Origin of the sequence: Rhodanobacter sp. Soil772, from assembly GCF_001428385.1 — a bacterium.
GTDB lineage: Bacteria > Pseudomonadota > Gammaproteobacteria > Xanthomonadales > Rhodanobacteraceae > Rhodanobacter.
In genome coordinates this window covers 168,285-395,658 of record NZ_LMSK01000002.1, presented here as the reverse complement: position 1 = coordinate 395,658, position 227,374 = coordinate 168,285, and the positions used below count along the sequence as shown (strand labels likewise).

The 227,374-nt window shown below is 67.9% G+C and carries 201 protein-coding genes, 2 tRNA genes, 2 other RNA genes, 2 pseudogenes and 2 riboswitches (2 of these 209 only partly in view); of the genes and pseudogenes, 118 read left to right on the top strand and 89 right to left on the bottom strand.

Annotated features, from left to right (window positions below; genetic code table 11):
• The 8 genes from ASG75_RS08520 to ASG75_RS08485 form a co-directional block, all read right to left on the bottom strand.
• On the bottom strand, positions 1-445 hold the 5' portion of the coding sequence (locus ASG75_RS08520; protein ID WP_056387914.1) for an N-acetylmuramoyl-L-alanine amidase. Its footprint begins 329 nt before the window's first position; the window shows 445 of its 774 coding nt (coding positions 1-445); its start codon is at positions 443-445; the stop codon falls past the left edge of the window.
• 21 nt (positions 446-466) lie between these two features.
• Positions 467-1,516 carry a serine hydrolase domain-containing protein gene (locus tag ASG75_RS08515; protein ID WP_056387912.1) on the bottom strand — a complete coding sequence of 350 codons (1,050 nt, stop codon included), beginning with the start codon at positions 1,514-1,516 and terminating at the stop codon, positions 467-469.
• A 28-nt stretch (positions 1,517-1,544) separates the two neighbouring features.
• Complete coding sequence (locus tag ASG75_RS08510; protein WP_082547535.1) at positions 1,545-2,300, bottom strand: M15 family metallopeptidase; 756 nt, start codon at positions 2,298-2,300, stop codon at positions 1,545-1,547.
• Positions 2,297-3,865 (bottom strand): serine hydrolase, encoded by a 1,569-nt coding sequence (locus tag ASG75_RS08505; protein ID WP_235580173.1) that lies wholly within the window; start codon positions 3,863-3,865, stop codon positions 2,297-2,299. The genes ASG75_RS08510 and ASG75_RS08505 overlap by 4 nt, the downstream gene beginning before the upstream one ends.
• A 37-nt stretch (positions 3,866-3,902) precedes the next feature.
• Positions 3,903-5,114, bottom strand: coding sequence for a dipeptidase (locus ASG75_RS08500; RefSeq protein WP_056387907.1), 1,212 nt, complete (start codon positions 5,112-5,114; stop codon positions 3,903-3,905).
• Positions 5,111-6,415: a diaminopimelate decarboxylase gene (gene lysA / locus ASG75_RS08495; protein ID WP_056387905.1), complete on the bottom strand. Its 1,305-nt coding sequence runs from the start codon at positions 6,413-6,415 to the stop codon at positions 5,111-5,113. Before lysA ends, ASG75_RS08500 begins: the two co-directional genes overlap by 4 nt.
• Positions 6,416-6,498: 83 nt before the next feature.
• Positions 6,499-9,498, bottom strand: a complete 3,000-nt coding sequence (locus tag ASG75_RS08490; protein ID WP_056387903.1) for a TonB-dependent receptor — start codon at positions 9,496-9,498, stop codon at positions 6,499-6,501.
• 58 nt (positions 9,499-9,556) lie between these two features.
• Positions 9,557-11,095 (bottom strand): transglutaminase-like domain-containing protein, encoded by a 1,539-nt coding sequence (locus ASG75_RS08485; protein WP_056387901.1) that lies wholly within the window; start codon positions 11,093-11,095, stop codon positions 9,557-9,559.
• Between the two features lie 166 nt (positions 11,096-11,261).
• Here ASG75_RS08485 and ASG75_RS08480 point away from each other — a divergent pair, with 166 nt between their 5' ends.
• The 10 genes from ASG75_RS08480 to ASG75_RS08435 all read left to right on the top strand — a co-directional run bounded on the left by ASG75_RS08480 (position 11,262) and on the right by ASG75_RS08435 (position 21,290).
• Complete coding sequence (locus ASG75_RS08480; protein WP_056387900.1) at positions 11,262-12,413, top strand: DUF819 family protein; 1,152 nt, start codon at positions 11,262-11,264, stop codon at positions 12,411-12,413.
• A gap of 26 nt (positions 12,414-12,439) precedes the next feature.
• Complete coding sequence (locus tag ASG75_RS08475; RefSeq protein ID WP_056387898.1) at positions 12,440-13,843, top strand: SH3 domain-containing protein; 1,404 nt, start codon at positions 12,440-12,442, stop codon at positions 13,841-13,843.
• Between the two features lie 51 nt (positions 13,844-13,894).
• On the top strand, positions 13,895-14,992 hold the full coding sequence (locus ASG75_RS08470) for a dipeptide epimerase (RefSeq protein WP_056387896.1): 1,098 nt from the start codon (positions 13,895-13,897) through the stop codon (positions 14,990-14,992).
• The gene (locus tag ASG75_RS08465; RefSeq protein ID WP_056387894.1) at positions 14,992-15,849 is read left to right on the top strand and encodes a MurR/RpiR family transcriptional regulator; all 858 of its coding nucleotides are present in this window, start codon (positions 14,992-14,994) and stop codon (positions 15,847-15,849) included. The genes ASG75_RS08470 and ASG75_RS08465 overlap by 1 nt, the downstream gene beginning before the upstream one ends.
• Before the next feature lie 89 nt (positions 15,850-15,938).
• Complete coding sequence (locus ASG75_RS08460) at positions 15,939-16,718, top strand: L,D-transpeptidase family protein (protein WP_056387891.1); 780 nt, start codon at positions 15,939-15,941, stop codon at positions 16,716-16,718.
• Entirely contained in the window at positions 16,715-17,950 is a 1,236-nt protein-coding gene (locus ASG75_RS08455) for a dicarboxylate/amino acid:cation symporter (RefSeq protein WP_056387889.1), read from the top strand. Before ASG75_RS08460 ends, ASG75_RS08455 begins: the two co-directional genes overlap by 4 nt.
• 107 nt (positions 17,951-18,057) lie before the next feature.
• On the top strand, positions 18,058-18,654 hold the full coding sequence (locus ASG75_RS08450; protein ID WP_056387887.1) for an aminodeoxychorismate/anthranilate synthase component II: 597 nt from the start codon (positions 18,058-18,060) through the stop codon (positions 18,652-18,654).
• Positions 18,651-19,709, top strand: a complete 1,059-nt coding sequence (gene trpD / locus ASG75_RS08445) for an anthranilate phosphoribosyltransferase (RefSeq protein WP_082547533.1) — start codon at positions 18,651-18,653, stop codon at positions 19,707-19,709. Before ASG75_RS08450 ends, trpD begins: the two co-directional genes overlap by 4 nt.
• A gap of 88 nt (positions 19,710-19,797) precedes the next feature.
• Positions 19,798-20,592, top strand: coding sequence for an indole-3-glycerol phosphate synthase TrpC (gene trpC / locus ASG75_RS08440; RefSeq protein WP_056387883.1), 795 nt, complete (start codon positions 19,798-19,800; stop codon positions 20,590-20,592).
• 5 nt (positions 20,593-20,597) lie between these two features.
• The gene (locus ASG75_RS08435) at positions 20,598-21,290 is read left to right on the top strand and encodes an HAD-IB family phosphatase (protein ID WP_056389178.1); all 693 of its coding nucleotides are present in this window, start codon (positions 20,598-20,600) and stop codon (positions 21,288-21,290) included.
• 22 nt (positions 21,291-21,312) lie between these two features.
• Here ASG75_RS08435 and ASG75_RS08430 read toward each other — a convergent pair whose 3' ends face one another.
• Positions 21,313-22,056: a sulfite exporter TauE/SafE family protein gene (locus tag ASG75_RS08430; protein WP_056387881.1), complete on the bottom strand. Its 744-nt coding sequence runs from the start codon at positions 22,054-22,056 to the stop codon at positions 21,313-21,315.
• A 92-nt stretch (positions 22,057-22,148) separates the two neighbouring features.
• Positions 22,149-22,850, bottom strand: a complete 702-nt coding sequence (gene crp / locus ASG75_RS08425) for a cAMP-activated global transcriptional regulator CRP (protein ID WP_056387876.1) — start codon at positions 22,848-22,850, stop codon at positions 22,149-22,151.
• A 288-nt stretch (positions 22,851-23,138) separates the two neighbouring features.
• On the opposite strand from crp, the gene speD reads away from it, so the two are divergent.
• Positions 23,139-23,924, top strand: a complete 786-nt coding sequence (speD, locus tag ASG75_RS08420) for an adenosylmethionine decarboxylase (RefSeq protein WP_056387873.1) — start codon at positions 23,139-23,141, stop codon at positions 23,922-23,924.
• A 114-nt stretch (positions 23,925-24,038) separates the two neighbouring features.
• Here speD and coq7 read toward each other — a convergent pair whose 3' ends face one another.
• Complete coding sequence (gene coq7, locus ASG75_RS08415) at positions 24,039-24,680, bottom strand: 2-polyprenyl-3-methyl-6-methoxy-1,4-benzoquinone monooxygenase (protein WP_056387870.1); 642 nt, start codon at positions 24,678-24,680, stop codon at positions 24,039-24,041.
• Positions 24,677-25,912 (bottom strand): (Fe-S)-binding protein, encoded by a 1,236-nt coding sequence (locus ASG75_RS08410; protein WP_056387867.1) that lies wholly within the window; start codon positions 25,910-25,912, stop codon positions 24,677-24,679. Before ASG75_RS08410 ends, coq7 begins: the two co-directional genes overlap by 4 nt.
• A gap of 145 nt (positions 25,913-26,057) precedes the next feature.
• On the opposite strand from ASG75_RS08410, the gene rplM reads away from it, so the two are divergent.
• The 4 genes from rplM to ASG75_RS08390 all read left to right on the top strand — a co-directional run bounded on the left by rplM (position 26,058) and on the right by ASG75_RS08390 (position 29,142).
• A complete protein-coding gene (gene rplM / locus ASG75_RS08405; RefSeq protein WP_056387864.1) occupies positions 26,058-26,486 on the top strand; it encodes a 50S ribosomal protein L13 in 429 nt (142 codons plus the stop codon).
• Between the two features lie 10 nt (positions 26,487-26,496).
• Positions 26,497-26,889 carry a 30S ribosomal protein S9 gene (gene rpsI / locus ASG75_RS08400; protein ID WP_056387860.1) on the top strand — a complete coding sequence of 131 codons (393 nt, stop codon included), beginning with the start codon at positions 26,497-26,499 and terminating at the stop codon, positions 26,887-26,889.
• Between the two features lie 12 nt (positions 26,890-26,901).
• A tRNA-Gln gene (locus tag ASG75_RS08395) sits at positions 26,902-26,976 on the top strand.
• Between the two features lie 243 nt (positions 26,977-27,219).
• Entirely contained in the window at positions 27,220-29,142 is a 1,923-nt protein-coding gene (locus ASG75_RS08390) for a chloride channel protein (protein ID WP_056387857.1), read from the top strand.
• Positions 29,143-29,200: 58 nt separating this feature from the next.
• On the opposite strand, the gene rpiA is transcribed toward ASG75_RS08390, so the two are convergent.
• From rpiA to ASG75_RS08365, 6 genes are all read right to left on the bottom strand, one after another.
• On the bottom strand, positions 29,201-29,842 hold the full coding sequence (gene rpiA, locus ASG75_RS08385; protein ID WP_056387854.1) for a ribose-5-phosphate isomerase RpiA: 642 nt from the start codon (positions 29,840-29,842) through the stop codon (positions 29,201-29,203).
• Positions 29,843-29,876: 34 nt separating this feature from the next.
• Positions 29,877-30,314 (bottom strand): EVE domain-containing protein, encoded by a 438-nt coding sequence (locus tag ASG75_RS08380; RefSeq protein ID WP_200935687.1) that lies wholly within the window; start codon positions 30,312-30,314, stop codon positions 29,877-29,879.
• Between the two features lie 11 nt (positions 30,315-30,325).
• On the bottom strand, positions 30,326-30,946 hold the full coding sequence (locus tag ASG75_RS08375) for a 5-formyltetrahydrofolate cyclo-ligase (RefSeq protein ID WP_056389175.1): 621 nt from the start codon (positions 30,944-30,946) through the stop codon (positions 30,326-30,328).
• Positions 30,947-31,012: 66 nt separating this feature from the next.
• Positions 31,013-31,199, bottom strand: a non-coding RNA gene (gene ssrS, locus ASG75_RS15935) — 6S RNA.
• 77 nt (positions 31,200-31,276) lie between these two features.
• On the bottom strand, positions 31,277-31,585 hold the full coding sequence (locus tag ASG75_RS08370; protein ID WP_056387850.1) for a cell division protein ZapA: 309 nt from the start codon (positions 31,583-31,585) through the stop codon (positions 31,277-31,279).
• 8 nt (positions 31,586-31,593) lie between these two features.
• Positions 31,594-31,833, bottom strand: coding sequence for a TIGR02449 family protein (locus ASG75_RS08365; RefSeq protein ID WP_056387847.1), 240 nt, complete (start codon positions 31,831-31,833; stop codon positions 31,594-31,596).
• Between the two features lie 110 nt (positions 31,834-31,943).
• On the opposite strand from ASG75_RS08365, the gene ASG75_RS08360 reads away from it, so the two are divergent.
• Positions 31,944-32,507: a UPF0149 family protein gene (locus ASG75_RS08360; RefSeq protein ID WP_056387844.1), complete on the top strand. Its 564-nt coding sequence runs from the start codon at positions 31,944-31,946 to the stop codon at positions 32,505-32,507.
• Positions 32,504-33,844 carry an aminopeptidase P N-terminal domain-containing protein gene (locus ASG75_RS08355; protein ID WP_056387842.1) on the top strand — a complete coding sequence of 447 codons (1,341 nt, stop codon included), beginning with the start codon at positions 32,504-32,506 and terminating at the stop codon, positions 33,842-33,844. Before ASG75_RS08360 ends, ASG75_RS08355 begins: the two co-directional genes overlap by 4 nt.
• On the opposite strand, the gene cydX is transcribed toward ASG75_RS08355, so the two are convergent.
• The 10 genes from cydX to rph all read right to left on the bottom strand — a co-directional run bounded on the left by cydX (position 33,841) and on the right by rph (position 44,658).
• Complete coding sequence (gene cydX, locus ASG75_RS08350; RefSeq protein WP_056387835.1) at positions 33,841-33,981, bottom strand: cytochrome bd-I oxidase subunit CydX; 141 nt, start codon at positions 33,979-33,981, stop codon at positions 33,841-33,843. The genes ASG75_RS08355 and cydX overlap by 4 nt on opposite strands.
• 15 nt (positions 33,982-33,996) lie before the next feature.
• Entirely contained in the window at positions 33,997-35,127 is a 1,131-nt protein-coding gene (cydB, locus tag ASG75_RS08345; protein WP_056387832.1) for a cytochrome d ubiquinol oxidase subunit II, read from the bottom strand.
• A 10-nt stretch (positions 35,128-35,137) separates the two neighbouring features.
• Positions 35,138-36,709 (bottom strand): cytochrome ubiquinol oxidase subunit I, encoded by a 1,572-nt coding sequence (locus ASG75_RS08340; RefSeq protein WP_056387829.1) that lies wholly within the window; start codon positions 36,707-36,709, stop codon positions 35,138-35,140.
• Between the two features lie 2 nt (positions 36,710-36,711).
• Positions 36,712-36,936 (bottom strand): cytochrome oxidase putative small subunit CydP, encoded by a 225-nt coding sequence (cydP, locus tag ASG75_RS08335; RefSeq protein ID WP_056387825.1) that lies wholly within the window; start codon positions 36,934-36,936, stop codon positions 36,712-36,714.
• A 917-nt stretch (positions 36,937-37,853) separates the two neighbouring features.
• Positions 37,854-39,170, bottom strand: coding sequence for a Xaa-Pro dipeptidase (gene pepQ, locus ASG75_RS08330; RefSeq protein ID WP_056387823.1), 1,317 nt, complete (start codon positions 39,168-39,170; stop codon positions 37,854-37,856).
• 177 nt (positions 39,171-39,347) lie between these two features.
• Positions 39,348-39,695, bottom strand: coding sequence for a PilZ domain-containing protein (locus ASG75_RS08325; protein WP_056387820.1), 348 nt, complete (start codon positions 39,693-39,695; stop codon positions 39,348-39,350).
• Positions 39,692-42,019 (bottom strand): DUF1631 family protein, encoded by a 2,328-nt coding sequence (locus ASG75_RS08320; protein ID WP_056387817.1) that lies wholly within the window; start codon positions 42,017-42,019, stop codon positions 39,692-39,694. The genes ASG75_RS08325 and ASG75_RS08320 overlap by 4 nt, the downstream gene beginning before the upstream one ends.
• A 90-nt stretch (positions 42,020-42,109) precedes the next feature.
• Positions 42,110-43,291 carry a radical SAM family heme chaperone HemW gene (gene hemW, locus ASG75_RS08315; RefSeq protein WP_056387814.1) on the bottom strand — a complete coding sequence of 394 codons (1,182 nt, stop codon included), beginning with the start codon at positions 43,289-43,291 and terminating at the stop codon, positions 42,110-42,112.
• On the bottom strand, positions 43,288-43,890 hold the full coding sequence (gene rdgB / locus ASG75_RS08310) for an RdgB/HAM1 family non-canonical purine NTP pyrophosphatase (RefSeq protein WP_056389172.1): 603 nt from the start codon (positions 43,888-43,890) through the stop codon (positions 43,288-43,290). Before rdgB ends, hemW begins: the two co-directional genes overlap by 4 nt.
• Positions 43,891-43,929: 39 nt before the next feature.
• Positions 43,930-44,658 (bottom strand): ribonuclease PH, encoded by a 729-nt coding sequence (rph, locus tag ASG75_RS08305; RefSeq protein ID WP_056387812.1) that lies wholly within the window; start codon positions 44,656-44,658, stop codon positions 43,930-43,932.
• Between the two features lie 92 nt (positions 44,659-44,750).
• On the opposite strand from rph, the gene ASG75_RS08300 reads away from it, so the two are divergent.
• From ASG75_RS08300 to ASG75_RS08270, 7 genes are all read left to right on the top strand, one after another.
• Complete coding sequence (locus ASG75_RS08300) at positions 44,751-45,614, top strand: YicC/YloC family endoribonuclease (RefSeq protein ID WP_056387809.1); 864 nt, start codon at positions 44,751-44,753, stop codon at positions 45,612-45,614.
• Positions 45,615-45,698: 84 nt separating this feature from the next.
• Positions 45,699-46,322: a guanylate kinase gene (gene gmk, locus ASG75_RS08295; protein WP_056387807.1), complete on the top strand. Its 624-nt coding sequence runs from the start codon at positions 45,699-45,701 to the stop codon at positions 46,320-46,322.
• Between the two features lie 96 nt (positions 46,323-46,418).
• A complete protein-coding gene (locus tag ASG75_RS08290; RefSeq protein WP_056387805.1) occupies positions 46,419-47,255 on the top strand; it encodes an ATP-binding cassette domain-containing protein in 837 nt (278 codons plus the stop codon).
• A complete protein-coding gene (gene mlaE / locus ASG75_RS08285) occupies positions 47,252-48,028 on the top strand; it encodes a lipid asymmetry maintenance ABC transporter permease subunit MlaE (protein ID WP_056387802.1) in 777 nt (258 codons plus the stop codon). Before ASG75_RS08290 ends, mlaE begins: the two co-directional genes overlap by 4 nt.
• Positions 48,029-48,062: 34 nt before the next feature.
• Positions 48,063-48,914: an outer membrane lipid asymmetry maintenance protein MlaD gene (mlaD, locus tag ASG75_RS08280; protein ID WP_056387799.1), complete on the top strand. Its 852-nt coding sequence runs from the start codon at positions 48,063-48,065 to the stop codon at positions 48,912-48,914.
• A 50-nt stretch (positions 48,915-48,964) separates the two neighbouring features.
• The gene (locus ASG75_RS08275; RefSeq protein ID WP_056387796.1) at positions 48,965-49,639 is read left to right on the top strand and encodes an ABC transporter substrate-binding protein; all 675 of its coding nucleotides are present in this window, start codon (positions 48,965-48,967) and stop codon (positions 49,637-49,639) included.
• Positions 49,636-49,944: an STAS domain-containing protein gene (locus ASG75_RS08270; protein ID WP_056387792.1), complete on the top strand. Its 309-nt coding sequence runs from the start codon at positions 49,636-49,638 to the stop codon at positions 49,942-49,944. The genes ASG75_RS08275 and ASG75_RS08270 overlap by 4 nt, the downstream gene beginning before the upstream one ends.
• A gap of 68 nt (positions 49,945-50,012) precedes the next feature.
• On the opposite strand, the gene ASG75_RS08265 is transcribed toward ASG75_RS08270, so the two are convergent.
• On the bottom strand, positions 50,013-50,843 hold the full coding sequence (locus tag ASG75_RS08265) for a VacJ family lipoprotein (RefSeq protein WP_056387790.1): 831 nt from the start codon (positions 50,841-50,843) through the stop codon (positions 50,013-50,015).
• A gap of 197 nt (positions 50,844-51,040) precedes the next feature.
• Here ASG75_RS08265 and rpoZ point away from each other — a divergent pair, with 197 nt between their 5' ends.
• From rpoZ to ASG75_RS08230, 7 genes are all read left to right on the top strand, one after another.
• Positions 51,041-51,331 carry a DNA-directed RNA polymerase subunit omega gene (gene rpoZ / locus ASG75_RS08260; protein WP_007509529.1) on the top strand — a complete coding sequence of 97 codons (291 nt, stop codon included), beginning with the start codon at positions 51,041-51,043 and terminating at the stop codon, positions 51,329-51,331.
• A gap of 126 nt (positions 51,332-51,457) precedes the next feature.
• Complete coding sequence (locus ASG75_RS08255; RefSeq protein WP_056387784.1) at positions 51,458-53,623, top strand: bifunctional (p)ppGpp synthetase/guanosine-3',5'-bis(diphosphate) 3'-pyrophosphohydrolase; 2,166 nt, start codon at positions 51,458-51,460, stop codon at positions 53,621-53,623.
• 103 nt (positions 53,624-53,726) lie between these two features.
• Positions 53,727-54,110, top strand: coding sequence for a RidA family protein (locus ASG75_RS08250; protein ID WP_056387781.1), 384 nt, complete (start codon positions 53,727-53,729; stop codon positions 54,108-54,110).
• Positions 54,111-54,192: 82 nt separating this feature from the next.
• Positions 54,193-56,307, top strand: a complete 2,115-nt coding sequence (gene recG / locus ASG75_RS08245; protein WP_056387778.1) for an ATP-dependent DNA helicase RecG — start codon at positions 54,193-54,195, stop codon at positions 56,305-56,307.
• 51 nt (positions 56,308-56,358) lie between these two features.
• The gene (locus ASG75_RS08240) at positions 56,359-57,294 is read left to right on the top strand and encodes a nucleoside hydrolase (RefSeq protein WP_056387775.1); all 936 of its coding nucleotides are present in this window, start codon (positions 56,359-56,361) and stop codon (positions 57,292-57,294) included.
• A gap of 71 nt (positions 57,295-57,365) precedes the next feature.
• Positions 57,366-57,620, top strand: a complete 255-nt coding sequence (locus tag ASG75_RS08235) for a type B 50S ribosomal protein L31 (protein WP_056387772.1) — start codon at positions 57,366-57,368, stop codon at positions 57,618-57,620.
• A gap of 275 nt (positions 57,621-57,895) precedes the next feature.
• The gene (locus ASG75_RS08230) at positions 57,896-59,191 is read left to right on the top strand and encodes a citrate synthase (protein ID WP_056387769.1); all 1,296 of its coding nucleotides are present in this window, start codon (positions 57,896-57,898) and stop codon (positions 59,189-59,191) included.
• A 73-nt stretch (positions 59,192-59,264) separates the two neighbouring features.
• Here ASG75_RS08230 and ASG75_RS08225 read toward each other — a convergent pair whose 3' ends face one another.
• Both ASG75_RS08225 and ASG75_RS08220 read right to left on the bottom strand, forming a co-directional pair.
• Positions 59,265-59,936, bottom strand: a complete 672-nt coding sequence (locus ASG75_RS08225) for a hypothetical protein (RefSeq protein WP_056387767.1) — start codon at positions 59,934-59,936, stop codon at positions 59,265-59,267.
• Between the two features lie 62 nt (positions 59,937-59,998).
• Positions 59,999-62,527: a penicillin-binding protein 1A gene (locus ASG75_RS08220; protein WP_056387764.1), complete on the bottom strand. Its 2,529-nt coding sequence runs from the start codon at positions 62,525-62,527 to the stop codon at positions 59,999-60,001.
• A gap of 271 nt (positions 62,528-62,798) precedes the next feature.
• On the opposite strand from ASG75_RS08220, the gene ASG75_RS08215 reads away from it, so the two are divergent.
• The 11 genes from ASG75_RS08215 to ASG75_RS08165 all read left to right on the top strand — a co-directional run bounded on the left by ASG75_RS08215 (position 62,799) and on the right by ASG75_RS08165 (position 75,174).
• Positions 62,799-63,857 carry a pilus assembly protein PilM gene (locus ASG75_RS08215; protein ID WP_056387760.1) on the top strand — a complete coding sequence of 353 codons (1,059 nt, stop codon included), beginning with the start codon at positions 62,799-62,801 and terminating at the stop codon, positions 63,855-63,857.
• Complete coding sequence (locus ASG75_RS08210) at positions 63,857-64,591, top strand: PilN domain-containing protein (RefSeq protein ID WP_056387758.1); 735 nt, start codon at positions 63,857-63,859, stop codon at positions 64,589-64,591. Before ASG75_RS08215 ends, ASG75_RS08210 begins: the two co-directional genes overlap by 1 nt.
• Positions 64,588-65,244 (top strand): type 4a pilus biogenesis protein PilO, encoded by a 657-nt coding sequence (gene pilO / locus ASG75_RS08205; protein WP_056387756.1) that lies wholly within the window; start codon positions 64,588-64,590, stop codon positions 65,242-65,244. The genes ASG75_RS08210 and pilO overlap by 4 nt, the downstream gene beginning before the upstream one ends.
• Entirely contained in the window at positions 65,244-65,786 is a 543-nt protein-coding gene (locus ASG75_RS08200; RefSeq protein ID WP_056387755.1) for a pilus assembly protein PilP, read from the top strand. The genes pilO and ASG75_RS08200 overlap by 1 nt, the downstream gene beginning before the upstream one ends.
• A 55-nt stretch (positions 65,787-65,841) precedes the next feature.
• The gene (locus tag ASG75_RS08195) at positions 65,842-67,986 is read left to right on the top strand and encodes a type IV pilus secretin PilQ (protein WP_056387750.1); all 2,145 of its coding nucleotides are present in this window, start codon (positions 65,842-65,844) and stop codon (positions 67,984-67,986) included.
• Positions 67,987-68,169: 183 nt separating this feature from the next.
• On the top strand, positions 68,170-69,165 hold the full coding sequence (locus tag ASG75_RS08190; RefSeq protein ID WP_056387747.1) for a MoxR family ATPase: 996 nt from the start codon (positions 68,170-68,172) through the stop codon (positions 69,163-69,165).
• Positions 69,162-70,097 carry a DUF58 domain-containing protein gene (locus tag ASG75_RS08185; RefSeq protein ID WP_056387743.1) on the top strand — a complete coding sequence of 312 codons (936 nt, stop codon included), beginning with the start codon at positions 69,162-69,164 and terminating at the stop codon, positions 70,095-70,097. Before ASG75_RS08190 ends, ASG75_RS08185 begins: the two co-directional genes overlap by 4 nt.
• On the top strand, positions 70,094-70,624 hold the full coding sequence (locus tag ASG75_RS08180) for a DUF4381 domain-containing protein (protein ID WP_056387740.1): 531 nt from the start codon (positions 70,094-70,096) through the stop codon (positions 70,622-70,624). Before ASG75_RS08185 ends, ASG75_RS08180 begins: the two co-directional genes overlap by 4 nt.
• Positions 70,617-71,603, top strand: a complete 987-nt coding sequence (locus ASG75_RS08175) for a VWA domain-containing protein (RefSeq protein ID WP_056387735.1) — start codon at positions 70,617-70,619, stop codon at positions 71,601-71,603. Before ASG75_RS08180 ends, ASG75_RS08175 begins: the two co-directional genes overlap by 8 nt.
• Positions 71,600-73,483: a tetratricopeptide repeat protein gene (locus ASG75_RS08170; protein ID WP_056387732.1), complete on the top strand. Its 1,884-nt coding sequence runs from the start codon at positions 71,600-71,602 to the stop codon at positions 73,481-73,483. The genes ASG75_RS08175 and ASG75_RS08170 overlap by 4 nt, the downstream gene beginning before the upstream one ends.
• 32 nt (positions 73,484-73,515) lie before the next feature.
• On the top strand, positions 73,516-75,174 hold the full coding sequence (locus ASG75_RS08165) for a BatD family protein (protein ID WP_056389169.1): 1,659 nt from the start codon (positions 73,516-73,518) through the stop codon (positions 75,172-75,174).
• On the opposite strand, the gene ASG75_RS08160 is transcribed toward ASG75_RS08165, so the two are convergent.
• Positions 75,161-75,682, bottom strand: a complete 522-nt coding sequence (locus ASG75_RS08160) for an O-acetyl-ADP-ribose deacetylase (protein WP_056387728.1) — start codon at positions 75,680-75,682, stop codon at positions 75,161-75,163. The genes ASG75_RS08165 and ASG75_RS08160 overlap by 14 nt on opposite strands.
• Before the next feature lie 62 nt (positions 75,683-75,744).
• On the opposite strand from ASG75_RS08160, the gene ASG75_RS08155 reads away from it, so the two are divergent.
• The 4 genes from ASG75_RS08155 (at position 75,745) to ASG75_RS08140 (ending at position 81,096) form a co-directional block, all read left to right on the top strand.
• Positions 75,745-76,197 carry a MarR family transcriptional regulator gene (locus tag ASG75_RS08155; RefSeq protein WP_056387725.1) on the top strand — a complete coding sequence of 151 codons (453 nt, stop codon included), beginning with the start codon at positions 75,745-75,747 and terminating at the stop codon, positions 76,195-76,197.
• 223 nt (positions 76,198-76,420) lie between these two features.
• Positions 76,421-77,533 (top strand): efflux RND transporter periplasmic adaptor subunit, encoded by a 1,113-nt coding sequence (locus tag ASG75_RS08150; RefSeq protein ID WP_056389166.1) that lies wholly within the window; start codon positions 76,421-76,423, stop codon positions 77,531-77,533.
• Between the two features lie 4 nt (positions 77,534-77,537).
• Positions 77,538-80,645, top strand: coding sequence for an efflux RND transporter permease subunit (locus tag ASG75_RS08145; RefSeq protein ID WP_056387722.1), 3,108 nt, complete (start codon positions 77,538-77,540; stop codon positions 80,643-80,645).
• Between the two features lie 58 nt (positions 80,646-80,703).
• Entirely contained in the window at positions 80,704-81,096 is a 393-nt protein-coding gene (locus tag ASG75_RS08140; RefSeq protein ID WP_056387718.1) for a hypothetical protein, read from the top strand.
• A gap of 48 nt (positions 81,097-81,144) precedes the next feature.
• On the opposite strand, the gene ASG75_RS08135 is transcribed toward ASG75_RS08140, so the two are convergent.
• From ASG75_RS08135 to ASG75_RS08125, 3 genes are all read right to left on the bottom strand, one after another.
• Positions 81,145-82,578: a M20/M25/M40 family metallo-hydrolase gene (locus tag ASG75_RS08135; protein WP_056387715.1), complete on the bottom strand. Its 1,434-nt coding sequence runs from the start codon at positions 82,576-82,578 to the stop codon at positions 81,145-81,147.
• A 129-nt stretch (positions 82,579-82,707) separates the two neighbouring features.
• The gene (gene mscL, locus ASG75_RS08130; protein WP_056387712.1) at positions 82,708-83,118 is read right to left on the bottom strand and encodes a large-conductance mechanosensitive channel protein MscL; all 411 of its coding nucleotides are present in this window, start codon (positions 83,116-83,118) and stop codon (positions 82,708-82,710) included.
• Positions 83,119-83,212: 94 nt separating this feature from the next.
• On the bottom strand, positions 83,213-83,899 hold the full coding sequence (locus ASG75_RS08125) for a fumarylacetoacetate hydrolase family protein (RefSeq protein ID WP_056387707.1): 687 nt from the start codon (positions 83,897-83,899) through the stop codon (positions 83,213-83,215).
• A gap of 160 nt (positions 83,900-84,059) precedes the next feature.
• On the opposite strand from ASG75_RS08125, the gene ASG75_RS08120 reads away from it, so the two are divergent.
• Genes ASG75_RS08120 through ASG75_RS08105 form a run of 4 tightly spaced genes read left to right on the top strand, consistent with a single transcriptional unit; the run spans position 84,060 to position 88,525 of the window.
• Positions 84,060-85,295 (top strand): efflux RND transporter periplasmic adaptor subunit, encoded by a 1,236-nt coding sequence (locus ASG75_RS08120; protein ID WP_056387704.1) that lies wholly within the window; start codon positions 84,060-84,062, stop codon positions 85,293-85,295.
• A 34-nt stretch (positions 85,296-85,329) separates the two neighbouring features.
• Entirely contained in the window at positions 85,330-86,016 is a 687-nt protein-coding gene (locus ASG75_RS08115; RefSeq protein ID WP_056387701.1) for an ABC transporter ATP-binding protein, read from the top strand.
• A gap of 10 nt (positions 86,017-86,026) precedes the next feature.
• On the top strand, positions 86,027-87,190 hold the full coding sequence (locus ASG75_RS08110; protein ID WP_056387698.1) for an ABC transporter permease: 1,164 nt from the start codon (positions 86,027-86,029) through the stop codon (positions 87,188-87,190).
• A gap of 12 nt (positions 87,191-87,202) precedes the next feature.
• Positions 87,203-88,525, top strand: a complete 1,323-nt coding sequence (locus ASG75_RS08105; protein WP_056387695.1) for an ABC transporter permease — start codon at positions 87,203-87,205, stop codon at positions 88,523-88,525.
• 42 nt (positions 88,526-88,567) lie between these two features.
• Here ASG75_RS08105 and ASG75_RS08100 read toward each other — a convergent pair whose 3' ends face one another.
• The 3 genes from ASG75_RS08100 to ASG75_RS08090 form a co-directional block, all read right to left on the bottom strand.
• Complete coding sequence (locus tag ASG75_RS08100) at positions 88,568-89,956, bottom strand: TIGR00366 family protein (protein ID WP_056389164.1); 1,389 nt, start codon at positions 89,954-89,956, stop codon at positions 88,568-88,570.
• A 297-nt stretch (positions 89,957-90,253) separates the two neighbouring features.
• The gene (gene yedA, locus ASG75_RS08095; RefSeq protein ID WP_056387693.1) at positions 90,254-91,165 is read right to left on the bottom strand and encodes a drug/metabolite exporter YedA; all 912 of its coding nucleotides are present in this window, start codon (positions 91,163-91,165) and stop codon (positions 90,254-90,256) included.
• Positions 91,166-91,243: 78 nt separating this feature from the next.
• Positions 91,244-91,513, bottom strand: coding sequence for a hypothetical protein (locus tag ASG75_RS08090; protein WP_056387690.1), 270 nt, complete (start codon positions 91,511-91,513; stop codon positions 91,244-91,246).
• A 78-nt stretch (positions 91,514-91,591) separates the two neighbouring features.
• On the opposite strand from ASG75_RS08090, the gene ASG75_RS08085 reads away from it, so the two are divergent.
• Positions 91,592-91,957: a Rieske 2Fe-2S domain-containing protein gene (locus ASG75_RS08085; protein WP_056387687.1), complete on the top strand. Its 366-nt coding sequence runs from the start codon at positions 91,592-91,594 to the stop codon at positions 91,955-91,957.
• A 55-nt stretch (positions 91,958-92,012) separates the two neighbouring features.
• Here ASG75_RS08085 and ASG75_RS08080 read toward each other — a convergent pair whose 3' ends face one another.
• Both ASG75_RS08080 and ASG75_RS08075 read right to left on the bottom strand, forming a co-directional pair.
• Complete coding sequence (locus tag ASG75_RS08080; RefSeq protein WP_056387684.1) at positions 92,013-93,296, bottom strand: nucleotide sugar dehydrogenase; 1,284 nt, start codon at positions 93,294-93,296, stop codon at positions 92,013-92,015.
• Between the two features lie 177 nt (positions 93,297-93,473).
• Positions 93,474-95,291 (bottom strand): SLC13 family permease, encoded by a 1,818-nt coding sequence (locus ASG75_RS08075; RefSeq protein WP_056389161.1) that lies wholly within the window; start codon positions 95,289-95,291, stop codon positions 93,474-93,476.
• A gap of 355 nt (positions 95,292-95,646) precedes the next feature.
• Here ASG75_RS08075 and ASG75_RS08070 point away from each other — a divergent pair, with 355 nt between their 5' ends.
• Positions 95,647-95,994: a DUF559 domain-containing protein gene (locus ASG75_RS08070; protein WP_056387681.1), complete on the top strand. Its 348-nt coding sequence runs from the start codon at positions 95,647-95,649 to the stop codon at positions 95,992-95,994.
• Positions 95,995-96,161: 167 nt separating this feature from the next.
• Here the strand turns inward: ASG75_RS08070 and trmB are convergent, their stop codons facing one another.
• The gene (gene trmB / locus ASG75_RS08065) at positions 96,162-96,872 is read right to left on the bottom strand and encodes a tRNA (guanosine(46)-N7)-methyltransferase TrmB (RefSeq protein WP_056387678.1); all 711 of its coding nucleotides are present in this window, start codon (positions 96,870-96,872) and stop codon (positions 96,162-96,164) included.
• 131 nt (positions 96,873-97,003) lie between these two features.
• Complete coding sequence (locus ASG75_RS08060; RefSeq protein ID WP_056387675.1) at positions 97,004-99,226, bottom strand: FecR family protein; 2,223 nt, start codon at positions 99,224-99,226, stop codon at positions 97,004-97,006.
• 372 nt (positions 99,227-99,598) lie between these two features.
• Between ASG75_RS08060 and ASG75_RS08055 the strand changes: the two genes are divergently transcribed.
• The 5 genes from ASG75_RS08055 (at position 99,599) to ASG75_RS08035 (ending at position 103,384) form a co-directional block, all read left to right on the top strand.
• Positions 99,599-99,672: transfer RNA gene (locus ASG75_RS08055), tRNA-Gly, on the top strand.
• A gap of 32 nt (positions 99,673-99,704) precedes the next feature.
• The gene (locus ASG75_RS08050) at positions 99,705-100,172 is read left to right on the top strand and encodes a RimK/LysX family protein (protein WP_056387672.1); all 468 of its coding nucleotides are present in this window, start codon (positions 99,705-99,707) and stop codon (positions 100,170-100,172) included.
• Between the two features lie 10 nt (positions 100,173-100,182).
• Entirely contained in the window at positions 100,183-101,103 is a 921-nt protein-coding gene (rimK, locus tag ASG75_RS08045) for a 30S ribosomal protein S6--L-glutamate ligase (protein ID WP_056387669.1), read from the top strand.
• Positions 101,104-101,433: 330 nt separating this feature from the next.
• Positions 101,434-102,120 (top strand): response regulator transcription factor, encoded by a 687-nt coding sequence (locus tag ASG75_RS08040; protein ID WP_007509416.1) that lies wholly within the window; start codon positions 101,434-101,436, stop codon positions 102,118-102,120.
• Positions 102,104-103,384, top strand: coding sequence for a HAMP domain-containing sensor histidine kinase (locus ASG75_RS08035; protein ID WP_056387664.1), 1,281 nt, complete (start codon positions 102,104-102,106; stop codon positions 103,382-103,384). Before ASG75_RS08040 ends, ASG75_RS08035 begins: the two co-directional genes overlap by 17 nt.
• 151 nt (positions 103,385-103,535) lie before the next feature.
• On the opposite strand, the gene ASG75_RS08030 is transcribed toward ASG75_RS08035, so the two are convergent.
• The 7 genes from ASG75_RS08030 to dgcA all read right to left on the bottom strand — a co-directional run bounded on the left by ASG75_RS08030 (position 103,536) and on the right by dgcA (position 112,526).
• The gene (locus ASG75_RS08030) at positions 103,536-104,453 is read right to left on the bottom strand and encodes a branched-chain amino acid transaminase (protein WP_056387662.1); all 918 of its coding nucleotides are present in this window, start codon (positions 104,451-104,453) and stop codon (positions 103,536-103,538) included.
• 53 nt (positions 104,454-104,506) lie between these two features.
• Positions 104,507-105,076, bottom strand: a complete 570-nt coding sequence (locus ASG75_RS08025) for a DUF4124 domain-containing protein (protein ID WP_056387659.1) — start codon at positions 105,074-105,076, stop codon at positions 104,507-104,509.
• Positions 105,077-105,101: 25 nt separating this feature from the next.
• A complete protein-coding gene (gene metF / locus ASG75_RS08020; protein WP_056387656.1) occupies positions 105,102-105,926 on the bottom strand; it encodes a methylenetetrahydrofolate reductase [NAD(P)H] in 825 nt (274 codons plus the stop codon).
• Between the two features lie 217 nt (positions 105,927-106,143).
• A complete protein-coding gene (locus tag ASG75_RS08015) occupies positions 106,144-108,927 on the bottom strand; it encodes a TonB-dependent receptor (RefSeq protein ID WP_056387653.1) in 2,784 nt (927 codons plus the stop codon).
• The gene (locus ASG75_RS08010) at positions 108,924-109,976 is read right to left on the bottom strand and encodes a DUF1611 domain-containing protein (protein ID WP_056387651.1); all 1,053 of its coding nucleotides are present in this window, start codon (positions 109,974-109,976) and stop codon (positions 108,924-108,926) included. Before ASG75_RS08010 ends, ASG75_RS08015 begins: the two co-directional genes overlap by 4 nt.
• Position 109,977: 1 nt before the next feature.
• Positions 109,978-111,495 (bottom strand): D-aminoacylase, encoded by a 1,518-nt coding sequence (locus tag ASG75_RS08005; RefSeq protein ID WP_056387648.1) that lies wholly within the window; start codon positions 111,493-111,495, stop codon positions 109,978-109,980.
• A 41-nt stretch (positions 111,496-111,536) separates the two neighbouring features.
• On the bottom strand, positions 111,537-112,526 hold the full coding sequence (dgcA, locus tag ASG75_RS08000) for an N-acetyl-D-Glu racemase DgcA (protein ID WP_056387643.1): 990 nt from the start codon (positions 112,524-112,526) through the stop codon (positions 111,537-111,539).
• A 50-nt stretch (positions 112,527-112,576) separates the two neighbouring features.
• Between dgcA and ASG75_RS07995 the strand changes: the two genes are divergently transcribed.
• Entirely contained in the window at positions 112,577-114,037 is a 1,461-nt protein-coding gene (locus tag ASG75_RS07995) for an amino acid permease (RefSeq protein ID WP_082547531.1), read from the top strand.
• Between the two features lie 63 nt (positions 114,038-114,100).
• On the opposite strand, the gene ASG75_RS07990 is transcribed toward ASG75_RS07995, so the two are convergent.
• Both ASG75_RS07990 and ahcY read right to left on the bottom strand, forming a co-directional pair.
• On the bottom strand, positions 114,101-115,021 hold the full coding sequence (locus ASG75_RS07990) for a MurR/RpiR family transcriptional regulator (protein WP_056387632.1): 921 nt from the start codon (positions 115,019-115,021) through the stop codon (positions 114,101-114,103).
• A 163-nt stretch (positions 115,022-115,184) separates the two neighbouring features.
• Positions 115,185-116,624 (bottom strand): adenosylhomocysteinase, encoded by a 1,440-nt coding sequence (gene ahcY, locus ASG75_RS07985; protein WP_056387631.1) that lies wholly within the window; start codon positions 116,622-116,624, stop codon positions 115,185-115,187.
• 73 nt (positions 116,625-116,697) lie between these two features.
• A riboswitch (S-adenosyl-L-homocysteine riboswitch) is annotated at positions 116,698-116,830 on the bottom strand.
• An 85-nt stretch (positions 116,831-116,915) separates the two neighbouring features.
• Between ahcY and ppc the strand changes: the two genes are divergently transcribed.
• On the top strand, positions 116,916-119,621 hold the full coding sequence (ppc, locus tag ASG75_RS07980) for a phosphoenolpyruvate carboxylase (protein WP_056387629.1): 2,706 nt from the start codon (positions 116,916-116,918) through the stop codon (positions 119,619-119,621).
• Positions 119,622-119,632: 11 nt separating this feature from the next.
• Here the strand turns inward: ppc and ASG75_RS07975 are convergent, their stop codons facing one another.
• From ASG75_RS07975 to ASG75_RS07910, 14 genes are all read right to left on the bottom strand, one after another.
• Positions 119,633-119,905, bottom strand: a complete 273-nt coding sequence (locus tag ASG75_RS07975) for a GIY-YIG nuclease family protein (RefSeq protein ID WP_056387626.1) — start codon at positions 119,903-119,905, stop codon at positions 119,633-119,635.
• 4 nt (positions 119,906-119,909) lie between these two features.
• A complete protein-coding gene (locus ASG75_RS07970) occupies positions 119,910-120,548 on the bottom strand; it encodes a glutathione S-transferase (protein WP_200935647.1) in 639 nt (212 codons plus the stop codon).
• Positions 120,549-120,602: 54 nt separating this feature from the next.
• On the bottom strand, positions 120,603-122,465 hold the full coding sequence (locus tag ASG75_RS07965) for an ATP-binding cassette domain-containing protein (RefSeq protein ID WP_056389155.1): 1,863 nt from the start codon (positions 122,463-122,465) through the stop codon (positions 120,603-120,605).
• Positions 122,466-122,596: 131 nt separating this feature from the next.
• Positions 122,597-123,796 carry a methionine adenosyltransferase gene (gene metK / locus ASG75_RS07960; RefSeq protein ID WP_056387623.1) on the bottom strand — a complete coding sequence of 400 codons (1,200 nt, stop codon included), beginning with the start codon at positions 123,794-123,796 and terminating at the stop codon, positions 122,597-122,599.
• Between the two features lie 152 nt (positions 123,797-123,948).
• A complete protein-coding gene (dusB, locus tag ASG75_RS07955) occupies positions 123,949-124,935 on the bottom strand; it encodes a tRNA dihydrouridine synthase DusB (protein WP_056387621.1) in 987 nt (328 codons plus the stop codon).
• Positions 124,936-124,991: 56 nt separating this feature from the next.
• Positions 124,992-127,544: a TonB-dependent receptor gene (locus tag ASG75_RS07950; RefSeq protein WP_056387618.1), complete on the bottom strand. Its 2,553-nt coding sequence runs from the start codon at positions 127,542-127,544 to the stop codon at positions 124,992-124,994.
• A gap of 402 nt (positions 127,545-127,946) precedes the next feature.
• Positions 127,947-129,059 carry a PepSY-associated TM helix domain-containing protein gene (locus ASG75_RS07945; protein ID WP_056387615.1) on the bottom strand — a complete coding sequence of 371 codons (1,113 nt, stop codon included), beginning with the start codon at positions 129,057-129,059 and terminating at the stop codon, positions 127,947-127,949.
• A gap of 1 nt (position 129,060) precedes the next feature.
• The gene (locus tag ASG75_RS07940) at positions 129,061-131,181 is read right to left on the bottom strand and encodes a TonB-dependent receptor (protein ID WP_082547530.1); all 2,121 of its coding nucleotides are present in this window, start codon (positions 131,179-131,181) and stop codon (positions 129,061-129,063) included.
• A 99-nt stretch (positions 131,182-131,280) separates the two neighbouring features.
• Complete coding sequence (locus tag ASG75_RS07935; protein ID WP_056387608.1) at positions 131,281-132,552, bottom strand: nucleoside permease; 1,272 nt, start codon at positions 132,550-132,552, stop codon at positions 131,281-131,283.
• A gap of 121 nt (positions 132,553-132,673) precedes the next feature.
• Positions 132,674-133,264 (bottom strand): uracil-DNA glycosylase family protein, encoded by a 591-nt coding sequence (locus tag ASG75_RS07930; RefSeq protein ID WP_056387605.1) that lies wholly within the window; start codon positions 133,262-133,264, stop codon positions 132,674-132,676.
• A gap of 111 nt (positions 133,265-133,375) precedes the next feature.
• On the bottom strand, positions 133,376-134,197 hold the full coding sequence (locus ASG75_RS07925) for a hypothetical protein (protein WP_056387602.1): 822 nt from the start codon (positions 134,195-134,197) through the stop codon (positions 133,376-133,378).
• Between the two features lie 159 nt (positions 134,198-134,356).
• Entirely contained in the window at positions 134,357-135,727 is a 1,371-nt protein-coding gene (locus ASG75_RS07920; RefSeq protein WP_056387600.1) for an FAD-linked oxidase C-terminal domain-containing protein, read from the bottom strand.
• Positions 135,728-135,799: 72 nt separating this feature from the next.
• Positions 135,800-136,156 (bottom strand): YraN family protein, encoded by a 357-nt coding sequence (locus tag ASG75_RS07915; protein ID WP_056387599.1) that lies wholly within the window; start codon positions 136,154-136,156, stop codon positions 135,800-135,802.
• Positions 136,156-138,072: a penicillin-binding protein activator gene (locus ASG75_RS07910; RefSeq protein WP_056387597.1), complete on the bottom strand. Its 1,917-nt coding sequence runs from the start codon at positions 138,070-138,072 to the stop codon at positions 136,156-136,158. Before ASG75_RS07910 ends, ASG75_RS07915 begins: the two co-directional genes overlap by 1 nt.
• 81 nt (positions 138,073-138,153) lie before the next feature.
• Here ASG75_RS07910 and rsmI point away from each other — a divergent pair, with 81 nt between their 5' ends.
• The 17 genes from rsmI (at position 138,154) to lpxC (ending at position 156,967) form a co-directional block, all read left to right on the top strand.
• On the top strand, positions 138,154-138,981 hold the full coding sequence (gene rsmI / locus ASG75_RS07905; protein ID WP_056389151.1) for a 16S rRNA (cytidine(1402)-2'-O)-methyltransferase: 828 nt from the start codon (positions 138,154-138,156) through the stop codon (positions 138,979-138,981).
• 117 nt (positions 138,982-139,098) lie between these two features.
• Positions 139,099-139,461: RNase P RNA component class A (gene rnpB / locus ASG75_RS11665), an RNA gene on the top strand.
• A gap of 316 nt (positions 139,462-139,777) precedes the next feature.
• The gene (mraZ, locus tag ASG75_RS07900) at positions 139,778-140,233 is read left to right on the top strand and encodes a division/cell wall cluster transcriptional repressor MraZ (protein WP_200935683.1); all 456 of its coding nucleotides are present in this window, start codon (positions 139,778-139,780) and stop codon (positions 140,231-140,233) included.
• A gap of 42 nt (positions 140,234-140,275) precedes the next feature.
• On the top strand, positions 140,276-141,217 hold the full coding sequence (gene rsmH / locus ASG75_RS07895) for a 16S rRNA (cytosine(1402)-N(4))-methyltransferase RsmH (protein ID WP_056387589.1): 942 nt from the start codon (positions 140,276-140,278) through the stop codon (positions 141,215-141,217).
• A gap of 5 nt (positions 141,218-141,222) precedes the next feature.
• Positions 141,223-141,483: a cell division protein FtsL gene (ftsL, locus tag ASG75_RS07890; RefSeq protein WP_200935681.1), complete on the top strand. Its 261-nt coding sequence runs from the start codon at positions 141,223-141,225 to the stop codon at positions 141,481-141,483.
• Positions 141,480-143,294, top strand: coding sequence for a penicillin-binding protein 2 (locus ASG75_RS07885; RefSeq protein WP_056387584.1), 1,815 nt, complete (start codon positions 141,480-141,482; stop codon positions 143,292-143,294). The genes ftsL and ASG75_RS07885 overlap by 4 nt, the downstream gene beginning before the upstream one ends.
• Positions 143,291-144,853 carry a UDP-N-acetylmuramoyl-L-alanyl-D-glutamate--2,6-diaminopimelate ligase gene (locus ASG75_RS07880; protein ID WP_056387580.1) on the top strand — a complete coding sequence of 521 codons (1,563 nt, stop codon included), beginning with the start codon at positions 143,291-143,293 and terminating at the stop codon, positions 144,851-144,853. The genes ASG75_RS07885 and ASG75_RS07880 overlap by 4 nt, the downstream gene beginning before the upstream one ends.
• A complete protein-coding gene (gene murF, locus ASG75_RS07875; RefSeq protein WP_056387578.1) occupies positions 144,850-146,238 on the top strand; it encodes a UDP-N-acetylmuramoyl-tripeptide--D-alanyl-D-alanine ligase in 1,389 nt (462 codons plus the stop codon). Before ASG75_RS07880 ends, murF begins: the two co-directional genes overlap by 4 nt.
• Positions 146,228-147,331, top strand: coding sequence for a phospho-N-acetylmuramoyl-pentapeptide-transferase (gene mraY / locus ASG75_RS07870; protein WP_056387575.1), 1,104 nt, complete (start codon positions 146,228-146,230; stop codon positions 147,329-147,331). The genes murF and mraY overlap by 11 nt, the downstream gene beginning before the upstream one ends.
• Positions 147,332-147,466: 135 nt before the next feature.
• Positions 147,467-148,702 (top strand): putative lipid II flippase FtsW, encoded by a 1,236-nt coding sequence (gene ftsW, locus ASG75_RS07865; RefSeq protein WP_200935645.1) that lies wholly within the window; start codon positions 147,467-147,469, stop codon positions 148,700-148,702.
• Positions 148,703-148,782: 80 nt separating this feature from the next.
• Positions 148,783-149,856 (top strand): undecaprenyldiphospho-muramoylpentapeptide beta-N-acetylglucosaminyltransferase, encoded by a 1,074-nt coding sequence (murG, locus tag ASG75_RS07860; RefSeq protein ID WP_082547582.1) that lies wholly within the window; start codon positions 148,783-148,785, stop codon positions 149,854-149,856.
• On the top strand, positions 149,853-151,292 hold the full coding sequence (murC, locus tag ASG75_RS07855) for a UDP-N-acetylmuramate--L-alanine ligase (RefSeq protein WP_056387566.1): 1,440 nt from the start codon (positions 149,853-149,855) through the stop codon (positions 151,290-151,292). Before murG ends, murC begins: the two co-directional genes overlap by 4 nt.
• The gene (locus ASG75_RS07850; RefSeq protein WP_056387563.1) at positions 151,289-152,320 is read left to right on the top strand and encodes a D-alanine--D-alanine ligase; all 1,032 of its coding nucleotides are present in this window, start codon (positions 151,289-151,291) and stop codon (positions 152,318-152,320) included. The genes murC and ASG75_RS07850 overlap by 4 nt, the downstream gene beginning before the upstream one ends.
• Positions 152,317-153,051 carry a cell division protein FtsQ/DivIB gene (locus tag ASG75_RS07845; protein WP_056387560.1) on the top strand — a complete coding sequence of 245 codons (735 nt, stop codon included), beginning with the start codon at positions 152,317-152,319 and terminating at the stop codon, positions 153,049-153,051. Before ASG75_RS07850 ends, ASG75_RS07845 begins: the two co-directional genes overlap by 4 nt.
• A complete protein-coding gene (ftsA, locus tag ASG75_RS07840) occupies positions 153,048-154,280 on the top strand; it encodes a cell division protein FtsA (RefSeq protein ID WP_056387557.1) in 1,233 nt (410 codons plus the stop codon). The genes ASG75_RS07845 and ftsA overlap by 4 nt, the downstream gene beginning before the upstream one ends.
• 124 nt (positions 154,281-154,404) lie before the next feature.
• The gene (gene ftsZ / locus ASG75_RS07835) at positions 154,405-155,592 is read left to right on the top strand and encodes a cell division protein FtsZ (RefSeq protein WP_056387554.1); all 1,188 of its coding nucleotides are present in this window, start codon (positions 154,405-154,407) and stop codon (positions 155,590-155,592) included.
• Between the two features lie 460 nt (positions 155,593-156,052).
• The gene (lpxC, locus tag ASG75_RS07830; protein WP_056387551.1) at positions 156,053-156,967 is read left to right on the top strand and encodes a UDP-3-O-acyl-N-acetylglucosamine deacetylase; all 915 of its coding nucleotides are present in this window, start codon (positions 156,053-156,055) and stop codon (positions 156,965-156,967) included.
• A gap of 181 nt (positions 156,968-157,148) precedes the next feature.
• On the opposite strand, the gene ASG75_RS07825 is transcribed toward lpxC, so the two are convergent.
• Positions 157,149-157,631 (bottom strand): DUF721 domain-containing protein, encoded by a 483-nt coding sequence (locus ASG75_RS07825; protein ID WP_056387549.1) that lies wholly within the window; start codon positions 157,629-157,631, stop codon positions 157,149-157,151.
• Positions 157,632-157,658: 27 nt separating this feature from the next.
• Here ASG75_RS07825 and ASG75_RS07820 point away from each other — a divergent pair, with 27 nt between their 5' ends.
• Positions 157,659-158,588: a M23 family metallopeptidase gene (locus ASG75_RS07820; RefSeq protein WP_056387545.1), complete on the top strand. Its 930-nt coding sequence runs from the start codon at positions 157,659-157,661 to the stop codon at positions 158,586-158,588.
• Between the two features lie 194 nt (positions 158,589-158,782).
• Positions 158,783-161,524 (top strand): preprotein translocase subunit SecA, encoded by a 2,742-nt coding sequence (secA, locus tag ASG75_RS07815; protein ID WP_056387542.1) that lies wholly within the window; start codon positions 158,783-158,785, stop codon positions 161,522-161,524.
• Between the two features lie 72 nt (positions 161,525-161,596).
• Here secA and ASG75_RS07810 read toward each other — a convergent pair whose 3' ends face one another.
• The 9 genes from ASG75_RS07810 to ASG75_RS07770 all read right to left on the bottom strand — a co-directional run bounded on the left by ASG75_RS07810 (position 161,597) and on the right by ASG75_RS07770 (position 170,787).
• A complete protein-coding gene (locus tag ASG75_RS07810; protein ID WP_056387537.1) occupies positions 161,597-162,448 on the bottom strand; it encodes a symmetrical bis(5'-nucleosyl)-tetraphosphatase in 852 nt (283 codons plus the stop codon).
• A gap of 15 nt (positions 162,449-162,463) precedes the next feature.
• Positions 162,464-162,847 carry a Co2+/Mg2+ efflux protein ApaG gene (gene apaG / locus ASG75_RS07805; RefSeq protein ID WP_056387533.1) on the bottom strand — a complete coding sequence of 128 codons (384 nt, stop codon included), beginning with the start codon at positions 162,845-162,847 and terminating at the stop codon, positions 162,464-162,466.
• Between the two features lie 66 nt (positions 162,848-162,913).
• Entirely contained in the window at positions 162,914-163,702 is a 789-nt protein-coding gene (gene rsmA / locus ASG75_RS07800) for a 16S rRNA (adenine(1518)-N(6)/adenine(1519)-N(6))-dimethyltransferase RsmA (protein WP_056387530.1), read from the bottom strand.
• Between the two features lie 51 nt (positions 163,703-163,753).
• Positions 163,754-164,758, bottom strand: a complete 1,005-nt coding sequence (pdxA, locus tag ASG75_RS07795) for a 4-hydroxythreonine-4-phosphate dehydrogenase PdxA (protein ID WP_056387527.1) — start codon at positions 164,756-164,758, stop codon at positions 163,754-163,756.
• A gap of 15 nt (positions 164,759-164,773) precedes the next feature.
• Positions 164,774-166,114 (bottom strand): peptidylprolyl isomerase, encoded by a 1,341-nt coding sequence (locus ASG75_RS07790; protein WP_056387523.1) that lies wholly within the window; start codon positions 166,112-166,114, stop codon positions 164,774-164,776.
• 36 nt (positions 166,115-166,150) lie between these two features.
• Positions 166,151-168,532 carry an LPS assembly protein LptD gene (lptD, locus tag ASG75_RS07785; RefSeq protein WP_056387520.1) on the bottom strand — a complete coding sequence of 794 codons (2,382 nt, stop codon included), beginning with the start codon at positions 168,530-168,532 and terminating at the stop codon, positions 166,151-166,153.
• A 149-nt stretch (positions 168,533-168,681) separates the two neighbouring features.
• Positions 168,682-169,602 carry a histone deacetylase family protein gene (locus ASG75_RS07780; RefSeq protein WP_056387518.1) on the bottom strand — a complete coding sequence of 307 codons (921 nt, stop codon included), beginning with the start codon at positions 169,600-169,602 and terminating at the stop codon, positions 168,682-168,684.
• 9 nt (positions 169,603-169,611) lie between these two features.
• Positions 169,612-170,181: a cob(I)yrinic acid a,c-diamide adenosyltransferase gene (locus ASG75_RS07775; RefSeq protein WP_056387515.1), complete on the bottom strand. Its 570-nt coding sequence runs from the start codon at positions 170,179-170,181 to the stop codon at positions 169,612-169,614.
• 9 nt (positions 170,182-170,190) lie between these two features.
• Entirely contained in the window at positions 170,191-170,787 is a 597-nt protein-coding gene (locus ASG75_RS07770; RefSeq protein WP_056387512.1) for a hypothetical protein, read from the bottom strand.
• Positions 170,788-170,873: 86 nt separating this feature from the next.
• On the opposite strand from ASG75_RS07770, the gene ubiH reads away from it, so the two are divergent.
• Genes ubiH through ASG75_RS07755 form a run of 3 tightly spaced genes read left to right on the top strand, consistent with a single transcriptional unit; the run spans position 170,874 to position 174,166 of the window.
• The gene (gene ubiH / locus ASG75_RS07765; protein ID WP_056387507.1) at positions 170,874-172,103 is read left to right on the top strand and encodes a 2-octaprenyl-6-methoxyphenyl hydroxylase; all 1,230 of its coding nucleotides are present in this window, start codon (positions 170,874-170,876) and stop codon (positions 172,101-172,103) included.
• Positions 172,100-173,311: a UbiH/UbiF/VisC/COQ6 family ubiquinone biosynthesis hydroxylase gene (locus ASG75_RS07760; protein ID WP_056387505.1), complete on the top strand. Its 1,212-nt coding sequence runs from the start codon at positions 172,100-172,102 to the stop codon at positions 173,309-173,311. Before ubiH ends, ASG75_RS07760 begins: the two co-directional genes overlap by 4 nt.
• A gap of 60 nt (positions 173,312-173,371) precedes the next feature.
• Positions 173,372-174,166, top strand: coding sequence for a dienelactone hydrolase family protein (locus ASG75_RS07755; protein ID WP_056387503.1), 795 nt, complete (start codon positions 173,372-173,374; stop codon positions 174,164-174,166).
• Positions 174,167-174,774: 608 nt separating this feature from the next.
• Here the strand turns inward: ASG75_RS07755 and ASG75_RS07750 are convergent.
• On the bottom strand, positions 174,775-176,235 hold the full coding sequence (locus tag ASG75_RS07750) for a GTPase (protein WP_056387500.1): 1,461 nt from the start codon (positions 176,233-176,235) through the stop codon (positions 174,775-174,777).
• 141 nt (positions 176,236-176,376) lie between these two features.
• Here ASG75_RS07750 and ASG75_RS16770 point away from each other — a divergent pair.
• From ASG75_RS16770 to ASG75_RS16760, 6 genes and pseudogenes are all read left to right on the top strand, one after another.
• Positions 176,377-178,955 (top strand): annotated as a pseudogene (locus ASG75_RS16770) (two-component regulator propeller domain-containing protein); the annotation flags it as partial.
• A gap of 50 nt (positions 178,956-179,005) precedes the next feature.
• Entirely contained in the window at positions 179,006-179,824 is an 819-nt protein-coding gene (locus ASG75_RS16655) for an ATP-binding protein (RefSeq protein WP_327213311.1), read from the top strand.
• Entirely contained in the window at positions 179,790-180,146 is a 357-nt protein-coding gene (locus tag ASG75_RS16650) for a response regulator (RefSeq protein ID WP_235580170.1), read from the top strand. Before ASG75_RS16655 ends, ASG75_RS16650 begins: the two co-directional genes overlap by 35 nt.
• A 34-nt stretch (positions 180,147-180,180) precedes the next feature.
• Positions 180,181-182,835, top strand: a pseudogene (locus tag ASG75_RS07740) (two-component regulator propeller domain-containing protein); the annotation flags it as partial.
• A 64-nt stretch (positions 182,836-182,899) separates the two neighbouring features.
• Positions 182,900-183,526: an ATP-binding protein gene (locus ASG75_RS16765; RefSeq protein WP_327213310.1), complete on the top strand. Its 627-nt coding sequence runs from the start codon at positions 182,900-182,902 to the stop codon at positions 183,524-183,526.
• Positions 183,523-184,020 carry a response regulator gene (locus tag ASG75_RS16760; RefSeq protein ID WP_327213309.1) on the top strand — a complete coding sequence of 166 codons (498 nt, stop codon included), beginning with the start codon at positions 183,523-183,525 and terminating at the stop codon, positions 184,018-184,020. Before ASG75_RS16765 ends, ASG75_RS16760 begins: the two co-directional genes overlap by 4 nt.
• A gap of 1 nt (position 184,021) precedes the next feature.
• Here ASG75_RS16760 and ASG75_RS07735 read toward each other — a convergent pair whose 3' ends face one another.
• Positions 184,022-184,441 (bottom strand): DNA polymerase III subunit chi, encoded by a 420-nt coding sequence (locus ASG75_RS07735; RefSeq protein WP_056387498.1) that lies wholly within the window; start codon positions 184,439-184,441, stop codon positions 184,022-184,024.
• An 88-nt stretch (positions 184,442-184,529) separates the two neighbouring features.
• Positions 184,530-186,017, bottom strand: a complete 1,488-nt coding sequence (locus ASG75_RS07730) for a leucyl aminopeptidase (RefSeq protein WP_056387494.1) — start codon at positions 186,015-186,017, stop codon at positions 184,530-184,532.
• A 98-nt stretch (positions 186,018-186,115) separates the two neighbouring features.
• On the opposite strand from ASG75_RS07730, the gene lptF reads away from it, so the two are divergent.
• The 3 genes from lptF to ltaE all read left to right on the top strand — a co-directional run bounded on the left by lptF (position 186,116) and on the right by ltaE (position 189,470).
• Complete coding sequence (lptF, locus tag ASG75_RS07725) at positions 186,116-187,231, top strand: LPS export ABC transporter permease LptF (RefSeq protein WP_056387493.1); 1,116 nt, start codon at positions 186,116-186,118, stop codon at positions 187,229-187,231.
• Positions 187,228-188,328 (top strand): LPS export ABC transporter permease LptG, encoded by a 1,101-nt coding sequence (gene lptG, locus ASG75_RS07720; protein WP_056387489.1) that lies wholly within the window; start codon positions 187,228-187,230, stop codon positions 188,326-188,328. The genes lptF and lptG overlap by 4 nt, the downstream gene beginning before the upstream one ends.
• 122 nt (positions 188,329-188,450) lie before the next feature.
• A complete protein-coding gene (ltaE, locus tag ASG75_RS07715) occupies positions 188,451-189,470 on the top strand; it encodes a low-specificity L-threonine aldolase (RefSeq protein WP_082547581.1) in 1,020 nt (339 codons plus the stop codon).
• On the opposite strand, the gene phaZ is transcribed toward ltaE, so the two are convergent.
• The 3 genes from phaZ to ASG75_RS07700 all read right to left on the bottom strand — a co-directional run bounded on the left by phaZ (position 189,445) and on the right by ASG75_RS07700 (position 192,146).
• A complete protein-coding gene (gene phaZ, locus ASG75_RS07710; protein WP_056387486.1) occupies positions 189,445-190,743 on the bottom strand; it encodes a polyhydroxyalkanoate depolymerase in 1,299 nt (432 codons plus the stop codon). The two genes, ltaE and phaZ, sit on opposite strands and share 26 nt — an antisense overlap.
• A gap of 90 nt (positions 190,744-190,833) precedes the next feature.
• Positions 190,834-191,601 (bottom strand): class I SAM-dependent methyltransferase, encoded by a 768-nt coding sequence (locus ASG75_RS07705; protein WP_056387483.1) that lies wholly within the window; start codon positions 191,599-191,601, stop codon positions 190,834-190,836.
• A gap of 41 nt (positions 191,602-191,642) precedes the next feature.
• Positions 191,643-192,146 carry an RDD family protein gene (locus ASG75_RS07700; protein ID WP_056387480.1) on the bottom strand — a complete coding sequence of 168 codons (504 nt, stop codon included), beginning with the start codon at positions 192,144-192,146 and terminating at the stop codon, positions 191,643-191,645.
• A 50-nt stretch (positions 192,147-192,196) separates the two neighbouring features.
• On the opposite strand from ASG75_RS07700, the gene xerD reads away from it, so the two are divergent.
• On the top strand, positions 192,197-193,114 hold the full coding sequence (gene xerD / locus ASG75_RS07695; RefSeq protein WP_056389145.1) for a site-specific tyrosine recombinase XerD: 918 nt from the start codon (positions 192,197-192,199) through the stop codon (positions 193,112-193,114).
• A gap of 78 nt (positions 193,115-193,192) precedes the next feature.
• Here xerD and ASG75_RS07690 read toward each other — a convergent pair whose 3' ends face one another.
• Positions 193,193-194,134: an alpha/beta hydrolase gene (locus tag ASG75_RS07690; protein WP_200935643.1), complete on the bottom strand. Its 942-nt coding sequence runs from the start codon at positions 194,132-194,134 to the stop codon at positions 193,193-193,195.
• A 118-nt stretch (positions 194,135-194,252) separates the two neighbouring features.
• Here ASG75_RS07690 and ASG75_RS07685 point away from each other — a divergent pair, with 118 nt between their 5' ends.
• Positions 194,253-194,825 (top strand): ABATE domain-containing protein, encoded by a 573-nt coding sequence (locus ASG75_RS07685; protein WP_082547529.1) that lies wholly within the window; start codon positions 194,253-194,255, stop codon positions 194,823-194,825.
• Positions 194,825-196,048 carry an MFS transporter gene (locus ASG75_RS07680; protein WP_200935641.1) on the top strand — a complete coding sequence of 408 codons (1,224 nt, stop codon included), beginning with the start codon at positions 194,825-194,827 and terminating at the stop codon, positions 196,046-196,048. The genes ASG75_RS07685 and ASG75_RS07680 overlap by 1 nt, the downstream gene beginning before the upstream one ends.
• 184 nt (positions 196,049-196,232) lie before the next feature.
• Here the strand turns inward: ASG75_RS07680 and ASG75_RS07675 are convergent, their stop codons facing one another.
• Positions 196,233-196,907 (bottom strand): Fe2+-dependent dioxygenase, encoded by a 675-nt coding sequence (locus tag ASG75_RS07675; protein ID WP_056387474.1) that lies wholly within the window; start codon positions 196,905-196,907, stop codon positions 196,233-196,235.
• 216 nt (positions 196,908-197,123) lie between these two features.
• On the opposite strand from ASG75_RS07675, the gene ASG75_RS07670 reads away from it, so the two are divergent.
• The 5 genes from ASG75_RS07670 (at position 197,124) to ASG75_RS07650 (ending at position 204,672) form a co-directional block, all read left to right on the top strand.
• A complete protein-coding gene (locus ASG75_RS07670; RefSeq protein ID WP_200935679.1) occupies positions 197,124-197,897 on the top strand; it encodes a DsbC family protein in 774 nt (257 codons plus the stop codon).
• A 106-nt stretch (positions 197,898-198,003) separates the two neighbouring features.
• Positions 198,004-201,915, top strand: coding sequence for a phosphoribosylformylglycinamidine synthase (gene purL / locus ASG75_RS07665; protein ID WP_056387471.1), 3,912 nt, complete (start codon positions 198,004-198,006; stop codon positions 201,913-201,915).
• Between the two features lie 29 nt (positions 201,916-201,944).
• Positions 201,945-202,685 carry a hypothetical protein gene (locus tag ASG75_RS07660; RefSeq protein ID WP_056387468.1) on the top strand — a complete coding sequence of 247 codons (741 nt, stop codon included), beginning with the start codon at positions 201,945-201,947 and terminating at the stop codon, positions 202,683-202,685.
• Between the two features lie 79 nt (positions 202,686-202,764).
• Positions 202,765-203,679, top strand: a complete 915-nt coding sequence (locus ASG75_RS07655) for a glycosyltransferase family 2 protein (protein WP_157616919.1) — start codon at positions 202,765-202,767, stop codon at positions 203,677-203,679.
• 96 nt (positions 203,680-203,775) lie between these two features.
• Positions 203,776-204,672 (top strand): DMT family transporter, encoded by an 897-nt coding sequence (locus ASG75_RS07650; RefSeq protein WP_056387465.1) that lies wholly within the window; start codon positions 203,776-203,778, stop codon positions 204,670-204,672.
• Here ASG75_RS07650 and ASG75_RS07645 read toward each other — a convergent pair.
• The 3 genes from ASG75_RS07645 to ASG75_RS07635 all read right to left on the bottom strand — a co-directional run bounded on the left by ASG75_RS07645 (position 204,660) and on the right by ASG75_RS07635 (position 207,657).
• Positions 204,660-205,187 carry a DUF2127 domain-containing protein gene (locus ASG75_RS07645; protein WP_056387463.1) on the bottom strand — a complete coding sequence of 176 codons (528 nt, stop codon included), beginning with the start codon at positions 205,185-205,187 and terminating at the stop codon, positions 204,660-204,662. The two genes, ASG75_RS07650 and ASG75_RS07645, sit on opposite strands and share 13 nt — an antisense overlap.
• Before the next feature lie 189 nt (positions 205,188-205,376).
• The gene (locus ASG75_RS07640) at positions 205,377-205,571 is read right to left on the bottom strand and encodes a YbdD/YjiX family protein (protein ID WP_056387460.1); all 195 of its coding nucleotides are present in this window, start codon (positions 205,569-205,571) and stop codon (positions 205,377-205,379) included.
• 10 nt (positions 205,572-205,581) lie between these two features.
• A complete protein-coding gene (locus tag ASG75_RS07635; RefSeq protein WP_056387457.1) occupies positions 205,582-207,657 on the bottom strand; it encodes a carbon starvation CstA family protein in 2,076 nt (691 codons plus the stop codon).
• Between the two features lie 172 nt (positions 207,658-207,829).
• Here ASG75_RS07635 and ASG75_RS07630 point away from each other — a divergent pair, with 172 nt between their 5' ends.
• From ASG75_RS07630 to ASG75_RS07610, 5 genes are all read left to right on the top strand, one after another.
• Positions 207,830-208,633, top strand: a complete 804-nt coding sequence (locus ASG75_RS07630) for a DUF4197 domain-containing protein (RefSeq protein ID WP_056387454.1) — start codon at positions 207,830-207,832, stop codon at positions 208,631-208,633.
• A 71-nt stretch (positions 208,634-208,704) separates the two neighbouring features.
• Entirely contained in the window at positions 208,705-209,241 is a 537-nt protein-coding gene (gene def / locus ASG75_RS07625; protein WP_056387451.1) for a peptide deformylase, read from the top strand.
• A complete protein-coding gene (locus tag ASG75_RS07620) occupies positions 209,241-209,522 on the top strand; it encodes a DUF427 domain-containing protein (RefSeq protein ID WP_056387448.1) in 282 nt (93 codons plus the stop codon). Before def ends, ASG75_RS07620 begins: the two co-directional genes overlap by 1 nt.
• Positions 209,523-209,592: 70 nt before the next feature.
• Positions 209,593-210,771 carry an acyltransferase gene (locus ASG75_RS07615; RefSeq protein WP_056387444.1) on the top strand — a complete coding sequence of 393 codons (1,179 nt, stop codon included), beginning with the start codon at positions 209,593-209,595 and terminating at the stop codon, positions 210,769-210,771.
• Between the two features lie 127 nt (positions 210,772-210,898).
• Positions 210,899-211,129, top strand: coding sequence for a hypothetical protein (locus tag ASG75_RS07610; RefSeq protein ID WP_056387440.1), 231 nt, complete (start codon positions 210,899-210,901; stop codon positions 211,127-211,129).
• A 245-nt stretch (positions 211,130-211,374) separates the two neighbouring features.
• Here ASG75_RS07610 and pyrF read toward each other — a convergent pair whose 3' ends face one another.
• Positions 211,375-212,187, bottom strand: a complete 813-nt coding sequence (pyrF, locus tag ASG75_RS07605; RefSeq protein WP_056387437.1) for an orotidine-5'-phosphate decarboxylase — start codon at positions 212,185-212,187, stop codon at positions 211,375-211,377.
• Between the two features lie 196 nt (positions 212,188-212,383).
• Positions 212,384-214,051 carry an energy-dependent translational throttle protein EttA gene (gene ettA, locus ASG75_RS07600; RefSeq protein WP_056387435.1) on the bottom strand — a complete coding sequence of 556 codons (1,668 nt, stop codon included), beginning with the start codon at positions 214,049-214,051 and terminating at the stop codon, positions 212,384-212,386.
• A gap of 186 nt (positions 214,052-214,237) precedes the next feature.
• On the opposite strand from ettA, the gene glyA reads away from it, so the two are divergent.
• The 11 genes from glyA to ASG75_RS07545 all read left to right on the top strand — a co-directional run bounded on the left by glyA (position 214,238) and on the right by ASG75_RS07545 (position 223,643).
• Positions 214,238-215,491 (top strand): serine hydroxymethyltransferase, encoded by a 1,254-nt coding sequence (gene glyA, locus ASG75_RS07595; RefSeq protein ID WP_056387431.1) that lies wholly within the window; start codon positions 214,238-214,240, stop codon positions 215,489-215,491.
• Between the two features lie 106 nt (positions 215,492-215,597).
• Positions 215,598-216,110 carry a transcriptional regulator NrdR gene (nrdR, locus tag ASG75_RS07590; RefSeq protein ID WP_056387429.1) on the top strand — a complete coding sequence of 171 codons (513 nt, stop codon included), beginning with the start codon at positions 215,598-215,600 and terminating at the stop codon, positions 216,108-216,110.
• A gap of 122 nt (positions 216,111-216,232) precedes the next feature.
• Entirely contained in the window at positions 216,233-217,294 is a 1,062-nt protein-coding gene (gene ribD, locus ASG75_RS07585) for a bifunctional diaminohydroxyphosphoribosylaminopyrimidine deaminase/5-amino-6-(5-phosphoribosylamino)uracil reductase RibD (RefSeq protein ID WP_056389134.1), read from the top strand.
• Between the two features lie 110 nt (positions 217,295-217,404).
• Positions 217,405-217,573: riboswitch (FMN riboswitch) on the top strand.
• Positions 217,574-217,703: 130 nt separating this feature from the next.
• Positions 217,704-218,345, top strand: a complete 642-nt coding sequence (locus ASG75_RS07580; RefSeq protein ID WP_056387425.1) for a riboflavin synthase — start codon at positions 217,704-217,706, stop codon at positions 218,343-218,345.
• Between the two features lie 130 nt (positions 218,346-218,475).
• Positions 218,476-219,567 (top strand): bifunctional 3,4-dihydroxy-2-butanone-4-phosphate synthase/GTP cyclohydrolase II, encoded by a 1,092-nt coding sequence (gene ribBA, locus ASG75_RS07575; RefSeq protein ID WP_056387423.1) that lies wholly within the window; start codon positions 218,476-218,478, stop codon positions 219,565-219,567.
• Positions 219,568-219,645: 78 nt separating this feature from the next.
• On the top strand, positions 219,646-220,590 hold the full coding sequence (gene ldcA, locus ASG75_RS07570) for a muramoyltetrapeptide carboxypeptidase (RefSeq protein WP_056387419.1): 945 nt from the start codon (positions 219,646-219,648) through the stop codon (positions 220,588-220,590).
• Positions 220,591-220,701: 111 nt separating this feature from the next.
• Complete coding sequence (gene ribE, locus ASG75_RS07565; protein ID WP_056387417.1) at positions 220,702-221,166, top strand: 6,7-dimethyl-8-ribityllumazine synthase; 465 nt, start codon at positions 220,702-220,704, stop codon at positions 221,164-221,166.
• Entirely contained in the window at positions 221,163-221,609 is a 447-nt protein-coding gene (gene nusB, locus ASG75_RS07560; RefSeq protein WP_056387411.1) for a transcription antitermination factor NusB, read from the top strand. Before ribE ends, nusB begins: the two co-directional genes overlap by 4 nt.
• Complete coding sequence (locus ASG75_RS07555; RefSeq protein ID WP_056387408.1) at positions 221,609-222,151, top strand: GNAT family N-acetyltransferase; 543 nt, start codon at positions 221,609-221,611, stop codon at positions 222,149-222,151. Before nusB ends, ASG75_RS07555 begins: the two co-directional genes overlap by 1 nt.
• Positions 222,152-222,171: 20 nt before the next feature.
• Entirely contained in the window at positions 222,172-223,140 is a 969-nt protein-coding gene (gene thiL, locus ASG75_RS07550; RefSeq protein WP_056387405.1) for a thiamine-phosphate kinase, read from the top strand.
• On the top strand, positions 223,137-223,643 hold the full coding sequence (locus tag ASG75_RS07545) for a phosphatidylglycerophosphatase A (RefSeq protein WP_056387402.1): 507 nt from the start codon (positions 223,137-223,139) through the stop codon (positions 223,641-223,643). The genes thiL and ASG75_RS07545 overlap by 4 nt, the downstream gene beginning before the upstream one ends.
• Before the next feature lie 5 nt (positions 223,644-223,648).
• Here ASG75_RS07545 and ASG75_RS07540 read toward each other — a convergent pair whose 3' ends face one another.
• A complete protein-coding gene (locus ASG75_RS07540; protein WP_056387399.1) occupies positions 223,649-224,662 on the bottom strand; it encodes an NAD(P)-dependent alcohol dehydrogenase in 1,014 nt (337 codons plus the stop codon).
• Between the two features lie 98 nt (positions 224,663-224,760).
• On the opposite strand from ASG75_RS07540, the gene ASG75_RS07535 reads away from it, so the two are divergent.
• From ASG75_RS07535 to ASG75_RS07520, 4 genes are all read left to right on the top strand, one after another.
• A complete protein-coding gene (locus tag ASG75_RS07535) occupies positions 224,761-225,735 on the top strand; it encodes an aldo/keto reductase (protein WP_056387395.1) in 975 nt (324 codons plus the stop codon).
• Between the two features lie 73 nt (positions 225,736-225,808).
• On the top strand, positions 225,809-226,012 hold the full coding sequence (locus ASG75_RS07530; RefSeq protein ID WP_056387392.1) for a hemin uptake protein HemP: 204 nt from the start codon (positions 225,809-225,811) through the stop codon (positions 226,010-226,012).
• Positions 226,013-226,111: 99 nt separating this feature from the next.
• Positions 226,112-226,684: a hypothetical protein gene (locus tag ASG75_RS07525; RefSeq protein WP_056387389.1), complete on the top strand. Its 573-nt coding sequence runs from the start codon at positions 226,112-226,114 to the stop codon at positions 226,682-226,684.
• Between the two features lie 174 nt (positions 226,685-226,858).
• Positions 226,859-227,374 carry the beginning of an efflux RND transporter periplasmic adaptor subunit gene (locus tag ASG75_RS07520; protein WP_056387388.1) on the top strand. The gene runs 756 nt beyond the window's last position, so only the first 516 of its 1,272 coding nucleotides appear in the window; the start codon lies at positions 226,859-226,861; its stop codon lies beyond the right edge, outside the window.

Below are 227,374 nucleotides of genomic sequence, written 5' to 3'. Positions count from 1 at the left end.
GGTCGGTGAGGTCGGCGAGCAGGCGCAACAGGCTGTCGATCTGCGGCTGCGCGAACGGCGTGGCGCCGTCGTTGTCCAGCTCGATGCCGATCGAGGCGGAGTTGATGTCGGTGATCGTGCCCCAGTGTCCGGGGCCGCCATGCCACGCGCGCAACTGGTCGGACACCAGCTGGTAGATGTGGCCGTCCGCGCCGATCAGGTAATGCGAGCTCACCGGGCCGCCGCTGTTCTTCGTGCGCAGCGTGTCCAGGCTTTCCTGCACCGAGTGCTGGTCGGTGTAGTGCAGCACGATCAGCACCGGCCGGCGGATGTCGTGGTTCGGCGATGGCACCCAGGTCGCCAGCGGATTGCGCGGCGGCAGCGGTGCGCAGGCGGCGAGCAGCGCGAGCAGCGCCAGCGGGACCACGCGGCGCAGCAGGCGGGGCAGGGAAAACGGATCACGCATCGCTGACGGCTCCTCGCTCCATCACTGCAGGTACGGCGCGGCGATCGCCAGCGCGGTGCGGTACGGCTCCGGCTCGTTGCGGTTGCTGAGCAGGATCACGGTGAGGTGCTGTTTCGGCCAGCGCACGATCACGTTGCGGAAGCCGATGCTCTCGCCGGAATGCCACACGGTGTCGCCGGTGATGCGCCAGCCGTAGCCGTAGCTGGTCTCGTACGGCTCGCCGGTGACCTTCACGTGCGGGCTGAAGGCGAGCTTGCGCGAGGCGGCGCTGAGCAGGCGGTTGTCGTACAGCGCGGCGTCCCACTTCGCCAGGTCGTCGACCGATGCATAGATGCCGCCGTCGCCTCGGGTGGCGCTGGTGACGCTCTGGTCGGTGCGCGTCCAGCTGCCGTTTTCCTCGCTGTAGCCGTAGGCGCGATCCGCCACGTCGGGGCCGCCGCGCTCATACAGCACCGTGTGGTCCATGTGCAGCGGCTGGAAGATGCGCTGCTGCAGATACAGCGGCAGGCTGATGCCGGACGCGCGCTCCACCACCAGGCCGAGCAGCACGTAGCCCGAGTTGCTGTAGCGGTACGCCGTGCCCGGTGCGAAATAGGTCTTCGGCGTGGCGGACAGCAGGCGCAGCACGTCGTTGTCGCTGACTTGTTCGGTGGTGCCGGGCGGAATCAGGTCCTCGTAGTCGACCAGGCCGCCGGTATGCGTGAGCAGCTGGCGCAGCGTGACCGTGGTCGTCGTCTCCGGCAGCGAAGGCAGCCAGCGGCGCACCGGATCGTCCAGGTTGAGGCGCCCGCCTTCGGCCAGCAGCAGGATCGCGGCGGCGGTGAACTGCTTGGTCACCGAGGCGAGCCGGTAGTTGGTGGCCGGCGTGGCCTTGTCTTCGTCCTCGAGATTGGCCAGGCCGTAGCTGCGGCGGACGATCGGCTTGCCGTCCTTGAGCACCAGCAGCGAGGCGCCGGGAACGTCGCCGGTGTAGCGCTGCATCAGTGCGTCGGTCGGGTCGACCGGCTTGGTGCCGGAGGCGCAGCCGCCGAGCAGCAAGGTCAGTGCGAGACCAGCAAGCAGTTTTGACATGGCGGAATTCCCCCTGTTCGTGGTGCGGTCATTGCACCGGCACGTCGTAGATCGTGTGCGGCGTCGGTTCCGGCGTGAGGGTGTAGTGCCACCATTCCATCGGATAGTTGCGGAAGCCTTCGCGTTGCATCGCGTCGCGCAGCAACTGGCGGTTCGCGTGTTGCTGCGCGGTGACGTCGGGCGTGTCGGTATGCGCGTGCACGTCGAAGAAGTCGAAATCCGTGCCCATGTCCAGCGGCTGGCAATGGCTGCCGTCGGCGGCGCATTGCTGCAGGGTGAGGTCGATGGTGGCGCCGCGGCTGTGGCCCGAGCTTTCCGCGATGTAGCCGTTCAACAGGGTCGACTTGTCCAGCCTGGGGTAGTGCTGCGCCTTGGTGCGCTGGTCAGCGAGGTCGTGCGCCCAGCGCACGAAGTGCGCCACCGCGCGGGCGGGGCGGTAGCAGTCCCAGATCTTCAGGCGCCGGTGCTGCGCGCGCAGCTCGTGCTCGACCTTCGCCAGCGCTTCGGCGACCGGGCGCAGCAGCAGGCATTTCGACGCGTCATAGCCATCCGCCGGCGTGCCCATGAAATTGTCGCTGCCGGCGTACTTGATGTCCTCGGCGATGTCCGGCACCAGCGTGCGGATGTCGACCAGGTTGGCTTCGGCGGCGGTCCTGGCGGGCGAAAGATCGGGTGGTTGATCCGCGTGGGCGATTCCGCCGACGGTGGCGAGCAAGCCAAACGCAAGCAGATATCCGGCTTTCGCCGGAGCCCGCTTGCCGGTGGTAGTGATGGGGTTGTTCATGGGTGGCAGGTCCCGATGCGCTGGAAATCCAGGTCTTCGTAGTCGGAGCTGAAATCGCCCAGCGGGTCGAGCTTGGCCATGCGCAGGGTAATCGGCTGGTCGCCGGTGGCCGCGTGGAAATCCAGCCACGCATCCAGCTCGCCGTCGTCCCAGTGCACCAGGTAGCGGTCGCCCAGGCGCATCACCGTGCCGGCCAGCGTCGGCGATTTCGCGGCGGCGAAATGCATCTTTCCATCGCGCGGGCACAGGGTGATGTCGCCGAACCACGGGTCGCGATACTGCCCGCTCCAGCGCGCCAGTTCGGCGGTGCTGGCCGGTCGCTGCGCCGAGGTATCCGGTGCACTCGAAGCGGCCGGTCGCTGCTTCGCCTGCTGCTCCAGCGCGTCGGCGTACCAGCGCACGTCGCGGCTGTCGCCGGGCGCGGTGAAGTGCTTCATCAGCACCTCGCCGAGCACGGTGCGCGCGTCGTCCGCCTCGCCGTTGATCATGAACACGAAGCCGCTCTTGCGGTCCGGCAGCAGCGCCAGCATCGAGTACATGCCGTTCAGCGTGCCGGTGTGCCACACGCTCCATTCGCCGTCGACGTCGGCCATGCGCCAGCCGTAGCCGTAGGCCATCACGTGCGTGTTGTCCCACGCACGGCGCTGTTTGGAAACCGGGATCAGCATGTGCGGCGCCTGCAGCACGTCGCGCTGTACCGGCGACAGCCACTGCAACTGCGCGTGGGTCGGCACCAGCCAGTTGCGTGCCCAGCTCAGCATGTCGGTGAGGTCGCAGCGGATGCCGCCGGCCGGCGCGGAGGTGATTGCTGGGATGGCCGTGGCCTCGGGGATCGGCACGTTGCGGCCGCCGTCGCGGCGATGCGGCGTGGCCACGTCGCCCACCGTGTCGCGGTTCCACGCGCCGACCTGGCAACGATCCAGGTGCAGCGGCTCGAACACTTCGCGTCGCATCAGTGTCTCGTACGGCGCGCCGCCCGCGGCGGCGGCGACTTCGCCGGCGACCACGTAGAGCAGGTTGTCGTACTGGTACTGCGAGCGGAAGCTGTAGCCGGGCTTGATGAAGGCGAGGCCGTGGATGATGTCGGCGCGGGTGAACGCGTTCGGCTCCGGCCACAGCATCAGGTCGCCGCCGCCTTCGGGCAGGCTGCTGGAGTGGGTGAGCAGGTCGGCCACGCGCATGTTGGCGGTGACCCACGGGTCGTTCATGCGGAACTGCGGCAGGTACTTCGTCACCGGATCGTCCCAGCGCAGCTTGCCCTGGTCGACCAGCCGGCCGAGCAGGGCGGTGGTCATCGCCTTGCTGTTGGAGGCGATCTTGAACAGGGTTCGCGGGGTGATCTTCTCGCCTGATCCGGCGATGGTTTCGCCGGCTGTGCGGGTGTAGACGACCTGGCCGTTCTCGATCACGCCCACGGCGATGCCGGGCAGGTGATAGCGGGCGATGGTGGCGTCGACGATCTTGTCGTACGCGGGGTTGGCAGTTTGGGCGGTGGCGACCGGGGCGACGAGCAGGAGCAGGAGCGCAAGAGCACCCCACCCCAACCCTCCCCTGCGTTGCCCCACAGGGACTTCCTTCGGTCGCAGGGGAGGGAGCATGGCGTCAGTGCTGCGCATGGCGCTCGACCTCGCCCCACACGCGCAGCAGGTTGCCGCCCCACAGCTTGGCGATGTCGGCGTCGCTGAAACCGGCCTTGCGCAGGGCGGCGGTGACGTTGCGGGTTTCGCTGGCGTCCTTCCAGCCGGTGATGCCGCCGCCGCCGTCGAAGTCGGAGGCGAGGCCGACGTGGTCGATGCCGGCGACCTTCACCATGTGGCGGATCTGCTTCACGTAGTCGTCCAGCGTGGCCAGCGGATACTTCTTCTGGATCTCGGCCATGCCCGCTTCCATCGCGGGCCGGTAGTCGTCGCTGTCGCTGTCGTATTCCTTCTCGCCGGCCTGTTTGGCGATGGCGTTCTGCAGTTTCTTTTCTGCGGCTTCGCGGCCCGGATCCTTCTTCAGGAATTCCTTGTAGGCGACGGCGTCGATCACGCCGCCTTTGGCAGCGATCGCGCGCAGCAGGTCGTCGGGCAGGTTGCGCGGGTGGTCGAGTACGGCGCGGGCGCCGGAGTGCGAGGCGATGAGCGGCGTGCTGGACGCCTTGAGCGCGTCGCGCACGCAGTTGTCCGAGGCGTGCGAGATGTCGACCAGCATGCCGAGCTGGTTGGCGCGCTTCACCACGGCGCGGCCGAAGTCGCTCATGCCGGTGTCGCCGGCGCTGTTCATCGCCGGCTCGCCATGCTCGGTATCGGGCAGCGAGCTGGTGCACAAGTCGTTGTTGCCGACGTGGACCAGGCCGACCGAGCGCGCGCCGCGATCGAACGCGGCGTCGAGGCGGCGGATGTCGTGGCCGAGCGAGTAGGCGTTCTCGATCTCGATCGTGGCCGAGAGCAGGCCGGCCTTGCGGTTGGCCATCAGTTGTTCGGGCGTGGTGGCCAGGCGGATGCGGTCGGGATACATCATCAGCATGCGGCCGATGCCGTCGTATTTCTGGCTGGCCTGTTTCACCGCCTTGGCGTAGCCGGCGGCGTCGAGCTTGTGCTGCGGCACCCAGACCACGAAGAACGCCGCGTTCAGGCCGCCATGTTCCATCTTGCCCAGGTCGACCAGCAGGCGGGTGTCGTGTCCGACGTCGAAGCGCGGCTCGCCCATGTAGTTGAAGGGGATGTCGACGTGGGTGTCGATGGTGACTGGTGGGTCCTGCTGCGCTTGCGCGGGCAGCGTGCCGGCGAAGCTCAAGGCGGCGAGGAGGGCAAGGCGGGCAGTCGTGTTCATGGCGTTTCCCAGTTCCGGGCCGGCTGTTCGCCGGCGATCATTTCCTCGAAGTGCTGGCGCCGCCGCACCACGGCGTAGCGGCCCCGCTGCAGCAGTACCTCGGCGGCGAGCGGCCGCGAGTTGTAGGTGGAGGCCATCGACGTACCGTACGCGCCGGTGGCCTTGATCAGCAACAGGTCGCCGGCCGCGCATTCGGGCAGTTCGCGTGCGCGGGCGAAGGTGTCGCCGGTCTCGCAGACCGGACCGACGATGTCGTAGGTGGTCATCGGGCGCAGCTCGTCCGCTACCGGCACGATGTCGTGCCAGGCGTCGTACAGGCTGGGCCGCTGCAGGTCGTTCATCGCCGCGTCCAGCACCAGGAAGGTGCGTTCGATACCGGGCTTGACGCGGATCACCCGGGTCAGCAGCACGCCCGCCTCGGCGACCAGGTAGCGGCCCGGCTCCAGCAGCAGCTTGCCGCGGTAGTCGGCCAGCGCCTCGCGGATCACGCCGACGTAGTCGGCTGCGGCCACCGGCTGATCCACGCCAGCGCGATAGCACACGCCCAGCCCGCCGCCGACGTCGATGCTGTGGATCGGATGGCCGGCCTGCTCGAGTTCGCGCCAGAACGCGGCGACCCGCTGCAGCGCGAGGCGGAACGGTTCGACGCTGAGGATCTGCGAGCCGATGTGCACGTGCAGGCCGTCGAGTTGTACGTGGGTGAGTTGGCTGCGTTCGGCGAACCAGCGGCGCGCCTCGTCGATGCTGACGCCGAACTTGTTCTCCGACTTGCCGGTGGAGATCTTCGCGTGGGTGTGCGCGTCCACGTCGGGGTTGATACGCACGGCGGCGCGCGCGGTCACCTGCTGCGCGCGGGCCACGCGCTGCAGGGTGTGCAGCTCGTCCAGCGATTCGACGTTGAAGCGCATGATGCCGACGTTCAGCGCGCCGGCGATTTCATCGGCGCTCTTGCCGACGCCGGAGAACACGATGCGCTCGGCCGGCATGCCGGCGTTGAGGGCGCGGCGCAGTTCGCCGACCGAGACGATGTCGGCGCCGACGCCGGCGCTGGCCATCAGCTGCAGGATGGCGAGGTTCGGGTTGGCCTTGACCGCGAAGCAGATGGTGGCATCGAGGCCGGCCAATGCGGCCTGCAGCTCGTCGATGCGCTGCCTGATCGCGCTGGCGGAATAGGCATGGAATGGGGTGGGAATGTGTTCGGCCAGTTGCCGCAGGTCGACGCCGTCGAACATGCCATGGGCACTATCCGTTTCCCGGGCGGTTTCCTGCGCTGCGGGGCGGCTCGTCATCTGCGTGGACATGGGCTCGTTATCAGTAGTTGGTGCGGTGGTACCGGAAAAAAGAGCGGCCCGCCACTCGGGCGGGCCGCGATCGGGGAGGACGATCAGAAGTTGATGGACATGGTCAGCTGGGTGAACCGCGGCGACTGGAAGCCCAGCGGTTGGCGGAACGTGTCGCTGGTGGAATTGGAGATGGACGTCTGCAGATCCTGGTCCACCGCCGTGGTGTGCTTCTGGTTGAGCAGGTTGTAGACGGCCAGCTTCACGCGGAATTCGCCGCCATCGAACGGCTGGATGTAGCTGAGGCCGGCGTTGAGCGTGAAAGTCCACGGCATGCGGCCGTACTTGCCGCGCGGCGAACGCTCGTAGACGCGATCCTCGGACGCCGGCGCATCGCAGTTCTGCACGCAGATGAAATAGCTGTGGTAGTTGGTGGCGTCGTAGGGGTTGCCCACGCCGAAGCCGGTGATCGGCCCGCCGGAGGCCACGTTCATGTCGGCGCCAAGTTGCCAGTGCGGGGTGAGTGCATAGTTGCCGCGCAACTTGAACTGGTGACGGCGGTCGTTCGGCAGGTAGCCATCGCCGCCCAGGTTGACCCAAGGGTCGTCGAAGTTCTCGGTGCGGCCGGTATCGTCGAAATCAGTGTCCGAGTTGACCGGGCCTTCGGCGTTGCCGCGGTTCCACGACATCGTGTACGAGGCATTCATCGACCACTTCTCGTCCCACGCGCGGTTCAGCTGCAGCTCGACGGCGGCGTAGGTGCGCTTGGGCTTCACCCAGCCGCGCTGGCCCAGGTAGTTGCCGTCCGCGTCGTACATCGCCCAGCCTTCCTTCGACGTGTCGACGGTGAGATAGCCGTCGGCGGTGCCGTCGCAGTTGGTGTCGCCCCATACCGTGACTTTCTTGCCCGGGTTGGCCATCACCCAGCCGATGTAGCCGTTTTCACCGCACTGCGCGGTGGCGCTGATCTCCATGTCGTCGATCGCGTTGTGCAGGCGCCGGTAGGTGGCGCTGGCGCCCCACGACCACTGCGAACTGATCAGCTGCTGGAAGCCCAGGATCGCCTCGTCCTGGTAGACGGGGTCCATGTCGTGGTCGACTTCCGAACGCAGGTCGCCCACCGTGCCGTCACCCTGCGAATTGTCGACCGCACCGATCTGCGGCCCGAGTTTCGGGATGGCGTATTGCACACCGTTGAGGGTCTGGTAGTCCCAGCCATCGAACGCGTAATAGGTGCGCTCGTCGAGCAGGCCGCCGGCCTGCTTGATGTTGATCACGTTGGCCACCGGCAGGAAATAACGGCCGAGGTTGCCGAAGATCTTGGTGCTGCCGTCGCCCTTCACGTCCCAGGAGAAACCCAGCCGTGGCGCGATCTGGCGGCTCATCTTGATGTAGCTTTTGCCCGCGGCATCCTGGTTGTCGAAGCTGTCGTTGCGCACGCCGGCGTTGAGCACCAGGTTGGGCGTGACCTGCCAGTTGTCCTCGATGTAGTAGGCGGCGTTCTTGGTGGTGAACGTGCCGGAGATTTCGTAGCGACGCGCGCGGATGTAGGCGTCGTAGCCGGCCGGCACCACGCCGCCGTTGGAGATGGTGGAGCCGGCGCTGGCGGCATACAGGTTGTAGTAGTACGCGCCCGGCCCGGCGTAGTGGCGGTTGTAGTCGGAGGTGTCGTTCTCGTGGTCGTAGCCGAAGCGCAGCAGGTGGTCGCCCAGCGTCCACTCGAAGTCGGCACGCGCCTGCTTGCGGATGTCATTGCGCTCGTACACGGTCGAGCTGCTGGTACAACCCAGCTGCACGCCCGGGTTGTGGATCTGCAGGAACGCATTGTTTGCGGACACGTAGTTGCAGTTGAGATCCAGCTGCGAGCGAGTGAATGCCTCGCGCTCGTTGCGGCCGTACATCAGCTTCATCGACAGGTCGTTGGTGAGGTAGCTGGTCCAGGTCAGTGCCCAGTCCTTGCCACCGGTATCGGTGAAAACCTTGTTGGTCTTGGTGCCGATGGTGTTGGTGTCGAAGTCGTAGCTGTAGACGTCGCCGGTGTTCTTGTTCTTGTCGGAGAACGCCATCAATTGCAGCACGTTGCTGTCGGTGATGTTCCAGTCGATCGTGGTACCCCAGAAGCCGGTGTCCGCATTGTTGGAAGTCAGCGTGGTACCGGCGTTGTTGGTGTTCCTCGGGCTGCTGCCACGGGCTTCGTACATGGCGAACATGAACAGCTTGTCCTTGACGATCGGGCCGGATGCCCAGACGTTCGTCTTCACCAGCGAGCCCTGGTCGCGACTGGCGGTGAGGTAGCGATGGCCGTCGGCGTCGTACTGGTCGTCGGCCCGTGAGTGCCAGTTGCCCGGCTCCAGGGTGATCTCCACGCCGCCCTTCAACTCATTCGTGCCGGAGCGCGCCACCGCGTTGACCACGCCGCCGGTGGTGCGGCCGAACTCGACCGAGTAGCCGCCGGTCTTGACCTGAAACTGGTCGTAGAACGCGAACGGCGCTTCGGAGAAGCCGTTGCGGTTGTAGAAGTCGGTCACGTTGAGGCCGTTGACGTAGAACGCGTTCTCCGCGATCGACGAACCGCCGAAGGAGATACCGCCGAAGGCAGCGTTGCCCTTGACCACACCCGGCGCCAGCAGGGCGACCGAAGTGACGTTCTGGTCGACCGGCAGGCGCACCAGTTCCGCGCGGGAAACGTTGGTGGCCGATTCGGTCGAGGTGACGTCGATCACCGGCAGGCCGGTGCCGACGACGTGGATGGTCGACAGCTCGGTGGCGTTCGGCGTGGCGGCCAGATCCAGCGTGGTGGCGTTGCCCAGGCTGACGGTGACGGTGTGCGGCTGGCCCAGCGGCTGGCCATCCTTGCTGGCGCTGAGGGTGTAATCGCCTACCGGCAGGAACGGGAAGCGGTAGTTGCCGCGCTGGTCGGCGGTGATGGTGCGGGTCAGACCGGTCGCCGGATTCACGGCGGTAATCACCGCTCCGGGCTGGGCATGGCCCACCACCGAACCGTCATTGTTACCTGCGAATGCCGCCGGTACCGCCAGTGATGCCAGGCCAAGGCCGAGCGCCATGCAGAGTACGGTCCTGCGCAATGTCCGGGTGTTGCTCATTTCCCCATCTCCCTCATCGACGCCGTCGATGCCATGTTTATGAAAAGCTGCCGGTTGGTTATTTGCCGCTGCGTCCGTGCGCCGCTGGCAGGACCTGCCAGTCGAAGTCGTAGTCCAGTTGGTCGAAGTAGAGGTTGCCGCCGCGCCATTCGGCCTCGCCGCGTTGCGAGTCCACGTCGTCGGAACGGAAATGCCGTTTGGACGGCTGGAAGCGACGCCCGAAGTCGTCGTTGAACGCGATGCGGTAGTTGTCGAGCCCGCCGAGGTAGAACCACTCCAGCGACTTGTCGTCGCCCGGCGCCGGGTGCAGGCGGCCGGTGGTGACGTCCATCGGCACCCAGCCGTACGGCGCCAGGTACAGGTAGCCCCAGTCGTGGATGTTGCTGTAGCGGCTGCCGTCGTCGCTGCCGTTGTCGAAGTACACCATGCCCGATTGCCAGCGCGTGGGGATGCCGTTGAGGCGCAGCAGGGTCATCAGCAGCAGGGTCTGCTGGCCGCAGTCGGCGTGGCCGGCGTGCAGCGCGTAGTCGCTGATGTTGGAAATGGTGGAGTACTCGCGCGCACCGGCCCACGGAATTTTGTCGACCGCGGCGAACAGTTTCTGCGCGATGCGATAGGGGTTCTTCTCGTCGCCGACCACGTCGTGCGAGAACTTGCGCATTGCGTCGGTGAACACGATGTGCGGCGCGCGCTCGGCCACGAACGGCGCCAGTGCCGGCGTGATGGTTTCCGGCTGCACCTTGGCTGGGTCGATCGCGTGGTACTGCGCGAACAGGGTCAGCTCGTAGGTGACCGAGAACACCGTTTTCTGGCCGGCCATCGCGGGTTTTTCCAGGTATACCGTGCGCTGCATGGCCGACTCGGGCGCGATCCGGTGTTTCGCCGGCACGCTGGCGACGTAGCGGATGTCTTCCTGCTGGCCCGGCACCGCGCGCGGGTACGGGATCCACGCACGCACGGTCTCGCCGGCAGGCACCGCGTCGGCGGCGACGGTCAGCGTTTGCGTCATGCGCAGGCGGCGCGGCAGCACGCTGCTGCGGTGTTCGGCCAACGCGGTCTTGTAGATCGCGCGCTGGTGGTCGTTCAGCGATTCCATCGGGCCGTCGCCGATCGGCGTCTGCACGGCGCGCCGCGCCACCGCTTCGGGGCTGAGCCGGAACAGGTTGCCGGGCGAGCGCTTGAAGTACAGCGTGCGGCCGTCGATGACCTGGTGTTCGAACAAGCCGGCCGCGTTCCACTTGGCGAACTCGGCGTCGCTGAGGTCGGGGATCTGCTTGCGCACGCGCGCCTTGACGTCGTCGGCGCTCAGGGTGAAGTCGAGCAGGATGCGGCGCATGCGCTCACGCTGGAAGGCGAGCGCGTCGCGCGTGTCGGCGGACAGGTCGGGCTGCGCCAGCGCGCCGGTGATCGCCGCGTCGGCCGCCTTGAAGTGGCCGGCGTCGATCTGGGCGATGATGGGGGTGACCGCCTTGCCGTCGGTGCCGTTGCCGGCGAAGGCAAACGGTGCGGCGAGCAGCAGGGCGAGCAGGGACGCGACGACGCGCAAGCCGCGTGCATGGCGGCGTACTTTGGGTGCGACAGGTAGCAACGTATCCATCGACAAACGTCCCCGCAACGATTCCCCTGAAACCGCTGTGTAACACGCTTGCAAATGCCGGTCAATAATTTATGCTTCAATCGAAGTCGATAAGAATCAGCTATTCCTTGATGGTGGAAACCAGCCAGCCTGCGAATGCCCGCGAACGATCCACGAGGGGATACATGTGATCCACACGGTCTGGCCCTACCTGGCGCTGATGTTGCTGGTCGCCGGTTTGTTTCCGGCGGTGGAACGCCGCTTCGGCTGGAAGGTGTTTTCGGTGCTGCCGCCGATCGTGCTGACCTACCTGCTGGTCACCGCGCTGGCGGTTTCCGGGCTGTGGCAGGTCAACGCGGAAATCAGGGCGGCGCAGTCGATGCTGGTCTCGCACATGGTGCCGGCCCTGCTGTTCCTGCTGATGATCAACTGCGACCTGCGCGCGATCTGGCGGCTCGGCCCGCGCGTGCTGGGCGTATTCGCCTGCACCTCGCTGAGCCTGTTCGTGGCCTTCATCGGCACCTACCTGGTCTATCGCCACTGGCTGCCCGGCAACGACTGGCAGCCGCTGGCCGCGCTCTCCGGCAGCTGGGTCGGCGGCACCGCGAACATGATCGCGGTGAAGCAGGCGATCGGCATGTCCGACACGTACCTGGCGATGTCGTTGCTGACCGATGCGCTGGGTTACTCGATGTGGGTGGTGGTGCTGTTCTCGGTGGCGCGGCTGGCGCCGGCGTTCAACCGCTGGACCCGGGCGAAGTCCAGCGGCGACATCCCGCTGGCGCCGGTGAAAGCCAAGGCGCCGACCACCTACGACAGCGTGCTGCTGTGGCTGGGCATGGCGCTGGCGGTGGCGGCGCTGTCGGGTTGGCTGGCCGGCTGGCTGCCGGTTTCCGGCATGATCAGCGCGACCACCTGGACGATCCTGCTGGCCACCGGCTTCGGCTTGGTGGTGGCGCACACGCCGCTGGCGGAGTTCCCCGGCGCCAGCACGATTTCCAGCGCGATGCTGATCAGCGTGGTGGCGGTGCTGGCTTCGCAGAGCAACTTCCAGGGCATCGCCGCGGCGCCGCTGTACCTGCTGTGCGGCGTCACCATCATCGCGATCCACGCGGTGCTGCTGGTCGGCTGCGCCAAACTTTTCCGCTTCGACCTGTACCTGTGCGGGATCTCCTCGCTGGCGCATATTGGCGGCGTGGCGGCCACGCCGATCCTGGCGGCCAGCTATTCGGCTGCACTGGTGCCGGTCGGTATCCTGCTGGCGCTGCTCGGCTACATCCTGGGCACCGGCTTCGGCCTGCTGGTGGCGACGATCCTGTCCACGCTGGCGGCCACCTGATGCGGTTTCAAGAAAGGACCAAGACGATGCGACTTCCCCTGCTTGCTGTCACCGTGCTTGCGCTCGCCTTCGCCGGCGCACCGCTGCAGGCGCGCGAGGCGAACGATGCGTTGACCGTGCCGCCGTCCGGCGTGCTCGGCGTCGGCGAGGCGCAGCTCACGCCCGCGTTCTGGATCGGCCTGCAGGCGCAGCCCGATCGGGTGATCCTCGACCGCGCCGCGATCGAGGCGCAGAACGCGAAGCTGCTGCAGGTCGATCCGTCGATGCACGACCTGCACGCGTTGCCGAAAGCCCTGAGCCGCGAGCAGGTCGCCGGCTGGATCGAGGCGCTGTCCGAGCGGCCGAATCGCCCGCTGTTCGACGTCGACGGCCAGCCGGTGCCGGCCGCCACGCTGGATGCCGTGGTCGGCAACCTCGCGCTCGATGCGATTCCCGCGCAGCAGAAGACACGCTACGGCCTGGTGGTGCGCCGCGCTGCGCTGCGCACGTTCCCCACCACGCTGCGCGTGTTCAGCGAAAAGGGCGACACCGACATCGACCGCTTCCAGGAAACGGCCGAGTTCCCCGGCACGCCGGTGGCGATCGTGCACGCCAGTGCCGACGGCCAGTGGCTGTTCGTGGTCAGTCCGCGCTACGCCGCCTGGACCGAGAAAGAGAACGTGGCCGAAGGCAGCGCCGCGCAGGTGTTCGGCTACGCCGACAAGACCCCGTACCGGGTGATCACCGGCGCCGTCGAGCGCACCGTGTTCACCCGCGAGCAGCCGGCGGTATCGCAATTGCAGCTGGACATGGGCACGCGCGTGCCGCTGCTGACGAAGCTGCCGCCGGATCAGCCGGTCAACGGCCAGACGCCGTACGCCGCGCACGTGATCGAACTGCCGCTGCGCCAGGCCGACGGCTCGCTGGCGTTCACCCCGGCGCTGCTGCAGAAGAACACCGACACCGCCGCCGACTACCTGCCGCTGACCCGCGCCAACCTCATCGGCCAGGCGTTCAAGTTCCTCGGCGAGCGCTATGGCTGGGGCCACGCCTACGACGGCCGCGACTGCAGCGGTTTCGTTTCCGACGTGTACCGCAGCATGGGCGTGCAGATGCCGCGCAACACCAGCAAGCAGGCGATCAGCCCGGCGCTGGAACACCGCGCGTTCACCGCGAAGGATAGCCGCGAGGAGCGCCTCAAGGCCGCGCACGAATTGCAGGTGGGCGACCTGGTCTACATCCCCGGCCACGTGATGATGGTGATCGGCCAGTTGCACGGCCAGCCGTACGTGATCCACGACGTCGGCGGCATGAGTTACCGCAAGGCCGACGGCAGCAAGGCGCGGATCAAGCTCAACGCGGTGTCGGTAACCCCGCTGCTGCCGCTGCTGTTCAACGACAAGCAGACCTTTGTCGACCGCATGACCAGCATCGTGCGCATCCGCCACTGAGCGCGCCTGCACCAAAAAGAAAAAGGACACAGATTCCATGAAGGCTTGCCCATGAAAATCACCGACATCCAGTTCGGCATGCTGCGGGTGCCGCTGAAGACCCCGTTCAAGACGGCGCTGCGCACGGTCAACCTGGTCGAGGACATCGTGGTGATGGTGCACACCGACTCGGGCCAGGTCGGTTACGGCGAGGCGCCGGCCACCGCGGTGATCACCGGCGACACCCACGGCTCGATCATCGACGCGATCCGCCACTACATCTCGCCGCGGCTGATCGGCCAGGACATCGCCGACCTCAACCACCTCACTCAGCTGATCCAGTCTTCGATGGAGAAGAACACCAGCGCCAAGGCGGCGGTGGAGATCGCGGTATACGACTTGTGGGGCCAGCTCTACAGCGCGCCGCTGTACAAGCTGCTCGGCGGCGGCGACCCGGTGATCACCACCGACATCACCATCAGCGTCGACTACATCGACAAGATGGTGGCCGACTCGGTCTCCGCGGTGGAACGCGGCTTCGAATCGCTGAAGATCAAGGTGGGCAAGGACATCGGCGTCGACATCGAGCGGGTCAAGGCGATCTACGCGGCGGTGGAAGGGCGTGCGCTGCTGCGGCTGGACGCGAACCAGGGCTGGACCGCCAAGCAGGCGGTGTACGCGCTGCAGACGCTGGAGGACGCCGGCATCAAGCTGGAGCTGATCGAGCAGCCGGTGAAGGCGCGTGACCTGGCCGGCATGCGCTACGTCACCGAGCGCGTGCACACCCCGGTGATGGCCGACGAGAGCGTGTTCGGCCCGATGGAGGTGATCGAGCTGATCCGCCTGCGCGCGGCCGACATCATCAACATCAAGCTGATGAAGACCGGCGGCATCTCCAACGCGATCCGCATCGCCGACATCGCCGGCATGCACGGCATCGAGTGCATGATCGGCTGCATGCTGGAAACCAGCATCAGCGTGGCCGCCGCGGTGCACGTGGCGGTGGCGAAGTCCAACGTGATCACCAAGATCGACCTGGACGGCCCGTCGCTGTGCCAGTTCAATCCGGTCGACGGTGGGGTAATCTTCAACGAGTCGGAAATCTCGGTGACGGATGCACCAGGCCTGGGCATCCGCGAGATCCGCGGATTGGAGAGGATCGAAGCCTGATGTCGCCGCTGGTCAAAATCCGTTCGGAACGCGACCAGATGTCGGCAGTGGAGCGGCGCATCGCCGACTTCATCCTGGAGAACGCGCAGCTGCTGCGCGACTACTCTTCGCAGCAACTGGCCAATGCGCTGGGGATCAGCCAGTCCAGCGTGGTCAAGTTCACCCAGAAGCTGGGCTTCAAGGGCTATCCGGACCTGAAGTATTCGGTCGGCGAGGCGATCGCGCGCGCCGACAACGGCGACACGCCGCAGGTCGCGGCGGCGAGCGGCGGCGAAGGTGGCGGCTCGTCCGCCGGCAACCTGTGGCGGCGCAAGTCCGAGGCCGAGGAGGCGACCCGGCTGATCAATCTGCCGGAAACCCTGCAGGCCGTGGCCGACGCGATCGAGCAGGCCGGCCGTGCCGGCAAGGTGTTCATCATCGGGCTGGGCGAGGACGACATCCACGCGCGCGGCTTCGCGCTGAAGCTGTCGCTGCTGGGCATCCTCACCGTGCACAATTTCGACACCGCGCGGATGACCGCGAACGTCTCCGCAGCCAGCGCCGGCGACGTGCTGCTGGTGTTCTCCGAGCACGGCAACCATCCGGCGCTGTGCAAGATTGCCCGCTACTTCCGCGAGCGTCGCGGCCAGGTGATCACGGTGACGCGGCACACCGCGAACCCGCTGCGCACGCTGGCCGATCTCTCCCTGGTGGTGTCGGCGCACGACGAATTGCCGTACATCCAGCCGCTGCTGTACCAGTCGGCGCTGCAGCACCTGCTCGACGGCGTGTTCGTGCAGTTGTGCGAAGGCCACGACGATCGCCACGCGCAACTGCTGGCCAACCTCGACCGCATCCAGCTGATGCTGGAGCCGTAACCACGGGAATCGGGAATCGAGGCAAGAGCAACACCCCTGGCCGACTCCCACACTTGTTGCGTGATGCTCAACTACTGGATGGAAAGCCGATGACTGTTCGCCGCCGCACCCTTGCCCTGCTGACGTTTGCCATCACGCTTGCCGGAGCCGCGCATGCCGGCGCCGCGACCACGCCCTGGCACGACGCCCGCCAGCTGGTGCTGGTCACCACCGCCGGCTGGAACGCGAACCATGGCACCCTGCGCACGTTCGCGCGCGACGGCGACGGTTGGCATGAAGTGCGCGCCGCCACGCCGGTGACCATCGGCAAGAACGGCGCCGGTTGGGGGCTGGGCCTGAACGCGCCGCAGCATGACGGGCCGCTCAAGCGCGAGGGCGACAACCGCAGCCCGGCCGGCGTATTCCGCATCGGCGAGGCGTTCGGCTACGCCGCCCACGCGGCCACCGCGCTGCCGTACCGCGCGCTCACCGCCACCGATTACTGCATGGATGTCAGCGGCACGGCGCAGTACAACCGCATCGTCGACGCCAACGTGGTCGGCGCCGATGCGGTGAAGGGTTCCACCGAGCCGATGCGGCGCGACCTGCATGCGAACGGCGACCAGCGCTACCGGCTCGGCTTCGTGATCGAGCACAACGCGCAGGCGGCGCCACAGGGCGGCAGCTGCATTTTCGCGCATCTGTGGAAGTCGCCCAGCGACGCCACCGCCGGTTGCACCGCGATGACGCCGGCGGTGATGCAATCGCTGCTGGCCTGGCTGAAGCCGCAGCAGCACCCGGTCTTCGTGCTGCTGCCGCAGGCCGAGTACGAGCGGCTGCGTGCCGACTGGCAACTGCCGGTGCTGGCCGCCACGGATGCCGCGCGGTGAGTGCGACCACCCGGGTCCTGACCGGGCTGGCCGCCGGCGCGCTGATCGGCCTGCTGCTGGCCGGCTGGAACGAAACCGTGGCGTTGCAGGTGGCGAACGTGGCGCAGCCGGTCGGCAAGCTGTGGCTCAACGCGCTGCAGATGACCGTGGTGCCGCTGGTGCTGGCGCTGGTGGTGGTGGGCGTGAACACCGCCACCGACGCGGCCGCCTCGGGCCGCATCGCGCGACGCGCGATCGTGGTGTTCATCGTGGTGCTGACCGGCGGCGCGCTGTTCGCGGCGCTGGCCGCACCGCTGGTGTTCTCGCTGTTCCCGCACAATCCGGCGCTGGTCGCCGCGCTCGATCACGCCAGCGTGCCCGCAGCCGCGCAGGCGGCGCCGAACTGGATCGACACGCTGGTGGCGATCGTGCCGAATAACGCGATCATGGCCGCGGCGCAGAGCGCGATGCTGCCGCTGGTGGTGTTCGCACTGTTCCTCGGTTTCGCGCTGACCCGGATCGCGCCGGCGCGGCGCGCGCTGCTGATGGAATTCTTCCAGGCGATCGCCGACGCGATGATCGTGATCGTGCGCTGGGTATTGTGGATTGCGCCGCTGGGCGTGTTCGCGCTGATCCTTTCCGTGTGCGCGCGCTCGGGCCTGGGCATGCTCAGCGCGCTCGGCGTGTACGTGCTGGTCGAGTGCCTGCTGTACCTGGCGGTCACCGTGATGATGCTGCCGCTGGCGGTGATCTTCGGCGGCGAGCGGCTGCGCCGTTTCGCGCTGGCGCTAGTGCCGGCGCAGGTGGTGGCGATCAGCACGCAGTCGTCGCTGGCCTCGCTGCCGGCGATGCTGGAGAGCGCCGACCGTCGGCTCGGTTATCCCAAACAGGTCGCGGCGCTGGTGCTGCCGATGGCGGTGAGCCTGTTCCGCCTGACCAGCCCGGTGCAATACGTGACCTCGGCGGTGTTCATCGCTTGGGCCTACGGCATCGATCTCGGCACCGCGCAGCTGCTCGCCGGCGCGCTGCTCGCGGTGGTGATCAGCCTGGGCTCGGTCGGCCTGCCGGGCCAGGTCACCTTCATCGCCACCAACCTGCCGGTGGCGCAGGCGATGGGCCTGCCGCTCAGCCCGCTGGGCCTGATGCTGGCGGTCGACACCATTCCCGACGCGCTGGCCACGCTGGGTAACGTCACCGGCGACCTCACCGCCACCAGCGTGGTGGCGCGGCAGTCGCGGCGCGATACCGCCTGAGCGCGGACCGCCAGTCGCGACTGGCGCGGGCAGCGGAACCGAGATGGACGGCACGGCTATAATGCCGTGCCCGGCGCGCTGCGCCGCCATGTCCCGCAAGGCGCGCCATGCTCCTGATGATCGACAACTACGACAGCTTCACCTACAACCTCGTGCAGTATCTGGGCGAGTTGGGGCAGGCGGTCAAGGTGGTGCGCAACGATGCGCTGGATGTGGCCGGCATCCGCGCGCTCAAGCCCTCGCACATCATGATTTCGCCGGGGCCGGGCACGCCGGATGATTCGGGCGTATCGCTGGACGTGCTGCGCGAGCTGGCCGGCGAGATCCCGGTGTTCGGCGTATGTCTGGGCCACCAGGCGATCGGCCAGGTGTTCGGCGGCAAAGTGATCCGTGCCCGGCAGATCATGCACGGCAAGACCTCACCGGTGATCCATCGCGGGCAGGGCGTGTTTGCCGGCTTGCCGAATCCGTTCGAGGCCACGCGCTACCACTCGCTGGTGGTGGAGCAGTCGTCGCTGCCCGATTGCCTGGAAGTCACCGCGTGGACGGAAAACCCGGACGGCTCGATCGACGAGATCATGGGCCTGCGCCACAAGACGCTGGCGGTCGAGGGCGTGCAGTTCCATCCCGAATCGATCCTGACCCAGCACGGCCACGACCTGTTGCGCAATTTCCTCGGACAGCCGCTGAAGGCGGCGGCATGAACGGCCACGCACGCGCGATCACCATCACGCCACAGGAAGCCCTGCAGCGCACGATCGAGCATCGCGAGATCTTCCACGACGAGATGATCGCGCTGATGCGCCAGATCATGAACGGCGAGGTGAGCCCGCTGATGACCGCGGCGATCGTCACCGGCCTGCGCGTGAAGAAGGAAACCGTGGGCGAGATCACCGGCGCGGCGCGGGTGATGCGCGAGCTGTCGGCGAAGGTGGACGCGCCGCCGCACAACCACTTCGTCGACATCGTGGGCACCGGCGGCGATGGTTCGTCCAGCTTCAACATCTCCACCACGGCGATGTTCGTGGCGGCGGCGGCTGGCGCGTGCATCGCCAAGCACGGCGGGCGCAGCGTGTCGTCGAAGTCCGGCAGCGCCGATGTGCTGGAGGCGCTGGGCGCGGCGATCGAGCTGTCGCCGGCGCAGGTGGCCGCGTGCATGGCCGAGACCGACATCGGCTTCATGTTCGCGCCGAATCACCATCCGGCGATGAAGGTGGTGGCGCCGGTGCGCAAGGAAATGGGCGTGCGCACGCTGTTCAACATCCTCGGCCCGCTGACCAACCCGGCCGGTGCGCCGAACATCCTGATGGGCGTGTTCCATCCCGATCTGGTCGGCATCCAGGTGCGCGCGTTGCAGCAGCTCGGCGCGCGACATGCGCTGGTGGTGTGGGGCCGCGACGGGCTGGACGAGATTTCGCTGGGCGCGGCGACCCTGGTCGGTGAACTGCGCGATGGCGTGGTGCGCGAGTACGAGGTGGAGCCGGAGGATTTCGGCCTGGCGATGGCGTCCAGTCGCAACCTGCGCGTGGAAAATGCGGACGAGTCGAAGACGATGCTGCTGGAGGTGCTGCAGGGGCGCCCCGGCGTGGCGCACGACATCGTCTGCCTGAACGCCGGTGCGGCGCTGTATACGGCCGATCTGGCCGGATCGATCGGCGCCGGCATCGAGCTGGCCCGTGCCGCGATTGCCAGCGGCGCCGCGCATGCGAAAATGCAGGTCTTCGTGGCGGCCACGCGACGGCTTGCCAATTCGCAGTAGGGCGTACATGGTGCGCGAAGCTGCTGCAGCCGGTGTACCGGTGCCTTGTCGCGCATCGGATGCGCTCCTACACCACCAGTGAGATGCCATGACTGACATCCTCAATCGCATTCTTGCCCGCAAGGCGGAAGAGGTCGCCGAACGCCGGGCCCGGCTGCCGGAAGCCGAGCTGATCGCGCGCATCGCGGACCTGCCCGGCACCCGCGGTTTCGCTGCGGCGATCGAGGCGAAGATCGACGCCGGCCTGCCGGCGGTGATCGCCGAGGTGAAGAAGGCCAGCCCGAGCAAGGGGCTGATCCGCACGAATTTCGACCCGGCCGCGATCGCGAAGAGCTACGCGGCCGCCGGCGCGGCCTGCCTGTCGGTACTGACCGACAGCGACTTCTTCCAGGGCAGCGAGGCGTTCCTGCAGCAGGCGCGCGAAGCGTGCTCGCTGCCGGTGCTGCGCAAGGACTTCATCATCGACGCGTACCAGGTGTACGAGGCGCGCGCGATCGGCGCCGACTGCGTGCTGCTGATCGTCTCGGCGCTGGACGACGACGTGCTGCTGCAGCTGTCGCTGCTGGCGGCGGAGCTCGACCTGGACGTGCTGTGCGAGGTGCACGACGAGGAGGAACTGGAGCGCGCGATGGCGCTGCCGGTGCCGCTGATCGGCGTGAACAACCGCAACCTGCGCAACTTCGAGACCTCGCTGGAGACCTCGCTGACGCTGCAGGGGTTGATCGAGTACGACCGCATTCTGGTGGCCGAATCCGGCATCCATACGCCGGAAGACGTGGCGCGCCTGCGCGCGGGCGGCATCCAGGCGTTCCTGGTCGGCGAGGCGTTCATGCGCGCCGAGGACCCGGGCACCGAGTTGCGACGGTTGTTCTCGATCCCGTGACGGTGATGCCGGAACGCGAAGCGGTGGCGCCAGCGGGCGCGGACGCGGCATTGCCGCGCGTGGTGCTGTTCGATTTCGACGGCGTACTGATCCGCGGCGATTCGTTCTACCTGTTCATGCGCGAGCGCTACCGCCGCTCGTGGTGGCGCTGCCTGCTGGCCCTGCTGAGCACGCCGCTGCTGCTGTTGCTGCTGCCAGTCTCGCGCCGCCTGCCGATGCGCCTGCTGGTGCGCATCGCGCTGCTGGGGCTGGGCGAGCAGGGTTACCAGGTTGCCGCGAACGCATTCGCCGCCACCCTGGCGCGGCGGCCGAAGCAGTTCTGCCGCGACGGCCTGCACGCGTTGCGTCGGCACCAGGCGCAGGGCGACCGGGTGATCGTGGTGACCGGCTGCGAGCACACCCTGGTCAGCGGGATCCTGCAGCAACTGGGGCTGACCCACCTGGAGGTGCTGGCCTCGCAGTTGCGCCCCGGCTGGCTCGGCATGCGGCCGCGGTGGCACAACGTGGGCCGGCGCAAGGTGCAGTCGCTGGCCCGGCATGGACTCAGCGCGTGGCAGGTGGCGTACGGCGATTCGATGTATGACGCGGCGATGCTGAAGCTGGCCGCCGAGGCGGTGCTGGTCAACGGCACGCCCACGCTGTGCAAGAAGGTCGAGAAGGCGCTGGGCCGCGCAGTCACTCGCGTCGAGTGGTTCTGAGCGCAATCGAAAACAGAGGTGTCTACAGCAGCGTCTGCACCAGCTGACCCAGGCTGATCAGCACGATCAGGCTGCCCACCGCGGCCATCACGGCCTGCTCGGGCAGGTGGCGCACCAGCCAGGCGGCGAACGGCGCGGCGATCACGCCGCCGGTGAGCAGGCCGAGCACGATCGGCCAGTGGCCGACGCCGACATGCCAGACCAGGGTGGCGGAGGTGCAGACCGTCACCACGAATTCGGCGGCGTTGACTGAGCCGATCGTGCTGCGCACACCGCCGCCGCGTGCGATCAGGGTGCTGGTGGCCAGCGGGCCCCAGCCGCCGCCGCCGATCGCGTCGAGCAGGCCGGCGAAGAAGCCCAGCACGCCGCTGTGCTGTACCCGGTGGCGGGTCAGCCGCTTGCCGAAGGCGCGCAACAGCACCATCGTGCCGAGGATCAGCAGGTAGGCATTGACCCAGGGACGGATCGCCTCGCCCGGCACGCTGGCCAGGAAGGTTGCGCCGAGGATGCCGCCGATCGCACCGGGAATGGCCAGTTGCCAGAACAGTTTCCAGCGCACGTTGCCGAACCAGGCGTGCGCTGCGCCGGAAACGCCGGTGGTGAACACTTCGGCGGTGTGCACGGTGGCGCTGGCCACCGCCGGCGGCAGGCCCAGCGCCAGCAGGATCGAGTTGGAGACCAGCCCGTAGGCCATGCCCAGCGCGCCATCGACCAGTTGGGCGAGCAAGCCGACACCGACAAAGATGAAGAACTGTCCGTAATCCAAGCGTTGTCTCGCAAACGATGGCGGAAGCCACCCTAGACCGGTCTTCGTGAAAAAACCGGTTCAGATGGCCGACGGGTGAATCCCGCGCGGGATCAGCGCGTACCGCGCACCACGATGGTCTTGCCGGAGACGTCGATCATGCGCTGCTCCTCCAGCTGCTTGAGCACGCGGCCGACCATCTCGCGCGAGCAGCCGACGATGCGGCTCACTTCCTGGCGCGAGATGCGGATCTGGGTGCCGTCCGGGTGGGTCATCGAATCCGGCTCCTGGCACAGGTCGAGCAGGGTGCGCGAGATGCGGTTGGTGACGTCCATGAAGGCCATCCGGCTGACCTGGCGCGAGGTGCGCAGCAGACGGTTGGTCAGCTGCGAGCCGATCGCGAACAGGATCTTCGGGCATTCCTCGCGCAGCGGACCTTCCATCAGCTGGAACAGGCGCTCGTAGCTGACCTCGGCCATCTCGCACGGGGTGCGCGTGCGCACCATCGACTCGCGCTGGGCCTGCTCCACGAACAGGCCCATCTCGCCGATGAACTGGCCGCGGCTGATGTAGGCAAGAATCAGTTCGCGCCCCTGCTCGTCTTCGGTGCATACCGCCAGCGAGCCCTCGACCACGTAATACAAGGTGTTGGCCGGGTCGCCGGGTCGGATGATCGCGGTCTTGCCCGGGTAGCGCCGGCGGTGGCACAGCGCCAGGAAACGTTCCATCGCGGCCGGGTCGGGTGCGAAGCCGAGCGGAGCCTGCGAGCGTTCAAAAGCCTGTTGGAGCTGGTATTTGAGTTGCGCCACGATCATCCCCTACAGATGGTTGTCATTACAGCGGCAGTCGTTGCCACGCGCCATGCGCGTCGCTGAACCATCCTTGCAAGCTTGGCATTATGGCAAACCTGAGCGCTTGCCGCAGGTTCAATTTCTTTTCCTTTTGCCGCATACTCCGCGGTCTTCCGGATGCGGCAAGGTTGCCACATGCGGTTCACAAGGGTCGTGCAGGCTGTGCGCCTGCGCTTCACACCATACCGCGGGGACCCTTGTCGCTAACCCGCCTCTACTGCTGGCCGAACACCCGGTCATGGAGAGCCGCCCGTGGTCAAACCACTTCCCCGTCTGCGCCTGCAGGGTTTCAACAACCTGACCAAGGCGTTGAGCTTCAACATCTACGACATCTGCTACGCGGTGTCCGAGGACCAGCGCCGGCGCTACATCGAGTATATCGATGAGCAGTACGACGCCGACCGCCTGACCCAGATCCTCACCGACGTGGCCGAGATCATCGGCGCGAACATCCTCAACATCGCGCGCCAGGACTACGACCCGCAGGGCGCCTCGGTGACCATGCTGATCTCCGAGGAGCCGGTGGTGGAGAAGCTCGGCCGCGATTCGATCGCCGGCGCGGTGGTCGCGCACATGGACAAGAGCCACATCACCGTCCATACCTATCCGGAAACGCATCCGCACAACGGCATCGCCACCTTCCGTGCGGACATCGACGTGGCCACCTGCGGCGTGATCTCGCCGCTGAAGGCGTTGAACTACCTGATCGACAGCTTCGAGTCGGATATCGTGGTGTGCGACTACCGCGTGCGCGGCTTCACCCGCGACGTGAAGGGCAAGAAGCACTTCATCGACCACAAGATCAATTCGGTGCAGGACTACCTGGCCAAGCACATCCGCCAGAAGTACGAGATGTTCGACGTCAACGTGTACCAGGAAAACATGTTCCACACGAAGATGCACATCAAGGACTTCGACCTCGACACCTACCTGTTCGAGTCGCATGCCGACGACCTCTCGTTCAAGGAGCGCCAGCGCATCGAGTCGCTGCTGCGCCGCGAGATCGAGGAACTGTTCCACGGCCGCAACCTGATGTAGCCGGGATTCGGGATGACGGGATTCGGGATTCGAAAAAGCCGCGACGTTGCGGCGTATCGGCTTCTCTCGAATCCCGAATCCCCAATCCCGAATCCCGTCGCTGGTGAGCGCAGCTCACCAGCGATAGGCCACCGTCTTCATCAGCATCGAGCTGGCGTGCATCAGCTGCGGCAGCGGGAACGGCAATTCGATGCCGCCGCGTTGCTGCGCGGCCTGCGCGTGGCGGATCTCGTCCGACTGCATCTGGGTCAGCACGGCGCGCGAGCGCTGGTCCTGCGCCGGCAGCTTTTCCAGGTGCTCGGCGAGGTGGGCTTCCACTTGGCGTTCGGTCTCGACCACGAAGCCGAGGCTGAGCGGATCGCCGGCCAGCGCGGCGGCCGCGCCGATCGCGTAGCTGCCGGCGTACCACAGCGGATTGAGCAGGCTCGGGCGGCTATCCAGCTGCTGCAGGCGTTCGGCGCACCAGGCCAGGTGGTCGGTCTCCTCGACCGCGGCGTGCAGCAAGTGCTGGCGGTTGTCGGCGTTGCGCGCCAGCGCGGCCTGGCCGAAGTACAGTGCCTGCGCGCAGACCTCGCCGGTGTGGTTGATCCGCATCAGTCCGGCGGCGTGGCGGCGCTCGGCGTCGTCCAGATCCGTCTCGGCGATGCCGACGGCGGGTGAGGGCCGATGCGCCTGCGGCGAACCGGCGATCGCCTCCAGCGCGCGTTCGCAGCCGGCCAGCAGGCGGTCGAGGGGGCTCAGCGTGCGCACGGTCATGGGCTTTCCTGATTCGAAGGGGGCTGTTCGAGTTGTTGGGCCAGCAAGGTCAGCGGGTGTCGGGTCGGCCAGGGCAGGCCCTGCGCGTCGATGCCGGCGGCCAAGTGCAAACGACAGCCGATATTGGACGACAACAGCAGCTGCGGATCCAGGGTGGCGGCTTGCCGCAGCGTATCGTCGCGCAGTTGCGCGGCGCGCGCGGGGAATTCCAGCAGGTGGCTGCCGGCCGCGCCGCAGCAATGCGGTAGCCGTGGCAACGGCAGCACCTCGAGTCCGGACACCTGGCGCAATAACTTCAACAAGGCGTCGTCGCTGCGTGCCACGTTGACCTGGGTGCACGGCAGATGCAAAGCCACCCGTCGTGCCAGCGGGCGGAAGTGCAGCACCTCGGCGTGAGCCGCCAGCAGTTCCAGCGGATCGAGCACGTTCACCCCCGGCAAGGCGCGGCGCAGCGTGCCAATGCAGCCGGGCGTCACCGCAACCAGCTGGCTGGCGCCGCTGGCGTCCCAGGCCTGACGCACGCGCTGCGCGGCATGTTCGGCGGTTTCCACGGCGCCGCCGTGCAGGTCCATCGCGCCGCAGCAGAACGCGGGCAGCACGCTGACCGCGAAACCTGCCGCCTGCAGCAGGGTGATCGCCGCCTGCTGCGCCTCGGCGTCGTCGATGCTGGCCACGCAGCCGGGGAACAGTGCCAGGTGGGGTTGTCCACGAACTGCATGACGAGTCCGGACGCGGGCAGCCGGGAGCGTGGACGGCAGGTTGAGCAGGGCGGCGCGCCACGGGGAAGCGGCAGGCAGGCGCCGTGCCAGCGGGCCTTTCCAGCGCGACAGCGCGAGCCAGCCGCCCAGCCGGCGAAGGAAGCGCAGCAGCGCTGGCCGTTTGACGAGTTCCAGCAGCCATCGCGGTCGCTGCGGCGACGGCCCCAGCAAGGCGCGGGTTTCCATCAGCAGTTCGCCGTACTGCACCTGCGCCGGGCACACCGTTTCGCAGTTCAGGCAGCCCAGGCAGTGGTCCAGGTGTGCACGCAGCTCGGCGGTGGGGTCGGCCAGCCCGCGGGCCAGCGCGGAGGCGATCGCGATGCGCCCGCGCGGCGATTCCGCTTCGTTGCGGTCCAGCGCATAGGTGGGACAGACCGGCAGGCACAGCCCGCACTGCACGCATTGGTCGGCCAGCGCGGCGATGCGGCCCGCGTGCGCGTGCGGGGGGGACTTTTCAAGCAGCATGGTGGTCATGCTATCATTGCCAGCTCACAGCTCGCCGGTCGGTGGGCTTGCGCCGTGGATGACGGCTCCGCTATCATCTCGCGCCTTTGTTCCACCGAAGCATGCTTTCTCGAATCATGCGTACCGCCTCACGGCGGCAGACAGGTATTCTGAAATGAAAACGTTTAGCGCCAATGCCGACAACGTCAAGCGCGACTGGTTTGTGGTCGATGCCACGAACAAGACGCTCGGTCGCCTGTCGACCGAAATCGCCCGTCGTCTGCGCGGCAAGCACAAGCCGGAATACACCCCGCACTGCGACACCGGCGATTATATCGTGGTGATCAACGCGCAGAAGGTGCACGTCACCGGTGCCAAGCTGGACGACAAGAAGTACCACCGCTTCACCGGCTACGTCGGCAACCTGAAGACCACCAGTCTGAAGGACCTGCTGGCGACCTACCCGGAGCGCGTGATCGAGATCGCCGTCAAGGGCATGCTGCCGAAGAACCCGCTGGGCCGCGAGATGTATCGCAAGCTCAAGGTCTACGGCGGTGCCGAGCATCCGCATACCGCACAGCAGCCGCAGGCGCTGGAGATCTAAGGAAATGACCATGGCAATCCAGCAGAATTACGGCACCGGCCGCCGCAAGACCTCCGCCGCCCGCGTGTTCCTGCGCAAGGGCAAGGGCGAAATCGTGGTCAACGGCAAGTCGCTCGAGGCATTTTTCGGCCGCGAGACCTCGTGCATGATCGTGCGCCAGCCGCTCGAGCTGACCGAGAACACCGGCAAGTTCGACATCAAGGTGACGGTTGCCGGTGGCGGCATCACCGGTCAGGCCGGCGCGATCCGCCTGGGCATCGCCCGCGCGCTGATCGAGTACGACGAGAGCTTGAAGTCGCCGCTGCGCAAGGCCGGTTTCGTGACCCGCGATGCCCGCGAGGTCGAGCGCAAGAAGGTCGGTCTGCACAAGGCTCGTCGCGCCACCCAGTTCTCCAAGCGCTAAACTAAGCACCCTAGCCCCGTCGCCAAGCGGTAAGGCACCTGACTCTGACTCAGGCATTCGGTGGTTCGAATCCATCCGGGGCTGCCAAATCCAGATGCCGACGCACGCAGCGATGCGTGACGACCCGGCCAAATGCCCGCCCTCCGGCGGGCATTTTCGTGTGGGCGGTACCGGGTCTGGCCGCGCGCTGGCGGCTAGACGATGGGGTTGCCCACGTTCGCTGGAAATGCGCGAAATCGCAGGAAATTGCGTGTCGTTGCGCGATCTTCTTCCTTTTTTTTCGCACTGCAGCAGCGTAAAATTTCCGCTTTCCTTCGTTGCGAAACCTCGATGACGCCAACCACTGACGATCCCGTCGGGCACGCCGACGTGCGCACGATCGGTAGCACTGACGCCCTGCCGGTCGCCCCCGCGCTGGGTTTGTCGCTGGACGCGGCGCGCATGCCGCGCAAGTCCACCCTGGTCACCCACCGGATCGTGCTGATCAGTGTGCTGGCGGTGATCCTGGGTGTGGCGGCGGCCTATGTCGCCCAGCTGCTGATGCTGATGATCAACCTGATCACCGACCTGTGCTTTTACGGCCAGGTATCGGACGTGATCGGCCCCCATGCGCGCAGCGGCTCGTTCGTGCTGTCGCCGGCAAACAATCACCTGGGCGCCTGGGTCATCCTGGTTCCCGCCATCGGCGGCCTGCTCGCCGGGATCATGGCGCGCTGGGGCTCGCGCGCGATCCAGGGGCATGGCATCCCCGAGGCGATGGAACAGATCCTCACCAACGAATCCAACATCCCCGCCCGCATCACCTGGCTCAAGCCGGTGTCCTCGGCGTTCGCGATCGGCACCGGTGGCCCGTTCGGCGCCGAAGGCCCGATCATTTCCACCGGCGGCGCCATGGGTTCGCTGATCGGCCAGCTGCTGCGCGTCACCGCGAACGAACGCAAGGTGCTGCTGGCGGCCGGTGCGGCGGCCGGCATGGCGGCCGTGTTCGGCGCGCCGATGGCTTCGCTGGTGCTGGCGGTGGAGCTGCTGCTGTTCGAGCTGCGTCCGCGCTCGCTGATTCCGGTGGCGCTGGCCACGGTGACGGCGGTCGGCGTGCGCTACGCCACCTACGGCGCGGCGCCGGTCTTTCCGATGCCGGAGGTGCAGCAGCCGGGAGGCTGGGCCCTGGCCAGCTTCGTGCTGATCGGCGGCCTGGTCGGCTTCGCCTCGATCGGCGTCACCCGGGCGGTGTACGGCGTCGAGGACCTGTTCGAGAAGCTGCCGATCCACTGGATGTGGTGGCCCGTCATCGGGGCGCTGGTGGCCGGCTTCGTGGGCTGGATCGAGCCGCGCACCCTGGGCGTGGGCTACGACAACATCGACGCCCTGGTGCAGGGCCACTTCGGCCTCACCATGCTGCTCACCTTCGGCACGTTGAAATTCATCTCGTGGGTGATCGCCTTGGGTAGCGGCACCTCGGGCGGCACGCTGGCACCCCTGTTCATGATCGGCGGCTCGCTCGGCGCGGTCATCGGCATCGGCATCAACCAGGTGATGCCCGGCTTCGGCGTCGATCCGCGCATCGCCGCGCTGGTGGGCATGGCCGCCATCTTCGCCGGCTCCTCGCGGGCGCTGCTGACCGCCGTGGTGTTCGCCTTCGAGACCACGCGCCAGCCGGCGAGCCTGTTACCGCTGCTGGGGGGTTGCACTGCGGCCTACCTGATCTCGGCGCTGTTCATGCGCAACACCATCATGACCGAGAAGATCGCGCGGCGCGGCGTGCGCGTGCCGTCGGAGTATGCAGCCGACTACCTGGAGCTGGTCAGCGTGGGCGACGCCTGCTCGCGCGACGTGGCCACGCTCAAGACCAGCCAGGCGCTGGCCGAGGTGCGCCGCTGGCTGAACGAGGAATCGTCGCACTCGCATCACCAGGGCTTTCCGGTGGTGGATGAACACGGCCGCGTCCGGGGCGTGCTGACCCGGCGCAGTCTGCTCGACCCGCAATGGCATTACACGCTGACCCTGGGCGAACTGGTGACACGGCCGCCGATCGCGGTCAACGAAGGCCACTCGCTGCGCGAAGCGGCCGACCACATGGTGGCCGAGAGCGTGGGCCGGCTGGTGGTGGTGAGCAAGGACGACCCGCACAAGCTGGTGGGCATCATCACCCGCGGCGACATCCTGACCGCGCATGCGCGGCGTCTGCGCGAGGCGCGTCACACGGGCCGCCACATCAAGCTCGGCAAGTCGCACAAGCCGACACCAGTCGCGTAGACCGCGCGAGCGAGAGGCCGCGACCGGCGTACGCGCCGGCCATCGCGGCGCCCGGGTTCTACATCTCCTTGTCGCCGATCAGCACCACGTCGGCCGGACGCCGCGCGAACAGGCCGACGGTGACGATGCCGGGCAGCTGGTTCAGTTCGCTCTCCAGCGCGGCCGGGTCGACGATCTGCCAGCCGTGCACGTCGATGATCCAGTTGCCGTTGTCGGTGACCACACCGTCGCGCCACACCGGCTGGCCGCCGCGCTTGACGATCTCGCGGCCGATCAGGCTGCGCGCCATCGGGATCACCTCGATCGGCACCGGGAACTTGCCGAGCAGCTCGACCCGCTTGCTGGAGTCGATGATGCAGACGAACTTCTCGCTGGCCGCCGCTACGATCTTCTCGCGGGTCAGCGCGGCGCCGCCGCCCTTGATCAGGCGCTTGTACGGGTCGCACTCGTCGGCGCCGTCGATGTAGATCGTCAGCGGACCGGCGGCGTTGAGGTCGAGCACCGGAATGCCGAGCCGCTTCAGCTGTGCGGTGGACTGTTCCGAACTGGACACCGCGCCCTGGATGCGATCCTTGAGGTCGGCCAGCGCGTCGATGAAGAACGCCACGGTGGAGCCGGTGCCGACGCCGACGATGGCGCCGTCCTCGACGTAGCGGATCGCGGCCTCGCCAGCCTGGCGTTTTTCGTTTGCGTTGCTCATCGGTGGATTCCGGTGGAGGGTGGTCGGGCCGCGCTCATTCCAGCGCGAGAATGTATTTCCAGTGAGTTGCGTCGACCGGCATCACCGACAGCCGGTTGCCCTTGCGCAGCAGCGGCATCTCGATCAGCGCGTCGTGGCCCTTGAGTTCGTCCAGGCTGATTGTGCGCTTGAGTTTCTTGACGAACTTCACGTCGACCAGCATCCAGCGCGGGTTGTCGCGCGAGCTGCCCGGGTCGAAGTACTTGCTCTTCGGGTCGAACTGGCTGTGGTCGGGATACGCATCCGTGACCACTTCGGCGATGCCGACGATGCCCGGCACGGCGCAGTTGGAATGGTAGAAAAATACCTTGTCGCCGGGGCGCATGCCGTCGCGCATGAAATTGCGCGCCTGGTAGTTGCGCACGCCGTCCCAGGCTTCCTGCTTTCTGCGTTTGAGGTCGTCGATCGAGAACGCGTCCGGTTCGGACTTCATCAGCCAGTGGTTCACGCAGCGGTCTCCGGTTCCGGGTCAGACGTGGTGCAGTCGATCAGTTCGCGATCGGTGGCGATGAAATCCAGAGCGACATCCCATGGTTCCTTATTTACGATTTCCAGTTCCTGGAAATCGTAGGCGATGCCGACCAGCAGCGGTTCGGTGGGACGCACCTGCTCGTTGAGAAAGGCGAAGCTGCGGTCGTAGTAGCCGCCGCCATGACCGAGCCGATGGCCGCGGCGGTCGAAGCCGAGCAGCGGCACGAGCACCAGGTCGAGCTGGAACGGCTCCAGCAGTTCGCCCGGCGCGACCGGCTCGGGGATGCCGTAGCGATTCGGCTGCACCGCGTCGCCGGACTGCCAGGGCGCGAAGCGCAGATGCTTGTTCCGGCCGATCACCGGCAGCAGGAACTGCTGGCCGCGACCGGCCAGCGGTGGGATCACCAGGTTCAGCGGCAACTCGCCGTGGCTGGCCCAGTAGCCGGCCACGCGCGCGTCGGTGAAGTATTCGGGCAACTGTTCGAGGCTGCGACGCAGGCCTTGCGCGGCGGCGATGCGCCCGGCCGGCGACAGCGCACGGCGTTGCTCGGCGAGACGTTGGCGAAGCTCGCGTCGTTGGGCGGGGGCGTCCACGTTTCGCGCAGCTCCGTCGTAGTTCGCCCCGTTCGTCACGGGACGAACGGGGCGGGGGAATGAGTGGCGTCAACCGCGATGCCGCTGCCCACCGAACGACCTTGATCCACGATGGATCAGGTGGGAGAGCTACATGGCCTCAAGGCTTTCCGCACGTGGCGGACATGCACAACAGCCGATGTTAAGCCGACCCGGGGCCGTATTTAGGAACAAGGCAAATGTAAGAGTGTGCTGGCGCACATCGCAGAAAACGCCGTGGGTGATTTTAGGCGCTTGCCCTGGAATGTGCCACTGCCGACGGATGACCGGCGTTCATCCGGTTGGGGTCGATCAGCGCTTGAGCGGCTCGCCCTCAAGTGCGGCATCAAGCTTGCTGCGCAGGGCGGCGAGGCCATCGCTGAGGCGCTGTTCCTGGTTGTCATGCTGCTTGCGCAGGCTGAGAAACTCGTGCGTCACGCTGATCGCGGTGAGTACCGCCAGCCGCTCGAAACTGGGCGCCTTCGCATTTGCGCGCAGTTCGCGCATCTTGCGATCGAGAAAACCGGCGGCTTCGAGCAGGCCGTCGCGCTCCTCCGGCTCGCAGGCGATCAGGAATTCTCGGTCGATCAGTCGCAGCGCGACCGGTTCACTGCTGGACATGGTTTCTATCAGCCGTTGCTTTCAAGCGATTTGAGCCGCTGGATCATCGCCTCGACGCGGCTGCGGGCCTGCTCGTTGCGCGCCAGCAAACCCGCGCGCTCGCCGGACAGTTGCTCCTGGCTCTGGCGCAGGCTGCGGTTTTCCTCGGTGAGCCGGCGCACCGTATCGAGCAGCCGATCAAGCTGCTGGGCCAGGGCGGCCAACTCTTGATGAACCGGATCGGACGGGATGGGCTCAGGCGTACTCATGCCCGAAACTATAGCAGGACGCCGGCGGAAATCGGCTCGTCGGCGGCCGGGGCGATGGTGGAGCCGGCGGCTGCATTAAACTGGCGGCCATTCCCGGCAGGAGCTTCACCATGACGGCACCCGGACTTGTGGGCCACGACGATATCGACGCGCTGATCATGCGCCTGCGCCTGGGCACCGAGGCCAGCGAATTGCATGGCTCGCTGTGCGGCTACCTGGCCGGCGGCGGCTCGCTGCGCGGCACGTCCGTGCTGGCCGCGCTGCAGCTCGACGGCGAAGCAGGCCATCCCTCCGCGGACGACCTGGCCTTGCTGGACCGGCTGGCCCGGCAAAGCGAAAGCGAGCTGGCCGATCCCGAGCTGGGTTTCGAGCCGCTGCTGCCGGAGGACGACCGTCCGCTGGAAGAACGCGCCGAGGCGATGGTCGACTGGTGCCGCGGCTTCCTGGGCGGCTTCGGCCTGGCCGGCACCGCGGCGCATGCGCAGCTGTCGGACGAGGCGCAGGAAGTGCTGCGCGATATCGGCACGATCGCTGCGTCCTCGTTCGATTTCGGCAGCGAGGACGAAGACGAGGACGCGCTGATCGAGGTGCAGGAGTTCGTGCGCGTCGCGGCAATGCTGCTGCACACCGAATGCGCCACGTCCGACCCGTCCGCCAGCGGCACCGTGCATTGATCCCGAGCGCCCCGAAACTGGCCGCGCTGGCGATCGGCCCGGACGAATTCGCGCGGCGCCGGCGTCAGCTGATGCAGATGGCCGGCGAAGACGCGGTGCTGCTGGTCGCCGCGGCGCCCGAGCGCATGCGCAATGCCGATGCGGCGTGGCCGTACCGGCAGGATTCGGACTTCCATTACCTGGCCGGCTTTCCCGAATCCGACGCGGTGCTGGCGCTGTTGCCGGGGCGCAAGCACGGCGAGGCGGTGCTGTTCTGCCGCGAGCACGACCCCGAGCGCGAGCGCTGGCACGGCCAGTCGATCGGCACCGAACGGGCGGTGGCCGACTACGGCATGGACGACGCGTTTCCGATCGAGGACATCGACGACATCCTGCCCGGCATGATCGAGGGCCGCGGCCGGGTCTACTGCCACTTCGGCCGCGAGCCGGAGTTCGATGCGCAACTGCTCGGCTGGATGCGCCGCCTGCGCCAGTTGCGCGGCGGCGGCGTGGTGCCGAAGGAATTCGTGGCGCTTGGCCATCTGTTGCACGATCTGCGCCTGTACAAGTCGCGCGCCGAGCTGAAGCTGATGCGTGCGTCCGCGGCGATCGCGGTGGACGCGCACCTGGCCGCGATGCAGGTCGCCGTGCCGGGACGCCACGAGTACGAGGTGGAAGCCGAACTGCTGCGCGTGGTGCGCAGCCGCGGCGCGGTGCCGGCGTTCGCGCCGATCGTCGCCGGCGGCGCGAATGCCTGCGTGATGCACTACCAGAGCAACCGCGCGACGTTGCGCGACGGCGAGCTGCTGCTGATCGACGCCGGTGCCGAACTGGACTGCTACGCGTCCGACATCAGCCGCACGTTCCCGGTCAACGGCCGCTACAGCCGCGAGCAGCGCGCGCTGTATGAGGTGGTGCTGGCCGCGCAGCTGGCGGCGATCGACGAGGTGCGCCCGGGCCGGCCGTTCGGCGCCGCGCACACGGCGGCGGTACGCGTGCTGGCCGAAGGCCTGTGCGAACTTGGCCTGCTCAAGGGCGATGCCGACACGGCGGTCGCCGACGGCAGCTATCAGCGCTACTTTCCGGCCAAGACCGGCCATTGGCTGGGTCTGGACGTGCACGACGTGGGCGACTACCGGGTCGACGGCGAATCGCGCCTGCTCGAACCGGACATGGTGCTGACGGTGGAGCCGGGCCTATACGTGCCGCCGGACGACCGCTCGGTGGCCGAGCGCTGGCGCGGCATCGGCATCCGTATCGAGGACGACGTGGCGGTGACCCGCGACGGCAACGAGGTGCTGACTGCGGCCGTGCCGAAAGAGGCCGAGGCGATCGAGGCGTTGCTGGCGGCTCGCTAGCTCAGCTCATCCGGCAGCAGTGAGTCTTCACGCAGGCGGTTCGCCTCGTCGGTGGCGTGCACTTCGTACCACATTGCATTGAGGATCGCGAAGGCGCAGGCCAGGCCCAGCCCGAGGATCCATGAGAAATACCACATCGGTCCGTACTCCCTTCAATAACCGCCGTGCGCCTTGCGCACCTGCTCCAGCGTGACCCGTCCGCGCATCACCCGGTATACCCAACCGGTGTAGAGGATGACGATCGGCAGCAGCACGAGGGTTACCAACAGCATCAGCTGCAGCGTGCCGCGACTCGACGAGGCGTCCCACACGGTGAGGCTGGAACGCGGGTCGAGACTGGACGGCAGCAGGAACGGGAACAGCGCGAAGCCGGCCGAGGCGATCGTGCTGCCGACCATCACGCTGCTGGCGATGAAGCCGGCCGTGCTGCGCCGGCCGATCAACACCTGCACGCCGACCGCCGCGGCCAGCGCCAGCAGCGGCGCGGCCCAGAACCACGGGTATTGCAGGTAGCCGGCGAACCAGCTGCCGCCGATCGCGACCTGCTTGTACAGCGGATTGGAAACGCCCTCGGTCAGCACCGGGCCGGCGATCGCGTAGCCGGGAATGCCGTAGGCCAGCCACACGCCGGCCAGCACGTACAGCGCGGCAAATGTCAGGGTCGTCCAGCGCGCGATCGCCACCGCGCGCACCGCGATGGCATGGTCGGCCTTCAGCGCGGCGAAGCAGGCACCGTGCGCCAGCAGCATGCCGAGCGAGACCAGCCCGCACAGCAGGGCGAAGGGATGCAGCAGGTCGAGGAAGCCGCCGTGCCAGTTCATGCGCAAGTCGTCGTCGAAGCGGAACGGCAGGCCGAGGAACAGGTTGCCGAACGCGATGCCTGCCACCAGCATTACCGTCAGCCCGGAGCCGGTGAGCACCCAGTCCCACAGCGAGGCCCAGCGCGGGTCGTGGATCTTGCCGCGGAAGTTGAAACCGACCGGGCGCAGGATCAGCGCCAGCAGCACCAGCGCGATGGCGAAGTACATGCCGGAAAACGACACCGCGTAAAGCATCGGCCACGCCGCGAACGTGGCGCCGCCGGCCAGGATGAACCACACCTGGTTGCCCTCCCAGGTCGGTTCGATGCCTTCCAGCAGCACCTTGCGTTCCTCGTTGTCGCGGCCCAGCACTTTCAACAGGCCGGCGACGCCAAAGTCGAAGCCGTCCATGATCGCGAAGCCGATCAGCAGCGTGCCGAGCAAGGCCCACCAGATCACCCGCAGCGTGGCGTAGTCGAACATGGCGCTGTCCTCAGTGCTGGCCGGATGGAGTGGCGGCGATCGCCGGCGGCCAGATGCCCAGCCCGTCCGGCCCCTTGCGCACGAACTTCAGCATCAGGAACACGTCGACGATCGCCAGCGCGGTATAGAAAAACACGAAGCCGCCGAGCGACGTCAGCACCTGGCCGGCGCTCACCGACGACACGCCCAGCGCAGTCGGCAGCACGCCCTCGATCGCCCACGGCTGGCGGCCGTACTCGGCGACGATCCAACCCAGTTCGATCGCGACCCACGGCAGCGGCAGACTCCACAGCGCCAGGCGCAGATACCAGCGCTGGCTGTCCAGCGTGCGCGTGCTGGCCTTCCAGAACGAGAACGCGAACAGGGCGATGAAATAGAAGCCGCAGCCGACCATGATGCGGAACGCCCAGAACAGCACCGGCACGTTCGGGATCGTGCTGTCGGCGGCTCTCTGGATGTCCGCCGGGGTGGCCTGGCGCGGATCGTCGACGTATTTCTTCAGCAGCAGCGCATAGCCCAGATCCTTGTCGTGTGCGGCCAGCGTGGCCTTGGCCTGCGCGTTGTCCTTGTCCTGGCGCAGCATCAGCATCGCGTCATACGCCTGGATGCCATTGCCGATGCGGCCCTTGGCGGCATCCACCAGTTCCGCGATGCCGGGCATCGTCTGATCGATCGAGTGAGTGCCGATCAGGCCCATCACCCACGGAATCTTCACCGCGTAATGCGTCGTGCGCTGCTGCACGTCAGGCAGGCCGAACAGGGTGAACGCGGCCGGCGCCGGCTCGGTGTGCCACATCGCCTCGATCGCCGCCATCTTCATCTTCTGATTGAGCGACACGGTATAGCCGGAGGCGTCGCCGAGCACCACCACCGACAACGCCGCCGCCAGCCCGAAGCTTGCCGCCACCGTCATCGAGCGTTTGGCGAAATCCACGTTGCGCCCGCGCAGCAGGTACCACGCGCTGATCGACAGCACGAACATCGCACCCAGCACATAGCCGGCGCTCACCGTGTGCACGAATTTCTCCTGCGCCACCGGGTTGAAGAACACCTCGGAGAACGAGGTCACTTCCATGCGCATCGTCGCCGGATTGAACTCGGAGTCGACCGGATGCTGCATCCACGCATTCGCGATCAGGATCCACAGCGCCGACAGGCTGGTGCCCAGCGCCAGGAACCAGGTCACCAGCAGGTGCTTGACCCGCGAGATGCGCTCCCAGCCCATGAAGAACACGCCGATCAAGGTGGCTTCGAGGAAGAACGCCATCAGCCCCTCGATCGCCAGTGGCGCGCCGAAGATGTCGCCGACGTAGTGCGAGTAGTACGCCCAGTTCATCCCGAACTGGAACTCCATCGTCACGCCGGTGGCCACGCCCATCGCGAAGTTGATGCCGAACAGCACGCCCCAGAACTGCACCATGCGCTTCCACACCTCGCGCCCGGTCATCACGTAGACGCTTTCCATGATGGCGAGCATCCACACCAGCCCCAGCGTCAACGGCACGAACAGGAAGTGGTATAGCGCCGTCAGCGCGAACTGCAGGCGCGACAGCGTGACGACATCGGTGTCGATCAGGATCATGGCTAGGCTTCCGGCGGCGCGTGGGCGGTGGGAGCCAACCGCTGCGCGATCGCATCCGCGCTGACGTCGGGCTTCGGCTGCGGCACGAACACCACCCACCATATCAACGTAAGTGCCGCGATCTTCAGGGCGACGATGCCGAACAGTTCAAGCGTCAGCCGCCGCAGCGGCCGTCGCGGTGCGCTGAAGCTCTCGGGTGGAGCGTTGGGTACCGCGGAACGGGACATGCGACGAATCCGTGCATTGCCTGCCCGTCAGCATACGCCGCGCGGATGTGGGCGCGGTGTGGACGAATGTCGCAGCGGCGCTTCGGTGGCTCCATGTCGAAAATGGCTATGACGGCTCTGCTTGGCTTCGATGGAGAGGAACGTTTTGCTCCCTCGCAGAAGGAAACCCCAATTCCTTTCGTGTGCGTTGAGCTCAAGTGCAGAGCGGTCGATCGCCTTCGGCGACCGAGTCACTTTTCTCTTGTGTGGCCAAGAGAAAAGTAACCCAAAGAGAAGGCCACCCCGCTTACGCGCTTTCCGGGCATCGGGCAACCGCTCCTGCGTTGCCTCAACTCGGGCATCCATGCCCTCGCCATGCCCGGAAAGTTCGCGGTCGGGTTACGGGGTTTGTCGACAGCACATCCTGTGCTGACGCCAAACTGGCCGGCATCCCTGCCGGCCACCCTGCGGGCTTTTCCTCCACCCGCCCGCCGCTTCAGAGGGGCCCCGGTAAAGCAGCGGTCCATCGTGGCCTGTACTCTTCAAAAGAGCCGATCAAAAACAGAGCAACGGCAGAGCGATGCCTTGCTCCGGCTGTTGCCCTGCTTCGCTTCTGCGCTTTATCACCGAGTGCGGGCCACGATGGCCCGCTGCTCTACCCGGGGTCCCTTGCGCGGCGGTGAGTCGGGGTCGATAGGCCGCGCAGCGAGCATCGACAGGGATGTCGATGCCTTTTCGCCCGGACAGGAGTCCGGTCGAAAAGCCCGGCCCCGGCTCACGGACTTGCCGGGCAGGAGGCCCGGCAAGCGCCAAGCGGGGTGCCCCTCTCTTTGGTTCCTTTGTCTCGGGCAAGCGAGAGAAAGGGACTCGCCCTCCGAAGGAGGACGAAAGCTCCTTAGCTCTGGAACAATGAAGAAGCGAAGAATTGGTGCGGCGGCTTAGCTCAGCGCGAACGCATCGCGGGTGAGGTTTTCCGGCGCGCCGTCGGTGCACACCACGTCGTCCTCGATACGGATGCCGCCGTACTGGCGGAAGTGGTCGATACGGGTCCAGTCGATGTCGCCGGCGAACGGCTTGTCGCGCAGTTCGGCCAGCAGCATGTCGATGAAGTACAGGCCGGGTTCGATGGTCACCACCATGCCCGGTTCCAGCGCGCGGGTCATGCGCAGATACGGATGGCCGTCCGGACGCGCGATCGTGCCGCCGCCTTCGTTCTGCTGGAAACCGGCGACGTCGTGCACCTGCAGGCCGATCGGGTGGCCGAGGCCGTGCGGGAAGAACGCGCTGCTGACGCCGGACTCGACCGCGCTCTCCGCGCTCATGCGGAAGAAGCCGTGCTCGCGCAGCACGCCGGCCAGCACGTGGTGGGCGTGGATGTGCAGCTCGGGGTAGCTCTGCCCGGCGCGCACCCTGGCGACGAAGCCCTGCTGCGCGGCATCGACGCTGTCGATCAATGCCTGGAACTCCCACGCGTCGGGCGCTGCGTGGGTGCGCGTGATGTCGCTGGCGTAACCGGCAGCGCTGGCGCCGGCGTCGATCAGGAACGAGCGGCTGCGTTCCGGTGGCGTGCGGTCGAAGTGCGTGTAGTGCAGCACCGCGCCGTGTTCGTTGAGCGCCACGATGCTGGCGTACGGCAGTTCGGCGTCGATCTGGCGTGCGGCGGCGAGGTAGGCCATGTGGATGCCGAACTCGCTTTCGCCGGCGCGGAACGCGTTCTCGGCGGCGCGATGCGCGCGCGTGCCGATGCGGCTGGCCTCGCGCATCAGCGCCAGTTCGTACGGGGTCTTGTACGAACGGTGCCAGTGCAGGTAGTCGAGTACCTGCTGCGGGTTGTCGATTTCCACGCCGTCGATGCCAGGGCAGGCCGGTGCGATCACCGCACGCTTGCCGGCCGGCAGTTGCGCGATGGCTTCCGCTGCGCTGCGCACGATGACGATGTCGAAGTGCTCGACCCAGTAGCCGTGCGGCGCTTCCGGCACCACGTGCCAGTAGTCGCGCGGCTGCACGAACACCAGCTTCGGCTTCGCCCCCGGGGTGTACGCGATCCAGCTGCCCGGCGCGCCGGCCAGCGGCAGCCAGTGCTTGAACTGCGGGCTGACCACGAACGGGTAGTCCTGGTCGTCGAGGAACTTGCGCAGCGGCGTGCCGGCAGCAACCAGCAGATGGTCGAAACCGCCCAGCGCAAGGGCCTTGTCGGCGCGTTCGCGCACGGTGGCCAGGTGGTGCGGGTACAGCGAGGCGAGCTGGTCGTGCATGGTGACTCCTCGGCGGCGGGCTGCCCTGCTGCCGGGTGGTCTGCGCGTGCCGCGATGGCCGGTAGTTGCTTGCGCGCAGGGCCGGTACAGCCCGTGGTGAACTGGGGGAAGGGAAAGCAGACGTGCATGATGACGCGCGTGTGCCGCGATCGCCAGTGAAACGCCTGCCGGCTGGCGTCAGTCCTGCGCCAGCCAGCCCTCGATCCGGGCGGCATCGGCGTCGGTGATCGCCACGATGCGGTAACCGGCCCAGATCTGTCCCGAACTGGCGGCGGACTCGTGCCACTGTTCCTGGATGCCGACCTCGATCGGCTGCGACTGGGCCAGCAGCCGGCCCGCGCCGGGCAGGATCATGCTGACCTGGTACAACGCCTCGCTGCGCGGCGCTTGCGCGCTGATCAGCAGCATGCCGGTGCTGGACAGGTTGCCCAGGTGGCCGATCGGCAGGCCGCTGATCACGTCGGTGACGATGGCGTTGGCGGATGCGCGCTTGCGTTCGGCGCGGCGCTGGTTGCTGGTGCTCATCGGCGGGCAGCCTCCGGCGGGGTGGAACGGTGCGGTTCGGCCGGCTGGCGCAGGCTGCCGGTGAGGCTGCGCCAGGCACGGTCAAGCAGACCCTCCGCCTGCGCCGGCACTTCGCACACGTGGCCGTTGGCCACTTCCTGGGCGAGTTGTGCCAGGGTCATTTCCTCGCCGCGCTGGCCGCGTCGGCTGACCAGCAGGCAGCGCCCGGACATCGGCGAATACCAGGCCAGCTTGCGCCGGGCGATCTGCCCGGTGCCCGGATCGATGAACTCGAACCAGCTGCCGAACGGCAGCTCGCGCAGGTGCTGCTCGATGCGCCGCGCGCGTGGGTCGACCGCCGCTGCTGCAGGCGCAGGCGCGGGCGCCGACGCCGTCGCCGTGGTCGGTGCAACTGCCGTTGTCGGTGACTGACTTGCGGCAGGCTCATGACTGGACTGCTGTTTGCCCAGGCGCTGGTGCTGCTTCAGGCGCAGCGCGAGATCGGTGGCGCTGGGCAGTTCCACGCCGGGGTCGGGCTTGCCCGCGCCGAGCAGCCGCTGCGCCACCTGCACCGCTTCTTCGGCGTGCATGCCGATCTGCTGCAGGCCGGATTCCACTTCCACCTGCAGTTGCAGGCGATCGTCCACCGGCAGGCGGCCGAGCAACTGGTCGGTGATCGCCAGTTGCGCACGGAACGGTTCGCTGTCCTCGCCATGCCGCAGCAGGGTCAGCGCCAGCACGTCGGACCAGGCGCGGTCGAGCAGGGTGCGCAGCAGGCCGCGCGGCGGCGATTGCATGAAACGTTCGGCCATCAGCTCGCTGGCGCGATGGCGCGCCTGGTCGAGCCGCTCGCGTCCCTGCGCCGCTTCCACGTGGCGCCGCTCGGCCGCCTGCGCCTTGCGCGTGAGCAAGGCCAGGTGATGTTCGATGTCGGCCAGCAGCGTGGTGTACAGGCCGGCGCTGGGTGGTTCCTGACTGGCGCGGTTGACCAGTTGCTCGAGCTTGGTCGCCAGCGGCCGGTTGCTCTCGTCGTCGCTGCCGTCGAGCCAGTCGTTCGCCGCCGCGGTCACCGTGTCCAGCAGCCGGCGCGCCGGGTGTTCGCGTTTCTCGAAGAAGCCGTGGTCGGCTACCGCCATGCGCAGCACCGGCAGTTGCAGGTCGCTGAGCAGGTTGCTGGCGTTGCCGCCATGCTGCAGCTGCTGGCCAAGCTGCTCGAACAATCGCACGACCAGTTCCACCGTGTCGCCCTGCTCGTCGCTGAGCTGGGTGCGTGGCGCGTCGCTGGGCTTGCCGGAGTTGAGCTGGGCCAGCAATTCCTCGCGCAGGCGGGCGGCGCTGCGCAGTTCGCGGCTGGCCTGGTCGGTGACCTGGGCCAGGTGCTGCTGCAGCGCGCCCAGCGCGGATTGCAGTTCCGGCTCGCTGGCGGCGCGGCCGATAGGCTGGCCGCCGCCGCTCTGGCCGGCGCGCTGCCGCGCCAGCAGGTCGCGCAGGGACTCCAGTACTTCGATGGAGCCGCTGGTGCCGGAACCGGCGCCTTGCGTCGTGGCGGTGCTGCCGGTCGCCGGCGCCGATTCGCTGGCCGGCTCGGAGCCGCTGGCGGCAGGACGCGGCCGTTTGCCGATGTGTCGCGGGACCGGAATGCTGCGCAACTGCGGCAGGATGCCGTCGCCTTGCAGGCGGGCGTTGATGGTGTCGTACAGCGGCGCCAGCGCCTGGATCACCCACTGGTCGAAATGTTGCAGCAGCAGCAGCTGGTGTTTCAGCGGCAGCTCGAGTTCGGCGCTGGCCGCACGGCATGTCTGCGCCAACACGTGCGGACCCAGCGGCAGTGCCTGGCCTTCCAGCGGCGGTGCGCCGACCAGCACCGCCAGCCGATGGCCCAGTTCGTGCAGCACGTTGCTGTGGCGCACTTCGCCACGGGCGCCCAACTGCTCCAGCGTCATCGACACTTCCTGCTCGCCGGGGTCGACCAGCTCCAGCGATTGCCACGGCTTTACGTCGGTGGCAGCCGTGGCCGGTCCGGTCGTGGCGCTGTCGATTTCGTTGAGCGCGCTGCCGAGACGTTCCATGAACTGTTGCGCGAAGGCGCTGCGGCCCTGCAGCACGCGTTGCCGGCTGGCGAAACAATCCTGCTGTTCGCCGGAGTGGTGCGCGCGCTCGGCCAGCGCGAAAAGCTGTTTCTCGAATTCACCCAGGCAGCGACGCAGGGGTTCCTGCAGCCCTTCCACGCACAGCGTGTAGCTGGATTCCAGCAGGCGTTGCGCGCGCGCGGGCCAGCGCGTGCTGCCGATGCGGCCGCCCTGGGGCGACGCAGACGAGTGACGTCGATCGTGTCCGACATCCATGCATGAACCTGTGAATTCCCCCGGAGCGGCAAGTCTATGCCGGTTGCCGCGGCTATGCCATCCGGGTGCTTGGCGCCGGGATGGCCGTTTTCAGTCGAGAAAAAGGCCGATCACGTCGTTAAGGAATCGCTGGCCCAGCGCGGTGGTATGCAGCCGTTGCGGGTCGTCGCGCAGCCAACCGCGCTGCCGCGCCGTCGCCAGTACAGCGGCAAGGCGTTCCGGTGGCAGCCCGGTGCGTTCGGCGAAGGCCGCCATCGGCACGCCGTCGATCAGGCGCAGCGCGTTCAACATGTACTCGAACGGCAGTTCGTGGGCGCCGACCACGTTGTCGCCGCCGATCCGCGCGGGGCCGCCGTTGGCTTCGAGGTAAGCGCGCGGACCGCGGGTTTTCCAGCGCCGGTGCACCTGACCGCTGGCGGCGTCGCTGAGCTTGCCGTGCGCGCCGGCGCCGATGCCGAGATAGTCGCCGAACTGCCAGTAGTTGAGGTTATGTGCGCAGCGCCGGCCGGGCTGCGCATAGGCGGAAATTTCGTACTGGCCGTAGCCGGCGGCGGCGAGACGCGCCTCGCAGGCCTCCTGCATCGCCCAGGCGTGGTCGTCGTCCGGCAGCGGCGGCGGGTTGGCGGCGAACGCGGTGTTCGGCTCCAGCGTGAGCTGGTAGTGCGAGATGTGCGTGGGCGCCAACGCGACCGCGCGTTCGACGTCGGCCAGTGCGCCGTCCAGGGTTTGCTGCGGCAGGGCGTACATCAGGTCCAGGTTGATGTTGCTGTAGCCGGCATCCTGCGCCGACTTCACCGCGGCTTCCGCTTCGTTCGCCGAGTGGATGCGGCCGAGCCGCTTCAGCTTGTCGTCGTCGAAGCTCTGCACGCCGAAGGAAATGCGGTTGACGCCGGCTGCCAGGTAGCCGTCGAAGCGGCCGTGCTCGACCGTGCCGGGATTGGTTTCCAGGGTGATCTCGGCATCGGCTTGCAGCGGCAGGCGCTCGCGCACGCCGTCGAGCAGGCGCGCGATCAGTTCCGGCGCGAACAGGCTGGGTGTGCCGCCACCGAAGAACACACTGATGACCGGCCGGCTGATTCCCGGGTGGCTTTCGAGCGCCGCGGCGAAGTCCGCGCGGTCGGCGTCGAGGTCGGCCAGCAGGTGGTCGATGTAGTCGGCGTACGGCGGCGGCTCGCTGCGCAGGCCGTGCGAATTGAAGTCGCAGTACGGGCACTTCTTCACGCACCACGGCATGTGGATGTACAGCGACAGCGGTGGCGCGATCAGGCTCATGCGCGGCGCAGTTCGCGCAACCGTTCGTGCAGCAGGGCCAGCGCCTGGCCGCGGTGGCTGAGGCGGTTCTTCAGCGCCGGTTCGAGTTCGGCGGCACTAAGCGCCTGGCCGTGCGGCAGGAACAGTGGGTCGTAGCCGAAACCCTTCTCGCCACGCGGCGCGTCGAGCACGCGGCCGTGCCAGCGGCCTTCGGCGACCAGCGGGGCCGGGTCGTCGGCGTCCTGCAGCAACGCCAGCGCGCAGATGAAGAACGCGTCGCGCTGCGCTACCGGCACGCCGTCCAGCGTGTGCAGCAACTTCGCGTTGTTCGCCGCGCTGTCGCCGTGACCGCCGGCATAGCGCGCCGAATACAGGCCGGGGGCGCCGCGCAGGTGCGCCACGCACAGGCCGGAGTCGTCGGCCAGCGCGGGCAGGCCGCTGGCGCGGGCGGCGTGGCGCGCCTTGAGCAAGGCGTTCTCGACGAAGCTGAGGCCGGTTTCCTCGGCGTCCGCGATGCCCAGACTCGATTGCGCAACCACCTCGAATCCGCTGTCGGCGAGCAACGCGTTGAACTCCGCGAGCTTGCCGCGGTTGCTGCTGGCCAGTACCACCCGTTGCATCATCTGTCGATTCCCGATTCCCGATTCCCGATTCCCGATTTACAGCGCCAGCGCCGCGCGTTGCGCCGCGACCAGTTCGCCGATGCCTTTCTCGGCCAGCGCCAGCAGCGCATCCATTTCGTCGCGGCGGAACGCGTGGCCTTCGGCGGTGCCCTGCACCTCGATGAAACCGCCGCCGTCGTTCATCACCACGTTCATGTCGGTATCGCAGCCGGAGTCCTCGATGTAATCCAGATCGAGCACCGGCACGCCCTGGTAGATGCCGACCGATACCGCGGCGACTGCGCCGACGATCGGGTTGCGCTTGAGGTTCTCGCGCTTCATCAGCAGGTTCACCGCGTCGACCAGGGCCACGTAGGCGCCGGTGATCGCCGCGGTGCGGGTGCCGCCGTCGGCCTGCAGCACGTCGCAGTCCAGCGTGATCACGCGCTCGCCCAGCGCCTGGCGGTTGACGCAGGCGCGCAGGGAACGGCCGATCAGCCGCTGGATCTCCATGGTGCGCCCGCCCTGGCCGCCGCGCGCGGCCTCGCGCTGCATGCGGGTGTTGGTGGCGCGCGGCAGCATGCCGTATTCGGCGGTGATCCAGCCCTCGCCCTTGCCGCGCAGCCAGGCCGGGGCGCGGTCCTCGATGCTGGCGGTGCACAGTACGCGGGTGTCGCCGAAGCTCACCAGCACCGAGCCTTCGGCGTGGCGGGTGTAGTGGCGTTCGATGCTGACGGTGCGCAGCTGGTCGCTGGCGCGGCCGCTGGGGCGGGTGACGGAATTCATGGGGCAGGTCCTGGGGGCGCTTGGCCGGATTGGGCAAGGCGGGACGGGAGAGTTTACCATTGCGCTCTTTCCCCACGTCCGGATACCTCCGCATGATCCGCAGCATGACGGCCTATGCCAGCGCCGAAGCCACCGGCCCCGCGGGCACGCTCAGCTGCGAGCTGCGCACGGTCAACCATCGTTATCTGGAGTTGAGCCCGCGCCTGCCCGATGAGCTGCGCGCGTTCGAGTCGCAGCTGCGCGAGCGGGTGGCGGCGAAGTTGTCGCGCGGCAAGCTGGATCTCACCGTGCGCCTGCGTGGCGGCGAGGCGCGCAGCGCGTCGCTGCAGGTCAACGAGACGCTGCTGACGCAACTGGCCGATCTGCATCTGGGGTTGACCTCGCGCTTCCCCGGCCTGCGTGTGGAACTCACCGAGCTGCTGCGCTTCCCCGGCGTGATGCAGCAGGCCGAAACCGACCCGGAAGCGCAGCAGGCCGCGCTGTTCGAGGTGCTCGATCGCGCGCTGGACGCACTCACCGCCACCCGCGAGCGCGAGGGCGAGACGCTGGGTGGGATCCTGCGCGACAAGCTGGACGCGATCGAACGCGTGGTCGCCGACGTGCGCGGCTGGATGCCGGAGATCCGCGCCGCGCTGCGCACCCGGCTGGAAACGCGGCTGGCCGACCTGAAGCAGCCGGTCGAACCGGGCCGGCTGGAACAGGAGCTGGTGCTGCAGATCACCCGCACCGACGTCGACGAGGAACTCGACCGGCTCAGCACGCACATCGGCGAGACGCGCCGCGTGCTGGGCCTGGCCGAGCCGGTCGGGCGCCGGCTGGATTTCCTGATGCAGGAATTCAACCGCGAGGCGAACACGCTGGGCTCGAAATCGGTCGACGCGCGCAGCACCAATGCCGCAGTCGAGCTGAAGGTACTGATCGAGCAGATGCGCGAACAGGTGCAGAACATCGAATGAAGACGATACGTTCCGCGCCAGCCGTGGCCCCTCACCCCAACCCTCTCCCGGTAGGGAGAGGGGGCAAACGAGCTTCGCATCTTTATGTCGATTGAAGCGGGCACGCTGTTCGTGGTCGCCGCGCCCTCCGGCGCCGGCAAGTCCACCCTGGTCAACGCGCTGCTCGAGCGCGAAAGCGCGATCTCGCTGTCGGTGTCGCACACCACGCGGCCGCCGCGGCCGGGCGAAACGTACGGGCGGCATTACTACTTCGTCGAACGCGCCGAGTTCGAGCGCGAGATCGCCGAGGGCATCTTTCTGGAACATGCCGAAGTGCACGGCAACCTGTACGGCACCTCGCGCACCGCCGTGCAGGAACTGCTGGCGCAGGGCCGCGACGTGCTGCTGGAGATCGACTGGCAGGGCGCCGAGCAGATCCGCCGCAGCAAGCCCGATTGCGTCAGCGTGTTCATCCTGCCGCCGTCGCGGGCGGAACTCGAGCGGCGCCTGCGCGGTCGTGGTTCGGACAGCGCAGAGGTGATCGAGCGCCGGCTGCGCAATTCGCGCGGCGAGATCGCCCACGCGCACGAGTTCGACTACATCCTGGTCAACGACGTGTTCGACGAGGCGCTGGCCGAGTTGCAGGCGATCGTGCGGGCGGTGCGCCTGCGCAGCGCGCTGCAATGGCAACGGCACGAGGCGCTGATCGACGAGTTGCTGGCCTCGTAGGAGCCCGCTGGCGGGCTCCTGCAGGAAAGTGCCTGTTGCGTGGCGTTGCCGGTGCGGTTCCATTACCTTGTACATCTTTGTGTGGCCGACGTTTCCATGACCCAGCCCGTGCGCCCGCCATCTGACGACACCACCTTGGTCAAGATCCGTGGCCTGACCACGGTACTCAACGGCAAGACCATCTTCAACGCGCTGGATCTGGACATCCCGCGCGGCAAGATCACCGCGATCATGGGCCCCAGCGGCACCGGCAAGACCACCTTGCTCAAGCACATCACCGGACAGATGCGTGCCGACGCCGGCGAGATCCGTGTCAATGGCGAGAACGTGGCCGAGCTGTCGCGCGAGCAGCTGTACAAGATGCGCGAGGGGATCGGCTACCTGTTCCAGAACTCGGCCCTGCTGACCGACTTCGACGTGTTCGAGAACGTGGCGTTTCCGCTGCGCCAGCACACGAAGTTGCCCGAGGTGCTGATCCGCGACCTGGTGCTGCTGAAGCTGCAGGCGGTGGGCTTGCGTGGCGCCGCGCGGCTGACTCCGAACGAACTGTCCGGCGGCATGGCGCGTCGCGTTGCGCTGGCGCGGGCGATCGTGTTCGACCCGATGCTGATCCTGTACGACGAGCCGTTCGTGGGGCTCGACCCGGTGGCGCTGAACCAGGTGCTGAAACTGATCCGCACGCTCAACCAGACGCTCGGCATCACCAGCGTGCTGGTGGCGCACGAGCTGGCCGCCGTGCAGCGGGTCGCCGACCATGTATTCCTGATCGCCAACGGCAAGGTGGTGGCGCAGGGCGACCCGAAGACCATCGCGAACGACGGCTCGGCGTGGACGCGGCAGTTCTTCGGCGGCGAAGCGGACGGCCCGGTGCCGTTCCAGTATCCGGCCGGCGATCTGGCGCAGGCATTGGGCTTTGCCGGAGCGGCGAAATGAACGTGCGCGAGCCGCAACGCAGCAACGTGGTGAGCCAGTCGCTGGCGCAGATCGGCGCCTGCGGCCTGTTCCTGCTGACCCTGCTGGCGGCGGTTCCGCGCAGCTTCCGCTACGTGCGCGAGACGATCCGCCAGCTGTGGTTCGTCGGCGCGATGAGCCTGACCATCATCATGGTCTGCGGCCTGTTCGTGGGCATGGTGCTGATGCTGCAGCTGTACCACGTGCTGTCGATCTTCGGCGGCACCTCGGCCAGCGGCATGGTGGTGGCATTGTCGGTGTACCGCGAGCTGGGGCCGGTGGTGACCGCGCTGCTGTTCGCCGGGCGCGCCGGCACCTCGATCACCGCCGAGATCGGACTGATGCGCGCGACCGACCAGATCGACGCGATGGAGATGATGGCGGTCGACCCGATCGCCTACGTCGCCACGCCGCGCTTCCTGGCCGGGCTGATCGCGATGCCGCTGCTGTGCTGCGTGTTCTGCGCGATGGCGGTGTTCGGCGGGCATCTGGTCGGGGTGACCTGGCTGGGCATCGACAACGGCACGTTCTGGTCGAACATGACCGCGGTGGTCGACGTGCGTACCGATATCGTCAACGGCGTGCTGCTGAAGAGCCTGGCGTTCGGCGCGGTGGTCTCGCTGATCGCGGTGTTCCAGGGCTTCACCACGCCGCCGACCAGCGAAGGCGTGGCCTATGCCACCACCCGTACCGTGGTCGCCTCGTCGATCGCGATCCTGGCGCTGGACTTTGTCCTCACCGCCTTCCTGATGTGACTGCCATGACCTATCGTTTTCCGAGGATTCTGCCGTGAGCCAACCGAGAAGTTCGTATGCCGTCGGCACCGGCCTGTTCATCGTGCTGGGCTTCGCCGCGCTGGCCTACCTGGCCACCCAGACCAGTTCGGTGGCGAACGTGCACCAGGGCGACAGCTACACCGTCGAGGCGCAATTCACCAACATCGGCCAGCTGAAGGAGCGCGCGCCGGTGAAGATCGCCGGCGTGCGCGTCGGCCAGGTGCAGTCGATCACGTTGAAGTCGGGCCACGACGTGGCCGACGTGAAGCTGTCGATCGACAAGAACTACGACCGCATCCCGCAGGATTCGGTGGCGACCATCTTCACCAGCGGCCTGCTCGGCGACCAGTACGTGGGCATCCAGTACGGCACCTCGAAGCAGTTCGTGGCGGCCGCTGGCACGCTGGCACGGACCAAGTCGACCGAGCCGCTGGAAGAGATGCTGGGCAAGTTCTTCGGCGCCGGCGGCGTGGTCGACAATGTCGGCGGCAGCTATACGGTGAGGGCGGGCTTCACCAATGTCGGCACGCTTTCGGCCGGTGCGCCGGTGAAGATGGCTGGCGTGGTGATCGGCAGCGTGCAGTCGGTGCATGCCGACCCGGTCAAGCTGAACGCCGAGGTCGTGCTGTCGATCGACAAGCGCTACGACGCGATTCCCGACGATTCGGCCGCCGCGGTGTTCACCAGCGGTTTGATCGGCAGCCAGTATGTTGCGATCCAGCCGGGCGGTTCGCCCGACTCGCTCAAGGACGGCGACGAGATGATCCTGACCCAGTCCGCGATGCAGCTGGAGGACCTGATCGGCAAGTTCCTGGTCAACGGTTCGCCCAGTGACAAGAAAGATGCCGGCAACGGCAGCAAATAGCCCGCTATCCCCACCGGCTCGCTGAGCCGGTTCTGCTGAAGGAGTTACCCATGTTGCGCAGACTGGCTCTTGCCACCGCCATCGCGTTTGGCACCGTCATCGCCGTTCCGGCGTTCGCCCAGGCGGATGCTGCTGCCCCGGCCGCCGCCCAGCAGGCTCCGGTAGCGGTCGTGCAGACCATCGCCGATCAGCTGGCCACGGCGATCGAAGGGCATCGCGACGAACTGAAGAAGAACCAGGAAAAGCTGATCAGCGTCATCGACGAGGTGTTCCTGCCGCACTTCGACATCGACTACGCCTCGATCCTGGTGCTCGGCCAGCATGCCCGCGAAGCCACCCCGGCGCAGCGCGAGCGCTTCGCACGGGCGTTCTACAACTCGATCACGCATCGTTACGCCGAGGGCCTGCTCAACTACACCCGCGGCCGGGTCAAGGTGTTGCCGTTCAAGGGCGACCTCAACGACAAGCGTACCGTCGTGCGCACCCAGGTGGTGCTGGACGACGGCAAGCTGGTGTCGATCGACTATGCGTTCCGCAAGGGCCGCAGCGGCGACTGGAAGGCCTACGACGTGATCATCGAGGGCATTTCCTATGTCACCAACTACCGCAACCAGGTGGACGCGGAAATCCGCAAGGTCGGCATCGACCAGTTGATCACCAACCTCGAGACCCAGGGCTCCAAGGCGCTGGAGACGATGGCCAAGGACAACAAGGACAAGCCGTGACGGATGCGGCCGCACAGGGTTTCCAGCTGGACACCGGCACGCCCGGTACCTTGGGCGTGCGCGGCGAGCTGAGCTTCGACACCGCGGCGGCGGCGTTGCAGGCGATCCAGTCCGCACTGGCCGGCGGCTCCGTGTCGCATCTTGATCTGGCCGGCGTGCGCCACAGCGACAGCGCCGGGCTCGCCTGCGTGCTGGCGGTTGCGGCCGAAGCTGCCCGGCGCGGACGGGCGTTGCAGGTCGTGCACATGCCGGCCGGCATGCAGGCGCTGGCGCAGGTGTGCGAGGTCGATCGCCTGATCGCTTGATCGCCTGCGGAACGCGGCAACGAAGAAGGGGCCTTGCGGCCCCTTCTTCGTGTCGGTTCGGTCCCCGCTTATGGTTGCCGGGTCGTCTTGTCCGGGTGCTTGTTTTCCCACTGGTGCTGCTGGTCCAGCAGTTCCTCGGGGTCGAAGTTCTGCTCGTCCAGGCCCTGCATCTGCTGGATGATCTCGACCGGCGGGTTGCCATCGTAGATCTTGTACAGGCGCTGCTGGCGGTACGCGTCGCGGATGAACACGTAGGGATCGTAGGCGGACTGCAGGAAGCCTTCCGCGTCGATCGCGCGCGAGCGGATCGTCACCAGGTACATCATCTGCGGCATGTACTGCAGGCCGTTGTAGTGGTGGTTGTTGGCGAACAGGGTCAGCGGATCGAAGAAGTAGCTGTCCACCGGCCGCTGCCAGATGTCGCGCACGGTGCTCGGGCCCAGGAACGGCAGCATCAGGTAGTCACCTTCCGGCGCGCCCCAGCGCGCCAGGGTGACGCCGAAGTCGTTGTCTTCCAGCGGCAGGCCGAGCTGGCTGGCCGGGTCGAAGAAGCCGCCGATGCCCAGGGTCAGGTTCACCAGGAAGCGGCCGGTGCTTTGCAGTGCCTGCTTCGGGCGCGCCTGCAGCAGATCGTTGGCGACCGTCACCGGCATGCGGATATTGGTGAAGAAGTCGCTGAACGAGCGGCGTACCGGCGGGTTGGTCACCTTGCGGTAACCCAGCGCGACCGGGCGGATCACCGCCTTGTCCATCGCGTCGTTGAATTTGTACGCGCCGCGGTTGTACTTCTCCAGCGGGTCGTCGGTGCGCGGCTTGGCGATGGTGCAGCCGGCCAGCAACACGATCGCAAGCACGGGCAACCAGCGGCTCAACAAGGGAAATCGAAGCGGTGAGGGCATCGGTGCGGGGGTTCGCGTCGGGAGGCAGTAAGTGTACTGTCTGGTTTTATATCTTGCACGGCTTTCAGCCCGCTTCCATGGAAAGCGCGCCGGTCCGTGGCCAGCCCGCCATGATACGCGTCGCGCGCATTGCCAGCAAAGCACCCGCTGGCTACACTGTCAGACCATATAAGTCATTTATTCCCTAAGGATTTCGCATGGCACGCATTACCGTGGAAGACTGCCTTGAGGTGGTCGACAACCGTTTCGAACTGGTGTTGATGGCGACCAAGCGCGCGCGCCAGCTGGAGAAGGGCGCCGAGCCGGCCGTCAATCCCGATCATGACAAGCCGACCGTGCTGGCGCTGCGCGAGATCGCCGCCCGCCGCATCGACCAGGCCACGATCGACCAGATCGACAAGGCCGAGCGCGAGCGCGCCGAGCGCGAGGCGCTGGAGTGGGCCGCAGCCGAGGTCGACGACGACCTGTCCAAGGGCGGCGACGACTGATGGACGGCGGCTGCTGTAGCAGGCATGCCCGTCGCACCGGTGCGTCCGGTGCGATGGCCTGCATGCGCCCGGCAGCCATTGTCAGTTCCTGTCGCGAGGTGGGCGCCTGACCAGGCGCCGGCACCAATGACTGCGGCCACCCATCCCGCCACGGTCGACCTGTCCGCGCTGCCGCCATATGTGCTGGCACTGAAAGAACGCATTGCCTACCTGCCCGAGGCGCAGGTCGAACGCGTGCTGCGCGCGTTCCAGATCGGCGCGCAGGCGCATGCCGGGCAGGAGCGCAAGAGCGGCGAACCGTACATCACCCATCCGGTGGCGGTGGCCGGCATCCTGGCCGAGCTGGGCCTGGATGCCGAGACGATCATCGCGGCGATCCTGCACGATACCCTGGAAGACACCGAGCTCAGCCGCGAGATTCTGGCCGCCGAGTTCGGCGAGGTGGTGGCCGAGCTGGTCGACGGCGTCACCAAGCTGGACAAGATGCGCTTCGGCAGCCGCCAGGAAGCCGACGCGGAAAGTTTCCGCAAGATGCTGCTGGCGATGGCGCGCGACATCCGCGTGATCCTGATCAAACTGGCCGACCGCCTGCACAACATGCGCACGCTCGGCGCCAAGGATGCGCCCTCGCGCCGCCGCATCGCGCGCGAGACGCTGGAGATCTACGCGCCGATCGCGCAGCGCCTGGGCATGAACAAGTTCAAGGCGGAGCTGCAGGACCTGGGCTTCCGCACGCTGTACCCGGACCGCTACCGGGTGATCAGCGAGCGCATCCGCGCCGCGCTGGGCAACCGGCGCGAGGCGATGGGCAAGATCGAGGCGGCGCTGTCCGCGCGACTGACCGCCGACCACCTGCCGGCCCGCGTGGTCGGGCGGATCAAGTCGCCGTGGAGCATCTATTCGAAGATGCGCGGCGATCACAAGAGCTTCGCCCAGCTGATGGACGTGTACGGCTTCCGCGTGGTCGTCGACAGCGCGATGAGCTGCTACATGGCGCTCGGCGTGGTGCACGCGCTGTACAAGCCGGTCGATCGGCGCTTCAAGGATTTCATCGCGATTCCCAAGGCGAACGGCTACCAGTCGCTGCACACCGTGCTGCTGGGCCCGTTCGGTGCGCCGATCGAGGTGCAGATCCGCACCGCCGAGATGGACTCGGTGGCCGAACGCGGCGTCGCCGCGCACTGGGCCTACAAGACCGATTCGGGCCCGGCCAACAGCGCGCAGGCACGGGCGCGCGAGTGGCTGTCGTCGCTGGTCGACAGCTCGGCGAGCACGGTGTCGTCGTCGGAGTTCATCGAAAACGTCAAGATCGACCTGTTCCCCGACGAGGTCTACCTGTTCACCCCGCGCGGCGACATCCTGTCGCTGCCGCGCAACGCCACCGCGCTGGACTTCGCCTACGCCGTGCACACCGACGTGGGCGACCATGCGGTGGCCGCGCGGGTCGACAAGAAGCTGTTGCCGCTGCGCGCCAAGCTGGAGTCGGGCCAACTGGTGGAGATCATCACCGCGCCGTCGGCGGTGCCGAACCCGGCCTGGCTGGAAGTGGTGGTCACCGGCAAGGCGCGCACCGCGATCCGCCAGTACCTGAAACACCTGCAGCACGAGGACGCGGTCGACTTCGGCCACCGCATGCTCGACCGCGCGCTGGACGCGCAGGGCAGCAGCCTGGACGGCATTCCGCCGGCGGTGCTGGACCGCTTCCTGGAAACCTCCAAGCTGAAGCGGCTGGAGGAACTGCTGTCCGACATCGCGCTGGGCAACCGCATGCCCGACGTGGTCGCCAGCCAACTGCTGGCCTCGCGCGGCAAGAAGGCGGGCAAGCCGCAGGTGTCGGCGCATGCGCACGAGAAGATCCGCATCACCGGCGCCGAGCGCGGCGTGCTCAGCTTCGCCAACTGCTGCCATCCGCTGCCGGGCGACGACATCATCGGTTACCTGTCCTCGGGCAAGGGCATCGTGGTGCATCGCGAGGAGTGCCCGAACGTCGCCGAGCTGCGCAAGTCGCCCGAGCGTTGCGTGGCGATCGAATGGGATCGCGACGTGCAGGGCGACTACCGCGCCGAGCTGCGCATCGAAGTGATCAACCGCCCCGGCGTGCTGGCCACCGTGGCCGCCGCGATCGCCGCCGCCGACTCGAACATCGAGAACGTGGAATACGTCGAGCGCGATGCCGCCGCCGCGACCTTGCTGTTCGCGATGGAAGTGAAGAGCCGCAAGCACCTGGCCGACGTGATCCGCCGCGTGCGCCGCACCGGCGTGGTCAGCGGGGCCTACCGCTATCCTTTGTGATTCGGGATTGAGGATTCGTGCGGGGTCTCGACGCGCCGGAATGTGTGCACGGGAGTCGCGACACGGTAATCTTCCCGAATCCCGAATCCCAACGAGGCCATCCATGTCCCGCAGCATCATCTCCACCGAGCAGGCACCGGCCGCGATCGGCCCGTATTCGCAGGCTGTGCGTGCCGGCAACACCGTGTACTTCTCTGGGCAGATTCCGCTCGACCCGGCCACGGGCGCGCTGGTCGATGGCGACATCACCGCGCAGACGCGGCGGGTGTTCGACAATCTCACCGCGGTGGCCGCAGCGGCCGGTGGCTCGCTGGCGCAGATCGTGCGCGTCGGCATCTACGTCACCGACCTGGCGAATTTCGCCGCGGTCAACGCGGTGATGGCCGAATACTTCCAGCAGCCGTACCCGGCGCGCTCCACCATTGAAGTCTCCGGCCTGCCGAAGGCGGCGCAGGTCGAAGTTGACGCGGTGATGGTGCTGGACTGAGTCGCGTCGGCGCCCCGCGCCGACAACCGGCGTCGGCGTCAGGCTTACGACAAGAGACGGTGCTCGGTTAGGCTTGCAGGTCATGGCCACCCGCATCGTCCGTCCTGCTCCCGCTATCGGTACTGACCCGGGCATCACGCCTGTCGGTGCACTGCCGGGCGTCGGCCCGGCGCTGGTCGCGTCGCTGGCTCGGCTCGGGCTGGAGCGGGTGCAGGATCTGTGGTTCCATCTGCCGCTGCGCTACGAGGACAAGACCCGGATCACCGCGATCGCCGACCTGCGGGTAGGCGAGCGGGCACAGGTCGAAGGCGTGGTCGAGGCGGTCGAGCGCGGCTTTCGCTATCGGCCGCAATTGAAAGTGGCGATCGGCGACGCCAGCCGACAGACTCTGTTGCTGCGCTTCTTCCACTTCAACCGGGCGCAGGCCGAGCAGTTGCTGCCGGGGACGCGACTGCTCTGCTACGGCGAAGTGCGCCATGGCGCGCAGGGCCTGGAGATGGTGCACCCGAACTACCAGCGTCTGAGCGGGGAAGCGGCGGCCACGGTCGACGAGTTGCTCAGTCCGGTCTATCCGACCACCGAGGGACTGGGTCCGAAACGGCTGGCCGGAGTGATCGGCAAGGCGCTGGCGCTGCTGCCGCCGGCCGCGCAACTGGAGCTGATCCCGCCCGAGCTGTGCGCCCGGCACGGCCTCACTTCACTGCGTGACGCGCTGCTGTACGTGCATCGGCCGCCGCCGGACGCGCATCTGGGCCAGCTCATGCTGGGCCAGCACCCGGCGCAGCAGCGGCTGGCGTTCGAGGAATTGCTGACCCAGCACCTCAGCCTCAAGCGCATGCGCGCGGCGGTACGGCGTCGGCGCGCGCCCAGGCTCACGGGCGCCGACGGGCTGCAGCGGCGAATGCTCGAGCGGTTGCCGTTCCGGCTCACCGCGGCGCAGCAGCGTGTCGGCGACGAAGTCGCGCGCGACCTGGTGCGGCCGCAGCCGATGCTGCGGCTGGTGCAGGGTGACGTCGGCAGCGGCAAGACCGTGGTCGCGGCGCTGGCGGCACTGACGGCGGTGGAGTCGGGCTACCAGGTTGCCCTGATGGCGCCGACCGAACTGCTGGCCGAACAACACCTGCACAATTTCCGGCACTGGTTGCAGCCGCTCGGCGTCGAAGTGGAGTGGCTGGCCGGCAAGGTCACCGGCAAGGCGCGCAAGCAGGCGCTGGCGCGGGTGGCCGAGGGCGCGCCGGTGGTCATCGGCACGCATGCGCTGATGCAGGAAGGCGTGGCGTTTGCGCGGCTCGGCCTGGTGATCGTCGACGAGCAGCACCGCTTCGGCGTGCAGCAGCGCCTGTCCCTGCGCGACAAGGGCAAGGATGGCGAGCTGGTGCCGCACCAGTTGGTGCTGACCGCCACGCCGATCCCGCGCACGCTGGCGATGAGCGCGTACGCCGACCTCGACGTCTCGTCGATCGACGAACTGCCGCCCGGGCGCACCCCGGTGCAGACCATCGCGATCTCGAACGCGCGGCGGATCGAGGTGATCGAGCGCATCCACGCCGCCTGCGGCGAAGGACGCCAGGTGTACTGGGTATGCACGCTGATCGAGGAATCCGAGCAGCTGCGCGCGCAGGCGGCCGAAGTGGCGCACGCGGAACTTTCCGCGGCGCTGGCCGGCTTCAAGGTCGGCCTGATCCACGGACGCATGAAGCCGAAGGAAAAGCAGGCGGTGATGGACGCGTTCAAATCCGGCGCGCTGGCCGTGCTGGTGGCGACCACGGTGATCGAAGTCGGCGTGGACGTGCCGAACGCCAGCCTGATGGTGATCGAGAACAGCGAGCGGCTGGGACTGGCCCAGTTGCATCAGTTGCGCGGCCGGGTCGGTCGCGGCGCGGTGGCCTCCAATTGCGTGCTGCTGTACCAGCCGCCGCTGGGCCAGCTGGCGCGCGAGCGGCTGCAGGTGATGCGCGACACCAATGACGGTTTCCGCATCGCGGAGAAGGATCTCGAACTGCGCGGTCCGGGCGAGGTGCTGGGTACCCGCCAGACCGGTCAGCTCAGCTTCCGCATCGCCGACCTCACCCGCGACGCGCACTTGTTGCCGGCGGTGCAGCAGGTCGGCGAACACATGCTGGCCGAACACCCGCGGCAGACCGCGCAGCTGATCGAACGCTGGATCGGCGGCGCCGCGCGCTACGCGCATGCGTGATGGCCGGCGCCCATCGAATACACTGAGCGGCTAAACCATGACGACGCGCCCATGAGCAAACCGCAACTCCTGATCGATACCGACCCCGGCGTGGACGACGCACTGGCCATCCTGATGGCTTACGCGCATGCCGACATCGCCGGCCTCAGCATCGCTGCCGGCAACGTGGGCCTCGGCCATACTGTGCGCAACGCGCGCACCCTGGTCGACCTGGCCGGTGCGGCCACGCCGGTGTTTGCCGGCTGCGCCGCGCCGCTGGTGCGCGCGCCGGACGAAGACGCCGCGTTCGTGCACGGCGAGGACGGTTTCGGCGATATCGGTTTCCCCGAGCCGGCTGCCGCGCTGGCTGACGAACCGGCCGCGCTGGCCCTGCTGCGGCTGACCCGCGAGCGGCCGGGCGAGCTGACCCTGGTGGCGCTGGGCCCGTTGACCAACCTGGCGCTGGCGTTGCGGCTCGATCCGACGTTGCCCGAGCGGGTGGCGCGGCTGGTGGTGATGGGCGGCGCGGTCACCGGCCGCGGCAATACCGGCAGAGTACCGGCCGAATTCAACATCGGCTTCGACCCGGAAGCGGCGCACGTGGTGTTCGAGGCATTCCCCGCGTTCGACTTGGTCGACTGGGAAGCCACCTTGCGGCATGCCTTCGACGATGCTGAGTTCGACGGCTGGCTGGCCGCCGGCGATCGGCGCGCGGACTTCTTCGGCAAGATCGTGACCACGGCGCGCCGCTACAACACGAAGCACGACCGCCACGGACTGGTGGCAGCCGACGCGCTGGCGATGGCGGTGGCGCTCGACCCTTCGATCGTCACCCGGTGCGAGACCCGGGCGGTGGCGGTGGAACTGGACGGCCGCCTGACCCGTGGTGCCACCGTGGTCGACTGGGATGCGCGGCTGGGCCAGCCGGCCCGGGCGAACATCGTGCTGGAGGTGGACCAGGCCCGTTTTGCCGCGATGGTGCAGCGTGCGCTGGGCGTGCCGGTCTGAGCGCAGACTTGCAGGGGTGGCCGGTTCCTCGTTATAATGCCGCTCTTTTCACCACCGCTTTAGAGCCTGCCATGAAGCCTGATATCCATCCGAACTACAACCCGGTGGTGTTCCAGGACCTGTCGTCCGACTTCGCGTTCCTGACCAAGTCGACCATGTCCAGCAAGGAAACCATCAAGTGGGAAGACGGCAGTGAGTACCCGCTGATCAAGGTGGATATCTCCAGCCATTCGCACCCGTTCTACACCGGCAAGCAGAAGACGCTGGACGTCGGCGGCCGCGTCGACAAGTTCCGTCGCCGCTACGCGGGTTCCGTCAAGGAATAAGTGACGGCGGCAGCCGGCGCCTGGCGCCGGCTGCGCAGATCCGATTCAAGACACGGGGCAGGCGCAGGCTTGCCCCGTGTCTTTTCGTGCCCGGCATTCGACCATTCGCCATCGAATGCAAACGGGACCTTGTGCGATAATGGTCGGTGAACTGACGTCACCGCGTCCGTTGCATCGCGTGCTTTCCCCGGCACGCCATGCCCAGGCATTCCTTCGCCGGCCGGCGCCGCCATCGCGGTTGCCGGTGGCGACGACCCACATGTAAGGAGGTTTCCGTGTCCGATCCCAAGACCGTCAAGCTGGTGGATGAGTCGAGCAACCGCAGCAGCGAACTGCCGCTGGTCAGCGGCACGCTCGGTCCGGCGTGCATCGACATCGCCACGCTGTACAAGGACACCGGTCACTTCACCTACGACCCCGGCTACGGCTCGACCGCCAGCACCAAGAGCGCGATCACCTATATCGACGGCGACCAGGGCGTGCTGCTGTACCGCGGCTATCCGATCGAGCAGCTGGCGGAGAACTCCAGCTTCCTCGAAGTGGCCTACCTGCTGCTCAACGGCGAGCTGCCGAAGCCGGCCGAGTTCACCACGTTCGAGCACGACGTCGCGCATCACACGATGCTGCACGAATCGCTGAAGAACTTCTTCCAGGGCTTCCACCACGATGCGCATCCGATGGCGATGCTGGCCGCCGCGGTGGCCTCGCTGTCGGCGTTCTACCACGACGACCTCAACGTCGACGACCCGGCCGACCGCAAGCTCGCCGCGATTCGCCTGATCGCCAAGATGCCGACGATCGCCGCCGCCTGCTACCGCTACTCGATCGGCTGGCCGATGCGCTATCCGCGCAACAACCTGGAATATGTGGACCGCTTCCTGCACATGATGTTCGAGGTGCCGAGCGAACCGCTGCAGATGAGCCCGGTCGCGGCCAAGGCGCTGGACCTGTTGTTCATCCTGCACGCTGACCACGAACAGAACGCTTCCACCTCGACCGTGCGTCTGGTTGGCTCCACCGGTGCGAACCCGTACGCGTCGATCGCCGCCGGCATCACCGCGCTGTGGGGCCCCGCGCATGGCGGCGCCAACGAGGCCGTACTCAAGCAGCTGCAGGAGATCGGCACGCCGGACAACGTCGAGTCGGCGATCCTGCGCGCGAAGGACAAGAACGACAGCTTCCGCCTGATGGGCTTCGGTCATCGCGTGTACAAGAACTTCGACCCGCGCGCGAAGATCATCCGCGAGATGTGCCACAAGGTGCTGGCCGAACTGGGCGTCAATGACCCGTTGCTGGACGTGGCGATGAAGCTGGAAGAAGCGGCGCTGAAGGACGAGTACTTCGTCGAACGCAAGCTGTACCCGAACGTCGACTTCTACTCCGGCATCATCTACAAGGCGCTGGGCATTCCCACCGAGATGTTCACCGTGATGTTCGCGATCGCGCGCACGGCTGGCTGGATCGCGCACTGGATCGAACAGCACGAAACGCCCGGATCGCGCATCGGCCGCCCGCGCCAGGTCTATACCGGTGCCGACGTACGCGACTACGTGGCGACCGCGAAACGCTGATCGCGGCATCCCGCTGGAATACCAAAAGCCCCGGCCATGGCCGGGGCTTTTGGTATGGGAAGACGGCCTGGGCTCAGCGCAACGCCGCGCCCAGACGTTGTTCGAACGCCTCGTCGGCGTCTTCGTCCAGCAGCATTTCCACCTGGACCAGCGAGGCGCGCCGCATCGGCCGGTCGTCGGCGCGGTCCAGCGGGGCCTGGCGCAGCGCGTCGCGCGGCAGCACGGTGAGGTCGAACGGCAGCTCGTCGGCGGCGAACAGCAGCACCGGGTATTCGGGCTGCTCGTCGCGGCCGTAGCGCAGCCGGCGCACCTGGGTTTCGATCGGCACGCCGTGTTCGCGCAGGTACAGCACGACCGCCTCCGGGTCGTCGCTGTACACGTGCAGGCAGACCGCCGAATGCGCGTCGGCGGTGCCCTCGAGCACGGCGCCGACCAGGCGCGGTTCGAACGCGGCGAGGAAACGCATCGCCTCGACCGCCGCCTCGCGCCGCTGCCGCAGCAATTGCGGCTGGCTGTCGGCGAGGAACAGGCGCTGGTGCTCGCGCAGCGCCTGCTCGACCTCCAGATTGCGCGGCAGTGCCTGCGTGTCGAGGATGCCCAGTCGCTCGGCCGCCTTCAGCTTGGCGTGGTGGAAGTCGCGGATGCCGTGCTCGCTCATCAGTCGCGCGGCTTCCTGGGCAACCCGCAAGCGGTTGCGTTGCAGGCGATCGTGCGCGTGGATGCGGTGGTGTTCGCCTCGGGACATGGCGGGCTCCTCATCGATCGGTAACCGGCGGCTTCCGTCTCGCCGGAAACCGCGTCGAAGGTTCAGAAGATGTCGTAGGCGTGCTGCTGGTCCTGCTCCTTCTGCTGGGCGGCCTGGCTGCGCAGCCGGTCGACGTCTTCCACCTTGAACATTTCGTTGATGCCGTCCGGATCGCCCGCCGAGGCGGGCAGGCCGCTGTTGCGGTTGATCAATACCGTACTGATTCCCGGCGGCATCGGCAACGTGCTCGACGGCATACCTTTCAGGACGCTGCCCATGTACGACATCCAGATCGGCAGCGCGGCCTTGGCGCCGAACTCGCCGCGGCCGAGCGAGCTGTAGTCGTCGAAGCCCATCCACACGGCGGTCGACACCTCGCCGTTGAAGCCGACAAACCAGGCGTCGCGGTGATCGTTGGTGGAGCCGGTCTTGCCGGCCAGGTCGTCGCGTTCCAGCGCGCGCGCGGCCGAGCCGGTGCCGCGCAGGATCACGTCCTTCATCAGTGAGGTCACCAGGTAGTCGTTGCGTGCCTCGAGCACGCGCGGCGCGAGCACCGGCGGGTGCGCGCCGTCGCCGTGCGCGTCGGCCGGCAGCACCGCGTCGCCGACGCCGTCGATGCTGCTGGATTCGGCGGGAGCTGCGGATGATGCGCTGGCCAGGTTGTTGGCGGGAGTGGGGTTCATCTCGGCCGGCGGCGGGCCGGGCGGACGCGTGTCGAGCAGGCGCTCCTGGCAGTTGCGGCAGGCGCGCGCGGGGTTGGCCACGTACACCGGCTTGCCGTTGCGGTCGTCGATCTCGTGGATGAAATACGGCGTGACCAGGTAGCCACCATTGGCGAACACCGCATAACCGCGGGCCATGCCCATCGGCGACACCGAGGCGGTGCCCAGCGCCATCGACAGGTTGGCCGGGATCGCGTCTTGCGAGAAGCCGAAGCGGGTGGCGTATTCGCGCATGTAACGCACGCCGATGGCGTCGAGCAGGCGCACCGAGACCAGGTTCTTCGACTGCACCAGCGCCTCGCGCAGGCGCATCGGCCCAGCGAACTTGTCGTCGTCGTTGGAGGGCGTCCAGATGCCGTTCGGGCGCGACGGATCGGGCAGGGCGAGCGGCGCGTCGTTGATGATCGAGGCTGGGGTGAAGCCGCGCTCGAACGCCGCCGAGTACAGGTACGGCTTGAAACTGGAGCCGGGCTGGCGCGCCGCCATCACGGCCCGGTTGAACTTGCTGCGCACGAAGTTGAAGCCGCCGACCAGGGCCTGGATCGAACCGTCCTCCGGTTCGATCGAGGTCAGCGCCGCCTGGGCGGCGGGGATCTGCGCCAGCTGCCACTCGCCCTTGTCGTCGCGCGCCAGCCGGATAATGTCGCCGCGCTTGAGCACGCTGTCGACCTTGGTCGGCGCGGCGCCGACGCGGTCGTCGTTGATGTGCGGGCGCGCCCAGCTGACCCCGGCCAGGTCGAGGATCACGCTCTCGTGGCTGGACAGGTAGACCGTCGCTTGCTTCGCGTCGCTGGCCGTGACGATGCCCGGCTGCATGCCGGAGACGCTGCCGTAGTTGGCCAGCAGGCCATCGAAATCCGCTTCGCCAGCGCCGGCCGGCAGGTCCTGGTGGGCCTCCGGCCCGCGCCAGCCATGCCGGCGGTCATAGGCGACCAGCCCGTCGCGTACCGCTTCCACGGCAGCCTGCTGGCGAGCGCTCTGCACCGTGGTCCTGACCACGTAGCCCTCGGTCAGCGCATCGTTGCCGAAGCGGTCGAGCACCTGCCGACGCACCATCTCGGCCAGGTAGGGGGCATCCACCTCGATCGGCTGCTCGTGCGGGTAGGCGTGGTTCGGCTCGGCGATCGCCTGTTCGTACACGGCCTTGGTGATGTAGTCGTGGCGCAGCATCTCGCCCAATACCCAATTGCGCCGGGCGATCGCGCGCTTCTGTCCGTTGATCGGGTTGACTGCCGACGGCAGCTGGAAGGTCGAGGCGATCAGCGCGCATTCGGCCACGGTCAGCTGGTCCAGCGTCTTGCCGTAGTAGTACTCGGCGGCCGCGGCGACGCCGTACGAGCGGTGGCCCAGGAACATCTTGTTGAGGTACAGCTCAAGGATCTGGTCCTTGGTGAGCTCGTGCTCGATGCGCAGCGCGATGAAGATCTCGGTGAGCTTGCGCGAATACAGTTTTTCCGGGCTCAGGAAGAAGTTGCGGGCAACCTGCTGGGTGATCGTCGAGCCGCCGGGCCCCTTGTCGCCGCCGGTCACGACGACGTGCCAGCCGGCCCGGGCGATGCCGTGCCAGTCCACGCCCGGGTGGTGGTAGAAATCCGCGTCCTCGGCCGACAGCACGGCATGCTTGAGCCGGTCCGGCACGTTCTCGATGTTCACCGGGATGCGCCGGGTCTCGCCGAAACTGGCGATCAGCTTGCCGTCGGCGCTCAGCACGCGCAGCGGCACCTGCATCGGGTAGTTCTTCAGCTCGGCCACCGAAGGGAGCCTCGGGGCTATCAGCCAATACGCCACGCCTACCGCGACAACTGCCAGGAGCAAACCGGAAAAGGCCAGGACCAGAGCCCAGCGCAACAAGCGTTTGAAAATTTGCATGGTGTGGGGATAGCGAGACCTGAGTCAAAACATGACAGAGTATAGATGTAGGAGTATTCCTGGCATGAGCAGCGGTCGACCAAATGCGGAAGCTGGCCTCCAAAGCAAGGGTCGGGCCAAGAGGGGGCTTCCCTTAAATGTGGTGGGCATCACGCCAATTACTTGAGAAAGTTCCCGTAGACCGTTGCCATTGCGTTATTTTTTCGATTTAATGCCACTGCGCACCCGCCAGGATTCTGGCTACGGGCGTCAGCGGCAAGGGGGAAGCACCGTGGGGCTCTTTACACCGAAGAAGCCGGCGCTGATTGGTGTCGACATCAGTTCGACTGCCGTCAAGCTGCTGCAGCTAAGTCAGGCGGGTGGTCGTTATCGCGTTGAGCATTACGCGGTCGAGCCGTTGCCGCCGAACGCCGTGGTCGAGAAAAACATCGTCGAGGTCGAGGCGGTGGGCGATGCGATCCGTCGCGCGCTGGCACGCTCGGGCTCCAAGCTCAAGCACGCCGCCGCCGCGGTGGCCGGGTCGGCCGTGATCACGCGCATCATCCCGATGACGGCCGAGCTTTCCGACGACGATCTGGAAGGTCAGATCCAGGTCGAGGCGAACCAGTACATCCCGTACCCGATCGACGAAGTCAGCCTCGACTACGAGGTGCTCGGTCCGGTTCGCGACAACCCCGACATGAACAACGTGCTGCTGGCGGCCTCGCGTACCGAGAACGTCGACATGCGCGTGGCCGCGCTGGACCTGGGCGGGCTGGCCTCCGCGGTGATCGACGTCGAGGCGTTCGCGATGGAGAACGCCTTCGCGATGATCGCCGACCAGCTCAACGTCGGTCGCGATGCGCTGGTGGCGGTGGTCGACATCGGCGCCACCATGACCACGCTGTCGGTGCTGCGCAACCAGCGCACGATCTACTCGCGCGAGCAGGTCTTCGGCGGCAAGCAGCTGACCGACGAGATCATGCGCCGCTTCGGGCTCTCCTACGAGGAAGCCGGCCGCGCCAAGCGCAAGGGCGGTCTGCCCGAATCCTACGAGACCGAGGCGCTGGAGCCGTTCAAGGAGTCGCTGATCCAGCAGATCAGCCGCCTGCTGCAGTTCTTCTTTGCCGGCAGCGAATACAGCAAGGTCGACCAGGTGGTGCTGGCCGGTGGTTGCGCCTCGATCGAGGGGCTGGGTCCGATGCTGGAAGAACAGCTCGGCGTGCCCTGCGTCGTCGCCAATCCGCTGGCCCGCATGTCGCTGTCGCCACGGGTGCAGGCGCAGTCGCTGGCGCAGGACGCCCCCGCGCTGATGATTGCGGTCGGCCTCGCCCTGAGGAGCTTCGACTGATGGCACACGTCAATCTACTTCCGTGGCGGGCAGCGCGGCGCAAACAGCGCGAGCGCGAGTTCTACATGCAGCTCGTCGCTGCCTTCGTGGTGGCGCTGGGCGTGTTGTTGCTGTGGGTCTTCTGGATGGATCAGCGCATCGACAACCAGAACGAGCGCAACGCCTACCTGCAGACCGAGATCAAGCAGCTCGACGTGCGCATCGCCAAGATCAAGGATTTGGAAAAGGTGCGCGAGCACCTGCTCGCGCGCAAGCAGATCATCGAGCAGTTGCAGGCCGACCGTTCGCAGATGGTGCATCTGTTCGACGAACTGGTGAAGACGATTCCCAGCAGTGCGCGCCTGTCCGGCCTGAAGCAGAGCGGCCAGTCCATGTCGCTCGACGGCGTGGCCCAGTCCAATGCCAGCGTCGCCGAATACATGCGCAACATCGAGACTTCGCCGTGGATGGGCCATGCCGATCTGCGCAAGACCGAAAACACGCATAACGGCACCCGCATGCCGTACGCGTTTGGCCTGAACGTGCTGCTGAGCAAGCCGAAGTCCGACGAAACCGACGGCAAGATGCCCGTGTTGCCGGCTGGCGCCAGCTCCGGCGCAGCTCCGGCGGTACCGGCGGCGCTCGGTGCGGCAGCCAAGGCGGCGACCACTCCGCCGGCGAAGCCTGCGACAACGGCCACTCCGGAAGCCACACCGGTGAGTGCGCCAGCTGCCACGGGAGGTGCCGGATCATGAGTTTCTTCAACGATATCCAGAACCTCGACCGCAACAACGTCGGCGGCTGGCCGCAATCGGTCAAGATCTTCTTCACCGCGCTGTTGTTGGGCTTCGTGCTGCTGGTGGGCTGGTACTTCTTCGTCAGTGACCAGCAGGACAGCCTGAAGACGCTGGCCGGCAAGGAAGACCAGCTCAAGCAGGAGTTCTCCACCAAGCAGGCCAAGTCGGTCAACCTGGAGGCGCTGCAACAGCAGCTCGACGAGATGCAGGACATGCTGCGTCAGTTGCTGCGCCAGCTGCCCAGCAAGACCGAGATGCCCGAACTGCTGATCGACATTTCGCAGACCGCGCAGTCCGCCGGCCTGGAGACCGAGCTGTTCCAGCCTGGCCCGGAAACTCCGAAGGACTTCTACGCGGAGAAGCCGATCACGCTGCGCATGAGCGGCACCTACCATCAGTTCGGCGCGTTCATCAGCGGCGTAGCGTCGTTGCCGCGGGTAGTGATCCTGACCCTGCACGACGTCTCGCTGACGCCGAAAACGCCCAGCAAGGGCGATGGCGCCTCGGACGGCCAACTGGTGCTGCAGGGCACCGTGAAGACCTACCGCTACCTGGATGATGAAGAGAGCTCCGCTGCTGGCGCCGGCAAGAAGGCGGGGGGAGCGAAATGATGAACAAGCTAGCTGCCATCAAACCGGCCCATGTCGCACGGCTTGCGCTGATGCTGGGTGTCGCGCTGGTGCTGGGCGGTTGCACCCGCGGCATGTCCGACCTGCGTACCTGGGTCGCCCAGGAAAAGGCCAAGAAGGGCGCGCCGATCCAGCCGTTGCCGGTGATCAAGACGTTCGAGACGTTCAAGTACGACGACCAGGATCGGCGTGATCCGTTCAGCCCGAGCACGGCCGAGCTGGACAACAGCAGCGCCACCAGCGGTCCACGGCCCGATGCCAACCGCGCCAAGCAGCCGCTGGAGCTGTTCGCGCTGGACAGCCTGAAGATGGTCGGCACGGTCGGTACCGGTGCAGGCATGGAAGTGCTGGTCAAGGACCCGGGTGGTGTGATCCATCGTGTCCATGTCAACGAATACATGGGCCAGAACTACGGGCACATCACGGCGATCAGCGAAGACCATATCGATCTGGTCGAGCTGGTATCCAACGGTAATGGTGGCTGGATGGAACGTCCGGCCAGCATCGCGCTTGACGCGAAATAGGTAGACAGGGGCTGATGCAATGACCAACCAAATCCAATCCGTCCGGGGCCGTGTCATGCGCCATGCGAGCCGTTACATGTTGATGGGCCTGCTGATCGCCGGCGCCACCTGGGCCAGTGCTGCGATGGCGGCCACCACCACGCTGAAGAACATCAGCTACGACGCACTGCCTGGCGGCAGCGTCGAGCTGCACATGGACTTCGGCGATGGCCCGGTACCGGAGCCGAAGATCTTCACCACCGGCAATCCGCCGCGCATCGCGGTCGACTTTGCCGACACCGACAACGCGGCGGCCCGGCATCTGGACATCGGCAAGGGCTCGACCTCCGGCGTATCCGCGGTGTCGGCCGGCGGACGCACCCGTGTGGTGGTCGAGCTGATGCGCGAGTCGAGCTACCGCTCGCGGGTCGAAGGCAACAGCCTGGTGTTGACCGTCAACAACGGCAGCACGGACCAGTCGGTGACCACGGCGTCCACGATCGACCCGACCAAGGCGCTGCCCTCGGCCGCGAACGGTCCGGCCATCTCCAACATCGACTTCCGCCGCGGACCGAACGGCGAAGGCCGCGTGCTGATCAGCTTCAGCGGCAGCGGCGCGAATGCGGAAATGACCCGCAAGGGCGACAAGGTGCTGGTCACCATCGACCACGCGAACCTGCCGGCCAACCTCGCCCAACGCCTGGATACGCTGGACTTCGCCACGCCGGTGCAGTCCGTCGTCACCCGCGCCGGCAACGGCGGTGGTGCGCGCATGGAAATCGCGGTCAAGGGCAACGTCGAGACCTCGGCCTACCAGACCGCCGACCAATACGTGGTGGAAGTGGCGCCGAAGAAAGTCGACGTCAAGGATGCCAAGCTGGCCAAACTGGGCCAGGAGCCGAGCTACAGCGGCAATCGTGTCACCTTCAACTTCCAGGACATCCCGGTACGTTCGGCGTTGCAGCTGATCGCCGATATCTCCAAGCTCAACCTGGTCGCGTCGGACAGTGTGGGTGGCAGTGTCACCCTGCGCCTGGTCAACGTGCCGTGGGATCAGGCGCTGGACGTGATCCTGCGTGCCAAGAGCCTGGACAAGCGTCGCAACGGCAATGTGATCTGGGTGGCGCCGCAGGCCGAACTGGCCAAGTACGAGCAGGACCTGGCCGATGCCAAGCTGAAGGCGCAGGACACCGCCGAGCTGGTCACCGACTACGTGCCGATCAGCTACGGCAAGGCGGCGGACATCGCCAAGCTGCTGACCAGCGGCAGCATGCAGGGTGGTGGCGGTGCCAGCGGCGGCAGCAACACCCAGCGCGGCTTCCTGTCGCCGCGTGGCAGCGTGTCGTTCGACGAGCGCACCAACACGCTGCTGCTCAACGACACGCCCGAGAAGATCAGGCAGCTGCGTGAACTGATCGCGGTGCTGGACAAGCCGGTGCAGCAGGTGCTGATCGAGTCGCGCATCGTGGTCGCCAGCGACGATTTCACCCGCGAGCTGGGCGCCAAGTTCGGCGTCAACGGCCGGGTCAACAATACCGAGTTCCAAAACGCCGCCACGGCCACGCCGGCGTTGTCCGCCGGTATCGGTGGCGGCAACGTGACCACGAGTGGCCTCAACGTGAGCCTGCCGGTCACGCCGGCGGCCGGAACCTTCGGCCTGGCCATCCTCGGCGCGAACTACGCGATCGATCTGGAACTCTCCGCGGCCCAGACCGAGGGCCGTGGCGAGGTGATCTCCAGCCCGCGCGTGATCACCGCCAACCAGCAGGAAGCGGTGATCCGCCAGGGCCAGGAAATCGGCTACGTCACGTTCCAGAACAGCGCCGGCAGCGGCGCCGGCAGCGGCACCGCCACGGTGCAGTTCAAGGACGCCGTGCTGGAGCTGAAGGTGACTCCGACGATCACCGCCGACAACCGCGTCTACCTGATGATCAACGTCAAGAAGGATGCGCTGGCCGGTTATGTGGATGCACCGGGCAGCGGCAAGATCCCGACCATCGACACCCGCGAGATCAATACCTCGGTGTTGGTCGACAACGGGCAGACCGTGGTGCTGGGCGGTATCTACGAGATCAACAAGTCCAACACCATGACCAAGGTGCCCGGCCTGGGCGACATTCCCGGCATTGGCGTACTGTTCCGCAAGACATCGCGGACCAACACCAAGGCCGAGCTGCTGATCTTCGTGACGCCGCGCATCCTCAGCGACACGTTGCAGTAATCGCGCAAGGTTGCAGCGAAAGAGGCGGCTTCGGCCGCCTCTTTTTTTATGCGCGCCGACCAGGCTGCCGAAGGCCGATTAAACTTCCTGCGTTGCCGATGGTCTGTAGCACGCCATCCGGTCCGGCTGCACCCCGCTGCGCATCGGGTCGCGCCGCTGTCACGTCAAGAACGGAACCCGCTCATGGATATGCCCGAAACCCCAACGCCGAGTCGACTGCAGCAGTCGTTCGCGCAACTGCGCGACGACCTGCAGCGATGCATCATCGGCCAGCCGCACCTGATCGACTGCCTGCTGGTGGCCTTGCTGGCCGATGGTCACCTGCTGGTCGAGGGCGCGCCGGGCCTGGCCAAGACCACGGCGGTGAAGGCGTTGGCGGCGCGCGTCGAGGCGGATTTCCATCGCGTGCAGTTCACCCCCGACCTGCTGCCGGCCGATCTCACCGGCACCGACGTGTTTCGCCCGCAGTCCGGCAGCTTCGAATTCGAGCGCGGCCCGCTGTTCCACAACATCATCCTGGCCGACGAGATCAACCGCGCGCCGGCCAAGGTGCAGTCCGCGTTGCTGGAGGCGATGGCCGAGCAGCAGATCACCGTCGGTCGCAGCACCTGGCAGCTGCCCGAGCTGTTCATGGTGATGGCGACGCAGAACCCGATCGAGCAGGAAGGCACCTTCACCCTGCCGGAGGCCCAGCTCGACCGCTTCCTGATGCACGTGACGATCGGCTATCCGGATGCCGTCGCCGAACTGGCCATCCTCAAGCTGGCGCGCGAGCAGGCCAATCGTCGTGCCCATCCCGTCGCCGCGCCGCCGGCGTTGCTCAGCCAGACCGATGTGTTCGCCGCGCGCGATGCGGCGATGGCGGTGCACATGGCGCCGGCATTGGAGGAATACCTGACCCAGCTGGTGCTGGCCACCCGCGACGCCGGCCGCTACGGGCCGGAGCTGAAGCGCTGGATCGCCTGGGGCGGCAGCCCGCGCGCCACCATCGCGCTGGACCGCTGCTCGCGCGCGTCGGCGTGGCTGGCCGGTCGCGATTACGTGCTGCCGGAAGACGTGCACGCGATCGCCCACGAAGTCCTGCGCCATCGCGTGCTGCTCAGCTACGAGGCGGAGGCCGAGGGCGTGCGGCCGGACCAGGTGATCGACCGCCTGCTGGATCTCGTGCCGCTGCCGTGAACGCCGTTGCGCCCCATCGTGCGGACGGCGACGGCCGCAGCCAGGTTGCGCTGGCCGATCTGATCGCGCTGCGTGCGCGGGTCGGCCGCGTGCGCATGGCGCCGCTGCTCAGCCGTGCCGCGCGCAGCGGCCAGCAGTCCAGCCGTCTATACGGCCGCGGCATGGACTACGCCGAGTCGCGCGTCTACCAAGCCGGCGACGACGTGCGCCGGCTCGACTGGCGGCTCACCGCGCGCAGCGGCAAGCTGCACACCAAACTGTTCCAGGAAGATCGCGAAGGCTGCCTGCTGATCCTGCTCGATACCCACGCCAGCATGCGTTTCGGTACGCGGACGCGCTTCAAGTCGGTGCAGGCAGCGCGTGCCGCGGCCGCCGCCGCGTGGTACGCGGTACGCGCCGGCGAGCGGGTCGGGGTGATGGCGTTCGGCCACGCCGAACAATTGCTGCGGCCGCAGGCCGGTCCGCGCGGTGCGCTGGCGGTGTGCGGCGCGCTGGCCGAATGGGATGCGCAGCCCGCGTCCGATCGGGTCGAGCCGCTGTCCGATGCGCTCGGCCGCGCCAGCCGTGTGCTGCACGGTGCCAGTCGCGTGCTGCTGGTCAGCGACGGATTCAGCTGCGACGCATCGGCACGGCAGCGCCTGCTCGACCTGGGGCGGCATGCCGGGGTCAGCGTGCTGGTGGTGGCCGATGCGCTGGAATTGGCGTCGGCCCCGCCAGGGCGCTATCCGCTGGAGCATGCCGGCGAGCGTTGCGAAGTGCTGTTGCAGTCCGAGCGTCAGCGCAGCGATTTCCAGCACGCGCTGGGTGCCGGTCCGGCCCGGCTGGGCGAGCTGGCGCAATCGCTGGGTTTGCGCTGGAGCAGCATCGACACCAGCGCCGATGCATTCGATGCGGTTAGCGGCCTGCTCGGCGCGCGGAGGTCGACGCGATGATGCCGCCGTCCGCCCAGCCCGCGCCATCGCCGCCCGGCCCCCATCTGCGTGATATCCACCTGCCGCCCGAGCCGTCCTGGTGGCCGCCGGCGCCGGGCTGGTGGCTGCTCGCCGTGCTGGCATTGGCGCTGCTGCTGGCCGGCATCTGGTGGTGGCGACGGTATCGCCGCGCGCTTCGCCAACGCCGACAGGTGCTGCGCGAACTCGATCTGCTCGCACAACAGCATCAGCGCGACGGCGATGGACTTGCGTTGGCGAGCGCGCTGCACCAGTTGCTGCGCCGGGTGGCGCGCCAGCACGATGTGCAAGCCGCGCGACAGCGTGGCGATGCCTGGCGGCAGACGCTGGCGCGGGTACCGGTCGATACCGCCACGTTGCAGCAACTGCTGGCGCTGGACCAGCAGATCTATCGGCCACCTGCATCGTTCGACCATGCAGCCAGCGTGACCGCCGTACGGGTGTGGCTGCGGATGGCGTTGAAGCCGGCGAGCTGGAAGCCAACCGCGACGGAGCACGCCGATGCCTGAGTTCGCCTGGCCCTGGGTGATCGTGCTGCTGCCGCTGCCGTGGCTGCTGCGCCGCTGGCTGCGTCCGGCCGCGCCGGGGCAGGCGCTGCATTTGCCGCAGCCGGGTGTGCGGTTGGCTACGGTCGCCGGCACTCGCGCGCATGGCGCCACGTCGTGGCTGCTGGCGCTGGCCTGGCTGTGCCTGCTGAGCGCGGCGGCGCGGCCGCAATGGGTGGGGCCGCCGCAGGCGCAGCAGCGCAGCGGTCGCGCGCTGATGCTGGCGGTGGACCTGTCCGGCAGCATGCGCACCGGCGACATGCAGTTGGCCGGTCAGGACGTCAGCCGCTTCGGCGCGGTCGAGGCGATCGCCGGCGATTTCATCAGCCGCCGCAGCGGCGACGAGATGGGGCTGATCCTGTTCGGCAGCCAGGCCTTCCTGGTGACGCCGCTGACCTACGACCTCACCGCGGTGCGCGCGCAGCTGCAGGGTGCGGCGGTGGGGCTGGCCGGCACCGAGACGGCGATCGGCGACGCGATCGCCGTGGGCGTGAAGCGACTGGCCGCGCTGCCCGAACAGGCGCGCGTGCTGGTGCTGCTCACCGACGGCGTCAACAACGCCGGCAGCATCGCGCCGCGCGACGCGGCGCGCGCGGCAAAGGCCGCCGGCGTGCGCATCTACACCATCGGCATCGGCGCCACGCGCATGCGCATTCCCGGTTTCTTCGGCAGCCAGCTGGTCAATCCGTCGGCCGACCTGGATGCGGACATGCTCACCGACATCGCCACGCAGAGCGGCGGGCGCTTCTTCCGCGCCACCGACAGCGGCGAGCTGGCCGATGCCTACCGCGCGATCGACGCACTGGAACCGATGCCGCAGCACGGCCCCAGCTTGCGTCCGCGACATGAGCTGTTCCGCTGGCCGCTGCTGGCCGCGATGGTGCTGCTGTTGCTGGTGATCGTGCCGCGCCGCTTCGCCCGTACGCGGGAGCTGCTGGCATGAGCGAGCTGCTGCTGCCATTCCATTTCCTGCGGCCGTGGTGGTTGGCCGCGCTGCTCCTGCTGCCGCTGCTGGGCTGGCTCGGCGCGCGCCGCAACGTGGCGCAGGTGGAACTGTCGCGGCTGGTCGACGCCGAATTGCTGCCGCACCTGGTGCGCGGGCGCGCCGGCAATCGCAGCCTGCCGCTGTGGCTGTTCGCGCTCGGCTGGACGCTGTGCGCGCTGGCCCTGGCCGGGCCGGCCTGGAGCCGCGTCGAGCAGCCGTTGTATGCGAGCCGTGCGGCGCAGGTGGTGGCGATCTCACTGTCGCAGCACATGCTGGCGCGCGACGTGGCGCCGAGCCGGCTCGATCGCGCGCGCTACAAGGCGCGCGATCTGCTGCACGCCAACCGGGACGGCCTCAACGCGCTGATCGGCTACGCCGGCGAGGCGTTCGTGGTGGCGCCGCTGACCTCCGATGCGCACAGCCTCGACGACCTGCTCGAGGCGATGGCGCCGGACACCATGCCGGTGGACGGCGACAACGCGGCGGCGGCGATCGAACGCGGCGTGGCATTGATCCGTGACGGCAAGGCCAGCGGCGGTTCGCTGGTGCTGATCACCGACCAGGCCGATGCCGCGGCCGAGGCTGCCGCGCGCAAGGCGAACGCCGCCGGCGTGCAGGTGTCGGTGCTTGGGGTGGGCACGCCGCAGGGCGGTCCGGTGCCGTTGCCCGATGGCGGCTTCCTGCGCGATGCGCAGGGCGGCATGCTGCTGGCTCGTCGCGACGATGCCACGCTCGCTGCGCTGGCCACAGCCGGCGGCGGCCGTTACGTGGCGATGAGTGCAGACCAGCGCGACGTCGACGCGCTGCATGCGCAACTGCGCAGTGCGAAGGCCACGCTGGCCGACGGGCAGGTCGGCGACGCCTGGCAGGATCGCGGCGCGTGGCTGCTGCTGCCGCTGCTGCTGATCGTGGCGCTGGCGTTCCGCCGCGGCTGGCTGCTGTTGCTGCCGCTGGTCATGTTGCCGCTGTGGCCGGGCACGGCCGCGGCGACGACGTGGCACGACCTGTGGCAGCGTCGCGACCAGCAGGCCGCGCAGGCCTTGCATGCGGGCGACGCGAAGCAGGCACAGCAGCTCGCGCGCGATCCCGCCTGGCGTGGTGCGGCGGCGTATCGCGCCGGTGACTACGCCGCTGCGGCGCAGGCCTTGCAGCAGGTGCCCGGCGGCGACGCGGCGTACAACCTCGGCAACACGCTGGCGAAGCAGGGCGCATACCAGAAGGCGCTCGCGGCCTATGACCACGCGCTGCAACTCGACCCGGCCAACGCCGATGCGAAGGCGAACCGCCAGGCGGTCGAGGACTGGCTGCGCCAGCAACAGCAGCCGTCGGACCAGAAGGAACACGAGGGTCACGGCGGCAAGCAGAACCAGTCGTCGCAGGGCGAGCAGGGCAAGAGCGGCAAGCAGGGTGCGAAGGATCAGTCATCCGCAGCGGACGATGCCGAGCCATCCGACCAGCCGGGCCAGGATGGCAAGTCGCAGAAGCAGGATCAGTCCGGCAAAGCTGCATCGCAGCAGGGCAAGTCCGAGCAGGGCGGCGCCGACCAGCCCGAACCGCAGACCGCGCAGCAGCAGGCCGAGCAAAAGGCGCAAGTGGAACAGGCGCGGCAGGCGTTGAAGCAGCAGATGGACGCCGCACTGGCGAAGCCGGGCGACGGCAAGGCCGAGCACCAGCTCGGCGCGCTGGCCAAGGACGATCCGCAGGCGAAGCTGCCAGCTGACCTGCGCCACGCCCTGCAGCGCGTGCCGGACGATCCCGGCGCCTTGTTGCGGCGCAAGTTCGAACTGGAATACCAGCAGCGCCACGGCGGCGCACCGAGCGAGGATCAACAGCCGTGATGTTTCGACATGCCATGAGCGGATGTTTGCTGATGCTGGCGCTGATTCCGGCGCTGGCCGGTGCGGCCGAGGTGACCGCCACGCTGGATCGCGACCACGTGCAACTGGGCGAGACGGTGACGCTCAACGTGCGCGTTCAGGGCGACACCGGCGGCGTCGCCGCGCCCGACCTGCGCGCGCTGAGCCAGGACTTCCAGTTGCTCGGCACCTCGCAGAACAACAGCCTCAGCGTGATCAACGGCAAGGCCAGCTCCGAGCTGACCTTCGGCGTGGCGTTGCGTCCGCGCCACGTCGGCGTGCTGCAGATTCCCGCCCTGAGCGTGGCCGGCGAGCGCACGGCGCCGCTGCAGCTCACCGTGGCGGCGCCGAATCCGGCCGCGGCCGCCGCCACGCAGCGCGACGTCTTCATGGAATCGCAGGTCGAGCCGGCGCACGGCTACGTTGGCCAGCAGCTGACCTACGTGGTGCGGCTGTACTACGCCAACCGCATCGGCGGCGACGCGCCGCCGCCGCCGCAGGTCGACGGCGTGGAAGTCAGCGCACTCGGCAAGGGCCTGAACTACGACGCGGAGCGTGGCGAGCGTACGTATCACGTGCTGGAACAACGCTACGCGCTGATTCCGCAGCACGCCGGACAGGTCGAGATTCCCCCGGTGGATTTCCAGGGCGAGGCCGCCGACCCGAACGATCCCAACAGCTTCTTCGGCGCTACCGTGCCGGTCAGTGCCAGTGCGCCGGCGCAGACGATCGAGGTGAAACCGGTGCCCGCCGACTGGGGCGGCAGCGCGTGGCTGCCGGCACGCCAGCTGAGCCTGAGCCTGGACGGCTGGCCCACCGCGCAGGATGCGCCGCCGCGGGTCGGCCAGCCGCTGAACCTCACCATGAACCTGCAAGCCAGCGGCCTGTCGTACGAGGCGCTGCCGGCATTGAGCCTGCCGCCGCTGGACGGCGCCACGGTGTATCCGGACAAGCCGGTTACCGGCAACCGCCAGGACGGCGAATGGATCATCGGTCGGCGCCAGCAGTCGTTCGCGATCGTGCCCGAACGCGCCGGTACGCTGACCATTCCCGCCACCACGCTGAAGTGGTGGAACGTGCTGACCGACAAGATGGAAGTGGCGCAAATCGCCGCGCACAGCGTCACCGTGCTACCGGCGGTTGGTGCGGCTGCGGCGACGCCTGCCGCGCCGGCTGCGGCCGTGCAAGGCGAGGTTCCCGCGGCGACCGGTGCGGTTGCGGCAGCGCCGTCCACGCCATGGCGCTGGATCGCGCTGGCCAGCCTCGGCCTGTGGCTGCTCAGCGTGCTGGCCTGGTGGCTGTGGCAGCGCCGCCGGCGCGCGTCGTCGATGACGCCGCCGGCGGCGGTGCGCACCTCGGCGCGCAGTGGCCAGCTGGCCTTCCTCGCCGCGGCGCGCGGCAGCGATCCGGCCGCGCAGGTGCGCACCCTGCTGGCCTGGGCACGCGCGGAGCGGCCGGCGATTCAGCACCTGGGCGAGTTGTCGGCGGCGCTGGACGACGTGGCGCAACGCACCGCGATCGAAGCCCTGCAGCAACGCCACTACGCGGCCGCGCCGTCACACGATGCCGGCGCGAACCTGGCCGAGGCGTTCAAGCGCGGCTTCGCCTGGCGTGCCGCCGCTGCCGACGAGGAGCCCGGGTTGCCGCCGCTATACCCGTTCAAGCTGCATTGAGTGCGTGCTGGAACGCCGCGCGCATGGCCTCGCTGAAACAGCACAGCGTGACCTCGATATCGTCGTTGCCGGCCAGTTCGTCGCGCAGCGTGGCCACCGCCACCGCGGCGGCCTGCGCGGCGGGGTAGCCGTAGATACCGCAGCTGATCGCCGGGAACGCGATCGTGTGCAACCGCTGCGCGCGCAGCAGTTGCAGCGCGTTGCGATGGCAACGCTCCAGCAACGGCGCCTCGTCCCGGGTGCCGCCATACCAGACCGGCCCCACCGTGTGGATCACCCAGCGTGCGGGCAGCGCGAAGCCGGGTGTGAGGCGCGCCTCGCCGGTGGGGCAGCGCACGCCGGGAGCGATTTCCGGCAACGCGCGGCAGGCTTGCAGCAGGGCCGGCCCGGCGGCGCGGTGGATCGCGCCGTCCACGCCGCCGCCGCCGAGCAGGCCTGGATTCGCCGCGTTGACGATGGCGTCCGTACGCAGGTGGGTGATGTCGGCGGTGACGATCTCGATGGGCATGGTTGCGCGGCTTGGCTTATGCTTCAGACAGGCATTCGGACGCGGTGGGGCGGCAACGGGTCATGGCGAAAACGGAAGACATTTCCTTCGGCTATCTGCTCAGCGACGTGACCTTGCTGTTCCGCAAGCACTTCGACCGGCGCGCGGTGAAATTCGGGCTGACTCGTGCGCAGTGGCGCGCGACCAAGGTGTTGTACCACCGCGAGGGCCTGCGGCAAACCGAGCTGGCCGAGTTTCTGGAAATGGAACCGATCGCGGTGGGCCGGGTGATCGACCGGCTGCAGGCGGCCGGCTTCGTCGAGCGCCGGCCGGACCCGAAGGACCGTCGTGCGTGGCGGCTGTACGTCACCGAGCAGGCGCGCGTGATCGTGGGCGACATGGAGATCATCGCGCGCGAGCTGCGCAAGGACGCCACCCGCGGCATCGGCCACGACGAGTTGCAGCAGGCGTTGGCGGTGATCGGCCGGATCAAGGACAACCTGCAGGCGCTGGAGCAGGGCGACGGCACCCCCTGATGCGCGCATGTGGCGGCACTGACCAGTGCCATAGGTCGGGGTCGTGCGCGGCGGAATCCGCGGCATAGTGGGAGCTTGGCGTGTCTTCCGGCGGGTCAACCTGAAGCCGTCACACGCGTTGTAACGAGCTTGGTGCATGGTCACCGGCCCTGCGGTTCCCCGACCGCGCAACAACCCCGCCAGCGCCACCGCGCGTGGCGCGAAGATCGAGAAACCCCCGCGCATGTCCTGGAAAAAAATCGTCCTTGTGGTGGCTGTCCTGCTGGCGATCGCCCTGGCCATGCACTTCGGGCGCGGTGCCGGCGACAGCAGCAAGGCCGCCAAGGCACCGGCGGCGGTGCCGGTCGAGGTGGCCAGCGCCACCCGGGGCGACGTCGAGCTGTCGCTGAAGCTGGTGGGCCGGGTCGAGGCGTGGTCGACGGTGAGCCTGCGCGCGCGGGTCTCCGGCCAGCTCGAGTCGCTGTCGTTCACGCCCGGCGCGCTGGTGCGCAAGGGCAGCGTGCTGGCGCAGATCGACCCGCGCTTGCTGCAGGCGCAACTGGACCAGGCGCGCGGCAGCGTGGCGCGCGACCAGGCGCTGCTGCAGAAGGCGCAGGCCGACCAGCGGCGTTATGCCGACATGCTGGCCAAGGGTTTCGTCTCCAAGGCGGACTACGACCTGTACCAGGCCAACCTGGCGGTGGCCCGCGCCACCCTGCAGAGCGACCGGGCCGCGCAGGAACTGGCGCAGACCCAGCTCGACTATGCGCGCATCGTCGCCCCGTTCGACGGCATCGCCGGCGCGCCGCTGGTGTGGCCGGGTGCGCAGATCAGTGCCGACAGCACCGACATCGTGGTGCTCAACCAGGTCGAGCCGGTGCGCGTGGCGTTCAACATCCCCGAGGACAGTCTGCCCGCCGTGCGCGCCGCGCTGGCCAACGGCGCGATCGCCGTGCAGGTGACCGTCTCCGGCGACAAGGGCACGCCGCTGGCCGGCACGCTGGAATTCATCGACAACGCGGTCGACGCCACCACCGGCACCATCGTGCTGAAGGCGCGCTTCGACAACGCGGACCACCGCCTCACGCCTGGCCAGTTCGTGCAGGTGAGCCTGCCCACCACACGCCTGGCCAACGTGGTCAGCGTGCCGGTGCATGCGCTGCAGAGTTCCAGCAGCGGCAACTTCGTGTTCGTGCTCGGTGCCGACGGCAAGGTGCAGCAGCGCTACGTCACCCCGGGCCCGACCAGCGCCGGGCGCACCGTGATCGACAAGGGCCTGAGAGCCGGCGAGCAGGTGGTGACCGAAGGCCAGATGCTGCTGGTCGACGGCAGCGCCGCCACCGTCAAGCGGGGGTGATCGGATGAATATTCCGGAGCTCTGCATCCGCCGCCCGGTGATGACCACGCTGCTGATGACGGCGCTGCTGGTGTTCGGCATCGTCGCCTATCCGCAGCTGCCGGTGAACGAGCTGCCGAACGTCGACTTCCCCACCATCAGCATCAGCGCCAGCCTGCCCGGCGCCTCGCCGGAGACGATGGCGTCAGCGGTGGCCACGCCGCTGGAAGGCCGGCTGTCGACCATCGCCGGGATCAGCTCGATGAGCTCGACCAGCGCGCTCGGCTCCACCTCGATCACGCTGAGCTTCGAGCTGGACCGCAACATCGACGCGGCGGCGCAGGACGTGCAGTCGGCGATTTCCTCGGCGCTGCGCCAGTTGCCGAAGGAGATGACCACGCCGCCCACGTTCCGCAAGGTCAACCCGGCCGACGCGGCGATCCTGTACCTGGCGATGAGCTCGTCGACGATGCCGCTGACCCAGGTCGACGAGTACGCCGAGACCGAGCTGGCGCAGCAGCTGTCGATGATCGACGGCGTGGCCCAGGTGAACGTGTACGGCTCGCAGAAATACGCGGTGCGGATCAGCGTGGACCCGGACCGGCTGGCCGCCGCCGGCATCGGCATCGACCAGGTGCAGAACGCCATCGCCGACGCCAACGTCAACCAGTCCACCGGCTCGCTGTACGGCAAGCGCCAGCAACTGCCGATCCGCAGCGACGGCCAGCTGCTGCGCGCGGCCGCCTACAACGACGTGGTGGTGGCGTACCGCAACGGCGCGCCGGTGCACGTGGGCGACGTCGGCCAGGCGCGCGACAGCGTGCAGGACGATCAGCGCGTCAGCTCGTACAACGGCAAACAGGCGATCGTGCTGGCGATCCAGCGCCAGCCGGGCGCGAACACGGTGGCCACGGTGGACCGGATCAAGGCGGTGCTGCCCAGCTTCCGCGCTGGGCTGCCGCCGTCGATCACGCTGGACACGCTGTACGACCGCTCGCAGTCGATCCGCGACTCGGTCGACGACGTGCAGTTCACCCTGCTGCTGGCCGGCGCGCTGGTGGTGTTCGTGATCTACCTGTTCCTCGGCAACCTGTCCGCCACGCTGATCCCGGCGGTGGCGCTGCCGATCTCGGTGCTCGGCACGTTCGGCGTGATGTACGCGCTGGGCTACAGCCTGGACAATCTCTCGCTACTGGCGCTGACCCTGGCGGTCGGCTTCGTGGTGGACGACGCGATCGTGATGCTGGAGAACATCGTGCGCCACATGGAGGCGGGCGTGCCGCCGTACGAGGCGGCGCTGCAGGGTGCCGGCGAGGTCGGCTTCACCATCTTCTCGATGACGCTGTCGCTGATCGCGGTGTTCATCCCGGTGATGTTCATGGGCGGCATCGTGGGCCGGTTGTTCCATGAATTCGCGGTGGTGATCAGCGTGGCGATCCTGATCTCCGGCATCGTCGCGATCACGCTGACGCCGATGCTGTGCAGCCGCTTCGTCAAGGCGCACGACCATGGCGACTCTGACAAGAGCAGGAAGAACTGGCTGATCGCCGGTTTCGACCGCGGCTTCAGCGCCGTGCAGCGCGGCTACGCGAGCAGCCTGCGCTGGTGCATGGAGCGCCCGCGCCTGGTGCTGGCCGGTTTCGGCGTGAGCCTGCTGGCCACCGCGCTGCTGTTCTACGTGACGCCGAAGGATTTCATCCCGGCCGGCGACAACGGCCAGCTGCGCGTCAACACGGAAGGGCCGGAGGATGTGTCGTTCGAAGGCATGCTGGCGCGCCAGCAGCAGCTGGTCGACATCGTGGCGAAGGATCCGAACATCGCCGGCTACATGTCCACCGTGGGCGCGGGCGGCGCGCGCAGCACGATCAACAACGGTTCGATCCTGCTGCTGCTGAAGCCGGCGCACGAACGCAAGCTCGGCCCGGACGGCATCATCCAGGAGTTGCGACCGAAGCTGGCGACGGTGGCGGGTATCCGCAGCTACATCCAGAACGCGCCGGCGATCCAGATCGGCGGGCGGCAATCCAAGGCGCAATACCAGTACACGCTGCAGTCGGTGAACCTCGACCAGTTATACGAGTGGAGCGGCAAGGTGACTCGCGCGTTCGCCGCGCTGCCGGGTTTCGAGGACGTCACCAACGACCTGGATCTCAACAGCCCGTCGATCGTGGTCAAGGTCGACCGCGCCAAGCTGGCGCCGCTGGGGTTGACCATGGCGCAGGTGCAGACAGCGCTGGGCATCGGTTTTGGCGAGAACCAGGTTTCCACCATCTACGGTTCGGCCACGCAGTACTGGGTGATCCTGCAGGTCGAACGCAAGCTGCAGAACGACCCGGCGGTGCTGTCGCAGCTGTACGTCACCTCGAACAGCGGCAGCCTGGTGCCGCTCAGCGCGGTGGCCAGCTTCGCCCGTGAGCCGCAGGCGCTGACGGTGAACCACCAGGGCCAGCTGCCGGCGGTGACGGTGTCGTTCAACCTGGCGCCGGGCGTGTCGCTCAGCGATGCGGTGACCCGCATCAACAGCGCGATGGACACGATGGGCCTGCCGGCGACCATCAGCGGCAGCGTGCAGGGCACCGCGCAGGCGTTCCAGCAATCCATGCAGGGCATGGGCATGCTGTTGCTGCTCGCGGTGTTCGTGATCTACCTGGTGCTGGGCATCCTGTACGAGAGTTTCATCCATCCGCTGACGATCCTGTCAGGCCTGCCGGCGGCGGCGGTCGGCGCGCTGCTGACCCTGGTGATCTTCAACGCTTCGCTGGACCTGTTCGCCTTCGTCGGCATCGTGATGCTGATCGGCATCGTCAAGAAGAACGCGATCATGCTGATCGACTTCGCGCTGGAACGGCAGCGCGAGGAAGGCATGTCGCCGGCGCAGGCGATCTCCGACGCCTGCCGCGTGCGCTTCCGCCCGATCATGATGACCACCATGGCGGCGATGGCCGGCACCCTGCCGATCGCGCTGGGCATCGGTGCCGGCGCCGAGGTGCGTCGCTCGCTGGGCCTGGCCGTGGTCGGCGGCCTGGTGTTCTCGCAGATCCTCACGCTGTACCTGACGCCGGTGATCTACATCTACATGGACCAGCTGCAGCAGCGCTTCCAGCGATCGGGCAAAACGTCGCCGGCACGGTAGCTTGCGGCGTTCAGCCGTCCGCGACTAGGCTGGCCGCTCCGTCATCGAGGGAGCGAGCATGCGCAGCCTGACATCGATTGTCACCGTATTCGCCGCCGTCGCCGGCATGGCCATCGGCGCCAGCGCCTGCGCCGGCACCCCCGCGCAGATGGACGCCGCCGCCCTGCAGGCCTGGGCCGGCCAGCCGTGGGACAAGGCCGCGCTGATGAACACCACGGTGGAACTGGGCCGCTACCGCAACGTGCCGGTGGTCGCCGAATTCCCCTGTTCGGACGTCTGTCCGCAATACACCGTGCGCATCATCCACTACCAGCTGCCGGCGGAGACCTCGTGCGCCAGCGTGGGCGGCGTCGAGAAGGAAGTGCTGGTGCCGATCGCGATCACCGTGCGGTCGAAGACGTTCTGCATCCCCGAACCGCTGGTGGCGTCGGGCGCGTATTACGCGAAGTAGCGACGCCGTGCTCCCTCCCCCTGCGAGCAGAGGAGGGAGCAGAGCCCATTACTCGCCGGCGCCGTCTTTCGCGAACGCGCCCGGCGCGGAGCCGAAGTCGCCGTTGGCCTGGGCGGCCATGTACGAGAACGCCGCGTACACCGCCACGTTCTGCGCCAGCTCGGCCGGATCGATCTTGTCCAGCGTGTCGTTCGGCGTGTGGTGCCAGTCGAAGTACTTCGTGCCGTCCTGGGTCAGCGACAGCGCGGCCATGCCCTTGGCGTGCATCTGCGACAGGTCCGAACCGCCGCCGCCGGGACGCGTGGCGTCGTAGGCCACGCCGACCGGCTCCAGCACCTTGGCGATCTGGCCGATCGCATCGCGTGCCTCGGGCTTCACGCTGGCGCTCATGCGCCAGATCTTGCCGGCGCCGAAATCGGACTCGGTGCCGAGCTGGAACTTCGCCACCTTGGCGCCGTGCTTGTCGGCGTAGGCGCGGCCACCCCACAGGCCCATCTCCTCGTTGGCGAACGCGATCACCCGGATCGTGCGGTCGGGCCGCTGCGGCAGGTCGCGGATCAGCTTGCCGGCGGCCATCGCGATCGCCACGCCGGCGCCGTCGTCGATCGCGCCGGTGCCCAGGTCCCACGAGTCGAGGTGGCCGCCGATCGCCACCACCTGGTCGGGGTGCTTGCGGCCGGTGATCTCGCCGATCACGTTGGCGCCGGTGTATTCGCCGACCACGCCGCAGTCGAGGTCGAGCTTCAGCGTGACCGGCTTGCCGTAGGCCAGCACGCGCTCGAGCTGGTCGGCGTCGGGATTGGTCAGCGCGGCGGCAGGGATTGCCTTGGCCGGATCGCGGAAACCGGTGACGCCGGTATGCGCGGCGCGCTGCTGCGCGTCGGTGCCGGCCGAGCGCAGCAGGTAACCGGCGGCGCCCTTGGCCTGGGCGATCACCGCACCGGTCGTGCGCACGGCCGAGCCCATGCCGTAGCCGTGGCCGTCCTTCGCGCGCTCCATGCGGTAACCGACGTAAACGATCTTGCCCCGGATGCTGGCCGGGTCGGCTGCCTTCAGCGCATCCAGCGTGTCGAACTTCACCACCTCGGCGGTCAGCCCGCCCTTCGGCGTGCCGGCCGAATAGCCCAGCGCGGTCAGCACCAGCGGCTGCGGGAACGGCGCCACGATCGCGGCGTGCTCGCTGCGACGCACCCACAGCGGGTACGTCACCGCTTCGGTGTAGACCTTGTCGTAGCCGAGCTCCTTGAACTTCGCCACGGCCCAGTCGACCGCGCGGCGGTCGGCCTCGCTGCCGGCCATGCGCGCGCCGACCTCGGTGGTCAGCGATGCGGTGACCTTGTACGCGGTGTCGTCGTGCAGCGCCTTGTCGCGCAGCTGTTCGGCCGTCTTTACGGCCGTGGCGGGAATCGTGGTGGTGGCGGCGCTGGCGATGCCGCTGGCCAGCAGGCCGGCGGCGAGCAGGGTGAGGGGAAGACGGCGCATCGGGGGACTCCGCTGGGTAAACCCCGATTATGGCGTGGTTGCCGGTTGCCGCTTAGGCCAGAAGTCATGGGTGGCAGAGAACCCCGCAGGGCGGGCAGTGCCCGCCCTGCGAAGCCGTGGCCTCTTTCGTTATGGCTTGTTCTTCAGCAAATCGCGGATCTCGGTCAGCAGGGCCACGTCGGCCGGCGGCGCGGCAGGCACTTCTTCCTGCTTGCGGCTGAGCTTGTTGATCCCCTTGATCACCATGAAGATCGCGAACGCGATGATGATGAACTGGATCAGCGTGTTGATGAAAGCGCCGTACTGGATCGCCACTTCGGCCACTTTATGCGCCGGGTCGGTGACGTCGGCCGGCTTGAGCACCCACTTCAGCTGGCTGAAGTCGATACCGCCGGTGAGCCAGCCGATCGGCGGCATGATGATCTGGTCGACCAGGGAGCTGACGATCTTGCCGAAGGCGCCGCCAATGACTACACCGACCGCCAGGTCGATGACATTGCCGCGCATGGCGAAGGCCTTGAATTCGCTGATCATGCTCATGCTGCTGGTACTCCCCTTGGTTGGGCCGGATGGCGTGTCGAATGTAACGCGACAACGCAAGGTATGCGCGAACAGATGAAGGCTTCGTGGAAGCTCAGACGATCCGGCCGTGCAGTTCCGCCACGCCGACCAACTCGGCATGGAAGCGGTCGCCGCGCTGCAACGCAGCAACGCCGGCCGGCGTGCCGGTGAAGACCAGGTCGCCGGCCTTCAGCTCGAACAGCGTGGACAGCGCCGCGAGGATGTGCGGCACGTCGTGCACCATCTCGCCCAGCGTGCTCTGCTGGCGCAGTTCGCCGTTCACGCTGAGCCGCAGCACGGTCTGCGCGCCCACGGTTGCCGCATCGGCCGGGCGCAGCGCGGAGACCGGGGCGGAATGGTCGAAGCCCTTCGCCACGTCCCACGGATGGCCCTTGGCCTTGGCCTGCGCCTGCAGATCGCGACGGGTGAGGTCCAGCCCCACGCCATAGCCCCACACCAGCGCTGCCGCCTGCTCGGGGCTGAGGTCGTGGCCGCCGGCGCCCAGCGCCACTACCATTTCCACCTCGTGATGCAGATCCGCCGTGGCCTGCGGGTACGCCACATCGGCACCGTCGCCGACCACCGCATCGGCCGGCTTGCAGAAGAACATCGGCGTGGACTTGTCCACCGTGGCGCCCATCTCGCGCGCGTGCTCGGCGTAGTTGCGGCCGATGCAGAACACCCGGCGGATCGGAAAACGCCGGTCGGAACCGATGACCGGCAGGCTGGGAAGGGCGGGTGCGTCGATGATGTAGTTCATGCGCGCTAGCGTAGCAAAGCCCGGGTTACAGTAGGCCGCTGGCGCAGGCCGGATGACAGCTGTCACCGACGATGGCTGATCCTGCACCCTGATCGCGCGGTTTTCGATCAGCCAATCTTGCACTCACCAAACAGCCGGCAGCGCCGGGCGGGGAGCACGAGTGGATAACGCAGAACTGCTGAAAGAACTGCGCATCGAACGCCATCAGCGCGAGGACCACGGGCGCAACCCGGGACGCTGGCTGTGGATCGGCGGCGCGATCGTCGTGCTGCTGTTGCTGCTCGGCGGCGCCGCGCAGCTGTTCTTCGGCCATCGCGCGGTGACCGTGCAGACCGCCACCGCGGTGGCGCCCAGCGCCGGCAGCGAGGCGGGCGCGGTGCTGCAGGCGACCGGCTACATCACCGCACGGCGCCAGGCCACGGTGTCGGCGCAGATCACCGGCACGCTGACCGCAGTGCTGATCGAGGAAGGCGACCACGTCACCCGGGGCCAGGTGCTGGCGCGGCTGGACGACAGCGGCTACAAGGCCCAGCTCGAAGCGGCCAAGGCGCAGGCCGACTCGGCGCATGCGCAGGTGGCGCAGATCCGGACGCAGTTGACGCAGGGCAGCCACGACGCCGCGCGGCTGGAATCGCTGGTCGTCCGCGGGCTGGTGTCGAAGCAGGCCGCCGAACAGGCGCGCACCCAGGTCGACAGCCTGCGCGCACAGCTCAATGCGCAGCAGCAGCAGGCCAAGGCCGCCGACGCCCAGGCCGCGGTGGCGCAGGTCAACTTCGACTACTGCGTGGTGCGTGCGCCGTTCAGCGGCGTGGTCACCACCAAGGACGCGCAGGTCGGCGAAATCCTCTCGCCGCTATCCGCCGGCGGCGGCTTCACCCGCACCGGCGTGGGCACCATCGTCGACATGAACTCGCTGGAGATCGACGTCGACGTCAACGAGGCCTACATCGGCCGGGTCAAGCCGGGCATGCCGGCCGACGCGGTGCTGGACGCCTACCCCGACTGGAAGATTCCCGCCCACGTGGTCGCCATCGTGCCCACCGCCGATCGCGGCAAGGCCACCATCAAGGTGCGCGTGGCGCTGGAAAAGAAGGATGCCCGCGTGGTGCCCGACATGGGCGCGCGGGTGTCGTTCCTGGAAGAAAAAACGAAGGCCAGCGCCAGCGTGCCGCAAGGCGTGCTGGTGCCGGCCACGGCGATTGTGCAGCGCGGCGGTCACAGCGTGGTGTTCGTGCTCGACGGCAACCGGGTGCGCCAGCGCACGGTGAACCCCGCCGCGCAGACTTATGGTGATTTGCGCCTGCTGCCTGCAGCGGTGAAGCCGGGCGACAGCGTGGTGGTGTCGCCGCCGGCCGAACTGCACGACGGTTCGGACGTCCAGATCAAGGCGCCGTAGGGCGCACCCCCTCACATTCACCGGAGAGCCTGCCATGTCCACGCTGATCGAGATCAAGGACCTTGCCAAGACCTACGAGCGCGGCAAGCAGAAAGTCGAAGTGCTGCACCACGTCAACTTGAATATTGCCGAAGGCGATTTCCTCGCGCTGATGGGCCCGTCCGGCTCGGGCAAGACCACCCTGCTCAACCTGATCGGCGGGCTGGACGCGCCGAGCGCCGGCAGCATCAGCGTGGGCGGCCAGCGCATCGACCAACTCGGCGGCGGCGCGCTGGCGAAGTGGCGCGCCTCGAACGTGGGTTTCATCTTCCAGTTCTACAACCTGATGCCGATGCTGTCGGCGCAGCGCAACGTGGAACTGCCGCTGCTGTTGACCAAATTGTCGGCGGCGCAGCGCAAGAAGAACGCGGCCATCGCGCTGCAGCTGGTCGGCCTGGCCGATCGCGCCAGCCACAAGCCGGGCGAGCTTTCCGGCGGCCAGCAGCAGCGCGTGGCGATCGCCCGCGCGATCGTCTCCGACCCCGAGTTGCTGGTCTGCGACGAGCCGACCGGCGATCTCGACCGGCAGTCCGCCGAGGATGTGCTTGGCCTGCTGCAGCAACTCAACCGCGAGCACGGCAAGACCATCGTGATGGTCACGCACGATCCGAAAGCCGCCGAGTACGCCAGCCACACGCTGCACCTGGACAAGGGCACGCTCGTCGAGCAGGCCACGGCGTGAGGAGGCGGCCATGAAATACCTTCATCTCATCTGGGCCGCGCTGTTCCGGCGCAAGACCCGCACCTTGCTGACCCTGGTGTCGATCATCGCCGCGTTCCTGCTGTTCGGCATGCTCGACGCGGTGCGTACCGCGTTCGACTCCGGCAACCAGAGCATCGCCGGCGTGGACCGGCTGGTCACCTCGTCGCGCTACTCGATCATCCAGCCGTTGCCCGAATCGCTGAAGACGCGCATCGCCGCGATTCCCGGCGTGCGCGACGTCGGCCACGCGAACTGGTTCGGCGGCATCTACCAGGACCCGAAGAACTTCGTGTTCAGCTATGCGGTGAGCCCGAACTATCTCGACCTGTATCCGGAAATCCACTTGCCGGCCGGGCAGCGCAAGGCCTTCGACGACAACCGCACCGGTGCGGTGATCGGCGACAAGCTGGCGCAGAAGTACGGCTGGAAGGTGGGCGACAAGATCCCGCTGCAGTCGACCATCTTCCCGCAGAAGAACGGCTCCAAGACCTGGACCTTCGACATCGAGGGCATCTTCACCGTCGAGAAGGGCGCCGCCAACGGGCTCGACCAGATGTTCATGCTGCACTGGAAATATTTCGACGAGGCCAACGCGTTCGGCAACGGCACGGTCGGCTGGTACATCGACCGGCTGGCCGACCCGGCGCTGGGCGATCGCGTGGCGCATGCGATCGACGCGCTGTCGGCCAACTCCGATCACGAAACCAAGACCCAGACCGAACAGGCCTTCAGCGCCTCGTTCGCCAAGCAGCTGGGCGACATCGGCCTGATCGTCGGCTCGATCATGGGCGCGGTGTTCTTTACCCTGATCCTGCTGACCGCCAACACCATGGCGCAGGCGGTGCGCGAACGCACGTCCGAGCTGGCGGTGCTCAAGACGATGGGCTTCTCCAGCCGCAGCGTGTTGGGGCTGGTGCTGGCCGAATCGGTGCTGCTGTTGCTGATCGGCGGCGTGATCGGGTTGGGCCTGGCCGCCGTGCTGGCGCCTGCCATCGGCAAGGGCAGCGGCGGCATGATCAACCTGCCGCCGGTGGGTGCCGGCAGCTGGGCGATGGGCCTCGGCCTGATGGTGCTGATCGGCCTGGTGGTGGGTGCGTTGCCGGCGTGGCGGGCGATGCGGTTGAACATTGTCGATGCATTGGCCGGCCGCTGAGGAGAATCCATCATGCGCAAATTCAAGTCATTCCTGCGCGGCCTCGGCCTGGTCGCCATCGTGATCGCGGGCCTGGTCATCTGGTCCAGGTTGCCGTGGCCCGCCGTGCTGCTGCTGGTGGTGCTGTTGGCACTGTGGCTGGTGCTGACCCGGCGTGGCCGGCAAACGCTCTCGATCACCGGCGTGGGCATCAGCACATTGCGCCAGCGCATCGGCGCCTCGCTGGTGGTGGTGGTCGGCATTGCCGGCGTGGTCGGCGTGCTGGTGGCGATGCTGGCGATGGGCGAGGGCTTCCAGAGCACCTTGCAACAGACCGGCTCGGACGACACCGCGATCGTGCTGCGCGGCGGCTCCAATGCCGAGTTGAACTCGGTGCTCGACCGCGACAGCGTCAACGTGGTCATCCAGGCGCCCGGCGTGGCGCGCAGTGCCGACGGCAAGCCGGTGGCGTCGGCCGAACAGTCGGTGGTCGCCAACCTGCCCAAGCGCAGCGACGCCAGCGTGGAGGCGAACGTGCCGATCCGCGGCGTCGGCGACGAGGCATGGACCTTGCGGCCGAACGTGAAGATCGTGCAGGGCCGCCGCTTCAAGCCCGGCCTGCGCGAGCTGGTGGTGGGGCAGGGCGCGATGCGCCAGTTCGCCGGGCTGGACGTGGGCAGGCAACTGCGCCTGGCCGGGCAGGAATGGTCCATCGTGGGCGAGTTCACTTCCGGCGATTCGCACGACTCGGAGCTGTGGGGCGACGCGCAGACGGTGGCCTCGGCCTATCGCCGCGGCAGCAGCGCGCAATCCGTGACCGTACGGCTGACCTCGCCGCAGGCGTTCGATGCGTTCAAGGCCGCGCTGTCCAGCGACCCGCGCTTGAAGGTCGACGTCAGCACCACCCGCGAGTACTTCAGCAAGCAGTCCGAGAACCTGACCAAGGTGATCCGCGTCGTCGGCATCACCGTGGGCGTGATCATGGCGATCGGCGCGATCTTCGGCGCACTCAACACCATGTTCGCCGCGATCGCCGCGCGTGCCCGCGAGATCGCCACCCTGCGTGCGATCGGTTTCCGCGGCCTGCCGGTGGTGGTCTCGGTGCTGATGGAGACCATGCTGCTGGCGCTGCTCGGCGGCGTGCTCGGCGGACTGATCAGCTGGCTGATCTTCAACGGCTACACCGCGTCGACCCTCGGTGCGAACTTCAGCCAGGTGGTGTTCCAGTTCAAGGTATCGCCGGAACTGCTGTGGCTGGGCATCAAGTGGGCGATGGCGATTGGCTTCGTCGGCGGCCTGTTCCCCGCCGTGCGCGCGGCGCGGCTGCCGGTGACCACCGCACTGCGCGAGTTGTAACGCCATGCGGCAGGAGCGCACCCTGTGCGCTCCTGCGCGCGTCTATGGCATCACCGGTGGCACATAAGTGAGCGTCAAGCCGAGCAGCCACAGCATGCCCAGCACCAGCGGCACGTGCACCACCAGTTGGATGAAGGTGTAGCCGACCACGTCGCGCGCCTTCAGTCCCAGCACGCCGAGCAGCGGCAGCATCCAGAACGGGTTGATCAGGTTCGGCAGCGCCTCGGCCGCGTTGTACACCTGCACCGCCCAGCCCAGGTGCACGTGCAGGTCGTTCGCCGCCTGCATCACGTACGGTGCCTCGACCAGCCATTTGCCACCGCCGGACGGCACGAAGAAACCGAGGATCGCCGAGTACGCGCCCATCACCGCGGGGAAGCTCTCGGTGCCGGCCACCTGCACGAACAGGTTCGACAGCCGGTGCGCCAAGGTGGCGCCATCGGCGCCGGGCACGTGGGTGAGTAGCGCGGCGATGCCGCCGTACAGCGGGAACTGGATCAGCACGCCAGAGGTGCTCGGCACCGCGCGGCTCACCGCGTCGAGGAAGCTGCGCGGCCGCCAGTGCAGCAGGATGCCCAGGGTGAGGAACAGGAAGTTGTAGGTGTTGAGGTTGGCGATCGCGGTGACCGCCGGCTTGCTGGCGAATTCGTGGCCGAGCCAGCCCAGGCCCAGCAGGCCGATCGCCAGCGACAGCAGCGGGCTGTATTCCAGCCACTCGCCCGGCCGTGTGCGCGGCGGCAGCGCCGGCGTCGAAGTTTCGCCCACGTCGAATTCTTTTGAAGTGCGTGCGTTCGCATCCGACGGCGCGGTGGTCCAGCAGATCAGCAGCGACACCACGATCAACACCGCGGTCAGCACGATCGACTGCCACAGGAAGATGGTCTGGCTGAAAGGCAGCACGCCGGTGATCGCCAGCAGCCCCGGCGGCATGCTGGCCGGGTTCGCCTGCAGCTGCGCCGCCGACGACGACAGGCCCATCGCCCAGATCGCGCCCAGGCCGAGATACGCCGCTGCGCCGGCCGCACGGTAATCCATGCGCAGGTCCTCGCGCCGCGCCAGCGCGCGCACCAGCAGCCCGCCGAACACCAGCGAGAAACCCCAGCTCAGCAGCGACGCCAACATGCTGACCAGCGCGATGTACACGATCGCCCCGCGCCCCGTACGTGGTGCCCGCGCCAGCACGTCGATGAAGCGCGCCACTATCGGCGCGGTGGCCAGCACGTAGCCACCGATCACCACGAACGCCATCTGCATGGTGAACGGGATCAGGCTCCAGAAGCCGTCGCCGAACGCGTTGACCGTCGCCGTCGGCGTGGCGCCGAAACTGAAAGCGGCCAGCGCCACCACCACCACGCCCAGCGCGGCGAACACCCACGCATCCGGAAACCAGCGCTCCGCCCACGCCGCGCTACGCAACGCCGCGCGCGCCATCCATCCGTCCTGCCTTGCGTTCATGCTGCCTCCGCCGCTGATCGCGACATCGTCGCGCAGCGACGGCAGCACGGGCAAGCCGACCAAGGTCTAGCTTCAATGAAGCGAAACCAGTGCCGCCGCAGGCGGCGTCTCGTTTGCCCCTCCCCCTGCAAAGCAGGGGAGGTTGGCGACCAAAGGGAGTCCTTTAGGTGAGGGGGTGAGGCTTTTGACTTTACGGCGAAGAGCAACCCCACCCCAACCCTCCCCTGCGACCGGAGGAAGTCCCTTGAGGGACAGGCAGGGGAGGGAGCAAAGCTACCGCCGCCGCTTCGCCAGCGTGATCACCGCCACGCCGAACAGGATGATCGCCATGCCGGCGAGGTCGTAGGGCCCCACGTGCTCGCCGGCCAGCAGCACGCCAAACAGCACCGCCACCGGCGGGTTCACGTACGCGTAGCTGGTGGCCAGCGCCGGGCGCGCGCGCTTGAGCACGTACAGATACGCGCTGAACGCGATGATCGAGCCGAACACCGCCAGATAGGCGATCGCCAGGGTGGAGCGCAGGCTTGGATGCGCCGGCAGCTGTTCGCCGCTGAGCAGGGCGAAGATGAGCAGCGCGAAACTGCCGCACACCATCTGTGCCGCGGTGTTCATCGGACCGGGCGGCATTTCCTGGCGCCGGCTCCACGCCGATCCGAAGGCCCAGGCGGCGGCCGCGGCCAGCAGCGCCAGTGCACCCAGCCGCGAGCCGGACAGGCTGCTGCCGAGGTTCAGCACGATCACGCCGGCAAAGCCGATCACCAGGCCGACGCTTTCGTGCCGGTTCGGCCACTCGCCGTACATGCCGGTGAACAGCGCGGCGAACAGCGGCATGCTGGCCACCGCCACGGCGGCGATGCCCGAGCTCACCTGCTGTTCGGCAAAACACACCAGGCCATTGCCGAGGCCAAGCAGAAACACGCTGGTGAACGCGGCGTTGCGCCACTGCAGCGGCGTCGGCGGGGCGACCCCGCGCAGGCGCAGGAAGCCGTACAGCGCCACGCCGGCACACAGAAAGCGGATGCCGGCCAGCAGGAATGGCGGGTAGCTTTCCAGCGCGAAACGGATACCCAGGTAGGTCGAACCCCAGATCACGTACAGCGCGAGCAGCGCCAGCGGAATCAGGAAACGGGGATCGGTCAGGCTGCGCGGCGTTTCGGCCGCGACGGAGGCAGGGATATCGGACATGGGGGGTGGATCGTGTGGGGACGGCGCATTATCCGCGCGTCTGTACCGGTTGTGCGCAGCGGGTTGCCGAAAACGCGATCAGTGCGCGACGGGGCGCCCCTGGCGGATCACCACGAACTCGCCTTCCAGCACGGCCGGCTGCGCGTTGGACGCCGCCGGCTTCGCCGGCGCGCGGCCCTGCTTCCACTGGCGCACGGCCAGCAGCACGACGCCGCCGACCAGCAGCACGCCGGCCACCACCAACCCGAACACCAGCAGCACGCCCAGCACCGCCACGCCCAGCAGCAGCGACAGGGCACGGGCCAGCGGATGACGGGGACGACGCATGGAAGGCATGGCGAAATACATGTGTTAAAAATCCGTGTGGTAAAATCAACGACTTACGCGAGCAACCATGGGGCCATCCGCCCCGCGAGGCAAGTGCCGATGGATACATTTACCCCCGTCGAATCGCTGGACCGGCAGTCGCTGTGCCGGCTGGACGAGATCCCCGACGGCGGCGCCACCGCTGTCGACGCCAGTCTGGCCGACGGCGACGAAAGCCTGATCCTGCTGCGCCGCGGCGACCAGGTGCACGGCTACCTCAACGTCTGCCCGCACGCGGGGCGCCGCCTCGACTATGCCCCCGGCAAATTCCTGCTGAAGAACGACACCCTGATCTGCGCCGTCCACGGCGCCACCTTCAATCGTGGCGACGGCCTGTGCATCGCCGGCCCGTGTCGCGGCGAACATCTGCGCGCGGTGGCGGTGCAGGTGGAAGCCGGCGAGGTGAAGCTGGTGCGGGAAGCATGATGCGCAAGCACGTCTCCCCATTCACGCCGACCGTGCAAGATGCCGCAGGTTGGCCTTACAGCCGTCCGTCGACAGCGGCAGTGGGCAGCAGGCTCTTGATGTCGAACACGGCGCAGTTCTCGCGGCCGTAGCGGCGGATGTCTTCGTCGCCGTGGCCGAGGAAATCCCGGTGCGCCACGGCCAGCACGATGGCGTCGTAAGCGTGTTCAGCGGGCGTATCGACCAGGGTGACGCCGAGTTTCTGGCGGCTCTCGAGCGGATCGGCCCAGGGGTCGTACACGTCCACCTGGGCGTGCGTGGCTTCGAGTTCGCGCACGATTTCCACCACGCGGGTGTTGCGCAGGTCGGGGCAGTTTTCCTTGAAGGCCAGGCCCAGCACCAGAATGCGCGAACCGACCACATGGATGCGCTTGTTCGCCATCAGGCGAATCACCTGATGCGCCACGTATAGCCCCATGCGGCTGTTGATGCGGCGCGCGGCGAGGATCAGTTCGGGGTGGTAGCCGAGGATGGTGGCCTTGTGCGTGAGGTAGTACGGGTCCACGCCGATGCAGTGGCCGCCGACCAGGCCGGGCTTGAACGGCAGGAAATTCCACTTGGTGGCGGCGGCGTCCAGCACATCCTGGGTGTCGATGCCCATGGTGTTGAAGATCATCGCCAGCTCGTTGACCAGCGCGATGTTGACGTCGCGCTGGGTGTTCTCGATGACCTTGGCCGCCTCGGCCACCTTGATGCTGGACGCCTTGTGCGTGCCCGCGGTGATGATGCGGCGGTACAGCGCGTCGACGAAGTCGGCGGTGTCGGGCGTGGAGCCGGAGGTGATCTTGGTGATCGTGGGTAGCCGGTGCTGTTTGTCGCCGGGGTTGATCCGTTCCGGGCTGTAGCCGCAGCTGAAACCCTGGTTGAAGCGCAGCCCCGAGACCCGCTCCAGCACCGGCACGCAGATCTCTTCGGTGGTGCCGGGGTAGACGGTGGATTCGTAGATCACCACGTCGCCGCGCTTGAGTACCTGGCCGATGCTGGCGCTGGCGTTTTCCAGCGGACTGAGGTCGGGCCGGTTCGCTTCGTCGACCGGCGTGGGCACGGTGACGATGAAGACGTTGCAGCCGGCAAGGTCGTCGATGTCGGTGCTGAAGCGCAACCGGCTGGCAGCGGCGAATTCCTCGGGCGAGGTTTCCTGCGTGCGGTCGTGGCCCGCACGCAACTCGTCGACCCGCTCGCTGCTGATGTCGAAGCCGAGGGTATCGAACTGCCTGCCGAATTCCACCGCCAGCGGCAGCCCCACATAGCCGAGCCCGACAATCGCGATTCTGGTAGAGGTCAACGTTGGTGTCTGCATAAGCCTGTCTAGCTTCCCGCGAGCAGTGGCCAGTCTAATGGGCAGGCGCTGCTTGCATACAGTGCGCCGTGCTCTTCCGTCCATCCTTCGACAGGCTCGGGGCGAACGGAAGGTCGGTGCCCGCTCTGCGTCGTCGCCTGCTCCCGCTCCCGCGAAGCGGGGCGGAGTCCGGGCCGATCAGTGGAACATCAAGTTGATCGCGAGCAGGGTGACGACGAGGACCAGGACGGTCAGCGGCAGGCCGACGCGCAGGAAGTCCTTGCTCTTGTAGCCGCCGGGGCCGGTGACCATCATCAGGGCGGGGTGGCCGGAGCTGAGCAGGAAGGTGTTGGAGGAGGACACCGCCACGATCAGCGCGTAGGCCGACGGATTGCCGCCGGTGGCGACGGCCACGCTGATCGCGATCGGCACCATCATCACGGTGGCGCCGACGTTGGACATCACCTGCGAGAACAGCAAAGTGAGCACCGCCAGCACCAGTTGCAGCAGGTAGGGCGAGGAGTTGCCCAGGTAGTACAGCACCTGCTGCGCCAGCCACGCGGCGGTGCCGGTGGCGTCCATCGACCAGCCCAGCGGGATCAGGCAGGCGATCACGAAGACGGTTTTCCAGTTCACCGCCTTGTACGCCTCGTCCATGTTCAGCACGCCGGTCAGCAGCATCGCGATGGCGCCGGTCATCATCGCGATCGACAGGTCGAGGTTGGTGAACAACGCCAGACACTGGGCAAACAGGAAGAAGCCCACCGCCTGCCAGATCTTGCCGGGGCGCTGCTGCTCCTTCGGAATGTCGGTGACGACGACCAGGTCCTTGTCTTCCGCGGCCAGCGCCAGGTCGCGCCAGTTGCTGTGCAGCACCACGGTGTCGCCGGCGCGCAGGCTGACCGCGCGCACGTCGTCGCGGAACACGTGGTCGCCGCGGGTCACCGCCAGCACCGAGATGCCGAAGCGCTTGCGCAGGCGCAGCTCGGCCACGGTGTGCTTGATGAAGCGCGACACCGGCGGGATCACCACTTCGGAAATGCCGGCACGGGTGGGGTTGAACAGTTCGCCAAGCTGGCGCATGCGCGAGGACAGCCGGCACAACTGGTTGTTGGCGAACTGCGCCAGTTGTTCGCGTGGGCCGAACACGCCCAGCACCGAGCCGACCCAGATCACATGGTCGGCCGGTGGTGCCATGCGTGCATCGTTGCCGCTCTTGATCGCCAGGATCAGCGGCGCTTCGTGCAGTTGCTCGACCTCGCCGATGCTCATGCCGACCAGCGGGCTTTCCGCGCTGACGGTGAGCTCGGCCGTCTCGCCGCCGATGCCGTAGGTTTCGGCGAAATAGCTTTCGGTACGGCCCGGCGTCACCTTCAGCCGTTCGTCCTCGTGCCCGGGCAGCAGCTTGCGTCCGAACAGGTAGAAATACAGCACGCCCACCGCCGCCAGCGCCAGCCCGATCGGCGTCACGCTGAACAGGCCGAACTTGGGGATGGTGTGCGCGCCCGGCATCAGGTTGGCGTTGGCGCTGGCGATCAGGTCGTTCAGCACGATCAGCGAGGAGTTGGCGATCAGCGTGGTGTTGGTGGCGGTGAGGATGCAGAACGCCATCGGCAGCAGCAGCTTCGACAACGGCACGCCGGTGCGCGCGGCCAGCCGGCTGCTGACCGGGATCATCAGCGCGGCCAGCGCCTGGCTGGGGATCACCGAACTGAACAGGCTGGCGACCAGGTTGATCACCACGCCCAGACGCGATTCCGCGCCGCGCGACATGCGCACCACGAACTGCGCGGTGGCGTTGAGCACGCCGGCCCGGTCCAGCCCCTCGCCCATGATCATGATCGCGATGATTGCGATCACCGCGTTGCCGGCGAAACCGTTGAACACGCGCTCGGACGGCAGCAGCCCGGTCAAGCCGATCACCACCACCACCAGCAACGCCACCATGTCGGCGCGCAGCCACTCCAGCACCAGCATCAGCATGGTGAAACCCACCAGCCCGAGTACCAGGATCATTTCGGGGGTGAGCGAGAGTGCCACTAGCTGACGTCCCTGCAGGGCAGCCGGTTACGGTGGATACGGCGGGGCAGTGGAAGCTTCACGCTGCGACGATTCGTCCCTGTGTGGATGAGCGTGAGTATAAGCGGGGCAGCATGGTTGCTGGTGAACCGGAGGCCAAGAGCGAACCCCTCACCTGAAGGACTCCCTGCGGTCGCCCAGCCCTCCCCTGCTTTGCAGGGGAGGGAGCACAGCGCTCAGCCCTCACCTTGGGCGCAGGGGATGGAGTACGACGCTTTGCTCCTCCCCCTGCTGGCAGGGGGAGGCTGGGAGGGGGTAAAGCTCTTCGCCTCAGATCGGAAGAGGCTCAGCCATGCAGCGTATATGGATCAATGCCCGCCGCTTGCGCAACGACTGCACCGATGCCGAGCGCCGCCTGTGGCACTCCCTGCGCTACCGGCAACTGGCCGGCCACAAGTTCCGGCGCCAGTGTCCGCTGGCCGGCTACATCGCGGATTTCGTCTGCGTACCAGCACGGTTGGTGGTCGAGCTGGATGGCGGGCAGCACCTCGATGCGCTGGCGTACGACCGGCGGCGCACCGAAGCCTTGCAGCGCGAGGGTTATCGCGTACTGCGCTTCTGGAACGACGACGTGCTGTTGCGCACCGAGGACGTGGTGGCGGAGATTTTTCGGGTACTGGAGGAAAAGTCGGAAGCCTGACCCCCTCACCTAAAGGACTCCCTTTGGTCGCCAACCTCCCCCTGCCAGCAGGGGGAGGAGCAGAATCGCTTGTGCTCTTCCCTGCATGCAGGAAGAGAGCAGAGTCGGAGCGCGCCTTGCTCCCTCCCCTGCTTGCAGGGGAGGGCTGGGGTGGGGTCGCTCTTCGCTCAAACCTTCCGATACAACAAATCCCACACCCCATGCCCCAGCTTCAGTCCGCGCCGTTCGAAGTGCGTCTCGATGCGCCACTCCGGTTTCTCGGCGTACTGGCCGGGGCCGAGCTGGTTGCGCCAGGCGGGCGCGGCTTCCATCACTTCGAGCATGTACTCGGCGTAGGGCTGCCAGTCGGTGGCCAGGTGCAGCAGGCCGTCGGGGGCCATGCGCGAGGCGAGCAGGGCGGCGAATTCGGGCTGGATCAGGCGGCGCTTGTTGTGGCGTTTCTTGTGCCACGGGTCGGGGAACCAGATGCGCGCTTCGGACAAGGCGGCAGGGGCGATCTCGTGCTGCAGCACTTCCACTGCGTCGTGTTTGTACAGCCGCACGTTGCCGGCGTCGCGTGCGGCCAGCGCGTTCATCAGCCGGCCCACGCCGGGGCCGTGCACTTCGACGCCGATGAAGTCGCGCGCCTGGTCGTGCTCGCTGGCCCAGGCCAGCGCCTCGCCGTTGCCGAAGCCGATCTCCAGCACCAGCGGCGCCGCGCGGCCGAAGTTCGCCGCGAAGTCGTGCGGGGCGCCCCGGTAGTCGATGCCGAAGCGCGACCACAGCGTGTCGAACGCGCGCTGCTGCGCCGGCGTCATGCGTCCTTCGCGCAGCACGAAGCTGCGGATGCGGCGCATGTATTCGGGGGCGGCGTGATCGGGGGAATCGGGCGTGGGCATCCGCGTATTGTAGAGCTTTACCCCACCCCGACCCTCCCCTGCAAGCAGGGGAGGGAGCAGAGCGCGAGCTGGTCGGCTTTTCTCCCTCCCCTGCTTGCAGGGGAGGGTTGGGGTGGGGTCAGACTCTTGCCTCAGTGCTGCCTCTCGTCCTCGCGCACTCGCTCCGCATTCTTGCGGTTGGGCGGCCGCGATTCGCTGCGCTGCGGTCGTGGCGCTTCGGCGCGCGGTTGTGGCGGCGCGGTGCGTTGCGGCGGTTGGTACTGCGGCTGCGGACGAGGTTGCGACACCGGCTCGCGCCGCGGCGGTGCGGGCATCGGGCGTGGTTGTTGCTCGCGCACGTACTCGCGCGGCGCGGGTTCGGGTCGCTGGAAGCGCGGCTCGGCCAGGTTGCGCGTCGGCGCGGTCGGCTGCGGCCGTTCCTGCTGCACGCTGCGGTTGGGTTGGTAGCGCTGGAAGCGCTGGTCGTCGGCCGGCATACGGCGCGGGTCGGTGCGCTGGATCTGCGGTACCTGCGGCAGGGTGGAGTTGTTCGGCTGCGCCGGGGCAGGGCGGCTGCCGGCGATGTAGCTGACGCCCGGGCGCGGCGTCGCTTCGCGGCGATCCGCGTCGTCGCGGTCGCGCGGGTGGGCGAAGCGGGCGGAGCGCAGTTCGCCGTCGTCGCGCAGCATGTCCGGCCTGCGGTTGGGCGTGGCCGGCGTGATGCGCGGGACGGCGGGAAGCTGCCCGGTTGTGGTGGCTGGCTGGCGTTGGCTGTTGTCGTTGCGATTCGCCATGGACGGGCGCCGGCCGCGACCGAGGTCGTCCTGGCCATCCAGCACGCGCACATTGCTGCGCGGCTTGGCGGCGAACCTGTCGTTGCGGCCGGGCACGGGTGCGTCGTGGATCGCGGGCGGCGCACGGCGCGCCACTACCTGGCGGTTGAAGCCGCCGGCGGGCAGGTCGCGTGCGTGCGTGTTGCGCGGCGGCCTCGCCGCGTCGGCGATCGGGCGCGGTCGGTCGACGCCACGCGGCAGCACCGGCGCGTCGGTGAGTTTGCGCGGGTCGATCCGCATCATGTCGCGCTGCACGTGGCGGCCGTCGGCGAAGCTGCGGCCGGGCACGGCGGTAAAGCCGCGCGGTGCGTCGCGGTTGGCGTAGTGGTCGCCGCGGCCGGGCTGGCCGCGGCGGTAGCGGTTGTAGTGGTCGTCGATGTCGCGGCGCGGATCATGGCCGTGGCGTCCGCGGATATTGCGGATGTTGACGTTGGCGTAGTAGGTGCGGCCGCAGCGGTACCAGGGGTTGTAGAACTCGCCCGGGCCGAGCGGGAACCAGCCCACCGGCGCGCCGCCGATGCCGACCGACCAGCCACCGCCGCCGACGAAGGCGACCAGCGCCGGCGCGTAGATCGGGCGCACGCCGCGCGGCCCCGGGATCCAGCCCCAGCCGCCGCGCACGTAGGCCCAGCGGCCGTAGTGGTACGGCGCGAACCCCCACGGTGCATCGTCCACCCAGGTCCAGCCCCACGGCGCGATGTAGGCCCAGTGGCCGTTGCGGTACGGCGCCCAGTTGGCGCCGACATCGCGCGGGAACCACACCGCGCCGTACTCGCTGGTGTCCTGCCAGGCGCCGTACTGGTCGAGATCCTGGTAGCCGACCACGTCGTCGGAGACGTACTGGCTGCTGTCCGATTGCGCGTAGCGGCGGTCGCGCTCGCTGGCCCAGGCGTCGAACGCGTCGCCGCCGTCGATGTCGGTGATCGTCACCATGGACAGGCTGGGGTCGACGAAGCGGTAGCTGCGTCCGGGGTTGATCGAGCGCTGCGCGTTGTTCTCGCCGAACACGGTGGCGTCGCCGTCGAACGCGGTGACGCGGGTGCTGCCGTCGCGCTCGTCGATGTCGACGCGGAACGTGCCGGGCTGGTCGACCACCAGCGCCACGGCCGGGGTGTCGATCTCGTAGCTCTGGCCGTCGTCGAGGCGGCGCACGGTGAGGCTGAGCGTGCCCTGGGTCAGTTCGATCTGGGCCAGTTCGTCGTTGAGGTCGAGCAGGCCGAAGTCGGTCCGTCCGTCGATGCGCAGCGTGCCGCCGCCGAACTCCAGCTCGGCGCGGGCGCCCTGGGCGGTGGACAGCTTGTCGCCGGTGGTCAGCGGGCGGTTGATGTTGGCGTCGCTCCAGTCCTTCGCGCCGGCCGGCAGGAAGCCGAGGTCGCCGGCGATGTACGACAGCCGCGCCACCCGGCTCGGCGGATCGGCGCTGTCGTCGGCGTCGATGCCGGACTGCGCCTGCGCCAACCCCGCCGCCATGCACAGCAACGTGATCGCCAGCACTCGCCAGTGACGGCGCCACGACGTGGACAACTCGACAAACCTGGACATGGTGGTGCTCTCCTCGGGAGTGGGCGCGGGTGGCACGGGGCTTCCGTTCGACACCCCCGCCTCAACGTGCATTGTCGGGCCGGCGATGACCGTCGCCGGATTATGCGCAGGCGCTTGTTCAGCACGCGTTGGGCCGCGCGACTCGGCTCTGCTCCTCCAGCTCTGCTCCCTCCCCTGCTCGCAGGGGAGGGCTGGGGTGGGGTTGCTCTTCGCCAGGTCGGCATCAAAAGCCTCACCCCCTCCTGACCTCCCTCTGCTGCGCAGGGGGAGGGAACGAACGTGCGGTCGCAGGAATGTCCCCTGCCTGCGAGGGCCGGGAAGGGCGCGAGCTTTTCAACCACGCGAATCCCGGGTTACCATCCGCCGGCCAAGGCGGGTGTAGCTCAATGGTAGAGCTGTAGCTTCCCAAGCTACTGACGAGGGTTCGATTCCCTTCACCCGCTCCACTCCCCGGTCCCCGAGCAATCCCGAAGTCCTTATGGCGGATCTGATCACCGCGGGCCTGATTACGTTGGGCTGGCGCGAGCGGCTGGCGTTGCCGCAGCTGGGTATCGGCATGCTCAAGGCGAAGCTCGATACCGGCGCGCGCAGCAGTTCGCTGCATGTGGACACCCTCGAAACCTTCCGGCGCGAGGGCGCGACCTGGCTGCGTTTCACTATCCATGCGGGTCGGCGTCAGCCGCTGGAGATCTGCTGCGAGGCGCCGGCGCTGGACCGCCGCACGGTGACCGACACCGGTGGCCGGCGCACTGAGCGCTGGTTCATCCGCAGTGAAGTACAACTGGCCGGGCAGCAGTTCAGCGTCGATATCAACCTGACCGATCGTCGGCATATGCTGTTTCCGATGTTGCTGGGCCGCAGCGCGCTGAGCGGGCGTTTTGCGGTGGACCCGGCGCGTTCCTATACCCAGGCGCGGCCACTGACGGCGGCCACGGACCTTCGATGACGGCCACCCCATGAAGATCGCGATCCTGTCGCGCAATACCCGACTCTATTCGACCAAGCGCCTGGTCGAGGCCGCGCGCGTGCGCGGGCACGTGGTGCGCGTGTTCGATCCGCTGCGCTGCTACGTGCGCATCGCGCCGGGTGCCTCGTCGATCCGCTACAAGGGCAAGGAGGTGCGCGACATCGACGCGGTGATCCCGCGCATCGGCACCACCAGCACGTTCTACGGTACCGCCGTGCTGCGCCAGCTGGAGATGATGGGCGTATACACGCCGAACCCGTCCGACGCGGTGCTGCGCGCGCGCGACAAGCTGCGCTGCCTGCAGATCCTCGCCGCGCAGGGCATCGACATGCCGGTGACGGTGTTCGGCGACAACCCGGACGACGCCGACGACGTGCTGGCCCTGCTCGGCGATCCGCCGCACGTGATCAAGCTCAACGAAGGCAGCCAGGGCACTGGCGTGGTGCTGGCGGAGAAGCGCGCCGCGTCGCAGAGCGTGATCGAGGCGTTCCGCGGCCTGTACGCGAACTTCCTGGTGCAGGAGTTCGTGGCCGAAGCGAAGGGCAGCGACCTGCGCTGCTTCGTGGTCGGCAAGAAAGTGGTGGCAGCGATGCAGCGCGATTCCAGCCCGGGCGATTTCCGCGCGAACCTGCACCGCGGCGGCACCGCGATGGCGGCCACGCTGAGCGCCGAGGAAAGGCGTATCGCCGTGCGCGCGGCTGGCGCGCTGGGGTTGGGCATCGCCGGCGTCGACCTGCTGCGCTCCAACCGCGGCCCGTTGCTGCTGGAAGTGAACGCCTCGCCCGGCCTGGAAGGCATCGAGGCCGCCACCGGCGTCGACGTGGCCGGCGCGATCATGGATCTGCTGCAGGCGCAGGCCCACGATTCCCACGCCGAAACCCGCCCGCGCCGCAAGCCGGCCAAGGCTTGAGCGCTGCGCCGCCCGCTCCACAGCAGCTTCATAGGGCAGGCACGGCCCGCCAGTTCGCGGCACGTTAACCACACCGTAACCACCGACCCCCTATAAAGCAGTCACTGTTTTTTGCAGCACGGTGGCCTGAACGGCCAGGTGATGGCAGACGATGGTATCGGGGCAGTACTTGGGCCCAGGTGGGCGACGGCGAGTCGCGCATCTGGGCCTTTTTCTTGCCTGTATGGCACCCCATTCAGTTTCACGGCGCGGCCGGCGCGCCGGCTTCACACAAGATTGTTAAGCTTGCAACTCCAGCCGGCCCGTGTGCCGGCTGCGCAGGAGTGATACATGCGCGTACTGGTGATCGAAGACAACAGCGATATCGCGACCAACATCGGCGATTATCTGGAAGACCGGGGCAACGTGGTCGATTTCGCGGGCGACGGCGTGACCGGCCTACACCTGGCGGTGGTGCACGACTTCGACGTGATCGTGCTGGATCTCACGCTGCCTGGCATGGATGGCCTGGAGGTCGCGCGCAAGCTGCGCCACGAGGCGCACAAGCAGACCCCGATCCTGATGCTGACTGCGCGCGACGCGCTGGAGCAGAAGCTGACCGGCTTCGAATCCGGTGCCGACGACTACATGACCAAGCCGTTCGCGCTGCAGGAACTGGCCGCGCGGCTGGAAGTGCTGGCGCGCCGCGGCAAGGGGCCGCAGAGCCGCGTGCTGAAAGTGGCCGACCTCACCTTCAACCTCGACACGCTCACGGTGAACCGCGAGGGCAAGTCGATCCAGTTGAACCCGATCGGCCTGAAGCTGCTGCAGGCGCTGATGGAAGCGAGCCCGTCGGTGGTCACCCGGCAGGATCTGGAACAGCGCGTGTGGGGTGAGGAACTGCCCGACAGCGATTCGCTGCGCGTGCACATCCACGGTCTGCGCGCGGCGATCGACAAACCGTTCGACAAGCCGCTGATCCACACGCGGCACGGCATTGGCTATCGGATGGTCGAGCCGGATGCAGTCCAGGCGTAAGCTTCGCTTTCGATTGATCGTCTCCTTCGCGCTGTTCGGCTTCGGCCTCAGCGCGTTGTTTGCCGTGGCCGCGCTGAACATTCGCGCCAAAGTCGAAAGCCAGCTGGTTACCGCGTCCTTGCAGCAGGACGTGGATCAGGCTGTCGAGAAAGTGCACAAGGATCCCACCAAGCCAGCGGGTTCCGACCTCATCGAGGCGTGGATGCGCAGCGATCGCACGCTCTACAACATGCCGCTTTCCTGGCAGGCGCTCGACAGCGGCGTGCACGATATTTATGAGACAGGAACCGATGGCACGACCCATCACTACAAGCTTGCCGTGCGCAAGAAGTACGGGCTGATCGGATTCATCCGCTATGACGTTACCCGCGACGAACTCGGCAAGCAGCAGTTGTTGTTCAGCGTAATCGGTGCGGTATTTCTGTTCGGCCTGCTCTCGCTGGTGCTGGGCATGTGGCTATCGCGCAAGGTACTGAAGCCGGTCAGTGACCTGGCCAATCGTCTGCGCGATTTCCGCAAGGTCGGCAAGGCCGAACCGCTGGCGCCGCATTTCGCCGACGACGAGGTGGGCGAGCTGGCGCATGCGCTGGACGAATACTCGGCGCGGCTCACCGCAATGGTCGAGCGCGACCGCGAGTTCAATTCCGACGTCAGCCATGAACTGCGCACGCCGCTGGCGGTGATCGCCAGCACGACCGAACTTTTGCAGGGCTCGCCCGACCTCACCGAGAAGCTGAGCGAGCGGTTGAAACGGATCGAGCGCGCCTCGCGCCAGGCCACCGAGCTGATTGAGGCGCTGCTGCTGCTGTCGCGCGCCGAACGGCGCGGCCCCACCCGCGGCGAGACCACCGAGGTGGGCAAGGTCGCTGCCGACGTGATCGAGAGCCAGCGGCCGCAGATGCGCGGCAAGCCGCTGAGTATCGAGCTCGCCGTCAGCGAGCCGGTCAACGTCAACGCACCGGCCTCGGTGCTGTCGGTGGCGCTGACCAACCTGGTCGGCAACGCGATCAAGTACACGCTCGAAGGCAGCGTGCGCGTCGAAGTGGGCGACGGCCGCATCGAGGTGATCGACACCGGCCCCGGGATCAAGCCGGAAGACGCCGAGCGCCTGTTCCAGCGCGGCGTGCGCGGCGAAGGCGCCGGCGGCAGCGGCGCCGGCCTCGGCCTGGCGATCGTGCGCCGCCTGTGCGAACTCTACGGCTGGGACGTCTCGATGCGCCCGCGCGCCGACGCCAACGGTGCGATCGCCAGCATCAAGTTCTAGCGGAGTGTCCGCACTGCTTCTTGAGCTCCTCCCCCTGCTTGCAGGGGGAGGTTGGGAGGGGGTGGCTCGGGCTTGCGAGGAAGATCAAGAGCGACCCCACCCCAGCCCTCCCCTGCAAGCAGGGGAGGGAGTACGGCAGTCGCTCGCAGCCTCACACCTGCTCCAGCCAGCCCCACTTGTCATGGGTGCGGCCGTCGAACAGGCCGAAGAACAGTTCCTGCAGGCGCAGGGTCACGCGGCCGGCCTTGCCGGTGCCGACCTGCTTGCCGTCGACCGAGCGGATCGGGGTGATTTCGGCGGCGGTGCCGCACATCAGCACCTCTTCGGCGAGGTACAGGTATTCGCGCGGGATGTCGCGCTCGACCACCTCGATGCCGTCTTCGCGGGCCAGTGTTTTCAGCGTGTCGCGGGTGATCCCGGCGAGGATCGACGCGCTGGCCGGCGTGGTGTGCAGCACGCCGTCGAAGACTAGGAACAGGTTCTCGCCGGCGCCTTCGCTGAGCAGGCCGGTGGAGGCCAGCGCGATGCCTTCGCCGAAGCCGAGGCGGCGCGCTTCACGCGCGATCAGCTGGCCGGAAAGATAATTGCCGCCGGCCTTGGCGCCGGCCGGGATGGTGTTCGGCGCAAAACGCTGCCAGCTCGACACGCAGGCGTCGATGCCGTTCTGCAGCGCCTCCGGCCCGAGGTAGGGGCCCATCGGCCACGCCGCGACGGCGACGTCGATCGGGGTTTCGGCGGACAGGCCGAAACCGCCCAGGCCGCGGTAGGCGACCGGGCGCAGGTAGGCGGCGCCCAGGCCGTTCTTGCGGATCACTTCACGGCAGGCCGCGGCCAGTTCGTCGGCACTGTACGGCAGCGCCATGTCGTAGATCTTGGCGGACTGGTACAACCGGTTCAGGTGGTCGGTGAGGCGGAAGATCGCGGCGCCATCGGGCGTGGCGTAGCTGCGGATACCCTCGAACACCGATGAGCCGTAGTGCAGCGCGTGCGACATCACGTGGGTGGTCGCCTCGGCCCAGGGCTTGATGCTGCCGTTCTGCCAGATCCATTCGGGGTATTGCTGGGCCATTTCGATTCTCCATTGGGGACCGCCCATGATAACTGCTGGGCGCCAGGTCGGCGTCAATTCGCGTCGCGCAACCACAGGCAGCCGGCCTGGCGCACGATGTCGAAACGCAGTTCCCGCGGGTCGCCGCTGCCGGCGGTGTGCAACACCAACTGGTTGTCGGCCGATGGCGAAACGGGCGGAGCGTCCGTGGCGAACGGAGCATCGCTGCTGGCAGCTTGCGCCGGTGCGCTGCCGTTCGGGAGGTCCGCGTCCAGCAGCGGTTGCTTCATCAGCTCGGCCAGCGAACGGATGTCCGCGATCGCCGCGCCGCGGCCATAGCCGTCCCACAACATCAGGCCGGCCAGGCGGTTGGCGTCGCGGTTGGCGAAGGCGTCGATCACGCTCTGGCGCAGTTCGCCGGGGCTGGCGGCGCACAGGATCGGCGGCGGTGCGGCCGGCGGGGCAGTGGCATTGCCGGGCCGGGTGCCGGGGCTGACCGAAGTGGCCTGCAGTGCGGCGCAAGGCTGGTCGGTGAATACCGCGCCGCCGTTCGCGCCGATGCAGCGATGGATCGGCGTCTGCGCCGCGGCGGGCGCGGCACAGGCGAGCAGGATCAGGCAGAGCAGGATGGCCAACCGGTGCATCGCACCAGCATAGCTGTCGCGCGGATCAGGAAAGTTGCTGCAGTACCGCCTGCGTGGCGCGGGCCCGGTTCAGCGTGTAGAAGTGCAGCCCGGGCGCGCCGCCGTCGAGCAGGCGCTGGCACAGCTGCGCCACCACCTCGGCACCAAGCGCGCGCACCGAGTCGGCATCGTCGCCGTGCGCCTGCATGCGCTTGGCGATCCAGCGCGGGATCTCCGCGCCGCACATGTCGGAGAAGCGTTTCAGCTGGCTGTAGTTCGAGATCGGCATGATGCCCGGCACGATCGGCACGTTCACGCCGAGCCGGCGCACGTCGTCGACGAAGCGGAAATACGCGTCGGGGTTGAAGAAGTACTGGGTGATTGCGCCGTTCGCGCCGGCGTCGATCTTCGCCTTGAAATGCTGCAGGTCGCGCAATGCGTCGTCGGCCTGCGGATGGGTCTCCGGGTACGCCGCCACCTCGATGTGGAAGTGGTCGCCGCAGTGCTCGCGGATGAAGCGCACCAGTTCGGCGGCGTAGCGGAAATCGCCGGCCGTGGCCATGCCCGAAGGCATGTCGCCGCGCAGCGCCACGATGCGCCGGTAGCCCGCCGCGCGGTAGCCGTCCAGCAGTTCGGCGATCTCCGCCCGGGTGCCGCCCATGCACGACAGGTGCGGTGCCACGCTGAGTCCATGCTGCGTGTGTAGCCGTGCCACGGTGTCGCCGGTGTAGCTGAGCGTGGAACCGCCGGCGCCGAACGTGACCGAAGCGTATTCCGGCCGGTGCGCCTTCAGCACCTGCGCCGTCCGGTCCAGCTGCGTGCGCTGCTCGTCGGTCTTGGGCGGGAAGAATTCGAAGCTGATCGCCGGCATCGCCTGGGTTCCTGGTGAGGGGTTCCGGCAAGTGTATATCTTTGTGTCGCGATGAAGCGATGAATTGAAGGCCAGGGCTGGCTCAAGGCTTCCACGATTCGACGGGGCGCAGGCCGAGCGCGCGATCTACCCCGATTGGCGGAAGAGGGCGGAACGCAAAAAGAAAGCGACCCGGCGGTCGCTTTCGAAAGAAGGGTGCGAGGGTTGCCGCACCGGGTCAGCGTTCGCCGCCGAAGCGGTAGCTGAATTCGAGGAAATATGCGCGGCCCACCGGGTTGAACCAGTTCCGGGAGTAGTAGGGGTAGCCGGTCCACGTGCTGTCGCGCGCGGGCTTGGTGTCGAACAGGTTGTCGACGACGAACGAGAGGTTGGTGCGTTCGTCGAACTTGTAGCCGAACGAGGCGTTGTACATGAACGTCGGGCCGAGGCGCTCCGTGCCGACGTAGTTCGGCAGGCCGCCCAGCCTGGCGCCGTACAGGGTCGCCGAGAACGCGCCCTTGGACCAGTTGACGGAGTAGTTGGCCTTGTCGCGCGGGATCACGTAGTTGTAGAGGTCGGCCAGCTCGTCGACGAACGGATCGCCCTCGAACATCTGGATCTTGTGCTCGATCACGTAGGTGTAGCCGAGATGGAGGCCGAAATCGCCCCAGCGCCCGGCGTTGAACGCGTAGTGCGCCTTGAAGTCGAGGCCGGACGTGCGGTCGCTGGCCGCATTGATCGGCAGCACCAGCACGGAGGTGATTTTCTCGGGGCTGATCGGTGCGGTCGCCGGGTTGCGCACGACCTGGGTGACGACCTGCTGGCACAGCCCCGAGTCGATGTCGACCGGCGTGCCGTCGATGGCGCTGCCCAGGCGGCAATCGGCCTCCTGGCGCAGGATCTGGTCGCTGGCCTGGTAGATGACTTCGTTCTCCAGGCGGATGTTGTAGTAGTCCACGGTGAAGTCCAGGCCGCGCGCCGGTGACCACACGATTCCGCCGGTGAACGACCTGCTGGTCTCGTTGTCCAGCTCGGTGCTGCCGTGGCTGCGGCCGTTGTAGCCGATGTAGCCCCAGGTGCAGTCGTCGATGAAATCCGGTGCGGCGCCCGGTTCGTCGCGGCGGCAGCGGTAGTAGTCGGTGCCGGTGGAGTTGGAGCCGCTCGGGCCCGCGTACAGGTAGGAGAGGTCCGGCGCGCGGAAGCCGGTGCCGTAGGAGCCGCGCAGCAGCAGGCTTTCCAGCGGGCGGAATTCCAGGCCCACCGCGTAGGTGAACTTGCTCGACGAGTTGGCGCCGTACTCGTAGCGGTCGTAGCGGCCCGCGCCGGTCAGCGTCAGCATCGAGAACAGCGGGGCGCTGAACTCCGCGCCCGCGCCGGCATGGCTGCGCGAGCCGACCGCGCTGGTGTTGTGCAGGCCGTAGTAGCTGCCGTCGAGCGAGAGCGGGTCCGCCTTGAGGCCGAAATACTGGGTGCCGTACTCGGCCACCGCGGCGAATCCGACCGGGCCGGCCGGCAGGTTGAACAGTTCCGTGGTGTTGACGGTCGCCGACACGGTGTCGGCGCGGCTCTTGTTGTTGTCGACCGAGTCGCGCGTGATCGAGCGGAACTCGTCGACCGTGAGTGGGGTGTAGAAGCGCGAATGCGGCGCGTCGTAGATCTGCAGGCCGCTGTCCGGGTCCACGCCGAGCGACGGCCCCAGATACAGCGCCTGCGCCCTGGCGGCGACCAGCGCCGGCCATTTCTGCTTGAGCTTGTTCTGCGAGTGGCCGTAGGTCGCGTCGTAGTGCCACCTGCCGTCGTCCAGCGTGCCCTTGACGCCCACGTTGAAGGTCATCGCGTTGTCGATGCTGCGGATCATGCCCGGCTTGAAGCCGCCGTTTTCCTCGAGCGTGAAGTATTCGCGCTGCCATTGCTCGATCCGGCCGGTGGCGGCGTTGTAGAACGGCGTGGGCGCGCAGTCGCCGTTGAGCGGGTAGCAGTTCCGCCAGCGCTGCGGCATCCAGTAGCTTTCCTGATGCGAGGTGCTGGCCATCAGGTCGAGGTAGAGTTCGAGGCCGTCGTTTACCCGGTAGTTGGCCGAGCCCCAGAAGTTCGCCGCCTTGCGGCTGTTCTCCAGCGTGCCGTAGGCGGTGGAGTGGTAGCTGCCGCAGTAGTTGCCCCAGTTCCTGCGGTAGGCATGGATGGTCGTACCCTTGTCGTAGCTGGCCAGCGCCGCGCAGGTCGCCGCGCCGGGGTCGATGTAGTTCTCGTCCTCGTCGAGGATGCCCCAGGTCGGATCGGCGTAGATCCTCGACGGGTCCGCCGGGCTGTCCTGGCGCGAGTCGGTGAAGCTGCGCTGGTAGGCCCACAGCGGTTTCTTGTCGACCAGCTCGAGGCCGAACACCGAACTGAAGCCTCCCTTGTCCCAGCCACTGAAGATCTGCAGGCGTTGCGAGCCGCCGCCGCCGTGCTCGGTGGCGCCCACGCGGTAATCGATGGTGGTGCCGTCGGCGTGGCGCTTCATGATGAAGTTGATCACGCCCGAGATCGCGTCCGACCCGTAGATCGCCGACGCGCTGCCGCTGAGTATCTCGACGCGGTCGATCATCGAGGCGGGGATGCTGGAAATGTCGGTGAAGTTGCTGTCGCCGCCGTACGACTGCGGCCAGTCGGCGATGCGCCGCCCGTTGACCAGCACCAGGGTGTGGTTGGGCCCGAGGCCGCGCAGGTCGACCGCCTGCGCGCCGACCGAGAAGCCGCCGGTGTACTGGTTGTTGTCGAGCGCGCCGAGGTTCTGCGTCAGCGAGGTCATGATGTCCTCGACGGTGGCGAAGCCGTTGCGCTGGATGTCCTGCGCCGAGATGGTCACCACCGGCGCCGGCCCCTCGACCTGCGCGCGCGGGATGCGCGACCCGGTGACTTCGATGGCTTCGAGCTTCTGCGCGTGGGCAGGGTTTGCGGCGTTGTCCTGATCTTGCGCCCATGCGGCGGCGCTGCAGGAACAGGCCAGCGCCGTGACCAGGGCCAGAGTTTTGCGTTTCATGCGATATCCCCCAGGGTGTGTGGACTTGCTTGCGGCAGCCCGCATGTTCCGGCGAGCAGTGTTTCGGCGACCGCGTCCGCACCGGTCGCGATCGGATCGAAGACGACGAGGCCGGTCTCCTCGCGCGTGCGGGCGAGCGCGTCCGCGCGCTCGACCTCGCCCATGCCGTGCGTGTTGAGCGCGATGGCGACGCAGCGCGCGGCACGGTTGGTCAGGCGCGCGGCCTGTTCGTTCGCGGCGATGCAGGCGGCGAGGGTCGGCAGCGGATAGTCCGGGTAGCCGTCGATGTGCGTGCGCCGCACGTCGTGGCAGAGCACCAGCGCGTCGGGCTGCGAGCCGTGCAGCAGGGCGAGGCTGACGCCGGCGTAGGCGGGGTGGAACAGCGAGCCCTGGCCTTCGATCACGTCCCAGTGCCCGGGCGCGTTGTCGGGCGACAGCGTCTCGGCGGCGCCCGCGGCGAAGTCGGAGACGACCGCGTCGATCGCGACGCCGCCGCCGGCGATGAGGATGCCGGTCTGCCCGGTGGCGCGGAAGTCGGCGGCGACGCCGCGCCGGGCGAGGGCGCGGTGGATCGCGAGCGCGGCGTACTTCTTACCCACCGCGCAGTCGACGCCGACCGTCAGCAGGCGGAGGCCGCTGCGCTTGCGCCCGGAGGCGACGTCGAAGCGGGTGTCGGCATGCCGCACGTCGAACAGCCGCACGCCGGCCTCGCGTGCGGCCGCGGCGATCGCCGGGTGCTCGCCGAGGCGGGCGTGCATGCCGCTGGCGATGTCGAGGCCGGCGTGGATCGCGGCGAGCAGCGTGCCGACCCACGCGTCGTCGATCGCGCCGCCGAACGTGGCGACGCCGATTACCAGCGTGCGCACGCCGGCCGCGACGGCGGCGGCCGGCGTCATGTCCGGCAGGCCGAGGTCGACCGTGCCGGCGCCGAGCCGGCATTGCCCGGCGCACAGCTCGGGGCGCCAGTCGAGGATGCCACTGGCGGTCTTCGCGTCCAGCCGGTGCGGGGTGTCGCCGAGGAACAGCAGGTACGGTCCGGGGATGCGCATGTCAGTGCGACCCCTGGCGGCGCAACATCTGGCCCGGATGGGCGCCGGTGGCCTTGCCGTCCTCGAACACCGTCGTGCCGTTGACCCAGACGCGGGCGATGCCGACGGACAGCTCGTGCGGCTTCTCGTAGGTGGCGCGGTCGGCCACAGTGCGCGGATCGAACAGGACCAGGTCGGCCGCCGCGCCGACGCGGATCTCGCCGCGGTCGCGGAAGCCCATGTGCCGCGCCGCCAGCGACGTCATCTTGTGCACGGCCTGTTCGAGCGTCAGCGTCTTCTGCTCGCGCACGTACATGCGCAGCACGCGGGGGAACGTGCCGTAGCCGCGCGGATGCAGGCCGTCGAGGCTGCCGTCGGAGCAGATGTTCGCCTGCGGCCAGGCGATGAACTTCGCGATGTCGCGCTCGTCCATGCTGCGGCTGATGACGCTCGCCGAGCCGTGGGCGGCTTCCGATTCGCGGAGCAGGGCCATCACCGCGTCGGGCTCGTCGATGCCGCGCAGGCGCGCGACCTCGGCCACGCTCTTGCCGACGAGGTTCGGGTCGGGGTCGAATCGCGACAGGCGCAGGCCGTCGGCGGGGGAGAGATGCCCGAGCACGAACTCGGCGGTGGCGCGGTTGCCGAAGTCGCGCTCGGGCCACAGCACGATCAGCCCGCTGTGCCAGCTGTCGTAGGGGTAGACGTCCAGCGTCGCGTCGACGCCGTCGGCGCGCGCCTTGTCGAGCAGGCCGAGGAAGCGGTCGGCCTGGCCCCACAAGTCGGTCATCGCCAGCTTGGCGTGGCTGACCTGCACCGGGATCTTCTCCTCGCGGCCGATCGTCAGCAGTTCGTCGAGCGCATCCCAGACCTTGCGGTCCTCGCTGCGCATGTGGCTGATGTAGCGGCCGCCGTAGGGCGCGACCGCGCGCGCGAGCGCGACCACCTCGGCGCGTTCGGAATAGAGGCCCGAGTCGTATTCCAGCCCGGTCGACAGGCCCAGCGCGCCGGCCTTCATGTCGGCGGCGAGCAGGCGGCTCATGGCCTGGACCTGCGTCGGCGTCGCTGCGTGGCTGGCGTCGTCGCCCATCACCTTCTCGCGCAGCGCGTTGTGGCCCACGTACGAGGCGATGTTGATCGCCGCCGGCCTGGCGCCGTACTGGCGGAACAGGCCGGTGATCGGCACCCTGGAAAAGCCGTCCTGGCCGACGACGATCGTGGTGACGCCCTGGCTCACCACTGGCAGCGCGTCGAGGTTGGCCTCGAGGCCGCGGTCGTGGTGGCTGTGCGTATCGATGAAGCCGGGGGCCAGGACGAGGCCGTGCGCGTCGACCACCTGTTCGCCGGGTTCGGGCGCGAGCTTGCCGATCGCGGCGATGCGGTCGCCGGCGACGCGCACGTCGACGTGCCGCGCCGGCGCGCCGGTGCCGTCGACCACGGCCGCGTTGCGCACGACGAAGTCGGCGGCCGCGGCCTCGTGGCCGGCCAGCAGCGCGCACAGTAGCGCGGACGACAGCAGCGGAAGCAGGGTTCGGTACGTCATGGAACGGGCTCTCCGGGGTTTCGGGAATGAAGGAAGGCGGTTCAGCCCCACAGCGCCGCGCTGGGCGGCGAGACGATGCCGCGTTCGTAGCGCAGGCCCGGCTCGCGGTCGCGGCCGATCAGGAGCGGGCCGTCGAGATCGACGAAGCGCGCGGCGCCGGCCACCAGCATCGCAGGCGCCATGCCGAGCGAGGTGCCCTCCATGCAGCCGACCATCAGGCCGAAGCCCAGCGCGCGGGCGCGGGCGGCCATGCGCAGCGCCTCGGTCAGGCCGCCGGTCTTGTCGAGCTTCACGTTGACCAGGTCGTAGCGGCCGCGCAGCGCGTCGAGGTCCGCGCCGACGTGCGCGGACTCGTCGGCGCAGACCGGCACGCGGCGTTCGATCCGCGCCAGCGCGTCGTCCTTGCCCACGGGCAGCGGCTGCTCGACCATCGCGACATGCGCGGCCTGCAGCGCCGGCATGACGCCGGCGAGCAACACCGGGTCCCAGGATTCATTCGCGTCGATGATCAGGGTCGCCGCCGGAGCGGCGTCGCGCACGGCCGCGACGCGGGCGACGACGTCGTGCGCATCGAGCTTCAGCTTGATCAGGGCGCCATCGCCGTCGGTGACGACGATCGCGCGCGCCTTGTCCGCCTGCTGCGCCGCTTCGCCCACACTGATGGTCTGTGCGGTGCGCACCTGGCCCGGTGCGGGGACTCCGGCCAGTTCCCAGACACGCCGCTTCGCCAGTTTCGCGCGCAGATCCCAGCACGCGCAGTCGACCGCGTTGCGTGCGGCGCCGGCGGGTGCGCGATCGTGGATGCGGTCCCAGGACTCGCCGCGGGCGAGGCGGGCGAGCAGTTCGCGCACGGTCTCCATCACGCCGTCCACGCTCTCGCCGTAGAACGCCGTGGGCGTGCATTCGCCGCGGCCGACGGCGCCATCGCACGACAGCGTTGCCACGATGACGTCGGCATGCAGGTAGGTCTCGTGCGCGATGACGAATGGCGCGGCGAGCTCCCAGCGTTCGTGGCGAACCTCGGTCTGCATGCAATATGGCCTCTAGACGTGCATGTATGATTTATATCATAGTAACCTCCATGAAAGAAAACTTGCAATCAATGGATAACGACGAAGCGGGGCTGGCGCGCACGCTCGGCCCGCTCCAGTTGACGATGATCGGTGTCGGCTGCGTCATCGGCGCCGGCATCTTCGTCATGACTGGCACCGCGGCGGCGACCCATGCCGGGCCGGCGGTGGTACTGTCGTTCGTGGTGGCGGCGATCGCCTGCGGGTTCACCGCGTTCTGCTATGCCGAGCTTGCCGGCACGATGCCGCTGTCCGGTTCGAGCTATTCGTATGCGCTGCTCACGTTTGGCCGCTTCACCGCGTGGTGCGCCGGTTGGCTGCTGCTGCTCGAGTACGGCATTGCCGCGGCGGCCGTCGCGGTCGGCTTCGCCGGCTACGCGGTGGCGTTGCTCGACCAGTTCGGTCTGCACCTGCCGGCGTCGATCACCACGCCGATGCTCGACTTCCGCACCGATGGCGACACCAACCGCCTGCAGTTCGGCGGCGGCATCAACCTCGTCGCCGCCGGCGCGATCCTGGTGGTGACGGCTGTCCTGTTGCGCGGGATGACGCAGTCGTTCGCGTTCAACACGGCCATCGTGCTGCTCAAGATTGCTGCGCTGGTCGCCTTCGTACTGGTCGGTATCGCCTTCATCGACCCGGCCAACCTCACGCCGTTCGTGCCGCCGGCGCGGGGCGATTTCGAGTTCGGCTGGCCCGGCGTGCTGCGCGGCGCCTCGGCGATCTTCTTCGCCTACGTCGGCTTCGAGACCGTGTCCACGAGCGCAGCCGAGGCGCGCAACCCCCAGCGCGACCTGCCGATCGGCATCTTCATGACGCTGGCGGTCTGCACCGTGCTGTACATGGCCGTTGCCGCGGTGATGACCGGCATCGTGCCCTACGCCCGGCTCGGTGTCGCCGACCCGATCGCCGTCGCGGTCGACGCGATGCAGTTGCCGATGTTCGGCATCGCAGTCAAGTCCGCCGCGGTGATCGGCCTGCTTTCGGTGCTGCTGACGTCAATCTACGGCCAGACCCGCATCTTCTACGCGATGGCGCGCGATCGCATGCTGCCGTCGGTGTTCGCGCGGATCGACGGCAGGACGCGCACGCCGCAGGTCGGCACCATCTATACCGGCGTGGCCATGGCGTTGCTCGCGGCGTGCCTGCCGATCAGCCTGCTCGGCGACCTGATCAGCCTCGGCACGGCGGTCGCGTTCGCGATCGTTTGTGCGGCGGTCATGCGCCTGCGCGTGGTCGAGCCCGATCGCGTGCGATCGTTCCGGGTGCCGCTGGGCGGCATCCGCGTGCGTGGCTGGTGGATCGGCATCATTCCGGCGCTCGGCATCGCCTTCGCCGCGCTGATGGGCTTGCCGCTGCTGATCGACATGGTGCTGCGCGCAACGCGCGGCGACGTGCTGCCGCTGGCGATCGTCGGTGGCTATTTCGCGGCCGGCCTGGTCATCTACGCGGTTTACGTGCGATCGCGCTGAACGGGAGCGGCGATCATGGTTCCGCAGAAGCGTCGGGCCTCGGCCCGACGGTACGCTGCGTGCTCAAGGCTCGATGTCGCCGCCCCTCTTGCGCTGCCCGCGCGCGGGTTTCCCGACGTGGCCGACGAATTCCTGGTAGAGGTCGGAGACGTGGGCCAGGCGTTGCTCCACGCGGTCGCCGAGCGCGAGAACCACGCCGTTGACCAGCAGCGCCAGCGCCGCGTGGATCGGAACGGTGGTGCCCCAGAAGATCCCGCTTTCCGTCGGCAATGCCAGGATGTGCGGCGTGTATTCGCTGGCCCAGTGGCAATACTTGTCGGTGATCATCACCAGCGGCAGCCCGCGTTGCCGGCAATGATGGGCGAGCAGTTGTGCCTGGCGCGAGTAGCGGCGCGTCTCCACGATCACGACGCAATCCTTGTCGGTGCCGTCGAGCAGCACCTCCGAGAAGCTTCCGGTAGCCAGGTCGGCCACCCGCACCCGCGGGCGCACGTATTGCAGGAAACTGGCGAAGTGGGCCGCAAGCCCGCGCTCGGTCTGGAATCCCACGATGTGCAGTGTCGAGCAGTGCGCCAGACGCGCGACGATATCCTGCCATTCGCGCGTTTCCGCGCGGCGGTAGACCTCGATGATGCCGGCGATGGTCAGGTCCAGGTCGCGTTGCAGCGCCGGTTCGCCGCTGCCGGTCTGCAGCATCGAGCGCAGGCCTTCGCCGATCGGCCATGGCGCGACGGCCACGTCGAACTTGAAAGCCGCCTTCAGCTCGCGGAAGTTCCGGTAACCGAGGCGACGGCAGAACCGGCCCACCGTCGCGGCGCTGATGGCGAGCTTGGCGGCGAGCGAGTTGGCGGTCTCGAACGGCACCGCCTGCCGGTTGGTGAGCAGGAAGTTCGCGATCACCCGTTCGGACGCGGTCATCCGATCCATTTCACTGCGAAGCTGGCTGAACAATCGCCGGTCGGCGCTGCTTGGCTTTGGCGACATCGATGCCGTCTCCCGTGGGTTCGATCGTGTTGGATCGGTACGAAAGTATGATCCGGCGCAGCGCAGGCCGCACGGTGCACGCTGCCCGGTGGTAGCTGGCGATAGCAGAACGGGCGCCTTGCGCGCCCGTTCTGCTGCAACCGACCGATGATCCGCTAGCGGCTCAGTAGCGGTAGTGATCCGGCTTGTACGGGCCTTCCACCGGCACGCCGAGGTACGCGGCCTGGGGGGCGCTGAGCGTGGTCAGCTTCACGCCGATCTTCTCCAGATGCAGGCGCGCGACTTCCTCGTCGAGCTTCTTCGGCAGGATGTAGACCTTGGCCTCGTACTTGTCCTTGTTCGCCCACAGGTCGATCTGCGCCAGGGTCTGGTTGGAGAACGAATTGGACATCACGAAGCTCGGGTGACCGGTGGCGCAGCCGAGATTCACCAGGCGGCCTTCGGCGAGCAGGAAGATCGCGCGGCCATCCGGGAACACGTACTTGTCCACCTGCGGCTTGATGTTGATCTTCTCCACGCCGGCCATCGCGTTCAGCGCGTCGACCTGGATTTCGTTGTCGAAGTGGCCGATGTTGCAGACGATCGCCTGGTCCTTCATCGACTTCAGGTGATCCAGCGTCAGCACGTCCTTGTTGCCGGTGGTGGTGACGTAGATGTCGCCGCGGCCGAGGGTCGATTCGACGGTGTTGACCTCGAAGCCTTCCATCGCCGCCTGCAGCGCGTTGATCGGATCGATCTCGGTGACCACCACGCGCGAACCGTAGGCACGCAGCGAATGCGCGCAACCCTTGCCGACGTCGCCGTAGCCGCACACCACGGCGACCTTGCCGGCCAGCATCACGTCCATCGCGCGCTTGAGGCCGTCAGCCAGCGATTCGCGGCAGCCGTACAGGTTGTCGAACTTCGACTTGGTGACCGAGTCGTTGACGTTGATCGCGGGGATCAGCAGCGACTTCGCCTCGGCCAGCTGGTACAAGCGATGCACGCCGGTGGTGGTCTCCTCGGAGACGCCCTTCCAGTCCTTGACCACGGTGTGCCAGTAACCCGGACGCTCCGCGTGCACGCGCTTGAGCAGGTTCTTGATCACCTGCTCCTCGTGCGAGGACGCCTTCTCGTCGACCCACTTCGAACCGTTCTCCAGCTCGTAGCCCTTGTGGATCAGCAGCGTCACGTCGCCGCCGTCGTCGACCACCAGTTGGGGCCCAAGGAAACCGCCCTTGCCGTCGGGGAAGGACAGCGCATCCAGCGTGCAGTCCCAATACTCTTCCAGCGTCTCGCCCTTCCACGCGAACACCGGCGTGCCGGTGGCGGCGATCGCGGCGGCGGCGTGGTCCTGGGTCGAGAAGATGTTGCACGAGGCCCAGCGCACGTCGGCGCCGATGTCCTTCAGCGTCTCGATCAGCACCGCGGTCTGGATCGTCATGTGCAGCGAGCCGGTCACGCGCACGCCCTTCAGCGGCAACGTGGCGGCGTGCTTCTTGCGGATCGACATCAGGCCCGGCATCTCGTGCTCGGCGATGTCCAGCTCCTTGCGGCCCCAGTCGGCGAGCGAGAGGTCGCGGATCTTGTAGTCGGGGGTGTTTTCTTTGAGTGCGGCGTTCATGGATATCTCCAGTTGATGCGAGGCTCTTTCGAGGAGTCCGGCCACGGATGGCCGGTCTTCCGCGAAGGGACTCGCGTACTGAGCGCCGTTGTGGAACGTGCCGCGCCGAGCCTGGCCGGTTTCGTGAGGAGTCTGCACAGGGATATGCAGGCAGTCGCGGATGGATCCGCATTCACGAATAAACGGTCGCAGCGCCCCTCGGCGGGCAGTACAAGCCCGTTATTGTAACGGCAGAAGCCGGCGACGCTGCAATTCGTTTAGGCTGGCCGTTCATCCCGCCCGGAGCCCCGCATGGAATCAAGTCGCGAACCCGAGTTCCTGCCGCCCGACGGCCCGCTGCGCGAAGACGTCAGTCGACTCGGCGCGATGGTCGGGCGGATGCTGGCCGAGCAGGGCGGCACGGCGTTCTTCGAGCGGGTCGAGCAGGTGCGCACCGCAGCGATCCGCCGGCGCCGCGAAGGCGCCACGGTGGACGACCTGGCCGCCTCGCTGGCCGGTCTCGACGCCCACGACGCCGAAGCGCTGGCGCGCGCGTTCGCCACCTATTTCCAGGCGGTGAACACGGCCGAGCGGGTGCACCGCATCCGCCGTCGCCGCGACTACCAGCGCGAGGGCAGCGCGCCGCAGCCGGAGTCGCTGCTCGACGTGCTGGGTCGGCTGAAGGCCGCAGGCGTGGGCGCCGACGAGCTGGTCGGCTGGCTCGACCGGCTGTGGATCGAGCCGGTGTTCACCGCGCACCCGACCGAGGCGGTGCGCCGCTCGCTGCTGGAGAAGGAACAGGCGATCGTGCGCTCGCTGATCGACGGCTTCGACCCGCAGCGCACGCCGCAGGAACGCAAGGAGGACGACGACCGCATCTACATGGCGCTGTCCGCCGGCTGGCAGACCGCCGAGGCCTCGCCGGTGCGGCCCAGCGTGCAGGACGAGCGCGAACACGTCGACTTCTACCTGGCCAACCCGCTGTACCGGATCGTGCCGGCGCTGTACGAATCGATGGCGCAGGCGCTGCAGGCAACCTACGGCGTGGCGATCAAGCTGCCACGACTGCTGCGCTTCGCCAGTTGGGTCGGCGGCGACATGGACGGCAACCCGAACGTCGGCGCCGACACCATCGCCGCCTGCCTCGATTCGCAGCGCGCGCTGGTGCTGGAGCGCTATCGCGAGGACGTGGCCACGCTGGCGCGCCAGCTCAGCCAGACCGAGGGCCGGGTCGCCGCGTCGGCGGCGTTGCGCGCGCGGCTGGCGGACTATCGCGAACGTTTTCCCGCGGCCGCGGCGCAGATCCGTCCGCGCCATGCTGACATGCCGTACCGCTGCTTGCTGCAGTTGGTCGGCGCACGGCTGGTGCTGACCGATGACGAATCTTCGGACGGCTATCCGTCCAGCGTCGAATTGCTGGACGACCTGCAGCTGATCGCCGACAGCCTGTTCCAGCATCGCGGCGTGCACGCCGGCGCCTATGCGGTGGAACGCCTGCTGTGCCGCGTGCGCAGCTTCGGCTTCCATCTGGCGCGGCTGGACGTGCGGCAGGATTCGCGCGTGCACGACGACGCGCTGGCGGCCTTGCTGGCCGATCCGGGTTGGCCCACTCGTGATAGCGCCGCACGCGCCGATCGGCTGCGCCCCTACGCCAGCGGCGAAGCCGCGTTTGCGCACAGCAGCGACGCGAATGCCGAGTCGCTGCAGGCGGTGTTCACCACCTTGCGCGACAGTCGCCAGAGCCACGGCCACGACGCCACCGGCCTGTACATCATCAGCATGGCGCGCTCGGCCGCCGACGTGCTGGCGGTGCTGGCGCTGGCGCGGCGCGGCGGGCTGGTCGACGAAGCGCAGCATGTGCCGCTCAATATTGCCCCGCTGTTCGAAACCGTCGACGACCTGAAGAACGCGCCGGCCACCTTGCGCGCGCTGCTCGACGATCCGGTCTATCGCCGTCATCTGGCTGCGCGTGACGACCAGCAGTGGGTGATGCTGGGCTACTCCGACAGCGGCAAGGACGGCGGCACGCTGGCCTCGCGCTGGGGCCTGCAGCGCGCGCAGGCGGAGTTGCTGGACGTGGCGCACGCGGCGGGTATCCATCTCGCGTTCTTCCACGGCCGCGGCGGCTCGGCCAGCCGCGGCGGCGCACGCATCACGCCGGCGCTGATGTCCTCGCCGCGCGGCGCGGTGGCTGGCGTGCTGCGGGTGACCGAGCAGGGCGAGGTGATCCATCGCAAGTACGGCATCCGCGCGCTGGCGCTGCGCAACCTGGAGCAGACCGTGGGCGCGGTACTGCGCGCGTCGCTGCGTCCGCGCGAAGACGAGCCGCGCGAGGCGCGCTGGCGCGAACTGATGGATACGCTGTCGACGACCAGCCGGCGCAGCTATCGCGACTTCGTCGAGCGCGCGGGCTTCGTCGATTACTTTCGCAGCGCTACGCCGGTCGACGTGATCGAGCAGATGACCTTGGGCTCGCGTCCGGCCAGCCGCCGCAGCATGCGCGGGGTGCAGGACCTGCGCGCGATCCCGTGGGTGTTCGCGTGGACCCAGTGCCGCTCGATCCTGCCCGGCTGGTACGGCCTCGGCAGCGCGCTGGAGCAGGGCGTGCAGCAGTTCGGCGAAGAAACGCTGGCGGAGATGGCGCGCGACTGGCCGTTCTTCACCAACCTGCTCGACGACGTCGAGATGGTGCTGGCCAAGTGCGACCTGGACATCGCCGAGGCGTTCTCGAAACTGTCCGGCCCGCTGCACGACGAATTCTTCGGCCTGATCCGCGCCGAGTTCGCGCGCACCCGCCATTGGTTGCTGCAGCTGAAGGGCAGCGACGTCCTGCTGCGCGGAGAGCCACGCCTGGCCGCCTCGATCCGCCTGCGCAACCCCTATGTCGATCCGATGAGCCTGCTGCAGGTCGACCTGCTGCAGCGCTGGCGCGCCGGCGAGCGCAACGACGATGCCGTGCTGCAGGCGCTGGTCGCCTGCGTCAATGGCGTCTCGCAGGGCCTGCAGAATACCGGCTGACGGCGGCTCTCCTACGGCTTGAGGCTTTCGTGCAGCGCGGCGATGCGTTCATCGCGCGGCAGCCGCTTCCAGGCGATCTCCAGCCGCAGCGCCGCGCTGCGGTCGACGACCCAGACCCAGCCCAGCAGATGCCGTGGCGGGTTGGAGCGGGTGAAGCGGGCGCCTTTGCCGGCGAGGTGTTTCGCGTAGCGCTGTTCGGGGTCGCGCGCGATGCCGGTGTAGACGCGGCCGTCGGCGCACTCCAGCAGGTACACGGCCCAGGCGTCGGCGCTGGCGTCGCTCATGGGTTCAGGCCCACTCGACCAGGCCTTCGGCCTCGCACACGCGCTTCCACGACGGGCGCGCCTTCAATCGCGTGGCCAGCGCAGCCAGCTGCGGCCATGCCGTCGCCGGGCGCGGCATGTTGCGCGACCAGCGCATCAGCATCAGCGCGTACAAGTCCACCACACCGAACGTGTCGCCCAGCATGTGCGGGCCGTGCGCGGCCAGCTGCGCATCGATGTGCGACCAGCACTTCTCGATGCCGATGCGTGCCGCTTCCTTGATGCCGTCGCCGGCGCCGGGCAGGTGATCAGCGGGATAGAACCACTGGCGGAACAGCGGCTGCAGCGAGTTGGCCAGGTACAGCATCCATTGCAGGTAATCGGCGCGCTGTGCGCTGCCGATGGCGGGCGCCAGCGCGGCTTCGGGATGCCGTTCGGCCAGCAGCATCGCCAGCGCCGCCGCCTCGCCGTGCGGTACGCCGTCGATCACCAGGGTCGGCACCACGCCGTTCGGATTCAGCGCCAGGTAGGCCGCGCTGCGTTGCTGGCCGGCGTCCAGATCGACCCGCTCCAACGTGTGCGGCGCGCCGATTTCGAGCAGGGCCAGGTGCACCAGCAAGTTGGCCGAGCCGGGGGCGTAGTAGAGCGTGTACATGGCGATCATCCGCAGAGGCAATCCGCGAATGATACGCCGCTGCGTCGCCGCGCCGGCCGAAGCTCAGCCGTCCAGTTCCGTCCAGCGCGCGTAGGCCGCGTCCAGTTCGGCCTGCAGTGCCACCAGCGCTTCGTTCGCCTTGACGATGGCGGCGCTGTCCTGCTGGAAGAAGGCCGGTTCGTTCATCGCGGCGGTGCGCGCGGCGATGTCGCCTTCCAGTTGCTCGATGCGTTTGGGCAACTGTTCCAGTTCGTGCTGTTCCTTGAAGCTGCGCTTGCGCTTAGCCGCAACGGGCGCCGCGAGTGTCGGCGCCGGCGTGGCGGATTTGCCGGTGGCAGGGGTGCTGCGCGCGGTGGGCCGCTGGCGCAGCCAGTCCGTATAGCCGCCCACGTATTCGCCGATCCGGCCTTCGCCCTCCAGCACCAGGGTGCTGGACACCACGTTGTCGAGGAAGGCGCGATCGTGCGAGACCAGTAGCAGGGTGCCCTGATAATCGGTCAGCAGTTCTTCCAGCAGTTCCAGCGTCTCGACGTCCAGATCGTTGGTCGGCTCGTCCATCACCAGCAGGTTCGACGGCTGCGCGAACAGCTTGGCCAGCAGCAGGCGGTTGCGCTCGCCGCCGGACAGGCGAGTGATCGGCGCGCGCGCGCGATCGGGCGAGAACAGGAAGTCCTGCAGGTAGCCGATGATGTGCTTGCGCTGGCCGTTGAGTTCGATGAACTCGCGGCCCTCGGCCACATTGTCCAGCGCGTTGAGCTTGTCGTTGAGCTGCAGGCGGTGCTGGTCGAAGTAGGCGATCTGGATGCCGGTGCCCAGCTCGGCCGTGCCGCGCAGCGGGGTCAGTTCGCCCAGCATGATCTTCAGCAGGGTGCTCTTGCCGGCGCCGTTGGGACCGATGATGCCGATGCGGTCGCCGCGCATGATCGTGGTGGAAAGATCCTCGATCAGCACGCGTCCGTCATAGGCCTGGTGCACGTGCTGCAGGTCGATCACCTTCTTGCCCGAGGCCTGCGCGTTCGCCGCATTCATCTTGACGTTGCCGCTCAGGTTGCGTCGCTCGGCGCGCTCGTTGCGCAGCGCCTTCAGCGCGCGCACGCGGCCTTCGTTGCGAGTGCGCCGGGCCTTGATGCCCTGGCGGATCCACACTTCCTCCTGCGCCAGCTTCTTGTCGAACAGCGCGTTCGCCTGCGCTTCGGCGTGCAGGCGTTCCTCGCGCCGGCGCAGGTAGTTGTCGTAGTCGCCGGGCCAGTCGGTGAGCGCGCCGCGGTCGATCTCGACGATGCGCGTGGCCAGCGCGCGCAGGAAGCTGCGGTCATGGGTGACGAACAGGATGCTGCCGGCGAACTGCTTGAGGAAGGTTTCCAGCCAGCCGATCGCCTCGATGTCGAGATGGTTGGTCGGTTCGTCCAGCAGCAGCACGTCGGGCTTGCGCACCAGCGCCTGCGCCAGCAGCACGCGGCGCTTCATGCCGCCGGACAGCGCGGCGAAGTCGGTGTCGCCCGGCAGTTCCAGCTGGGTCAGCACATCGCTGACGCGGCGATCCAGATCCCAGCCGTGCTGCGCCTCGATCTGGTGCTGCACGTCGCCGAGCGCATCGAAGTCGCCCTCGGCCAGCAGATGGTGGTAGCGCGCCAGCAGCCGGCCGAGATCGCCCAGCCCTTCGGCGACCACGTCGAACACGCTGCCGGCAGTACCCTGAGGCACCTCCTGCGCCATCCGCGCGACCACGACGCCGTTCTGGACACGCACCTCGCCGTCGTCGGCGTGCAGCTCGCCGGCGATCAGCTTCATCAGGGTGGATTTGCCTTCGCCGTTGCGGCCGACGATGCACACCCGCTCGTTCGCCTCGATCGACAGATCGACATGTTCGAGCAGGAGTGGGCCGCCGATGCTGAAGTCGACGCGTTGCAATTGGATTAGAGACATCTGCTCATTGTAGCTGGTGCTGCAGGTTTTCCCGTGCATCGCTGCCTCTGGAGTTCGCTTCGCAAGGCAGGTGAAAAACAAAACGGGCCGCACAAGGCGGCCCGTTTCGCTTGCAGCGTTGTGACGCCGGCTTACTTCAGCTTCGCATCCTTGCGCAGCGCCTCGGCGCGGTCGGTCTTTTCCCACGAGAACGCGGTGAAGGCCTTGCCGTTGGCGTCTTTCAGCTGTTGCGGGGTGCGGCCGAAGTGGCCGTAGCTGGCGGTCTGCTGGTACATCGGGTGGATCAGGTCGAGCATCTGCAGGATGCCGTACGGGCGCAGGTCGAAGTGCTTGCGGATCAGCTTCTCGATCTTCTCGTCGCTGATCTTGCCGGTGCCGAACGTGGTGACCGAGATCGAGGTCGGGTGCGCCACGCCGATCGCGTAGCTCACCTGCACTTCGCAGCGATCGGCGATGCCGGCGGCCACGATGTTCTTGGCCACGTAGCGCGCGGCGTAGGCGGCCGAACGGTCGACCTTGGACGGATCCTTGCCCGAGAACGCGCCGCCACCGTGACGGGCCCAGCCGCCGTAGGTATCCACGATGATCTTGCGGCCGGTCAGGCCGCAGTCGCCCACCGGGCCGCCGATCACGAACTTGCCGGTCGGGTTGATGTGGAACTTGGTGCCCTTGTGCAGCAGCTTGGCCGGCAGCACCGGCTTGAGGATGGTCTCGCGCACGGCTTCGATCAGGTCTTTCTGCTTCACGTCCGGGTCGTGCTGGGTCGACAGCACCACGGCGTCGATCGCCGTTGCCACGCCGTGCTCGTAGCGCAGGGTGACTTGGCTCTTGGCGTCCGGGCGCAGCCACGGCAGCGGCGAGTTCTTCCGCTTGCGGACTTTCGCCTGCTGCTCGACCAGGCGGTGCGAGTAGTAGATCGCCGCCGGCATGAAGTCCTTCGTCTCGTTGGTGGCGTAGCCGAACATCAGGCCCTGGTCGCCCGCGCCCTGTTCTTCCGGCTTCTTGCGGTCCACGCCCTGGTTGATGTCCGGCGACTGCTTGCCGATCAGGTTGATCACGCCGCAGGTGGCGCCGTCGAAGCCGACGTCGCTGGAGTCGTAACCGATGTCCACGATGACCTTGCGGGTCAGTGCTTCCAAGTCGATCCACGCATTGGTGGTGATTTCGCCGGCGACGATCGCCACGCCGGTCTTGACCATGGTTTCGCAGGCGACGCGGGCGCGCGGGTCCTGCGCGATGATCGCGTCGAGCACGGCATCGGAGATCTGGTCGGCGACTTTGTCCGGATGGCCTTCGGAGACCGATTCGGAGGTGAACAGGTAGTTGGACATCGCGGTTTATATCCCTTTGTACGGATAGAAAGATAAATGAAGTCGGGCATGATACATCCCCGCCTCCGCTTTTGCAGCCCGTCGTCGTTCAGCTTGCCCGGGGGTTGCCGCGCGTTCAGCCGTATGGACGGCTGTTCGGTTTTTCGCCGGCATCAGGCGGCCAGGCGCTCGCCGCTGGCCAGCGCGGCGAAGTAGTCGCGGGTCAGGCGCAGCTGTTCGCTGGCGGTTTCGGCGCGGTTGACCACTTGCCGGAACGCGGCGTTCTCGGGGCGGTCCTTCGCGTACCAGCCCAGGTGCTTGCGCGCGATGCGCACGCCGGCCGGTTCGCCGTAGAACGCGTGCAGGTGTTCGAGGTGACCAAGCAGGATCGCGGCGACTTCGGCCGGTTCGGGCTCGGGCAATAGTTCGCCGGTGGCGAGGTAATGCGCGATCTCGCGGAAGATCCACGGCCGGCCCTGGGCGCCGCGGCCGACCATCACCGCGTCGGCGCCGGTGACGGCGAGCACGTGTTGCGCCTGCTGCGGCGTGCAGACGTCGCCGTTGGCCAGCACCGGGATGCGCACGGCGGCCTTCACCGCAGCAATGGTGGCGTACTCGGCCTCGCCTTCGTATTTGTCGGCGCGGGTACGGCCGTGCACGGCCAGCGCGGCGATGCCGCTATCCTCGGCGATGCGGGCGATATTGAGCGCGTTGCGGTTGTCGCGGTTCCAGCCGGTGCGGATCTTCAGCGTCACCGGCACGTCGACGGCGTCCACCACCGCTTTCACGATGCGCGCCACCAGCGGCTCGTCCTGCAGCAGGGCCGAGCCCGACCACACGTTGCACACCTTCTTGGCCGGGCAGCCCATGTTGATGTCGATGAGCTGCGCGCCGTTGGCGACGTTGAAGCGTGCCGCCTCGGCCAGCATCGAGGGGTCGTAGCCGGCGATCTGCACGCTGACCGGTTCGGGCTCGCCGGCGTGGTCCATCCGGCGCAGCGACTTGCGCGTCTGCCACAGGGTCGGGTCGGCGCTGGTCATCTCGGACACGGCCAGGCCCGCGCCGAGCCGCTTGCACAGCAGGCGGAACGGCTTGTCGGTGACGCCCGCCATCGGGGCGAGCACCAGCGGCGGGTCGATACGGTAGGGACCGATTTGCATCCGGCCATTGTAGTGAATCCCGGAAACCGCCGTGCCGGCGGTTTCCGGGGATCGGGCTACAGCGCGCCGCGCACGGTCAGGCCGAACGTGCGGGGGGCGCCCAGGAAGGCGTTGACCGAACCGGTCTGGATTGGTGCGTCGTAGCCCACCTGCATATAGGTCTTGTTGGTGAGGTTGTTGCCCCACAACTCGACCTGCCAGCGCTTGCTGATCGCGCCGACGACGAGGCGGGCGTTCAGCAGGGTGTAGGCCGGCTGCATCTTGTGCGGATTCAGGTCCGAGCCGGTGTTGTATTCGGTGGTGTGCTTGGCGCCGACGTTGAAGCGGCCCATCAGGTAGGCGTTGAAATCCCATTGGTAGGTGACGCCGCCGGTGATCGCCCACTTCGGCGCGAAGCTGGCGGTGTTGCCCGGAACCAAGGCCAGTCCGGCATCGGGTAGCGGATCGTCGCCGTACTTCGCGTCGGTGTAGGTCGCGCCGGCCTGCAGCGACAGCCCTGGGACCCGGGTCTGCCATAGCAAGTCCGCGTCCAGGCCCCGCGTGGTCAATTCGGGGACCGAACGCACCACGTAGCTGGTGCCGAGGAAGCTGTTGAGCTGGAAGTCGGTGTACTTCGCGTGGAACAGCGCCGCGTTCAGCAGCAGGTTGCCGTCCTGCCAACTGGTCTTGCTGCCCAGCTCGTAGCTGTCCACGAATTCGCCCGGGAACGAAGTGTCGGTGACCGGGATGATCCCGGCGGGGCCGTCGCTGAGGCCGTTGCCCGACTGCACGCGATCGAGGTTGAAGCCGCCGGCCTTGTAGCCGCGGGCGGCCGAGGCGTACGTCATCACGCTGTCGGTCCAGCGATAGGTGGCCTTCAGCGTGCCCGACCATTCGTTCTCGCTGAATGCCTGCGCGGTGGTGCGCCCGTTGAACAGGGTGTTCGCCCAGGGCAGGCACATGTAGCCGACGACCGTCGGTGTCACGAACGGAGTGAAGAAGCCCGGTACGCCGCGGCCCACCAGGGCCGCGTCGATGCTGGCCGGATGGGTCAGCGCCGCGGCGCAGCCCTGGCCGCCGTTCGGGTTGCTGTAGAACGAGTCGACCGACTTGTTCTCGTGGGTGTAGCGCAGGCCTAGGGTCAGCGCCAGCTTGTCGGTGGCGTGGTAGGTGACGTTGGTGAACGCCGCCGTACTCTTGGCATCCTGGTTCCAGCGGTCACGCGAGGCTGCGCCCGCAAACGCCGTGCCGTACGGCATCCCGGCGGCTTCGGACAGGAAGGCACCGGCATTGCTCATGTTGACCGGGATGCCGAAAACGCCGAGGTTGCTGGCGATGCCGCCGAGCAGGGCGGTGGAGAGGTAAGGCTCGTAAGCCGAGCCCAGCGTGACCGCGTCGTGGCGCTGCAGTTTTTCGTTGTCGTAATACAGGCCGGCCATCCAGTCGACGCGGTCGGCGTTGCCGGCCAGGCGCAGTTCCTGGCTGAAGGTCTTGAAGCGCACCGAGTTGTCGTTCGCGCCGTACGGGCGGTACCAGATGTCGGCGCCGCTGTAGTCGATGTCGGCGCCGCCGATCGCGTCCCACTTGCGCAGCGCGGTGATCGAGGTGAGCGTGGCATTGCCGAACCACGACGTATTCCAGTTGACCTCGGCCGACAGGCCCTTGTCGGTGATCTTCTGGGTGGTGTCGCGGTTGTTGTAGGTGAGGCGCTTGTCGATGTCCACGGCCTGGATGACGCCGTTGCCGCCGGCCAGCGCGTTGACGATCGCCGCGCTGGGGCCGCGCACCACGGTGACGCCGACGCAGCAGTTTTCGTTGCGCTGGGTGTAGTCGCCGATGATGTTGATGTCGACATCGTTGGCAGGCTTGATCAGCAACTGCGCACGCACCGAGTGGAAGTCCTGGTCGCCGTCGCTGGTGAGCGTGCGCGGGCCCACGCCGGTGTTCACGTCGTTGAAGCCGTTGCGCTTGCGGTCCGCGGCGTAGATGCGGAACGCGGCATAGTCGCTCAGCTTGTTGTTGTACGAACCGGCCACGCCCGCGGCACCGTAGTTGCCCGCGGTGAACTCGAGGTTGCCTTCCTCCTTGAAGCTGGGCCGCTTGGTGATTACGTTGATCAGGCCGGCCGAGGTGTTCTTGCCGAACACGGTGCCCTGCGGACCCTTCAGCACCTCGATCTGCTCGAGCTCGCCGAGGTCGCCGAACGCCACGCCGTTGCGCGCACGCGGCACGCCGTCGATCACGACGCCGACCGAGGATTCCAGGCCGGGGTTGTCGCCGACCGTGCCGACGCCGCGGATGCGCGCGGTGGTTTGGGTTTCCGACGTGGTGCTGGCAACGAACAAGGTCGGCACCAGGGTCTGCAGATCCTTGATGTCGCGCACCCCGGTGTCCTGCAGCAGCTGCTCGGGCAGGGTCGCCATGGTGATCGGCACGTCCTGCAGCAGCTCCACGCGTTTCTGCGCCTGCACCGTGATCTGGCTGAGCGTGGTGACCCGCTTGCCGGTTTCCTGATCGTCGCTGGCGGGCGCCGCGGCGTCCTGTGCGTATGCCAGCGGCAGCTGGGTCGCGGCGAGCGTGGCGATGATCGAGAACGCCAGCCGTTGCCGCCGGTAATTGCGAATATTCATGGTTGCTCCCCCCCGTGATGGACCTTGGTGCGCGGTGACGCCCCCCAACGGCGTTGCACCGTGCCCGCTCTTTGATTCCCGACCCGAATGCACGCTCCGACCCGTGGCGACGGCGCTGGGTGCGAAGTTAAAACTTTGTATTACAAAACGTAATTTCTTGTGACACAGGCATCCTAGCCATTGCCAAAATCGAAAGCAACGTAATGAAAAAATGAGTTTTTTTGCATCGCAAGAAAAAACGACATGCGCTATCTGCCCCGCGAACTGCAGGCTTCGGGGGGAGTGTCTTTGGCTGTCGAGGGATGTGTGCGTTGGTGGCGTGCCGGTTCGGCGTCGACACGCAGCCACGGCCGTGCCGCCGTGGCCCGGGTGCAGCGGCAAGCGTGGGATGTCCCCTGCGTTTTACTGCCGTTGGCGCCGTTGGCGCGTGCGCCAGAACAGGAACCCAGTCACCAGGAAGAAGGGCGGCAGCAGACCGCACAGCAGCACCAGCAGCTTTCCGGCCAGGCCGCCCACGCTGCCGGCGTGCAGCGGATAGATCGCGTTGCTGAGGCGCGCGCCGGCGCCCTCGGCGGTGGCGTCGACGGCGCCCAGCACTTGGGCCCGGTAGGGATCGAGCCACACCTGACTGCGCCCGACCGGATGCCATTCGCCCGGCGCCCGCGCGCGGATCGTCACGCGGCCGTCGTTGGCCGAGGGCAGCGCGATGCGGCGCAATTCGGCGCCCGGCAGCGCGAGTTGCGCGGCGTTGAGCACCGCCGCCCAGTCGATCGCCTGCGGTCGCGGTGCGATGCGCGCCGGCGTCGGCGTGGCCGGCGCATCCGCGAACAGCGTCTGCAAGACGTGCCGAGTGCCCGCGCTGTAGACCATCAAGGTGCCGGTCAAGGTCACCAGCAGCAGCAACGGCAGGCTGAGCGCGCCGGTGCTGCGGTGCCAGCTGACCCAGCGCCGCGCCGGCGGCTGCGTGTGGATACGCAGGCTGCCGCGCAGATTCCGCCGGCCCGGCCACCACAGCCACACGCCGGAAAGCAGCAGTCCCAACGTGAGCCAGCCGAGCACACCCAGCACGGCCTCGCCGGTTTCCCCGGCGAGCAGGTGAGTGTGCCAGTCGCGCAGGGTCAGCAGCAGGTCGCTGCCGGGTGCGCGCGTGAGCAGCAAGTTGCCGTTGGCCGGATCGATATAGCGCCGTGAGCCGTCGGAAAAATACAGCTGCCATACCGGCAGCTCGGCGGTCGGCAGATCAGCACTGCGCAGTCCTCTGGACGGCCATTCGTGCGTGATGCGCGTCAGCACGGCCGCGCGCGCAGTGGCGTCGGGCAAGGCATGCGTGGCCAGCGCCGGATGCAGCAGGCGCAGCAGCGGCCCCTGCAACACCAGCACGCTGCCGCTGAGCGCGATCAGTGCGTAGACCGACCCCAGGCTGAGGCCGACCCACAGGTGCAGGCGCTTGAGCCAGTACCGCACGGCGCCGGCACGGCGCGCCGGCGCGTCGATCGTGGTCGCGGAGGCGGACACTTCAGAAGGCCTGCTGCCAGGTCAGCGAGACCACGCGGCCGCGGCCGGCGAAGTACGAGTCGTTGTCGCCGACGGTCTGCGAGACGTAGTTGATGTATTGCTTGTTGGCGAGGTTCTGCACGCCCAGGGTCCAGTCGCCGGCGCTGCCGGTGTGCCACTTCAGGTAGGCGTCGGCGGTGCTGTAGCCGTCGAAGTGCGCGCTGCGCCGGCCCAGCGTGGCGAAGTCGCGGCTGTAGGCGTGGCTGAATTGCAGATAGCTAGACAGCGCGTCGTTCCAGCGCTGCGTCCACGACAGGTTGAGCCGGTTCGGCGCGATGTTGGCGCCGTCGAGGTCGGAGTCGACCTGGCCGTCGCCGTTGCGGTCCGAGCGGCCGCGGTTGATCGCGAAGGAGGCGTCGAGGCGGGTGCCGTCGAGCGGCTGCCAGTTCGCGCGTGCCTCCCAGCCGCTGATCGCGGTGCGTTGGCGCATCACGTTGTAGACCTGGTTCGGCGCATCGAACACCAGTACCGAGCCCAGCCGCGAGCGCGAGACGTAGTAGCTCACCCGGGCGCCCACGCGGTCGCCGGCGAACTCGGCGCCTACTTCGCGGTTGTCCGAGACCACCGGCTTGAGGTCGAGGAAGTCGGCCACGTTCTGGCCCGGCTTGTTGATCGCGCGCAGCACGCGGCCCACGTCGGGCAGGGTGTAGCCCTCGGCGTAGCTGGCGAACAGGTTGAGCTGGCCGGTGAGGTACCAGACCGCGCCGACGTTCGGCAGCGTCTTGCTGAAACTGGTGGAGCCGCCTTGCACGGTGACGCCGTGGTAGGCGGCCAGCGTCTGGAAGGTGGGTACATCCAGCGTGCCGTGCTCGTGGCGCAGGCCGCCGGACAGCGACAGCGACTCGAGCGGCCAGTACTCGGCCTGCAGGAACGGCGCCCAGCCGGTGTAGGTGCTGTCCGGCACCCAGTGGCGGCCGGTGTGGGTCAGTTCCTGGAAGGTGGTGTCGCGGTAACCGTCGGCGCCGGCCAGCACGGTGAGCTTGTCGTCGAGCAGGCCGCGCCTGGCCCATGACAGCCGCGCGCCATCCTTGGTCGACACGTTCTGCGACTGGTCGAAAACGTTCGGACCGTAGGCCGGGTCCTGGAAGGTGGCGAAACTGCCGCCGCCGAACAGTTCGCGGTTCTTCTGGTGGTACAGCTGCGCGCGCAGTTCGCCGCCCGCCAGCGCCGGGTCGCGGTAGTCGAGGCTGCTGGTCAGCACGCGGTTGCGCGGCGCATCGCCGGGCTGTTTGCCGCGGACCGAGGTGGTCGGCAGGTTGTTCGTCATGTCGCCCGGCACGGCGGTGTAGTCGCCGTTGCCCTGCAGGTCGAAACGGTTGACCGTCAGCTGCAACCGGCGCGCGCCGGCGAAGTCGTAGCCGAGCTTGGCGAAGCCGTCCGTGCTGCGCGAATCCATCAGGTCGCCCTGGGTGCCGTCGACGCCGATCAGCCGTCCCTTCGCGTCGGAGTACATGCCGCGCTTGCGCCACGACGCACCGGCGACCAGGTCGAGCGCGCCGCTGCGCATGCCCAGCAGGTACGCCGCGCCGTAGCCCAGGCCGTTCGCGCCACGGGTCGGCGCGCTGGTGTTGACGGTGACTTCCTGGCGCACTCCATCCTGCTTCGGCGCCTGCTTGGTGATGATGTTGATGATGCCGCCGGCGGCACCGAGGCCCTGCATCGAGTTGGAGCCCTCGACGATCTCGATCCGCTCGATCATCGCCGGGTCGATCGTGTAGGCGTCGCGCGAACCGTTGCGCAGCGGGCTCGATTGCGGCACGCCGTCGATCATGTACAACGGGTTGCGCCCGCGCAGGGTCTGTCCGCGCGAGCTGAGCTTCTGCGTCGAGGGGGCGAACGAGGGCAGCAGGTTGCCGATGGCGTCGGAGAGGTCCGGCGTGATCGCCAGCTGCTGGCGCAGGTCCTCGCTGGTGATCACCGTGATCGTGGTCGGCAGCGCGCCCTGGCTCTGCGGCATGCGCAGCGTGCTTTCGGAAACCTCGATGCGTCTGAGCTCGACGGCATCCTTCTGGTCGGCGGCATGGGCGACGCCGGCGAGGGCGAACACGACGGCAAGGGCAAGCGGACGAGCGGGGAACGACATGAAGGCCTCCTGGTGAGGAGGCGCATGTTAAATGAAAATGATTCGCAATTACAATCATTCCGCCGAATCGGGCCGACCCGGCGGGGTGCGATGCCGGCCTCAGCCGTGCAGCGGGCCGCCCGCCGTCGGTGCGGCATTACCGCGCACATGCTTGTGCTTGAAGAAGATCGCGAACAGCACCGCCACCACCAGCGAGTACAGCGCGAAGGTGGTCCAGATGCCGTGCCAGTCCTTGCTGCCGTCGGCGTGGGTGAACCAGAGGTCGATGATCACGCCGCTGATCGAGCTGCCCAGGATCGCGCCGACGCCGTTCGTCATCAGCATGAACAGGCCTTGCGCGCTGGCGCGGATCGCCGGGTCGCTCTGCTCCTCGACGAACAGCGAGCCGGAGATGTTGAAGAAATCGAACGCCATGCCGTAGACGATGCACGACATCACGATCATCCACAGGCCCGGGCCCGGGTCGCCGTAGGCGAACAGGCCGAAGCGCAGCACCCACGCGACCATGCTGATCAGCATCACCGTCTTGATGCCGAAGCGCTTGAAGAAGAACGGGATGGCCAGGATGAACAGGGTTTCGGAAACCTGCGAGATCGACATGATGATCGCCGGGTAGCGCACCGCGATCATGCCCTTGTACGCGTCGACGTTGGCGAAGTCGTGCAGGAAGGTGTCGCCGTAGGCGTTGGTCAGCTGCAGCGCCGCACCCAGCAGCATCGCGAAGATGAAGAAGATCGCCATCTTGCTGTTCTTGAACAGCGCGAACGAGGTCAGCCCCAGTGTATCCAGCCACGAGGTGTGCGCCTGACCGCGCAGGCGCGGCGGGCACTTCGGCAGGGTGAACGCATACAGGCCGAGCAGCAGGGCCGCGCCGGAAGCCACGTAGAACTGGCCGCCCGAGGTTTCCAGGTGCAGCAGGCTCACCGTCCACATCGCGGCGATGAAGCCGATCGTGCCCCACACGCGGATCGGCGGAAACACCAGTACTACATCCGCACCGTCGGTCTTCAATGCGTTGTAGGCCACCGCGATCGCCAGCGAGATCGTCGGCATGTAGCACATCATGTTGAGCAGCATCACCCAGAACAGCGTGTTCGGGTTGTCGATCGAGGGCACGATGAACAGCACGATTGCGCCGCCGATGTGCAGCAGGCCGTAGAGCTTTTCCGCGTTGAGCCACTTGTCCGCGATCACGCCCATCAGCGAGGGCATGAACAGCGAGGCGATGCCCATGGTCGAGAAGATCGCGCCGAACTGCGCGCCGGACCAGTGCCGGTACTGGAACCAGTAGGCGCCGATGGTGATCAGCCACGCGCCCCATACGAAAAACTGCAGAAAATTCATCGCCACAAGGCGGAGCTTGATGCTCATCGGCCGGTATCCAGCATGTCGGGTTCCCCAGGAAAGGCCGAGGGAACGGCCCCGTGGCCATGAAGCCCGGGCAGGTTAGATGAATCGGCGGGCGGGCGGCAAGGCGCGCTGCGGCGTGTGCTCAGTCCGCTGCGTGCAGCGCCGCGGCCACGCGCTCGCGCAGCACCGGCAGCAGCTCGGTCTCGAACCACGGGTTGCGCACCAGCCACAGCCGATTGCGCGGGCTGGGATGCGGCAGCGGCAGACGGCCGTGGGCAAGGTGCTCGCGCCAGGCCTGCACGGTGTCGGTGAGGCGCGTGCCGCGCGCCACGCCGAGCAGGCCGGCCTGCGCGTACTGGCCTATCACCAGGGTCAGCTGTACCTGCTTCAGCAGCGGCAGCAGACGCGGATGCCAGGTCGGCGCGCACTCGGGCCGCGGCGGCAGGTCGCCGCCCTTGCCGGTGCCGGGGAAACAGAAACCCATCGGCACGATCGCGATGCGGCCGGCGTCGTAGAACGTGGCCTTGTCGATCCCCAGCCAGTCGCGCAGCCGGTCGCCGCTGGGGTCGTTGAACGGGATGCCGGTCTCGTGCACCTTGCGTCCCGGTGCCTGGCTGACGATCAGCAGCCGCGACGTCGCCGACGCCTGCAGCACCGGCCGCGGGCCCAACGGCAGATGCGCCGCGCAGATCCGGCAGGCGCGGATCTCGACAAGCAGCTTGTCGAGGCTCATGGATGAATCATCAAATGGGGGCATGGGTCCATACACGATAGAGCGTCGCCGCGACAAGCATCAAGAGGCAAGGTGCGCGAGTGGCACAGCAACGCCGTATCGGCACGCCAATCAGACACCCGATGAGTCGCGATCACTGCCTGGCAACATCGGTGGTATGGCCGTGCTGGGTCGGAACATCAGGTCGCGTCGTCGCAGCAGGAACATCATCGCACCCAGCGGAAAGGAAACCCCCAGTGTCCATGGCCCATTCAGGAACTGCGACGCCGAGGCGCTGAACAACTGGGCGCTGATCAGGGACACGTTGAAATCGCCATTCGCCAAATTGAGCCGCACGGTAACTACCCCAATCAGGGTAAAGATGGCCCACAGCCATTTGCGTTCCCGCATGGGCGTGCGCAGGCACAGCACGAAGGCAAACAGGCAGAACAGCGGAAGTACGCACACCAAGCCCATCATCAGCCAGGCCACTGGCCCCTTGCCCTGCAGGCTGAACGCGTTGGTCTGCGCCAGCGAACGTTCCGTGCGATTGACATGCAACCCTTCGATCAGGATTTTGTCGCCATCCTGCACCATGGCCACCTCGGCCAGCAGCCACGATGCATCGAATTGGTATTCGTAGGTCAAGCGAACATGCTTGACGCCATTGAAGGTGTTTGAGAAGGCGCCTACCGTTTTCATCGAGCGTGGCTCGCCCGGCGGGAAATAGCCGGTGAGTTGGTGCAGTTTGGCGTCGACGGCGGGATCGTTTCGCAAGTTTGGCGCCAGTCGCGATTCAATGGTGTCCAGCTTGCCTCTGCGCAGATCGTCCAGCGTGCTTTTTGCCATCGCCGCTTCGGTCTTCGGCGTGAACTGGTCGATGAGCTTCTGCTGGTTGCATGAGGCACTGCCCAGGCAGGCCACTACCAGCGCGACGCTTGCGAAAAATTTCATGTGCTTTCCCCCGCCCCTGTGAATCGAAGGATGCCTTTGGCGATCCATCCGATGCCTTCTGTCTGTATAGCCCAGTCACGTGCGCAAGGAAAAGCATCAGGTGTCGCAGCTTTTTGCGAAGCCGATGATGGTCGGGGCCATGGCTTGCCGAAGCTTTGCTCAGGGCAGCAACTTGCCCGGATTGAGGATGCCATCCGGGTCGAATGCCGCCTTGATGTTGCGCATCAGCCCCAGCGTCGCCGGCTCCAGTGCCAGCGGCATGAATTCGCGCTTGACCAGGCCGATGCCGTGCTCGCCCGACAGCGTGCCCTCAAGCGAGATCACCAGCGCGAACACGTCGGCGAGGCAGGCGTGTGCGCGCTCGCGTTCGGCGTCGGCGCGCGGCAGCAGGTTCACGTGCAGGTTGCCGTTGCCGGCGTGGCCGAAGCTGACGATCAGCACGTCGTGCTTCGCCGACAATTGCTTGATGCCGTCGACCAGCGCGGGCAGGTGACTGACCGGCACCACCACGTCCTCGTTGATCTTGTGCGGCGAGATGGTGCGCTGCGCCGGCGACAGTGCCTTGCGTGCGGCCCACAGCGCACGGGTTTCCTCGGCGGTTTCGGCGACGCGCAGTTCTTCCAGCCCATCGCCGCGCGCCGCTGCCGACACTGCGTCGACGGCCGAAGGCAACGTGGCCGCTTCGCCGTCCACCTCGATCATCAGCATCGCGCCGGCCAGCGGCACGCCGTCGCCGCCGTGCTCGTGCGCCAGCTTCAGCGCCACGTCGTCGATGAACTCCAGCGCGCACGGCGTCACCGGCTGCGCCATGATCCGCGCCACCGCGCGCGCCGCTGCGCCGACATCGCGATAGGTCGCACGCAGCGTGCGCACCGCCGACGGTTTCGGGGTGAGTTTCAGGGTGGCTTCGGTGATCAGCGCCAGCGTGCCTTCCGAACCGATCAGCAGGCGGGTCAGGTCGTAGCCTGTCGCGCCCTTGCTGGTGTAAGTGCCGCAGCGGAAACCTTCGCCGCTGCCGGCCACCGCGCGCAGGCCCAGCGTGTTCTCGCGCGGACTGCCGTATTTCACCGTGCGCGGTCCGGCCGAATTGCAGGCGAGGTTGCCGCCGATGCTGCACCACGGCGCCGAGGAGGGATCGGGCGGCCAGAAGAAACCGTGGGCGGCCAGCGCCTGCTGCAGGTCGCCGTTCAATACACCGGGTTCGACCACCGCGAGGCGGTTGTCCGGGTCGATCCGCAGGATCCGGTTCATCCGCTCGAAACTCACCACCACGCCACCAGCCACCGGCACCGTGGCGCCGGTGGTATTGCTGCCGCGCCCGCGCGCGATCACCGGCACCTTGTGCGCACGACAGGCCTGCACCAGCGCCTCGACCTGGGCATGTTCGGTGGCAAACACTACCGCGTCGGGCAGCGCATGCCGGCGCGAGTTGTCGTACGAGTAGGCGATCCGCTCCGCTTCGCCGGTGGCGAGTGCGTCGATGGGGAAGATCTCGCGCAGGCGGGCAAGCAGTTCGGCGGGCAGGTGCATCGGCAAAGCGTAATCCACTCGCGGGAAAAATTTGCTGCGCCAGATCAGCCGGGCCGGATCAGTCGGGCCCGATCAGCCAGCTTCGAATGCGCCGCGCAGCCACTCGCGCCGGACGGCATCGGGTGGGCCGTCGTAGCTGACCACGTCGAAGCGGCAGCTGCGTCGCGCGTGTTGCGGATGTGCGGCCAGCCAGTGTTGCGCCGCGAGGATCAGTTTCGCCTGCTTGGCCGTGGTGACCGACGTGGCGGCGTCGCCATGGCTGGCGCTGCGGCGATAGCGCACTTCGACGAACACCACGCTGTCGCCGTCGCGCATCACCAGGTCCAGCTCGCCGTGGCGGGTGGTGTAGTTGCGCGCCAGCAGCTTCAGGCCGGCGCGTTCGAGTTCGGCGCAGGCGCGCTGTTCGAAATCGTCGCCGGCGGCGCGCATCAGTTCGCTGCGGGCTGGAAGCCCCCGCTCGGCGAGGAGCTGGCCGGCGACGGCTCGGTCGTGGCGGGTGGCGCGTTCGACGGCACATCGTCCATCTGCAGGCTGCCGCCCAGCGGGCGCGCCAGGCCGTTCTGGAACTGCGCCCAGATCAGCACGCGGCGTACCCGGCCGAACTGGTCGGCGGCGAGCTGGCCGCTGGCGCCGGGCACGTAGCTGCCCGGGTGCGCGCGCAGCCAGTCGAGATAAGGCACCAGGTTCCACGCATCCATGCCGAACGCGAACAGCCGCGCGGCGCCGCCGCGGGCCGCCGGCAGGCGCGCGGCGATCCCGTCGTGGTTCGGCAGGCCCGGCTGGGCGTCGAACAGCCATGGCGCGTCGCAGAATTCCACGCCGTCCAGGTCGCGATTGGCGGCGGCGTCGTCGCTGCCTTCATAGACGTGCGAGGTGGCGAACACCGGCAGGTTCACCCGTGCGATGCGCAACTGCGGCAGCAGCACGCGCGCCTGCGCCGGACGCATGCTGATGAAGATGCCGGCGTCGCTCACGACGCTGCTTTCGGCCGGCGCGGCGGTGCCGTTGGCGGCAGGTGCGGAGGCGGCGGGTGCGGTGGGCAGCTTCAGCCCGGCGATGATGCTGGCGTAGCTGGTGATGCCCGGCGGCAGGGTGATCGTGCCGGCGATCTGCCCGCCGCGCGCCGCCAGCTCGGCCTTGAAGGCGCTCGCTGCGCGCTGTGCGAAGTCGTCGGTGGAGATCACGACGTAGACCTGACGCAGGCCGCGCTCGACCATGTGATCGGCGGCCTGGGCGCCTTCGGTTTCCGGCAGCAGGCCGAATTCGCTGGCATTGGCCGCCGGCAACTGCTTGTCGTCGGGATGGTTCAGTGCCAGCACCGGCACCGGCAGTTGCGCCTGGCTGAACACCGCGGCGACTTCGCTGCGGGTCAGTGGACCGACCACCAGCCGGGCGCCGTCGCTGACCGCCTGCTGGTACGCCTTGACCGCGCCGTCGGCGGTGCCCTGGCTGTCGTAGACGCGCACCGACGGACGCGGCGCATGGTTGCGCCCGGCGTCGAGATAAGCCGCGAAGAAGCCTTCGCGGATCGCCGTGCTTGCCGCGCCGTAATTGCCGTCGTTGGGCAGCAGCAGGGCGACCTGGGGGGGGGCCTTGTAGCCTTCGCGCACGTTCGCGTCGGCGCCGGGCAGCAGGGTGCCGACCGGCTGCTGCAGGTCCGGCGGCGGTTGCGCCACGGCGACGCCAAGCTGGCTCAGCGCCTCGTTCACCCATGGCAGCATGCGGTCGCCGCGCTGCATCGCGGCGGCGCGCTGCTTGAGCGACTCGACGCCGACCTGGTTGAGCAGAGCGAGGATCTGCTGGCGATTCTGGGTATGGTCGAAACCGCTCAATTGGCCGTCCATCTGCACGCGGGTGCGCGCGGCGCCCCAACGGTCGCCGCCGGCGGCCATGGCGCGGGCGCGCCATTCCAGCAGGCGCAGTTGCAGCGCGGGCGGCGCCACGACGTTCGGTTGCGTGGTGAGCCGCAGCGCGGTGGCCGCGTCGTGCCGGTCGAGCGCGAGCTCGGCCAGCAGCAGGTCGAAGCGGAGTGGCTCGTCCCCGCTCAGGCGCTGGCGCTTGATGCTGTCCAGCACCGGGGCGGCGCGCTCGAGCTGACCTTCCTCGCGCCAGGCCTCGGCGGCGAGCAGGCGGTAGCTGTCGGCGTGGGCGCGCGATTGCGTGGCCAGCGCCAGCCATGCCTGGGCGGCCTGGTCGAACTGGCCTTGCCGGGACAACGCCTCGGCGCTTTGCGCGGCAGCGAGTTCGGCCGGCGAGCGCGGCGCGTTCGCCGGCACGCAGGCGGCCAGCGCCAGTGAAAACAGCAGTCCGATCGCGGCGACGCGCGAGAGGCGCATGAAGCGCATGGGAAATCCCTTGTTCGTCATGGTCGTCAATGCGCGATCATAGCCGATCGGATTGCCGGCTCACGGCGCAGGAGTATGACGATGTCAGCAGTTCAGCCAGGTTGCCTGTGGGTGGTAGCTACCCCTATCGGCCATCGCGATGACCTGTCCGCCCGCGCGATCGAAACCTTGCGTGCGGCGGCGGTGATCGCGGCGGAAGATACCCGGCACAGCCGGCCGCTGCTGGTGCATCACAACATCGACACGCCGCTGATCGCGCTGCACGAGCACAACGAGCGCGATGCGGTGGACGCGATCGTGCGCCGGATGCAGGGCGGCGATGCGGTGGCGCTGATCTCCGATGCGGGCACGCCGCTGATCAGCGATCCGGGTTTCCGGCTGGTGCGCGCCGCGCGCGCCGCGGGCATCCGCTGCATTCCGGTGCCGGGCGCCTGCGCGGCAATCGCGGCGTTGTCGGTGGCCGGCCTGCCCAGCGACCGTTTCGTGTTCGAGGGTTTCCTGCCGCCGAAAGCCGCCGCACGACGCAGTCGGCTGCAGGAGCTGGCGGGCGACGCGCGCACGCTCATCTTCTATGAGTCGTCGCATCGGGTCGCCGAGAGCCTGGCCGACATGCGCGACGTGTTCGGTGCCGACCGCGAGGCGGTGCTGGCGCGCGAACTGACCAAGCTGTTCGAGACCGTGCTGGGCGCGCCGCTGGCGGAGCTGGCGGCGCGGGTTGTCAACGATCCCGACCAGCAGCGTGGCGAGCATGTGATCCTGATCGCGGGGCGTGGCGAGGAAGTGGACGCGAAGCTGGCCGAAGGGCAACGCGTCTTCGCGATCCTGCGCGATGAGCTGCCGCCGGCGAAGGCGGCGAAGCTGGCGTCAGCGATCAGCGGCGCGCCGCGGAAACTCCTGTACCAGGGGTAGGGTGGGTCGGCACTGATGGGAGTCAATGCAGCGTCGGGCCCCCTCTCCTGCCCTGCGGGCACCCTCTCCCGGTGGGAGAGGGGATGTTGCTGGCGCTATCGCGCTACAATTCCCGATGGAGTCGGCCGGACAGTCGCGTCGCGCGCAAGCGCATCGAGGAAAGTCCGGGCTCCGCAGGGCAGAGTGCCAGGTAACTCCTGGGCAGCGTGAGCTGACGGCCAGTGCAACAGAGAGCAGACCGCCGATGGCCCGCAAGGGCACAGGTAAGGGTGAAAGGGTGCGGTAAGAGCGCACCGCGTACGGGGCCAACGCCGTACGGCACGGTAAACCCCACTCGGAGCAAGACCAAATAGGGGAACGATAACGCGGCCCGCGTTGTTCCCGGGTAGGTTGCTGGAGCCAGGCGGCGACGCCTGGCCGAGAGGAATGACTGTCGCGTCGCAAGACGTACAGAACCCGGCTTACAGGCCGACTCCACCTCTTTCGTGCCTTCATCACCACCGCGACCCGTCGTCGCGGTGGTGATGAAGGCGTCTGCGTGAACGGCGATTCATCCCGGAGCGGTGCCACGGCGCCGATCCGGCTCGATTTCATTCGGTTTGGATCCAAAGCAGTGCATTTGAATTTATAAAAAATTCCCTGCTTTCAAACACCTTGCCGGCGTTCCTGAGAATATGCTGCATGTATGGTCAGCATTCTGCCTTTACTCCTTGATTCACAAGCGAAATTCCCTTGACAGTCTCATGGGGCGAGATTATCGTGGGCTCCAGTGTGAAATCGTGGGTTTTAGTGGAGTCTGCTGATCGTGTTTCAGGGCGAAACCGCCATCACCATCGACGACAAGGGTCGCCTGACCATTCCGACGGCATATCGGGAACAGGTGGCGGGCGAGTGCGCCAATCGTCTGGTGGTCACCTACAACCCGTTCGAGCCGGGTTGCCTGTGGCTGTTTCCGCACGCGGCGTGGGAACTGGTGCGCGACCAGGTCAACGCACTTTCCAAAGTGGTCAAGGCGCATCGCGACATGCAGATGAAGCTGGTCGGCGCGGCCGCCGTGGTCGAGCCTGATTCGGCGTCGCGGGTCCTGCTGCCCGCCAGCCAGCGTGCCACGACCGGCATCGACAAGAAGGCGGTGCTGCTGGGCATGGGCGACAAATTCGAATTGTGGAGCGAACAGGAACACCTCAAGAAGATCCGCCAGACCATCGGTGAAGGCGAGATCACACAGGCAATGGCGGAATTGCGCCTGTAAGGCGCGATCGGCATGTGGGCGGGACGGGAGCGGGAGTGCGGCATGGCCGAGCAGCAGTTGCGGCACATCCCGGTGATGCTGGGTGAAGCAGTGGAGGGACTCGCCGTGCAGGCTGGCGGGCGCTATCTCGATGGAACCTTCGGTCGCGGCGGTCACGCCCGCGCGGTTCTGTCGCGCCTGGGTCCCGACGGCCGCCTGTTGCTGATGGATCGCGATCCCACCGCTATCACCGCGGCGCAGGCGGAGTTCGCCGGCGACCCGCGCGTCGCGATCCGGCATGCGAATTTCTCCAGCCTGGCCGAGTGGGACGAGACCGCGGCCGGCCTCGACGGCGTGCTGCTCGACCTCGGTGTGTCCTCGCCGCAGCTGGATGAGGCCGCGCGCGGTTTCAGCTTCATGGCCGATGCGCCGTTGGACATGCGCATGGATACCACCCAGGGCGAGAGCGTCGCGGATTTCCTGGCCCAGGCCAGTGAGCGCGAGATCGCCGATGTGCTGTGGAACTATGGCGAAGAGCGCCACAGCCGGCGCATCGCCCGCGCCATCGTGGCCGACCGCGACGCCACCCCATTTACCCGCACCGGCCAGCTGGCCGCGCTGATCGAGCGCGTGGCGGGCCGGCGCGAACCGGGCAAGCATCCGGCCACGCGCAGCTTCCAGGCGCTGCGCATCCGTGTGAACGGCGAGCTGGATGCCTTGCAGCAGGGCTTGAACGCGGCGCTGGAACGGCTCAAGCCCGGTGGCCGGCTGGCGGTGATCAGCTTCCATTCGCTGGAAGACCGCGCGGTGAAATTGTTCATCCGCGATCATTCCGGCCGCGTGCAGAACAGCCGCCGCGGGCCACCGGTGCAGGCTGCCCCGGCGCGGCTGGCAGCGGTCGGCAAGGCGCAGTTCCCGTCCGACGCCGAGCTGGCGGTGAACCCGCGCGCGCGCTCGGCGGTGCTGCGCATGGCGGAAAAATTGCCCGAAGGAGCGTGCGCATGAAGGCGATCGGCGCCATGTGCCTGCTGACCCTGCTGGTCGCCGTGCTGGCCAGTGCGCTCGGCGTGGTGTGGACGCGTCACGAGAGCCGCGTGCTGTTCGTCAACCTGACCGCGCTGCAGAACCAGCGCGACGAGCTGAACATCGAATACGGCAAGCTCGAGCTGGAGCAGGCCACCTACGCCGAACCGCGGCGCATCGACGACGAGGCCCGGCAGAAGCTGGGCATGGTCGATCCGCGCCCGCAAGACATCCGGTTGCTGCGATGAGCTGGCGCAACCACAACACTCCCCCTCCGTCCGGCCGGCGCCGCAGCGCCGGCCCCAGTGCGCGCCGGCGCATGGTGGTGGTGGTCGGCCTGCTCGGACTGGCCTCGATCGGCCTGGTCGCGCGCGCGTTCGACTTGCAGGTGGTGCGCAAGCAGTTCTACCAGCGCCAGGGCGACGCGCGCTTCCTGCGCGAGATGCCGATCCCGGTGTCGCGCGGCACCATCTTCGACCGCAACGGCGAGCCGCTGGCGGTGTCGACCCCGATGATGTCGATCTGGGCGAACCCGTCCGAGGTGCTCGACAACGACGAGCGCATCCCCGCGCTGGCGCAGGCGCTGGGCGTGGATGCGGACGGCCTGAAGGCGCAGCTGGCGCAGCGCTCCGACCGCGAGTTCGTGTACCTGCGTCGGCAGATGGCGCCGGCCGCGGCGCAGGCCGTGCTGGACCTGGGCATTCCCGGCATCAACGGCCAGCGTGAGTTCAAGCGCTACTACCCGTCCGGCGAAGTGACCGCGCATGTGCTCGGCTTCACCAACATCGACGACCGCGGCCAGGAAGGCCTGGAGCTGGCCTACGACGACTGGCTGGCCGGCAAGCCGGGCGCCAAGCGCGTGATTCGCGATCGCATGGGCCATGTGGTGGAGGACATCGAGCAGGTACGCGCGCCGAAGCCGGGGCAGAATCTCACGCTCAGCATCGACCGGCGCATCCAGTTCCTCGCCTACAGCGAGCTGAAGAACACGCTGGAGAAATTCCAGGCCGACTCCGGCTCGATGGTGATCCTCGACGTCAGGACCGGCGAAGTGCTGGCGATGGTCAACCTGCCCACCTACAACCCGAATGCGCTCAGCGGCAGCCGGCCCGGCCAGCGCCGCAACCGGGCGATGACCGACGTGCTCGAGCCGGGCTCGACGGTGAAGCCGATCCTGATGGCGGCGGCGCTGTCCAGCGGCAAGTACACGCCGACCAGCCCGCTCATCGACACCACCGGCGGGCATTGGTATTTCCAGGGCCACGACATCCACGACACCCACAATTACGGGGTGCTGACGCCGACCGGCGTGATCACCAAATCGAGCAACGTGGGTGCCGCGCGCATCGCGATGACGCTCGATACCGGCCTGATGTACGACACCTATCGTGCGTTCGGTTTCGGCAACAGCACCGAGAGCGGCTTCCCCGGCGAAGCCTCCGGCTACCTGCGGATCGGGCGCGACTGGCGGCCGCTGGAAAAGGCCATTCTCGGCTACGGCTACGGCCTCAACGTCACCGTGCTGCAACTGGCCAACGCCTACGCCACCATCGCCGACGGTGGGGTGATGCACAGCCCCAGCTTCATCAAGGGTGGCGACGTCGCCGCCAAGCAGATCATCTCGCCGGAAGTGGCAACCCAACTGGTCCGCATGATGGAGACGGTGACCGGGCCGGGCAGCACGGCGCCGCAGGCGCGCATCGCCAACTACAGCGTGGCCGGCAAGACCGGCACCGCGCACAAGGCCAGCGCCGGCAGTTACGCCAAGGACAACTACACCGCGGCGTTCGCCGGCATCGTGCCGGCGTCGAACCCGCGCCTGGCCGCGGTGGTGGTGATCGACGACCCGCAGAAGGGCAGCTACTACGGCGGCATGGTCTCCGCGCCGGTGTTCGCCAAGGTGATGGAGGGCGCGCTGCGCCTGCTCGACGTGCCGCCGGACAACATCGGCCGCTGGTATGTCGGCGGTCCGCTGCAGAGCCCGGATGGACTGGTCGGCAGCAAGCCTCCGGTCGAGGCACCGATCGACGATGCTCCGATCGACGAGGGCACGCCATGAGCACCGGCCACCTCGACCAGTTGCTGCTGGGCATCGCCGATGCGCCGATCGCCGCCGCGCCGGAGACCGGCCGCATCGTGGTGTCCGGCCTGACCCTCGATTCGCGCCGGGTGCAGCGCGGCGACGCGTTCTTCGCCTTGCGCGGTAGTCTGGCCCACGGCATCACCTTCGCCGCCGGCGCCGTGCAGCGCGGCGCCCGGGTGGTGCTGGTCGAGGCACCCGCACCAGGTGAATCCCTTCCCCTGCTTGCAGGGGAAGGTGCCGAAGGCGGAAGGGGTCGACTGCCGCAGGCAGTCGGTGAGGTTCCCGTACTGTGGATCGACGACCTGCACGATCAGGTCAGCGAAATTGCTGCACGTTTTTACAACCGCCCCAGCGAATCGATGCGGATGGTCGGCGTCACCGGCACCAACGGCAAGACGTCGTGCGTGCAGCTGCTGGCGCAAGCGTTGACCCTGCTCGGCCATCGCGCGGCCTCGATCGGCACGCTCGGCGCCGGCGTGCATGGCCAGCTGCGCGAAGGCGAGCGCACCACGCCGGATGCGATCAGCGTGCAGGCGCTGCTGGCGGAATTCCGCGACGCCAAGGTCGGCCACGTGGCGATGGAGGTGTCGTCGCACGCGCTGGAGCAAGGTCGTGTGGGTGCAGTGGATTTCGAGGTGGCCGCGTTCACCAACCTCACCCGCGACCATCTGGATTACCACGGCAGTATGGAAGCCTACGGCGCGGCGAAGGCGAAGCTGTTCGCCTGGCCGGGCCTGCGTGGCGCGGTAATCAACATCGACGATGCGTTCGGCCGCGAACTGGCGACGCAACTACCTGCCGGCGTGCAGCGCCTGCGTTTCAGCATGGCCGACGACAGCGAGGCGGAGATCGCCGCCAGCGCGATCGTCACCTCGGCCGAAGGGCTGGCGTTCCAGCTGCGCACGCCGTGGGGCACGCGGGCGATCCGCAGCCATCTGATCGGTCGCTTCAACGTGGCCAACCTGCTCGCCGTGGTGGGTTGTCTCGGCGCGCTGGGCGAGCCGTTCGCGCGCATCGTCGAAGTGGTCGAGCAGTTGCAGCCGGTCAACGGACGGATGAGCCGGCTCGGTGGCCTGCGCGGCCAGCCGCTGGTGGTGGTCGATTACGCGCATACGCCGGACGCGCTGGAGCAGGCGCTGACCGCGGTGCGCGCGCATTGCGCCGGCAAGCTGATCTGCGTGTTCGGCTGCGGCGGCGAGCGCGATGCGGGCAAGCGTCCGTTGATGGGCGAGATTGCGGCACGGCTGGCCGATGTGGCGATCGTCACCGACGACAATCCGCGCGGCGAAGACGGCGACGCGATCGTGGCGCAGATCGTCGCCGGCATGGCCGCGGCGCGCGCGATGACGGTAGAGCGCGATCGCGCGGTGGCGATCGCCGACGCGCTGCAGCTGGCGCACGCCGGCGACGTCGTGCTGATCGCCGGCAAGGGCCACGAAACCTATCAGGACGGCGCCACCGGCAAGCGTCCGTTCGACGATCTGGCGGTGGCGCATGCCGTGCTGGAACGGATCAACCGGGAGCCGCGCGCATGATCCGGCTGGGCGCCATCGCGATGTGGACCCACGGACGCCTGCTCGACAGCGGTGCGGGGCTGGACGGCGCCGAGATCACCGGCGTCGCGATCGACACGCGCAAGCTGCAGTCGGGCGACCTGTTCGTGGCGATCAAGGGCGAGCGGGCCGATGGCCACGACTACCTGGACGAGGCCGCCGCGCGCGGCGCGGTGGCCGTGCTGGTCACGCGCAAAGTCGACAGCGAACTGCCGCAGGTGCTGGTGAACGACGCCGTGCTGGCGCTGGGCGACCTGGCCAGCGCGGTGCGCGCCCAGCGCGACGTGCGCGTGATCGGCATCACCGGTTCCAACGGCAAGACCACGGTGAAGACGCTGGTGGCCTCGATCCTGTCGCGGCATGGCCGTACCCACGTCAGCGCGGGCAACTTCAACAACGAGCTGGGCCTGCCGCTAAGCCTGCTCTCGATGCCGCAGGACACCGAATACGCAGTGTTCGAGATGGGCGCCGGCAAGCCGGGCGACATCGCCTACTTGGCTGCCATCGCACGGCCAGATATCGGCCTCGTCACGCTCATCGCGCCGGCGCATCTTGCGCGCATGGGCAGCATCGAGGGCGTGGCCGAGACCAAGGGCGCGCTGTACCAGGCGTTGCCGGCGGACGGCATCGCAATCATCAACGCCGACGACGCGTTCGCCAGTTTCTTCGGCGGCCTGGCCGGCGCGCGCAGGCAACTGCGTTTCGGCCTCGATCAGCCGGCCGATGTCGGTGCCGACATCATCGAGCAGCGCGTGGACGGTTCGCGCTTCGTGCTGAGCACGCCGCACGGCGACGCCGAGGTGGCGCTGCCGTTGCCCGGCCGCCACAACATCGCCAATGCGCTGGCTGCGACGGCGGTGGCGCTGGCGCTGGAGGTGCCGCTGGACACCATCGTGGCCGGGCTGGAGCAGGTGCCCGGCGTGGCCGGCCGGCTGCGCCGCGAGACGATGGACGGCGGCTGGACCCTGATCGACGACAGCTACAACGCGAACCCCAGCTCGATGGCGGCGGCGATCGACACCTTGCTGCTGGCTGGCGGCGAACGCTGGCTGGTGCTGGGCGACATGGCCGAGCTGGGCGCGGACGCGCGAGCGCTGCATGCCGGCATCGGCGCGCGCGCGCGCGAGCGCGGCGTCGACCGGTTGTTCGCGGTGGGCCCGCTCGGCGTGGCCACGGTCGAGGCCTTCGGCGCGGGCGGCGAGCATTTCGACGACAAGGCTGCGCTGATCGCCGCCTTGAAATCGCGCGTGCACGCGGGCGTCACCTGCCTGGTGAAGGGCTCGCGCTCGGCCGGCATGGAGCAGGTGGTGGCGGCGTTCGGCGGTCATGCCGGCAAGAACAAGGGGGACGCATCCGATGCTGCTTGAACTGGCCGACTGGATGGCACGGCATTTCACCGCGCTGCATCTGTTCCAGTACATCACCTTCCGCACGATCATGGCGGCGCTCACCGCACTGTCGCTGTCGCTGCTGTGCGGGCCGTGGCTGATCAACCGGCTGGCCGCGCTGAAGGCCGGCCAGGTGGTGCGCAGCGACGGTCCGCAGACGCACCTGGTCAAGGCCGGCACGCCGACCATGGGCGGCGTGATGATCCTGCTTTCGGTCACCGTCGCCACCTTGCTGTGGGCCGACCTGCACAACCGCTACGTGTGGGTGGTGCTGGCGGTGCTGCTGAGCTTCGGCGTGATCGGCTTCTACGACGACTACCGCAAGCTGGTGCTGAAGGACAGCCGCGGCCTGGCCAGCCGCTGGAAGTATTTCTGGCAGTCGGTGTTCGGCCTCGGCGCGGCGCTGTTCCTGTACTACAGCGCGCCGCATGCGGCGGCTGCCGGCCTGCCGGTGGCGGAGACCGCACTGTACGTGCCGCTGTTCAAACACGTGGTGCTGCCGCTGGGACTGTTCTTCGTGGTGATCACCTATTTCATGATCGTGGGCTTCTCCAACGCGGTGAACCTCACCGACGGTCTGGACGGCCTGGCGATCATGCCGACCGTGCTGGTTTCCGGCGCGCTTGGCGTATTCGCCTACCTGGCTGGCAACAAGGTGTTTTCCGAATACCTGGGCATCCCCTCGATTCCCGGCGCGGGCGAGCTGGCGATCTTCACCGGCGCGCTGGCCGGCGCAGGGTTGGGCTTCCTGTGGTTCAACACATATCCGGCGCAGGTGTTCATGGGCGACGTCGGCGCGCTGGCGATGGGTGCGGCGCTCGGTTGCGTCGCGGTGATCGTGCGCCAGGAGATCGTGCTGCTGGTGATGGGCGGCGTGTTCGTGATGGAAACCGCGTCGGTGATGATCCAGGTGACCAGCTTCAAGCTGACCGGCAAGCGCGTGTTCCGGATGGCGCCGATCCACCACCACTTCGAATTGAAGGGCTGGCCCGAGCCGCGCGTGATCGTGCGCTTCTGGATCATCTCCGTGGTGCTGGTGCTGATCGGTCTTGCCACGTTGAAGGTGCGGTGACTATGAAAGCCGGGATTTGGGATTCGGGATTCGGGATTCGCAAGAGCGCACGCACATCCGCAGCGCTGCGGCGCGCGCGTCTTTCCGAATCCCGAATTCCAAATCCCGAATCCCGCGCCTCCAAAGGAGGTGCCCATGTTTGACGCCACCACCCAAGCCAAACGCCGCAGCGGACCGCGCGGCAGCTTCGACCTGTGGCTGCTGGTCGCACTGGTCGGGCTGGCCAGCGTGGGCGTGGTGATGGTGACGTCGAGCTCGATCGCGGTGGCGGACAGCCAGCACATCGGCGCGTTCTACTTCCTGAAGAAGCACCTGCTGTTCCTCGGCCTGGGTCTGTTCGCGGCCGGCATGGCGATGCGCACCGAGCTGAAGCTGCTGGAAAAATATGCGTTCCCGCTGCTGGCGCTGGCGTTCCTGATGCTGCTGGCGGTGTTCGTGCCGCACCTCGGCCTGCGCATCAACGGCGCGCGGCGCTGGCTGAACCTGCTGGTCACCACGTTCCAGCCGGTCGAGGCGGTAAAACTCATCCTGGTGATCTACGTCGCCAGTTACCTGGTGCGTCATCGCGAGAACGTGGAGACGAAGTTCCTGGGCCTGTTCAAGCCGGTGCTGGTCGCCGGCATGATCGTGCTGCTGCTGCTGGCGCAGCCGGACTTCGGCTCGGCCACGCTGGTGATCGCGGTGACCATCGCCATGGTCTGGCTGGGCGGCGCGCGGCCGATCTTCCTGTTCCTGATGGGCTTGCCGCTGATGCCACTGCTGTACGTGGCGGCGACCGGCGAGAGCTACCGCATGAAGCGGCTGACCTCGTTCATGGACCCGTGGAAGGATCCGTTCAACGACGGCTTCCAGCTGACCCAGTCGCTGATGGCGATCGGCCGCGGCGAGTGGACCGGGGTGGGGCTGGGCTCCAGCGTGCTGAAGCTGTCCTATCTGCCGGAGGCGCATACCGACTTCATCTTCGCGGTAATCGGCGAGGAACTGGGCCTGGCCGGCGTGCTGCTGGTGATCGGCCTGTTCGGACTGGCGGTAGGGCGCGGCCTGTACCTGGGCCTGAAGGGCGTCGAGGTGGGCCAGCGCTTTGCCGGTTACGTCGCGTTCGGCGTCTCGCTGATGCTGGCGATGCAGGCGTTCGTGTCGGTCGGCGTGAACTTGGGCGCGCTGCCGACCAAGGGACTGACCCTGCCGCTGATCAGCTACGGCGGCTCGTCGATGGTGCTGACCTGCGCGATGGCCGGCGTCTTGCTGCGCGCCACCTACGAGATCAACCGCGCGCTGGACGCGCGGCAGATGGCCACGCGGATGCCGGCGGCGGTGGCCGCGGCCGATGCGAATGTCGCGGCGAAGCCGCGCGAGGCGGTGGCCGCATGATGACCATCGGGAATCGGGAATCGGGAATCGGGAATGGCCAGAGCGGGTCGCGCTCTGCTTTTGCCGATTCCCGATTCTCCATTCCCGAATCCCGTCCCGTATTGATCATGGCCGGCGGCACTGGCGGCCACATCTTCCCCGGACTGGCGGTGGCCGAGTGCTTGCGCGCGCAAGGCGTGCCGGTGGTGTGGCTGGGCGCGGTCGGCGGGATGGAAACGACGGTGGTGCCGGCGCAGCGGATCGAGCTGCACACGGTGGCGGTCGGCGGCCTGCGCGGCAAGGGCATCAGGACCCGGCTGCTGGCGCCGCTGATGTTGCTGCGCGCGCTGTTCGCGTCGCTGGCCGTGCTGCGCCAGGTGCAGCCGCGCAGCGTGTTGTCGATGGGCGGCTACGTGGCCGGCCCTGGCGGCCTCGCCGCATGGCTATTGCGCAGGCCGCTGCTGGTGCACGAGCAGAACCGCGTGGCCGGGTTTACCAACCGCAAGCTGGCCGGACTGGCGAAGCGCGTGCTGGCCGGTTTCGCAGATGCCTTGCCGCGGGCCGAGTGGGTCGGCAACCCGGTGCGCGAGGCGATCGCCGTGCTGCCGCCGCCGGCCGAGCGCATGGCCGGGCGCGATGGCAAGCCGCGCCTGCTGGTGCTGGGCGGCAGTCTCGGCGCCCGTGCGCTGAACCTGGCGCTGCCGCAGGCGCTGGCGCAACTGACCCCGGCGCAGCGTCCCGAGGTGCTGCACCAGTGCGGCAACCGCGGTCTCGACGAAGCGCGTGCGGCGTATGCGAAGGCCGGCGTCGAGGCGCAGGTGGTCGCGTTCATCGACGACATGGCCGGCACCTATGGCTGGGCCGACCTGGCCGTCTGCCGCGCCGGCGCGCTGACCTTGGCCGAACTGGCTGCGGCCGGGCTGGGTGCCGTGCTGGTGCCGTTCCCGCACGCGGTGGACGACCACCAGACGCGCAATGCCGAAGTACTGATGGCGGCCGGAGCCGCCGAACTGATGCAGGAGAACGAGCTGGACGTACAGATTCTGGCGCAGCGACTGGAGTCGCTGCTGGGCGATCGCGGCCGCCTGCTGGCGATGGCCGAAGCCGCGCGCACGCTGGCCAAACCCGACGCGGCGCAGGTCATCGCGCGCGCTTGCCTGGAGGTGGCCGCATGACGCCGCGCAGGTTGCATGCACACGAAGACCCGATGAGCACGTTCCGCCGGGTGCATTTCATCGGCATCGGCGGCGTCGGCATGAGCGGCATCGCCGAGGTGCTGCACAACCTCGGCTACGCGGTGTCCGGTTCCGACCGCGCGCATTCGCCGACCGCGCAGCGGCTGCAGCAGCTGGGCATCGTCGTGCACGTCGGGCACGCCGCGGAAAACATCGGTGACGCCGACGTGGTGGTGACCTCCAGCGCGATCAAGCAGGACAACGTGGAACTGGTCGCCGCCCGCGCGGCGCGCATCCCGGTGATCCCGCGTGCGGAGATGCTGGGCGAGCTGATGCGCTTCCGCCGCGGCGTGGCGATCGCCGGCACCCACGGCAAGACCACCACCACCAGCCTCACCGCCAGCGTGCTGGCCGAGGCCGGCTACGACCCGACCTTCGTGATTGGCGGTCAGCTCAATGCGGCTGGCGCGAACGCGCGACTCGGCACCGGCCAGTACCTGGTCGCGGAAGCCGACGAATCCGACGGCTCGTTCCTGCTGCTGTCGCCGGTGATCGCCGCGGTCACCAACATCGACGCCGATCACCTGGAGAACTACCACGGCGATTTTGCCGAGGTGAAGAAGGCGTTCGCCGATTTCCTGCACCGGCTGCCGTTCTACGGCCTGGCCGTGCTGTGCGTGGACGACCCCGAAGTGGCCGTGCTGGCGAAGTCCACCACGCGCCGCGTGATGACCTACGGCATCGACACCGCGGACGCCGACGTGCGCGCGTTGAACGTGAGCCAGCATGGTTTTGAGATGCACTTCGACCTGCTGCTGCCCGGTCGCGACGAAGCGCTGCCGGTGAAGCTCAACCTGCCGGGCCGGCACAACGTGCTGAACGCGCTGGCCGCGTCTGCGATCGGCTGGCAGCTGGGCGTGGAGGCGGCGGCGCTGGCGCGTGCGCTGGAGAACTTCCAGGGCGTCGGTCGGCGCTTCCACCGGCGCGGCGAGATCGCGCTGGACCAGGGCCACGTGCTGCTGGTCGACGACTACGGCCATCACCCGCGCGAGCTGGCCGCGGTGTTCGCCGCCGCCCGCGGTGGCTGGCCCGAGCGCCGCCTGGTGGTCGGTTTCCAGCCGCACCGCTACAGCCGCACGCGCGACCTGCTGGACGACTTCGCCAACGTGCTGGCCGAGGTCGACGTGCTGGTGCTGACCGACGTCTACCCGGCCGGCGAGGCGCCGATCGCCGGTGCCGACGGCCGCGCGCTGGCGCGTGCGGTGCGCGCGCGCGGCAAGGTCGACCCGGTGCTGGTCGAGCATCCGCGCGAGCTGAAGGAAACCCTGCCGGCGCTGCTGCGCGATGGTGACCTGCTGCTGCTGCTGGGTGCCGGCGACATCGGCGCGGCAGCGGTCGAGCTGGCCCAGCTCGGCAACCTGAGGACGAACAAGTGAGCGTGAAGGTGACCGTGGACAAAATCAGCGATCCTGCCCAGTTCGGTCGCGTCGCCGTGGCGATGGGCGGCAGCTCGGCCGAGCGTGAAGTCTCGCTGGATTCCGGCCGCAACGTGCTGGAGGCGCTCAAGGCGCGCGGCGTGGACGCGCATGCGGTCGACGGCATCCCGGCGCTGCTCGACGCGTTGCGCACCGACCATTTCGCGCGCGTGTTCAACATCCTGCACGGCCAGCATGGCGGTGGCGAGGACGGCGTGCTGCAAGGTGCGCTGGAGGCGCTCAAGGTGCCTTACACCGGCTCGGGTGTGCTGGGCTCGGCGTTGTCGATGGACAAGACGCGTTCGAAGCGCGTGTGGCAGTCGCTCGGCCTGCCAACGCCGAAGTTCGTGGCCTTGCCGCGCGGCGCCGATGTGCATGCGGCGGCGAAACAGATCGGCTTCCCGTTGATCGTGAAGCCGGCCTGCGAGGGTTCCAGCGTGGGCGTCACCCGCGTGTTCGAGGAAGCGCAGCTGGATCAGGCGGTGGAGCTGGCCGCGAAGTATCCGGGCGACCTGCTGATGGAAACCCTGATCGAGGGCGACGAGCTGACCGTCGGCATCCTCGGCCGCCAGGTGTTGCCGAGCATCCACATCGTGCCGAAGGGTGCGTTCTACGACTACAACGCGAAGTACATCGCCGAGGACACGCTGTACCTGTGTCCCGGCCTTGAAGGCGACGCCGAAGCGGAGCTGCGCGCACTGGCGCTCGCCGCGTTCGATGCACTGGGTTGCCAAGGCTGGGGCCGCGTCGACGTGATGCGCGACCGCGCCGGCCGCAACTGGCTGCTGGAAGTGAACACCGCGCCGGGCATGACCTCGCACTCGCTGGTACCGAAGGCGGCCAAAGTCGCCGGCATCGATTACCAGGAACTGTGCTGGCGCGTGCTTGAGACGAGCTTCGCTCGGGAATCGGTAACCGCGCGGACCGGCTTCACCGAATCCCGAATCCCGAATCCCGAATCCCGCGACTCCAAAGGAGGCGCCCAGTGAAAGGAACCGTCCGCCTCGTCGCCTGGTGCCTCGCCATCGCGCTGGTCGCGCTGCCGATCGTCGGCGTGCTGCGCGGGTGGTTTGCGGCCGGGCGCTGGCCGGTGACCCAGCTGACGGTGCAGGCCGAGTTCAAGCATGTCAGCGCGGACGACATCCGCGCCGCGGTGCGGCCGCGCTTGGGCAAGGGTTTCTTCGCGCTGGATCTGGACGCGGTACAGAAGGCCGTCGCCGCGCTGCCGTGGGTGGAATCGGTCGAGGCGCGCAAGCGCTGGCCGGCCACCTTGCAGTTGCGCATCTACGAGCGTCAGCCGTTCGCCCGCTGGAACGACAAGCAGCTGATCAGCCGTCAAGGCCTGGTGTTCGATGCGCCGGGCATGGACGGCGCCGGCGGGCTGCCGAGCCTGCATGGCCCGGATGCGCGGCTGGCCGAAGTGGTCAGCTTCTATGCGGAAACCCGCAAGGCATTCGCCGGCACCCAGCTGCAGATCACCGGTGTGGCGCTGACCGACCGCGGCAGCTGGAGCGTGAGCATGGCGGACGGCGCGCAGATCGTGATCGGCGACCGCGAGTACGCCGGGCGCCGGCTGCGTCGCTTCCTCGACGTCTACCCGCAGCTGATCGCCGGCCATACCGACGGCTTCGCCTACGCCGATCTTCGCTACACCAATGGATTCGCCGTGCGCTGGCCGCAGACGGCCGCCGTCAACGCTGGAGGTTCGCCCCGCTCATGAAGCCGCGCAATGACAAGCAATTGGTAGTGGGGCTCGACATCGGCACCTCGAAGGTGGTGGCGATCGTCGGCGAGTACGAGCCGGGCGAACCGATCACCGTGATCGGCATCGGCACCCACGTCTCGCGCGGCATGAAGCGCGGCTCGGTGGTCGACATCGAATCGACCGTGCACTCGATCCAGCGCGCGGTGGAGGAGGCCGAGCTGATGGCCGGCTGCGACATCCGCTCGGTCTACGCGTCGATCTCCGGCAGCCACCTGGAAACCCGCAACTCGCACGGCAACGCGGCGATCCGCGATCGCGAAGTCACCGCCAGCGACCTGGAACAGGTACTGGAGGCGGCCAGCGCGGTGGCGATCCCGGCCGACCGCAAGGTGCTCTACAAGGAATCGCAGGAATACCGCATCGACGGCCAGGACGGCATCCGTGCCCCGATCGGCATGAGCGGCGTGCGGCTGGAGGCGAACGTGCACCTGGTCACCGGCGCGGCGGCGGCGGTGCAGAACGTCACCAAGTGCATCCAGCGCTGCGGCCTCACCGTGGACGAGCTGGTGCCGTCGGCCGTCGCCAGCGCGAAGGCGGTGCTGACCGACGACGAACGCGAGCTGGGCGTGTGCCTGGTCGACATCGGTGCCGGCACCACCGACATCGCGATCTATACGCAGGGCTCGATCCGCTACACCGCCTCGCTGCCGGTCGGCGGCGACCAGGTCACCAGCGACATCGCCTACGGCGTGCACACGCCGACCGCGCACGCGGAGGAGATCAAGATCAAGTACGCCTGCGCGCAGACCGGGCTGGCGCACGCCGAGGAAACCATCCAGGTGCCCAGCGTCGGCGATCGCCCGCCGCGCCGGCTGGCGCGGCAGTCGCTGGCGCAGTCGGTGCAGGCGCGCTACGAGGAGATCTTCGAAATGGTGCAGGACCAGCTGCGCCGCTCCGGCTACGAGAGCCTGGTCGCAGCCGGCGTGGTGCTGACTGGCGGCGCCTCGAAGATGGAAGGCGCGCTGGAGCTGGCCGAGGAGATCTTCCACAAGATGGTGCGCATCGGCGTGCCGCAGCAGATCGACGGCCTCGGCGAAGTCGTCTCCAGCCCGCTGCACGCCACCGGCGTGGGCTTGCTGCTGCATGGCTCGCGCGCCGGCGGTACGCGCATGGGCGGCTCGGGTGGCGGCAGCGTCGGCGGCCTGGTCGGCAAGTTGCGCGGCTGGCTCACCCGGAATTTCTGATGACGATTTTTCTAGGCGGCGCAGGAGGCGCAGCCACGGGCAGAAGGACGTTCGCCCACCACCACGGACCGACAGGAGTCGCGCTCCATGGTTACAACGACAACAACTCTACGGAGGACGGGAAATGTTTGAACTGATTGATAAACTCGCACCCAATGCAGTCATCAAAGTGATCGGCGTGGGCGGCGGCGGCGGCAATGCCGTGGCACACATGTTGAATGCCAACATCGAAGGCGTGGAGTTCATCGTCGCCAACACCGACGCGCAGGCGATGACTACCTGCGGCTCGCGCACCCATTTGCAACTCGGTGGCAACGTGACCAAGGGTCTCGGCGCCGGCGCGAATCCCGAGGTCGGCCGGCAGGCCGCGCTGGAGGATCGCGAACGGATCGAGGCGATGCTCGAAGGCGCCGACATGGTGTTCATCACCGCCGGCATGGGCGGCGGCACCGGTACCGGCGCGGCGCCGGTGGTGGCCCAGCTGGCCAAGGAAAAGGGCATCCTCACCGTGGCGGTGGTGACCAAGCCGTTCCCGTTCGAGGGCCGGCGGCGCATGCAGGTGGCATTGAAGGGCATCGAGGATCTGCAGCAGCACGTCGACTCGCTGATCACCGTGCCGAACGAGAAGCTGCTCAGCGTGCTCGGCCGTGACGTCACCTTGCTGAATGCGTTCAAGGCTGCCAACGACGTGCTGCAGGGCGCCGTGCAGGGCATTGCCGACCTGATCACCGCCCCTGGCCTGATCAACGTCGACTTCGCCGACGTGCGCACCGTGATGTCGGAGATGGGTCTGGCGATGATGGGCTCGGGCACCGCCCGCGGCGACGACCGTGCCCAGGCGGCGGCCGAGGCGGCGATCAAGAACCCGCTGCTGGAGGACGTCAACCTCAACGGCGCCTGCGGCATCCTGGTCAACGTCACCGCCGGTCCGAACCTGACCATGCGTGAGTTCGACGAGATCGGCCGTATCATCCACGACTTCGCCAGCGAAGACGCCACCGTGGTGATGGGCACCTCGCTCGATCCGGAAATGAAGGACGACGTACGCGTCACCGTGGTCGCCACCGGCCTCAACCGGGCGATGGCGTCGCGCCAGCAGCCGCCGATCCGCATGGTCGAGACCCAGCAGGTGCAGATGCGCCCGCGCCCGGTGGTGCTGCGTACCGGTACCGGCAACGAGGTAGTGGACTATGCGCAGCCGGACATGACGGTCAGTCACAGCCGTGCGGAACCCGTGGCGCCGGCGAAGCATGCCGAGCCGGGCTTCGATTACCTGGACATTCCGGCGTTCCTGCGCCGCCAGGCCGACTGAGGGCAGGCTGACTTCTGGCAGGTTGCACAAGTTAAGGAGATGCGAAAGTATTGAACGAACGCCCGTTGGGTCGGTCACTACTCCCGTTGTGCCGTGCCGGCTGCCGCCCAGCCGTATCGCACGGGTGGATGGGAAGTGATGAAGGCCGGTCGCGCTCGGGCAGGCCGTTCGCAGAGGTGCAGCACAAGACTGTGCGTCGGGACGACGCACGGCCAGCCGTCGCGGATTTGCCGTGGCGGCCGGCCCGATGCCCCGTGCCGGATTCCCGTCCCAGGCGCGGGGCGTCGTGTCGAATCCCTGGTTTCACAAAGAAAACCGCAACGGACGCCGATCGCCTCCAAGGATGAAAGAAACATGAAGGCTTAATCAGACTGTACGGTACGGTTTGCTTTTATCACAGGTTAAAACTGTGTTAGCATCCGCTCCTGATTGGCTGCTGCCTACACAGGTACCAACTACAATGATCAAGCAGCGTACGCTTAAGAATGTCATCCGGGCGACCGGCGTCGGCCTGCATACGGGTGACAAGGTGTACATGACCTTGCGTCCCGCGGCGCCGAATACCGGCATCGTATTCCGCCGTACGGATCTCGATCCGCCGGTGGATATCCGCGCTCGCCAGGACAATGTCGGCGATACCCGGCTGTCGACCACGCTGGTCAACGGCGACGCCCGCGTCTCCACGGTCGAGCATCTGCTCTCGGCGATGGCGGGCCTGGGCATCGACAACGCCTATGTCGACCTCTCCGCGCCGGAAGTGCCGATCATGGACGGCAGCGCCGGTCCGTTCGTCTTCCTGCTGCAGTCTGCCGGCATCGAAGAGCAGAACGTGGCCAAGCGCTTCATCCGCATCAAGAAGCCGGTGAAGGTGCAGGAAGGCGACAAGTGGGCCAGCTTCGAGCCGTTCGAGGGCTTCAAGGTCGGCTTCTCGATCGACTTCAACCACCCGATCATCAGCCAGCGCACCTCGCGTGCCGAGATCGACTTCTCCACCACGTCCTTCGTCAAGGAAGTGAGCCGCGCACGCACGTTCGGCTTCATGCGCGACATCGAGATGCTGCGCGAGCACAACCTGGCGCTGGGCGGCTCGATGGACAATGCGGTGGTGCTGGACGACTACCGCGTGCTGAACGAGGACGGCCTGCGTTACGAGGACGAGTTCGTCAAGCACAAGATCCTCGACGCGATCGGCGATCTGTACCTGCTCGGCCACAGCCTGATCGGCGCGTACCACGCGCACAAATCCGGCCATGAGTTGAACAACAAGCTGCTGCGCACGCTGATGGCCGATGCCTCGGCGTGGGAAGAGGTCAGCTACCAGGACGACCCGGCCACCTCGCCGATCTCCTACGCCCATCCGGCACAGGCGATCTGAGCCGAAGTCCGTCCCTTTACCAGCCCTTCAACGAAAACGGCCGTGTCGCGAGACATGGCCGTTTTTTGTGGTGAGCATCACATTTCCCCCGCGTTGCGCTTCACGTCTCCATGACATCGGGGGTTATTCCTTAACAAACTGCATGCTATAAACCCATCTCCGGTAAACGGAGTGGCGCAAGTCAGTCCGTACCGGGCACGGGGGAATCAGCGGTTTCGGCGAAGGACGCCAGCTCAAGGAACAGTGCCCGCAATTCGGGGTCTGTGAATGACGCGGCGGCGGCCCTGAGGTGGGCGGCGGCGGCAGGCGAAAGCGGTTTCGACCGGTCCGGCGCCATGGCGACCACCGGTGGGGGGACCACTTTCACGGTGACTGAACTGGCGCAGGTGCCGATGGCATGTGCGGCGGCAAGGATTTGCGTCTGCATCAAGCGCAGACGCGATGCCCAGCCCGGTGAAGACGCCAGGAAGACGAGGCGGTCGTTGCGCAGGTTGGCGAATCTCACCTGCTCGCGCAACGGCGATGGCAACGTCTGGCGCAGTGCGCGGTCCAGCGCTTCCAGCGCACCGGCCTTTCGGGCCAGTGTCGCGAAGGAGCCGCAGTCGACGAGGGACTTCGGTCCGTTGCCGGTGCGGCGGGAAGTGGCCGGGTTGGCGCGCTGCATGGTGCCGGAATTCGATCTTGGAAAGACATGCAAATCATACTCGTATCACGTGCCAGGAAATTGCCGAAAACTCTTGACCTGGCGGACCGCCGCCTGCGTTGGAAACTGTTTTCGGCGGCCTCGCTGGCGGTACTCGGTTGCATGGGGGTCGGCGTGGCACTGGCCGTGCTGGTGGCCAGTCCGCGCGACCGGGCGCTGGCCGAGATCCGTGACCTGCAGCAGCAGATCCAGCAACAGAACACCCAACTGGGCGGCGTGCGCCAGGATGCCCAGCGTGGCCTCGATGCGCTGGCCGTGAAACTGGGCCAGTTGCAGGCCCAGTCGACCCGTCTGAACGCCCTGGGCGAACGGCTGGCCGAGGTCGGCAAGCTCGACGACGGCGAATTCGATTTCGACCAGCAGCCGGCGGTGGGCGGCATTGAGGACGCCGGCAGCAGCGCCTATGCGCTGCCGCCTGTGCTGGACAACAGCATCAACCAGTTGGCCAGCCAGTTCGACCGGCAGCAGGCGCAGTTGTCGGCGCTGCAGAGCCTGTTGCTGGACGCCAAGATCGAGTCGAACCTGAAGCCGACCGGGATGCCGGTGCCGGGCTACATCTCCTCCTATTTCGGCGTGCGTGCGGACCCGTTCGATGGCCACTCGGCGCGGCATACCGGCATCGATATCTCGACCCCGCTCGGCACGCCGGTGCATACCGTGGCCGAAGGCATGGTGACCTTTGCCGGGGTGCGCAGCGGCTATGGCAACGTGATCGAGATCGACCACGGCAACGGCTACATGACCCGCTATGCGCACAACAGTGCGTTGGTGGCGCATCCGGGCCAGCATGTGCAGGTCGGCGACGTGATCGCCCGGGCTGGCTCCACTGGCCGCTCCACCGGGTCGCACGTGCATTTCGAGGTCTGGTACGACGGCCGCGTGGTCAATCCGCTGGCGTTCGTGCGCAACCACCGCTGACCCGGGCCCCGGCGGCCCGGAGTCCCTTGAATCCCGCCGCGGCCGGCGCCATTCAGGACGGCGGGATCGGCAAGGCTTGAGCGGTCGTATCCCGGCAGGGCAGGCCTTCACGGGCGATGCCCTGTTGGCATGTAGTAACATGCCCGATTGGCCCGCGCCTGCAGCGGGCATTTCACTCCCAACCCGGAAGATCGATGTTCAATCGTGCCCTGACGAGCCTGTTTGGTAGCCGCAACGAGCGCGTATTGCGCCAGCTTTCCAAGAGCGTTAACCGCATCAATGCGCTGGAGCCCGAATTCGAAAAACTGAGCGATGACGCCCTGCGTGGCAAGACCGACGAGTTCAAGCAGCGCATTGCCGGCGGCGATTCGCTGGACAAGCTGCTGCCGGAGGCGTTTGCGGTGGTCCGCGAGGCAGCCAAACGCACCCTGGGCATGCGCCATTACGACGTGCAGATGATCGGCGGCATGGTGCTGCATCAGGGCAAGATCGCCGAGATGCGCACCGGCGAAGGCAAGACCCTGGTCGGCACGCTGCCGGTCTATCTCAACGCACTCGCCGGCAAGGGTGTGCACGTGGTCACCGTCAACGACTACCTGGCTCGGCGCGACTCCGCGCAGATGGGCAAGCTGTACAGCTTCCTCGGCCTCAACGTGGGCGTGGTGTATCCGGGCATGGATCACGCCGACAAGAACGCGGCCTACGCTGCCGACATCACCTACGGCACCAACAACGAATTCGGTTTCGACTACCTGCGCGACAACATGGCGTTGAGCAAGGAACAGCGCTACCAGCGCGGCCTGAACTACGCGATCGTCGACGAAGTCGACTCGATCCTGATCGACGAGGCGCGCACCCCGCTGATCATTTCCGGCCCGGCCGAGGATTCCCCGCAGCTGTACCTCGCGGTGAACAAGATCGTGCCGCAGATGGTCCGCCAGACCGAGGAAGACGGCGAAGGCGATTATTGGGTCGACGAGAAGCAGAAACAGGTGCACCTGTCCGAGGCGGGCATGCAGCATGCTGACGAGCTGCTGCGCGCGACTGGCGTGATCGATCAGGACAGCGGCCTGTACGACTCCAAGAACCTGGCGGTGGTGCATCACCTCAATGCCGCGCTGCGCGCCAACGGCATCTACCAGCGCGACGTGGATTACATCGTGCGCGACGGCGAAGTGATCATCGTCGACGAATTCACTGGCCGCACCCTGGCCGGCCGGCGCTGGTCGGACGGCCTGCATCAGGCGGTCGAGGCGAAGGAGGGCGTGCCGATCCAGCGCGAGAACCAGACGCTGGCGACGGTGACGTTCCAGAACCTGTTCCGCATGTACAAGAAGCTGGCCGGCATGACCGGCACGGCCGACACCGAGGCGTTCGAGTTCCAGAGCATCTACGGCCTGGAGGTGGTGGTGATTCCCACCCACAAGCCGATGATCCGCAAGGACAACCCGGACATGATCTTCCTCGCGCAGGATCCGAAATACCGTTCGGTGATCGAGGACATCCGGGACTGCCACAAGCGTGGTCAGCCGGTGCTGGTCGGCACCACCTCGATCGAGGTGTCCGAACTGCTGTCCGGCCTGTTGACCAAGGCCGGCGTGGTGCATGAGGTGCTCAACGCCAAGCAGCACGAGCGCGAGGCGCACATCGTGGCCCAGGCCGGCGCGCCCGGCCAGGTCACCATCGCCACCAACATGGCTGGCCGCGGTACCGACATCGTGCTGGGCGGCAGCCTGGAAGCGGCCCTGGCCGAATTGCCGGCGGACGCCAGCGAGCTGGATCGTCAGCGCGTCAAGAGCGAGTGGACGGTATTGCACGAACGGGTGGTCGCGGCCGGCGGCCTGCACATCATCGGCACCGAGCGGCACGAGTCGCGCCGCATCGACAACCAGCTGCGCGGCCGTTCCGGCCGCCAGGGCGACCCGGGTTCCTCGCGCTTCTACCTGTCGCTGGAAGACAACCTGCTGCGCATATTCGGCGGCGAAGGCTTGGTGCGCTGGATGAAGCGCTTCGGCATGAAGGACGACGACGCGCTGGAAGATCGCATGATCAGCCGGCAGATCGAGAAGGCGCAGCGCAAGGTCGAGCAGCACAACTTCGACATCCGCAAGCACCTGCTGGAGTTCGACGATGTCGCCAATGACCAGCGCAAGGTGATCTATGGCCAGCGTGATGAACTGCTCGAGGGCGACGAGGTGTCGGCCACCGTCGCCGACATCCGCGAGGATGTGGTGCAGACGATGGTGCGCGCGTATGTGCCGGACGACAGCATCGACGACCAGTGGGATCTGGCCGGCCTCGATCGCGAACTGGAAAGCGAGCTCGGCCTGTCGCTCGACCTCAAGAACTGGATCGAGCAGCAGCAGGAGGTCGATGCCAGGATGATCCTCGAACACGTGCGCGGCGCGGTGAACGGGCTGTTCGAGGCGAAGGAGGCGCAGATCGGCGGCGACACCATGCGCCAGCTGGAAAAGCACGTCATGCTCACCGTGGTCGACAACGCCTGGAAGGATCACCTGGCCAGCATGGACTACCTGCGCCAGGGCATCTATCTGGTCGGTTATGCGCAGCAGGATCCGAAGCAGGCGTTCAAGCGCGAGTCGTTCAAGCTGTTCTCCGAGATGCTCGAACGGATCAAGGCCGAAGTGACCCAGATGCTGGCGCGGATCCGCATTCGCAGCGAGGAGGAAGTGGCCGCCATGGAGGCCGAGCAACGGCGCCTGGCCGAGCGTCTGCAGAAGCAGATGCAGGCGAGCGGTGGCGGCGCTCCGCCGGCCGGCGCGTTCGGTGGCGGCGAGGCGGAGGCGCCGGTCGGTGCCGGCATGCGCCTGGCGCAGCAGCCGGCGCAGCATGACGGCCCCAAGGTCGGCCGCAACGATCCGTGTCCGTGCGGTTCGGGCAAGAAGTACAAGCACTGCCACGGCCAGCTTGCCTGAGCCATTCCGGCCGTCATGAAAAACCCCGCTGCGGCGGGGTTTTTCATGAATGCGAATTCGATACGCGGTGAATCAGTCCTCGGCGCCGGGCGGCCGCTTGCGATGCGGTTCGGCGTTGACCGCGATGTACTGCGGCTCCTCGCCGTCCAGCCGCAGTGCGGTGAGTTGCCCGCCCCAGACGCAGCCGGTGTCGATCGCGTGCACGCCGAGTCCGGCGAAGCGGCCCAGCGCCGACCAGTGGCCGCAGACGATGCGGGTATCGCGCCGGCGCATGCCGGGCACTTCGAACCACGGGTACAGCCCCGCCTTCTGAGTGCCGGGGACGCCCTTCGCCTCGAAGTCGATGCGGCCGTTGACGTCGCAGTAGCGCATCCGGGTCATCGTGTTGATGGTGGCGCGCTGGCGGTCCAGCCCTTGCAGCCGGCTGGACCATACCGCCGGCCGGTTGCCGAACAGGTTGCGCAGCAGGCGCGGATGACGCGGACTGGACAGCTCGCGCTCGACGTCCTCGGCGGATCTCTGGGCCTGCCGCAGCGTCCACATCGGCGCGAGGCCGGCGTGCACCATCGTCCAGTTGAGCTGCTCGTCGTGGTGCAGCAGTTTCTGCGAGCGCAGCCATTCGAACAGCACCGGCGCGTCGTCGGCGAACAGCACTTCGCGCAGTTCGGGATTCACCCGCGCCTGCGCATCGGGCCGGCGCTGGGCGATCGCCAGCAGGCTGAGGTCGTGGTTGCCCAGGGTGACCACGCTGGACTCGCGCAGGCCGTGGATCAGCCGCAGCGTGTCCAGCGACTGGCCGCCGCGGTTGACCAGGTCGCCGCAGAACCACAACTGGTCCTGCGCCGGGTCGAAGCGCAGCTTGTCGAGCAGGCGTTGCAATTCGGGATAGCAGCCCTGCACGTCGCCGATCGCGTACGTAGCCATGTCAGCGCAGGGCCATCAGTGCAGCGTACGCGGAATGGACAGGGTGAAGGTCGGGATGGGGGCGTCGAACTCCGTACCGTCGTCGGCCAGCATCTGGTAGCTGCCGCCCATGGTGCCGACCGGGGTTTCCAGCACCGCGCCGGAGGTGTATTCGAAATCGTCGCCGGGCCGCATCCACGGCTGCTCGCCGACCACGCCTTCGCCGGTTACTTCCTCCACCTTGCCGTTGGCGTCGGTGATCATCCAGCGGCGGGTGAGCAGGCGTGCGGGCATCTTGCCGGCGTTGCGCAGGGTTATGGTGTAGGCGAAAACGTAGCGATTGTCACCGGGCTTCGATTGGTCGGGGACGAAGCGGGTTTCGACCTGCACGTCGATCGTGTAGGAAGATTTTTCAGTCATGGCCGGATTGTAAGGCCTGTCGCCACGAATGGGGCAAAGCGGCCACGATCGGGCGCCGCTTCTTCGTCAGAGAGCGCCGTAGACCTTGGCCAGGCGCACGAAGTCGGCTGGGGCAAGGGTTTCGGCGCGCGCTTTCGGATCGACGTCGGCGCGGCGGATCGCGTCGGCGTCGAGCAATTGCCTCAGCGCATTGGCCAGCGTCTTGCGCCGCTGCCCGAACGCGGCCTTGACCACGGCGTAGACGTGCCCGGGCTGCGCATCGTGCAGCTCGACGGCCGGCAGCGGCAACAATCGCACCACCGCGGATTCCACCTTCGGTGACGGGCGGAATGCTTCCGGCGGCACGTCGAACAGCGGCTCGACCCGGCACGCCAGCTGCAGCATCACCGACAGCCGGCCGTACACCTTGCTGCCCGGCTCGGCGGCCATGCGCTCGACCACTTCCTTCTGCAGCATGAAGTGCATGTCCTGGATCGCCGCGGCGTGATCGAGGCAATGGAACAGGATCGGGCTGGAGATGTAGTACGGCAGGTTGCCGGCGATGCGCAGCCGCGGCACGCCGTGGCTGTGCGCCAGCGCGCTGAAGTCCACCCTCAGCACGTCGGCGTGGATGATGTGCAGCTCGCCCGCGGTGGCGGCACGCGCCTGCAGGGCGGGGATCAGGTCGGTGTCCAGCTCGATCGCGGTGAGCTTGCCGGCCGCGGCCAGCAGCGGCAGGGTCAGCGCGCCTTCGCCGGGGCCGATCTCGACCACGAAATCCTCCGCCCGCGGCGCCACCGCGCTGACGATGCGGTCGATGTAACGCCGGTCGTGCAGGAAGTGCTGGCCGAAGCTTTTCTTGGGGCGCGCGTTCATGGGGCAGGAGTCAGTGGGCAGAAGTGAGAAACGAGTTGGCGGTCTTCGCTTTTACTCATTTCTCTCTCCACTCTGCTCGTTTCTGCGCCGGACCAGCGTGAGCGCCATGTTCGCCGCGGCGATCAGGCTGGCCGGGTCGGCGGTGCCGGTACCGGCGAGATCCAGTGCGGTGCCGTGGTCGACCGAGGTACGGATGAACGGCAGGCCGAGGGTGAGGTTCACGGTACGGTCGAACGCCTCGCTCTTCAGCACCGGCAGCGCCTGGTCGTGGTACATCGCCAGCACCGCATCGTAGCGCGCGCGCTGCGCCGGCACGAACGCGGTGTCGGCGGGCAGCGGGCCGAGCAGGTGCATGCCTTCGCCGCGCAACGCGTTCAATACCGGGATCAGCGTGTCGATTTCCTCGTGGCCGAGGTGACCGCCTTCGCCGGCATGCGGGTTGAGGCCGAGCACCGCGATGCGCGGCTCGGCGATGCCGAACTTGCGCTGCAGCTCGGCATGCACGATGCGCAGCGTGCGGGTCAGCGCAGCCGGCGTGATCGCCGCCGATACCGCCGCCAGCGGCAGGTGGGTGGTGGCCAGCGCCACCCGCAGTTCCGGGCTGGCCAGCATCATCACCACGTCGGCGTGCGCGCGTTCGGCGAAGAATTCGGTGTGCCCGCTGAAACGGATGCCGGCGTCGTTGATCGAGGATTTCTGCAGCGGCGCGGTGACCACCGCGTCGTAACGCCCGGCCATGCAGCCGTCGGCGGCCTCGGCCAGCGTGTCCAGCACGTGCCGGGCGTTGCGCGGGTCGGGCTGGCCGGGTACTTCGTCGATGGCCAGCGGGGTGTGGCGCACGCGCAGCGTGCCGGGACGGCGCGTAGCTTGTGTGCTGCCATCGTCATCGACCAGCTCGATGGCCAGGCCGCAGCGTGAGGCCGCGCGCTGCAGCACGGCGCGGTCGGTGATCGCCACCAGACTCGCGGCCAGCGGCGTGGCGGCCAGGCGGATCAGCAGTTCGGGGCCGATGCCCGCCGGCTCGCCCGCAGTGAGCGCGAGCCGGGGCAGTGGCATGGCGTCCAACCGCCTTTACGGCGAACTGGCGGCAGCCTGGTCGTCCGCGTCGCGCAGCTCGGGCACCAGGATGTCGACGTAGGCGTTGGAGCGCAGGTCGCGCAGGTAGTCGTCGTAGGCTTGTTCGGACTTGCGCGTGCCGATGGCCTGGCGCGCCTGGTCACGTTCGATCTGCGTGGTCTGGTCGCTCTGGCGCTCGCCGAGCCGCTGCAGGATATGCCAGCCGGCTTCGCTCTGGAACGGCTGCGATACCTCGTTGTCCTTCAGCTGGCCCAGTTGCGTGGCGATGGTCTGGCCCCACGCCTGCTGCGGGAACCAGCCCATGTCGCCGCCGAGGTTGGCGGTGGTGTCGTCCTTGGAGTTTTCCTTCGCCAGGGTGGCGAAGTCCTCGTGCTTGTCGACGATGCGGTGGTACAGGTCCTGTGCCTTCTGCCCGGCCTGCGCCGGAGTCAGCAGTTCGCTCGGCTTGATCAGGATCTGCCGGGCGTGCAGCTCGGTGACCATCTTGCGGCTGCTCTGGCGCTGGTCGACCAGCTTGAGGATGTGGAAGCCGGTCGGGCCGCGCAACGCCGGGCTGACGTCGCCGGGCTTCATCGAGGCGATGGTGTCGGCGAACGCGGGCGGGATCTCGTCCAGCCGGCGCCAGCCGAGGTCGCCGCCCTCCAGCGCGTCGGGCGCGTCGGAGTAGCGGATCGCGGCGGCGTTGAAATCCATACCGCCGTGGATCGCCGCCAGCGCCTGCTCGGACTTGGCCTGGCTGGCCTGGATCGCCGCCGCGTCGGCGCCGCCGGGGATGCTGATCTGGATATGCGCCAGGTGCACTTCACCGGCCTTGTAGGTCGGGCTGCTGAGCAGGTTGTCGATCTCGCTGTCGGTGATCGAGACCGAGTCCTGCACCACGCTCTGGTGCAGCCGTTGCACGGTGATCTGGTCGGACAGCTGCTCGCGGAACGAGGCGAAGCTGGCGCCGCTGCGCTCCACCTCGGCACGCAGCTGCTCGGGGCTGAGCTTGTTCTGCTGGGCCACGCCCTGGATCGCCTGGTCGACGTCGGCATCGGACACGTGAATGCCCTGGTCCTGCGCCTTCTGGATCTGCAGCCGCATCAGCACCAGCCGGTTGAGCACCTGCTGCTGCAGCACGTTCATCGGCGGCAGTTGCTCGGTGTGACCGGCGTACTGCTGCTGCACCGAAAGCACGGCGTCGTTCAGCTCGCTCTGCAGGATCACGTCGTCGTTGACCACGGCCACGATGCGGTCCAGCGGCTGGCCGGCCGGCGCGGCCGGCGTCAGCAGCTGGGCGTGGGCGGGGAGCATGATCGCGAGCGCGAGCAGGAGAGATGCAAGGGATTGCTTCATCAGTGGACAGCCTGGGTCGCCGGGGCGAATGTGCGTTTATTGATAGCCGAGAATATCACGGCGCAGCAGTGGATCGATTTGGCCGCCGGTGGAACCCAGCCCCTTGAAAACCACCTCGAACAGGACGGCGTTGTCGCGCCGGTCGAGGTTGCTGCCCGTGGGAGCCGGTCCGAAGCCGTAGTAGCTCTGGTTCACGTAACTGCGCCCGACCAGCCGCAGCGACACGCAGCAGCTGTCGTATTCCACGCCCGCCAGCGCATCGACGCTCTGGCGGTCCTTCACCGAATAAGTCCATGAGCCCACCAGCCGCCAGCGTTCGGACACCGGGTAGACCACGGAAGCGCTGTATTGTTCCAGCAGGCCGCGGCGGTAGCGGTACGAGAAGTTGAAGATGCCATCGGTACGCAGGCGCCGCTGCAACTGCACTGCCGCCATGTCGGTGAGGCGGGTGTTCGGGCTCCACTGGTAGGCGCTGTTCAGGCGCCAGCGGTCGCTGAGCTGCACGTCGAGCTGGGCCACGTAGGCCGAGCGCACCCAGTCGGTGGCCAGCACTTTCTGCGGGCTGAAATAGTGGATCTGGCCGATGCTGGCCGACACCCGCTCGACACCGCTGTCGTCGAGCAGGCGGGTGGTGAGCGCCGCGGTGAGATTGTTCGCATCCATCTGCCGGTCGGCACCGGAGAACTGGTTGGTCGAGAACAGCTGCCAGTAGTCGAACGACATCACGTTGGTATCGAACAGCGGCAGGTTGTTCTGGTTGCGGTACGGCACGTACAGGTAGAACAGCCGCGGCTCCAGGGTCTGCGTGTAGCTGCTGCCGAACAGCGTGGTGCTGCGGTCGAACACCAGCCCGCTGTCGAGGCTGACGACCGGCAGCGAACGGCTCGGCGACTTCTGGTCGAACGGCGTGGTCGCGCCGCTGCCGAGCAACCCGCGGTAGCCGTAATCCTGATAGTCGCTGCCCAACTGGTAGGCGGTGTAGCGGTAAGCGAGGCGCGGCCGCACGAACCAGGCGGAGGTGCCGAAGTCGGCGGCCAGGTAGGGGTAGAGATCCTCGCGCTGGCCTTCGACGAAGCCGGTCTTGCGGAACGCCACCGCCGAGGTGTCCATGCCGAATTCAAGCCAGCGCGACAGCGGCACGTCCATGCCGAACTTCGCGTAGGGCAGCTGCTTGTACGGCAGGCCGCGGTCGGTGACGAACGGATTCACGTTCTGGTAGATGGTGCCGCCGAAGGAGGCGTTCCACCACTTGCCGCCGCCCACGACCGCGGCATTGGAACCCAGCGTATAGACCGTGGCGTGGGACAAGGCATCGCCGTAGTCGTACAGGTAGCTGCTGTCCGAAGCGTGGTTGTACGAACCCACGAGCTGCCAGCCTTGCCACAGCCGCGTGCGATCGGAGAACTTGACCAGGTAGCGCGAGTCGCCCTGGGTGTCGGTGAGGCCGTCGCTCTCGCCGTGGTCGTTCGGCACGTATTCCACGTTGAGCTGGCCGCGGCTGCCCGGCGTCAGATAACGGAACTCGCCGGCCAGCATCGCGCCGCGCTCGCTGTAGATGCGCGGGTCCAGCGTGGCGTCGTAGTTCGGCGCCAGGTTCAGGTAGTACGGCGTGCTGATCTCGTAGCCCGAGCGGCCGGTGTGGCCGATGGTCGGGTAGAGGAAGCCGCTCTTGCGGCGGTCGTCGACCGGGAAGCTGAAGTACGGCAAGTACAGGAACGGCACGTTGCCGAGCCGCATGGTGGCGCCGCGCGCCACGCCGACGCCGGTGGCCTGGTTGATGGTGATCGACTTGGCGCGGAACTCCCACAGGTGGTGACCGACGTCGCAGGTGGAATACGTGGCCATCGAATAACGGGCGTGCTGAGCGTCCAGCATGTGGCCCTGTTTGGCCACGCCGTTGCCGCGCGCATCGAGCATCTGATAACGCACGTCGTCGGCGATGCCGCGGCTGGCGTCGGTGTTGCCGCGCATGTGCGAGGCAGCCAGCAGCTGGCCGGCTTCCTGGTAGCGCACGTTGCCGCGGGCGTCGTAGTCGGTGTTCTCGTTGTTGTAGTCGATGCGCTCGGCCTGCAGCTGCTGGTCGGCACGTTGCAGCTTCACCTCACCGGACAGGTGGTAGACCGACTGGTTGGAGCTGTCCACGTGCTGCGCCTGCACCTGGGTCGGGCTGGTTTCGCGCAGGCTGGTGTCCTTGCTCAGGCTGGGGTCGTAGAACTCCAGCAGGGCATTGGGCCGGCACATCGCGTAGTTGAGTGGGCGCGGTGCACAGTGGAACGAACCCAGCGGACAGGCCAGGTCGGTCGGGTTCGCGGGACTTGCGGGGGAGATCTGGGCGTTGCTGGCGTCGGCCTGGCCGCCGAACACGGCAAGGGCGGCAGCAACCGCCAGCAGGCGGCGTGGAGGTAGCTTGGGCGTCACGGGGAATCTGCCGGCTTCGAAGGCTCGTTAAGCTAGCAGAAAGACCCCCCGGACGGCAGATAAACGTTTCCCGCTGCACGCCGGGATTCAGCATGGGCGAGCATTAAACGGGGAAATTCGATGCGCAATGTCGCGTGCAGCGCACGGTTTTACGCGATGAGAGCACTGACGTGCGCACTCACGCTGGCGGCCAGTGCGGCCAGGTCGTAGCCGCCTTCCAGAGTGGAGACCATCCGCCCGCTGGCGTGCGCGTCGGCCAGCGCCGCCAGGCGTTCGGTGATCCACGCGTAGTCTTCCTGGCCCAGCCGGATGTCGGCCAGCGGATCGTTGCGATGGGCGTCGAAGCCGGCCGAGATCAGCACCAACTGCGGCTTGAACGCATGCAGTCGCGGCAGCAACACGTTGTCCCACAGTTCGCGGAATTCATGCGAGCCGGCACCGGGCGACAACGTGCCGTTGACGATGTTGCCCACGCCGCGTTCGTCCTCGCGGCCGCTGTCCGGGTACAACGGCGACTGGTGGCTGGAGGCAAACAGCACGCGCGGCTCGCGTTCGAAGATGGCTTGGGTGCCGTTGCCGTGGTGCACGTCGAAGTCGGCGATCGCGACCCGCTTCAGGCCGTACGCGACCAGCGCGTGGGCGGCGCCCACCGCGATGTTGTTGAACAGGCAGAAGCCCATCGCCCGGTCGCGCGTGGCGTGGTGGCCGGGCGGGCGCACCGCGCAGAACGCACGCCGCGTCGTGCCGCCGAGCACCGCATCGACCGCGGCGACCACGGCGCCAGCCGCGCGCAGGGCTGCCTCGGTCGAGCCGGGGCCCATCACGGTGTCCTGGTCCAGGGCGAGCATATCGTCCGGCGGCGCACCGACCAGGACCTCCTCGACGTGGGCGGCGCTGTGCACGCGCAACAGCTGCTCGCGCGTGGCCGGCGGCGCCTCGATGCGATCGAGAGCGGCATAGCGGTCGTGGTCCAGCGCCTGCAGCACCGCGTGCAGCCGCGCCGGTCGCTCGGCGTGGCCCGGGCCGGGGTCATGTCGCAGGCAGGCGGGGTGGGTGTACAGCCGCAGCATGCGGCGGGCCTACTTCGTGGAAGGCTTGCGGCGGCGCTCGTGCTGCCACAGCACTTCGCCGTGGCCGCTGGCGCGGGCCAGCACGCGCGAGATCACGAACAGCAGGTCGGACAGCCGGTTCAAGTAGCGTTGCGGCTGGTTGCGGATGCCCTCCACTCGCGACAGCGCGATCACCTCGCGCTCGGCACGACGACACACGGTGCGCGCCAGATGGCCGCAGGCCGCGGCCATGCCGCCGCCGGGCAGGATGAATTCCTTCAATGGCGGCAGCGGTTCGTTGAGGGCGTCGAGGATGGTTTCCAGGCGGTCGATGTCGCTGTCCTCGACCATCGCCATGCCGGGGATGCACAACTCGCCGCCGAGGTCGAACAGGTCGTGCTGCACCTGGGTCAGCGCTTCGCGCACCTCGTCGCTGACGCCGTCGGCGGCCAGCAGCATGCCGATCGTGCTGTTGAGCTCGTCCACCGTGCCGTAGGCGTTGACCCGCAGCGAATCCTTGCCCACCCGCGAACCGTCGCCGAGGCCGGTGCTGCCGTCGTCGCCGGTGCGCGTGTAGATCTTCGAGAGCCGGTTGCCCATCGCGCCGGCTTAGTGGCTCAGGCCGGGCTGGCTGGAGCTGCGCAGGGTGCGTGCCAGCAACGTCACGCCCACGTGCAGCGCGGCGCCGATGCCTACATACAGTGCGGTGGTACCCAGGAACGGCAGGTACCAGTCGCCGAGGTTGGCGAACCAGCTGGCTGCGCTGCGCGGCAGCGGCACGCTGGCGCTGAGCCAGTAGAAGCTGCCGTTGGAGATCAGGTAGCAGACCGTCTCGCTGACTACCAGCGCCACCGCGGCCAGGCCCAGCGTGGGTAGGCGCAGGCCGGACTGGTGACGGGCCAGCCAGCTGCCGCCGAACCACAGCGCGCCGAGGTACGCCGGCATCGTCCAGTACGCCGGCGAGACGCAGTAGTGCGTCCAGAAGTTGAGGCCGGCGCCGGTAATCACGAAGAAGTCGACCAGCACCGCCTCGGCGATCAGCAGCGGAAACGCCCAGCGCGCGGAGCCGCGCAGCCAGAAGCCGGCCAGGAAGAACACGCCCCACGAAGCGTCGGGCAGCGCGCTGAAATGATGCAGGCGGGTGGCCGCCATCACCAGGGCCAGCATCAGGAAGATGCCGATGCGTTGGGTCTGCGTCTTGGCCATGGGGTGCTCCGTGTGGGGTCTGGACAGACCGCTAGTCTAGCCCAACGTGCCGCAACGCCGACAGCGCCAGCGCGTATTATCGGCGCATGAATGCCCCCGAATCCCCCGTCGTGAGCGAGTCTGGCGTGCTGATCGTCGGTGGCGGCCTGGTCGGCGCCAGTCTGGCGATCGCGCTGGATGCCGCCGGCATCGCCGCCACCCTGGTCGAGACCGCCGCACCGCGCGCCGACGCCCAGCCCAGCTACGACGAACGCAACCTGGCGCTGGCCCGTGCCACCGTCAACGGACTCGAGGCGATCGGCGTGTGGCGGCATGCCGCCGCCCGCGCCACGCCGATCAAGCACATCCATGTCAGTCGTGCCGGCGAGTTCGGCAGCGCGCGCATCGACGCCGACAGGCAGGGCGTCGACGCATTGGGCTGGACCCTGCCGGCGCGCGAACTCGGCGCGGCGCTGCTGCGTCGGCTGGACGAATGTACCCGGCTGACCCGGTTGGCGCCGGCCACCTTGTCCGCCCTGCAGCCGCTGGTCGGCGGCTGGCGTGCGCAGGTCGCCAGCGCCGACGGCGCGCGCAGCATCGACACGCCGCTGCTGGTCGGCGCCGACGGCACGCATTCGTTTGTGCGTGCGCAACTCGGCATCGATGCCGAACGGCATGACTACCGGCAAACCCTGTTCGTGTGCACGGTCACGCCGGAGCGCGATCACGCGAACCGCGCGTACGAGCGGTTCGCCGACGACGGTCCGGTCGCGCTGCTGCCGCTGGCCGAGCGCCGTTGCGGCTTGGTGCTCACGGTGCCCGCCGACGAGGCCGATGCCGTAGCCGCGCTGGACGATGCGGGTTTCATCGAACTGGCGCAGCGCCGTTTCGGCTGGCGCCTGGGTCGGCTCAGTCGGCCGGGCAAGCGTCATCCGTACGCGATTCACCGGGTCGCCGCCGCGCAGCTGACCGCGCCGCGCGCGGTGCTGGTCGGCAATGCCGCGCAGACCGTGCATCCGATCGGCGCGCAGGGTTTCAACCTGGGCCTGCGCGACGCGCTGACCCTGGCCGAGCTGGTGGCGGCCGCGCCCGATCCGGGCGCGGCTGGTCTGCTGGAACGCTACGCCGCGCGGCGCGCGCTGGATCGCGAAGGCACCATGACGATGAGCCACGGCCTGGTACGGCTGGCCTGCCTGCCGCAGCCGCTGCTGGCGCCGCTGCGCTCGCTGGCGTTGTTGGCTTGCGATCGGCTGCCGCTATTGCAGCGCGCGCTGGCGCGCCGCGGCATGGGTTTTCGCGGCGAGCCGCCGCTGGCGGTGCTGGAGCGCCTGCCATGAATGCTTCGCTGCAGGACATGCCTTCCCGCCGTCGCGCACCCGCGCTGGACGTGGCCGTGGTCGGCGGCGGCATGGTCGGCGCCGCCGCTGCGCTGGCGTTGGCACGGGCCGGTTTCAGCACCGCCTTGCTGGAGGCGCGCGCGCCGGCGGCATGGGACGCGAACGCCGAGGTGGACCTGCGCGTGGTCGGGCTGGCGCCGTCGTCGCTGGCCTTGCTCGACGAGTTGGGCGTCTGGACGTCCATTCGTGACGCTCGCGTCGGCCCGTATTCGCACATGCACGTATGGGACGCCGAAAGCGGTGCGGCGATCGACTTCGACGCGGCCAGCGAAGGCCGCGACCGGCTCGGCTACATCGTCGAGAACAACCTGGTGCAGTGGACGCTGTGGCAGGCGCTCGAAGTGGCCGGGGTGCGCCGCTTGTGTCCGGCCGAAGTGAAGGGCTTCGAGGCGCGCGAAGATCGCATCCAGCTCGAACTGGCCGATGGCGAAACCCTGGCTACCGGCCTGCTGGTGGCTGCGGATGGCGCCGCTTCGCCGCTGCGCCAGTTGGCCGGCATCGGTACGCGCGGCCGCGACTATGCACAGCGCGCGGTGGTGGCACACGTGGCCACCGAACGTCCGCATGAAGACACTGCGTGGCAGCGTTTCCTGCCCGGCGGGCCGCTGGCGCTGCTGCCGCTGGCCGACGGGCGCAGCTCGGTCGTGTGGTCGCTGCCCGAAGCCGAGGCGCGGCGTGTGCTGGCGCTGGACGAGCAGGCCTTCCTGGACGAGCTGGGCGTGGCCAGCGATTTTCAGCTGGGCCGGATCGTCGCCGCGACGCCACGTGCGGCGTTCCCGTTGAAATTGCAGCTGGCCGAGCGCTACCAGGCCGATCGTTTCGTGCTGCTGGGCGACGCCGCGCACGCGGTGCATCCGCTGGCCGGGCAGGGCGTCAACCTGGGCCTGCGCGACGTGATCGAGCTGCGCGACACGCTGGTCGACGCACGTGCGGCCGGCCGCGACATCGGAGCCGCGCATGTGCTGCGCCGTTACGCGCGCCGCCGGCGCAGCGCCGACACGCTGGACGCGCTGGGCTTCGACGCGCTGGCGCGCGTCTACGCGTGGCAGTCACCGGCGCTGGTCGCCGTGCGTGGCGTCGGCGTGCGTCTGCTCGATCGGCTCGCGCCGTTGAAGCGGAAACTCTCGGAACACGCTGCGGGACTTTAGTCTTTGCGCCTCTTCCTGCGTGCAGGGAGAGGGTGCCGCCAAACCACCGGAGGATTGACCATGCGTATCGCCCGACTTTTCTGTCTGTTGTTGCTGGCCGGTTCAAGTTTTGCCGCCCAGGCGAAGATGGTCCATCGCCCGGTCGAATGGACGCAGGATGGCACCCGCTTCCATAGCGTACTGGTCTACGACGACGCTTCGAGCGCGAAGCGACCGGGTCTGGTGATGGTGCCGAACTGGTACGGCATCAATGACGTGGCCGTAAAGAAGGCCGAAATGATCGCCGGCAAGGATTACGTGATCCTGCTCACCGACATGTACGGCGCCAGCGTGCGCCCGCAGCCGGGCAGCGCGTCGCAGGCGCAGGCAGCGGTGAAGCCGCTGTACGGCGACCGCGCGCTGATGCGCAAGCGCATCAACGTGGCGCTGGACCAGTTGAAGGCGCAAGCCGCGAACGCGCCGCTCGACGCGGCGAAGCTGGCCGCGATCGGCTTCTGCTTCGGTGGCTCGGCCGTGCTCGACCTGGCGCGCAGCGGCGCGGACGTTGCGGCGGTGGTGTCGTTCCATGGTGGCCTGGATACCGACAACCCGGCGCTGGCGAAAAATATCAAGGCACGCGTGCTGGCGATGAACGGCGCCGATGACAAGGGCACCATGCCGGACGCGGACAAGTTCATGGACGAGATGCGCATGAGCCCCGCCGACTGGCAGTTCGTGGTGATCGGCCACGCGGTGCACTGCTTCACCGAGGTCGGCGAGAACTCGCCCGGCTGCCGTTACGACGGACGCGCCGCCACCCGCAGCTACCGCCTGATGCACGACTGGCTTCGCGCGGCGTTCGCCGGCACGCCGTAGTTTTGCAGGACTCTCACGGAGACTTTCTGTGATCATGCAGAGTGCTGTTTGGTGTGGTTGCTGATAAGTCGAGAGCGAGGAGCTTTCGACCTCCTTCGGAGGCCGAGTTACTTTCTCTTTGCGTGGCCAAAGAGAAAGATAACCAAAGAGAAAGGCCACCCCGCTTGGCGCTTGCCGGGCTCCTGCCCGGCAAGTCCGTGAGTCGGGGCCGGGCTTTTCGAACGGGCATCCTGCCCGTGCGAAAAGGAACCGACATCCCTGTCGGTTCCCGCTGCGCGGCCTGTCGACCCCGCCTCACCGCCGCGCAAGGGACCCCGGGTAGAGCGGCGGGCGGGAGGAGGAAAAGCCCGAAGGGTGGCCGGCATGGATGCCGGCCAGTTTGGCGTCAGCACAGGATGTGCTGTCGACAAACCCCGTAACCCGACCGCGGACCTTGCGGGCAGGATGCCCGCAAGGCGCGCAAGCGGGGTGCCCCTCTCTTTGGTTACTTTCTCTCGGGCAAGCGAGAGAAAGTGACTCGGGCGCCGTAGGCGCACGAAAGCTCTTGAGCTTTTTTTCTTCCAGCCATGGAAGTGCAACCACCACATGCGCCATCGGAGCGATGCGCCTCATTCAGCGCGCTCGCGCACCGCTTCCATCGTCAGTGCAGCCAGCTGGCGCAGGCGGGTGCCGCCGGCGTCGGTGAGGAGTTCCTTGAGGCGGGCGCCGGCGTCGTCCTGATCGAGGCTGTGGCGTTCGGCCAGCGAGGCGGCCAGCGCGCGGCCCATCGAGTCGAAGATCAGTGCGTAGGCGAATGCGTGCAGCACGCCGCCGCCCAGGGTGCCGAGGCCGGGGAACGCCTTCAGCGCGTTGCCGGCGACGGCCAGCACGATCGAGCTGCCGGTGCGCAGGGTGAGCTTGGCCTGTTGCACGAAATCCTCGATCTGCACGTCGCTGACCTTGACGCCGTACAGTTCGGCGAGCGCGCGGGTGAGGCCGGTGGCGAGCACGCCCTGGATCACCAGGTCGCTGCCGGGCGCCACCGCGGCGAGCGCACCGACGATGGCGCGACGGGCGTACTTGCGTACGATGCGTTCGGCTTCCTCGGCGCGGGTGTGCGCTTCCAGCGTGCCGGTGCGTTGGTGCAGGCCGGCCAACACGGCGTTCTCGCGCAGATCTTCCAGGCCTTCGGCGCCGGGCGCGGTGAGTCGTTCGAGTGCCTGCAGCAGCGATTCGATCGCGGGCTTGCGTTGGCGCTCGACTGACTCGGTGCTGCCGTCGGCGAGCTGGCGCTGGTAGCGTTCGCTGCCGCCGGCGCTGATCGCCAGCACCACGCTGGCGATGCCGCGCGCGTGCCGGCGCAGGCGCGCCAGCAGTTGATCGAGTTCGCTGCTGCTCCATTGGTCGGCCTTGTTCAGCACCAGCAGCAGCGGCTTGCCGAAGTCGGCCAGCCAGCGCAATTCATTGGCCTGGCTGCGGTTGAGATCGCCGACACAGAGGTAGATCACGGCGTGCGCGCGCAGCGCTTCCTCGTGCGCCAGCGTTTCGTGCGCCTCGCCGCCGGCTTCGCGGCTGCCGGGCACGTCGGCCAGCACCAGCGTGCGGCCGTCCGGCAACTGGCCGTCATAATGGCCGACGGCGTGGGTGGTGCCGCCGCGTGCGTCGCTGGCGACCTGGGCGTGCGGCGCCAGCGCGCGGATCAGGCTGGACTTGCCGGTGGAGATTTCGCCGAACAGCGCGACGTAGACGCGTGCGCTGGCACGACGGCGATCGAGTTCGCCGAGTTCGGCTGCCAGCGCGCCGGTGTCGGCGCCGCGTTCGCGCAGCTGGCCGATGCGCTGTTCCAGGCTGCCGCGATCGGGCACCGGCAGCGGCAGGCGCTTGCGGCGCGGCCGCAGCAGCCACCACAGCACGCCGAGGCCGGCTGCGGCGAAGATCAGCAGCACGCCGCCAAGTGTCCACTGCAACCACGTCGGCAAATCCAGGAAACGCTGCGCCAGCGCCAGCGCGCGTTCGGCGGCGGCGAACAGCAGCCACAGCAGCGCGGCCATGGCTAACGCGGTGAACAGCAATCGCAGGCGTCGGGACATCCGCGCATTCTAGCCAGCTTCGTGTGGCCGGCCTTGCGCAGGCCGTGCTCGCGCCCGCGACGTGGTTTTGGCACTATCGTGCGCTGGGACGCGGCTTCGGCCGAGGCCGGCGCGGATTCGCAACGCCGGTTCGGGGGACTGATGGGGAACGGATCAAGGTTGACCGCTTGGCTGTTGGGCGTGGTCCTGGGCGCGTTCGTGTCCATGCCTGCTGTCCTGGCGGAACCCGTGGTGCCGGGCGCAGCGGCGGCGAGTCCGTTGCCGACGCCGCAGTTCCGCCGCTACGAGACGGCGAATGGCCTGCCCAGCGGGGCGATCTATGCCGTGGCACAGGATCGCAACGGCTTGATGTGGTTCGGTTCGGCCGGCGGCCTGGTGTGCTTCGACGGGGTCGACTTCACGGTGTTCCGGCATGTCGTGGGCGATCCGCTGTCGTTGCCGGCGAACCAGACCTATTCGCTGTTCGTCGATCGCGACAACCGGGTCTGGGCCGGTGGTGTCTCGACCGGGCTGACCGCCTACGATCAGACGAGTAACCGCTTCCAGCACTGGGCGCATGACGACGACAAGCCGGACAGCCTCGCCAGCAACGAAGTCTGGAGCATCGCGCAGACCGCAGACGGCCAGATCTGGGTCGCCACCCAGGACGGGCTGGATCGCCTGCGGGCGGACGGCAGCGGTTTCGATCACGTCCCGCTGGATGTCGACGGCAGCCACGCCGGATCGTTCGGCGCCACCCGCGCGCTGCTGGCGGAGGCCGATGGGCGGTTGTGGATCGGTGCGCACAGCGGCCTGTACCTGCGCCAGCCGGACGGCACGATCCGACGCGTGCCGGTGGATCCGGCCTTCCGTGGCGAGGTCGGCAAGGTCTGGCGCATCGACGGTGGCGATGGCGAAGTGCGGGTGGCGCTGGAAGGCGGCCTGCTGGTGATCGGCGCCGATGGCGTGGCGCGTCCGTTGGCGAGCTCGCAACTGTCGTCGCTGCGCATCCTCAGCAGTGCCCGCGATGCGCAGGGCCGGTTGTGGATGGGCAGCTTGAACGGCGTATGGCTGGATGACGGTAGCGGCCGCCTGCAGCACATCATTGGCCAGCCGCTGCTGCCCGGTGGCCTGCCCGGCGATCGCCTGTGGCAGGTGCTGCGCGATCGCGAGGGCGGACTCTGGTTCACCTTCGACCAATCCAGCGTCGCCTACCTGCCGCCGGGCTGGAACGGTTTCACCCGCTTCACCCACGTTCCCGACGATCCGCAGAGTTTGTCGAATATTGCCGCGCTGTCGGTGCGCCGCAGCCGCGACAACCAGCTGTGGGTCGGTGGCTTCAACGGCTGGGTCGACAAGCTGGATCCAGCTACCGGCGTGGTCAGCCACGTGGTGAAGAACCTGCGTGGCAACCTCGCCTCGCTGGCGGAAGACACCGGCGGCCGGTTGTGGATCGCCGGGCCAGGCGAGATCTACCGCTACGACCACGGCAAGCTGACCGCCCTCGAAGCGAAACGGAGCCACATCAGCCGACCCACCGCGCTCGTGGCCGGCAACGATGGGCGCATTTATGTGTCCTCGTGGGGCGAGGGCGTGTTTGCGTTCGACTCCGACAGTCTGGTCGCGACCTCGGTGATGCCGGCGGATGCGCCGAGCGACACCCGCTTCCACGACCAGCTGAGCTTTCATGCGGGCCACCTGTGGTACGCCAGCGCCGGCGGCCTGCTGCGTGGCGATGGCCCGGACCAGCGGCTGGCCTTCGTGCCCGGCGTGCCGCGCCACGAGATCCTCGCCTTCGCGTTCGATGCCGGCGGTTTCTGGACCGCCACCGACCAGGCGCTCGAACACTACCGGAACGCCGGTGATCGCGCCGAGCGCGATGCCAGCGTCGACATCAGCCGCCTGCCGTTCGCCGCCGACCTGATGGCCATCCAGGTCGACCACCAGGACCAACTGTGGCTGTTCGCCAACCCGGGGCTGTGGCGGTTCGAGCCGAAGACGAAGCAGTTCACCGGGTTCGGCCCGTCGCAGGGCCTGTCGAGCAGCGAGTTCACCAACGGCTCGGTCGAGATGGCGTCGGACGGCACGCTGTTTGCCGCCAGCAGCGGTGGCGTGATGGCGTTCCAGCCGGAACGCCTGGCGAAACCGGAGCAACGCGGCGCCCCGCCAGGGCTGACGCTGACCCGGGTCACGGTGCGGCGGGACAATCGCGTCCAGCCGCTGGCGCTGGACCGGCCGATACAACTGCACTGGCGTGATCGTGACCTGCACGTCGAGGCCAGGGTGGCGTCGTTCGTCGATCCGGCCGCCAACCGCTATCGCTTCCGCCTGCACGGCTTCGACAGCAACTGGGTGGATGCCGGCAATCATGGTGAGCGCGAATTCGCCGGGCTCGGTGCCGGCGACTACATGCTGGAAGTGATGGCCGCGGGGGCGGATGGAGCGTGGAGCACGCTGGCCACGCCGCTGAGGATTCATGTGCAGGCGCCGCCGTGGGCGCGCTGGTGGGCGTGGCTGGCCTATGTACTGCTTACCGCCGCCATCGTCGGCCTGGCCTTGCACAGCTGGCGCCGGCGCCTGGCGCAGCGCCATCACGTGCAGCTGGTCGAGCAGCAGCGGCAGATGGCGGAGGCGGCGAGCGCGGCGAAGACCCAGTTCCTGGCCACGCTGAGCCACGAGATCCGCACGCCGATGACCGGCGTGATGGGCATGGCCGAACTGCTGCTGAGCACACCGCTCGANGGCGAAGACCCAGTTCCTGGCCACGCTGAGCCACGAGATCCGCACGCCGATGACCGGCGTGATGGGCATGGCCGAACTGCTGCTGAGCACACCGCTCGATCCGCAGCAGCACGATTACACCCAGGCGATGCAGCGCTCCGGCGGGATGCTGCTGAAGCTGCTCAACGACGCGCTGGACCTGGCCCGGATCGAGGCCGGCAAGCTGGAGCTGGAGCCGGTGCCGTTCGACCCGCGCCAGTTGCTCGACGACGTAGCGCAACTGGAACAGGGCCTGGCGCACGCCAAGGGCATCCGCTTCGTGCTCGACGCGGCCGACGACTTGCCGGCGCAGTTGCTCGGCGATGCGCTGCGGATCAAGCAGGTGCTGCTGAACCTGGCCAACAACGCGCTGAAGTTCACCGAGCACGGCAGCGTCACCTTACGCGCGCAGCGCATCGACGGCGGTCTGCAGTTCAGCGTCAGCGACACCGGGCCGGGCATTTCCGAAGCCAGCCAGGCACGGCTGTTCCAGCGCTTCGAGCAGGCCGAAGGGCCGCAGCGTCGTGCCGGCAGCGGCCTGGGCCTGGCGATCTGCCGCGAGCTGGTGGACATGATGGGCGGCAGCATCGAACTGGAATCGCGCCTCGCGCACGGCAGCACGTTCCGCGTGCGCCTGCCGCTGCCGCGAGCTGGTGGACATGATGGGCGGCAGCATCGAACTGGAATCGCGCCTCGCGCACGGCAGCACGTTCCGCGTGCGCCTGCCGCTGGCCGAGCCGGCAGCGACACCGTTGCCGGTGGAGGTGCCGAGCGGGCGCAGCTACCGCCTGCTGCTGGTGGAGGACGACAGCATCGTGGCGGCGGTGATTCGCGGCCTGCTGGAGCGTGAAGCCCACACGGTGGTGCATGTGGTCAATGGCCTTGCCGCGCTGGCCGAGTTGGCGCATGCCGGCTTCGACGCGGTGCTGCTGGATCTGGACCTGCCCGGCGTCGACGGTTTCCAGATCGCCCGGCTGATCCGCCAGCGCGAGCACACCGGGCAACATCTGCCGATCGTGGCGGTGACCGCGCGTTCAGGCGGCGAGGACGAGGCGAAGGCGCGTGCGGCGGGGATGGACGGTTTCCTGCACAAGCCGCTCAGCGGCGAGCAGCTGGCTGATGCGCTGGCGCGGGTGATACCCGCCCCGTCGCTGACCGACGCGTCCGCCTGACCGCGCACGCCTGTAGGCGCGTGCTCGCGCCGGCATGAGGGTTTTGGCATCATGGCGGCACGGGACAGAAGCCGACACGACGCCTCGTTCGCGGACGACAGGTTCGCGCACGGCATGGCGCAGGCGGGATGGGAAGCCCAAAGGGGACAACCTTATGCTTTCAGCAGTCTTGCTGACCATGGCCCTGGGCCTGGCCACGCCCGCGTCGAGCGCGCCGGCGCCCCCGCTTGCCGGGCTTCAAGCCGATCCGCTGCCGACCCCGCAGTTCCGTCGTTACAACACCTCGGATGGGTTGCCGAGCACCAATGTCTACGCCGTGGCGCAGGACCGCGACGGCGCGATCTGGTTCGGCACCAAGGGCGGCCTGGCGCGTTTCGACGGCGTTCGCTTCGAGGTGTTCCGGCATGCCGAGAACGATCCGGGCTCGCTGTACAACAACGGCATCGCCACGCTGGCGGTCGACCGGCAGGGCCGCCTGTGGGCCGCCGGCCTGAACGCGGGGTTGAACCGCTACGACGACGCCAGCGGTACGTTCCGGCATTGGGGGCACGACCCGGCCGATCCCGCCAGCCTGGCCAGCGATCGGGTCTGGGCGGTGGCGCAGACCGCCGACGGCGCGTTGTGGGTGGGCAGCGCGGGCGGGCTCGACCGGATGCGCCCGGACGAGAGCGGGTTCGAGCATGTGGTCGATCCGCTGCTCGGCGCGACGCCGGCCGCGGTCGGCGCCGTCGCCGCCCTGTACGTGGATGGGCACGGGCGGATGTGGATCGGCAGCAGCCACGGCGTGTTCGTGCGCGAGGCGGATGGCACGATCCGCCGTGTGCCGTCGGCCGAGCCGCAGCGAACCATCGATGCGTGGCGGATCGACGGCAATGGCGACGAAGTACGCCTCGCCGCCACGGACGGCCTGTGGATCGTCGGCGCGGATGGCGTGGCGCGCCGCTTCGGCGCCGGCGTGATTCCCGCGACCAACGTGATGAGCAGCGTGCGGGACACCGCCGACCGATTGTGGATCGGCACGCAGAAGGGCTTGTTCCTGCAGACGCGGGCAGGCGGACCGGTGACCGCGGTGACCGACCAGCCGGTGCTCTACGGCAATCTGCCGGGCACCTGGGTGTGGCAGTTGATGGTCGATCGCGAAGGCGGGCTGTGGGCCGTGCTGTTCGACGGCGGCGTGGCGTATCTGGCACCGGGCTGGAGCCGGTTCAGCCGCTACACGCACATGCCGGACGATCCGTCCAGCTTGCGCGACGCGATCGCGACCACGATGGCGCGCGGCAAGGACGGTCGCCACGTATGGGTCGGTCAGCGCGGCGGCCGGGTCGACCGGCTCGACCCGGTGACCGGCACGGTCGAGCACGTGCTGTCGGGGCTGCGCGGCGACGTGGTCGGCATGACCGAAGATGCGAAGCAGCGCTTGTGGGTGGTGGTGCAGGGCGCGCTGTATCGCCGCAATACCGACGGTCGGCTCGATCGGGTCGATCCGGCCGGGGCGATGATGCAGCGCCCGCTGGAGGTCGAACTCGGGCCGGACGGCCAGATGTATGCGCGTACCTTCGGCCAGGGCCTGTTCCGCATCGACCCGGAAACACTGACGATCCGTCCGGTGCCGATGGACGGCTCCAGCGACAAGGTGCGCTGGGGCAGCCAGATGACGCTGAGCGACGGCATCTTCTGGTACGCCAGCGACGGCGGCATGATGTGGCTGGACACGGCGCAGGACCGTTTCGTGATGGTGCCGGGCGGGCCGGCCGGACAATCCGTCGATGCCTTCGATTTCACCGGCGACGGACTGTGGATGGCCAACGCCGACGGGCTGACCCACTACCGCCGCCGCGATGGCGGCATCGTGGCCGATCGCCGGGTCGACGCGTCGCATGGCTGGCCGTCGGTCAACGTCACCGACTTGCGCGTCGATGCCGAGGGTCGCGTCTGGGTGTTCGGCCACGACGGCCTGTGGCGGTTCGATCCGGACACCGGCGTGTTCCGTTCGTTCGGCCTGCAGGATGGCCTGACCAACGGCGAGTTCTTCCGCGGCTACGCGCGGATGCCGAACGGCTATATCTACGCCGCCACGCTGGGTGGCGTGGTGGCGTTCAACCCGGACCGGAGCAACCAGCAAACCAGCGTGCCGCAGATGGCGCTCACCCAGGCCCGGGTGCATCGCGGCGGCGCCATGCAGGTGCTGCCGATCGGCACGCAACCACTGCGCGTTGGCTGGCGCGACAGCCAGCTTGCGGTGGATGCGCGGGTGTTCTCCTACATCGCTCCGTCCGCCGACCGGTACCGTTTCCTGCTGCATGGTTTCGACAGCGACTGGGTGGACACCGGCAATCGTGGCGAGCGCGACTTCACCGGGTTGGGCGCCGGCGACTACACGCTCGACGTGATGGCCGCGGGGGCCGACGGTCTGTGGGTACACCTGGCCACGCCGCTGCGCATCCATGTGGAAGCGCCGCCGTGGCTGCGCTGGTGGGCGTGGGTGATCTACGCACTGCTGCTGGTGTCGGTGGCCGGCCTGGCCTTGCACAGCTGGCGCCGGCGCCTGGCGCAGCGCCATCACGTGCAACTGGTCGAGCAGCAGCGGCAGATGGCGGAAGCCGCCAGCGCGGCGAAGACCCAGTTCCTGGCCACGCTGAGCCACGAGATCCGCACGCCGATGACCGGCGTGATGGGCATGGCCGAACTGCTGCTGAGCACACCGGGCGAAGACCCAGTTCCTGGCCACGCTGAGCCACGAGATCCGCACGCCGATGACCGGCGTGATGGGCATGGCCGAACTGCTGCTGAGCACACCGCTCGACCCGCAGCAGCACGACTACACGCAGGCGATGCAGCGTTCCGGCGGGATGCTGCTGAAGCTGCTCAACGACGCGTTGGACCTGGCGCGGATCGAGGCCGGCAAGCTGGAGCTGGAGCCGGTGCCGTTCGACCCGCGCCAGTTGCTCGACGACGTGGCGCAACTGGAACAGGGCCTGGCGCACGCCAAGGGTATCCGCTTCGTGCTCGACGAGGCCGACGACTTGCCGGCGCAACTGCTCGGCGATGCGCTGCGCATCAAGCAGGTGCTGCTGAACCTGGCCAACAACGCGCTGAAGTTCACCGAGCACGGCAGCGTCACCTTGCGCGCGCAGCGCATCGACGGTGGTCTGCAGTTCAGTGTCAGCGACACCGGGCCGGGTATTTCCGAGGCCAGCCAGGCACGGCTGTTCCAGCGCTTCGAGCAGGCCGAAGGGCCGCAGCGCCGCGCCGGCAGCGGCCTGGGCCTGGCGATCTGCCGCGAGCTGGTGGACATGATGGGCGGCAGCATCGAACTGGAATCGCGCCTCGCGCACGGCAGCACGTTCCCCTGGCGATCTGCCGCGAGCTGGTGGACATGATGGGCGGCAGCATCGAACTGGAATCGCGCCTCGCGCACGGCAGCACGTTCCGCGTGCGCCTGCCGCTGGCCGAGCCGCCACCCGTCGCGCCCGCGATGGACGTCGCGACGGACCGCAGCTACCGCCTGCTGCTGGTAGAGGACGACAGCATCGTGGCCACGGTGATCCGCGGCCTGCTGGAGCGCGAGGGCCACGCGGTGGTGCATGTGATCAACGGGCTGGCCGCGCTGGCCGAGTTGGCGCATGCCGGCTTCGACGCGGTGCTGCTGGACCTGGACCTGCCCGGCGTCGACGGGTTCCAGATCGCCCGGCTGATCCGCCAGCGCGAGCACGCCGGGCAACACCTGCCGATCGTGGCGGTGACCGCGCGTTCGGGCAGCGAGGACGAGGCGAAGGCGCGCGCGGCGGGGATGGACGGTTTCCTGCGCAAGCCGCTCAGCGGCGAGCAGCTGACCGGCGCACTGGCGCGGGCAGTGAACGGCGTGCCGGCATGAGTCACATGTCGTACTTGTGCAACTCGAAGCCCAGCCGCTGGTATTCGCGCCAACGCGTGCGCGAGCCGTCGCGTTCGGCCGGGTCGGCAGCGACCACTTCCAGCACGCGCTGGTAGCGGCCGGCGGGGCAGGTTTCGCGCAGGTTGATCAGCAGCGGCCGGTCGGCGCTGTCGACACCGGGCGGCACGATCAGCACCGCGGCTTCGTCGTCGTCATCGTCGCCGGCCAGCTGGTGCGGGATCATCGCATCGTCGTCGAATTCCCACAGCAATTCGTCCAGCGCATGCGCCTGGTCGTGGTCGCGGGTCAGGATCAGCGTCGGCTGCTGTCCCGCAAACGCTTTTTTCGCCAGTTCGCAAACGAGCAGCAGCGGCTGTTCGCGAAAGCGCGGCTTGTCGATCAAGTAGAAGTCGGCACGCATGGTGTTGGCGGGATTCGGGAGTCGGGATTGGGGATTCGGAAAACCGGCATGCTACAGGCTTTGGCTCTTGCCAATCCCGAATCTCGAATCACGAATCCCGGTCAATAAGCCACTGCGCCAGCAGCGCCACTGGTCGGCCGGTGGCCAGGCCCTTGCGGCCTTCGTCCCAGGCCGTGCCGGCGATGTCCAGGTGGGCCCAGCGCTGGCCGTCGGTGAAGCGCGACAGGAAACACGCGGCGGTGATTGCGCCGGCGCTCTTGCCGCCGATGTTGGCGACGTCGGCGAAGCCGGAGTCGAGCTGGGCCTGGTAGTCGTCCCACAGCGGCAGGCGCCAGGCGCGGTCGAGCGTTTCCTCGCCGGCGGCGATGAGCTCGGCGGCGAGGTCGTCGTGCTTGCTCATCAGGCCGGTGGCGTGTTTGCCCAGCGCGACCACGCAGGCGCCGGTGAGCGTGGCGGCGTCGATCAGCGCCTGCGGCTGGTAGGTCTGCGCGGTATAGGTCAGCGCGTCGCACAGGATCAGCCGGCCTTCGGCGTCGGTGTTGAGCACTTCGATGGTGAGCCCGGACAGGCTGGTCAGCACGTCGCTGGGGCGGTAGCTGTCGCCGTCGGGCATGTTCTCCACGCTGGGCACCACGCAGACCAGGTTGAGCTTCAGGCCCATCTTCACTGCGGCGACAAACGCGCCGAGCACGCCGGCGGCGCCGCCCATGTCGAACTTCATCTCCTCCATGCCGGCGCCGGGCTTCAGGCTGATGCCGCCGGAGTCGAAGGTGACGCCCTTGCCGACGAACGCGTACGGCTTGTCGCCGTCGTTGCCGCCCTTGTATTCGAGGGCGATCAGGCGCGGCTTGTTGACCGAGCCGCGCGCCACCGCCAGCAGCGAACCGAAGCCGAGCTTCTCCATCGCGACGTCATCGAGCACGCTGCAACTGACCTTGTCCTGCGTGTCGGCGAACGCCTGCGCCTGCGCCGCGATGTACGCCGGGTTGCAGATGTTCGGCGGCAGGTTGGCCAGCTCACGGGCGAAGCGCACGCCGGCGGCAATCGCCACGGCCTGGTCGAGTCCGCCTTGCGCGTCGGCGCCGGCGGCGAAGGCGAGCGCGGCGAGTTCCGGCTGGCGGCTCTTGTCGCGCGGCTTGAACGTGGCGGTGTAGCGGTAGGCGGCGTGGTCGCTGGCCAGCGCGGCGATGCGTACGCGCCAGGCGCTGTCGCGACCGGGTACGTCCACTTCGGTGAGGTAGGACACCGCATGCGCCACCGGCAGGCGGCCGAGCGCGCGTGCCGCCTCGATGTTCACCTTCTGGTAGCGCGCGGCATCGAACGATTTCTGCGTGCCCAGGCCGACCACCAGCACGCGCTGCGCGGCGACGCCGGTGGGCGCGAACAGCAGCGTGGTGCTGCCGGCCTTGCCGCTGATGTCGCCACTTTCCACCTGGCGCTTGATCACTCCGCCGGCGGCGCTGTCCACCTGGGCGGCCGCGCTGGTCAGCACGCCCTGTTCGTACACGCCGACCAGCACGCAGGCGCTGTCGACGGCGGCGGGGGCGGCGGAGCCGAGGCTGAACTGGAGTGTCATCGGGGTGGTTCCTGTATGGGCCCGGCAGCGGCCGGACAGGCTAGACTTGCGGTTTGCCGGCCGATCGGCCGAACCGGTCAAGCGGACAAGTTTATCGCATGCTGAGCATCCTCGACCGCTATTTCCTGCGCGAGCTGGCGCAGACCGTGGCCGCCACCGTGGTGGTGCTGCTGGTGGTCGTGGCCGGCAGCGCGTTCGCCCGGGTGCTGCAGCAGGTCGCCAACGGCAGCTTCCCGGCCAGCGTGATGTTCCAGGTGCTGGGCCTGCGCACGCTCGACGGCCTCACCAACATGATGCCGCTGGCCAGTTTCGTCGGCGTGCTGCTGGGGCTGGGGCGGATGTATCGCGAAAGCGAGATGCATGTGCTGTCCTCCTCCGGCATGGGCCCGCGCGGACTGCTGCGGCCGGTGCTGATCCTCGGTGCGGTGCTGGTGGCGATCACTGCGCTAGTCTCGCTCTGGCTGGGGCCGTGGGCGGTGCGCACCAGCGATGCGATGGTGGCTGTGGCGAACCGTTCGGTGATCGCGGCCGGGCTGGACGCGGGGCGCTTCACCGAGTTGCCGGGCAAGGGCGGCATCATCTTCGTCGACAGCCTCAGCCGCGACGGCAGCAAGTTGGGGCGCACGTTCGTGGCGACCCAGAGCGACAGCAAGAACGGTCCGCCGCACCTGAAGGTGGTCAGCGCAGCCAGCGGCGAGCTATACCAAGAGAGCAACGGCGACGGCCGCTTCATCGCGTTCAAGGACGGCTGGCAGTACGACATTCCGCTCGGCGTGAACAACTGGCGGCAGATGCAGTACCAGCGCAACGACACTTCGCTGTCCAATGTGCAGGCCGACGAGGACGACGATCCGGCGCATTCGAAGAGCAGCTGGGCGCTGTTCCAGTCGGACGATCCGGACGACCGCGCCGAATTCGCCTGGCGCGCCAACGCGCCGCCGTTGACCCTGGTGCTGCTGCTGCTGGCGTTGCCGCTGTCGCGGCAGAGCCCGCGCGAGCCGAAGTACGGCCGGCTGCTGCTGGCGGTGGTCACGTTCTATCTCTACTACACGCTGCTGGCACTAGGCCGCGCGCAGATCGGCAAGGGCCACTGGCACAACGAGGCGCCGCTGTGGGCGCTGCATGCGCTGGTGCTGGCGCTGGCCGGCTGGATGCTGTGGAAGCAGTATTCCCCGCGCAAGTTGCGAGCGCCACCGCCGGCTGTGCCGGCATGACCGTGTTCAACATCAAGCGGGTCGACCGGCTGGTGGCGATGAGCGTGCTCGGCTCGATGCTGATGGTGTGGCTGGTGCTGACCGGCTTCGATGCGGTGACCCAGTTGCTGCGCCAGCTCGGCAACGTCGGCAAGCACGGCTACACGCTGAGCAATGCGGTGGCCTACGTACTGGTGACGTTCCCGCGCCGCGCCTACGAGATGTTCGGCAACGCCGCACTGATCGGCGGCCTGCTCGGCCTGGGCGGACTGGCCGGCACCGGCGAGCTCACCGCGCTGCGCGCGGCCGGCATGTCGCGCTTGCGCATTGCCGGTTCCGCGGTCGGCGTGGTCGCGGTGCTGATCGTCGGCGTGGTGATCATGGGCGAGACACTGGCGCCGTGGGGCGACCAGCAGGCGCAGGTGATGCAGACGCGGGCCAAGCCCGGCAACCTCGGCATGGGCACCAGCAGCGGCCTGTGGGCGCGCGACGGCGCCGACATCATCAATGCGCGCGGCACCTCGCTGAAGCAGCGTGACGGCGTCGGCTCGGTGCAGCTCAGCGACGTGCGCGTGTTCACCTTCACTGCCGACGGCAAGCTCAACCGCCTGGTATGGGCGAAGACCGCCGAACACGACGGCCGGCAATGGGTGCTGCACGACGTGCGCGTCACCACGCTCGATGCGCAGGGCACGCATACCGGTACCGCGGCCGCGCTGCCGTGGAAGTCCAGCCTCGATCCGCAGGTACTGGCGCAGTCGGTGATCCAGCCACAGTACCTTTCCATGCGCGACCTGCGCCGCAACATGGCTTACCTGGAAGGCAACGGCCAAAGCCCCGGCACTTATGCAGTGGCGTTCTGGGGCCGCGCGCTGTATCCGCTCAACGTGCTGGTGCTGGTGCTGTGCGCGATGCCGTTCGCATTCGGCTCGCTGCGTTCCGGCGGCTTGGGCAAGCGCATGTTCATCGGCATCCTGCTCGCGCTCGGCTGGTATTTCCTGCAGCAGGCGATGGTGAATTTCGGCACGGTGTACGGCATGCCGCCACTGCTGGCGAATTTGCTGCCGGCGTCGATCCTGGTGGTGGCGGCCTGGCTGTATTTCCGAAGGCGCGTCTGAGCGCATCGCCGCCCGATGGCGGTGACAGTCGCTGTAAGAGTCCTTCCGGACGCAGCACGCACTTGCCCGGAACGCCCGATGCGGCCAAGCTGATTCCTTTTGCCGACAGCAAGGGGTGGATCGTGGAATGGGTTGATCTGCGCAGCGATACGGTGACGCGTCCGACCGCGGCGATGCGCGCGGCGATGCTGGCGGCCGAAGTCGGCGACGACGTCTACGGCGAGGACCCCACGGTCAACGCGCTGCAGCAGCGCCTCGCCGACGAGCTCGGTTTCGACGCCGGGCTGTTCGTGCCCAGCGGCACCCAGTCCAACCTGCTCGCCTTGCTGGCGCATTGCGAACGTGGCGACGAATACCTGGTCGGCATGGATGCGCATACCTACAAGTTCGAAGGCGGCGGCGCCGCGGTGCTCGGCTCGATCCAGCCGCAGCCGATCGTGCAGGCGGCCGACGGCACCTTGCCGCTGGAGCGCATCGAGGCAGCGATCAAGCCGGTCGACCCGCACTTCGCGCGCACCCGCGTGCTGGCGCTGGAGAACACCTGGCACGGTCGCGTGCTGCCGCTGGATTACCTGCAGGCCGCCCACGACGTGGCGCGCGCGCACGGACTCGGCCTGCATCTGGACGGCGCGCGCCTGTTCAACGCCGCCGTCGCCGGTGGCGTGCCGGCGCGCGAGATCGCGCGGCACTTCGACACGGTGTCGGTGTGCCTGTCCAAGAGCCTGGGTGCGCCGGTCGGTTCGGTGCTGCTCGGTTCGCACGCGCTGATCGACAAGGCACGGCGCTGGCGCAAGGTCGCCGGCGGCGGCTGGCGCCAGGCCGGCATCCTCGCTGCGGCGGGGCTGTACGCGTTGGACCACCACGTGGCGCGGCTGGCCGACGACCACCGCCGCGCGGCCTACCTGGCCGGCCGCCTGCGCGAAATCGCCGGCATCGACCTGCTCGGCCAGTTCACCAACATGGTGTTCGTCGACGTGCCGGCCGAGCGCCTGCGCGAATTGGACGTCCATCTGCGCGAAGCCGGCATCCGCATCAGCATCGGCTACCTGCCCACGCTGCGCCTGGTGACGCATCTGGACATCGACGACGACGGCATCGAGCGCGTCGTCGCGGCGTTCAGCGCGTTTTTCGCGCGCGGCTGACCTTCGCCGCGCCGCGCGTGTCTGCCGGGGCGGCGTCGAACTGGCGGATGAAGTCGCGCACCTGCGGGTAGACCGTTTCGCGCCAGCGGCGGCCGCTGAAGATGCCGTAGTGGCCGGCGCCTTCGATCACCTTGTGCGCGCGGCGTTTGGCCGGGATGTTGCTGCACAGGTCGTGCGCGGCTTCGGTCTGGCCCAGGCCGGAGATGTCGTCCAGTTCGCCCTCGACGGTAAGCAGGGCGCTGTGCCTGATCGCGGCAGGGTTCACCCGCTCGCCCGCCACGTCCCACAGGCCGCGCGGCAGCAGGAATTGCTGGAACACCTTCTCGATCGTGTCGAGATAGAACTCGGCCGGCATGTCCAGCACGGCGTTGTACTCGTTATAGAACTTGCGGTGCGATTCGGCGTCGTCGAGGTCGCCGCGCAGCAGGTCCTGGTAGAAGTCCCAGTGCGAGCTGAGGTGCCGGCCGGGGTTCATCGCGATGAAGCCGGCGTGCTGCAGGAAGCCCGGGTAGACTTCGCGGCCGCGGCCGGGATAGTTCGATGGCACCGTGTGGATCACGTTGCCCCTGAACCACGACAACGGCTGGTTGGTGGCCAGGTTGTCGACGCTGGTGGGGCTGCGGCGCGGGTCGATCGGGCCGCCCATCATGGTCAGGCTGCGCGGCGTGTCTTCGCCGCGTGCGGCCATCAGCGACACCGCCGCCAGCACCGGCACAGTCGGCTGGCACACCGAGATCACGTGCAGGGTGGATGCGCCGATGTGGCGGATGAATGCCTCGACGTAGGCGATGTAGTCGTCCAGCCCGAACGGGCCGGCCGCGGCCGGCACCATGCGCGCGTCGACCCAGTCGGTGATGTAGACCTTGTGGTCGCGCAGCAGCGTGCGCACGGTGTCGCGCAGCAGCGTGGCGTGATGGCCGGACAGCGGCGCCACCACCAGCACCACCGGATCGCTCTTCATCTTCTCGATGGTGGACGGATCGTCGCTGAAACGCTTGAAGCGCTTCAGCTGGCAGAACGGCTTGGCCAGCGCAACCCGCTCGATCACCGCGATCTCGTGCTCGTGCGCGGTGGCGGTGTGGATGCCGAATTCGGGCTTCTCGTAATCCTTGCCGAGGCGATGGGCCAGCTCGTAGCCGGCAGCCATCCGCTGTGCGCCCGGCAGCTGCGCGAACGGGCTGCTGGTGTCGTTGAGCATGCGCGCGCTGGCCTGCGCGAAGTGACTCAACGGGCCGAGGAACGCGCGCTGCCATTCATGGATCTGATAAAGCATCGGAGGTGGGTGAGCCGCAGACGAAAGGATCATCTTAGCGCCGTTTGATCCCCGCGTGTTGCGATGCCGCAAGCGCGGTGCCCAGTCCAATCAGTGACTTGGCGTTGTGGCCGGGCGGTAACGGCAGCGCAACAGCAGTTCGTCGACCCCGTCCGTGTCGCCCAGTCCATCGCGCCATCGCAGCGGTTTCTGGAAGCGCAGGCCGAGCGGCATGAACACCCGGTTGTACCACCACATCGCGCGCTCGCGCCGATGGATGAGGTACCACTGGCCGAGTTCAAGCAGGCGCGGCGACTTCGGCTGCATGCCGTACACCGCGCTGCGTTCGATGACGAAGCCGTGCCGGGCGAGCCGGGCCGCGATCTGCTCCGGCTCGTAGCGGCGGCAGTGGCCGACGAAGTCGTCGAACGCGGTCCATGCCGCCGGATGCAGCGGCACCGACAGCAGCACGCTGGCGCCGGGTGCGGCCACGCGCGCCAGTTCCGCCAGCGCGGCGGCGTCGTCGGCGACGTGTTCGAGGATGTCGAGCGCGCAGACCAGGTCGAAGCTGGCGTCGGCGCAGGGCAGGGCGCCGATCATGCCGTGCACCGCCGCGGCGCCGCTGTCGTGCAGGCGGCGCAGCGCGGCGTGGCTGAGGTCGACGAAACAGGTACCGCGCAACGGCAACCGCGGGCGCAGGCCGGGCGCCACCTCCAGCCGGCGCGGCGCGGCGTCGGCCAGCTCGTGAAGCAGCGGCCAGGTGTTGAAGCGCTCCGGCGCGATCAGTTTCGCCTGCGCCCACAGCGACTCGTAGAAATCGTGGTTGGTGCGGACCAGTGCGGCGTCGCTGCGGCTTTCGGCGTAAGGCGGTTCGGGCATCGGCGGATTGAACCGCGGCTGTGCTGAGCGAAGCGTGAAACTCAGTCCATCCGGCGGATCTCGGTGCCGGCCGCGATGTCGTGCAGCGTACGCCGTCGCGGATCGAACGCGGCCACGGCGAACCAGCCGGCCCACACGGCCAACAGCGTCCACACCGTCGCGCGCAGCCCGAGCACCGGCGCCAGCAACAGCAACACCAGTGGCGCGGCCGCCACCAGCACGCGGATCAGCGCCTGCTGCAGCGACGGCGCGCCGCCATCGTCGCGGGTGACCCGGATACGCCACGGCCGCATGCCCAGCGTCTGCCCGCCGCGCCGCCATGAGCTGATGAAATACGTCGCCACCACCAGGCCCTGCAGCACCTGGTACCAGATCGGCACGGCCACCGTCGCGCCGGTGCGGATCAGCTTGCCGCCGGTGGCGAGCTGGCACAGCAAGCCCACCACCATCACGATCGCCAGCACGATCAGCAGGTCGTAGACCAGCGCCAATAAGCGGCGCCACAGCGGGCACGGGGTGTCGGTGGTGGCGAAGTTCGGCGGCATCGTGGGTCGGTCGCTTGCGTAGTGCGCGTGCAATGGCCAGCATCGTGCGCATGGGAGAGGAAGAAAACCGCGCCAGTATCGCCGAAGCCGACCGGCTGAGCATAAGCATGTTCGTGGAACGGGTGTGGTCGGAAGACGGCCTGGCCGACCGCACGCTGGAGGCGTACCGGCGCGACCTCGAGGTGCTGGCGATCTGGCTGGCCACGCGCGGGCGCAATCTGCGCACGGCACGACGCGAGGACATTTCCGCGTATCACGGCGCGCAGTCGGTGGCGGTGCGTTCGATCGCGCGGCGGCAATCGGCGTTCCGCCGCTACTACGCGTTCCTCGCCCGCAGCGAGCCGGGCTTCGCCGACCCGACCCTGCTGATCGAGCGCCCGAAGTTGCCGCGCAGCCTGCCCAAGGCGCTGGCCGAACGCGAGATCGAGGGCCTGCTCGGCGCACCTGACACCGACACCATGCTGGGCCTGCGCGATCGCGCGATGCTGGAGCTGATGTACGCCTCCGGCCTGCGTGTGTCCGAACTGGTGGAGTTGCCGCTGGCCGCGCTGAACCCGCGCCAGGGCGTGCTGCGCGTCACCGGCAAGGGCGGCAAGGACCGGCTGGTGCCGGTCGGCGAGGAAGCGTTGGCGCGTATCGGCGCCTACCTGGCCGACGCGCGGCCGGCGCTGGCGAAAGGCCGCCAGCCGCAGGCGCTGTTCCTTAGCAAACGCGGCGAAGGCATGACCCGGCAGATGTTCTGGACTTTGGTGAGGCGCTACGCACTCAAGGTCGGCATCAACCCGAAACGCATCTCGCCGCACGTGCTGCGGCACTCCTTCGCCACCCACCTGCTCAACCACGGCGCCGACCTGCGCGCGCTGCAGATGCTGCTCGGCCACAGCTCGCTCAGCACCACGCAGATCTACACCCTGGTGGCGAAGGAAGGCCTGAAGCGGCTGCATGCGCAGCATCATCCACGCGGGTGAGCGATGGGCGGCTGTGCCGCATGGAGCAACCAGCGCCTCGCGGGAATGACGATGGCTACAGGCGGGCGCCGTCTGTGTCTAACGCGCTTTCGCCGTCGTGGCGTGGCGGGTGATGAAGTCGCGGATCAGGTCGGCCACCGTGTCCAGGTATTCGTCCAGGATGAAGTGGCCGCCGTCGAGCAAGTGCAACTCCGCACCCGGTACGTCGGCCAGGTAGGCGCGGGCGCCGGCTTCGGGGAAGAACGCATCGTTGCGGCCCCACGGCAGCAGCAGCGGCGGCTGCCGTTCGCGCAACCAGCGTTGCCACGTCGGATACAGCGCCACGTTGGACTGATAGTCGTACAACAGGTCGAGCATCACCTGCGCGCGGCCGGGCTGGTCGAGCCAGTGCTGGTCCAGCAGCCAGCTGTCGGGGTTGATCCGCTGCGGGTCGGCGGCGCCGTCGACGTGCTGGGCGCGCGTGGCGGCGATGGTGAGTGCACCGCGCACATTGGCTTCCATGCCGGCGCGATCGGCCCAGTACTTCACCGCCGGCTGCATGCTGGGTCCCAACCCGGCCTCGTAAGCATTGCCGTTCTGCGCGATCACGCCCTGGATCCAGTCCGGATGGCGGCTGGCGATGCGATAGCCGACCGGCGCGCCGAAATCGAACACGTACATGAAAAACCGGGTCGCGCCGAGATGGCGCAGCCAGTGCTCGGTGATGTCGGCCAGGTGGTCGAACGTGTAAGCGAAGCTGCCGCCGGCGTTGCTGGAGGCTGGCGCGCTGCTGTAGCCGAAACCGGGGTAGTCCGGCGCCAGCAGGTGGAATCGGTCGCTCAATCGGTCGATGAGTGTCGCGTACTGGTGTGACGCGGCGGGGAAGCCGTGCAGCAGAACCAGCAAAGGCGCGTCGGCCGGACCGGCCTCGCGATAGAAAATCTCCAGGCCATCGGTCGTCACGGTACGGTGTTGCACGGTACGCGTGCTGCCGTTTGTTGGCGCGGTGGTGGGGTGGGTGGACTGCATTGATGCCGCCATGGCGGTTTGCCTCCTTCGGTTGTTGCTGCCTGGCGCGGATTGCCGCGCCTTGGCTTTGACTAATGTATCCATCCATTAGTATGCTGGCAACCCCGGATGACTCTGCAGGCTTGGCCACATGACGGCTTCGTTTCGCTTTCCATTGCTTGGCGAGCCGCTGTCGCTCGACCTGGTGAATACGCGCGTGCGCCGTGGCGGAATCGACGTGGACCTGCTGGAGACACCCGCGGCGCTGGCGGCGTGGCTGCGAGCCGAGTCGGCACGACTGGCATGGTCGGGCGCGGTGGAGGTGGCCGATCTGCAGGCGGTGCGGGGATTGCGCGCAACGCTGGCCGTGGTGCTGGCCGCCCGGCGCGACGGTGTGCGACCGGCGGCAGCCGCATTGCGGCAACTGAATGTGGCGCTGGCTGCGCCTGCGGCTGCCTCCCGTCTGGTCTGGCCGGCCGCCGGCCCACAGCTGGTGCGGCCGAGCGCAACCTCCCAGCGTGACGCGCTGCTGCAGGTGTTGGCGGCCGACGCGGTGGCCGTGCTCACCGGCCCGTCAGCCAAGTTGCTGCGCGAATGCGCGCACCCCGATTGCGTGCTGCAATTCGTTGCGAACCATCCGCGCCGGCGCTGGTGCTCGGCCACGGGCTGCGGCAACCGCGCGCGGGTGGCGCAGCACTATCAGCGGCAACAGGCGGGCGGCTGATGCCGAACCCGCATGCCGCCGACCGGCCCGTCGCGCCGGTCGCTTCGCGCTGGATGCTGCCGGTCATCTGCAGCGCCGCATTTCTGGTGTTCGTGCAGGCGTTCATGGTGGCGCCGCTGATTCCGCGGCTGGCAACGGTGTTCCATGGCCCGGTCGGCTGGATTGGTCTGGCGGTGCCGGCCTATCTGCTGCCGCATGGACTGGCCACGCTGGTGTGGGGTCCGTTGTCGGACCGGCTCGGCCGGCGTGCGGTGATTCTCGGTTCGCTGTTGCTGTTCATGGCATTCACCGTGGGCACGGCGTCGGCCGGCAGCATTGAGGTGTTCCTGGCCTGGCGGGTTGCCACCGGCGTGGGGGCCGCGGGGATCGTGCCGATCAGCCTGACCCTGATTGGTGATGTCGTGCCGTTCCAGCAACGCGGTCGCGCGCTCGGCTGGCTGTTCGGCTCGATTGCCGGCGGCACCGCCACCGGCGCCACCGTGGGCGCGTTGCTGGAGCCGGTGCTCGGCTGGGCGGGCCTGTTTCTGCTGGTGGCTGCACTGGGTGCCGCGTTGACCGTTGCCGCAGTCGGCATGGGCGCGTTCCCGCGGCTGCGCCGGCCGGCGGCACCGGCGTGGGCGGTCATCGTGCAGGGCTACGTCGCGCTGCTGTCGCTGGCGCGGGCGCAGCGCACGTACGCGTATGTGCTGATCAATGCGGTGGTGCAGTCGGGTGTCTACACCTGGTTGGGCGTGTATCTGCACCAGCGTTTCGGGCTGGGCGAAGTGGGCATCGGCTTGGCGCTGATGGGTTATGGCGTGCCCGGCTTGCTGTTCGGTCCGGTGATCGGGCGGCTGGCCGATCGCCATGGTCGCGCACGGATCATTCCCGCCGGCGTGGCGCTGACCGGCGCGTGCGCGCTGCTGCTGGCGGTGCCCTTGCCGTTGGTGGCGGTGCAGTTGGCCATCGTCACGCTGTCGCTGGGTTTCGATCTGACTCAGCCATTGCTGGCCGGCATCGTCACCGACCTGCACGGCAACCGCGCGCAGGCGGTGGGCTTGATGGCGTTTGCCTTGTTCACCGGTTTTGGCCTGGGCAGCCTGCTGTTCCAGTGGGTGCTGGCGTGGGGCTTCGGCGCGGCGCTGCTGATGTTCGGTATCGCCGCTTTGCTGGCAGCTGGCGTCGCGCTGGTGCTGTTTCGCGGCGAGCGACCGCCGCCAGTTGGCCGGCCGTTGCCGACGTGAAGCAGCTTCGCAGTCGGCCGGCTGTGCGAGGAGGAGTGATCCGTCGATACCCCATGCGTGGATCGAAATCGAGGAGGTTGGCGGTGTTGGAGAAACTGTTGCTGGCGCGGTGCATCGGCGGGCTTTTCCTGGGTGCTTGCGCCGCCGAGAACGATACGGCGCCAGCTACCGGCCTTCCGATGATTTACACGTCCGCCCACATGCGCAGCAGGTTCGCATGCGACTTGCTGATGGCGTCGAACGTGGGGCTCTTGCCTTCGCGGCCGAAGATCTGTCGCTTGGCGTTGTCCAGGTCCCACAGCAGTTCGCGTTTGGCGGCCTCGCGCACCTGGCTCTGTACCCAGATGATGGCGGCGTAGCGTGCGCCCTGGGTGACCGGGGTGACGTGGTGCAGGGAGTTGGCCGGGTAGGCGATGGCGGATCCGGCGTCCAGCTTGAAACCGTATTCCACGCCGTTGGTGTCCACCACCAGGTCGCCGCCGGTGTAGCTCTTGGGATCGGACAGGAAAACCGTGATCGCCACGTCGCTGCGCACCGCATTGCCGAGGCCGCCCATCACCGGGGCATCGACGTGCCGGCCGTATTGCATGCCGACGTCGTAACGGTTGAACAGCACTTGCGTCATCGCGGACGGCAGCACCGACGCCTGCAGCATCGCATTGCGCAGAAAGGCGTCGCGCACGATGCCCCGCAGCCTGGCTTGGCTTTCGGTGTTGATGTCGACCTGCAGGTTCTTCTTGACCTCGCGTGCCGACCAGCCGGCCGTGCTGGCGCCGTCGACGAACGAGGCGTCATGAAGTTCGCTGCGGATCGCGCCGAGTTCCTCGGCGGTCAATACGTTGGGAGCACAAGTAATCAAGGCGATTCCACCCAGCAATTCAATCCGTTGGACGAAGCGGCGAGTGTACGGCAAAGCGTTTTACCGACTCGTCTACATGCATCATGGAAATTTACCATTGAACGGAGGGCTTGATCGCTGGTTTTGCGAGCGAGGGGCGTTCATCCGCCTGTGCGAGAATGTGTTCCTGCGGCCGCTACCCCGCGCGGACCGAATCGAATGAGGTTGATGGTGATGTTGAAGAAACTGTTGCTGGCATTGTGCATCGGCGGGCTTTCCCTGGCCGCCTGTGCGGCCGAAAACGATGCGGCGCCGGCAGCCAGCCCGGCGGTGACGCCGGCGGCGCAGCAGATGGTGCGGCAGGCGATCAAGAGTCTGGCGGCGAACGTGCAGGTCGACTCGATCGAGCCGGCGCCGATGCCGGGCTTCTACCAGGTGATCGCCGCCGGCCAGATGCTCTACGTCAGTACCGACGGCAAGTACGCGATGCACGGCGACGTGATCGACCTGAGCCGCAAGAAGAATGTCAGCGACGACGCCTGGGCACGCTTCCGCAAGGTTGAACTGGCCAAGGTGCCGGCGTCCGAGCGCATCGTGTTCGCGCCGCCGAACCCGAAGTACACGATCACCGTGTTCACCGATGTCAACTGCGGCTTCTGCCGCGCGCTGCACGAGCATGTGGCCGCATTCAACAAGGAAGGCATCGCGGTGGAGTACCTGGCGTGGCCGCGCGAAGGCCTGGTGACCACCGCCGGGCGGCCCACCCCGACCTATACCGAGATGGTTTCGGTGTGGTGCGCGAAGGACCGCAAGGCGGCGTTCACCGCCGCGAAGGAAGGCCGTGCGCCGGCGCCGGCGACCTGCGCCGACAGCCCGGTCAAGGACCAGTTCAACCTGGGCGTGAAGCTGGGCGTCAACGGCACCCCGGCGATCTACGGCCCGGATGGCCGCGTGCTGGGCGGCTACGTGACCCCCGAACAGCTGCTGCAGGCTCTGAAGCAGGGCGGTTGAGGCTGCGGCTTGTCCCGCCCCTGCCTTGCAGGGGTGGAGCCAGGGCGATGCCGTATTGCAGCATGGGTTAGAATGGGCGTTTCCTTCGCATAGTGCCGTTCCCCGCATGATCGCACTCGACGGGCAGAACGCCCTCTCGCCGTTCCGCCTCGAACGCCTCAATGCCCGCCTGGATGCCCTGCATCGTGGCGTGCGCGTGCAGGCGTCGTGGTTCGTCTACTTCGTCGACGCCGAGACGGCGCCGGAGGGTGCGCTGCGCCAGCGCCTGCTGGCCGTGCTGGAGGCGAAGGACGCGGCGCCGGAGCCGGCCACGCTGTGGGTGGTGCCGCGACTGGGCACGATCTCGCCGTGGTCGAGCAAGGCCACCGACATCCTGCATGGCGCCGGTTTCGACGTGCCCGGCTTCAATTTGCGTCGGGTCGAGCGCGGCCTGGCCTGGCAGGTGGCCGGCCTGCCGCCGGTCGAGGCGCCGGACCATGTCGCGATCATGGCCGTGCTGCACGATGCGATGACGCAGTCGGTGCTGCGGCGGATCGAGGACGCGCAAGGCCTGTTCCTGGCCGGCTCGCCCGGCGACCTGGTGCACGTGGCGCTCGGCGCCGACCCGCAGGCCGCGCTGGCCGCGGCGAATGCGCGGCTGGGCCTGGCGCTGGCCGACGACGAGATCGACTACCTGGTCGATCGCTACGCCGAACTCGGCCGCGACCCCACCGACGCCGAGCTTTTCATGTTCGCCCAGGCGAACTCCGAGCATTGCCGGCACAAGGTGTTCAACGCCAGCTGGACGGTCGACGGCGCGGAGCAGGACAAGACCCTGTTCGGCATGATCAAGCACACCCACCGGCGTTCGCCCGCACATACCCTGTCCGCGTATTCGGACAACGCGGCGGTGATCGAGGGCAGCACCGGCCGGCGCTTCTTCGCCGACCCGGCCGATGGCGTGTGGCGCGGCCACGAGGAACGCATCGACTACGCGATCAAGGTGGAGACGCACAACCATCCCACCGCGATCGCACCGTGGCCCGGCGCCGCCACCGGTGCCGGCGGCGAGATCCGCGACGAGGGTGCCACCGGCCGCGGCGGCAAGCCGAAGGCCGGGCTCACCGGTTTCTCGGTGTCCGACCTGCGCATTCCCGGCCTGCCGCGGCCGTGGGAAGTGGATCGCCCGCTGCCGCCGCGGATGGCCAGCGCGTTCGAGATCATGCGCGACGGCCCGCTCGGTGCCGCCGCGTTCAACAACGAATTCGGCCGCGCCTGCCTGGGCGGCTATTTCCGCAGCTACGAGCACGAGAGCGCCGAGCCCGGCCTGCGCCGTGGCTACGACAAGCCGATCATGCTGGCCGGTGGGCTGGCCAACCTGCGCCCCGGCCACGTGCTGAAGCACGCGGTGCAGCCGGGCAACAAGGTGATCGTGCTGGGTGGCCCGGCGATGCTGATCGGGCTGGGCGGTGGCGCGGCCTCGTCGGTTGCCGGCGGCGCGTCGACCGCGGAGCTGGACTTCGCCTCGGTGCAGCGCGACAACGCCGAGATGGAGCGGCGCTGCCAGGAAGTGATCGACGCCTGCTGGGCGCGCGGCGAGCACAACCCGATCGTCAGCGTGCACGACGTCGGCGCCGGCGGCCTGTCCAACGCGATTCCCGAACTGCTCAACGACGCCGGCGTCGGCGGCGTGATCGACCTGTCGAAGATTCCCTGCGACGACCCCTCGCTGTCGCCAATGCAGGTGTGGAGCAACGAATCGCAGGAACGCTACGTGCTGGCGATCGCGCCGGAAAACCTGGCCGAATTCGAAGCCATGTGCCAGCGCGAACGCTGCCCCTACGCCGTCGTCGGCGATGCCACCGTCGAGCGTCGCCTGTTGGTGACACGAGCCGTTGCTTCTACCGAATCCCAAATCCCGAATCCCAAATCCCGGGAGATCGTCATCGACCTCCCCATGGACGTGCTGTTCGGCAAGCCGCCGCGGATGCATCGCGACGCCACGCGGTTGAAGATACGCATCGACCTGGTGCCGGACCTCACCGGCATCGGCATGGACGAGGCGCTGTTGCGCGTGTTGCGGCTGCCCACCGTGGGCAGCAAGAGCTTCCTGATCACGATCGGCGACCGTACCGTCGGCGGTCTGAATGCGCGCGACCCGATGGTCGGTCCGTGGCAGGTGCCGGTGGCCGACTGCGCGGTGACCATCGCCGATTTCGACGGCTATGCCGGCGAGGCGATGGCGATGGCCGAGCGCGCGCCGGTGGCCTTGCTGAGCAGCGCCGACGCGGCACGGCTGACGGTCGGCGAGGCGATCACCAACCTGGCCGCGGCGTCGATCGAACATCTCGGATTGATTCGGCTCTCTGCGAACTGGATGGCCGCGGTCAACCATCCGGGCGAGGACGCGGCGCTGTTCGACGCGGTCAAGGCGATCGGCATGGAACTGTGCCCCGAGCTGGAGATCTCGATCCCGGTCGGCAAGGACTCGCTGTCGATGCAGACGGTGTGGCAGGTCGGCGACACCGCGCAGCGCACGGTATCGCCGGTGTCGCTGGTGATCACCGGTTTCGCCCGGGTCAGCGACGTGCGCCGCACGCTCACGCCGCAGCTCAGGCTCGACCGCGGCAACTCCGCGCTGTGGCTGATCGACCTGGGTGCCGGGCGCGACCGTCTTGGCGGCTCGGCGCTGACCCAGGTGTTCAATCGCTCGGGCGGCGTGCCGCCGAACCTGGATGACGCGAAACGGCTGAAGGCGTTGTTCGAGCTGATCCAGGAAGCGAACGCGGGCGGCCTGCTGCTGGCCTACCACGACCGCTCCGACGGCGGCGTCATCACCACCTTGCTGGAGATGGCGTTCACCGGCCACTGCGGCCTGGAAATCCATCTGGACGGCTGGGCCGAGGCGACGTTGCGCGCGCTGTTCAACGAGGAACTCGGCGCGGTGGTGCAGGTGGCCGAGGCGAACCGCGAGGCGTTCGAGGCCTTGCTGGTCAAGTACGAGTTGGCCGGCATCAGCCATCGCATCGGTCGGCCGAAGGAGAAGCTGGGGATCAAGCTGTTCCTCGGCGACGAGACCTTGTTCAAGTGGAACTGGAGCACGCTGTTCAAGGCGTGGAACGAGACCAGCCACGCGATGCAGCGCCTGCGCGACAACCCGCTCACCGCCGATGCCGAGTCGGAGTGGCGGCTCGACGATGCCGATCCGGGCATCACCCCGAAGCTCACGTTCGATCCGGCGCAGGATGTCGCCGCGCCGTTCATCGGCAAGGGCGAACGCCCACGCATCGCGATCCTGCGCGAGCAGGGCGTCAACGGCCAGGTCGAGATGTCGGCCGCGTTCACCCGCGCCGGTTTCGACGCGGTGGACGTGCACATGTCCGATCTCGCCAGCGGGCGGATCCGGCTGGCGGACTTCCGCGGCTTCGCGGCCTGCGGCGGGTTTTCCTACGGCGACGTGCTCGGTGCCGGCCGCGGCTGGGCCACCTCGATCCTGTACAACGAGATGCTGCGTGCCGAGTTCACCGCGTTCTTCGCCGATCCGACGAAGTTCGCGCTGGGCGTGTGCAACGGCTGCCAGATGCTGTCGCAGCTGAAGGAGATCATTCCCGGCGCGCAGCACTGGCCGAAGTTCCTGCGCAACGCGTCCGAACAGTACGAGGCGCGCCTGGCCACGCTGGAGATCCTCGACACGCCGAGTCTCTTCTTCAAGGGCATGGCCGGCTCGCGGATTCCGGTGGCGGTGGCGCACGGCGAGGGCCGGGTGAGTTTCCCGCACGCCTGCAGCCCGTCGAAGTCGAACGGCGCGGTGCGCTTCGTCGACAACCGCGGCAAGCCGACCGAGAACTTCCCGCTCAACACCAACGGCTCGCCGGGCGGCCTGGCCGGCTTCACCGCCGCCGATGGCCGCGTGACGATCATGATGCCGCACCCCGAGCGCGTGTTCCGCAGCGTGCAGCTGAGCTGGCATCCGGAACAGTGGGGCGAGGATTCGCCGTGGATGCGCATGTTCCGCAACGCCCGCGTGTGGTGCGGCTGATCGCCCACCGCGCAACGAGGCGCTGAGCGGTGGCCTGGCGCCGCTGGTGGCGTGGCGTGCTGGCGCGGGCGATTTGGCTGGCCCTGCTGGCGTTGTTGCCGTGGTGGCTCGGCCTGCCGTTGCTGCTGGCGCTGGCGGCCGTGGTGGCCTTGCTGCAGCACCGGCTGGCCGTCGCGCATGCCGCGTTGATCCGGCGCGCCTTGCGCTGGGGCTTGCCGGGCGTGCTGTTCGCGCTGCAGCAGGCACTGGGCGGCGATGTGTTTGCCTGGGGCGCGGCCTTGCTGGGCGCCCTGGCCGGCTACACGTTGCTGGCCGGCCTGGAGGCGTGGCTCGACCGCGCGCTGCGCCGCGCACCGGCGGCCGCGCCGTCCGCCGAGTGGCCCGAGCTGGCGATGGCGCCGATCGGCCCGGCCGCGGAAATCATCGAGCTGCAGCCGCCGGCGTGGCGGGACGTCACGGACGAGCTGGTCGATCCGCTGGATGGCCGCGTGGTCTACCGCGATGGCGCGTACTTCTTCGAAGCCGGCGAGCGCATCGACGGCGTCGGCACGTCGGCCGCATTCAGTCCGGGTGGACGCTGGTTCGCCGCGCGCCTGCACCACGACCGCGGCGTGCTGCTGTGGGATCGCCAGCGCGAGCGGCAGCATCGCCTGCGCGGCTGGCAGCTGGGTGGCTGGTATCGCGAGCAGCCGTGGCTGCTGCGTCGCGACGACGACATGCCGCTGGCGTTGCCGGCGGTGCTTGGCGAAGACGACGTGGAAGAAACGTGAAGCTGCGACGAGCCACGAATTCCGGGCCATGATGTCGCGGACTGTTCTCCCTGGGCATGTCTCCGCGCATACTTGTCGGGTGGCTACTCCTGTTTCCCATCGCTCGCCGTTCGCGCTGGCGCTCAGCGTGATCGTGGTGTCCGCCGACAGTGGCCCGACGCTGCGTGAGTGTGTGCGCAGTGTGCTGGCCAGCACGCTGCCGCTGGAACTGATCCTGGTCGACAACGATTCGCACGACGGCGTGCCCGAGGCGATCGAACGCGCGCATGCGCACGACACGCGGCTCAAGGCGATCTACAACTATCGCAACCTGGGCTTCGGCCCGGCGGTGAACCTCGCCGCGAGGCAGGCGCATGGCCAGGCGCTGATGATCCTCAATCCCGACTGCCTGCTGCAGCAGGACGATCTGCAGCGCTTGCTGGCCCTGCTTTCCGGCCAGCCCAAGGCCGGCCTGATCGGCGCGGTGGTGTGCGATGCCGACGGCCGCCCCGATCCGGCTTCGTGGCGCCGCGACCCGCTGCTGCAGCGCTCGCTCAACAGCCTGCTCGGCCGTTCCGGCGAGAAGGTCAACATCGAGCGGGAGATTCCGGCCGAGGTGGTCGAGGCCGAAGCGGTGTCGGGCGCGGTGATGCTGATGCCACGCGCGATGTTCCAGCGCCTCGGCGGTTTCGACGAAGACTACTTCCTGCACTGCGAAGACCTGGACCTGTGCCGCCGCGTGCGCGACCTCGGCTACCACGTGCTGCTGGCCGGCGACGTGCGCGTGCAGCACGGCAAGGGCAGTTCCAGCCGGCATCGCCCGGTATTCGTCAGCCGGCACAAGCACCGCGGCATGTGGCGCTGGTTCCGCAAGCACGATCCGGCCGCACGCAATCCGCTGACGGCTGGCGTGGTGTGGCTGGGCATCTGGACGCATTTCCTGCTGCAGATCCCGGGCCAGCTGTGGCGGTTGCCGAGAAAGCGCGGCGCGCAGCACGCGACCGGAAGCGAATAGCGCGGGCGCACGTTGCCGGCGTTGCCGCGACGTGTTGCACCGCGCGGCGGGTTTGCCGCACTGTCCACCTTTTCGCTTCCGGTTTCGCCAGCCACCATGTCCAGCCCCCGCACGCTCGCCACCTTTGCCACGCTCGGCCTGATCGCCATGACCGCGGTGTGGGGCTCCACCTTTGTGCTGATCAAGGACGTGGTCGGGCGCATGCCGGTGGCGGATTTCCTGGCCGTGCGTTTCGTGATCGCCGCCGTGGCGATGCTGGCGCTGTTCGCACGGCCGGTATGGCGGCTCGGCCGCCAGCAGGTGCTGCATGGTCTGCTGCTCGGCGTGATCTACGGCATCGGCCAGCTGTTGCAGACCTGGGGGCTGACGCTGATCTCGCCCAGCGTCAGTGGTTTCGCCACCGGCATGTATGTGGTGTTCACGCCGATCCTGGCGTTGCTGCTGTTGCGTCAGCACATGGCCGGCGTGGTGTGGCTGGCGGTGCTGCTGTCCACCGCCGGGCTGGCGTTGCTGTCGCTGAACGGCGTCTCGGTCGACCTGGGTGTGTGGCTGACCCTGGCCTCGGCCGCGTTGTACGCGCTGCACATCGTGCTGCTCGGCCAGTGGTCGCGGCAGGGCGAGGCGTTCGGCCTGTCGGCGGTGCAGATGGTGGCGATCGCGGCGGTCTGCCTGCTCGCCACCGCGCCGCACGGGCCGGTGCTGCCGCCCGACCGCAGCGCCTGGTTCGCCGTGCTGTACATGGCGCTGGTCGCCGGCGCCGGCGCGATGCTGATGCAGACCTGGGCGCAGTCGCACCTGCCGGCGGCGCGCGCGGCGATCGTGATGACTACCGAGCCGGTGTTCGCCGCCGCGTTCGCGGTGCTGCTGGGCAGCGACGTGCTGAGCTGGCGCATGCTGCTCGGCGGCGGGCTGATCCTGGCCGCGATGTACCTGGTCGAGCTGATGCCGCGACGCGCGGCGCTATCCGCCGAGGCGGCGCATCACGAGGTGTGAGGTTTCGCTGCGTGTCGTGCCGCTCGCGTCTGCAGCGCGATGCGCACCAGATACACCACGATCGCCGCGTTGCCGGCCAGAGTGGCCAGCTTGAGCCAGCCGAAGCCGTGCAGCGTCTCGTACAGTTCCAGCGGGATCAGCGAGCCGGTGGCGATCACCGTGAACCATTCGGCCCAGTACTTGCCCAGCCACAGGCCGACGCCTTCGATGCCGAACAGCACGGCATAGCCGAGTGCGACCGCGCCGACCGCGACGAACCGGCTCGGTCCGAAATCCTCCAGCAGGCCGACCAGTTTCCAGCGCAGGCTGTTGCTGTCGGCCAGCGAAAGGTGCTCCAGCCAGTGCACCAGGTGCTCGAAGTTCTGCTGGCGATCGAGATGAAACGCCGCCATCGCCACCAGCAGCAGGCACGCGGTCTTGATGATCTCGTAGATCGCGATGACGCGCAGGCCGGGGTGATGCTGCACCGGGCTGGCCTCGTGCGGGGGAAGTGCGGGGTTCTTGTGCTCGGGCATGACGGGACACGGGACAGGCAAGCCGCCCATTGTCCTCGCTTGCGCGCGGTTGACCAGTGCGTACCGGCACGGTCGCCGTAGGTGCGCGGGTGCAGGAGCCTGCCGGCGGGCGACGCTCCTTGACGGGGATCGGGAGCCGTCGAGAGCATGGCCTGCCGGCAGGTTCGTGCAACGTCGTCGCGACGGCCTTTAGCAGCAGCGCCCGCCGGTGCCCTTGTAGCGGGCTTCCTGCCGTTCGCGGAAGAACTCCTTGTAGCTGGGTACCTTGCGTTCGGGATGGTGTTCGCGCAGGTGCTTCACGTAGACGTCGTAGTCGGGCACGCCGCAGCACAGGCGGGCGGTTTGCACCGCCCACTTGCGTACGGACTGGAGGGTTGCGTTCATCGCGTCGTCCTCAGCCGGTCACGCTGCCCAGCGCCACGTACGGTTCTTCGTGCGCGGTCGGGTGATTGGTCTGCCAGGCCTTGACCAGCGCACGCAGGCAGAACAGCACCATCGCCACGATCAGCGCCATGAACAGGCCGGTCAGCGCCATGTCCACGTAGTTGTTGGTGACGATCCGCTGCATCTCGGCCGCGTTCTTGGCCGGAGCCAGCAACTGGCCCTGCTGCATGGCTGCGGAGTACTTGTTGGCGGCGGCGGTGAAGCTGATCGGGCCGCTGAGCTTCTCCCAGCCGGCGGTGAGCGTGCAGACGATCAGCCACAACGCGGGGATGCCCGGCACCCACACGTAGCGCTCGCGCTTGAGTTTCACCACCACCACGGTGGCCAGCATCAGCGCGATCGCGGCCAGCATCTGGTTGGCGATGCCGAACAACGGCCACAAGGTGTTGATGCCGCCGAGCGGGTCGACCGCACCCTGGTACAGGAAGTAACCCCACAGCGCCACGCAGATTGCGGTGGCCAGCAGGTTGCCGGTCCACGACTCGGTGGCCTGCAGCGGCTTGTAGATCAGGCCGGAGATCTCCTGGATCATGAAGCGGCCCACGCGGGTACCGGCGTCCACCGTGGTGAGGATGAACAGCGCTTCGAACAGGATCGCGTAGTGGTACCAGAACGCCATCATGCCGCCGCCGGGAAGAATGTTGTGCAGCAGCTGGGCCATACCCACGGCCAGCGTCGGCGCACCGCCGGCGCGGCTGAGGATGCTGCCCTCGCCGATGTCCTTCGCGGTCTGCAGCAGTTCGTCCGGGGTCACCACGAAGCCCCACTGGCTGATCGTGGTGGCCGCTTCCTGCACGGTGGTGCCGATGATCGCGCCGGGCGAATTCATCGCGAAGTACACGCCCGGGTGCAGCGAGGCGGCGGCGACCAGCGCCATGATCGCCACGAACGCCTCCATCAGCATGCCGCCGTAGCCGACCATGCGCGCCTGGCCTTCGTTGGCGAGCAGCTTCGGCGTGGTGCCGGAGGCGATGATCGAATGCCAGCCGGACACCGCACCGCAGGCGATGGTGATGAACAGGAACGGGAACAGGTCGCCGGCGAATACCGGGCCGGTGCCGTCGATGAACTTGGTCACCGCGGGCATCTGCAGCGTCGGTGCGGCCAGGAAGATCGCCAGCGCGAGCAGCGCGATGGTGCCGATCTTGAGGAAGGTGGACAGGTAATCGCGCGGCGCCAGCAGCAGCCACACCGGCAACACCGAGGCGCAGGAACCGTAGGCGATCAGCAACCAGGCCAGCGCCTTCGCGTCGAAATCGAACAGCGGCGCCAGCGTGGCCGAGTCGGCCACGTTCTTGCCGAACCAGATCGAGGCCAGCAGCAGTACCAGGCCGATGATCGACACTTCCAGGATGCGACCGGGGCGGAACCAGCGCATGTAGCCGCCCATCAGGAACGCGATCGGGATGGTGCAGGCCACGGTGAACGTGCCCCACGGGCTGTGCGTCAGCGCCTTGACCACCACCAGCGCCAGCACCGCCAGCACGATCATCATCAGCACCAGCACGCCGACCATCGCCACGATGCCGGGCAGCGGCCCCAGCTCCTCGCGCAACATGTGGCCGAGCGAGCGGCCGTCGCGGCGCAGCGAGAGGCCGAGGATCATGAAATCCTGCACCGCACCGGCAAACACCACGCCGAACAGGATCCAGATCGTGCCGGGCAGGTAGCCCATCTGCGCGGCCAGCACCGGGCCGACCAGCGGACCGGCGCCGGCGATCGCGGCGAAGTGGTGGCCGAACACCACCCACTTGTCGGTGGGTACGTAGTCGAGGCCATCGTTGCGCAACACGGACGGTGGCGCGCGGGTCGGGTCCAGCTTCAGCACCGAGTGTTCGACGAACTTGCCGTAGAAGCGGTAGCCGATCACGAAGATGGCGATCGACGCGGCGACCAGCCAGATCGCGTTGATCGGCTCGCCCCGGCGCAGGGCCACCACGCCCAGGCAGAATGCGCCGACGATGGCGATGGCGACCCACAATATCTTGCTGGCCGGACTGGGCTTGGGCATGACGGCGGCGTGCATGGGCGGATTCTCCTCGACAATGCCGCAAGGGTCGTCCTGCCGGCCACGGCGGTCAATCCCAAAACCGGCCAATCGGCATTAGCCATTGGTCGAATAGTGAGGTCCGCGTCGTCACGCCGTGACGAGGCGGCGGCGCTACACTGGCCGCCCCGCCGACTACAAGGAATTCGTCATGCGCATCGCGGTTCGCTACGGTTTGCTGAGCCTTGCCCTCACGGTCGCCGCGCTGCCGCTGACGGCCGCCGGCTCGGGTCAGTTCAAGGACCTGCTGAACAAGGTCAAGCAGTCGACGCATGCGTCCAATGCATCGCAGCTCGGCAGCAACCTGCCGAACAGCGACATCGCCGCCGGGCTCAAGGAAGCACTGGCCAAGGGCACCACCAACGCGATCAACAGCCTGGGCCGCGACGGCGGCTTCTGGAACAACAGCAAGGTGCGCATTCCGCTGCCGGGCAAACTCGAGCAGGCCGGCAAGCTGGCGCGCCAGCTGGGGCAGGGCGCCAAGGTCGACGCGTTCGAGCTGAGCATGAACCGCGCGGCGGAGAAGGCGGTGCCGCAAGTGGCCGAGATCTTCGGCGACGCGATCCGCAAGATGACCCTGGACGACGCGCGCGGCATCCTCGCCGGTGGCGACCACGCGGCCACCGACTTCTTCCGCCGCGTCGCCGGCGATGCGCTGACCGCGCGCATCCATCCGATCGTGGCCAACGCCACCGACAGCGTCGGCGTCACCCAGAAGTACAAGTCGTTCACCGCCGGCGGCATGGGCGGCGAACTGGGCAGCGCGCTGGGCGCATTCGGCGGCAAGTCGGGCAAGTCGAACAAGGGCGGCAGCCCGCTGGACCTGGACGATTACGTGACCGTGAAGACCCTGGATGGCCTGTTCACCACCATCGGCGAGCAGGAGCAGTCGATCCGCCAGAACCCCGCCGCACGCACCACCGATCTGCTGAAGAAGGTGTTCGGCGGCAGGTGATCGGGCAGCCGGCGTTCACGCAGGAGTGGACACCATCGCAGGCCATGACCTTCCCGACGACGAGGCTGCGCATGATCCGTGAAATCCTCAAGATGGGCGACCCGCGCCTGCTGCGCATCGCGCCGCTGGTGCCCCCCGCGATGCTGGGCAGCGCGGAACTCGATGCGCTGATCGCCGACATGTTCGAGACCATGCAGGCCGCCGATGGAGTCGGCCTGGCCGCACCGCAGATCGGCGTCGACCTGCAGCTGGTGATCTTCGGCTTCGAGCATTCCGAGCGCTATCCCGACGCTCCCGAAGTGCCGCGCACGATCCTGCTCAACCCGGTGATCACGCCGCTGTCGCAGGACATGGAGGAAGGCTGGGAAGGCTGCCTGTCGGTGCCCGGCTTGCGCGGCGCGGTGAGCCGCTGGTCGCTGATCCGCTATGAAGGCATCGATCCCAAGGGCGCGCGCATCGAACGCACCGCCGAAGGCTTCCATGCCCGCGTGGTGCAGCACGAATGCGACCACCTGATCGGCCGGCTGTATCCCTCGCGCATCACCGACTTCAGCAAGTTCGGCTATACCGACGTGCTGTTTCCGGGCCAGGACATGGGAGGCGACTGATGCGCGCGATGTGGAATGACACCGTGCTCGCAGAAAGCAACGATACGGTGGTGGTCGAGGGCAATCACTATTTCCCTGCCGACTCGCTCCGGCGCGAGCATTTCCGCGACAGCGGCCACCACAGTGTCTGTCCGTGGAAGGGCACGGCGAGTTACTACGACTTGGTTGTCGGCGACGCGATCAATCCGCAAGCTGCCTGGTATTACCCGCAACCGAAAGATGCCGCCGCACAGGTCAAGGGTCGAGTGGCGTTCTGGCATGGTGTTGAGGTGGTGGGCTGACGACCATCTCGGTTGCCGTGGGCGCAGCGCTCGCGGATGATGCGGCACGCCCGAGAGAACGCCACCCGCAATGCCGCCAGCGGAATCAACCCGGACCGGGATTCATCCCGATGCCAGCGCCCGTAACCCGGGCATCGACCTGCTGCGCGGGTTGGCGATCGTGCTGGTGGTGTTCAACCATCTCGGCCTGCGCATTCCGTTGAAGCAGACCGCGCTGGCCGAGGTGTTGCCGGCGTGGCTGTTGAGCCGGTTGAACTACAACGGCTACGAGGCGGTGTTCGTGTTTTTCGTGGTTTCGGGATTTCTGATCGCGGGCAATGCGCTGCGTCGTTGGGGCAGCCTGGAGCGGATCGACATGCGCGCATTCTATGCGCGGCGTTTCGCCCGCATCGTGCCGTGCCTGCTGGTGCTGGTGGCGGTGCTGAGCGTGCTGCACCTGGCCGGTGTGCGCGACTACACCATCGTCCACGCCAACCAGTCGTTGCCGCGCGCAATCCTTGCCGCGCTCGGCCTGCATCTGAACTGGTACGAGGGGCAGACCGGCTACCTGCCGGGCAGCTGGGACGTGCTGTGGTCGCTGTCGATCGAGGAGGTGTTCTACATCGGCTTTCCGCTGGTGTGCCTGCTGACGCGGCGGCGCTGGATCCTGCTGCCGGCGCTGGTGCTGCTGGCGTTGTCGCTGCCGTTCACGCGAGCCATGCTGGACGGCAACGAGATCTGGCAAGAGAAGGCTTACCTGCCGGGCATGGCGGCGATTGCCACCGGGGTGATCGGCGCGCTGCTGGCGGCGCGTTGGCCGACGCCATCCGCGGGACAGGTCAGGGCTCTGTACGCGTTCGGCGTGGTTGGCTTGCTGGCCTCGACGCTGGGCGGGCGCTGGCTGTGGCCGCTGCTGCACGACGGCGTGATGCTGTTGCTGACGGTGTCCGCGATGTCGTTGCTGGTCGCCTGCCAGGCGCACCCGCCGCGTCCGTGGCGCGGCTTCGGCTGGCTGCGCTCGTGGGGGCGGCTGAGTTACGAGATCTACCTCAGCCACATGTTCGTGGTGTTCCCGCTGGTATGGCTGTATCGCGCCAGCGGCGGCGACGTGACCTTCGGCTTCCTGTGGTATCCGCCGGCGTTGCTGCTGTGCTGGGGGCTCGGTGCGCTGGTGGCGCGCGGATTGTCGCAGCCGTGCGAACGCTGGTTGAGGCGGCGTCTGTCCAGGTCATCCGCCGTCGAAGCGACGGCCATCTGTCCGGCCGGCTGATGCTGTACGCAGTCCTGGCGGGCTCCATCGACGCAGGCAACAACCGCTGAACTCCCCGTAGCGTAAGCTGTGAGAGGGCGGATGTCCGCCCGGGAGAAGTTCGGTGAAGAAAGAAGATGAAACGCACATGCAGATCGTCTCTGCGGATATCAGCTCGGAATCGCTCACCGGCATGGTGATCTTCCGGCCGCATTGCGTGTCCCGCGCGGGACGCAACGTGGCCGAGGCCAGCAAGAGCGGAAACTGGTATGCCTTGCGTCCGGCCGAAGTGCGCAGCTTCGCGCGCGCCTTGCTGGATGCGGCCGATGCGCTGGACCTGAAGGTGAAAATGCTGCAGGCAGCGAAGTCGGCAGCCTGATCTTCGTGCGGCGGGCAGCGTTACTTGCCCGCCATGACAAGATTCCACACCGCCCGCAGGCAGGTCATCACGACCGCCATCGCCAGCAGTCCCGGGCGACGCAGATCGGGCGGACAGGCGCAGAGCGCGAAATCGGCCGGTGGCGTGACGTTGGAGATGCAGTCCGGCGTGCGAACGTCAATTCCGCCGCATGCCCTGCCGGAAGATGCCCAGTGGCGTGAGTCGTCGGCAGACGACGGCCGGGGTCAGCGGTAGCGGTTGATGGTGTCGCGCAATGCCTGCGCGGCAACGCGTGCAGCCGAAGCGAAATCCTCGCCGTGGCCGGCGTAGATGATGGCCCGTGACGAGCTGATCAGCAGGCCGTTGCCACTGGCAGTCTTGCCGTGCGCCAACACCGCTTCCACGTCGCCGCCCTGGGCGCCGATGCCGGGCACCAGCAGCGGCATCTCGCCGACCAGCGCGCGCACCTTGCCCAGTTCCTGCGGCCAGGTGGCACCGGTGACCAGCGCGCAGTTGCCATGACCGTTCCAGTCGCGGGCGATGGTCTCGGCCACGCGCAGATACAGCGGCTGGCCGCCGCAATCCAGCGCCTGGAAATCCGCGCCACCGGGATTGGACGTGCGGCAGAGCAGGATCACGCCCTTGTCGGCGCGGTCGAGGAACGGCTGGATCGAGTCGCGCCCGAGATACGGGTTCAGCGTCACCGCGTCGGCCTGGTAACGGTCGAACGCCTCGCGGGCGTAGTGCTGCGCCGTGCTGCCGATGTCGCCGCGCTTGGCGTCGAGGATCACCGGCACGCCGGGATGTTTCGTGTGGATGTGCGCGATCAATCGTTCCAGCGTGTCTTCGGCGCGCAGCGCGGCGAAGTGCGCGATCTGCGGCTTGAACGCGCAGACCAGGCCGGCGGTGGCGTCGACGATGGCGGCGCAAAAATCGAACACCGCGTCGGGCGCATCACGCAGGTGCGCGGGAAACTTCGCCGGTTCCGGATCGAGGCCGACGCAGACCAGCGAGTCGTGATTCTTCCAGGCTTGCTGCAGTGACTGCATGAAGTACATCGTGGTCTCCGGTGGAGAAGTGAGGGAAGGCCTCATTTCGTCGTTCCTGCGTTAAGCAGGAACCCAGTGTCTTTGGCCTTGAGGCGACGGAGTCACTGGATCCCAGCTTGCGCTGGGATGACGAGCCGGCAGTTTCCGGCGAATCGCCCCGGCCCGTTTCTCCGAATCACAAATCCCCAATCCCAAATCCCGGTCTTCAAGCCAGCTTCTTGTACTTCACGCGGTGCGGCCGTGCGCCTTCCTCGCCGAGGCGACGCTTCTTGTCGGCTTCGTATTCGTTGTAGTTGCCGGGGAAGAACTCCACGTGCGAGTCGCCCTCGAACGCGATGATGTGGGTGGCGATGCGGTCGAGGAACCAGCGGTCATGCGAAATCACGATCGCGCTGCCCGGGAATTCCAGCAACGCGTCTTCCAGCGCGCGCAGGGTTTCCACGTCCAGGTCGTTGGATGGCTCGTCGAGCAGCAGCACGTTGCCGCCCTGCAGCAGGGTCTTGGCCATGTGCAGGCGGCCGCGCTCGCCGCCGGACAGGCTGCCGACGATCTTCTGCTGGTCGGTGCCCTTGAAGTTGAAGCGGCCGATGTAGGCGCGCGACTGAATCTCGAAGTTGCCGATGGTGAGGATGTCCGAGCCGCCGGAGACTTCCTGCCACACGTTGTTCTTCGGATCGAGCGCGTCGCGCGACTGGTCCACGTACGCCAGCTTGGTGGTGTGGCCCAGCTTCACCTCGCCGGAGTCCGGCGTTTCCTTGCCCATGATCATCTTCATCAGGGTGGATTTGCCGGCGCCGTTCGGGCCGATCACGCCGATGATGGCGCCCGGCGGCACCTTGAACGACAGGTCCTCGATCAGCACGCGGTCGCCGAACGACTTGGTCACGTTCTTGAACTCGATCACCTCCTGGCCCAGGCGCTCGCCCGGCGGGATGAAGATCTCATTCGTTTCGTTGCGGCGCTGGTAGTCGACCGAGTTCAGTTCCTCGAAGCGGGCCAGGCGCGCCTTGCCCTTGGACTGGCGGCCCTTGGCGGCCGAGCGCACCCACTCCAGCTCCTTCGCGATCGCCTTCTGGCGCGATTTCTCGGTGTTGGCTTCCTGCTTCAGGCGGGCGTCTTTCTGCTCCAGCCATTCGGTGTAGTTGCCCTTCCACGGAATGCCGCGACCGCGGTCGAGTTCGAGGATCCACTCGGCGGCGTTGTCCAGGAAGTAACGGTCATGGGTGACGGCGACCACGGTGCCGGGGTAGTCGTGCAGGAACTGCTCCAGCCAGTCCACCGACTCGGCGTCCAGATGGTTGGTGGGTTCGTCCAGCAGCAGCATGTCGGGCTTGGACAGCAGCAGGCGGCACAGCGCCACGCGGCGCTTCTCGCCACCGGACAGCGGGCCGATGACCGCGTCCCACGGCGGCAGGCGCAACGCGTCGGCGGCCACTTCGAGCTGGCGCTCCAGCGCATGCGCGTCGTTGGCGGCGAGCAGGTTCTCCAGCTTTTCCTGTTCCTTCGCCAGTTTGTCGAAATCGGCACCGTCCTCGGCGTAGGCGGCGTACACCTCTTCCAGCCGCTTCTGCGCATCGAGGATGACCGAGACGCCTTCCTCGACCACTTCGCGCACAGTCTTTGCCGGGTTCAAGTCCGGCTCCTGCGCCAGGTAGCCGATCTTGGTGCCGGGCTGCGCGCGCGCTTCGCCCTGGAAGTCCTTGTCCACGCCGGCCATGATCCTCAGTACGGTGGACTTGCCCGCGCCGTTGACGCCGAGCAGGCCGATCTTGGCGCCGGGGAAGAAGCTGAGCGAGATGTCCTTGATGATCTGGCGCTTCGGCGGGACGATCTTGCTGACCCCGTTCATGGTGAAGATGTACTGCGAGCTCATGCAACCTCCGAAGGCGTGCGCCGCACCGCCTGCAGGGTCGGTACGGAAAGGAATTCATCAAACCGCGCATTATAGCGGCTTCTGGCACCCCGCCGATGCCATCCTCCGAACCGCCGTGCGGTGGCCGCAAACGCCCGGCGGCGCTACACTTTCCGGCTAATCCCGCCACTACCCGCCGAGGCCAGAATGTTCCCCAAGGACTGCACGATTGCCGGTTACGACGACGAACTGGCCCAGGCCATCGCCGATGAAGGCCAGCGCCAGGAAGATCACGTCGAGCTGATCGCCTCGGAGAACTACGCCAGCCCGCGGGTGATGGAAGCGCAGGGCTCCAAGCTCACCAACAAGTACGCCGAGGGTTATCCGGGCAAGCGCTACTACGGCGGCTGCGAGTACGTGGACGTCGCCGAGAAGCTGGCGATCGAGCGCTTGAAGCAGTTGTTCGACTGCGACTACGCCAACGTGCAGCCGCACTCGGGCTCGCAGGCCAACCAGGCCGTGTACCTGGCCTTGCTGCAGCCGGGCGACACCATCCTGGGCATGAGCCTGGCGCATGGCGGTCATCTCACCCACGGCGCCAAGGTCAACGTGTCCGGCAAGCTGTTCCACGCGGTGCAGTACGGCGTCGACGTCAACGGCCTGATCGACTACGACGAAGTGCAGCGCCTGGCCACCGAGCACCAGCCGAAGATGCTGGTCGGCGGTTTCAGCGCCTATTCGCAAGTGGTCGACTGGGCGCGCATGCGCCAGATCGCCGATTCGGTCGGCGCACTGTTCTTTGTCGACATGGCCCACGTCGCCGGGCTAGTGGCCGCCGGCGTGTACCCGAGCCCGCTGCCGCACGCGCACGTGGTCACCTCGACCACCCACAAGACCCTGCGCGGGCCGCGCGGCGGCATCATCGTGGCGAAGGGCGCGGGCGAGGAGATCGAGAAGAAGCTGCAGTCGATCGTGTTCCCCGGCATCCAGGGCGGCCCGCTGATGCACGTGATCGCGGCCAAGGCGGTGGCGTTCAAGGAAGCGCTGGAGCCGGCGTTCACCGCCTACCAGACCCAGGTGGTGAAGAACGCCAAGGCGATGGCGAAGACCTTCATGGCGCGCGGCTACAAGATCGTTTCCGGCGGCACCGAGAACCATCTGATGCTGGTCGACATGATCGGCAAGGAAGTGACCGGCAAGGCGGCGGAAGAGGCACTCGGCAAGGCGCACATCACGGTCAACAAGAACGCGGTGCCGAACGATCCGCGCAAGCCGTTCGTCACCTCCGGCCTGCGCGTAGGCACCCCGGCCGTCACCACCCGCGGCTACCTGGAAACGGACGTGACCGAGTTGGCGAACTGGATCTGCGACGTGCTGGATGCCCCGGGTGACGAGGCGGTGATTGCAAAGGTGCGCGATGCGGTGACGGCGCAGTGCAAGAAGTTCCCGGTGTATGGCTGAGATGCCGGGAATCGGGATTGGGGATTCGGGATTCGGAAGAACCCGGGTTCCCGCGAGCTTGTGCTTTTTCCGAATCCCGAATCCCGAATCCCGAATCTCGTAAAAGATGCATTGCCCCTTCTGCCAGCACGAAGACACCCGCGTGATCGACTCACGGCTCACTGAAGACGGTGCCAGCGTGCGTCGTCGGCGTGAGTGCGAGCAGTGCGGCGAGCGTTTCAACACCTACGAAACGGCGGAGTTGAAGCTGCCGACGATCGTGAAGAGCGGCGAGCGGCGCGAGGTGTTCGACGAGCGCAAGCTGCGGGTGAGTTTCGAGCGCGCACTGCAGAAGCGGCCGGTGGCCAGCAGCGACGTGGACAGCGCCGTGCGCACCATCGTCAACGACCTGCGCCGCAGCGGCGAGCGCGAGGTGCCGTCGCGCCAGCTCGGCGAACTGGTGATGCGCGAGCTGAAGAACCTCGACCAGGTCGCCTACGTGCGTTTCGCCTCGGTTTACCGCAAGTTCGAGGACGTGCACGCGTTCCGCGAGGAGATCGAGAAGCTGGAACGCGATCTGCCCGGACTGGCCGACTTGCAGTTGCCCTTGCTCGGCGGCGGCAAGCGTGAAGGCAAGTGACCTCACCGTAGGAGCGTGCCTGTGCGCGAAGGAAGCATGGCGATGATCTCGCAACGCGTATGCGCACACAGGGTGCGCTCCTGCCCGCGATGATGGATTTCTCCTCCGGTGACCACGGCCACATGGCGCACGCCCTGCGCCTGGCCGAACGCGGCCTGTACACCACCCAGCCGAACCCGCGCGTGGGTTGCGTGATCGTGCATGGCGACGAGGTGGTCGGCACGGGTTTCCACCAGCGCGCCGGTGAGCCGCATGCCGAGGTATATGCGCTGCGCGAAGCCGGCGAACGGGCGCGTGGCGCCACCGCCTATGTGACGCTGGAGCCCTGCGCGCACCATGGCCGCACGCCGCCTTGCGCCGATGCACTGGTTGCCGCCGGCGTGAAGCGCGTGGTGATCGCCGCCGAGGATCCGTTCCCGCAGGTTGCCGGCCGCGGGATCGGCAAGTTGCGCGACGCCGGGGTCATGGTCGATGTCGGCCTGATGCGCGAGGCCGCGCGCGAACTCAACATCGGCTTCTTCAGCCGGATCGAGCGCGGCCGTCCGTGGGTGCGGGTGAAACTGGCGATGAGCCTGGATGGCCGCACCGCGCTGGCCAGCGGCGAGTCGAAGTGGATCACCGGTGAGGCCGCGCGCGCCGACGTGCAGCGCTGGCGCGCGCGCAGCTCGGCGATCCTCAGCGGCAGCGGCACGGTGCTGACCGACGACCCGCGACTCACCGTGCGCCTGCCCGAAGGCGAGGCATTCGCGCCGCCGTTGCGCGTGATCCTCGACCGTCAGCTGCGCACGCCGGCCGGCAGCCACGTGCTGGACGGATCGGTGCCCACCCTGCTGCTGCATGGCACGGTGGCATCGTGCGCCGACGAGCGCTTCGCGCGGGTCGAGCGGATCGTGCTGGCGACACAAGGCGATGCCCTGGACTTGCGCGCGGTACTCGCCCTGCTGGCCGACCACGGTTGCAATGAAGTCCATGTCGAAGCCGGCCCGACCCTGTGCGGCGCGCTGTTCGCCGCCGGCCTGGTCGACGAATTGCTGCTCTACGTCGCGCCCCTGCTGCTCGGCGACGGCGCGCGCCCGCTGCTGCAACTGCCCACGCTCGACGACATGGCCCGGCGCTGGCAGCTGCAGGTGGTCGATCAGCGCATGCTGGGCGCAGACTGGCGGCTGCAACTGCGCCCGGCCTGATCCCGGTCAGGTGTGCGCGGCGGTGAACGCTGCATTCGCCGCCGCAGCACGCGAGCCGACGCCGCGGCGGTGCTAGACTTCGCCGGCCGGCGGTGCCGGTAAACATCACATAGCGTCTTCAGGGCGGGGTGAGATTCCCCACCGGCGGTAGGCCTTTCGAGGCGAGCCCGCGAGCGCTTCCGGCCATGCCGGAAGGTCAGCAGATCCGGTCGAATGCCGGAGCCGACGGTTGGAAACGGGTGACCGCTTCCTCACAGTCCGGATAAAGAGAAGACGGCAGGGCGGACGCTTCGCGGCGGACGTCTGGCCTCATGCCTTGGGGCGTTTTTCGCAGTTTTTGACGCGGGAAACGTTTCATGAAATCCATCGCCATCATGCAGTCCATCACCCTCCGTCCGGAGGTGCGCTGATGTTCACCGGCATCATCCAGTCCGTGGGCCGCATTGCGCGGCTCGAACCGCGCGGCGGCGACGTGCGGTTGGCCGTCGATACCGCCGACCTCGACCTTGCCGACGTGCAGCTGGGCGATTCGATCGCCGTGTCCGGCGTGTGCCTCACCGCGATCACGCTGGAGCCGCACGGCTTCAGTGCCGACGTCTCCAACGAGACGCTGTCGCTGACCTCGCTGGGCCAGCTCAAGCCTGGCGACCCGGTGAACCTGGAAAAGGCGCTGCGCCTGGCCGACCGGCTGGGCGGGCATCTGGTTTCCGGCCATGTCGACGGCCTTGGTAAGGTCGTATCGATCACCCCGGATGGGCGCTCGCAGCGCTGGACGTTCGAGGTGCCGGCCACAATTTCGCGCTACATCGCGGCGAAAGGTTCGGTGTGCATCGACGGCACCAGCCTCACCGTCAACGAAGTCGCCGGGCATCGCTTCGGCGTCAACCTGATCCCGCACACGGTCGAGCACACCGCGTTCAGTGCGCGCCGCGTGGGCGACGCGGTGAACATCGAAGTGGACGTGGTGGCGCGTTATATCGAGCGGCTGCTGTCCAGCGGCGAGACGCCGAGGCTGGACGAGGCGTTCCTGAAGCAGCACGGCTTTGCCTGAAAGCGAGAAGTGAGGGAAGAGGAGTGAGGAGCGAGAGAAAGCAACAGCGCGCGAGTTCTCTCTCACTTCTCACTCCTCTCCACTCACTCCTCGCTCCACCAAATCATCAAGACTTCCCGAGACTCACCCCATGCCTTTCAACACCATTCCCGAAATCCTCGAAGACATCCGCGCCGGCCGCATGGTCGTCATCCTCGACGACGAGGACCGCGAGAACGAAGGCGACCTGATCATGGCGGCGCAGATGGTGCGGCCGGAGGACGTCAACTTCATGGTGCGCGAGGCGCGCGGCCTGCTGTGTCTCACGCTCACCGAGCAGCGCACGCGCCAGCTCGGCCTGCGCCCGATGGTCAGCGACAACACCTCTGCCTACCACACCAACTTCACCGTCTCGATCGAGGCGGCCGAGGGCGTCACCACCGGCATCTCGGCGCACGACCGCGCGCGCACGGTCCAGGTGGCGGTGAAGTCCGACGCGAAGCCGCAGGACCTGTCGCAGCCGGGCCACATCTTCCCGCTCACCGCGCAACCCGGCGGCGTGCTGACCCGCGCCGGTCACACCGAGGCCGGCTGCGACTTGGCCGCGCTGGCCGGGCTGGAGCCTTCGGCGGTGCTGATCGAGATCTTGCACGAGGACGGCTCGATGGCGCGGCGGCCGGAGCTGGAGATCTTCGCGCAGAAGCATGGCCTGAAGATCGGCACCATCGCCGAGCTGATCCGCTACCGCCTGGAAACCGAGAAGACCGTGCAGCGCGTGCACGAGGAAGACGTGGACACCGAGTTCGGCCCGTTCCGCCTGGTCGCCTACCGCGACGCGATCCGCCGTGGCCTGCACTACGCGCTGGTGCGCGGCAAGGTCGGCGACGGCGCGCCGGTGCTGACCCGCGTGCACGTGCGCAATACGCTGTCCGACGTGCTGCACCTGAAGCGCGACGACCTCGGCCTCACCGTGACCTCGGCGCTGCGCCGCATCGCCGACGAGGATCGCGGCGTGCTGCTGGTGCTGTCCGGCGAGGACACCCCCGAGGCGCTGCTGGCCCGGCTCAACCGCCAGCCCAGCAAGCAGGCGCCGGAAGAGGCGCAGCAGCAGGAGTGGCGCCAGCTCGGTCTGGGCGCGCAGATCCTGGTCGACCTCGGCGTGCACCATCTGCGCGTGCTGGGCACGCCGCGCAAGATGGTGGGGCTGGGCGGGTTCGGGCTGGAAGTGGTGGAGTACGTGTAATCTCGCGCAGGGCATGAACGCGCCACGTCGCGGCCATGCCCTGCAAACCATACTTGAGCTTTCCCGATCACCACGAGCATGTCCGATACCGCCATCCGCCTGATTGCCCCTTCGGGTTACCCGCACGATCGCGCCGCGATGGCGCGCGGCGTGGCGCGGCTGCGCGAGGCCGGTTGCGGGCTGGACGGGCTGGAGGTGCTCGATCGCAGCGAGCAGCGTTATGCCGGCAGCGACGCGGAGCGGGCCGCCGACCTCAATGCGCTGGCCACGCGACATGAGTTGCCGGATATCGCGCTGGCGATCCGCGGCGGCTACGGCGCCACGCGCCTGCTGACGCAACTGCATTACGACGCCTTGCGCGAACGACTCGGCGGCAGCAGCACCATGCTGGTCGGCCACAGCGACTTCACCGCCCTGCAGCTGGCGCTGCATGCGAAGAGCGGCCTGTGCACGTTCAGCGGCCCGATGCTGGGCGCCGATTTCGGCGCCGAGACGCTCAGCGAATTCACCTGGCGGCATTTCTGGGACACCGTGCGTTCCCCTTCGGTGCAAGTCGAGTGGGCCACCGCGTCCGACGCCGAGCTCGACGTCGAGGGCCCGCTGTGGGGCGGCAACCTGGCCGTGCTGTGCAGCCTGATCGGCACGCCGTATTTCCCCGGCGCCGATGGTTGCGGGATCGACGGCGGCATCCTGTTTGTCGAGGACGTCGGCGAGCCGCCGTTCCGGATCGAGCGGATGCTGTACCAGTTGCACCTGTCCGGCGTGCTGGGGCGCCAGCGTGCGCTGCTGCTGGGCCATTTCAGCCAGTGCCGACCCAGCGGCTACGACAACGGCTACGACCTGGTCGACAGCTTTGCGCAGATCCGCCGCGCCAGCGCGATGCCGGTGATCGACGGCCTGCCGATCGGCCACGAGCCGGACAAGTTCACCCTGCCGTTCGGCGCGCCGGCACGGCTGCAGGTCGCTGGCGGCAGGGCGCAGCTGTCTTTCAGCGGCTATCCGCATTTGCCGCCGCCGCACTGACGCCTGGCTTCCCCTGCGAGCGGGGGAGGGAGCCCAAGCGAGCAGGCGGGCGGGCAAACCCGTAAAATGGCCGATCTGCATGGGCCGCGCGTCCAACCAAGGAAATCCGCAATGAAGATCATCGAAGGCGACTTCGCCACGCCGAAAGGCCGTTTTGCCATCGTCGCCGGCCGTTTCAACGGCTTCGTCGTGGAGCCGCTGGTGGCCGGAGCGCGTGACGCGCTGGTGCGCCACGGCGTGAAGGACGACGCGATCGAACTGGTCCGCGTGCCGGGCGCGTGGGAGATCGCGCTGGCCGCGCACAAGCTGGCCAACTCCGGCAAGTACGCCGCGGTGATCGCGCTGGGCGCGGTGATCCGCGGTTCCACGCCGCACTTCGACTACGTCGCCGGCGAATGCGCCAAGGGCCTGGCCCAGGCCGCCTACAGCTCCGGCGTGCCGGTGGCGTTCGGCGTGCTGACTACCGACAGCATCGAGCAGGCGATCGAGCGCGCGGGCACCAAGGCCGGCAACAAGGGCGCCGACGCCGCGGTCGCCGCGCTGGAAATGGTTAACCTGTACGGCAAACTGGCATGAGCCAGCATCCGCAGGGCCTCGACATGCAGGCGCGTTCGCGTGCCCGCCGCCGTGCGCTGCAGGCGCTGTACGCGTGGCAGCTCAGCGGCAGCCACATGAATGCGGTGATCGAGCAGTTCCGCCATGAGCAGGACATGGAAGTGGCCGACCTCGAATACTTCGAGGACCTGCTGCACGGCGTGGAGAAGAACGTCGAGGCGCTCGACGAATGCCTGCGCCCGCACATCGACCGCGAGGTGGCGCAGATCGATCCGATCGAGCGCGCCGCGTTGCGGCTGGCCGCGTACGAGCTGAAATTCCGTCCGGACGTGCCGTACCGGGTGGTCATCAACGAAGCGATCGAGGTCACCAAGCGCTTCGGCGCCGACCACGGCCACAGCTACGTCAACGGCGTGCTGGACAAGCTGGCCGGCGAACTGCGCGCGGTCGAGAAGCGCGGCTGATGCCTGGCACCGCGGGGTCGCCGGGCGGACAGGTGCCGGAAATCGAGACCGCGCGGTTGCGCCTGCGCGCGCACCAGACCGGCGATCACCCCACCTGCACGGCGATCTGGTCGCACCCCGAGGTCATCCGCCACATCGGCGGTCGCCCGTTCACTGCCGAGGAAGTGTGGAAGCGCCTGCTGCAGTATCGCGGGCTGTGGAGCCTGCTCGGCTACGGTTACTGGGCCATCGAGGAGAAGGCCAGCGGCCGCTACGTCGGCGACGTCGGTTTCGCTGATTTCGCGCGCGAACTGCAGCCCTCGCTGCGGGGCATGCTGGAGTGCGGCTGGGTATTGGCGCCGCAGGCGCACGGCCACGGCTATGCGAGCGAGGCGGTGGCGGCGATCACGGCCTGGGCCGAGGCGCAGCTTCCCGAACGGCGCGTGGTGTGCATCATCGCGCCGGAAAACCAGGCGTCGATCCGGGTCGCGGAGAAGGCCGGCTTCCACCTGTGGCAGCCGTCGACCTACCACGACAGTCCCACCCTCGTGTTCAGCCGCTGACCTTGCATTGGGGTTCCCCGATGGAATTCGACCTGATCGACCTGATCCGCCAGCACACCGCGCAGCCGCGCGACGACGTGCGCATCGGCATCGGTGACGACGCCGCGGTGCTGGCGCCGCCGCCGGGGAAAGAGCTCGCGGTGGCGATCGACACCCTGGTCGAGGGCGTGCACTTTCCCCCCGGTACCGCAGCCGCCGACATCGGCTGGAAGGCGCTGGCGGTGAATCTGTCCGACCTCGCGGCGATGGGTGCCAGCCCGGCCTGGGCATTGCTGGCGCTGACCTTGCCCAGCGCGGACGCAGCCTTCGTCGAGGGTTTTGCCGAAGGCTTCGCGAAGCTGGCGCAGCCGCATCGGCTGGCCCTGGTCGGCGGCGACACCACTCGCGGGCCGTTGACGATCAGCGTGGCCGTGCACGGCTTCGTGCCACCGGGCCAGGCGCTCGCCCGCGCCGGCGCACGGGTCGGCGATGCGGTGCTGGTCACCGGCACGCTGGGCGACGCGGCCGCCGGCTTGCATGCCTTGCAACATCCGCCGCGCGAAGACGACGGCCGCGCCGGACTGCGCGGTTTCCTGATCGAACGGTTGAACCGGCCGACGCCGCGACTGGCGGTCGGCACGGCGCTGCGCGGGCAGGCCACGGCCTGCGTCGACGTTTCCGACGGCCTGCTCGCCGATCTCGGCCACATCTGCACCGCCAGCGGCGTCGCTGCGGAGATCGAGGCCGCCTTGCTGCCGCGCTCGTCGGCGCTGCTGGAGCTGTACGACGACACCACCGCGCTGCACTTCGCGCTGAGCGGCGGCGACGACTACGAACTGTGCTTCACCGTGCCGGCCGCTCGCCTGGCCGAAGTGCAGGCCGGCCTGGCCCGGCTTGGCTGCGGCGCCACGAAGATCGGCCGCATCGTGGAAGGCGAAGGCGTGCGCGTGCATGCGGCCGATGGTGCATGGCTGGCCACGGATCGACCGGGTTGGGAGCATTTCGCGTGAGTGCAAAGAAGAACCTCAGTGCAGAGCAGCGGCGCGCCCTGCTGGCCACGCCGGCCGGTTGGCTGGCCTGCGGTTTCGGCTCGGGCCTGGCGACGGTAGCGCAGGGCACGTTTGGTTCGCTGGCCGCGCTGCTGCCGTGGCTGCTGCTGCGCGAACTGCCGTTGCCGATCTATCTGGCGGTGTTGCTGATCGGTTTTGGCGTGGGCGTGTGGGCGTGCAACGTGGCCAGCCGCGCGCTGGGCGTGGCCGACCACCGCAGCCTGGTGTGGGACGAATTCATCGGCCAGTGGATCGCCCTGCTGCCACTATTGGCGATGCCCGCGCCGCGGTGGGCGATCGCCGCCGGCTTCGTGCTGTTCCGCCTGTTCGACGTGTGGAAGCCGTGGCCGATCAGCTGGCTGGACCGGCGCGTGAAGGGCGGCATGGGCGTGATGATCGACGACGTGGTCGCCGGTGTCTTCGCCGCGATCGTGCTGGCGCTGGGGCTGCACCTGCTTCGGTAAGCGCCTCAGCTGCCGGCCTGCAGCACGATGCGGTAGCGTGCCTTGCCGTCGGCAAGATGCTGCAGCGCCTCGTTGACGTTCGCCATCGGGAACATCTCGATCTGTGGGCGGATGTCGTGGCGGGCGGCGAAATCCAGCATGCGGGCGATGTCGACCGGCGAGCCGGTGGGCGAGCCGGAGACTTCGCGCTGCCTGCCGATCAGGCTGAACGCTGGCACCGGGATCGGTTCCAGCACCGCGCCGACCACGTGCATGCGCCCCTTCGGCGCGAGAGTGTTGAGCAGGGCGTTCCAGTCCATCGGCACGTTGACGGTGACAAGCAGCAGGTCGAGCGAGCCGGCGATCGCCTTGATCGCGGCGCTGTCGCGGCTGGCGACCACGTGGTGCGCGCCGAAGCTGCGCGCCTCGTCGGCCTTGGCCGCGGTGGAGGAGAACGCGGTGACCTCGCAGCCCCACGCGGCGGCGAATTTCACCGCCATGTGGCCGAGCCCGCCGATACCGACCACGCCGACTCGCGCGGTCGGCTTGATGTCGTAGGCGAGGAAGGGTTTCAGCACGGTGATGCCGCCGCACAGCAGCGGGCCGGCGCTGGCCAGGTCGATGCCCTCGGGCAGCGGGATCGTCCACGCCCAGTGCGCGCGCAGCTTGTCGGCGAAGCCGCCGTGATGGCCGCCGATGGTCGCCACCGATTGCACGCACAGGTTCTGGTCGCCGGACAGGCATGGGCGGCAGTGCATGCAGCTTTCGGCGGTCCAGCCGATGCCGACGCGCTGGCCCACGCTGAGCCCCTTCGCCTGCGCGCCCAGCGCGGTGACCCGGCCGACCACTTCGTGGCCGGGGATGAACGGGTAGCGCGCATTGCCCCATTCGTTGTTGATCATCGACAGGTCGGAGTGACAGATGCCGCAGTAGTCGACGGCCACCTCGACTTCCTCGGCGCCCAGTTCGCCCACGTCGAACGTGGCCAGTTTCAGCGGTTGGCCGGCCGCGCTGGCGGCCCAGCCCGTGATCGAGGACATGGCGAACTCCTGTGGTGGGGAAACCACAAGATTACGCCGTTGTGTCGCGCGCGTGGATTGGACATGCTGGCGGTCTTTCCCGTCACAGGAGCGTCCCCATGCTTTACCGTCGCCTAGGCACCTCCGGCCTGCAACTTTCCGCGCTGTCGTTCGGCGCCTGGGTCACCTTCGGCAAGCAGGTCGGGCGCGCGCAGGCACGCGAACTGCTGGCGCTGGCGCACGATCGCGGGGTGAACTTCTTCGACAACGCCGAGACCTACAACAACGGCGTGGCCGAGCAGGTGATGGGCGACGTGCTGGCCGACCTGCGCTTCCCGCGCGACAGCTACTGCGTCTCCAGCAAGGTGTTCTTCGGCGCGTATGACAAGCCGCTGCCGACCCAGCGCGGGCTGTCGCGCAAGCACGTGATGGAAGCCTGCCATCAGGCGCTGCAGCGCCTGCGCGTGGATTATCTGGACCTGTACTTCTGCCATCGCCCCGATCCGGATACGCCGATCGCCGAAACCGTGGCGGCGATGGACACGCTGATCCGCCAGGGCAAGGTGCTGTACTGGGGCACCAGCGAATGGCCGGCCGAGGCGATCCACGAAGCGCACAAGATCGCCCGCGAGAATCACCTGGCCGCGCCGGTGATGGAGCAGCCGCAGTACAACCTGCTGCACCGCGAGCGGGTCGAAGTGGAGTACGCGCCGCTGTACGAGGCCTACGGCATGGGCACCACGATCTGGTCGCCGCTGGCGTCGGGCCTGCTCAGCGGCAAGTACAACGACGGTGTGCCGGCCGACTCGCGGCTGGCCCAGCCCGGCTACGAGTGGTTGCGCGAAGGCGTGCTGGGCCACGGCGACGAACGCCTCGGCAAGGTGCGCGCGCTGCAGCCGATCGCTGCCGAACTGGGTACCAGCCTGGCGCAGCTGGCGATCGCCTGGTGTCTGCTCAATCCGCACGTCTCCACGGTGATGCTCGGCGCCAGCAAGCGCGAGCAGCTGGAGCAGAACCTGGACGCGCTGGAACTGCTGCCGCGGCTGGACGCGGCGGTGGCACAGCGGATCCGACAGGTCGTCGAGGCAGGTTGAAGAAGGAGGGTGGTTGACAGTTAAATGAGAATCATTATCATCAATAACGTCGCCGCTTCCTCCGGATATTCCGATGCCTGTCCTGTCCTTGCACCAACTGCCGTCGTCACGCGCGATCCCGCGGCCGGCTTTGTCGTCGCCGACTCCAGCCCCGGCGGCCAGGCGTGTCTCCAGCCATGCGCTGCTGGAAGGTGAGCGCGAACTGGTGATCCAGCACCAGGGCAGCGAATACCACCTGCGCCTGACCCGCAACGACAAGCTGATCCTGACCAAGTAATTCGCCGCCGCCTGCGCATCGCGGGCGGCGGTTGTTCCCCCGCCTCAGCCAGTGCGCTCTTCGCGGACGCCAGCCGGGCTGCAATGCCGGAGGTGATCGATGTTCGTTTCGCTGGTACATCGGCTGCAGGACTTGCGCCTGCAAGCTGCCACCGCGTCCGTGAGCCGGCGTGGCCTGCGCATGACGCCGGCACGGCTGATCGCCGGCTTGCCGGCGCTGGGCAGCGTGCTCTACGTGCCGATGCGGCCAGGCGGTTCGACGGTGCGGGAGCTGCCGCGCGGTTTGCTGGTCGAGGCGATGCAGTTGGTGCCGCTGCTGCAGACGCGTTGGTTGATGGCGGCCAGCATGATCACGGTCGAAGGCCCGCGCGAGTGGATCGAGTGCATGGACCGGGAAGGCCGCGCCTGTACCCGGCTGCACCTGTTGCCGGATACCGACTACCTGGCCTGGGATCGTCTGCTTGCCGGCGGCGAACCGATGCCCGCGTCGAAGCCCGCACGCTGGTTGCGCCCGGCCAGCGCACAGGTGCTGCGCTTCCACACGCGGCGGCTGGCTGGCCTGGACGTGCTCGGTGCCGAAGCCACTGCCGCGGTATCGCCGCTGAGCCGGCAACTGGCCGGCCGGATTGCGCACGCCGAGACGGTGCCGCTGCAGCCGATGGGCGGCGGTTGAGCGCGCGTCCGCCGTTCGTCCGGTTGTCCGTACAGTGTCCGCGGACACTGCACGGACCGGATGCATGCGCCTCAAGCCGTTGAAAGGTATGTGATAACCAAGCCGTTCCCGAGTGGCACATGGATTGCAATGACCCTTGTGCAACCGCGCTGTACGCGGTCAGGAACGGCATCGATGATCCGCGACACTTCCGCACAAGACCGCCTGGTCGAGGTCAAACCCAACCGCAAGCGCCAGCTGATTCTGCTTGGCGCCGGCGTACTCGTGCTGGCGCTGCTGGCCTGGCTGGCGCCGGGCATCGGCCGGCTGTTTTCGGCGTCCGAATCGGTCAGCAGTTCGCGGCTGGCCTTTGCCACCGTCGAACGCGGCCCGTTCGTGCGCGACATCGCCGCCGAAGGCAAGGTGGTGGCGGCGGTCAGCCCCACCTTGTACGCCACCTCCGGCGGCGCGGTGACGCTGCAGGTGCATGCCGGCGACACGGTGAAGATCGGCCAGGTGCTGGCCACCATCGTCAGCCCGGAGCTGACCAACAAGCTGGCGCAGGAACAGAGCAACGCCGACGCGATGGAAGTGGAATACCGGCGCGCGCAGATCGACGCGCGCAAGCAGCGTTCCGCGCTGCAGGAAACCTACGACAACGCCACCATCGACCAGACCACCGCCGAGCGCAACCTCGACCGTTACCAGAAG

Excerpts from the sequence above, each read along its gene's own strand:
- ASG75_RS08220 (WP_056387764.1), bottom strand. The coding sequence starts at position 62,527 with ATGCAAATTTTCAAACGCTTGTTGCGCTGGGCTCTGGTCCTGGCCTTT.
- def (WP_056387451.1), top strand. The coding sequence starts at position 208,705 with ATGATCCGTGAAATCCTCAAGATGGGCGACCCGCGCCTGCTGCGCATC.
- ASG75_RS08450 (WP_056387887.1), top strand. The coding sequence starts at position 18,058 with ATGCTCCTGATGATCGACAACTACGACAGCTTCACCTACAACCTCGTG.
- ASG75_RS08325 (WP_056387820.1), bottom strand. The coding sequence starts at position 39,695 with ATGAGCACCAGCAACCAGCGCCGCGCCGAACGCAAGCGCGCATCCGCC.
- ASG75_RS07925 (WP_056387602.1), bottom strand. The coding sequence starts at position 134,197 with ATGAAATTTTTCGCAAGCGTCGCGCTGGTAGTGGCCTGCCTGGGCAGT.
- crp (WP_056387876.1), bottom strand. The coding sequence starts at position 22,850 with ATGATCGTGGCGCAACTCAAATACCAGCTCCAACAGGCTTTTGAACGC.
- lysA (WP_056387905.1), bottom strand. The coding sequence starts at position 6,415 with ATGTCCACGCAGATGACGAGCCGCCCCGCAGCGCAGGAAACCGCCCGG.
- ASG75_RS08195 (WP_056387750.1), top strand. The coding sequence starts at position 65,842 with ATGCGCCATGCGAGCCGTTACATGTTGATGGGCCTGCTGATCGCCGGC.
- ASG75_RS08140 (WP_056387718.1), top strand. The coding sequence starts at position 80,704 with ATGCGCAGCCTGACATCGATTGTCACCGTATTCGCCGCCGTCGCCGGC.
- ASG75_RS08190 (WP_056387747.1), top strand. The coding sequence starts at position 68,170 with ATGGATATGCCCGAAACCCCAACGCCGAGTCGACTGCAGCAGTCGTTC.
- ASG75_RS07530 (WP_056387392.1), top strand. The coding sequence starts at position 225,809 with ATGCCTGTCCTGTCCTTGCACCAACTGCCGTCGTCACGCGCGATCCCG.
- metF (WP_056387656.1), bottom strand. The coding sequence starts at position 105,926 with ATGCCGGCGATCAGCTTCGAATTCTTCCCGCCCAAGACCGACGAGCAG.
- ASG75_RS08240 (WP_056387775.1), top strand. The coding sequence starts at position 56,359 with ATGAGCAAACCGCAACTCCTGATCGATACCGACCCCGGCGTGGACGAC.
- ASG75_RS08110 (WP_056387698.1), top strand. The coding sequence starts at position 86,027 with ATGAAATACCTTCATCTCATCTGGGCCGCGCTGTTCCGGCGCAAGACC.
- murF (WP_056387578.1), top strand. The coding sequence starts at position 144,850 with ATGATCCGGCTGGGCGCCATCGCGATGTGGACCCACGGACGCCTGCTC.
- ASG75_RS08510 (WP_082547535.1), bottom strand. The coding sequence starts at position 2,300 with ATGAACAACCCCATCACTACCACCGGCAAGCGGGCTCCGGCGAAAGCC.
- ASG75_RS08175 (WP_056387735.1), top strand. The coding sequence starts at position 70,617 with ATGCCTGAGTTCGCCTGGCCCTGGGTGATCGTGCTGCTGCCGCTGCCG.
- ftsA (WP_056387557.1), top strand. The coding sequence starts at position 153,048 with ATGAAGCCGCGCAATGACAAGCAATTGGTAGTGGGGCTCGACATCGGC.
- ASG75_RS08135 (WP_056387715.1), bottom strand. The coding sequence starts at position 82,578 with ATGCGCCGTCTTCCCCTCACCCTGCTCGCCGCCGGCCTGCTGGCCAGC.
- ribBA (WP_056387423.1), top strand. The coding sequence starts at position 218,476 with ATGCCTTTCAACACCATTCCCGAAATCCTCGAAGACATCCGCGCCGGC.
- ASG75_RS08485 (WP_056387901.1), bottom strand. The coding sequence starts at position 11,095 with ATGGATACGTTGCTACCTGTCGCACCCAAAGTACGCCGCCATGCACGC.
- ASG75_RS07645 (WP_056387463.1), bottom strand. The coding sequence starts at position 205,187 with ATGCCCGAGCACAAGAACCCCGCACTTCCCCCGCACGAGGCCAGCCCG.
- ASG75_RS16760 (WP_327213309.1), top strand. The coding sequence starts at position 183,523 with ATGATGGGCGGCAGCATCGAACTGGAATCGCGCCTCGCGCACGGCAGC.
- ASG75_RS08460 (WP_056387891.1), top strand. The coding sequence starts at position 15,939 with ATGACTGTTCGCCGCCGCACCCTTGCCCTGCTGACGTTTGCCATCACG.
- ASG75_RS08340 (WP_056387829.1), bottom strand. The coding sequence starts at position 36,709 with ATGATCCTGATCGACACCGATGTCGTCACGCTGTCGCGCCTGCAGTTC.
- ASG75_RS08515 (WP_056387912.1), bottom strand. The coding sequence starts at position 1,516 with ATGTCAAAACTGCTTGCTGGTCTCGCACTGACCTTGCTGCTCGGCGGC.
- ASG75_RS16655 (WP_327213311.1), top strand. The coding sequence starts at position 179,006 with ATGACCGGCGTGATGGGCATGGCCGAACTGCTGCTGAGCACACCGCTC.
- ASG75_RS07935 (WP_056387608.1), bottom strand. The coding sequence starts at position 132,552 with ATGAGCATCAAGCTCCGCCTTGTGGCGATGAATTTTCTGCAGTTTTTC.
- ppc (WP_056387629.1), top strand. The coding sequence starts at position 116,916 with ATGGAATCAAGTCGCGAACCCGAGTTCCTGCCGCCCGACGGCCCGCTG.
- ASG75_RS07790 (WP_056387523.1), bottom strand. The coding sequence starts at position 166,114 with ATGAAGCAATCCCTTGCATCTCTCCTGCTCGCGCTCGCGATCATGCTC.
- lpxC (WP_056387551.1), top strand. The coding sequence starts at position 156,053 with ATGATCAAGCAGCGTACGCTTAAGAATGTCATCCGGGCGACCGGCGTC.
- ASG75_RS07825 (WP_056387549.1), bottom strand. The coding sequence starts at position 157,631 with ATGCAGCGCGCCAACCCGGCCACTTCCCGCCGCACCGGCAACGGACCG.
- cydX (WP_056387835.1), bottom strand. The coding sequence starts at position 33,981 with ATGTGGTATTTCTCATGGATCCTCGGGCTGGGCCTGGCCTGCGCCTTC.
- mlaE (WP_056387802.1), top strand. The coding sequence starts at position 47,252 with ATGAACGTGCGCGAGCCGCAACGCAGCAACGTGGTGAGCCAGTCGCTG.
- ASG75_RS08435 (WP_056389178.1), top strand. The coding sequence starts at position 20,598 with ATGCCGGAACGCGAAGCGGTGGCGCCAGCGGGCGCGGACGCGGCATTG.
- ASG75_RS08370 (WP_056387850.1), bottom strand. The coding sequence starts at position 31,585 with ATGTCCAGCAGTGAACCGGTCGCGCTGCGACTGATCGACCGAGAATTC.
- ASG75_RS07615 (WP_056387444.1), top strand. The coding sequence starts at position 209,593 with ATGCCGCCAGCGGAATCAACCCGGACCGGGATTCATCCCGATGCCAGC.
- dgcA (WP_056387643.1), bottom strand. The coding sequence starts at position 112,526 with ATGCAGACCGAGGTTCGCCACGAACGCTGGGAGCTCGCCGCGCCATTC.
- ASG75_RS08265 (WP_056387790.1), bottom strand. The coding sequence starts at position 50,843 with ATGCCCTCACCGCTTCGATTTCCCTTGTTGAGCCGCTGGTTGCCCGTG.
- dusB (WP_056387621.1), bottom strand. The coding sequence starts at position 124,935 with ATGCAAATCGGTCCCTACCGTATCGACCCGCCGCTGGTGCTCGCCCCG.
- ASG75_RS07910 (WP_056387597.1), bottom strand. The coding sequence starts at position 138,072 with ATGCGCTTCATGCGCCTCTCGCGCGTCGCCGCGATCGGACTGCTGTTT.
- ahcY (WP_056387631.1), bottom strand. The coding sequence starts at position 116,624 with ATGAACGCCGCACTCAAAGAAAACACCCCCGACTACAAGATCCGCGAC.
- ubiH (WP_056387507.1), top strand. The coding sequence starts at position 170,874 with ATGAATGCCCCCGAATCCCCCGTCGTGAGCGAGTCTGGCGTGCTGATC.
- ASG75_RS08035 (WP_056387664.1), top strand. The coding sequence starts at position 102,104 with ATGCAGTCCAGGCGTAAGCTTCGCTTTCGATTGATCGTCTCCTTCGCG.
- ASG75_RS08180 (WP_056387740.1), top strand. The coding sequence starts at position 70,094 with ATGATGCCGCCGTCCGCCCAGCCCGCGCCATCGCCGCCCGGCCCCCAT.
- ASG75_RS08090 (WP_056387690.1), bottom strand. The coding sequence starts at position 91,513 with ATGTATTTCGCCATGCCTTCCATGCGTCGTCCCCGTCATCCGCTGGCC.
- ASG75_RS07535 (WP_056387395.1), top strand. The coding sequence starts at position 224,761 with ATGCTTTACCGTCGCCTAGGCACCTCCGGCCTGCAACTTTCCGCGCTG.
- ASG75_RS08200 (WP_056387755.1), top strand. The coding sequence starts at position 65,244 with ATGAACAAGCTAGCTGCCATCAAACCGGCCCATGTCGCACGGCTTGCG.
- ASG75_RS08170 (WP_056387732.1), top strand. The coding sequence starts at position 71,600 with ATGAGCGAGCTGCTGCTGCCATTCCATTTCCTGCGGCCGTGGTGGTTG.
- ASG75_RS07525 (WP_056387389.1), top strand. The coding sequence starts at position 226,112 with ATGTTCGTTTCGCTGGTACATCGGCTGCAGGACTTGCGCCTGCAAGCT.
- hemW (WP_056387814.1), bottom strand. The coding sequence starts at position 43,291 with ATGAGCCTGATCGCGCCACCGCTGTCGCTGTACATCCACATGCCGTGG.
- ASG75_RS08235 (WP_056387772.1), top strand. The coding sequence starts at position 57,366 with ATGAAGCCTGATATCCATCCGAACTACAACCCGGTGGTGTTCCAGGAC.
- ASG75_RS08465 (WP_056387894.1), top strand. The coding sequence starts at position 14,992 with ATGTCGCCGCTGGTCAAAATCCGTTCGGAACGCGACCAGATGTCGGCA.
- ASG75_RS07885 (WP_056387584.1), top strand. The coding sequence starts at position 141,480 with ATGAGCTGGCGCAACCACAACACTCCCCCTCCGTCCGGCCGGCGCCGC.
- pdxA (WP_056387527.1), bottom strand. The coding sequence starts at position 164,758 with ATGCCACTGCCCCGGCTCGCGCTCACTGCGGGCGAGCCGGCGGGCATC.
- ldcA (WP_056387419.1), top strand. The coding sequence starts at position 219,646 with ATGTCCGATACCGCCATCCGCCTGATTGCCCCTTCGGGTTACCCGCAC.
- ASG75_RS08125 (WP_056387707.1), bottom strand. The coding sequence starts at position 83,899 with ATGAACTACATCATCGACGCACCCGCCCTTCCCAGCCTGCCGGTCATC.
- ASG75_RS07950 (WP_056387618.1), bottom strand. The coding sequence starts at position 127,544 with ATGAATATTCGCAATTACCGGCGGCAACGGCTGGCGTTCTCGATCATC.
- ASG75_RS07810 (WP_056387537.1), bottom strand. The coding sequence starts at position 162,448 with ATGGCTACGTACGCGATCGGCGACGTGCAGGGCTGCTATCCCGAATTG.
- thiL (WP_056387405.1), top strand. The coding sequence starts at position 222,172 with ATGGAATTCGACCTGATCGACCTGATCCGCCAGCACACCGCGCAGCCG.
- ASG75_RS07555 (WP_056387408.1), top strand. The coding sequence starts at position 221,609 with ATGCCTGGCACCGCGGGGTCGCCGGGCGGACAGGTGCCGGAAATCGAG.
- ASG75_RS08250 (WP_056387781.1), top strand. The coding sequence starts at position 53,727 with ATGTCCCGCAGCATCATCTCCACCGAGCAGGCACCGGCCGCGATCGGC.
- ASG75_RS07640 (WP_056387460.1), bottom strand. The coding sequence starts at position 205,571 with ATGAACGCAACCCTCCAGTCCGTACGCAAGTGGGCGGTGCAAACCGCC.
- metK (WP_056387623.1), bottom strand. The coding sequence starts at position 123,796 with ATGTCCAACTACCTGTTCACCTCCGAATCGGTCTCCGAAGGCCATCCG.
- gmk (WP_056387807.1), top strand. The coding sequence starts at position 45,699 with ATGTCGATTGAAGCGGGCACGCTGTTCGTGGTCGCCGCGCCCTCCGGC.
- ASG75_RS07880 (WP_056387580.1), top strand. The coding sequence starts at position 143,291 with ATGAGCACCGGCCACCTCGACCAGTTGCTGCTGGGCATCGCCGATGCG.
- ASG75_RS08075 (WP_056389161.1), bottom strand. The coding sequence starts at position 95,291 with ATGATCCTGGTACTCGGGCTGGTGGGTTTCACCATGCTGATGCTGGTG.
- ASG75_RS07915 (WP_056387599.1), bottom strand. The coding sequence starts at position 136,156 with ATGCGCGCCGCCGGCGACGATTTCGAACAGCGCGCCTGCGCCGAACTC.
- mraY (WP_056387575.1), top strand. The coding sequence starts at position 146,228 with ATGCTGCTTGAACTGGCCGACTGGATGGCACGGCATTTCACCGCGCTG.
- yedA (WP_056387693.1), bottom strand. The coding sequence starts at position 91,165 with ATGTCCGATATCCCTGCCTCCGTCGCGGCCGAAACGCCGCGCAGCCTG.
- ASG75_RS08155 (WP_056387725.1), top strand. The coding sequence starts at position 75,745 with ATGGCGAAAACGGAAGACATTTCCTTCGGCTATCTGCTCAGCGACGTG.
- rsmA (WP_056387530.1), bottom strand. The coding sequence starts at position 163,702 with ATGAACGCGCGCCCCAAGAAAAGCTTCGGCCAGCACTTCCTGCACGAC.
- ASG75_RS07735 (WP_056387498.1), bottom strand. The coding sequence starts at position 184,441 with ATGCGTGCCGACTTCTACTTGATCGACAAGCCGCGCTTTCGCGAACAG.
- ASG75_RS08005 (WP_056387648.1), bottom strand. The coding sequence starts at position 111,495 with ATGACGTACCGAACCCTGCTTCCGCTGCTGTCGTCCGCGCTACTGTGC.
- rplM (WP_056387864.1), top strand. The coding sequence starts at position 26,058 with ATGAAAACGTTTAGCGCCAATGCCGACAACGTCAAGCGCGACTGGTTT.
- ASG75_RS08490 (WP_056387903.1), bottom strand. The coding sequence starts at position 9,498 with ATGAGCAACACCCGGACATTGCGCAGGACCGTACTCTGCATGGCGCTC.
- coq7 (WP_056387870.1), bottom strand. The coding sequence starts at position 24,680 with ATGACCGTGCGCACGCTGAGCCCCCTCGACCGCCTGCTGGCCGGCTGC.
- lptG (WP_056387489.1), top strand. The coding sequence starts at position 187,228 with ATGACCGTGTTCAACATCAAGCGGGTCGACCGGCTGGTGGCGATGAGC.
- rsmI (WP_056389151.1), top strand. The coding sequence starts at position 138,154 with ATGTCAGCAGTTCAGCCAGGTTGCCTGTGGGTGGTAGCTACCCCTATC.
- ASG75_RS08050 (WP_056387672.1), top strand. The coding sequence starts at position 99,705 with ATGGCGGATCTGATCACCGCGGGCCTGATTACGTTGGGCTGGCGCGAG.
- ASG75_RS07775 (WP_056387515.1), bottom strand. The coding sequence starts at position 170,181 with ATGGGCAACCGGCTCTCGAAGATCTACACGCGCACCGGCGACGACGGC.
- ASG75_RS07635 (WP_056387457.1), bottom strand. The coding sequence starts at position 207,657 with ATGCACGCCGCCGTCATGCCCAAGCCCAGTCCGGCCAGCAAGATATTG.
- apaG (WP_056387533.1), bottom strand. The coding sequence starts at position 162,847 with ATGACTGAAAAATCTTCCTACACGATCGACGTGCAGGTCGAAACCCGC.
- trmB (WP_056387678.1), bottom strand. The coding sequence starts at position 96,872 with ATGCCCACGCCCGATTCCCCCGATCACGCCGCCCCCGAATACATGCGC.
- rpoZ (WP_007509529.1), top strand. The coding sequence starts at position 51,041 with ATGGCACGCATTACCGTGGAAGACTGCCTTGAGGTGGTCGACAACCGT.
- ASG75_RS08150 (WP_056389166.1), top strand. The coding sequence starts at position 76,421 with ATGTCCTGGAAAAAAATCGTCCTTGTGGTGGCTGTCCTGCTGGCGATC.
- ASG75_RS07965 (WP_056389155.1), bottom strand. The coding sequence starts at position 122,465 with ATGTCTCTAATCCAATTGCAACGCGTCGACTTCAGCATCGGCGGCCCA.
- ASG75_RS07755 (WP_056387503.1), top strand. The coding sequence starts at position 173,372 with ATGCGTATCGCCCGACTTTTCTGTCTGTTGTTGCTGGCCGGTTCAAGT.
- ribD (WP_056389134.1), top strand. The coding sequence starts at position 216,233 with ATGGCGCACGCCCTGCGCCTGGCCGAACGCGGCCTGTACACCACCCAG.
- ASG75_RS07610 (WP_056387440.1), top strand. The coding sequence starts at position 210,899 with ATGCAGATCGTCTCTGCGGATATCAGCTCGGAATCGCTCACCGGCATG.
- ASG75_RS07690 (WP_200935643.1), bottom strand. The coding sequence starts at position 194,134 with ATGGCGGCATCAATGCAGTCCACCCACCCCACCACCGCGCCAACAAAC.
- ASG75_RS08010 (WP_056387651.1), bottom strand. The coding sequence starts at position 109,976 with ATGCGCATCCCCGGACCGTACCTGCTGTTCCTCGGCGACACCCCGCAC.
- ftsZ (WP_056387554.1), top strand. The coding sequence starts at position 154,405 with ATGTTTGAACTGATTGATAAACTCGCACCCAATGCAGTCATCAAAGTG.
- rpsI (WP_056387860.1), top strand. The coding sequence starts at position 26,497 with ATGGCAATCCAGCAGAATTACGGCACCGGCCGCCGCAAGACCTCCGCC.
- ASG75_RS08365 (WP_056387847.1), bottom strand. The coding sequence starts at position 31,833 with ATGAGTACGCCTGAGCCCATCCCGTCCGATCCGGTTCATCAAGAGTTG.
- rph (WP_056387812.1), bottom strand. The coding sequence starts at position 44,658 with ATGAATTCCGTCACCCGCCCCAGCGGCCGCGCCAGCGACCAGCTGCGC.
- trpC (WP_056387883.1), top strand. The coding sequence starts at position 19,798 with ATGACTGACATCCTCAATCGCATTCTTGCCCGCAAGGCGGAAGAGGTC.
- ASG75_RS08320 (WP_056387817.1), bottom strand. The coding sequence starts at position 42,019 with ATGGATGTCGGACACGATCGACGTCACTCGTCTGCGTCGCCCCAGGGC.
- ASG75_RS08390 (WP_056387857.1), top strand. The coding sequence starts at position 27,220 with ATGACGCCAACCACTGACGATCCCGTCGGGCACGCCGACGTGCGCACG.
- ASG75_RS08475 (WP_056387898.1), top strand. The coding sequence starts at position 12,440 with ATGCGACTTCCCCTGCTTGCTGTCACCGTGCTTGCGCTCGCCTTCGCC.
- ASG75_RS07750 (WP_056387500.1), bottom strand. The coding sequence starts at position 176,235 with ATGTCCCGACGCCTGCGATTGCTGTTCACCGCGTTAGCCATGGCCGCG.
- ASG75_RS08300 (WP_056387809.1), top strand. The coding sequence starts at position 44,751 with ATGATCCGCAGCATGACGGCCTATGCCAGCGCCGAAGCCACCGGCCCC.
- ASG75_RS07780 (WP_056387518.1), bottom strand. The coding sequence starts at position 169,602 with ATGCTGCGGCTGTACACCCACCCCGCCTGCCTGCGACATGACCCCGGC.
- rdgB (WP_056389172.1), bottom strand. The coding sequence starts at position 43,890 with ATGCAACGGGTGGTACTGGCCAGCAGCAACCGCGGCAAGCTCGCGGAG.
- glyA (WP_056387431.1), top strand. The coding sequence starts at position 214,238 with ATGTTCCCCAAGGACTGCACGATTGCCGGTTACGACGACGAACTGGCC.
- ASG75_RS08360 (WP_056387844.1), top strand. The coding sequence starts at position 31,944 with ATGACGGCACCCGGACTTGTGGGCCACGACGATATCGACGCGCTGATC.
- cydB (WP_056387832.1), bottom strand. The coding sequence starts at position 35,127 with ATGTTCGACTACGCCACGCTGCGGGTGATCTGGTGGGCCTTGCTCGGC.
- ASG75_RS08115 (WP_056387701.1), top strand. The coding sequence starts at position 85,330 with ATGTCCACGCTGATCGAGATCAAGGACCTTGCCAAGACCTACGAGCGC.
- rsmH (WP_056387589.1), top strand. The coding sequence starts at position 140,276 with ATGGCCGAGCAGCAGTTGCGGCACATCCCGGTGATGCTGGGTGAAGCA.
- ASG75_RS07970 (WP_200935647.1), bottom strand. The coding sequence starts at position 120,548 with ATGATCGCCATGTACACGCTCTACTACGCCCCCGGCTCGGCCAACTTG.
- pyrF (WP_056387437.1), bottom strand. The coding sequence starts at position 212,187 with ATGTACTTCATGCAGTCACTGCAGCAAGCCTGGAAGAATCACGACTCG.
- pepQ (WP_056387823.1), bottom strand. The coding sequence starts at position 39,170 with ATGCACGACCAGCTCGCCTCGCTGTACCCGCACCACCTGGCCACCGTG.
- ASG75_RS07650 (WP_056387465.1), top strand. The coding sequence starts at position 203,776 with ATGTCCAGCCCCCGCACGCTCGCCACCTTTGCCACGCTCGGCCTGATC.
- ASG75_RS08080 (WP_056387684.1), bottom strand. The coding sequence starts at position 93,296 with ATGCAGACACCAACGTTGACCTCTACCAGAATCGCGATTGTCGGGCTC.
- ASG75_RS07990 (WP_056387632.1), bottom strand. The coding sequence starts at position 115,021 with ATGTCGCCAAAGCCAAGCAGCGCCGACCGGCGATTGTTCAGCCAGCTT.
- ASG75_RS07730 (WP_056387494.1), bottom strand. The coding sequence starts at position 186,017 with ATGACACTCCAGTTCAGCCTCGGCTCCGCCGCCCCCGCCGCCGTCGAC.
- murC (WP_056387566.1), top strand. The coding sequence starts at position 149,853 with ATGACGCCGCGCAGGTTGCATGCACACGAAGACCCGATGAGCACGTTC.
- ASG75_RS08070 (WP_056387681.1), top strand. The coding sequence starts at position 95,647 with ATGCAGCGTATATGGATCAATGCCCGCCGCTTGCGCAACGACTGCACC.
- ASG75_RS08105 (WP_056387695.1), top strand. The coding sequence starts at position 87,203 with ATGCGCAAATTCAAGTCATTCCTGCGCGGCCTCGGCCTGGTCGCCATC.
- ASG75_RS08030 (WP_056387662.1), bottom strand. The coding sequence starts at position 104,453 with ATGGCCCAGCAATACCCCGAATGGATCTGGCAGAACGGCAGCATCAAG.
- ASG75_RS07685 (WP_082547529.1), top strand. The coding sequence starts at position 194,253 with ATGACGGCTTCGTTTCGCTTTCCATTGCTTGGCGAGCCGCTGTCGCTC.
- ftsW (WP_200935645.1), top strand. The coding sequence starts at position 147,467 with ATGTTTGACGCCACCACCCAAGCCAAACGCCGCAGCGGACCGCGCGGC.
- ASG75_RS08380 (WP_200935687.1), bottom strand. The coding sequence starts at position 30,314 with ATGAAGTCCGAACCGGACGCGTTCTCGATCGACGACCTCAAACGCAGA.
- ASG75_RS07700 (WP_056387480.1), bottom strand. The coding sequence starts at position 192,146 with ATGCCGCCGAACTTCGCCACCACCGACACCCCGTGCCCGCTGTGGCGC.
- ASG75_RS08085 (WP_056387687.1), top strand. The coding sequence starts at position 91,592 with ATGGATACATTTACCCCCGTCGAATCGCTGGACCGGCAGTCGCTGTGC.
- ASG75_RS08290 (WP_056387805.1), top strand. The coding sequence starts at position 46,419 with ATGACCCAGCCCGTGCGCCCGCCATCTGACGACACCACCTTGGTCAAG.
- ASG75_RS08275 (WP_056387796.1), top strand. The coding sequence starts at position 48,965 with ATGTTGCGCAGACTGGCTCTTGCCACCGCCATCGCGTTTGGCACCGTC.
- rimK (WP_056387669.1), top strand. The coding sequence starts at position 100,183 with ATGAAGATCGCGATCCTGTCGCGCAATACCCGACTCTATTCGACCAAG.
- ASG75_RS07620 (WP_056387448.1), top strand. The coding sequence starts at position 209,241 with ATGCGCGCGATGTGGAATGACACCGTGCTCGCAGAAAGCAACGATACG.
- ASG75_RS07770 (WP_056387512.1), bottom strand. The coding sequence starts at position 170,787 with ATGGCCAAGACGCAGACCCAACGCATCGGCATCTTCCTGATGCTGGCC.
- ASG75_RS07630 (WP_056387454.1), top strand. The coding sequence starts at position 207,830 with ATGCGCATCGCGGTTCGCTACGGTTTGCTGAGCCTTGCCCTCACGGTC.
- ASG75_RS08225 (WP_056387767.1), bottom strand. The coding sequence starts at position 59,936 with ATGTCCCGAGGCGAACACCACCGCATCCACGCGCACGATCGCCTGCAA.
- ASG75_RS08500 (WP_056387907.1), bottom strand. The coding sequence starts at position 5,114 with ATGAACACGACTGCCCGCCTTGCCCTCCTCGCCGCCTTGAGCTTCGCC.
- ettA (WP_056387435.1), bottom strand. The coding sequence starts at position 214,051 with ATGAGCTCGCAGTACATCTTCACCATGAACGGGGTCAGCAAGATCGTC.
- ASG75_RS08165 (WP_056389169.1), top strand. The coding sequence starts at position 73,516 with ATGCTGGCGCTGATTCCGGCGCTGGCCGGTGCGGCCGAGGTGACCGCC.
- ASG75_RS07930 (WP_056387605.1), bottom strand. The coding sequence starts at position 133,264 with ATGAGCCTCGACAAGCTGCTTGTCGAGATCCGCGCCTGCCGGATCTGC.
- ASG75_RS07540 (WP_056387399.1), bottom strand. The coding sequence starts at position 224,662 with ATGTCCTCGATCACGGGCTGGGCCGCCAGCGCGGCCGGCCAACCGCTG.
- phaZ (WP_056387486.1), bottom strand. The coding sequence starts at position 190,743 with ATGCTTTATCAGATCCATGAATGGCAGCGCGCGTTCCTCGGCCCGTTG.
- ribE (WP_056387417.1), top strand. The coding sequence starts at position 220,702 with ATGAAGATCATCGAAGGCGACTTCGCCACGCCGAAAGGCCGTTTTGCC.
- ASG75_RS08040 (WP_007509416.1), top strand. The coding sequence starts at position 101,434 with ATGCGCGTACTGGTGATCGAAGACAACAGCGATATCGCGACCAACATC.
- ASG75_RS08470 (WP_056387896.1), top strand. The coding sequence starts at position 13,895 with ATGAAAATCACCGACATCCAGTTCGGCATGCTGCGGGTGCCGCTGAAG.
- ASG75_RS08100 (WP_056389164.1), bottom strand. The coding sequence starts at position 89,956 with ATGGCGCGCGCGGCGTTGCGTAGCGCGGCGTGGGCGGAGCGCTGGTTT.
- ASG75_RS08210 (WP_056387758.1), top strand. The coding sequence starts at position 63,857 with ATGGCACACGTCAATCTACTTCCGTGGCGGGCAGCGCGGCGCAAACAG.
- purL (WP_056387471.1), top strand. The coding sequence starts at position 198,004 with ATGATCGCACTCGACGGGCAGAACGCCCTCTCGCCGTTCCGCCTCGAA.
- lptF (WP_056387493.1), top strand. The coding sequence starts at position 186,116 with ATGCTGAGCATCCTCGACCGCTATTTCCTGCGCGAGCTGGCGCAGACC.
- nrdR (WP_056387429.1), top strand. The coding sequence starts at position 215,598 with ATGCATTGCCCCTTCTGCCAGCACGAAGACACCCGCGTGATCGACTCA.
- ASG75_RS08145 (WP_056387722.1), top strand. The coding sequence starts at position 77,538 with ATGAATATTCCGGAGCTCTGCATCCGCCGCCCGGTGATGACCACGCTG.
- ASG75_RS08015 (WP_056387653.1), bottom strand. The coding sequence starts at position 108,927 with ATGAAACGCAAAACTCTGGCCCTGGTCACGGCGCTGGCCTGTTCCTGC.
- ASG75_RS07975 (WP_056387626.1), bottom strand. The coding sequence starts at position 119,905 with ATGAGCGACGCCAGCGCCGACGCCTGGGCCGTGTACCTGCTGGAGTGC.
- xerD (WP_056389145.1), top strand. The coding sequence starts at position 192,197 with ATGGGAGAGGAAGAAAACCGCGCCAGTATCGCCGAAGCCGACCGGCTG.
- ASG75_RS07705 (WP_056387483.1), bottom strand. The coding sequence starts at position 191,601 with ATGCCCGAACCGCCTTACGCCGAAAGCCGCAGCGACGCCGCACTGGTC.
- recG (WP_056387778.1), top strand. The coding sequence starts at position 54,193 with ATGGCCACCCGCATCGTCCGTCCTGCTCCCGCTATCGGTACTGACCCG.
- ASG75_RS08025 (WP_056387659.1), bottom strand. The coding sequence starts at position 105,076 with ATGCACCGGTTGGCCATCCTGCTCTGCCTGATCCTGCTCGCCTGTGCC.
- nusB (WP_056387411.1), top strand. The coding sequence starts at position 221,163 with ATGAGCCAGCATCCGCAGGGCCTCGACATGCAGGCGCGTTCGCGTGCC.
- ASG75_RS07680 (WP_200935641.1), top strand. The coding sequence starts at position 194,825 with ATGCCGAACCCGCATGCCGCCGACCGGCCCGTCGCGCCGGTCGCTTCG.
- ASG75_RS07580 (WP_056387425.1), top strand. The coding sequence starts at position 217,704 with ATGTTCACCGGCATCATCCAGTCCGTGGGCCGCATTGCGCGGCTCGAA.
- rpiA (WP_056387854.1), bottom strand. The coding sequence starts at position 29,842 with ATGAGCAACGCAAACGAAAAACGCCAGGCTGGCGAGGCCGCGATCCGC.
- mscL (WP_056387712.1), bottom strand. The coding sequence starts at position 83,118 with ATGAGCATGATCAGCGAATTCAAGGCCTTCGCCATGCGCGGCAATGTC.
- ASG75_RS08160 (WP_056387728.1), bottom strand. The coding sequence starts at position 75,682 with ATGCCCATCGAGATCGTCACCGCCGACATCACCCACCTGCGTACGGAC.
- cydP (WP_056387825.1), bottom strand. The coding sequence starts at position 36,936 with ATGTCCCGTTCCGCGGTACCCAACGCTCCACCCGAGAGCTTCAGCGCA.
- pilO (WP_056387756.1), top strand. The coding sequence starts at position 64,588 with ATGAGTTTCTTCAACGATATCCAGAACCTCGACCGCAACAACGTCGGC.
- trpD (WP_082547533.1), top strand. The coding sequence starts at position 18,651 with ATGAACGGCCACGCACGCGCGATCACCATCACGCCACAGGAAGCCCTG.
- ASG75_RS08060 (WP_056387675.1), bottom strand. The coding sequence starts at position 99,226 with ATGTCCAGGTTTGTCGAGTTGTCCACGTCGTGGCGCCGTCACTGGCGA.
- ASG75_RS07920 (WP_056387600.1), bottom strand. The coding sequence starts at position 135,727 with ATGCACCTGCCCGCCGAACTGCTTGCCCGCCTGCGCGAGATCTTCCCC.
- ASG75_RS07940 (WP_082547530.1), bottom strand. The coding sequence starts at position 131,181 with ATGTCGTTCCCCGCTCGTCCGCTTGCCCTTGCCGTCGTGTTCGCCCTC.
- ASG75_RS08255 (WP_056387784.1), top strand. The coding sequence starts at position 51,458 with ATGACTGCGGCCACCCATCCCGCCACGGTCGACCTGTCCGCGCTGCCG.
- ASG75_RS08410 (WP_056387867.1), bottom strand. The coding sequence starts at position 25,912 with ATGACCACCATGCTGCTTGAAAAGTCCCCCCCGCACGCGCACGCGGGC.
- ASG75_RS07995 (WP_082547531.1), top strand. The coding sequence starts at position 112,577 with ATGAAAGAAAACTTGCAATCAATGGATAACGACGAAGCGGGGCTGGCG.
- ASG75_RS16765 (WP_327213310.1), top strand. The coding sequence starts at position 182,900 with ATGACCGGCGTGATGGGCATGGCCGAACTGCTGCTGAGCACACCGCTC.
- secA (WP_056387542.1), top strand. The coding sequence starts at position 158,783 with ATGTTCAATCGTGCCCTGACGAGCCTGTTTGGTAGCCGCAACGAGCGC.
- ASG75_RS07760 (WP_056387505.1), top strand. The coding sequence starts at position 172,100 with ATGAATGCTTCGCTGCAGGACATGCCTTCCCGCCGTCGCGCACCCGCG.
- ASG75_RS07820 (WP_056387545.1), top strand. The coding sequence starts at position 157,659 with ATGCAAATCATACTCGTATCACGTGCCAGGAAATTGCCGAAAACTCTT.